154 protein-coding genes, 9 tRNA genes and 3 pseudogenes are annotated in these 185,110 nt (G+C 66.5%); 90 read left to right on the forward strand and 76 right to left on the reverse strand.

Translation table 11 applies throughout. The features are described from left to right. From ACI48I_RS14230 to ACI48I_RS14240, 3 genes are all read left to right on the forward strand, one after another. The coding region (locus tag ACI48I_RS14230) for a TonB family protein (protein ID WP_498574535.1) at nucleotides 1-1,287 on the forward strand (1,287 nt) is incomplete at its 5' end. A gap of 258 nt (nucleotides 1,288-1,545) precedes the next feature. Continuing rightward, nucleotides 1,546-2,595, forward strand: coding sequence for a polysaccharide biosynthesis/export family protein (locus tag ACI48I_RS14235; RefSeq protein ID WP_227496510.1), 1,050 nt, complete (start codon nucleotides 1,546-1,548; stop codon nucleotides 2,593-2,595). Between the two features lie 45 nt (nucleotides 2,596-2,640). Then, the gene (locus ACI48I_RS14240; RefSeq protein ID WP_193686300.1) at nucleotides 2,641-2,787 is read left to right on the forward strand and encodes a hypothetical protein; all 147 of its coding nucleotides are present in this window, start codon (nucleotides 2,641-2,643) and stop codon (nucleotides 2,785-2,787) included. A 136-nt stretch (nucleotides 2,788-2,923) separates the two neighbouring features. Here ACI48I_RS14240 and ACI48I_RS14245 read toward each other — a convergent pair whose 3' ends face one another. Both ACI48I_RS14245 and ACI48I_RS14250 read right to left on the reverse strand, forming a co-directional pair. Further along, nucleotides 2,924-4,822, reverse strand: coding sequence for a polysaccharide biosynthesis protein (locus ACI48I_RS14245; protein WP_498574536.1), 1,899 nt, complete (start codon nucleotides 4,820-4,822; stop codon nucleotides 2,924-2,926). Nucleotides 4,823-5,427: 605 nt separating this feature from the next. Next, complete coding sequence (locus tag ACI48I_RS14250) at nucleotides 5,428-6,375, reverse strand: N-acetylmuramoyl-L-alanine amidase-like domain-containing protein (protein ID WP_498574537.1); 948 nt, start codon at nucleotides 6,373-6,375, stop codon at nucleotides 5,428-5,430. A gap of 234 nt (nucleotides 6,376-6,609) precedes the next feature. On the opposite strand from ACI48I_RS14250, the gene ACI48I_RS14255 reads away from it, so the two are divergent. The 7 genes from ACI48I_RS14255 to ACI48I_RS14285 all read left to right on the forward strand — a co-directional run bounded on the left by ACI48I_RS14255 (nucleotide 6,610) and on the right by ACI48I_RS14285 (nucleotide 13,423). Further along, nucleotides 6,610-9,573 (forward strand): TonB-dependent receptor, encoded by a 2,964-nt coding sequence (locus ACI48I_RS14255; protein ID WP_193686297.1) that lies wholly within the window; start codon nucleotides 6,610-6,612, stop codon nucleotides 9,571-9,573. A gap of 313 nt (nucleotides 9,574-9,886) precedes the next feature. Beyond that, nucleotides 9,887-10,051, forward strand: coding sequence for a hypothetical protein (locus ACI48I_RS14260; RefSeq protein ID WP_193686296.1), 165 nt, complete (start codon nucleotides 9,887-9,889; stop codon nucleotides 10,049-10,051). 41 nt (nucleotides 10,052-10,092) lie between these two features. Next, a complete protein-coding gene (locus ACI48I_RS14265; RefSeq protein ID WP_193686295.1) occupies nucleotides 10,093-10,269 on the forward strand; it encodes a hypothetical protein in 177 nt (58 codons plus the stop codon). A gap of 187 nt (nucleotides 10,270-10,456) precedes the next feature. Further along, nucleotides 10,457-10,828, forward strand: coding sequence for a LiaF transmembrane domain-containing protein (locus ACI48I_RS14270; protein ID WP_193686294.1), 372 nt, complete (start codon nucleotides 10,457-10,459; stop codon nucleotides 10,826-10,828). Further along, nucleotides 10,821-11,603 carry a LiaI-LiaF-like domain-containing protein gene (locus ACI48I_RS14275; RefSeq protein WP_227496508.1) on the forward strand — a complete coding sequence of 261 codons (783 nt, stop codon included), beginning with the start codon at nucleotides 10,821-10,823 and terminating at the stop codon, nucleotides 11,601-11,603. The genes ACI48I_RS14270 and ACI48I_RS14275 overlap by 8 nt, the downstream gene beginning before the upstream one ends. Beyond that, nucleotides 11,603-12,691, forward strand: coding sequence for a sensor histidine kinase (locus tag ACI48I_RS14280; RefSeq protein ID WP_193686293.1), 1,089 nt, complete (start codon nucleotides 11,603-11,605; stop codon nucleotides 12,689-12,691). Before ACI48I_RS14275 ends, ACI48I_RS14280 begins: the two co-directional genes overlap by 1 nt. Nucleotides 12,692-12,694: 3 nt before the next feature. Continuing rightward, nucleotides 12,695-13,423, forward strand: coding sequence for a LytR/AlgR family response regulator transcription factor (locus ACI48I_RS14285; protein WP_498574538.1), 729 nt, complete (start codon nucleotides 12,695-12,697; stop codon nucleotides 13,421-13,423). On the opposite strand, the gene ACI48I_RS14290 is transcribed toward ACI48I_RS14285, so the two are convergent. The 3 genes from ACI48I_RS14290 to ACI48I_RS14300 form a co-directional block, all read right to left on the reverse strand. Next, nucleotides 13,424-15,676, reverse strand: coding sequence for an ATP-dependent DNA helicase (locus ACI48I_RS14290; RefSeq protein WP_498574539.1), 2,253 nt, complete (start codon nucleotides 15,674-15,676; stop codon nucleotides 13,424-13,426). It abuts the gene before it with no gap. Then, nucleotides 15,673-17,322 carry a VRR-NUC domain-containing protein gene (locus tag ACI48I_RS14295; protein ID WP_498574540.1) on the reverse strand — a complete coding sequence of 550 codons (1,650 nt, stop codon included), beginning with the start codon at nucleotides 17,320-17,322 and terminating at the stop codon, nucleotides 15,673-15,675. Before ACI48I_RS14295 ends, ACI48I_RS14290 begins: the two co-directional genes overlap by 4 nt. Nucleotides 17,323-17,423: 101 nt before the next feature. Then, on the reverse strand, nucleotides 17,424-18,200 hold the full coding sequence (locus tag ACI48I_RS14300) for a hypothetical protein (protein ID WP_498574541.1): 777 nt from the start codon (nucleotides 18,198-18,200) through the stop codon (nucleotides 17,424-17,426). Nucleotides 18,201-18,308: 108 nt separating this feature from the next. Here ACI48I_RS14300 and ACI48I_RS14305 point away from each other — a divergent pair. Both ACI48I_RS14305 and tssA read left to right on the forward strand, forming a co-directional pair. Further along, nucleotides 18,309-18,857, forward strand: a pseudogene (locus ACI48I_RS14305) (AAA family ATPase); the annotation flags it as partial. Between the two features lie 14 nt (nucleotides 18,858-18,871). After that, a complete protein-coding gene (gene tssA / locus ACI48I_RS14310) occupies nucleotides 18,872-19,873 on the forward strand; it encodes a type VI secretion system protein TssA (protein ID WP_498574542.1) in 1,002 nt (333 codons plus the stop codon). A 47-nt stretch (nucleotides 19,874-19,920) separates the two neighbouring features. On the opposite strand, the gene ACI48I_RS14315 is transcribed toward tssA, so the two are convergent. Next, on the reverse strand, nucleotides 19,921-20,514 hold the full coding sequence (locus ACI48I_RS14315) for a phasin family protein (RefSeq protein ID WP_193686286.1): 594 nt from the start codon (nucleotides 20,512-20,514) through the stop codon (nucleotides 19,921-19,923). Nucleotides 20,515-20,847: 333 nt separating this feature from the next. Here ACI48I_RS14315 and cueR point away from each other — a divergent pair, with 333 nt between their 5' ends. Beyond that, on the forward strand, nucleotides 20,848-21,237 hold the full coding sequence (cueR, locus tag ACI48I_RS14320) for a Cu(I)-responsive transcriptional regulator (protein ID WP_498574636.1): 390 nt from the start codon (nucleotides 20,848-20,850) through the stop codon (nucleotides 21,235-21,237). An 86-nt stretch (nucleotides 21,238-21,323) separates the two neighbouring features. Here cueR and ACI48I_RS14325 read toward each other — a convergent pair. The 3 genes from ACI48I_RS14325 to ACI48I_RS14335 form a co-directional block, all read right to left on the reverse strand. Continuing rightward, nucleotides 21,324-21,408, reverse strand: a tRNA-Leu gene (locus tag ACI48I_RS14325). Nucleotides 21,409-21,458: 50 nt separating this feature from the next. After that, nucleotides 21,459-21,543, reverse strand: a tRNA-Leu gene (locus ACI48I_RS14330). 99 nt (nucleotides 21,544-21,642) lie between these two features. Continuing rightward, nucleotides 21,643-21,727 (reverse strand) — tRNA-Leu (locus ACI48I_RS14335). Nucleotides 21,728-22,050: 323 nt separating this feature from the next. Between ACI48I_RS14335 and rnr the strand changes: the two are divergent. The 4 genes and pseudogenes from rnr to ACI48I_RS14355 all read left to right on the forward strand — a co-directional run. Then, a pseudogene (rnr, locus tag ACI48I_RS14340) lies at nucleotides 22,051-24,264 on the forward strand (ribonuclease R); the annotation flags it as partial. A 923-nt stretch (nucleotides 24,265-25,187) separates the two neighbouring features. Then, nucleotides 25,188-25,928: a 23S rRNA (guanosine(2251)-2'-O)-methyltransferase RlmB gene (rlmB, locus tag ACI48I_RS14345; protein ID WP_193686283.1), complete on the forward strand. Its 741-nt coding sequence runs from the start codon at nucleotides 25,188-25,190 to the stop codon at nucleotides 25,926-25,928. A 259-nt stretch (nucleotides 25,929-26,187) separates the two neighbouring features. Beyond that, nucleotides 26,188-26,925, forward strand: coding sequence for a serine O-acetyltransferase (gene cysE, locus ACI48I_RS14350; protein WP_193686282.1), 738 nt, complete (start codon nucleotides 26,188-26,190; stop codon nucleotides 26,923-26,925). Nucleotides 26,926-26,932: 7 nt separating this feature from the next. Beyond that, nucleotides 26,933-27,616 carry a YceH family protein gene (locus tag ACI48I_RS14355; protein ID WP_193686281.1) on the forward strand — a complete coding sequence of 228 codons (684 nt, stop codon included), beginning with the start codon at nucleotides 26,933-26,935 and terminating at the stop codon, nucleotides 27,614-27,616. Here the strand turns inward: ACI48I_RS14355 and ACI48I_RS14360 are convergent. The 4 genes from ACI48I_RS14360 to ACI48I_RS14375 are packed head-to-tail and all read right to left on the reverse strand — an operon-like array spanning nucleotide 27,576 to nucleotide 30,605. Continuing rightward, a complete protein-coding gene (locus ACI48I_RS14360; protein ID WP_498574543.1) occupies nucleotides 27,576-28,376 on the reverse strand; it encodes a hypothetical protein in 801 nt (266 codons plus the stop codon). The two genes, ACI48I_RS14355 and ACI48I_RS14360, sit on opposite strands and share 41 nt — an antisense overlap. 2 nt (nucleotides 28,377-28,378) lie before the next feature. Beyond that, the gene (locus tag ACI48I_RS14365) at nucleotides 28,379-29,371 is read right to left on the reverse strand and encodes an ABC transporter permease subunit (protein WP_193686279.1); all 993 of its coding nucleotides are present in this window, start codon (nucleotides 29,369-29,371) and stop codon (nucleotides 28,379-28,381) included. Further along, nucleotides 29,368-30,240, reverse strand: coding sequence for an ABC transporter ATP-binding protein (locus ACI48I_RS14370; protein WP_193686278.1), 873 nt, complete (start codon nucleotides 30,238-30,240; stop codon nucleotides 29,368-29,370). Before ACI48I_RS14370 ends, ACI48I_RS14365 begins: the two co-directional genes overlap by 4 nt. Then, complete coding sequence (locus ACI48I_RS14375; protein WP_193686277.1) at nucleotides 30,237-30,605, reverse strand: GntR family transcriptional regulator; 369 nt, start codon at nucleotides 30,603-30,605, stop codon at nucleotides 30,237-30,239. The genes ACI48I_RS14370 and ACI48I_RS14375 overlap by 4 nt, the downstream gene beginning before the upstream one ends. Here ACI48I_RS14375 and ACI48I_RS14380 point away from each other — a divergent pair. Together ACI48I_RS14380 and ACI48I_RS14385 are read left to right on the forward strand one after the other, a co-directional pair. Further along, nucleotides 30,604-31,134, forward strand: coding sequence for a hypothetical protein (locus tag ACI48I_RS14380; protein ID WP_498574544.1), 531 nt, complete (start codon nucleotides 30,604-30,606; stop codon nucleotides 31,132-31,134). The two genes, ACI48I_RS14375 and ACI48I_RS14380, sit on opposite strands and share 2 nt — an antisense overlap. Before the next feature lie 44 nt (nucleotides 31,135-31,178). Then, a complete protein-coding gene (locus ACI48I_RS14385) occupies nucleotides 31,179-33,395 on the forward strand; it encodes a hypothetical protein (RefSeq protein WP_498574545.1) in 2,217 nt (738 codons plus the stop codon). Here ACI48I_RS14385 and ACI48I_RS14390 read toward each other — a convergent pair whose 3' ends face one another. From ACI48I_RS14390 to ACI48I_RS14400, 3 genes are all read right to left on the reverse strand, one after another. Next, nucleotides 33,396-34,160, reverse strand: coding sequence for a UDP-2,3-diacylglucosamine diphosphatase (locus ACI48I_RS14390; protein ID WP_498574546.1), 765 nt, complete (start codon nucleotides 34,158-34,160; stop codon nucleotides 33,396-33,398). A gap of 45 nt (nucleotides 34,161-34,205) precedes the next feature. After that, a complete protein-coding gene (locus ACI48I_RS14395) occupies nucleotides 34,206-34,697 on the reverse strand; it encodes a peptidylprolyl isomerase (protein WP_193686273.1) in 492 nt (163 codons plus the stop codon). A 65-nt stretch (nucleotides 34,698-34,762) separates the two neighbouring features. After that, nucleotides 34,763-35,374 (reverse strand): peptidylprolyl isomerase, encoded by a 612-nt coding sequence (locus tag ACI48I_RS14400; RefSeq protein WP_498574547.1) that lies wholly within the window; start codon nucleotides 35,372-35,374, stop codon nucleotides 34,763-34,765. Nucleotides 35,375-35,642: 268 nt separating this feature from the next. Between ACI48I_RS14400 and cysS the strand changes: the two genes are divergently transcribed. From cysS to ACI48I_RS14435, 7 genes are all read left to right on the forward strand, one after another. Then, the gene (gene cysS / locus ACI48I_RS14405) at nucleotides 35,643-37,046 is read left to right on the forward strand and encodes a cysteine--tRNA ligase (protein WP_498574548.1); all 1,404 of its coding nucleotides are present in this window, start codon (nucleotides 35,643-35,645) and stop codon (nucleotides 37,044-37,046) included. After that, on the forward strand, nucleotides 37,046-37,741 hold the full coding sequence (locus ACI48I_RS14410; protein ID WP_193689116.1) for a DNA-3-methyladenine glycosylase family protein: 696 nt from the start codon (nucleotides 37,046-37,048) through the stop codon (nucleotides 37,739-37,741). Before cysS ends, ACI48I_RS14410 begins: the two co-directional genes overlap by 1 nt. A 59-nt stretch (nucleotides 37,742-37,800) precedes the next feature. Continuing rightward, entirely contained in the window at nucleotides 37,801-38,778 is a 978-nt protein-coding gene (locus ACI48I_RS14415; protein ID WP_498574549.1) for an acetyl-CoA carboxylase carboxyltransferase subunit alpha, read from the forward strand. A gap of 10 nt (nucleotides 38,779-38,788) precedes the next feature. Beyond that, nucleotides 38,789-40,204, forward strand: a complete 1,416-nt coding sequence (gene tilS, locus ACI48I_RS14420) for a tRNA lysidine(34) synthetase TilS (RefSeq protein ID WP_498574550.1) — start codon at nucleotides 38,789-38,791, stop codon at nucleotides 40,202-40,204. A gap of 134 nt (nucleotides 40,205-40,338) precedes the next feature. After that, nucleotides 40,339-41,586, forward strand: coding sequence for an aspartate kinase (locus tag ACI48I_RS14425; RefSeq protein ID WP_193686268.1), 1,248 nt, complete (start codon nucleotides 40,339-40,341; stop codon nucleotides 41,584-41,586). Nucleotides 41,587-41,682: 96 nt separating this feature from the next. Further along, nucleotides 41,683-41,775: transfer RNA gene (locus ACI48I_RS14430), tRNA-Ser, on the forward strand. A 254-nt stretch (nucleotides 41,776-42,029) separates the two neighbouring features. Next, nucleotides 42,030-43,643 carry a L,D-transpeptidase family protein gene (locus ACI48I_RS14435; RefSeq protein ID WP_498574551.1) on the forward strand — a complete coding sequence of 538 codons (1,614 nt, stop codon included), beginning with the start codon at nucleotides 42,030-42,032 and terminating at the stop codon, nucleotides 43,641-43,643. Between the two features lie 55 nt (nucleotides 43,644-43,698). On the opposite strand, the gene ACI48I_RS14440 is transcribed toward ACI48I_RS14435, so the two are convergent. Next, entirely contained in the window at nucleotides 43,699-44,145 is a 447-nt protein-coding gene (locus ACI48I_RS14440; RefSeq protein ID WP_498574552.1) for a DUF2127 domain-containing protein, read from the reverse strand. Nucleotides 44,146-44,238: 93 nt separating this feature from the next. Further along, the gene (locus ACI48I_RS14445; RefSeq protein WP_193686265.1) at nucleotides 44,239-44,685 is read right to left on the reverse strand and encodes a hypothetical protein; all 447 of its coding nucleotides are present in this window, start codon (nucleotides 44,683-44,685) and stop codon (nucleotides 44,239-44,241) included. Nucleotides 44,686-44,903: 218 nt separating this feature from the next. On the opposite strand from ACI48I_RS14445, the gene tssF reads away from it, so the two are divergent. The 3 genes from tssF to ACI48I_RS14460 all read left to right on the forward strand — a co-directional run bounded on the left by tssF (nucleotide 44,904) and on the right by ACI48I_RS14460 (nucleotide 50,319). Then, nucleotides 44,904-46,772: a type VI secretion system baseplate subunit TssF gene (tssF, locus tag ACI48I_RS14450; RefSeq protein WP_498574553.1), complete on the forward strand. Its 1,869-nt coding sequence runs from the start codon at nucleotides 44,904-44,906 to the stop codon at nucleotides 46,770-46,772. Further along, a complete protein-coding gene (gene tssG / locus ACI48I_RS14455) occupies nucleotides 46,736-47,788 on the forward strand; it encodes a type VI secretion system baseplate subunit TssG (protein WP_498574554.1) in 1,053 nt (350 codons plus the stop codon). Before tssF ends, tssG begins: the two co-directional genes overlap by 37 nt. A 62-nt stretch (nucleotides 47,789-47,850) precedes the next feature. After that, complete coding sequence (locus ACI48I_RS14460) at nucleotides 47,851-50,319, forward strand: heavy metal translocating P-type ATPase (RefSeq protein ID WP_498574555.1); 2,469 nt, start codon at nucleotides 47,851-47,853, stop codon at nucleotides 50,317-50,319. Between the two features lie 6 nt (nucleotides 50,320-50,325). Here the strand turns inward: ACI48I_RS14460 and ACI48I_RS14465 are convergent, their stop codons facing one another. Then, nucleotides 50,326-51,276, reverse strand: coding sequence for a cation diffusion facilitator family transporter (locus ACI48I_RS14465; RefSeq protein WP_498574556.1), 951 nt, complete (start codon nucleotides 51,274-51,276; stop codon nucleotides 50,326-50,328). A gap of 95 nt (nucleotides 51,277-51,371) precedes the next feature. Between ACI48I_RS14465 and ACI48I_RS14470 the strand changes: the two genes are divergently transcribed. Continuing rightward, nucleotides 51,372-54,065: a bifunctional acetate--CoA ligase family protein/GNAT family N-acetyltransferase gene (locus tag ACI48I_RS14470; RefSeq protein ID WP_498574557.1), complete on the forward strand. Its 2,694-nt coding sequence runs from the start codon at nucleotides 51,372-51,374 to the stop codon at nucleotides 54,063-54,065. A 168-nt stretch (nucleotides 54,066-54,233) separates the two neighbouring features. On the opposite strand, the gene ACI48I_RS14475 is transcribed toward ACI48I_RS14470, so the two are convergent. Both ACI48I_RS14475 and ACI48I_RS14480 read right to left on the reverse strand, forming a co-directional pair. Further along, complete coding sequence (locus tag ACI48I_RS14475) at nucleotides 54,234-55,478, reverse strand: DEAD/DEAH box helicase (protein ID WP_498574558.1); 1,245 nt, start codon at nucleotides 55,476-55,478, stop codon at nucleotides 54,234-54,236. A 78-nt stretch (nucleotides 55,479-55,556) separates the two neighbouring features. Further along, nucleotides 55,557-55,694: a hypothetical protein gene (locus ACI48I_RS14480; RefSeq protein ID WP_498574559.1), complete on the reverse strand. Its 138-nt coding sequence runs from the start codon at nucleotides 55,692-55,694 to the stop codon at nucleotides 55,557-55,559. Between the two features lie 176 nt (nucleotides 55,695-55,870). On the opposite strand from ACI48I_RS14480, the gene ACI48I_RS14485 reads away from it, so the two are divergent. Next, nucleotides 55,871-56,380 carry a hypothetical protein gene (locus tag ACI48I_RS14485; RefSeq protein WP_498574560.1) on the forward strand — a complete coding sequence of 170 codons (510 nt, stop codon included), beginning with the start codon at nucleotides 55,871-55,873 and terminating at the stop codon, nucleotides 56,378-56,380. Nucleotides 56,381-56,497: 117 nt separating this feature from the next. Further along, the gene (locus tag ACI48I_RS14490) at nucleotides 56,498-57,802 is read left to right on the forward strand and encodes an NAD(P)/FAD-dependent oxidoreductase (protein ID WP_498574561.1); all 1,305 of its coding nucleotides are present in this window, start codon (nucleotides 56,498-56,500) and stop codon (nucleotides 57,800-57,802) included. Between the two features lie 87 nt (nucleotides 57,803-57,889). On the opposite strand, the gene ACI48I_RS14495 is transcribed toward ACI48I_RS14490, so the two are convergent. Beyond that, the gene (locus tag ACI48I_RS14495) at nucleotides 57,890-58,609 is read right to left on the reverse strand and encodes a sensor histidine kinase (RefSeq protein WP_498574562.1); all 720 of its coding nucleotides are present in this window, start codon (nucleotides 58,607-58,609) and stop codon (nucleotides 57,890-57,892) included. A gap of 175 nt (nucleotides 58,610-58,784) precedes the next feature. On the opposite strand from ACI48I_RS14495, the gene ACI48I_RS14500 reads away from it, so the two are divergent. Next, entirely contained in the window at nucleotides 58,785-59,249 is a 465-nt protein-coding gene (locus ACI48I_RS14500) for a hemerythrin domain-containing protein (protein WP_193686254.1), read from the forward strand. Between the two features lie 122 nt (nucleotides 59,250-59,371). Here the strand turns inward: ACI48I_RS14500 and ACI48I_RS14505 are convergent, their stop codons facing one another. Continuing rightward, a complete protein-coding gene (locus ACI48I_RS14505) occupies nucleotides 59,372-61,000 on the reverse strand; it encodes a response regulator (RefSeq protein ID WP_193686253.1) in 1,629 nt (542 codons plus the stop codon). Between the two features lie 277 nt (nucleotides 61,001-61,277). Between ACI48I_RS14505 and ACI48I_RS14510 the strand changes: the two genes are divergently transcribed. After that, on the forward strand, nucleotides 61,278-61,721 hold the full coding sequence (locus tag ACI48I_RS14510; RefSeq protein ID WP_307727260.1) for a hypothetical protein: 444 nt from the start codon (nucleotides 61,278-61,280) through the stop codon (nucleotides 61,719-61,721). A gap of 207 nt (nucleotides 61,722-61,928) precedes the next feature. Here ACI48I_RS14510 and ACI48I_RS14515 read toward each other — a convergent pair whose 3' ends face one another. From ACI48I_RS14515 to ACI48I_RS14530, 4 genes are all read right to left on the reverse strand, one after another. Further along, nucleotides 61,929-62,921, reverse strand: coding sequence for a response regulator (locus tag ACI48I_RS14515; RefSeq protein WP_498574563.1), 993 nt, complete (start codon nucleotides 62,919-62,921; stop codon nucleotides 61,929-61,931). Nucleotides 62,922-63,056: 135 nt separating this feature from the next. Continuing rightward, on the reverse strand, nucleotides 63,057-66,071 hold the full coding sequence (locus ACI48I_RS14520; RefSeq protein WP_498574564.1) for an ATP-binding protein: 3,015 nt from the start codon (nucleotides 66,069-66,071) through the stop codon (nucleotides 63,057-63,059). A 212-nt stretch (nucleotides 66,072-66,283) separates the two neighbouring features. Next, entirely contained in the window at nucleotides 66,284-67,093 is an 810-nt protein-coding gene (locus ACI48I_RS14525) for a response regulator (protein WP_498574565.1), read from the reverse strand. Nucleotides 67,094-67,181: 88 nt separating this feature from the next. Further along, nucleotides 67,182-67,808 (reverse strand): 2-hydroxychromene-2-carboxylate isomerase, encoded by a 627-nt coding sequence (locus ACI48I_RS14530; RefSeq protein WP_498574566.1) that lies wholly within the window; start codon nucleotides 67,806-67,808, stop codon nucleotides 67,182-67,184. 431 nt (nucleotides 67,809-68,239) lie between these two features. Here ACI48I_RS14530 and ACI48I_RS14535 point away from each other — a divergent pair, with 431 nt between their 5' ends. From ACI48I_RS14535 to ACI48I_RS14545, 3 genes are read left to right on the forward strand one after another with little or no spacing between them, the layout of a single operon-like run. Then, on the forward strand, nucleotides 68,240-68,395 hold the full coding sequence (locus ACI48I_RS14535; protein ID WP_193686249.1) for a hypothetical protein: 156 nt from the start codon (nucleotides 68,240-68,242) through the stop codon (nucleotides 68,393-68,395). A gap of 9 nt (nucleotides 68,396-68,404) precedes the next feature. Continuing rightward, nucleotides 68,405-69,037, forward strand: coding sequence for a TOL_0243 family YfiR-like periplasmic protein (locus ACI48I_RS14540; RefSeq protein WP_498574567.1), 633 nt, complete (start codon nucleotides 68,405-68,407; stop codon nucleotides 69,035-69,037). Then, on the forward strand, nucleotides 69,037-70,941 hold the full coding sequence (locus tag ACI48I_RS14545) for a sensor histidine kinase, YfiR-like protein-associated (protein ID WP_498574568.1): 1,905 nt from the start codon (nucleotides 69,037-69,039) through the stop codon (nucleotides 70,939-70,941). Before ACI48I_RS14540 ends, ACI48I_RS14545 begins: the two co-directional genes overlap by 1 nt. A 192-nt stretch (nucleotides 70,942-71,133) precedes the next feature. On the opposite strand, the gene ACI48I_RS14550 is transcribed toward ACI48I_RS14545, so the two are convergent. From ACI48I_RS14550 to ACI48I_RS14565, 4 genes are all read right to left on the reverse strand, one after another. Then, a tRNA-Arg gene (locus tag ACI48I_RS14550) sits at nucleotides 71,134-71,210 on the reverse strand. Nucleotides 71,211-71,332: 122 nt separating this feature from the next. Beyond that, nucleotides 71,333-71,409, reverse strand: a tRNA-Arg gene (locus tag ACI48I_RS14555). A gap of 185 nt (nucleotides 71,410-71,594) precedes the next feature. Next, nucleotides 71,595-71,671 (reverse strand) — tRNA-Arg (locus tag ACI48I_RS14560). Nucleotides 71,672-71,801: 130 nt separating this feature from the next. Further along, nucleotides 71,802-71,878: transfer RNA gene (locus ACI48I_RS14565), tRNA-Arg, on the reverse strand. A 110-nt stretch (nucleotides 71,879-71,988) separates the two neighbouring features. On the opposite strand from ACI48I_RS14565, the gene ACI48I_RS14570 reads away from it, so the two are divergent. The 3 genes from ACI48I_RS14570 to ACI48I_RS14580 all read left to right on the forward strand — a co-directional run bounded on the left by ACI48I_RS14570 (nucleotide 71,989) and on the right by ACI48I_RS14580 (nucleotide 79,147). After that, nucleotides 71,989-75,975 (forward strand): sensor histidine kinase, encoded by a 3,987-nt coding sequence (locus tag ACI48I_RS14570; RefSeq protein ID WP_498574569.1) that lies wholly within the window; start codon nucleotides 71,989-71,991, stop codon nucleotides 75,973-75,975. After that, nucleotides 75,972-77,117: an alpha-hydroxy acid oxidase gene (locus tag ACI48I_RS14575; RefSeq protein WP_498574570.1), complete on the forward strand. Its 1,146-nt coding sequence runs from the start codon at nucleotides 75,972-75,974 to the stop codon at nucleotides 77,115-77,117. The genes ACI48I_RS14570 and ACI48I_RS14575 overlap by 4 nt, the downstream gene beginning before the upstream one ends. A 149-nt stretch (nucleotides 77,118-77,266) precedes the next feature. Next, nucleotides 77,267-79,147 carry a TonB C-terminal domain-containing protein gene (locus ACI48I_RS14580; RefSeq protein ID WP_498574571.1) on the forward strand — a complete coding sequence of 627 codons (1,881 nt, stop codon included), beginning with the start codon at nucleotides 77,267-77,269 and terminating at the stop codon, nucleotides 79,145-79,147. 7 nt (nucleotides 79,148-79,154) lie between these two features. Here the strand turns inward: ACI48I_RS14580 and ACI48I_RS14585 are convergent, their stop codons facing one another. Both ACI48I_RS14585 and ACI48I_RS14590 read right to left on the reverse strand, forming a co-directional pair. Further along, complete coding sequence (locus ACI48I_RS14585) at nucleotides 79,155-80,102, reverse strand: D-2-hydroxyacid dehydrogenase (protein WP_193686244.1); 948 nt, start codon at nucleotides 80,100-80,102, stop codon at nucleotides 79,155-79,157. A 218-nt stretch (nucleotides 80,103-80,320) separates the two neighbouring features. Further along, nucleotides 80,321-80,662, reverse strand: a complete 342-nt coding sequence (locus ACI48I_RS14590) for a hypothetical protein (protein ID WP_498574572.1) — start codon at nucleotides 80,660-80,662, stop codon at nucleotides 80,321-80,323. 208 nt (nucleotides 80,663-80,870) lie between these two features. Between ACI48I_RS14590 and ligD the strand changes: the two genes are divergently transcribed. Next, nucleotides 80,871-83,549, forward strand: coding sequence for a DNA ligase D (gene ligD / locus ACI48I_RS14595; RefSeq protein ID WP_498574573.1), 2,679 nt, complete (start codon nucleotides 80,871-80,873; stop codon nucleotides 83,547-83,549). A 216-nt stretch (nucleotides 83,550-83,765) separates the two neighbouring features. Here ligD and ACI48I_RS14600 read toward each other — a convergent pair whose 3' ends face one another. From ACI48I_RS14600 to ACI48I_RS14615, 4 genes are all read right to left on the reverse strand, one after another. Next, nucleotides 83,766-85,223: a catalase gene (locus tag ACI48I_RS14600; protein ID WP_193686241.1), complete on the reverse strand. Its 1,458-nt coding sequence runs from the start codon at nucleotides 85,221-85,223 to the stop codon at nucleotides 83,766-83,768. Nucleotides 85,224-85,558: 335 nt separating this feature from the next. Continuing rightward, on the reverse strand, nucleotides 85,559-85,798 hold the full coding sequence (locus tag ACI48I_RS14605) for a hypothetical protein (RefSeq protein WP_193686240.1): 240 nt from the start codon (nucleotides 85,796-85,798) through the stop codon (nucleotides 85,559-85,561). 3 nt (nucleotides 85,799-85,801) lie between these two features. Continuing rightward, complete coding sequence (gene ku, locus ACI48I_RS14610; protein ID WP_498574574.1) at nucleotides 85,802-86,851, reverse strand: non-homologous end joining protein Ku; 1,050 nt, start codon at nucleotides 86,849-86,851, stop codon at nucleotides 85,802-85,804. A gap of 27 nt (nucleotides 86,852-86,878) precedes the next feature. Next, on the reverse strand, nucleotides 86,879-87,844 hold the full coding sequence (locus ACI48I_RS14615) for an SDR family oxidoreductase (RefSeq protein WP_193689113.1): 966 nt from the start codon (nucleotides 87,842-87,844) through the stop codon (nucleotides 86,879-86,881). A 162-nt stretch (nucleotides 87,845-88,006) separates the two neighbouring features. On the opposite strand from ACI48I_RS14615, the gene ACI48I_RS14620 reads away from it, so the two are divergent. The 3 genes from ACI48I_RS14620 to ACI48I_RS14630 all read left to right on the forward strand — a co-directional run bounded on the left by ACI48I_RS14620 (nucleotide 88,007) and on the right by ACI48I_RS14630 (nucleotide 92,098). Then, nucleotides 88,007-89,476, forward strand: a complete 1,470-nt coding sequence (locus ACI48I_RS14620) for a GGDEF domain-containing protein (protein ID WP_193686238.1) — start codon at nucleotides 88,007-88,009, stop codon at nucleotides 89,474-89,476. A gap of 276 nt (nucleotides 89,477-89,752) precedes the next feature. Further along, nucleotides 89,753-91,399, forward strand: a complete 1,647-nt coding sequence (locus ACI48I_RS14625) for a SulP family inorganic anion transporter (protein WP_498574575.1) — start codon at nucleotides 89,753-89,755, stop codon at nucleotides 91,397-91,399. 153 nt (nucleotides 91,400-91,552) lie between these two features. After that, on the forward strand, nucleotides 91,553-92,098 hold the full coding sequence (locus tag ACI48I_RS14630) for a GNAT family N-acetyltransferase (protein WP_193686236.1): 546 nt from the start codon (nucleotides 91,553-91,555) through the stop codon (nucleotides 92,096-92,098). A gap of 7 nt (nucleotides 92,099-92,105) precedes the next feature. Here ACI48I_RS14630 and ACI48I_RS14635 read toward each other — a convergent pair whose 3' ends face one another. Continuing rightward, nucleotides 92,106-92,732: a 1-acyl-sn-glycerol-3-phosphate acyltransferase gene (locus tag ACI48I_RS14635; RefSeq protein ID WP_498574576.1), complete on the reverse strand. Its 627-nt coding sequence runs from the start codon at nucleotides 92,730-92,732 to the stop codon at nucleotides 92,106-92,108. A gap of 209 nt (nucleotides 92,733-92,941) precedes the next feature. Here ACI48I_RS14635 and arsC point away from each other — a divergent pair, with 209 nt between their 5' ends. Continuing rightward, a complete protein-coding gene (arsC, locus tag ACI48I_RS14640) occupies nucleotides 92,942-93,289 on the forward strand; it encodes an arsenate reductase (glutaredoxin) (RefSeq protein ID WP_498574577.1) in 348 nt (115 codons plus the stop codon). 67 nt (nucleotides 93,290-93,356) lie between these two features. Here arsC and ACI48I_RS14645 read toward each other — a convergent pair whose 3' ends face one another. The 5 genes from ACI48I_RS14645 to ACI48I_RS14665 all read right to left on the reverse strand — a co-directional run bounded on the left by ACI48I_RS14645 (nucleotide 93,357) and on the right by ACI48I_RS14665 (nucleotide 99,889). Next, nucleotides 93,357-94,580: a right-handed parallel beta-helix repeat-containing protein gene (locus tag ACI48I_RS14645; RefSeq protein ID WP_193686233.1), complete on the reverse strand. Its 1,224-nt coding sequence runs from the start codon at nucleotides 94,578-94,580 to the stop codon at nucleotides 93,357-93,359. A 143-nt stretch (nucleotides 94,581-94,723) separates the two neighbouring features. Next, on the reverse strand, nucleotides 94,724-95,161 hold the full coding sequence (locus ACI48I_RS14650; RefSeq protein WP_498574578.1) for an acyl-CoA thioesterase: 438 nt from the start codon (nucleotides 95,159-95,161) through the stop codon (nucleotides 94,724-94,726). Nucleotides 95,162-95,238: 77 nt separating this feature from the next. After that, entirely contained in the window at nucleotides 95,239-95,535 is a 297-nt protein-coding gene (locus tag ACI48I_RS14655) for a hypothetical protein (RefSeq protein ID WP_498574579.1), read from the reverse strand. Nucleotides 95,536-95,950: 415 nt separating this feature from the next. Continuing rightward, entirely contained in the window at nucleotides 95,951-98,611 is a 2,661-nt protein-coding gene (gene pepN / locus ACI48I_RS14660) for an aminopeptidase N (RefSeq protein ID WP_498574580.1), read from the reverse strand. Nucleotides 98,612-98,824: 213 nt separating this feature from the next. After that, nucleotides 98,825-99,889, reverse strand: a complete 1,065-nt coding sequence (locus ACI48I_RS14665) for an alkene reductase (RefSeq protein ID WP_498574581.1) — start codon at nucleotides 99,887-99,889, stop codon at nucleotides 98,825-98,827. 152 nt (nucleotides 99,890-100,041) lie between these two features. On the opposite strand from ACI48I_RS14665, the gene sugE reads away from it, so the two are divergent. Beyond that, nucleotides 100,042-100,362: a quaternary ammonium compound efflux SMR transporter SugE gene (gene sugE / locus ACI48I_RS14670; RefSeq protein ID WP_498574582.1), complete on the forward strand. Its 321-nt coding sequence runs from the start codon at nucleotides 100,042-100,044 to the stop codon at nucleotides 100,360-100,362. Between the two features lie 60 nt (nucleotides 100,363-100,422). Here the strand turns inward: sugE and ACI48I_RS14675 are convergent, their stop codons facing one another. The 4 genes from ACI48I_RS14675 to ACI48I_RS14690 all read right to left on the reverse strand — a co-directional run bounded on the left by ACI48I_RS14675 (nucleotide 100,423) and on the right by ACI48I_RS14690 (nucleotide 103,395). Further along, complete coding sequence (locus ACI48I_RS14675) at nucleotides 100,423-101,088, reverse strand: hypothetical protein (RefSeq protein WP_498574583.1); 666 nt, start codon at nucleotides 101,086-101,088, stop codon at nucleotides 100,423-100,425. 301 nt (nucleotides 101,089-101,389) lie between these two features. Next, complete coding sequence (locus tag ACI48I_RS14680; protein ID WP_193686227.1) at nucleotides 101,390-101,638, reverse strand: DUF3297 family protein; 249 nt, start codon at nucleotides 101,636-101,638, stop codon at nucleotides 101,390-101,392. Between the two features lie 63 nt (nucleotides 101,639-101,701). Further along, nucleotides 101,702-102,406: a tetratricopeptide repeat protein gene (locus ACI48I_RS14685; protein ID WP_498574584.1), complete on the reverse strand. Its 705-nt coding sequence runs from the start codon at nucleotides 102,404-102,406 to the stop codon at nucleotides 101,702-101,704. Nucleotides 102,407-102,423: 17 nt separating this feature from the next. Then, nucleotides 102,424-103,395, reverse strand: a complete 972-nt coding sequence (locus ACI48I_RS14690; protein ID WP_498574585.1) for a succinylglutamate desuccinylase/aspartoacylase family protein — start codon at nucleotides 103,393-103,395, stop codon at nucleotides 102,424-102,426. Between the two features lie 106 nt (nucleotides 103,396-103,501). Here ACI48I_RS14690 and ACI48I_RS14695 point away from each other — a divergent pair, with 106 nt between their 5' ends. Then, a complete protein-coding gene (locus ACI48I_RS14695) occupies nucleotides 103,502-104,644 on the forward strand; it encodes an acyltransferase family protein (RefSeq protein ID WP_498574586.1) in 1,143 nt (380 codons plus the stop codon). On the opposite strand, the gene ACI48I_RS14700 is transcribed toward ACI48I_RS14695, so the two are convergent. The 3 genes from ACI48I_RS14700 to ACI48I_RS14710 all read right to left on the reverse strand — a co-directional run bounded on the left by ACI48I_RS14700 (nucleotide 104,625) and on the right by ACI48I_RS14710 (nucleotide 106,671). Next, nucleotides 104,625-105,098, reverse strand: coding sequence for a hypothetical protein (locus ACI48I_RS14700; RefSeq protein WP_498574587.1), 474 nt, complete (start codon nucleotides 105,096-105,098; stop codon nucleotides 104,625-104,627). The genes ACI48I_RS14695 and ACI48I_RS14700 overlap by 20 nt on opposite strands. A 67-nt stretch (nucleotides 105,099-105,165) precedes the next feature. Then, nucleotides 105,166-106,038 carry a pirin family protein gene (locus ACI48I_RS14705; RefSeq protein WP_498574588.1) on the reverse strand — a complete coding sequence of 291 codons (873 nt, stop codon included), beginning with the start codon at nucleotides 106,036-106,038 and terminating at the stop codon, nucleotides 105,166-105,168. A gap of 36 nt (nucleotides 106,039-106,074) precedes the next feature. Beyond that, nucleotides 106,075-106,671, reverse strand: coding sequence for an FMN-dependent NADH-azoreductase (locus ACI48I_RS14710; RefSeq protein WP_193686221.1), 597 nt, complete (start codon nucleotides 106,669-106,671; stop codon nucleotides 106,075-106,077). 123 nt (nucleotides 106,672-106,794) lie between these two features. Here ACI48I_RS14710 and ACI48I_RS14715 point away from each other — a divergent pair, with 123 nt between their 5' ends. The 9 genes and pseudogenes from ACI48I_RS14715 to ACI48I_RS14755 all read left to right on the forward strand — a co-directional run bounded on the left by ACI48I_RS14715 (nucleotide 106,795) and on the right by ACI48I_RS14755 (nucleotide 115,632). Continuing rightward, nucleotides 106,795-107,706, forward strand: a complete 912-nt coding sequence (locus ACI48I_RS14715) for a LysR family transcriptional regulator (RefSeq protein WP_193686220.1) — start codon at nucleotides 106,795-106,797, stop codon at nucleotides 107,704-107,706. A gap of 107 nt (nucleotides 107,707-107,813) precedes the next feature. After that, nucleotides 107,814-109,583, forward strand: a complete 1,770-nt coding sequence (locus tag ACI48I_RS14720; RefSeq protein ID WP_498574589.1) for a YeeR family protein — start codon at nucleotides 107,814-107,816, stop codon at nucleotides 109,581-109,583. Between the two features lie 150 nt (nucleotides 109,584-109,733). Beyond that, nucleotides 109,734-109,964, forward strand: a complete 231-nt coding sequence (locus ACI48I_RS14725) for a hypothetical protein (RefSeq protein ID WP_498574590.1) — start codon at nucleotides 109,734-109,736, stop codon at nucleotides 109,962-109,964. Nucleotides 109,965-110,317: 353 nt separating this feature from the next. Then, nucleotides 110,318-110,623, forward strand: coding sequence for a hypothetical protein (locus ACI48I_RS14730; protein ID WP_498574591.1), 306 nt, complete (start codon nucleotides 110,318-110,320; stop codon nucleotides 110,621-110,623). A gap of 100 nt (nucleotides 110,624-110,723) precedes the next feature. After that, nucleotides 110,724-111,266, forward strand: coding sequence for a hypothetical protein (locus tag ACI48I_RS14735; RefSeq protein ID WP_498574592.1), 543 nt, complete (start codon nucleotides 110,724-110,726; stop codon nucleotides 111,264-111,266). Nucleotides 111,267-111,569: 303 nt separating this feature from the next. Further along, entirely contained in the window at nucleotides 111,570-112,181 is a 612-nt protein-coding gene (locus tag ACI48I_RS14740) for a hypothetical protein (RefSeq protein WP_498574593.1), read from the forward strand. A 253-nt stretch (nucleotides 112,182-112,434) separates the two neighbouring features. Beyond that, a complete protein-coding gene (locus ACI48I_RS14745; RefSeq protein ID WP_498574594.1) occupies nucleotides 112,435-112,824 on the forward strand; it encodes a hypothetical protein in 390 nt (129 codons plus the stop codon). A 215-nt stretch (nucleotides 112,825-113,039) separates the two neighbouring features. Further along, nucleotides 113,040-113,132 (forward strand): annotated as a pseudogene (locus ACI48I_RS14750) (IS5/IS1182 family transposase); the annotation flags it as partial. 82 nt (nucleotides 113,133-113,214) lie between these two features. Further along, on the forward strand, nucleotides 113,215-115,632 hold the full coding sequence (locus ACI48I_RS14755) for a DNA polymerase II (protein ID WP_498574595.1): 2,418 nt from the start codon (nucleotides 113,215-113,217) through the stop codon (nucleotides 115,630-115,632). 46 nt (nucleotides 115,633-115,678) lie between these two features. Here ACI48I_RS14755 and ACI48I_RS14760 read toward each other — a convergent pair whose 3' ends face one another. From ACI48I_RS14760 to asd, 3 genes are all read right to left on the reverse strand, one after another. Then, nucleotides 115,679-116,416: an SDR family NAD(P)-dependent oxidoreductase gene (locus ACI48I_RS14760; RefSeq protein ID WP_193686214.1), complete on the reverse strand. Its 738-nt coding sequence runs from the start codon at nucleotides 116,414-116,416 to the stop codon at nucleotides 115,679-115,681. Nucleotides 116,417-116,425: 9 nt separating this feature from the next. Beyond that, nucleotides 116,426-117,733: a family 1 glycosylhydrolase gene (locus ACI48I_RS14765; protein ID WP_498574596.1), complete on the reverse strand. Its 1,308-nt coding sequence runs from the start codon at nucleotides 117,731-117,733 to the stop codon at nucleotides 116,426-116,428. A gap of 134 nt (nucleotides 117,734-117,867) precedes the next feature. After that, the gene (gene asd / locus ACI48I_RS14770; protein WP_193686212.1) at nucleotides 117,868-118,719 is read right to left on the reverse strand and encodes an archaetidylserine decarboxylase; all 852 of its coding nucleotides are present in this window, start codon (nucleotides 118,717-118,719) and stop codon (nucleotides 117,868-117,870) included. Nucleotides 118,720-118,964: 245 nt separating this feature from the next. Here asd and ACI48I_RS14775 point away from each other — a divergent pair, with 245 nt between their 5' ends. Then, entirely contained in the window at nucleotides 118,965-121,148 is a 2,184-nt protein-coding gene (locus tag ACI48I_RS14775) for a TonB-dependent receptor plug domain-containing protein (RefSeq protein WP_498574597.1), read from the forward strand. 4 nt (nucleotides 121,149-121,152) lie between these two features. On the opposite strand, the gene ACI48I_RS14780 is transcribed toward ACI48I_RS14775, so the two are convergent. From ACI48I_RS14780 to ACI48I_RS14805, 6 genes are all read right to left on the reverse strand, one after another. Then, nucleotides 121,153-121,992 carry an EamA family transporter gene (locus ACI48I_RS14780; RefSeq protein WP_498574598.1) on the reverse strand — a complete coding sequence of 280 codons (840 nt, stop codon included), beginning with the start codon at nucleotides 121,990-121,992 and terminating at the stop codon, nucleotides 121,153-121,155. A 67-nt stretch (nucleotides 121,993-122,059) separates the two neighbouring features. Then, the gene (gene pepA, locus ACI48I_RS14785; protein ID WP_498574599.1) at nucleotides 122,060-122,908 is read right to left on the reverse strand and encodes a flocculation-associated PEP-CTERM protein PepA; all 849 of its coding nucleotides are present in this window, start codon (nucleotides 122,906-122,908) and stop codon (nucleotides 122,060-122,062) included. Between the two features lie 236 nt (nucleotides 122,909-123,144). Beyond that, nucleotides 123,145-123,807, reverse strand: a complete 663-nt coding sequence (locus ACI48I_RS14790; RefSeq protein WP_498574600.1) for an HD domain-containing protein — start codon at nucleotides 123,805-123,807, stop codon at nucleotides 123,145-123,147. Further along, nucleotides 123,788-124,486, reverse strand: coding sequence for a ribonuclease HI family protein (locus tag ACI48I_RS14795; RefSeq protein WP_498574601.1), 699 nt, complete (start codon nucleotides 124,484-124,486; stop codon nucleotides 123,788-123,790). Before ACI48I_RS14795 ends, ACI48I_RS14790 begins: the two co-directional genes overlap by 20 nt. 92 nt (nucleotides 124,487-124,578) lie before the next feature. Further along, nucleotides 124,579-125,181 (reverse strand): YXWGXW repeat-containing protein, encoded by a 603-nt coding sequence (locus tag ACI48I_RS14800; protein ID WP_193686206.1) that lies wholly within the window; start codon nucleotides 125,179-125,181, stop codon nucleotides 124,579-124,581. A gap of 198 nt (nucleotides 125,182-125,379) precedes the next feature. After that, on the reverse strand, nucleotides 125,380-125,613 hold the full coding sequence (locus ACI48I_RS14805) for a hypothetical protein (RefSeq protein ID WP_193686205.1): 234 nt from the start codon (nucleotides 125,611-125,613) through the stop codon (nucleotides 125,380-125,382). A 226-nt stretch (nucleotides 125,614-125,839) separates the two neighbouring features. On the opposite strand from ACI48I_RS14805, the gene ACI48I_RS14810 reads away from it, so the two are divergent. The 7 genes from ACI48I_RS14810 to ACI48I_RS14840 all read left to right on the forward strand — a co-directional run bounded on the left by ACI48I_RS14810 (nucleotide 125,840) and on the right by ACI48I_RS14840 (nucleotide 137,476). Next, nucleotides 125,840-129,010 (forward strand): penicillin-binding transpeptidase domain-containing protein, encoded by a 3,171-nt coding sequence (locus tag ACI48I_RS14810; protein ID WP_498574602.1) that lies wholly within the window; start codon nucleotides 125,840-125,842, stop codon nucleotides 129,008-129,010. A gap of 91 nt (nucleotides 129,011-129,101) precedes the next feature. After that, nucleotides 129,102-130,415, forward strand: coding sequence for a hypothetical protein (locus ACI48I_RS14815; protein ID WP_498574603.1), 1,314 nt, complete (start codon nucleotides 129,102-129,104; stop codon nucleotides 130,413-130,415). Further along, nucleotides 130,412-130,966 carry a hypothetical protein gene (locus ACI48I_RS14820; protein ID WP_498574604.1) on the forward strand — a complete coding sequence of 185 codons (555 nt, stop codon included), beginning with the start codon at nucleotides 130,412-130,414 and terminating at the stop codon, nucleotides 130,964-130,966. The genes ACI48I_RS14815 and ACI48I_RS14820 overlap by 4 nt, the downstream gene beginning before the upstream one ends. A 2-nt stretch (nucleotides 130,967-130,968) precedes the next feature. Next, a complete protein-coding gene (locus ACI48I_RS14825; RefSeq protein WP_498574605.1) occupies nucleotides 130,969-132,027 on the forward strand; it encodes a hypothetical protein in 1,059 nt (352 codons plus the stop codon). Then, a complete protein-coding gene (locus ACI48I_RS14830; RefSeq protein ID WP_498574606.1) occupies nucleotides 132,024-133,040 on the forward strand; it encodes a hypothetical protein in 1,017 nt (338 codons plus the stop codon). Before ACI48I_RS14825 ends, ACI48I_RS14830 begins: the two co-directional genes overlap by 4 nt. Before the next feature lie 31 nt (nucleotides 133,041-133,071). Then, the gene (locus ACI48I_RS14835) at nucleotides 133,072-135,240 is read left to right on the forward strand and encodes a hypothetical protein (RefSeq protein ID WP_498574607.1); all 2,169 of its coding nucleotides are present in this window, start codon (nucleotides 133,072-133,074) and stop codon (nucleotides 135,238-135,240) included. 10 nt (nucleotides 135,241-135,250) lie between these two features. Then, the gene (locus tag ACI48I_RS14840; RefSeq protein WP_193686199.1) at nucleotides 135,251-137,476 is read left to right on the forward strand and encodes an SUMF1/EgtB/PvdO family nonheme iron enzyme; all 2,226 of its coding nucleotides are present in this window, start codon (nucleotides 135,251-135,253) and stop codon (nucleotides 137,474-137,476) included. A 240-nt stretch (nucleotides 137,477-137,716) separates the two neighbouring features. On the opposite strand, the gene ACI48I_RS14845 is transcribed toward ACI48I_RS14840, so the two are convergent. Then, complete coding sequence (locus tag ACI48I_RS14845; protein ID WP_498574608.1) at nucleotides 137,717-139,183, reverse strand: FHA domain-containing protein; 1,467 nt, start codon at nucleotides 139,181-139,183, stop codon at nucleotides 137,717-137,719. A gap of 121 nt (nucleotides 139,184-139,304) precedes the next feature. After that, nucleotides 139,305-140,252: a PP2C family protein-serine/threonine phosphatase gene (locus ACI48I_RS14850; protein ID WP_498574609.1), complete on the reverse strand. Its 948-nt coding sequence runs from the start codon at nucleotides 140,250-140,252 to the stop codon at nucleotides 139,305-139,307. A gap of 67 nt (nucleotides 140,253-140,319) precedes the next feature. Between ACI48I_RS14850 and ACI48I_RS14855 the strand changes: the two genes are divergently transcribed. Then, nucleotides 140,320-140,790 carry a GNAT family N-acetyltransferase gene (locus tag ACI48I_RS14855; protein ID WP_498574610.1) on the forward strand — a complete coding sequence of 157 codons (471 nt, stop codon included), beginning with the start codon at nucleotides 140,320-140,322 and terminating at the stop codon, nucleotides 140,788-140,790. Here the strand turns inward: ACI48I_RS14855 and ACI48I_RS14860 are convergent. The 5 genes from ACI48I_RS14860 to ACI48I_RS14880 form a co-directional block, all read right to left on the reverse strand. Continuing rightward, nucleotides 140,777-141,253 carry an SH3 domain-containing protein gene (locus tag ACI48I_RS14860; RefSeq protein WP_498574611.1) on the reverse strand — a complete coding sequence of 159 codons (477 nt, stop codon included), beginning with the start codon at nucleotides 141,251-141,253 and terminating at the stop codon, nucleotides 140,777-140,779. The genes ACI48I_RS14855 and ACI48I_RS14860 overlap by 14 nt on opposite strands. Nucleotides 141,254-141,255: 2 nt before the next feature. Continuing rightward, nucleotides 141,256-142,824 carry a hypothetical protein gene (locus ACI48I_RS14865; protein ID WP_498574612.1) on the reverse strand — a complete coding sequence of 523 codons (1,569 nt, stop codon included), beginning with the start codon at nucleotides 142,822-142,824 and terminating at the stop codon, nucleotides 141,256-141,258. After that, a complete protein-coding gene (locus tag ACI48I_RS14870) occupies nucleotides 142,794-145,157 on the reverse strand; it encodes an FtsW/RodA/SpoVE family cell cycle protein (protein ID WP_498574637.1) in 2,364 nt (787 codons plus the stop codon). The genes ACI48I_RS14865 and ACI48I_RS14870 overlap by 31 nt, the downstream gene beginning before the upstream one ends. After that, nucleotides 145,157-146,116, reverse strand: coding sequence for a protein kinase domain-containing protein (locus ACI48I_RS14875; RefSeq protein ID WP_498574613.1), 960 nt, complete (start codon nucleotides 146,114-146,116; stop codon nucleotides 145,157-145,159). The genes ACI48I_RS14870 and ACI48I_RS14875 overlap by 1 nt, the downstream gene beginning before the upstream one ends. A gap of 126 nt (nucleotides 146,117-146,242) precedes the next feature. Continuing rightward, nucleotides 146,243-146,740, reverse strand: a complete 498-nt coding sequence (locus ACI48I_RS14880) for a PXPV repeat protein (RefSeq protein ID WP_193686194.1) — start codon at nucleotides 146,738-146,740, stop codon at nucleotides 146,243-146,245. 235 nt (nucleotides 146,741-146,975) lie between these two features. Between ACI48I_RS14880 and ACI48I_RS14885 the strand changes: the two genes are divergently transcribed. The 3 genes from ACI48I_RS14885 (at nucleotide 146,976) to ACI48I_RS14895 (ending at nucleotide 150,558) form a co-directional block, all read left to right on the forward strand. Continuing rightward, nucleotides 146,976-148,118 carry a metallophosphoesterase gene (locus ACI48I_RS14885; protein WP_498574614.1) on the forward strand — a complete coding sequence of 381 codons (1,143 nt, stop codon included), beginning with the start codon at nucleotides 146,976-146,978 and terminating at the stop codon, nucleotides 148,116-148,118. 63 nt (nucleotides 148,119-148,181) lie between these two features. After that, a complete protein-coding gene (locus tag ACI48I_RS14890; RefSeq protein ID WP_498574615.1) occupies nucleotides 148,182-149,612 on the forward strand; it encodes a M20/M25/M40 family metallo-hydrolase in 1,431 nt (476 codons plus the stop codon). 187 nt (nucleotides 149,613-149,799) lie between these two features. Beyond that, on the forward strand, nucleotides 149,800-150,558 hold the full coding sequence (locus tag ACI48I_RS14895) for a type 1 glutamine amidotransferase domain-containing protein (RefSeq protein ID WP_498574616.1): 759 nt from the start codon (nucleotides 149,800-149,802) through the stop codon (nucleotides 150,556-150,558). Between the two features lie 270 nt (nucleotides 150,559-150,828). Here the strand turns inward: ACI48I_RS14895 and ACI48I_RS14900 are convergent, their stop codons facing one another. Beyond that, nucleotides 150,829-151,200, reverse strand: a complete 372-nt coding sequence (locus ACI48I_RS14900) for an Lcl C-terminal domain-containing protein (RefSeq protein ID WP_498574617.1) — start codon at nucleotides 151,198-151,200, stop codon at nucleotides 150,829-150,831. A gap of 346 nt (nucleotides 151,201-151,546) precedes the next feature. Here ACI48I_RS14900 and ACI48I_RS14905 point away from each other — a divergent pair, with 346 nt between their 5' ends. Both ACI48I_RS14905 and ACI48I_RS14910 read left to right on the forward strand, forming a co-directional pair. Beyond that, nucleotides 151,547-152,755, forward strand: a complete 1,209-nt coding sequence (locus tag ACI48I_RS14905; RefSeq protein ID WP_498574618.1) for a choice-of-anchor Q domain-containing protein — start codon at nucleotides 151,547-151,549, stop codon at nucleotides 152,753-152,755. Nucleotides 152,756-153,295: 540 nt separating this feature from the next. Further along, complete coding sequence (locus ACI48I_RS14910; protein ID WP_498574619.1) at nucleotides 153,296-153,463, forward strand: hypothetical protein; 168 nt, start codon at nucleotides 153,296-153,298, stop codon at nucleotides 153,461-153,463. Nucleotides 153,464-153,469: 6 nt separating this feature from the next. On the opposite strand, the gene ACI48I_RS14915 is transcribed toward ACI48I_RS14910, so the two are convergent. After that, nucleotides 153,470-154,141, reverse strand: coding sequence for an SOS response-associated peptidase (locus ACI48I_RS14915; protein WP_193686188.1), 672 nt, complete (start codon nucleotides 154,139-154,141; stop codon nucleotides 153,470-153,472). A 111-nt stretch (nucleotides 154,142-154,252) separates the two neighbouring features. Between ACI48I_RS14915 and ACI48I_RS14920 the strand changes: the two genes are divergently transcribed. From ACI48I_RS14920 to pepA (ACI48I_RS14995), 16 genes are all read left to right on the forward strand, one after another. After that, nucleotides 154,253-154,657, forward strand: coding sequence for a hypothetical protein (locus ACI48I_RS14920; RefSeq protein ID WP_498574620.1), 405 nt, complete (start codon nucleotides 154,253-154,255; stop codon nucleotides 154,655-154,657). A gap of 22 nt (nucleotides 154,658-154,679) precedes the next feature. Continuing rightward, the gene (locus ACI48I_RS14925) at nucleotides 154,680-154,877 is read left to right on the forward strand and encodes a hypothetical protein (protein WP_193686186.1); all 198 of its coding nucleotides are present in this window, start codon (nucleotides 154,680-154,682) and stop codon (nucleotides 154,875-154,877) included. Nucleotides 154,878-155,115: 238 nt separating this feature from the next. Further along, nucleotides 155,116-155,910 carry a TorF family putative porin gene (locus ACI48I_RS14930; protein ID WP_498574621.1) on the forward strand — a complete coding sequence of 265 codons (795 nt, stop codon included), beginning with the start codon at nucleotides 155,116-155,118 and terminating at the stop codon, nucleotides 155,908-155,910. Nucleotides 155,911-155,926: 16 nt separating this feature from the next. Continuing rightward, nucleotides 155,927-157,951: a methyl-accepting chemotaxis protein gene (locus ACI48I_RS14935; RefSeq protein ID WP_498574622.1), complete on the forward strand. Its 2,025-nt coding sequence runs from the start codon at nucleotides 155,927-155,929 to the stop codon at nucleotides 157,949-157,951. A gap of 275 nt (nucleotides 157,952-158,226) precedes the next feature. Further along, nucleotides 158,227-158,313, forward strand: a tRNA-Leu gene (locus ACI48I_RS14940). 184 nt (nucleotides 158,314-158,497) lie between these two features. Then, entirely contained in the window at nucleotides 158,498-159,286 is a 789-nt protein-coding gene (locus tag ACI48I_RS14945; RefSeq protein ID WP_193686184.1) for a hypothetical protein, read from the forward strand. 33 nt (nucleotides 159,287-159,319) lie between these two features. Beyond that, nucleotides 159,320-161,548 carry a penicillin acylase family protein gene (locus tag ACI48I_RS14950; protein ID WP_498574623.1) on the forward strand — a complete coding sequence of 743 codons (2,229 nt, stop codon included), beginning with the start codon at nucleotides 159,320-159,322 and terminating at the stop codon, nucleotides 161,546-161,548. Continuing rightward, nucleotides 161,548-162,102, forward strand: coding sequence for a sugar O-acetyltransferase (locus ACI48I_RS14955; protein WP_498574624.1), 555 nt, complete (start codon nucleotides 161,548-161,550; stop codon nucleotides 162,100-162,102). The genes ACI48I_RS14950 and ACI48I_RS14955 overlap by 1 nt, the downstream gene beginning before the upstream one ends. Nucleotides 162,103-162,176: 74 nt before the next feature. Further along, nucleotides 162,177-162,728, forward strand: a complete 552-nt coding sequence (locus ACI48I_RS14960) for a thymidine kinase (RefSeq protein WP_193686181.1) — start codon at nucleotides 162,177-162,179, stop codon at nucleotides 162,726-162,728. Between the two features lie 28 nt (nucleotides 162,729-162,756). Next, nucleotides 162,757-163,311 carry a hypothetical protein gene (locus tag ACI48I_RS14965; protein WP_498574625.1) on the forward strand — a complete coding sequence of 185 codons (555 nt, stop codon included), beginning with the start codon at nucleotides 162,757-162,759 and terminating at the stop codon, nucleotides 163,309-163,311. Between the two features lie 156 nt (nucleotides 163,312-163,467). Continuing rightward, nucleotides 163,468-165,735, forward strand: coding sequence for a carboxy terminal-processing peptidase (locus ACI48I_RS14970; protein WP_193686179.1), 2,268 nt, complete (start codon nucleotides 163,468-163,470; stop codon nucleotides 165,733-165,735). A gap of 262 nt (nucleotides 165,736-165,997) precedes the next feature. Further along, the gene (locus tag ACI48I_RS14975) at nucleotides 165,998-167,188 is read left to right on the forward strand and encodes an acyl-CoA dehydrogenase family protein (RefSeq protein WP_498574638.1); all 1,191 of its coding nucleotides are present in this window, start codon (nucleotides 165,998-166,000) and stop codon (nucleotides 167,186-167,188) included. 9 nt (nucleotides 167,189-167,197) lie between these two features. Then, nucleotides 167,198-168,355 carry an acyl-CoA dehydrogenase family protein gene (locus tag ACI48I_RS14980; RefSeq protein WP_498574626.1) on the forward strand — a complete coding sequence of 386 codons (1,158 nt, stop codon included), beginning with the start codon at nucleotides 167,198-167,200 and terminating at the stop codon, nucleotides 168,353-168,355. Further along, nucleotides 168,352-168,816: a MaoC family dehydratase gene (locus tag ACI48I_RS14985; protein ID WP_193686176.1), complete on the forward strand. Its 465-nt coding sequence runs from the start codon at nucleotides 168,352-168,354 to the stop codon at nucleotides 168,814-168,816. The genes ACI48I_RS14980 and ACI48I_RS14985 overlap by 4 nt, the downstream gene beginning before the upstream one ends. A gap of 91 nt (nucleotides 168,817-168,907) precedes the next feature. Beyond that, nucleotides 168,908-170,557 carry a long-chain fatty acid--CoA ligase gene (locus ACI48I_RS14990; RefSeq protein WP_498574627.1) on the forward strand — a complete coding sequence of 550 codons (1,650 nt, stop codon included), beginning with the start codon at nucleotides 168,908-168,910 and terminating at the stop codon, nucleotides 170,555-170,557. A gap of 226 nt (nucleotides 170,558-170,783) precedes the next feature. Beyond that, nucleotides 170,784-171,659, forward strand: coding sequence for a flocculation-associated PEP-CTERM protein PepA (pepA, locus tag ACI48I_RS14995; RefSeq protein WP_498574628.1), 876 nt, complete (start codon nucleotides 170,784-170,786; stop codon nucleotides 171,657-171,659). 68 nt (nucleotides 171,660-171,727) lie between these two features. Here pepA (ACI48I_RS14995) and ACI48I_RS15000 read toward each other — a convergent pair whose 3' ends face one another. The 4 genes from ACI48I_RS15000 to ACI48I_RS15015 all read right to left on the reverse strand — a co-directional run bounded on the left by ACI48I_RS15000 (nucleotide 171,728) and on the right by ACI48I_RS15015 (nucleotide 174,589). Then, nucleotides 171,728-172,006 (reverse strand): hypothetical protein, encoded by a 279-nt coding sequence (locus tag ACI48I_RS15000; RefSeq protein ID WP_498574629.1) that lies wholly within the window; start codon nucleotides 172,004-172,006, stop codon nucleotides 171,728-171,730. Between the two features lie 82 nt (nucleotides 172,007-172,088). Continuing rightward, nucleotides 172,089-173,366: an NRAMP family divalent metal transporter gene (locus tag ACI48I_RS15005; RefSeq protein WP_193686172.1), complete on the reverse strand. Its 1,278-nt coding sequence runs from the start codon at nucleotides 173,364-173,366 to the stop codon at nucleotides 172,089-172,091. Nucleotides 173,367-173,587: 221 nt separating this feature from the next. Then, nucleotides 173,588-173,836 carry a hypothetical protein gene (locus ACI48I_RS15010; RefSeq protein ID WP_498574630.1) on the reverse strand — a complete coding sequence of 83 codons (249 nt, stop codon included), beginning with the start codon at nucleotides 173,834-173,836 and terminating at the stop codon, nucleotides 173,588-173,590. Nucleotides 173,837-173,977: 141 nt separating this feature from the next. Continuing rightward, the gene (locus ACI48I_RS15015; RefSeq protein ID WP_498574631.1) at nucleotides 173,978-174,589 is read right to left on the reverse strand and encodes a hypothetical protein; all 612 of its coding nucleotides are present in this window, start codon (nucleotides 174,587-174,589) and stop codon (nucleotides 173,978-173,980) included. A 189-nt stretch (nucleotides 174,590-174,778) separates the two neighbouring features. On the opposite strand from ACI48I_RS15015, the gene ACI48I_RS15020 reads away from it, so the two are divergent. Next, the gene (locus ACI48I_RS15020; RefSeq protein ID WP_193686169.1) at nucleotides 174,779-175,243 is read left to right on the forward strand and encodes a hypothetical protein; all 465 of its coding nucleotides are present in this window, start codon (nucleotides 174,779-174,781) and stop codon (nucleotides 175,241-175,243) included. A 107-nt stretch (nucleotides 175,244-175,350) separates the two neighbouring features. Then, a complete protein-coding gene (locus ACI48I_RS15025; protein WP_193686168.1) occupies nucleotides 175,351-176,610 on the forward strand; it encodes an MFS transporter in 1,260 nt (419 codons plus the stop codon). Here ACI48I_RS15025 and ACI48I_RS15030 read toward each other — a convergent pair. Next, entirely contained in the window at nucleotides 176,585-176,827 is a 243-nt protein-coding gene (locus ACI48I_RS15030; protein ID WP_193686167.1) for a hypothetical protein, read from the reverse strand. The genes ACI48I_RS15025 and ACI48I_RS15030 overlap by 26 nt on opposite strands. 136 nt (nucleotides 176,828-176,963) lie before the next feature. Here ACI48I_RS15030 and ACI48I_RS15035 point away from each other — a divergent pair, with 136 nt between their 5' ends. After that, complete coding sequence (locus ACI48I_RS15035; protein WP_498574632.1) at nucleotides 176,964-178,364, forward strand: aminotransferase-like domain-containing protein; 1,401 nt, start codon at nucleotides 176,964-176,966, stop codon at nucleotides 178,362-178,364. Nucleotides 178,365-178,482: 118 nt separating this feature from the next. Then, nucleotides 178,483-179,031: an ankyrin repeat domain-containing protein gene (locus tag ACI48I_RS15040; protein WP_498574633.1), complete on the forward strand. Its 549-nt coding sequence runs from the start codon at nucleotides 178,483-178,485 to the stop codon at nucleotides 179,029-179,031. Here the strand turns inward: ACI48I_RS15040 and ACI48I_RS15045 are convergent. The 3 genes from ACI48I_RS15045 to ACI48I_RS15055 form a co-directional block, all read right to left on the reverse strand. Continuing rightward, the gene (locus ACI48I_RS15045; protein WP_498574634.1) at nucleotides 179,028-180,356 is read right to left on the reverse strand and encodes a TolC family outer membrane protein; all 1,329 of its coding nucleotides are present in this window, start codon (nucleotides 180,354-180,356) and stop codon (nucleotides 179,028-179,030) included. The two genes, ACI48I_RS15040 and ACI48I_RS15045, sit on opposite strands and share 4 nt — an antisense overlap. Nucleotides 180,357-180,464: 108 nt before the next feature. Continuing rightward, on the reverse strand, nucleotides 180,465-180,893 hold the full coding sequence (locus tag ACI48I_RS15050) for a response regulator transcription factor (RefSeq protein WP_193686163.1): 429 nt from the start codon (nucleotides 180,891-180,893) through the stop codon (nucleotides 180,465-180,467). 96 nt (nucleotides 180,894-180,989) lie between these two features. After that, nucleotides 180,990-185,110 (reverse strand): beta strand repeat-containing protein (locus ACI48I_RS15055; protein WP_498574635.1); only part of this gene is annotated, 4,121 nt, incomplete at its 5' end.

Here is a 185,110-nt window from a genome sequence, read left to right on the forward strand (position 1 = left end):
CAGCTGGCTGCGGCGCTGGCCGAACCCGAGCCGCGCGTGGACGAGGACGCCGCCGCCCGCGCGCGTGCGGAGGAACAACGGGCGGCCACCGAGGAAGCGGGGCGGCTGGCGCAATTGCGTGAACAAGAGGCTGAGCGCGAACGCCTGGCCGGCGCAGCGCGCGAGCGGGAACAGCAGGAGTCGCTGCGGCGCCAGGCCGCCGGGCGCGCGCAGGAGCAACGTCTGGCCGAGGAAGCTGCGGCCGCGCTGCGGGAGCAGAAGCGGGAGCAGGAGCGGGCCGAGCGGGACCGGGCGCGCCGGCTCGACGAAGCGGCGGCGCGCGAGCGCTTGCTGGCCGCCGAGCGCGACGCAGAAGCCCGGCGGCGCCAGGACGAACAGTTGCGCCAGGAGCGGGAACGGCAGCAAGGGCTTGCCGAGGACGAGGCGCGTGCCCGCGCTCTCGCCGAGCAGCGCGCACTCGATGGGGATCGGGTACGCGAGGCCGCGCGGCTCGCAGCCGAGGAGGCTGCCCGGCGGGTCGCGGTCGAACGTGAGCGCCGGCTGGCCGAGGAGGCCGCCAGGGAGCGCGCTCAGCAATTGGCGCGCCGGCAGGAGGAAGAAGAGCGGGAACGCCGCCAACGCGCCGAGGCAGTGGCGGCGCAGGCGGTGCAGGAGGAACTGGCGCGTCGGCAAGCGCAGCAGGCCGCGAATGAAGCCGCAGAGAAGGATGGTGCGCGCCAGGCGGCGCAGGCGTCCGGGCCCGTGAACGGGGGCGAGGGCGGCGCGCCGGGTAGCGTGCCCGGGAGTGGCGCCGGTGCCGGCGGCACTTTGCCGCGCGGAACCCTCGAGCGCGGCAGCCTGGGGAGCAGGGCGCGCGAACTGTTGCGCGGCATCGACTTGCCCGGTACGCCGCCTGCAGCGCTGCGGCCGGCCCAGCAGATGGCGGACGCCCGACGGCGCGTGGTTGATACGCTCGAGCGCGACGTGCCCTTGCGCCTGTACGTCGACAGCTTCCGCCAGAAAATCGAGCGCAATGCCGCGCAGATCCGCATGCAACTGGCAGGTGGCCCGGGGCGTTCCGATCCCCTGGTCAGCGTGGCCCTGCGCAGCGACGGCAGCGTCGACGACGTGACCATCGTGCGCTCGAGCGGCCGCGCCGATCTGGATGAGGCCGTGCGCCGCATCGTGCGCCTGAACGCCCGCTACGCTGCCTTTCCGCCGAACGTCGCGGCGCGCTTCGACGTGATCGAAATCCGCCGCATCTGGCTGTTTGCCGAGAACCTGAGGCTGCTCGAAGAAGTGCGTTGAGGCTACGCCATTTACGATCGGCACTCAAGCATGGACCGGGCAGTTGCGAACTGCCCGCACCGGAGTTGCCAGAGCCTGCCGTTTGATATGCAGCAAAAGCCGCCTGTGATGGACGCCGTACGCTGAGTCGGTCAGCCAGAGAACGGCAGCTATTTCACAGGTCAAGCCATGAATTTTCCAACAGAAATTTTGCGTTGGCGTTTAGTCGCCGCGGCAACTGCGTTCCTTTCGCTACTACTGGGTGGATGCGCCACCGGTTTGCAGTTCAATTCACAGGACAGCCAGGGCAAGGCCGAGCCCCCGCCGCCGACCGAGATGATCACCGAGCAGCTGATCGCGGCCGAGAAGCAGGCAAGCGGACGGCCGGCCGAGCAGGACCTGTCGCGCCTGATGGTGCCGAATCCCCCGCCTTACGCCATCGGGCGCGGCGATATCCTGTCGATCGTCGTCTGGGATCATCCCGAGCTGGCGGGCGGCGGCATGACGGCCGCGACCGCCGCGGCCGACGCCAGCGGCATGAGCGCCAGCGTCAACGCGAACGCGCCGCAGCCGGGCTTCGTGGTCGACCACCTGGGCCGGATCCAGTTCCCGTTCGCCGGCCTGCTGCCGGTCGAGGGGCTGACCGAGGAGGCGGCACGCGCGCTGCTGACGCAGAAGCTGGCGCGCTACATCGCCAACCCGAACATCACATTGCGGGTCCAGTCCTACCGCAGCAAGCGCGTCTACATCGACGGCGAGGTCAAGCAGCCGGGCCTGCAGGCGATCAACGACATCCCGATGACCCTGGTCGAAGCGCTGAACCGCGCCGGCGGGCTGCTGCCCACGGCCGACCAGAGCCGGATCGCCGTCGAACGGGGCGACGCGCGCTACCGCGTCAACCTGCGCGACCTGGTCCAGAAGGGCATCAATCCGGGCAACATCATGCTGGCCCCGGGCGACGTCGTGCGGGTGCACTCGCGCGACGAAAGCAAGGTCTTCGTCTCCGGCGAAGTCGTCACGCCGCGGGCGCTGACGATGCACGACGGCCGCCTGACCCTGAACGAAGCGCTGGGCGAGACCGGCGGCATCAGCCCGCTCAGCGGCGATGCGCGCCAGATCTACGTCGTGCGCAAGACGCCCGAGCGCACGCGCGTATTCCAGCTCGACGCCCGCCTGGCCGGCTCGCTGGCGATGGCCGAGTCCTTCGAGCTGCGGCCGAAGGACGTGGTCTATGTCGCCGCCTCGCCGCTGGCCAACTGGAACCGCCAACTGAGCCTACTATTCCCCGGCGCGCTGACCAACGCGGTCGGTGTCACCAACAGACAATGAGCGTCAATCAGCGCCACTGAACGCGAGTGAGCATCGGAGAAAATTATGACCAAGCCTGCCGAACACCTGCCGCTGACGCATCATGTCGCGCATAGTCCGCCGATCCTGAGTGTCCCCTTCGATCCACGGCCGGCCCTGGCCGGCGCCGACGAACCGGCGGTCGACCTGAAAGGGCATTTCAACACGCTGTAGCCGAGTCCGATGATGCCGATGACCGCGGTGCGGTCGCGCAGTTTGGCCGTGAGCCGTTGCAGGTGGGCTGATTGATTTTCGTCGCGCATGTGTTCCTCGCCAACTGTAGGTGGGTGGGTGGAGATGGTTGCAGCCGCTAGATGCGAAAGGGCACGAACTTGTGGATGAGACTAAGCCGTGCCTTGCCCGATTCGACTTCGGGTTCGGGTAGTTGCGCCGGAGCGGTGGCCGGCAACTGGGGTGTGTACTCGCTGACGATGGCCTTGACCATCGATTCGATCATGCCGCGCTCGTGCGTTTCGCAGGCCATCATCAGGCAGGTGATGCAGGTCTCGAGCACGCTCGGGCGCAGCGCGTTTTCCTTCATGCGCATGATGCGCGGATGTTCGCTCGGGAAGACGGTGCCATCGGTGAGCAGCTCTTCGTGCAGCTTCTCGCCCGGGAACAGGCCGACGAATTTCATTTCGATGTCGCCGCCCGGGTTCTGCGGCGTCTTTTCGGTCAGGCCGGACATGGCCAGCAGCGTGCGCGCCAGTTCGACGATGCGTACCGGTTCGCCCATGTCGAGAACGAACACGTCGCCGCCCTTGGCCATGGCGCCGGCCTGGATCACCAGCTGCGCCGCTTCGGGAATGAGCATGAAGTAGCGCGACACCTCGGGGTGGGTGATGGTGAGCGGTCCGCCGCGCGCGATCTGGCGCTGGAACAGCGGGATCACCGAGCCGGAGGAGCCGAGCACGTTGCCGAAGCGGACCATGCAGAAGGTCGTCTGCGTGCCGCGCTTGGCGGCCGCGGCCTGGAAGATAAGCTCGGCAATACGCTTGCTGGCGCCCATGATATTGGTCGGACGCACCGCCTTGTCGCTCGAGATCAGCACGCAGGTTTCGACGTGGTGGCTGGCGCAGGCCGCAGCGATGACCTGGGCGCCGAGCACGTTGTTGCGCAGGCCTTCGACGATGTTGGTCTCAACCAGAAGCACGTGCTTGTAGGCGGCGGCATGGTAGACCGTGTCGACCTGGCTTTCGGCGAGGATGCGCTCGACCAGGTCGGCATTGCAGACCGAACCGAGGTGGGCGTCGATGCGCAGTTCGGGAAAGCGCGTGCCGAGCTCCTGGCGAATCGTGTACAGGGCGAATTCGGAGTGGTCGAGCAGGTGCAGGCGGTTCGGGCCGAGCGTGACGATCTGGCGGCACAGTTCGCTGCCGATGGAGCCGCCGGCGCCGGTGACGAGCACCGTCTTGCCGCGCACGCAGCGGGCGAACAGGTCGAGCCGCGGTGGCACCGCCGGCCGGCCGAGCAGGTCTTCGAACTTCAGTTCGCGGATCGAGTCGCGCGGACGGGCCCGGTCATCGGCCAGGTCGACCAGCCGGCTCAGGATCTTGGCGGTAACGCCAGCCCCGGCCAGGCGCTGCATGATGTCGCGCAGGCGTTCGGCGGGCATGCCGGGCACCGCGATGACGACCGTACGGATGCCGTGCGCGGCGACCAGGTCGGCCAGGCGGCCGGTCTGGAACACGCGCAGCCCGGCGATGGTGCGGTCGTTCAGCGCGCGCTTGTCGTCGAAGAAGCAGACCGGCCGGTATTCGTCGCTGTTGCGCATGGTTTGCGCGAGGCGGGCGCCGGCTTCGCCGGCACCGTAGATGGCCACCGCGTCCGAACTCCCCCGGCGGCTGCCGTGGTTGCGCAGGAAATTGCGCATGCCGATGCGCGAGGTGACCACATAGGAAAAGGCGATGAACCAGTAAATGGCCAGCGCACTGCGCGGAAACATGGCGTCGTTAATCGCAAACAGTACGACATAGGCGCACAACACCGCAATACCGAGCGCCAGGCCGGTGGCGCTCAATAAGCGGCCGTCGATGAAGCGAATAACCGCGCGATAAAGATCGGACATCGAAAAGGCGGCGATCGTCACCAGCGCGACAATCAAATACGAGGCCGGACCATAATGCGCCGCGAGTTTCAGGTCGCCGCCCCGCAATAACATCGCGACCAGAAAACATAAGGGCAATGCCACCAGGTCGATGCAGATCATCAGCGCTATTTTCGTGGTCCGATGCAGCGATACCATTCCGGCGCAGAACTGGCTTAATACTCGGTGCGGGAAAGTTTGCATGGCGCGCATTACTTGATCGAGTGGTTGCGATAGGAGTGGTATAAGCGGTGGACAGTAAATGGAATGTAGATGAATTGAGAAAGCAATCGTCTGAAATGTGGCCTGAAATGAAATAAGGGGTGTGGAATTCGTATATGAAGCCGATGCGGAAAATGAACTGGCCGTTGTTGAATAAATTAATTATCTGTCCCGGTCGGATTGCTGAGTTTGACCCTGCTCAACCGAAAATTGCGAATTAAAATGAAGTCGGCTATTTATTTAATTGAGGAAATGTAATTCGGAAATAAATTGCAGTCGAGTTGGCAATAGATTTCCGATTGGAATGTAAAAGTCAGGAAATAATAAATCGGGAGAATGTTGCGGCAGGGCCGACTATGCGCGGCCGGCGTGCGCAATCCGGCGCGGATGCATGGGGAGGAAGCGCGACAGGCGCGCTCAGGGCCGGGCGAGGACGGCAGCGCGATGCCGCCCGAGGGGAGGGGACTTCGGCGCGCACCGTTGGCACGCGCGGGAGACAGGACGGATCAGCTGCCCGGGCGTGGCTGCGGCGCCATCGGCGGCACCACGATGTTGTCGTTCAGGCGCAGGAACTTGAAGCCGGCCAGGCGCTGGCCATTCCTGCCTTCCCGGACATTGCGCGCTTCGCGTTCGGCGGCGCGCGCGATGAAGGAGTCGAAGCTTTCTTCACGCACTTTCGGTTCCTGCGAATGCAGCAGGTGGCGTTCGCCATCCGCGCCCAGCACGACCAGGCCGACGTGCGAGGCCCAGTGCTCGCCGTCGCGGGTCGAGATGACGTTGACGAAATCGCCTTCCTGGAGCTGGCTGGCGATGGTCGCGACCTGTTCCTTCGGCACATAGCTCTGGCGGCTGGTCTCGACCGGGATGGCGCGCTCGGTGTTGTGGCGGGTTTTCAGGAAGCGTGCGCGGTCGACCCGCATCGCGTAGCTTGGGCCATTCGATCCAGCCAGCTGCGCGCTGATGTCGGTGACCAGCCAGCTGTTGGCGACGTTCCAGTCCATCTCGGTGTAGTGGTTGCGCGTGGCGACGCCGATCACGCCGTCGCGGTAGCGGATCCGTTGCAGCATCCAGAAGAATTCTTCCCACGAACGCGACAGTGCCATCGCATAGGTGTGTTCCGCGAACACGACGCAATCGCTGCGCTCGAGGCTGAACATCGGCAAATCGTCGTGTACCTCGAAGGGAAACTCGCCCAGCAGGTTCAGCAGATAGGGCTGGCCCAGGTTCTTGCGCCCGATCGCGGCGATGCGCTTGCGCAGGTCCGGCTCGGCTGCGTGGGCCCAGGCGATGTAGCGCCCGGCTTCGACCGGCGTCATCTGATAGATCTGCTTTTGCAGCACGGCCTCGATCACGAGCGGGGCGGGCGCTGCCGGCCTGGCGGGAGCGGGCAGGGTGGACTGGCTGGCGCAGCCGCCGAGGGTGGCCGCAACGAGCAGCAGGGGAGCAAAGCGCATGGAAACAGGTCTCCTTGTAGTGTTTTCAAGACGCTAACGCGGCCGCGCAGGATTTGACAATACCAATTTGTCGCCCATCCATAACCAACTGTTGCGTAACTCAAACATTCCTTCAAGTTATAGCTGCGGGACGACAAGTAATTTTCCAGTCATTAACTTATAGCTAATACTACCAATATGGCAGCGCTCGTCCGCCGCCCGCAGCACACCATACTTATATCCAGGAGAGAGAGAATGTTCAAACAGAAGCCGCTGGCCGCCGCCGTTTCGATGGCACTGTGGAGCCTGACCGCCTTGCCCGCCATGGCGCAGACGGCAGGGGCGGAAGCCCCGATGCAGACCGTCGAGGTGACCGGCATCCGAGCCTCGATGGCCAAATCGCTGAACGTGAAGAAGAATGCGACCGCCAACGTCGAGGTCATCACGGCGGAAGACGTGGGCAAGATGCCCGACAAGAACCTGGCCGACTCGCTCCAGCGCCTGTCCGGCGTGGCGGTGCGTACCGACTACGACGAGGCGGAAAAGGTGTCGATGCGCGGTACGAATGCCGACATGACGCTGATCATTTTCAACGGCCACACGGTCTCGGGCGGCGACTGGTATGTCGCCGACCAGCTCTCGAGCAGCCGCTCGACCAGCCTGTCGCTGATGCCTTCGAGCGTGCTGAACCAGGCACTGGTCTACAAGACTTCGCAGGCAAACCTCGTTGACGGCGGCCTGGCCGGCACCATCAACGTGACCACGCGCAAGCCGCTGTCGCAGAAAGAGCGCCTCTCCGGCGTCATCAGCGGCGGCATGAGCTATGCCGAGCTGCCGGGCAAGGCCGCGCCGGACTTCAATGCCAGCGTCAACTGGAAGAACGAGGCCGGCACGGTGGGCGTGATCGTCCAGGGCTTTGCCGAGAAGCGCTATGTACGGCGCGATTCCGCGTCGCGTTTCGCTTATGCCGGCGGCAGCGGCTGGGATGTGATCAATCTCGCGAAAATGCCTGGCATTACCGATGCTTCGCTGGCCGGCAGCGGCTACAAGGCCGCCGACCTCGAGGGCGTGCGCCTGCCTGGTTCGATGAGCACGGAATTCGTCGAAAGCGTGCGTGACCGCAAGGGCGGCATGTTCTCGCTCCAGTTCAAGCCGAACAACGACCTCGACATGACCATGACCGGCTTCCACTCGGGCATGAAAGCGAACAACTTCGGCCGCCTGAATGCCGGCGCGATGTTCAGCATGCTGCGCGGCGAGGCAGGACCGGCCGGCGGCACCACCCCGACCTCGGTGAACGGCCAGCGCGTCTATGCGCAAATCAAGAATCCGGTGATCGTCAACGAAACGACGCTCTACGGCGACCAGCTGCGCGTGCTCAAGAGTGCGGACATCCTGTACCCGGCCGGCACGCCGCCACAATATATCGGCGAGACCGAGGGCGCTTACCGCGACGGGGCCAAGTCGAGCAGCGCCTTCCTCGACCTGGACGCGAAATACCGCGTCAACCAGGACCTGACGGTCAAGACCCTGTTCTCGACCACGCGCGGCGTCGGCGAGACCGGCCTCGACCAGGGCCTGACCTATACCCGCTACGGCACCGGCGTCTCGTATGCGCTGGGCAGCCTGCGCGATGCGCCTTTCGTCCAGTACTACGGTACCGGTCCGAACGTCCCTGGCATGAATGCCGACGGCAGTGGCTACAAGCTGACCGGCCGCGCCGCCTCGGGCGTGAAGACGACCGACAAGGAACACAGCCTGCAGTTCGATGCCGAATACCGCCTCGAGAAGGGACTGTTCCAGTCGCTCGAAGCCGGCGTGCGTTACGCCGACCACCGCCGCGACAGCGCGCGCCGCTTCCCGCAGCTGCGCAGCAGCAACCTGTCGGTGAATGCGCCGACAGGTCCGGACACCTGGAAGGCGTATCCGTCGGACTTCGGCGCCGGCCTGGACGGCCCGGCCGGCTGGGACAACACCAGCTGGACCCTGACCCCGGATGCGCTGAAGGCCTACTTCGCCGCCAACAGCAAGGCCACCTCGGCCGACTGGGAACGCCGCGCCGCAACCGAACTCGACATGCGTGAGCGCCAGAGCGCCGCGTACGTGATGGCCAACCTGGAGCTGGACCGCCTGTCCGGCAACGTCGGCCTGCGCTTCGTGCGCACCCGCGTCAACGCCCAGGTCCCGATCCCGCTGCCGACCGGCGCCTGCGCCCGTTCGGCGCCGGGCCAGCCCGCGATTCCTTGCCCGGCTTTCCCGACTGCGCTGACCACGGTGGGCGAAGGCGTGCAGCTGTATGACGACACCGTGTTCAACCCGCTGGCAGGCGTCGTCTACTACAAGCAGCCAACCGACGAGACCTTCAATAACGTCCTGCCGAGCCTGAACCTGCGCTATGAGCTGGACAAGGACATGATCGCCCGCTTCGGCGCCAGCAAGACGGTCGGCCGCCAGAACTACAACCTGCTGGGCGCCGGCTACAGCGGCGCCAACTGCCTCGTCTCGGGCTGCACCGTGAACGGCCCGAACCCGAACCTGGGACCGATGGTCGCCAAGAACATCGACGCCTCGTGGGCCTGGTATTTCGCGCGCCGTTCGATGGTCGGCGTGAACGTGTTCTACTCGAAGATCGCGGGCTATCCGAAGACCGGTTCGGCCGGCGGCGACACCGTCCAGCTGGTCGATCCGCGTGACAGCATCGTCAAGACCTTCGCAGTCAACACCTCGACCCAGCAGGGTGCGAAGATCGCCGGCATCGAACTGTCCTACGAGCAGCCGTTCGGCAATACCCCGTTCGGCTTCACGTCGAACGTGAGCCGCGCCAAAACCAAGGTCGACGACGGCCGTCCGATGACCGGCGCCTCGGAATACGGCGCCAACCTCGGCGCCTATTTCGAGAACGACCGCGTCTCGGCCCGCCTTGTGGCGAACTACCGCAGCGAGTACGTCAACACGACGACCGCGCCGACGCCGAACTCGACGAACAACAAGTCGCTCGTCGACGGCAAGCTGATGTTCGCCGCGCCGACGATGGCGGCGCCGGTGACGACGCTGGCCTTCAATGCCAGCTACAACATCTCGCCCAACCTGATCGTCTCGTTCGACGCCACCAACCTGACCAACGTCAAGCGCGCCTACTATCGCTACAGCGAAGAAGAGCAGCAGAAACTGGACGTCAGCGGCCGCCAGTTCTACCTGAACCTGAAGTACAAGTTCTGATCGGGTAGCAGCGCAGCACCAGAAAAAGGGGAGCGCCGGCTCCCCTTTTTCGCGTCCAAGCCACTCGTGTATGTCCAGTCCTACAATATCTCGCGCCGCATCGGCAGCTCATCCGCCATGCCTGTGTGCGCCACCTAACGGTCCGGATCTTATGCAATCGATATGATGAAGCCGTGTGAGTGAGGCGCCAGCGAATTCGTTCTGCAGGCCTGCCAAATACCTCAACAGGTTAGCCGGTCGCCTCGAGGATCGGCACCAGATCCAGGCCGGCGCTTTGTAGCGACGGCAATGACAATCCGGAAGCGGAGGCCCAATGTCTGCCACGACGAAGAATCCCCCGAAGCACCTGGTGCGCGAATACCTCGCGCGCCGGTCGCGCGATCCGCAACCGCCGCCGACGCCCGAGGAAATCCGGCGCCAGCTGGGGTGGGGGATGCTGATGCCGGCGGACCTGAAGCTGGCCACCAACCGTTCCTAGCGGACGCTTTCGAACCGACAGATTTCACAGAGGAGAAGCACATGACCAAGCGTATCGGCAACAAACACGAAGCACAGCACCGCGGCAAGGACGAACGTCTCGACATCCGCCGCACCAACATCGAACGCGAGGCCGTCAAGCAGGCCACCGCGCGCGCCAAATACCGCAACCAGGTCAAGGGCCAGCCGCCAATGAGCCTGTCCGCATCGGCCGCCTGATTCCTTCCAGGCAGCGAACAGCCCGCCCTCCGAGGCGGGCTTTTTTATTTCTTGACCGATGGCGCCCGGCAGCGCCGTTCGCCGATCCCTTCGCCATTCGCCGACCCGGCGCCGCCATTCGCCGAAAGGCGCTTTCCTTCTTCTCCGCTCCCCGTTATCGTCCTTCCATCACAACACGGAGGACGAGATGAGTTCCGAAATCAGTTACACGACGCGCAAGCAGATGGTGTGGGGCCTGGTCCTGATCGTGGTCGGCGTCGTATTCCTGCTCGACCGCATGGATATCATCGAGGCCGAGTCGCTATGGCATTATTGGCCGCTGCTGCTGGTCGTGGCCGGCATCAACCAGACGATCGGCTATCCGAGCGCGCGCCAGTTCCGCAACGGGCTGTGGACGATCTTCACCGGCCTGTGGCTGTTCGCGGTGTTCGAAGGCCTGTTCGGCCTGACCTTCCGCAACAGCTGGCCGCTGTTCCTGCTGATGTGGGGCGTGCTGCTGGTGCTCACCCCCGTCTTCCGCCGCCGCTTCCCGCAATCGAAGGAGAATGACCATGCTTAAGGATACGATCGACGACCGCCGTGCTGCGCGCCAGGCCCGCCGTGCCGCACGCCGTGCGGACCGCGGCATGACCAGCCAGGTCCTGATGGGCGTGCTGGTGATCGCCATCGGCCTGCTGTTTTTGCTGGATAACCTCGACATCATCGAAGTGCGCGACGCGCTCGCCTTCTGGCCGCTGGTCTTCATCTTCGCCGGCGTTGCCAAACTGCTCGACACCACCAGCCCGAACGGCTACCTGGTCGGCCTGGCCGGCATCGGCGTCGGCGTGACGATGATCCTGCACCGCCTCGGCATCATCTATTTTTCGTGGCGCGCCGCCTGGCCGCTGATCCTGATAGCGGTCGGTGCGCTGGTGGTGTACCGGGCCATGACCGGCCAGCGCTCGGTGCGCTTTGGCGTGGCCGTGGTCGACGGCAAGGACGGCGTTCCGGACGCGCTTGCCGGCGATAGGCAGACGGTCGACGTGACCGCGATCCTCGGCGGCTTCGAACGCCGTGTGCACAGCCCGGATTTCCGCGGCGGCGAGGTGACCGCGGTGATGGGCGGCTGCGCGCTCGACCTGCGCGAGGCCTCGATAACGGGCGAAGCCGTGATCCATGTGTTCGCCTTCTGGGGCGGGGTCACGCTCAAGGTGCCGCCCGACTGGACCGTGGTGTTGGAAGGCACGCCGATCCTGGGCGGCTTCGAAGAGAAAACCGTGAAGCCGCCCGATGGCAGCAAGCGCCTGGTCGTGCGCGGTTACGCGATCATGGGCGGCGTGGAAGTACGCAACTGATGATCGGCGCGCCCGGCACCGCGCGCAGCACGGCGCTCTACCTGGCGGCCTGGGCGCTGCTCGGGACGCTGCTGGCCGGCCTGATGGTGACGGCCGGCGACGCGCCCTGGACGGCGAGCCTGCTGTTCGCCGTGCCCCTGGCCCTGGTCTACGGATGCGCCAGCGGGTTTTCCTCGTATTACCTGTGCCGCGCCTATCCGCTCGCGGCCAGGCCGCTGGTGACGGTGCTGGGCGTGTTCACCTGTTCGGCCGTGTGCGCCAGCGCGCTCTGGACCGCGGCCGGCGGCGGTTTCGCCGAATCCCTGCGCGGCCTGGTCCCGGGCATGCCGGCGATGACGCGCCCGTTCGCGGCCCTGATGTTCGGCCTCGGCGTCATCCTGTACGGCCTGACCGCCGTGGCCCACTACCTGGCCCTCGAATTCGAGCGCGCGCGCAGCCTCGAGCGGCGCGAGCTGGAAATGAAACTGGCGGCGCAGGAAGCGGAACTGCGCATGCTGCGCACCCAGATCGACCCGCACTTCCTGTTCAACAGCCTGAACTCGATCAGTGCGCTGACGTCGATCGATCCCGCGCGCGCACGCGGCATGACCCTGCAACTGTCCGACTTCCTGCGCCGCAGCCTGGGCATGGATGCGCAGCGCAAGGTCGCTCTTGACGAGGAGATTGCATTGGTGCGTGCCTTCCTCGCGATCGAGCAGGTGCGCTTCGGCGAGCGCCTGCGTTTCGAGGACGCGATCGGCACCGGGGCCGGGCAGTGCCTGCTGCCGCCGATGCTGCTGCAGCCATTGGTCGAAAACGCCGTCAAGCACGGCATCGGCAACCGGCTCGATGGCGGCACGGTGCGCATCGCCGCCGAATGCGACGGCTCGCTGCTGCGCATCCGCGTCGAGAACGACGCCGACGCGGACGAGGCCGAGGGCAATGCGGCGCATGCCAAAGCCGGCTGCGGCATCGGCCTGGCGAATGTGCGCCAGCGCCTGTCGGCGACCTATGCCCACGAGGCGAGCGTGCACTGGACCCGATTCGACGCGCGCTTTCGCGTCGATATCGCGCTGCCGATCCAGACCGAACCCATTACGGAGAGTTGAGCCATGCGTGTCATCCTCGTCGACGACGAATTCCTGGCGCGCGCGCTGCTGCGCGAATACCTGGCCGCTTATCCCGACATCGAGATCGTGGCCGAATGCGCGAACGGTTTCGAGGCGGTCAAGGCGATCGGTGAGCTGCAGCCGGACCTGGTCTTCCTCGACATCCAGATGCCGAAGCTCGACGGATTCGAAGTGGTCGAACTGGCGGGCGCACGCACGCAGTACGTGTTCGTGACCGCCTACGACCAGTTCGCGCTGAAGGCTTTCGAGGTGCGCGCGATCGACTACCTGCTGAAACCCTTCAGCCGCGAGCGGCTGGGACAGGCCCTGGCGAGCGCCAGGGAGCGCGCGGCGCCGGCCGCGCAGGTCGAAGCGGTGGCGCAGGAGGCGGCGCGGCGCCACGGGCCGCTGGAGCGGATCCTGATCCGCGACGGCGCGCGCGTGCACGTGGTGCCGAGCGCCGGCATCGACTGGATCGAGGCGCAGGACGACTACGTCTCGATCAGCGCCGGCGGGCGTACCTACCTGAAGAACGGGCGCATGGCGGAACTGGAGCAGGGGCTCGATCCGTCGCTGTTCGTGCGCGTGCACCGCTCGTATATCGTCAAGGTCGGCGCGATCGAGCGCATCGAGGCGCCCACCAAGGACAGCTGGTGCGCGGTCCTGAAGGACGGCAAACGGGTGCCGGTCAGCCGCAGCGGCTACCAGAAGGTGCGCGAGCTGATTGCCTGATCAGGTGAGGAGCCGGTCGACCTGCCACCAGCGCGGCAGCAGCTCGCGCACCGCCGGCTGGTCGAAACGGTCGTCGATCAGGTAGACCACGCCCTGATCGAGCTCGGTGCGGATCACGCGCCCGGCGGCCTGCACCACCTTCTGCAGGCCCGGATACAGATAGGTGTAATCGTAGCCGGCGCCGAACATCGCCTGCATGCGCGCCTTGAGCTGCTCGTTCACCGGGTTCAGTTGCGGCAGGCCGAGGGTGGCAACGAAAGCGCCGATCAGGCGCGCGCCCGGCAGGTCGATGCCTTCGCCAAAGGAGCCGCCCAGCACGGCGAAACCGATGCCGCGTCCGTCGGGGTGGAAGCGGTCGAGAAAAGCCGCGCGCTCAAGTTCGCTCATGCGCCGTTCCTGGCGCCAGACCGGCACCTCGGGATGCAGCTCGGCGAACAGGTTTGCCGCCTGCTCGAGGTAGTCGAAACTGCTGAAGAAGGCGAGGTAGTTGCCGGGCGCCTGCGCATACTGGCCGGCCATCAGGTGCGCGATCGGCGCCAGGGAAGCCGTGCGGTGCTGGTAGCGGGTCGAGATCCTGGCCGCAATGTGGACCTTCAGCTGGCCGGCATGGAAGGGCGACTCGACGTCCACCCAGCCCGTGTTCCCGGGCAGGCCGAGCAGGTCGGCGAAATAATGCCAGGGGCTGAGCGTGGCCGAGAACAGCGTCACCGAGTGCGCGCCCTCGAAGCGGGGCTTCAGGAAGGGCGCCGGCACCACGTTGCGGATGCAGAGCACGCTGTCCTCGCCCGTGCGCGTCAGGTCGACCAGGGAATGCTCGCCGAAGGATTCGGCCAGGCGCGCGAACTGCATCGCATCGAAATGAAAACGCTGCAGGGCCGGGTCGAGCGGACCCGGTTGTTCGGCGACGAAGTCGTTGATGGTGCTGGTCGCGTTGGTCAGCGCGTTGAGCAGTTTCTCGCCGGGCGCATCGAGCACCTGGTAGGGCAGCGGGGCGGCTCCGTCGATCTCGCTCCACACCTTTCCGATCTTGCTCAAGGCCTTTTTGATCAGCGGAGATGCCGCCGCGCGGGCGGCGCGCAGGGCCACGCGATCGAGTTCGCAGGAGTACATCGAACGCGCCCGCGCCACCATGTTGTGTGCCTCGTCGACCAGCACGCTGGCGCGCCAGCCGTTGGCCTGGGCCAACGCGTACAGCATCGCGCTGCCGTCGAAATAATAGTTATAGTCGCCCACGACGACATCGGTCCAGCGCGCCATCTCGCTGCCGAGATAATAGGGGCAGACGTCGTGCGCGAGGCCGACCTCGCGCAGGGCGGCGCGGTCGAGCACCGGTACGCTCAACGCTGCCTGGCGCGCGGCGGGCAGGCGATCGTAAAAACCTTGCGCCAGGGGGCAGGAGTCGCCGTGGCAGGCTTTGTCGGGGTGCTCGCAGGCCTTGTCGCGCGCGGTCAGTTCGAGCACGCGCAGCGGCAGATCGGGGGCGTGGGCGCGGATCGCCCCGGCGGCGTCGAGTGCCAGCTGGCGGCCCGGGGTCTTCGCGGCGAGGAAGAATATCTTGTCGATCCGTTGGGCAGGCGCCGCTTTCAGCACCGGGAACAGGCTGCCGATGGTCTTCCCGATGCCGGTCGGCGCCTGGGCCAGCAGGCAGCGGGAGCTAGCGTTCGCCTTGAATACGGTTTCAGCGAGCTGGCGCTGGCCCGGGCGGAAGCCCGCGTGCGGAAAGCGCAGCTCGACAAGCGCCGCGTCGCGCGCTTCACGGTGGCGCAGTTCCTGTTCGGCCCATTCGACGAAGCGTCCGCAGGCTTCCTCGAACATGGTTTTCAGTTCAAGCGCACTGCGCGTCTCGCGCAGGGAGGTCTCGAGGCCGCTGCCGATTTCGTAGTAGACGAGTGCGAGGTTGACTTGCTCCAGCCCGCGCGCGGCGCACAGCAGGTGGCCGTAGACGCGCAGCTGGGCCCAGTGCAGGTGGCGGTGGTTGTCCGGCATCGAGGATAGCTGGCCGCGGTAGGTCTTGATCTCTTCGATCAGGTTCTGCGCCGGGTCGTAGCCGTCGGCGCGGCCGCGCACGTGCAGCAGGCCATGGTCGCCCGCCAGCGTGACCTCGGTCTGGTAGCCTTCGCCGCGGCGCGCGGTGACGACGGCGTGGCCGGCGATGCCTTCCTGGGCGGTGGGAGAAGGCGTGAAGCGCAGGTCGAGGTCACCGCGTTTGGCCGTGAATTCGCACAGCGCCCGCACCGCCACGACATAACTCAAGCGGCCTGCTCCCACTGCAGGTAGCACACGGCGACCGGCATGTCGTGCGCCGCGCAGTAGTCGATCCAGCGCAGCTGGTTGTCCTGCAGGCGGTCGCCCGGCCCCTTTACTTCGATCATGCGGTAGCGCCCTTCGCCGGGGAAGAACTGGATCAGGTCGGGGAAGCCGCTGCGGTTTGCCTTCACGTCGGCCAGGATGCGCTCGCACCAGCGTTTCACGTGGGCGGCCGGGATGCAATCGAGCGCCAGTTCCAGCAGGGCGCGGTCGAGGTATTCCCACGACACGAAGGGCGAAGAGATGCCGGCCTTTTCCTCGAAGTGGGCGAGGATGGTGGCGCGGTAGCGGCCATCGTCGCACTGGGCCAGGCAGTCGGCAAATTCCGCGGCGCGGCGCTGCTGGAAGTCGAGGCTGTACAAATCGGCCGGGCCGCGGTGGAAGGGGTGGAAGAAGGCGCCGGGAATGGCGGCGAAGACCGCGCGCCAGCACAGCAGGCCGAACAGGGCATTCGCCAGCGTGTTCTCGACATAGAAGACGGGCGCGGCCTCGCTGCCGAGGTGGTCGCGCACGGCGCCTTCGACCCAGGGACCGTCGCCCGGCACCGGCAGGCAGACATCCAGGCGCACCGGCGCGGCCGGACGGCGGGCGATGGTCTTCGGGTGGCCGAGCTTGCGCGCCAGGCGCGGGCCTATCCGCAACAGGTGCTGGCGCTCGGCGTCGTTCTCCGGTTCCCGTTCGGCCTGCTGCAACAGCTGCCAGGCGTCGAGATAGCGCTCGGCCTTTTCCAGCACCCGGATCGCGCGACCGCGTGAACCCGGATAGCCGCAGCGCGTATACACCTCGATGGCGCGTGTCCAGTCCTGCTGCTTCTCGAAATGCTGGCCGACCTGGAACAGGAATTTCAGGCGCCGGCTGTCGAGCCAGTCATTGTCGAAGGCGTCGATCGGCAGTTCCTTCAACACGTCCTCGATCGGTTCGAGACCGGCGTTGAAGCGCTCCTTGCAGGCGTGCAGCTGCAGGTAATGCTCGATGTCGCGCCGGTCGCGAAAGCCGCGCGAGGCAGGGGAGAACTCGACCTGTTCGAAACGGTAGACGCCGAGGTCGGCCAGCACGAACTCGGTCCAGTCCTGGCGCAGGTTGCCGAAGAAAATCAGGCGCAGGCGATCGCACAGCGGCTTGACCAAAATGCGCAGGGCGACGTCGCTGCAGCCGGCGTACCAGCTGGAAAAGGCGCGGCTCTCGCCGAAGGCCGCGCGCAGCGCTTCGAGCTGCTCGGCCTTGCGCGCACTTTTCTGCTGCAGATGGGCGCCGAAGGCGGCGGCGATCTCGGGCTTGGCCAGCAGGTCGAACAGTTCGTCGAGGCTGAGCACGGGGTCGAGTTCGATCCAGCCGCTGGGCAGCAAGGCGTGCGCGGCCTCGACCGGGCAGCCGATTTCCGCGTACTGCATTTTGCTGGCCCGGAACAGCTCGCCCTTGCGCATGACCATGCGCACGAACAGGGCGCGCGCTGGCTGGGGCAGCGTGGGGAAGGCGGCGATGAAGGCTTGCTCTTCGTCGGTCAGCAAGTCGCGATAGCGCTTGACGATCCAATCCAGGACACTCTGGAAGTTATCCAGGTAATAAAACTCGTTTTCCAGAACCCTGTTCATTTTTTGAGGCTACAACTGTGCTTATGTACAGTATAACCCCGAGTGCGTGAAGACCCAAGCCTTTCGGCCGCCTGGCCGGGCGGCCGTGGTTTTTTGCCACATCAGGGGCGGGTGGGCTTGGGCGGGCATTTGGCGCCCTTGCAGGCGCCGGCCGCTTCCCGCTCGCCGCGGTGGCGCTCGGACTGCTGGATGATGGCCGAGATCAGGGCGACGTCGCTGTCGACCGGGGCCTCGGCGCCCGTTGCGGCCTTGCGCGCCCTGGCCGCAGGTGCGGGTCTGGCCTCGGGTTTGGCTTCCGGCCTGGCTTTCACCACGCTGCCGGCGCGTGCCGGTTTCGCAGGATGCGGTGCCGGCTTGGCCGCCTTCCCGGGCTTTTTCTCGGCGGCGCTGCGCGGTGCGGTGCGGGCCGGTTCTGCCTTCACCGGTTTCTCCACCACGCTTTCCTGTGCGGGACGGGGCGCCGGCGCGACCGGTTTCGCGCCACTCAGTTCCTGCGGCGGCAGCATCACCAGCGGCGGCACGGTGCTGGCGACCGCCGTATCGCGCTTGCGCGCGGACTCGTCGACGATCACGGCCGTGCGCGGGGCCTCGACGACCGGCGCCGGTGCGGCCGCCGGCGGCGATTGCGGCGGCGGGACGGCGTCGGTCATCGCCGGCGGCGCCACGACCGCGTCGTGCCGCGCCTGCAGCTCCTGCACGCCCTTGTGGTTGTCCCAGGCGAGCCAGGCGATGCCCCCGGCGAGGACGCCGGCCAGCGCCGCCGCCGCTCCGTACCAGGCCAGCCGCACGCCCGACATGCGGGTGCCCATGCGGCGCGCCGAATCGCGTTCGAGCATCGCGAGAATATTCTCTTCTCCAGCGCCGCGGCGCGACGACATCAGGTTTGGTCTTGTCGAGCCTGCTTGATTTTCGTCTGTAGGGCGCACGGCATACCTCCTAAGATGGACGTTCCTGCCTCGATTAGAAACGCTCCGGGAAAATCCATGCTGATCTTCCAGGTCTTCGACAAGGGTGTACTGGACGACGCCGAAGGGCGCCAGATCGATTTCCGCAACACGATCATCATCCTGACCTCGAACACGGCGTCGAGTACGATGATGCAGGCTTGCCTGAACAAGACGCCGGCCGAGATGCCCAAGCCCGACGAACTGGCGCAGCTGATCCGTCCCCAGCTGATGAAGCAGTTCAAGCCGGCCTTCCTGGGGCGCCTGGCGACCGTGCCTTTCTACCCGATTGCGGACGAGGTGCTGGCCAACATCATCCGCCTGAAACTGAACCGCATCGGCCAGCGCGTGCGCGACAACCATGGCGCGACGTTTGAATACGACGAGGCGCTGGTCAATGCCGTCCTCTCGCGCTGCACCGAGGTCGATTCCGGCGCCCGCAATGTCGACACCATCCTGAACGGCACGCTGCTGCCCGAGATCGCCGACAGCGTGCTGGCGAAGATGGCCGAGGGCGGGGCGATCGCGCGCATCAAGGTCGGGGCGACCAGGGCGGGCAAGTTCAAGTATGCGATCGATGCAGCGGCCTGAGGCAGGGAGCGAACATGTTCAAGGTCGACACTTTACTCAAGCCGGTCAGCGCCGCTTCCCCTTGCGGAGAGGACCTCGCGTTCTCGCCCGAAATCGACGCGATCGCCCAGGCGCGCAAGGCCGACGATCCGTCGATCGAGCAGGGCGCCTGGGTCACGACGCTCAAGGAAGCGGACTGGAAGTTCGTGACCAAACGCTGCGCGCTGCTGCTGGAGACGCGCAGCAAGGACCTGCAGCTGGCCGTCTGGCTGGCCGAAGCGGGCGCGAAGACGGGCGGGCTGCGCAGCCTCGGCGACGCGCTGTCGGTCGTGGCCGCCCTGTGCGAACGGTATTGGGACGGCCTGTATCCGCAGCCCGACGAAGACGGCTACGAGCGGCGCATCGGCAACCTGTGCTGGATCGCGGCGCGCGTGCCGCAGCTGGTGACCGAATGTCCGGTGACCGAAGGCACGGCCATTTCGATGCGCGACATCGAAGCGGCGCGGGCCCATGGCGCGGAGGCGATCGCCAATGTCGAGGCGGCGCGCGGCAAGACCTCGAAAGGCTTCCAGCAAGCCTTGCTCGAGGACTGCGACCACTGCCTGGCTGCGCTGGCCGAGCTGGAAAAAGCGGTCGACGCGCGCCTCGGCGCCGACGGTCCCGGCTTCAGCGGCGCACGCACGGCATTGCAGAACCTGGCGCATTTCGTCACGCCAGCCGCGGGCGCGGTCCTTGCCGCTGCTGCGTCGGCGCCGGCGACGCTGGCGCCGTCGGGCGCCGTCGTTCCGGCGGCAGCGGCCTTGCCGGCCTTTGCCGGCGTAATCGCGAGCCGCGCCCAGGCGCTGGGCCAGCTGCGCGCGGTGGCCGACTACTTCCGCCAGACCGAGCCGCACAGCCCGGTCGCCTACCTGGCCGAGAAGGCGGCGCACTGGGGCGAGCAGCCGCTGCACCTGTGGCTGAAAGCAGTCGTGAAGGACGCGGGCGCGCTGGCCCATGTGGAGGAACTGCTGGGAATCGTGCGGGAAGAGCAGGGGTGAACGAGGAAGACAGGGCGGCGCAAGCCGCCCTGTCGGTTGACGATCTCTTACTGCGCAGGCTTGTCGCCTTGCTGTGCACCTGGCTGGGTGCCTGAAGCGGCCTTGTCCGCTCCCGGCGTGACGAGCGAAGAAGCCTTGGCGATCTGCTCCTCGACATTCTTGACCGCGTCGCGCGTGGCCTGGGTCACCTGCTCGTAGCCCTTGAAGGCATTCTCGATCGCGGCCTTGATGATCTCGACCGCGTTTTCCGAACCCGGTTTGACGTTTTGCGTGACGTCGTAGATCAGCGCCGACAGCGTGCTTTTCGCCTCGGCCACGTGGACGTCGGCGGCGCGGCGGAATTCGCTTTGCATCTCCTCGATAATCACCTTCATCTGGTCGCGGTACTCGACGCCGCCGGACATATCCGGGGTCATGCGCGCCGAGAGTGCGTCGAACGCGGCGCGGGCGTCGCGTGCCTGCGAGAGGTCGCGGCTGGCCTCGAGCGTCTTGTCCATGGTGCTGCGGGCGGTGGCCATGTTCAGGGCCATCACCTGCTCCAGACCCTTCACCGTCTTGTTGGCAAGCATGTCGAAGGTCTGCATTTGCAGGTCAAACAGGGTTTTGGTAGCGGATGCGAATTGTTCCGGACTCGTGAACATCAATGTCTCCTCGGTTTTGTCGTTAAAGCGATCGGCGACCTGCGGACTAACACGAGCGCCTAACAAATCCGCCATGGCTGCGTTGCATTCGTCTCGCCGTACCAGCGTACTGTCTTCGACGATGCGCCTTGCCCTGACGGTTTTGTTAGGTGCTCTAAACCTATTATTTAACAACGATGAGCTTTTCGCAACGGCTGTCCCGATAGGGGCTGCGAATGCTTTCATCGTGCCCCGAGCATACTCCATATCCTGCGCAGACCGGGCTTTGGCTTGCGCTTCCCACGATGGGAAGGTGTATCCTGCTTTCCGATAACAGGAGCGAACATGGAAGTATTGAATATCGGCGAAGCGGCCAAAGCCTCGGGCGTATCGAGCAAGATGATCCGCCATTACGAGTCCATCGGCCTGATCGATGCCGCCCGGCGCACCGATGCCGGCTACCGGCTGTATGCGCAGCGCGATGTGCAGGTGCTGCAATTTATTCACCGCGCGCGGGCGCTGGGCTTTTCGCTGGAACAGATCCGGGAATTGCTGGCCCTGTGGCAGGACAAGGCGCGCGCCAGCGCCGACGTACGGGCCTTGGCGCGCAGCCATATCGGAGAGCTGGAAAAGAAAATTGCCGAGATGGAGGCAATGAAGCGCACGCTGGCCAAGCTGGCGGCGTCCTGCCATGGCGATGCGCGCGCCGATTGTCCAATTCTCGACGACCTGGCGGCAGGATAGAAAAGAGGGCGCACAACGCAAAACGCCGCAAACCTTTTGCAAGGATTGCGGCGTTTTGCGCCGGTCAGCCATCAACCAGAAAACTTTGGTGCCCACGGAGGGACTCGAACCCCCACACCTCGCGGCACATGGACCTGAACCATGCGCGTCTACCAATTCCGCCACGTGGGCCTACAAATACAACCAGGTACAACAAGATATTGCGGAGTACTGCCAGTAGATGGTGCCCACGGAGGGACTCGAACCCCCACACCTCGCGGCACATGGACCTGAACCATGCGCGTCTACCAATTCCGCCACGTGGGCACTGGTACTGCTCAATCTAACTACATGCTACCTTTGCAGTCCTGTGCTCGGGAGCACAGGCTACATGCTGATACTGCTGCGGACTTACTGCCAGTAGAGTGGTGCCCACGGAGGGACTCGAACCCCCACACCTCGCGGCACATGGACCTGAACCATGCGCGTCTACCAATTCCGCCACGTGGGCAATGTTGCAAACTACCGAAGCTGATACAATATCAGGCTTTCCTGATTTTCGCTAGATCAACTTTCGTCGCTCCAGCGCAGAAATCCTTTTACTGCCGCTGCTTTTCCTTCGCTTCACAATGCTGTCGTTGCGAAAGAGCCGAGATTATAGCGGAAGGTTTGCAAAAGTCAAAGACCCGCCTGTCGAGGCCGCAGCATCGACGCGGGCACGCTTCGTTAGGCGAATCCTGTCGTCCTCCGTTACACTACGCCTGACAAGGTGTCAATCCAACCAGGGTGCCGGCCGGTCCGGAACCTCATTAATAAGAAATTCAAGAAAACGATTTGAAGCAACCTACTCATACTATTCCTAGCCGAGAGGAAATTCTCGGCGTGTTCCGTGATGCAGGCACGTCGCTCGATGCGACCACGCTCGCACGTGCCCTGAACGTCAAGAGCGCCGCCGAAGAAGTCCTCGGCCGCCGCCTGAATGCGATGGAACGCGATGGCCAGATCCGCAGCGGCGGCAACGGCACTTATTCTCTGGCAGACCAGAGCGGCTTCATCGCCGGCAAGGTCAGCGCCCACCGCGACGGCTTCGGCTTCGTCATCCCCGACGAGCCGGGCAACGACCTGTTCCTGAACGATAAGGAAATGCAGAAAGTGCTGCATGGCGACCGCGTGCTGGCGAAAGTCACCGGTACCGACCGCCGCGGGCGCCTGGAAGGCACGATCGTCGAAGTCGTCGAACGCGCCAATACCCATGTGATCGGGCGCCTGCTGAACGAAGGCGGCGTCTGGGTCGTCTCTCCCGAAGACCAGCGCATGAACCAGGACATCCTGGTCGCCGGCTCGCCCGGCAAGGCGAAGGCCGGCCAGGTCGTCAGCGTCGAGCTGATCGAGCAGCCGGCCCGCTTCCAGCAGCCGACCGGCCGCATCGTCGAAGTGCTCGGCGAACTGGACGACCCGGGCATGGAAATCGAGATCGCCGTGCGCAAGTTCGGCGTGCCGCATGTGTTCTCGCCGAACGCGCTCAAGCAGGCGAACAAGCTGCCGAACGAAGTGGTCGATGCCGACCTGGCCGACCGCGTCGACCTGCGCGACGTGCCGCTGGTGACGATCGACGGCGAAGACGCACGCGACTTCGACGATGCCGTGTATTGCGAGCCGGTCAAGATCGGCCGCGAGAACGGCTTCCGCCTGCTGGTCGCCATCGCCGACGTCAGCCACTATGTGAAGCCGAACGACGGCCTGGATGTCGACGCCATCGAGCGCAGCACCTCGGTCTATTTCCCGCGCCGCGTGATCCCGATGCTGCCGGAAAAGCTGTCGAACGGCCTGTGTTCGCTGAACCCGGCGGTCGACCGCCTGAGCCTGGTCTGCGACATGGTCGTCAGCAGCGCTGGCGTCGTGCAGGCCTACCAGTTCTATCCGGCCGTGATCCACTCGGCCGCGCGCCTGACCTATAACCAGGTCGCCGACATCCTCAAGGATCCGCGCGGCGAAGAGGCGGGCCGCCGTCCGGCCATCGTGCCGCACCTGCAGAACCTGAACGGCGTGTTCCATGCCCTGCTGGCGGCACGCCAGGAGCGCGGCGCCATCGATTTCGAGACGACCGAGACCTATATCGTCTGCAATGCGATGGGCAAGATCGAAAAGATCATCCCGCGCACCCGCAACGATGCGCACCGCCTGATTGAAGAGTGCATGCTGGCCGCGAACGTCTGCGCCGCCGACCTGCTGATCCGCCACAAGCACCCGGGCACCTTCCGCATCCACGCCACGCCGACCGAGGAAAAGCTGAACCAGCTGCGTACCTTCCTCAAGATGACGGGCCTGAACCTGGGCGGCGGCCTGAAGCCGCAGGCGAGCGATTACGCAGCCCTGATGCGCGAGATCAAGGAGCGTCCGGACGCGACCCTGCTGCAGACCATGCTGCTGCGTTCGATGCAGCAAGCCGTCTACAGCCCGGACAACGTCGGCCACTTCGGCCTGGCCTACGAGGCCTATGCCCACTTCACCAGCCCGATCCGCCGTTATCCCGACCTGCTGACCCACCGCGCCATCAAGGCCGTGCTGGCGGGCAAGAAATACGAGCCGAAAGGCATCGACCTCGCCAAGCTGAACACGAACGTGTCGAACGCCACGCGCAAGCAGAAGGCGAAAGACAAGGCCGAAGGCAAGGCCAAGGACGAGAAGGACCTGACGATCTGGGACGCGCTCGGCGTGCACTGCTCGGCCAACGAGCGCCGCGCCGACGAGGCGTCGCGCGACGTCGAGAACTGGCTCAAGTGCTACTTCATGCAGGACAAGCTGGGCGAGTCCTTCACCGGCATCGTCGCCGGCGTGACGACCTTCGGCATCTTCGTCCAGCTCGACGAGCTGTATGTCGAAGGCCTGGTCCACGTGACGGGCCTGGGCGAAGATTATTTCCAGTACGACGAAGCGCGCCACCTGCTGCGCGGCGAGCGTACGGGTAAAACCTTCGGCCTGACCGACCGCGTCACCGTGCAGGTGGCCAAGGTCGACCTGGAAGCACGCAAGATCGACCTGGTGCTGGCGCAGGACGCCAATGCGGGGGCAGCGCCTGTGCAGCAACGTGAGCAGGGCGGCTCAAGCCGTCGTGGCGAGAACAAGTCGGACCGCAACCGCGGTGCGAACGCGCAGCCGGCAGCAGCGGCAGCGCCGGCGGCGCGCCAGGGCGGCAATGCCCTGGCCGAAGAAGGCAAGGGCAGCCGCTCGAAGCGTTCGCGCCGTGGACGCAAGGAGCGCGCGGCAGCACGCGAGCTGGCGGCGCAACTGCCGCAAACCGGGCAAGAGCAAGAGCAGGAGCAGAGCCCAGCCCAGCCACAATTCGACGCTGCCGCCAACGGCGTCGAGGTGACGGGCGGCGGTAAATCCAAGCGTTCGCGCAAGGAGCGCAGGGAGCGCGCCGCCGCGCGCGAGCTGGCCAATGCTGCACCGGCCCCGATGGAGCAGCCAGCGGTGCAAGCCGCTGAGCCGATCGCCGATGCCGCGCAAGCGAAGCCCGCCCGCCGTTCGCGCAAACTGCCGGCCGCGCTCGACATGGGCGCCGTGGTAGCGCCGCAGCCGGTCCTGGAGCAGGCGCCGGCACCTGAGCCTGCAGCTGCGCCGGTTGCCGCCAAGCGTCCGCGCAAAGCCAAGGCAGTCGCCGAGGCGCCGGTCGAGGCAGTTGCTGTCGTTCAGGCCGAGCCCGAAGCAGCGCCGAAGCGCGCACGCCGCACCAAGGCGGCCGAAGCCGTGGTTCCGGTCGCCGTAGCGGAAGAGGCGCCAGCCAAGCCGCGCCGTGCCCGTGCCGTCAAGGCGGAAGCAGCGCCGGCAGTGGAAGCTGCCGCGCCAGCCCCGGCAGCAAAAAAGAGCGTCGCCAAAAAGAGCGTCGCCAAAAAGAGCGCCGCCACCAAGCCCGCCGCCAGGACGGCGAGTGCACCATCCAAAACGAGCAGCAAGAAGAAAAGTAACGCATGAAGAATAAAATGATTTTCGGCTTCCACGCCGTGACCTCGCGCCTGCGCCATGAGGCGCAGTCGGTGGAAGAAATTTTCGTCGATGCCGAGCGCAACGACGCCCGCATGAAAGCCCTGATCGCCAACGCGAAAGAGGCGGGCGTGCGCGTCATGCCGGTCGAGGCCGCGCGCCTCGACAAGATCGTCGGCACCCGCCGGCACCAGGGCGTGATCGCCTTCGCCAGCCAGCTGGCGCTGGCGCGCAACCTTGACGAGCTGCTCGATGCAATCGAAGGTCCGCCGCTGCTGCTGATCCTCGACGGCATCACCGATCCGCACAACCTGGGCGCCTGCCTGCGCGTGGCCGACGGCGTCGGCGCGCACGCGGTCATCGTGCCGAAGGACCGCGCGGTCGGTCTGAACGCCACCGCCGCCAAGGTCGCCAGCGGCGCTGCCGAGACGGTTCCTTACATCACGGTGACGAACCTGGCGCGCACCATGCGCGAGCTGAAGGACCGCGGCATCTGGCTGATCGGCACGTCCGACGACGCCGACAAGGGCCTGTACGAAGCCGACTTCACCGGCCCGACGGCGCTGGTGATGGGTTCCGAAGGCGAGGGCATGCGCCGCCTGACGCGTGAGACCTGCGACCTGCTGGTCAGCATCCCGATGTTCGGCTCGGTCGAGAGCCTGAACGTCTCGGTCGCCTCGGGCGTCTGCCTGTACGAAGCGCGCCGCCAGCGCGGTATCAATGTCTGAAAGCCGGTGCTAAATCCTTAGCCTCGTTGCAAGCACTGTTTGACGCGTGGGCTCAAGAGCCCACCCTACGGTGCACAACAGTCGCTGGCTGTCGCGTAACGTAGGGTGGGCTCTTGAGCCCACGCGTATCAGCGCACAACGCATGCGCCGGCAACGGCCACGCCCGCCGTCGCGGGCAATCCCTCCAAATTGACCCCCTCCCAAGCAATGTGTAGCCGTATAAGCTACCATTTGCCCCTGTTTTCCTTCTGTACTTATTATGTTTTCCTCGTTGCGCGAAGATATCAAGAGCATCATCGAACGCGACCCGGCCGCCCGTAACGGCTGGGAAGTGCTGACCTGCTATCCAGGCCTGCACGCGATCGTCCTGCACAACTGGGCGCATGCCTGCTGGAACCTGAACCTGAAGTGGCTCGGCCGCTTCATTTCCTACCTCGCGCGCGTCATTACCGGCATCGAAATCCACCCCGGCGCGACCATCGGCCGGCGCGTCTTCATCGACCATGGCTTCGGCGTGGTCATCGGCGAAACCGCCGTCGTCGGCGACGACTGCACCATCTACCAGGGTGTCACCCTCGGCGGCACCACGCTGGTGGCCGGCACCAAGCGCCATCCGACGCTCGAGCGCGGCGTGATCGTCGGCGCCGGTGCCCAGGTGCTGGGCGCGTTCACGGTAGGGGAATTTGCGAAAGTCGGCTCGAATGCCGTGGTGGTGAAACCGGTCCCGGCAGGCGCCACCGCGGTCGGCAACCCGGCCCACATCATCCGCAAGGAAGACCAGTCGCGCAGCGCGCGCATGTTCGCGGCCTACGGCGTCGCGGCGAACGGAGACGATCCCGTTTCGAAAGCCCTGCGCGGCCTGATCGATCACGTGGCGCGCCAGGACGAGCAGCTCGAACGCCTGACGGCCACCATCAAGGCGGCCGGCATCGCCTGCCCGAACATGCTCGAGGGTGATAAACTCGATTCAGCCGAACTGAACCGGCTCGTCGATTAAGGAAGCCATGACTGAAGAAACAATCGCCGGCGTCGGTACGGCGCCCGTGCTCGACCCGTTCGAGATCCGCGTGCTGGCCGTGCTGGCCGAAAAAGAGGCGCTCACGCCGGACAATTATCCGATGTCGCTCAACGCCATCGTGAATGGCTGCAATCAATTGTCGAGCCGCGATCCGGTGATGCAGCTGTCCGAAGACACGGTGCAGGACACCCTGCAGCGCCTGATCGAGCGGCGCCTGGTGAGCGGCATCAGCGCCGCCGGCGCCCGGGTCACGAAATACGAGCACCGGATGCGCATCAAATGGACGCTCGAGCAGGACAAGGTGGCGGTCCTGACCGTGCTGATGCTGCGCGGCCTGCAGACCGCCGGCGAGATCCGCACCCGCACCGGCCGCCTGCACGAGTTCAAGTCGGTGGCCGACGTCGAGGCGACGCTGCAGTTCCTGATCGATAAATATCCGCCGCTGGTGGCGAAACTGGAGCGCGCGCCCGGCACCAAGGAATCGCGCTACGGCCAGCTGCTGGGCGGCGAGATCTCCACCGCCCGCGACGACTCGGCATTCGGCAGCGCCGCCGCCCCGGCGGCGCCATCCTCCCGCATCGGCCAGCTGGAAGAGGAAGTCGCCGCAGTGCGCGCCGAACTTGAAGAGCTCAAGGCGCAGTTCGAGGCGTTTCGCCAGCAGTTCCAGTAGGCGCCGCGGGCGAGGCGGGCGGGGCCGTGCCGAATTCCAGTTCCACCAGCGCCTCGTCGCTCCATTCGGCGTCGCTCAGGCCTACGAGGAAGTGTTTTTTTCCGGTCTCCAGTACCATGCTGCGCCCACCTTCGCGCAACGTGGCTGCGAGGATCGATGTCTCGGTATTAAAGCGGAACCCTGCGCGGCGTTCCTTTTCCGAGAAAAAGTTGCACCAGTCCCGGTTCAACAGCACGCTGTTCAGTGTCAGCACCCAGAACAGGGGAATTTCTTCCTTCGCGATCGCAACCGTGACCTTGCATTCCAGGCGCAGGTCGCCCAGACGCCGCATATTGTCCGGCAAGCCGGGCGTACGCACCTCCGGCACGATCCGATAGTCCTTGCGCTTCTGGTTCAGCACCAGTTCGCCCCCGGCGTCGAGCGCCGCTTCGCTGCGGGGCACCGTGAAGCGGTTACTGGTGTCGAGCGCCAGCGGCAGGATGAAATCGTGCTCGCCTTCGATGCGTACGGTCGGCTGTTCGGGCAGCCCGGAATCATGGCGTGCTTCGATCCGGAAACGCAGCGCAGGAATGTTCGGGGCCAGCGCATGGTGCCGCTCAAAGCTGTCGAGGCCTGCCAGGATCGCCTTGTACTTGCGCAGCTCCGGATGACGCAGGGCGTTGACGTGGATCGTCGAGGGCTCATCGACCCCTGGCACCGCCGCGGCCGGGCCGCAGAGGAGCAGGGAGCCGAGCGCACATGCAAGCAATGTGCGCCGCATGCTTAACCCTCGTCGCGCCAGCGGCGCAGGCGGATCGCCGCGAAGATCATCGCCACGCCGGCCAGCACGCCAGCCCAGAGTTCAGGCTTGGACAGCGTCGACCATGAGTAGGCGAGCATCGTCATCATGTCGACGCCTTGATGGGTCGGCATCGGCAGGTCGCCGCCGGCGTTCATGAACCAGGTTCCGGGAATCAAGCCGAGCAGGATCGCCTCCAGCACCTTTTGGACGGCATGGCCGATGTTGAGGGCCGGCCCCTGGTAGGTCATCGCGATCAGGTATTCGAGCCACTTCAGCAGCACGGCGGTGATCAGCGGCACGCCGACGGCCCACAGGAAGACCTTCGATTTGGCCCAGCTCGACACCAGCAGCAGCCAGCCGGCAGTCGGCAGCGCCCACAGGATGTAGACCGGCACCATGCCGACCAGGTACAGCGGTGCGAGGTAGAAATTCACGTTGGTCAGCACCGGGCCGAACAGGCTGATCCCGAGATGGCTTGCCGCAAGCGCTCCGAGGAACCAGATCGCCAGCGCCGCGGCGGTCGCCACGCCGATCGTGATCATGGGCGCCACCACCAGGACCGTGACCAGCTTCGACAGCACGGTATCGGCGTCCGAGATCGGCAGCGACTTCCAGAACAGGATGCTGCGGTCGCGCCGGTCGTCGTAGAGCGCGGCCAGGCAGTAGAAGAAGGCCACGACCGGCAACACGACGAAGATCGGCGCGCCGACGGCGATGTAGTTATTCGCGGCCATGCTCGCCACCTCGGCACGCTTCTCGCTCGTCATGACGTTCGCGATCGAGGTGTGGTGTACTTCCTCGCCGTCGACCCGGATGCTGACGTTGTCGGCGGCCATCTTGCCGCTTGCGACGCCGTAGCCGAGCACGCCGCCCACCAGCACCACCATGATGATCGCGGCAATCAGCGGCGCCCAGACAAACCCTCCCTTGTGCTCCCAGAACTCGCGGCGGAGCAGCCATTTCATCGTATTCATGCGTAGGTTCCTTTCATGGTTGCCACGAACAGGTCGGCGACGCTCGGATTGCGCGTTTCGCCGAGGGCCGAGAGCTGGGCGCGCGAGACGCCGCCGGCGCGGGCCGAGTCGAACAGCATCACGTTCTTGCCGAACACGGTGCGCTGGTCGAGCGGCTGCAGCGCGTTGGCGGCATTCACCTTGTCGGCCGCCACCATCACTTCGACATAGCGCTCGCCGACTTCGTCCATCGAGGCGGCCAGCACGATCTTGCCGTCGCGGATGAACAGCAGGTCGGTCAGGATGTGCTCGACTTCCTCGACCTGGTGCGTGGTGATGATGATGGTCTTGTTCTCGTCAAAATAGTCTTCCAGCAGGTTCTGGTAGAACTGCTTGCGGTAGATGATGTCGAGGCCCAGGGTCGGCTCGTCGAGCACGAGCAGCTTGGCGTCGATCGCCATCACCAGGGCCAGGTGCAGCTGGACGATCATGCCCTTCGACATTTCCTTGACCTTCATGGTCGGACGCAGGCGGGTGTTGGCGATGTATTTTTCGGCCCGCGAGCGGTCGAAGCGCGGATGGACGCCGGCCACGAAGTCGATCGCGTCCATCACGCGCAGCCAGCGCGGCAGGATGGCGACGTCGGCGATGAAGCACACGTCCTGCATCAGGGCGTCGCGCTGGGTGCGCGGATCCTTGCCCATGACCGTCAGTTCGCCGTCGAAGGGGATCAGGCCGAGCGCCGCCTTCAGGGTCGTGGTCTTGCCCGAACCGTTGGGGCCGATCAGCCCGACGATGCGTCCGGCCGGGATATCGAAATCGATGCCGTCGATGGCGGTCTGCTTGCCGTAGCGCTTGGTCAGGCCACGGGCGGAAATCACGGCGCTCATGCTGAACCTCCCGGCTGCGTGGTGTGCAGCAGCTGTTCGACGTTCAGGCCCAGCAGGCGGATGCGTTCCACCATGGCCGGCCACTCTTCGCGCAGGAAGCGCTCGCGTTCGCTTGCAAGCAGTTTCTCGCTCGCTCCTTCAGTCACGTACATGCCAATCCCCCTTCGTTTTTCTACTAGGTTTTCGTCCACCAGTTCCTGGTATGCCTTGGAAACGGTGATCGGGTTCAGTTGGTACTCGGCCGCGATCTGGCGAACCGAGGGCAGGGCGTCGCCGGCCTTCAGGATGCCGTCGAGCATCATATCGATGACCCGGTCCTTCAGCTGGCGGTAAATGGGTGCGTTGTCGTTCCAGCCGATGTTCATGGATGGCCTCCCTGTCGCTCGGCTGCTGCAGCATGCTCAATCATCTCTGGCTCCTGTGTTGATCGAATGCGGTGGTGTTGTAGTGAAGTATGACACCAGCACTTTTCGGCGAAACCGGAATGCGATGAACTGCAAAAAAGCGGCACTGAACGGCGCAAAGCGCATGGCAAGCCGAACGCGACAGTGCTCGACGCACAACCCGGCCGTGCCCATCAGGCTGTGCGGCGCGCTCATGGCTCGCGCATGCCGACATGATAGAGAAAATTTCTTGCTGAAAACTAACGAACTGTTACAAATGACGCCGGCACGCAGGCCGGCAGGCGGCTCCCAATCTGCACATGAATCTGCTTCAAAAGGTTCGTTTAGGAAACAGTTGGGCTTCATTATGCCCGCAGAGAAATTGTTTCATCTCGTTTGGGTACGTTTCCAGCATGAATCGTATCGAGCGCCGCTGTTGAGAAAAATGTGTGAAAATCAATTATCAAAATTTCTTGTATTTTTTGCATCATCAACATTGCGTGTCGCATAGGCGAACGGTGTAGTTCGCCCCAATAAGTGCTCAAGGAGAATAAATTGAAACTCAAACGATTTGAATTTGCAGTTGCCACGGCCCTGGTCGTATTACTGGCTGGTTGCGGCGGAGGCGGGGGCGGCGGCGGCGGTGGCGGATCGACCGGCGGCACGAACCCGACCACGCCTGCAACCCAGTACACGCTGGGCGGCACCGTGTACGGCCTGGCAGCCGGCACGCCGGTCACCGTCTCCAATGGTGGCGAGAAGAAGATCATTACCTCCAACGGCGCGTTCACCCTCGACACCAAGCTCAATGCCGGTGCCAGCTACAACATCGAGGCGATCGCGCCTGCGGGTTATACCTGCCAGGTCGGCAATGGTTCGGGCACGATCAACGCCAACCTCAACAATGCGACCATCGCCTGCGCGCCGGTCCTGGGTAACCAGGTGGCGGGCCAGGTCGCCGGCCTGTCGACCGCACTGAAGGAACCGCTCGCCGTCACCGCCGACGCCAACGGCAACGTGTACGTGCTCGACGCGGGCCCGCACAGCGTGCTGAAGCTGGACAAGGCCAGCCAGCAGATCTCCACCTTCGCCGGCGGCACCGGCAAGCCGGGTACGGCCGACGGCGCAGCTGGCGCAGCCCAATTCTGGCTGGGCGGCGCCGGCGGCGCCGTCGTCGATGCACAGGGCAACCTGTTCCTGTCCGACGGCTGCAACGGCGAGATTCGTAAAGTCGCGCCGGACGGCACGGTCTCGACCCTCGCCGGCGGCGGCACGGTCGTCTGCAAGAACGTGGCAACGGCCAGCATGGGCCAGGTCAATGCGACCGGCACCGCTGCCCGCTTCGAACGCCCGGGCTCGCTCGTCTCCGACGGCGCCGGCGGCGTCATCGTGATCGACTCCCAGACCTCGCAGCCTGCCGTGCGCCTCGTGAGCGCGGCCGGCGTGGTGACCACCCGTACCTACCCACAACCGGATCCATCGGCGACGATCACCCTGCAACGGGTCGCGCGCGCCCCGGACGGTGGCCTGTTCTTCTCGGACTCGAACAACCGTATCTGGAAAGACGTCAATGGCGCGCTGGTCCTGTTTGTCGGCAAACTGAGCGGCTTGTCGTATGAAGACGGTACCGGCGCGAATGCACGCTTCCGCGCCATCACCGGCATGACCTTCGCAAACGGCGACATGTACGTGACCGACCTGGCGAAGGTGCGCAAAGTGACCGGCGCAGGCGTCGTGACGACCCTGGCCGGCAACGACAACCGCGCCAGTGTGGATGGACAAGGCGCCGCAGCGTCCTTCAGTACCCTGTTGTCGATTACCTTCGACGGTACCGACCTGATCGTCGTCGACAGTGGCCAGGAAATCCTGCGCAAGGTCAGCCTGACCGGCGCGGTAAGCACCGTGAAAGCCACCCCGGCGCTGCGCGCCAGCGTCGACGGTCCAGGCATTGCTGCACGTTTCGGCTCCTTCAGCTCGCTGGCCGCCGGTAGCGACGGCAACCTGTACTCGGTCGACCCGGCCGGCCACGTGGTGCGCAAGGCAACGCCGGCAGGCTTCGTGACGACGGTTGGCGGCAAGGCTGGCACGCCGGGCAACGACAACGGCGCGCTGGCGACGGCAACCTTCAACACGCCGCAACGCATCGCGGCCGGCAAGGATGGCAGCCTGTGGATCGCGCAAACGGATGGCGTGCGCCGCATCCTGAACAACGAGGTGACGACCCCGGATGCCTCGATCAAGGCAGTCAACCTCGCGGTCGAGCCGAGCGGCAACGCAGTGGTCGTGACCGGCACCAACTCGGGCGAAGTGATCCGCGTTACCCCGGCCGGCGCGCGCACCGTGCTGGTCAACACGGCGCAGATCGCGGCCCTGTTCCCTGCCCGTACCGGCGTCAAGTTCACGCCGCAATCGGTCGTCGTCGACGCCGCCGGCAATATTTACATTGCCGATACCGCCACGGCAGCCGTCTACAAGTACTCGACCGCGGGTGTGTTGAGCGTCTTCGCCGGCACGCCGTTCAATGAAACCGGCAATATCGACGGTGCGGTGGGCGTCGCTACCCTCGGTTTCTATGAAATCGACCACATGGCGATCGACGACGCGGGCAACCTGTACCTCAGCGGCCAGGGCAGCGTGCGCAAGATCAGCCCGGCAGGTGTGGTGTCGTCGCCGACCTACGGCTGGGGCAATGCCGACATCGGCGCCGTCGCGGTCCTGGGCGGCAAGCTGTACGGCATGACGCGCTACGCGCTGCTGCAGTCCAGTCTGTAATCAGGACAGGACGGGCGAGCCGTCGATGCCATGTCTCGTTACCGAGCCATGGTCATCGACGGCGATCCAGCCGCCACGCGGCGGCTGGACATCCAGCTCCCAGTCGGGCAGGACATAGCGGCGCTTGCCGCCATGCAGGTGCAGGGCAGGGCGGTGGGTATGGCCGTGGATCAGCACCTCGACCCCGAGGGTCTCGAACAGGGCGTCGATCGCAGCGGGCGTGACATCCATGATCTCGTAGGACTTGGTCGTATGCGCTTCGCGGCTCCCTTCGCGCAGGCCGGCGATGATCGCCTTGCGCTGGGCCAGCGGCATGGCCAGGAACTGTTCCTGCCAGGCTTGATTGCGCACCATCGCGCGAAATTCCATGTACTTGATATCGAGCGTGCATTCGGCATCGCCGTGCACGAGGGCAATGCGCTGGCCGGCTATCGTGGCCACGTGCGGTTCGTCCAGCAGGCGCAAGCCGGCCGCTTGCGCAAAACCGGCGCCGACGAGAAAGTCGCGGTTGCCCGCCATCCAGAACACTTCCACCCCAAGATCCGCCAGCGCCCGCAGGGCTGCGATCACGCGCGCGTGGAAGGGCGTGTCCAGGTCGTCGTCGCCGGCCCAGTATTCGAAGATGTCGCCAAGGAGATAGAGCTGGTCCGCATGCGCCGCCTGCTCGTCGAGGAAGCGGAAGAAGGCTTCTGCCGTCAGCGGATGGGATTCCTGCAGGTGCAGGTCGGAAATGAAAAGCGCGGCCGTGCGCGCGGGAGTGATCATAAAAAAACTTTCTCCCGCGCGAGGGGTGGTACTAGACGGTACTAATTAGATGACTTCGGCTTTTTCGATGATGATCGGCTCGACCGGCACGTCCGCGTGCATGCCGGCACGCGACGTGGCGACCTTGTTCAGCTCGTCGACGACTTCAGTGCCCGCGGTGACCTTGCCGAAGACGGCATAGCCCCAGCCGTCCTGGCCCGGGTAGTTCAGGAAGTCGTTATTCTTGGTGTTGATGAAGAACTGGGCCGATGCCGAGTGCGGGGCCGAGGTGCGGGCCATGGCGACGGTGTACTTGTCGTTCTTCAGGCCGTTCTTGCCTTCGTTCTCGACGGTCGCGTCGGTCGGCTTTTGCTTCATGCCTGGCTCGAAACCGCCGCCCTGGATCATGAAGTCCTTGATCACGCGGTGGAAGATCGTGTTGCTGAAGTGACCCTTGTTCACGTAGTCCAGGAAGTTGGCAACGGTCTTCGGCGCTTTCTCGGCGTCGAGTTCGATGGTGATGTTGCCCTTGTTGGTGGTCAGCAGTACGGAGGTCATGGGTAATCCTGTTCTATTTGTTGAAGAAGAATGCAAGACCGGTATTTTACAGCTTATTTAAGGACTCACTTTACAAGCCGATCGCCAGCGAGGACGGTGGTGGACTGGATCACGATCGGTGTCACCGGTACATTCTGCATGCCGCGCATGTCGTCGACCATCACGCCCTTGATCTTGTCGACCGTTTCCTGCCCCTTCACCACGCGCCCGAACACGGTGTAGCCGTGGCCGTCCTGGCCCGGATAATCGAGCCCGGCATTATCGTTGACGTTGATGAAGAACTGCGAAGTCGCCGAATTCGGGTTGTCGGTACGCGCCATGGCCAGCGTGTAGGGCTTGTTCGAGAGGCCGTTCTTCGACTCGCTCGGGATCGGCTTGCGCACGCCAGGCTTGTCGACCAGTTTCTCGGTATAGCCGCCGGCCTGGATCATGAAGCCGTCGATCACGCGGTGGAAGACCGTGCCCTTGTAAAAGCCCGACTTTACGTATTGCATGAAGTTCGCCGTGCTCTTCGGGGCGTGTTCGGCGTCGAGTTCGACCACGATCTCGCCCATCGTCGTCTTGATCGCCACCTGCGGATTGTCGGCGGCGAAGGCGTGGCCGGCAAAGCCGATCGCCAGCGCGGCCGCGGCCAGGTGCGTCAGAAGGGCGCGGCGGGATTGTTTTTGTGCGTGCATGGGGCGTCTCCTCGGTGGACGTGGCGCAAGGCCTGTCAAGTCTTTTGCAGAAAAATAAACCTGAGCCATATGCGGCCAGCCGGGTTTTTATCAATGCTATACTTTGCGCAGAACGTCCCATTCTATCAAAAGAATTTGGTATCCAAGAACAACAAAGAGGGCTGACGGTCCCGACGCAAGAGCGAATCCCGGCGCGCGCTGTATAGCGAACGCGCTCGGGATTCGTATTGCTCCGGGCTTCCGATCCCCTCTCGAAACATCACCACCCATGAGCCAATTAAAGATCTACAACACGCTGGCGCGCGAGAAACAGGTATTCGTCCCGATGGAGGCCGGCAAGGTCGGCATGTATGTCTGCGGCATGACCGTCTACGACTACTGCCACGTCGGCCACGCGCGCATGATGATGGCCTTCGACGTCATCTATCGCTGGCTCATGGAATCGGGGTATCAGGTCAAGTACGTGCGCAACATCACGGACATCGACGACAAGATCATCAAGCGCGCGGTCGAGAACGGCGAGACGCTGTCCTCGCTCGTCACGCGGTTTACCCAATACATGGACGAGGACTTCGCCGCGCTGAACATGCTGCCGGCGAGCTTCGTTCCGCGCGCCACCGAGCACGTGCCCGGCATGCTGGCGATCATCGAAAAGCTCGAAGAGAAGGGCCTGGCCTACAAGAGCGAGGACGGCGACGTCAACTACGCGGTGCGCAGCTTCCCGAACTACGGCAAGCTGTCGGGCAAGTCGCTCGACGACCTGCGTGCCGGCGAACGCGTCGACGTCAACACCGGCAAGCGCGACCCGCTCGATTTCGTGCTGTGGAAAGCGGCCAAGGAATCCGAACCCGCGGAAGCGAAATGGGATTCGAAATGGGGCCGCGGCCGTCCGGGCTGGCACATCGAGTGCTCGGCCATGTCCTGCGCGCACCTGGGCGAACACTTCGACATCCACGGCGGCGGCCAGGACCTGCAATTCCCGCACCACGAAAACGAGATCGCCCAGAGCGAAGGCGCCTTCGGCGTGCCGATGGTGAACTACTGGGTGCACAACGGTTTCGTCCGCGTCGATAACGAGAAGATGTCCAAGTCCCTGGGCAATTTCTTCACGATCCGCGACGTCCTCAAGAAATACGATGCCGAAGTCATCCGCTTCTTCATCGTGCGCGCCCACTACCGCAGCCCGCTGAACTATTCGGACGTGCACATCGACGACGCCAAGGGTGCGCTCACGCGCCTGTACACGGCCCTCGGCGATGTCGACCTCGGCAGCGAGACGCCCGCCGTCGACTGGAGCGAGGCCCATGCCCGGCGTTTCCGCGAAGCGATGGACGACGATTTCAACACGCCGCTGGCCGTGGCCGAGCTGTTCGACCTGGCAAGCGAAGTCAACCGCACCAAGTCGGTCGCGACGGCGCGCCAGCTGAAAGCCCTGGCCGGCGTGCTCGGCCTTCTGCAGCGTGCGCCGCAGGAATTCCTGCGTGCCGGAGGTGGACAAGAGGGGCAGGGCGGCCTCGCCGAAGCCGAGATCGCCGACCTGATCGCGGCCCGTGCCGCCGCCAAGAAGGCGCGCAACTTCGCGGAAGCGGACGGCATCCGCGCCGAGCTGCTGGCCGCCGGGATCATCCTGGAAGACAAACCGGACGGGACGACGAACTGGCGTCGCGCATGATGGCAGCGGAAAAGGACAACGGCGGCAACGGCACGCCGGAACTCGAGGTGCCCGCGTACTGGGCCGAGGCGAAAGCCGAGCTGATGAAGCGCGACCGCATCATGAAGCGCCTCATTCCGCAGTTCGGCGACATGCACCTGAAGGGGCATCCCGATCCGTTCACGACCCTGGCGCGCTCGATCGTCGGCCAGCAGGTCACGCCGAAAGCGGCCGACGCCGCCTGGGCCAAGCTGAACGCGTGCTGTCCGAAGCTGACCCCGGGCCAGATCATCAAGCTCGGCGCCGAGCAGCTGTCCGCCTGCGGCCTGTCCAAACGCAAGACCGAATACATCCTCGACCTGGCCGACCATTTCAAGGCCAAGCGCGTGCACACGAACCTGTGGTCCGAGATGGACGACGAGGCCGTCATTGCCGAACTCGTGCAGATCCGCGGCATCAGCCGCTGGACGGCCGAGATGTTCCTGATCTTCAACCTGCTGCGTCCGAACGTCCTGCCGCTCGACGACGCGGGCCTGATCCAGGGCATCAGCCAGAACTATTTTTCCGGAGAGCCCGTCTCGCGCAGCGATGCACGCGAGGTGGCGGCCAACTGGGAGCCCTGGCGCACCGTCGCCACCTGGTATCTGTGGCGCAGTCTCGATCCCGGCGCTGCCTCAGGTTTGGCGTCCGCAGCGGCCTCCGGTACGGTAGAATAACGCCAAATCGCCGCGCGAACGCCTTGCGCCATGGCAACAGAATAACCCCCGGAGGTACAATGACTAAAACAACTTTCCTCAGTTTCGAGCAGCCTATTGCCGAACTCGATTCGAAAATCGAAGAGCTGCGTTTCGTCCAGGACGATTCCGCCGTCGACATTTCGGAAGAGATCGATCGCCTCGACAAGAAGAGCCAGCAGCTCACGAAAGACATCTACGCCAAGCTGACTCCGTGGCAGGTCTCGCAGATCGCGCGCCACCCGCAGCGTCCGTACACGATGGACTATGTGAACGCGATCTTCACCGATTTCCACGAGCTGCACGGCGACCGCACCTTTGCCGACGACCAGTCGATCATCGGCGGCCTGGCGCGCTTCAACGGCCAGGCCTGCATGGTCATCGGCCACCAGAAGGGCCGCGACACCAAAGAGCGCGCGATGCGCAATTTCGGCATGCCGAAACCGGAAGGCTACCGCAAGGCGATGCGCCTGATGAAGGTCGCCGAAAAGTTCAACCTGCCGATCTTCACCTTCGTCGATACCCCGGGCGCGTTCCCAGGCATCGACGCCGAAGAGCGCGGCCAGTCGGAAGCGATCGGCCACAACCTCTACGTCATGGCCGAGCTGAAAGTGCCGCTGATCGCCACCATCATCGGTGAAGGCGGTTCCGGCGGCGCGCTGGCGATTGCCGTGGGCGACGCCGTGCTGATGCTGCAATACGCGACCTATTCGGTCATTTCTCCGGAAGGCTGCGCCTCGATCCTGTGGAAGACCTCGGAGCGCGCAGCCGACGCCGCCGACGCACTGGGCCTGACCGCGCATCGCCTGAAGGCAATGGGCGTGATCGACAAGATCGTTACCGAGCCGCTGGGCGGCGCCCACCGCGATCCGAAGAACATGGCGCAGATGCTCAAGCGCGCGCTGGCCGATACCCTGCGCCAGTTCCAGGGCATGAAGACCAAGGATTTGCTCGAAGCCCGTCACGCAAAACTGATGGCTTACGGTAAGTTCAAGGAAACGACCCCAAGCGACGAGTGAGTTGGTTTCAGTGAGTAGTCCATCAGCCGGGTCCGTCCCGGCCATCTTCGCGCGCACGCTCGCCAGCTTGCGCGCACAGTTTTCCCCTTCCACGATCGCCATTGCCTGTAGCGGCGGCCTCGATTCGATGGTCCTCCTGCAACTGGCGTCGAACTGGTGCCAGGCGCAAGGCAGCTCTCTCTTCGTTTTCCACGTTCATCACGGTCTCAGCGCGCATGCCGGCGCCTGGCAGCGGCATGTCCAGGACAGCAGCGCCGCGCTCGGCCTGCGCTTCGACGTGCGCCAGGTCCAGGTCGACGGCGCCGGCTCCGGAACCGAGGCGGCCGCACGCAAGCTGCGCTACCGCGCGCTGGGAGAGATGTGCCGCGCGCACGGCGCGACCCTGCTGCTGACCGCCCACCACCTCGATGACCAGGCAGAAACCGTGCTGTTGCAACTGCTGCGCGGCTCGGGTCCGGCCGGACTGTCCGGCATGGATGCGGCCAACGCCGCGCCCGAATTGCTGGGCAACCCGGACCTCGTCATGGCGCGGCCCTTGCTGCCCTTGTCGCGCGCCGAGCTCGAAGCCCATGCGCTTGCGAACGGGCTGGCCTGGGTCGAGGACGAATCGAACGGCGACACCCGTTATGCACGCAATGCGCTGCGCCATCAGGTGATGCCGGCGCTGGCGCAGGCCTTTCCCGGTTTCCAGCAGCGCTTCGCGCGCAGCGCCGCGCATGCGCAGTCGGCCCAGCGCCTCCTGAACGAACTGGCGGCGCAAGACCTGGCGGCAACCCTGGTCGACGGCGCCATCGACGTGGCCCGTCTGCACGCCATGAGCCTGGACCGCGTCTACAACCTGTTGCGCCACTGGTTCGCGCAGCAGAACCTGGCGATGCCCTCGACCGCCTGGCTGACGGAACTGGTGGCGCAGCTGATCGAGGCGCGCCACGACGCCCAGCTCCTGGTGACGCACCCGGCCTGCCACCTGCGGCGCCACCGCGACCGCCTGTACGTCACGCCGAAGCTGGCCATTCTCTCCGGCATGCGCGACCCGGACGACGAAGGCGTGCTGGAGAAAGAAGGGGAGAGCTTCCGCTGGCAGGGCGAAGCGCAGCTGGCCTTCCCGGCCTACGGCGGCGTACTGCATTTCGAGCTGGCCGCCGACGGCCCGGGTTTCGATCCGGCCTGGTTGCGTGAGCGCGCCCTCGTCATCGATTTCCGCAAGGGCGGCGAACGCCTCAAGCTGGCCGCCAACAGGCCGACCCGTCCTTTGAAAGCCCATTACCAGGCGGCCGACATTCCGGCCTGGGAGCGTGTGCGCCTGCCGGTCGTCAGCAGCGGGCGCGACCTGCTGTTCGCGGCGGGTCTCGGCATGGACTGTCATCATTTCGCCGCGGCAGGGCTCGATGCCGTCGCCCTGCGCTGGGAGTCCAGGCCTGAATAGTTTCTATTCGAAAAGCGTATTACTTTATTTTCTTTTCGTATAGCTTTTCGGCCTTCCCTCATTGCGATCTTGCAGTGCAACATGCTAGAGTAGGTGTTCCCTTTTATCCTCTCCACGCTGGGAAGCTTCCTGTTATGGCATTAATTGTCCACAAATACGGTGGTACGTCGATGGGTTCGACGGACCGCATCAAGAACGTCGCAGCCCGCGTCGCCAAGTGGCACGACGCCGGCAACCAGATCGTCGTGGTGCCGTCCGCGATGTCGGGCGAGACCAACCGCCTGATCGGCCTGGCCAAACAGATCATGGACCAGCCCGACCCGCGCGAACTGGACATGATCGCCTCGACCGGCGAACAGGTCTCGGTCGGCCTGCTCGCGATGGCCTTGCTGGCCATCGGCAAGGACGCCGTGTCCTACACCGGCTGGCAAGCCGGCATCCGCACCGATTCCGCCTTCACCAAGGCCCGCATCCAGTCGATCGACGACACGCGTGTGCGCGCCGACCTCGACGCGGGTAAGATCGTCATCATCACCGGCTTCCAGGGCATGGACGAAGAGGGCAACATCTCGACGCTGGGCCGCGGCGGTTCGGACACCTCGGCCGTGGCGATCGCCGCCGCGCTGAAGGCCGACGAATGCCTGATCTACACCGACGTGGACGGCGTCTACACGACCGACCCGCGCGTCGTCGATGAGGCGCGCCGCCTGGAAAAGATTACTTTTGAAGAAATGCTGGAACTGGCTTCGCTCGGCTCGAAAGTGCTGCAGACCCGCTCGGTCGAGTTCGCCGGTAACTACCAGGTCCCGACGCGCGTGCTGTCGTCGCTGACCGATCCGCACATGCCGCTGCACGAGGAAGCCAACTCCGGCACCCTGATTTCGTTTGAGGAAGAAACCAACATGGAACAAGCCGTCATCTCCGGTATCGCATTCACCCGTGATGAAGCCAAGATTACCGTCCTCGGCGTGCCCGACAAGCCGGGCGTCGCCTACCACATCCTGGGCCCGGTCTCGGACGCCAATATCGAAGTGGACATGATCATCCAGAACCAGTCGGTGGACGGCAAGACCGACTTCACCTTCACGGTTTCGCGCGGCGACTACCAGCGTGCGCTGGCGGTGCTGGAAAGCCAGCGCGAAGAGCTGGGCTACACCCGCGTCGTCGGCGATGCCAAGGTCTCGAAGGTGTCTGCGGTCGGCGTGGGCATGCGCAGCCACGTGGGCGTCGCCTCGCAGATGTTCCGTACGCTGGCCGACGAGGGCATCAACATCATGATGATCTCGACCTCCGAGATCAAGATTTCGGTGCTGATCGACGAGAAGTACATGGAACTGGCCGTTCGTGCCCTGCATAAAGCTTTTGACTTGGAAAAAGCTTAACTTTTTCCATATTTTTGGGTGCGTTGCCTTGACCAATCGGGCACCGCCCATTAAGATGCTTGCACTCAGCGCTAGCGCAGTTTGCTGGAGTTGATTGGAGACGTGGCCGAGTGGCCGAAGGCACATCCCTGCTAAGGATGCATATGGCTTATACCCGTATCGTGGGTTCGAATCCCACCGTCTCCGCCAGGTTACAAAAGAGAAAGCCACCGAAAGGTGGCTTTTTCTTTTGTAACTCGGCGGAGACGAGGAGAGCGCCTGCGCGCTCTCCGGGTGTCGCCAAGGCGGTAGATTCGAAGGGTTGCGCGTACTCGCGCAACCGCGGCCCGCCTAACGTGGGCGAATCCCACCGTGCACAGCGCTGCAGTCACCGCAAGCCGCCTTTTTTCGCCTGGTTCACCACCGCCGAATCGGTCAGCCAGGCCCCAAAGTTCGAAAGTATCATGAAGCTCACCCAGACAATCCGCGCTGCGCTCGCGCTTTGTGCGATTGCAGCGCTCGCCCCCGCCAGCGGCCTCGCGCAGCCGGCTCCCGCCGCAATCCATGCCTTGACGGTCCAGGCTTCGCAGTCTCCGTCGCTGCCTGCGGGTCCCTACGACGAACGTGGCTGGCTCGATCGGTTCTACGCCCCCCGCAACTATGCGCCAGCCTGGAATGCGTCGACCGCCGCGGCGGCCTTGTGGGTGCTGCGCCGGGCCGCGCTGCAGGGCTTGAACCCGGCCGACTACGGCGCGGACTCCCTGCAGCGGCAGCTGCGCTCGGGCGAAGCCGATACCGCCCGCTTCGACGTCGCGCTGACCTCGGCCATGCTCCATTACCTGGCCGACCTGCGCGTCGGCCGCGTGCGCTCCGAATATCACAGCCGCGCACCCGATCCGCGGCTGAGGCAATACGACCCGGTCGAGCGCCTGCGTACCGGGCTCGCCGCCGGCAAGCTGCAGGCTGCGGTGCAGGCGGCCGAGCCGCAAATCTGGCAGTACGGACGGGTCAAGGCGGCCTTGGCGCAGTACCGCGAGCTGGCGGGGCAGGCTTATCCGGCGCTACCGCGACCGGATGCGAAGGTCCTGCCCGGCGGGGCTTATCCGGCCGTGAAGGAGCTGTATGCGCGCCTGGTCTTGTTGGGCGACCTGGCGGCCGATGCGCCGCCACCGCCCGAGGGAATCTACAGCGACCCGGTCGAAGAGGGCGTCCGGCATTTCCAGGCCCGTCACGGCCTGGATGAAGACGGCGTGCTCGGCCGCGGCACGATCGACGCGCTGAATGTCCCCCCGGCCCAGCGCGTGCGCCAGCTCGAACTGACGCTCGAGCGCCTGCGCTGGCTACCCGACTTCGGCCCTGGCCCGCTGATCGTGGTCGACCTGCCGGCTTACCGCTTGTGGGCCCTGAACAAGGGCAGCACCGAGGCGCCGCTCGAGATGCGGGTCGTGATTGGCTCCGCAGTCAAGACCGAAACCCCGCTCTTCGTCGGCCAGATGCGTTACGTCGAGTTCAATCCTTACTGGAACGTCCCGCGCAGCATTCTCGAAAAGGAAATGCTGCCCAAGCTCGAGCGCAACGCTGCCTACCTCACGCAGAACGACATGGAGACGGTGCCGCCAGGCGCCAGCGCGGCCGATCTCCGGGCCGGCCGGGCGCGCGTGCGCCAGCGCCCTGGGCCGAAAAATGCACTGGGGGCGATCAAGTTCGCGCTGCCTAATCCAATGGATATCTACCTGCACTCGACCCCGGCCCGCGAGTTGTTCCAGCGCAGCCGGCGCGACCTGTCGCATGGCTGCATCCGGGTCGAGCATCCGGCCGCTCTGGCCCAGTTCGTGCTCAGCCAACAGCGTCAATGGAATGCCGACACGATCCAGGACGCGCTGCAGGCGGGGCCGACCCGGCACGTCGACTTGATCCGTACGATTCCCGTCGTGATTTTCTACGCTACTGCCAGCGTCGACAGTGAAGGGATGCCGCGCTTTGCCAGGGATGTCTACGGCCGCGACCGCAAGCTCGAGCAGGACTTGCGGGCACGCTACGGACAGATGGCCCCTGCGGAAGGCCGATCTCCGAAATAAGCTGTCGCTTCGGCTGTACGGCGAACGGAGCAGACCGGTTCGCACCCCCGAGAGATCAGCGCGCCGTTCGCCGCCGCAGGGCATACAGCATGTACCCAACGATCCCGAGATTGACAAGCAGCAGCGCCAGGCTGAGCGGACCGGGCCGGTGAATCAGTTCCCTCACCTCGAAGGGAACGTACACCGCCCCGCTTGCCGCGGCAAACGCCTCGCCCCATCTCCGCCCGTACCACAGGCCGTACGCCTCGACCAGGCGTACCGCCGAATAGGTCATCGCTCCCGCCGCAAGCTGCCAGAGCCGCGCATCGTCGAGCCGGTTCGCGAAAGCGAGGAACACGCGCGGCACGCGGGATGCCGGGTTCAGGTGGGCATGGGTGACCAGGATCTCGGCAAAACGCTGGACGTCCCGGTGGACCAGCGAAAACAGGCCGAATCCGGCCAGCAGGACGACGGCCCCCTTGGCCCCCTCGAGCAGGGCGACCGCCCGTATACCTCGCGACATATGCATGGCTCTCCGATCTCGGGTTTGCTCGTATGCTACCTGATCAGGCCGCCTGTACGTCGCCCGCTGCTCAGGCCGGCAATGTCCCGATCGTCACGGTTTGCGCCTGCGCCCCGGACCGGCCTTCGGAGGTCTGGCCGCGTGGGAATGATTCGGGACAGGACTCGCCGGCCGCGCCAGTACCAGCGCCAGGTCGGTCGTCAACCGATGCAGCGAGAGCAGGTCGGCCGCGGCTGCCAGGGCGACACGGCCGAGTTCGGCGTTGCCGGCTTCGACCTGGGTCACGATGCGGTGCAGCGAGGCCAGCAACAGTGCATTCTCGGCCAGGCGCTCGCGCAGGCCGTCGAAGGCCAGGGTTTCCATGACGATTTGCTCATGCGCCAGGTCGGCCTCGATCGCGGTGACGATCGCATCGAATCCGGCACAGAAGCCGGCGTCCGGGAGGCAGGCGAGCGCGTGGATGCGAACGAACAGGAGCTTGCGCGCGCGGCGCAGGGCGCTTGCTGCCGTGTGCGGGGAGGACGAGGAGAGCGGGGCCATCGGAACTTCGCCAGCGCGGGGGAATCCAGGCCAGTGTGCCTCCACTACCGATATCAAGTTTGCGCTATCTCAAAGCGGCGCCCGGCGAAACCTGCCGCTATTTGCGTCCGGTGGCGCTGCGCCCCTCGCATGAGCCCGCAGCAGTTCTTATCGCCAGTCAAAGCCGCAGGGGCAACGCAATGGGAGCATGGTTCGTTTCCAGCAAGCGCGGAGAACGTATGGATGAGCTATTACGGTATTTCGAGGAAGAGCTGGGACTGTTCGGCCAGTATGCGCGCGAGTTCCGCAGCCGCTTTCCGAAGCCGGCGGGCGAGCTCCATATCGCCGGCGAGAGCTACGAGGATCCGAGCGTCGCGCGCCTGATCCAGTCGGTGGCGCTGCTCAGCGCGCGCATCCATAAGCGCCTCGACGACGACCATCCGAAATTCACCGAGTCCCTGCTCGAGAGCCTGTATCCCCATTACCTGCGTCCGCTGCCTTCCTATTCTGTGGCCCGGATTGTCCAGTCCGGCCGCGATGCGGGGGAGTTCGCCGCCATCGCGCGCGGCACGCCGCTGCGCAGCAGCCCGGTCGGCGGCACGGCCTGCCAGTTCCGCACCGTCTATCCGGTGCTGACCGGCCCGCTCCAGATCGTGCGCGCGGCCTTCGCGGTCCCGTTCGCGCTGCCCGCTGGAACATCGCGCGCAGCGGGCCTGCCGCGCGGCGTGACCGCGGGCGTGGCGATCTGCCTGGAATGGAAAGGGGCGCTCTCCGCCCTGTGCCGCCAGGGAATGGGCCGGCTGCGTGTGTTCGTCGACGGCGAGCCCTCGCTGCGCGCCGCCCTGATCGATGCCTTGTTCATGCGGGCGCGTGCCGCCTGGGTCGAGGCCGGCGATGGCAAACCCTGGCTGGCGCTCGACACGGTACCGCTGGGCCTGGCCGGCCTGGAAGAGGACGAGGCGCTGCTGCCGGCGCCGGCGCGTTCGCATCCGGCCTTCCGCCTGCTCACCGAGTATTTCACTTATCCGGAAAAATTCAACTTCATCGATATCGACCTGGGCGCGCTTGCCGGGCGCCTGCCGCCTGGCTGCGAGCGCTGCACGCTGCACGTCGGGCTGGTCGGCATGAGCGGCGACTGCGATGCCGCGCGCGTACTGGCGCCGCTGGCGGCGCGCCACCTGCTGCTCGGCTGCACGCCGGTGGTGAACCTGTTTCGCAAGGCCGGCGACCCGATCCAGCTGTCGCACACGCGCGCCGAGTACCGGCTCGCGGCCGATGGCGCCCACGCCGCCGCTTTCGAGATCCACAGCATCGACAAGGTATGCGTCGTGCGCGAGGCGCGCGGACACACCGGCGTCACCGAATTCGGCCCGCTGTACGCGGTGCGTCACGAGGGCGCAGCAGCAGCGGCAGCGGCGCCGGGCCGCTTCTGGGTGGCCCGCCGCGACGAGACGCTGGCCCGGATCAGTCCCGGGCACGAACTCAAGCTGGCCCTGGTCGATCCGGAATTCAGTGCGGACGAGGCATCCAGCGCCACGATCTCGACCGAATTGACCTGCTCGAACCGCGACCTGCCCCTGCAACTGCGCATCGGCCAGCCCGCCGGCGACCTGCTGGCCGAATCCTCGAGCGGCGCCGTGCCCTTCGGCCTGCTCCGCAAGCCGACGCCGAGCTGGCGCTTCGGTGGCGGTAGCGGCGGCGATGGCGCCCACTGGCGCCTGATCGCGCACCTGGCCCTGAACCATGCGGGACTGACGACGGCCGGCCTGCCGGACCTGCAGAAGATGCTGGCCCTGTACGACCTGCCGCGTTCTCCGGTCGCGCGGCGCCAGATCGCGGGCATCGTCGGCCTCGAGCACGGCAGCGTGCGCGCCTGGCTCAGGACCCGGCCGGTATCCTCGCTGATGCCGGGGGTGGGCATCCGCATGACGGTCGACGAAGAGGCTTTCGCCGGCAGTTCGCTCTACGTGTTCGCGCAGGTGATGGACCGCTATTTTTCCCTGAACAGCCAGCTCAACTGCTTCACCCGGCTCGAGATCGTCTCGCACCAGAGCGGAGAGGAGATGTTCGCATGCCCCCCACGCAGCGCCGAGAAATTGCGCCCCTGATCGAGCGCTTGCTGGCGGCGCCGCACACCTTCGAGTTCGTCCAGGCGGTATCGATCCTGCTGGCCTGGCTGGCCGAGCGGGGCGTACCGTCCGAGCAGGCCCTGCGCGAGCGCCTCCGCTTCGAGAACAGCCTGGGGCTGGGTTTCCCCGCATCCGAGATCGAGGCCATCGCCCGCATTCCGGACGGGTCCGAAGGCGACCGCTTCAGCCTGACCCCGGCCTTCATGGGCCTGCTCGGCGTGCACGGCGCGCTGCCCCTGCACGTCACCGAACGCATCGCCGCCTGGCAGGGCGGGCGCGACGATGCTGCGCCGCGCGCCTTCCTCGACCTGGTGTCGAACCGGATGCTGGCGCTGTTCTACCGCGCCTGGCAGAAAAGCCGGGTCGAGCACATGGCCGCCGGCAGGGAGGGCGATCCGGACCGCTTCCGGCCGCTGCTGCTGGCCCTGGCCGGTTGCCCGCCCGGCCGCCCTCCGGGTGCGCCGCCGGTGCCGGATGGCCTGATCGCCCATTTCGCCGGCCTGCTGCAACAGCGTCCGCGCCCGGGCGTGGTGCTGGCGCGCCTGCTGTCCGATTATCTCGGCGTCGCGGTGGAACTCGAGGAAGCGGTCGGCTACTGGGACCGCCTGCAGGCCGATGAACAGGCCGCGCTGGGCGTCAATGCCGAGCTCGGCGAAAACGTCTTGCTGGGCGCACGCAGCTGGCGGCCCGACCTGCGCGCGCGCCTGCGCATCGGTCCGCTCGATGCGGCTGCGTTTGCCCACTTCCTGCCCAGCGGCGCCGGCAGTGCGCTGCTGAGTGCGGTCCTGCGCAGGTTCGCCGAACCCACGGTCGGCTTCGAAGTGCAGCTCGTGCTGCGCGCGCAGGAAGTGCGGCCTGTCCAGCTGGCCGGGCCTGCAGGAGCGGCGGCGCGCCTCGGACGCGACAGCTTCCTCGTCAGCAGCACCGCACAGGCAGACCGGGCCGACATGCGCTACCTGGTGCTGCCGATGGCCCCGCTCGGGGCGAGGGGCTGAGCTTTCGCTTGACCTTCCCATGGTGGAAAGGTCTATGCTGGCGTGGATCGAAAGGAAAAACCATGGACAAGAAAACCGATCAGCTCGCCGATGCAGGCGTGGCCAGCTTTGATATTTCCGGTATGACATGCGCCTCCTGCGTCGCGCGTGTCGAGAAAGCGATACGTGCGGTGCCCGGGGTGCTCGATGCCGGCGTCAACCTGGCGACCGAACGGGCCAGCGTGCGCGGGTCGGCGGCGCCCGATGCCGTGCTGGCGGCCGTGCACAAGGCCGGCTATGAGGGCAGCGTGACGCCCGCCGCCAGGCCGGCGGCAGGCGCCAGGACCGCTCCGGCCTGGTGGCCGCTGGCGTTCGCGCTGCTGTTCACCGCGCCCCTGGCGGCGCCGATGCTGGGCCATCTGATGGGCCGCGACTGGTCGCTCCCCGGGTGGCTGCAATGGCTGCTGGCCACGCCGGTGCAGTTCTGGCTCGGCGCGCGCTTCTACCGGGCCGGCTGGAAAGCGCTGCGCGTTGGCAGCGGCAACATGGACCTGCTGGTGGCGATCGGCACCAGCGCGGCGTACGGACTGTCGGTCTGGCTGCTGGCAAGGGGCGGCGAACCCGGCAGCACGCACCTCTATTTCGAATCGTCGGCGACCGTCATCACCCTGGTCCTGCTCGGCAAATGGCTCGAGGCCCGCGCCAAGGGGCAGACGGTGGAAGCGATCCGCGCGCTCGAAGCGCTGCGCGCGAGCGAAGCCATCGTGCGCCGCGGCGGCGTCGACACCGCGATTGCGCTCGACAGCTTGCGCGTCGGCGACGTGCTGGTCGTGCGTCCCGGCGCGCGCGTCGCCGCCGACGGGCGCGTGCTCGATGGCCGCAGCCACCTCGACGAGTCGCTGCTGACCGGGGAAAGCCTGCCGCAGGCGAAAGGGCCGGGCGCGCGCGTGACGGGCGGCGCCGTGAATGGCGAAGGCCTGCTGCTGGTCGAGGTGACGGCGGTCGGGGCCGAGACCATGCTCTCGAAAATCATCCGCCAGGTCGAGGACGCGCAGGCCGTCAAGGCGCCGGTGCAGCGCCTGGTCGACCGCGTCAGCGCGCTGTTCGTGCCGGTCGTGCTGCTCATTTCGCTGCTCACCCTGCTCGGCTGGGGCCTCGCCACCGGCGACTGGCAGGCGGCCCTGCTCAATGCGGTGGCGGTGCAGGTGATCGCCTGTCCCTGCGCGCTCGGGCTCGCGACCCCGACCGCGATCATGGTCGGCACCGGGGCCGCCGCGCGCCACGGCATCCTGATCCGCGACGCCGAAGCGCTGGAGCGGGCGCACGCCGTCGACACGGTCGTGTTCGACAAGACCGGCACCCTGACCGAAGGCCGGCCGCGGCTCGTTGCGGTCGAGGGCCATGATGCGCGAGCGGTGGCGACCCTGGCCGCGGCGGTGCAGCAGCACAGCGAACATCCGCTGGCGCATGCGGTCGCCGAGCACGTGCGCGAACAGGGCCTGGCGGTACCGCTGGCCGGCGCGGCGCGTGCCTTGCCGGGGCGCGGCGTGCAGGCCGAGGTCGACGGCGCGACCGTCTATCTCGGCAACGCGCGCCTGATGGAGGAGCTGAACGCCGATACCGATGCCTGGCGCGCCGCCGCCGACCGGCACGAGGCCGACGGACGCACGGTGTCGTGGCTGGCAAAGAGCACGCAGGGCGGGCAGGGCGCACCCGAGGTCCTGGGCCTGCTCGCGTTCGGCGACCGTATCAAGGAAGGCGCTGTGGAGGCCGTCGCGCGCCTGAAAGCGATGGGTGTGACGCCCATGATGCTAACCGGCGACAATGCGGGAGCGGCGCGGGCCGTGGCCGAAGCGCTCGGCATCGCGCGCTACACGCCCCGGGTGCTGCCCGGCGAAAAGGCCGAGGCCGTGCGTGCGGCCATCGCGGCCGGCGGCACGGTGGCGATGGTCGGCGACGGCATCAACGACGCGCCGGCGCTGGCGGCGGCCGACGTCGGCATTGCGATGGCCGGCGGCACGGACGTCGCCATGCACACCGCCGGCATCACCCTGATGCGCGGCGATCCGCGCCTGGTGGCCGATGCCATCGCGGTCTCGCAGCGCACCTGGAGCAAGATCCGCCAGAACCTGGGCTGGGCCTTCGTGTACAACCTGGTCGGCATCCCGCTGGCCGCCTTCGGCCTGCTCAACCCGATGCTGGCCGGCGCCGCGATGGCGCTCAGTTCGGTGAGCGTGGTCGCCAACGCGCTGCTGCTGCGCGGCTGGCGGCCGGCGCCGACGAATCTTAAAACCGCCGGCACGCAGTTTGAGCGTGCGGCACCCCAATCGACAGGAGAAAAAACGATGTATGAACTGACTGTGGAAGGCATGAGCTGCGGCCACTGCGTGGGCCGCGTGACGAAAACCGTGCAGGCACTGGACGCCGGCGCGAAGGTGGACATCGACCTGGCCAGCAAGAAGGTGCGGATCGACAGCCGCGCGGAGCTGGAGCGGATCGCGGCGGCGATCGACGAAGCTGGCTATCCGGTGACGGCGCGCTCGGCGGCGTAAGGGCGGCTAGCGCATCGCCGAGCGCAGGGCGGCGGCCTCGAAATACACCCGCGTGATCGCTGGGTCGAATGCCTCCACCGCGCGCTCGAGCCGGGCGATCGCCACGTCGACCTCGTCGATGCGCATGCCGCGCCTGAAGCGCACGGCCGCCGTCAGCAGCACGTCCTGCGGCCCCAGCTGCATCGTCATCAGCTGGCCGACGCTCTCGATGGCCGGGTCGGCGCGAAACAGTTCCTTCAGCTTGCCGGTCTGTTCGACGCCGACGCTTTCGCCCAGCAGCAGGGCGCCGGTCTCGCGCGCCAGCGTGAAGGAAGCGCCCACCAGCAGCAGGCCGATCGCGATCGAGGCGGCGGGATCGATATACACGTTGTCGAACAGGTGGCCCAGGAAAATGCCGGCCGCCGCCACCACGATGCCGATCAGCGCCGCCGTATCCTCGATGAAGACCGTGAAGGTCGACGCGTCCTTGCTCGCCTTGACCGTCTGCCAGAGCGAGGCGCCGGGACGGCGCTTGCCGTTCAGTGCGCGGCGAGATACGTTCCAGCTGTATCCTTCGAAAAGAAAGGCGACGCCCAGCACGACATAGTTCCAGGTGGGGTCGGTCAGCGCTTCCGGCGCGCGCAGGCTCTGGATGCCGTGGTAGATCGACAGCCCGCCGCCCAGCGAAAACACGGACAGCGCGACGACCAGCGCCCAGAAGTACACGGCCTTGCCGTAGCCGAAGGGATGGCGCGCGTCCGGTTTCCTGGCGCTGATCTTTTCGCCGATGAGCAGCAGCAGCTCGTTGCCGGTATCGACCGCCGAGTGGATGCCTTCGGCGAGCATCGCGGCGCTGCCGGTGAGCGCGGCGACGACGAACTTGGCGGCGGCGATGCCGAGGTTGGCGACGATGGCAGCGTAAATAACCTTTTTGCTGTCGGTGGCGGCGGGCTTGGTTTCGTTATTGGTTTCGGTCATTCGTTTCGTTCATTGTTTTCGGTCGTGTTCGAACAGGAGGTCAGCTTGGTGTCCAGTCTAGCGAATTCGCCGTTTTCACCGGGCACGGCTGCGCCATGAGCGTCCGCAACCTGAATAAACTGTTCGCGCCGCGCTCGGTGGCGCTGATCGGCGCCTCGAACCGTCCCGGCAGCCTGGGCACCACGCTGCTGCACAACCTGATGGCAGGCGGCTTTCGCGGCAGCATCCACCCGGTCAATCCGAACTACACCGAACTGGCCGGACTGCCCACCGTGGCCAGCGTGGCGGACCTGGCGGCCGCGCCCGACCTGGCCGTGATCTGCACCCCGCCGGCAACGCTGCCGACGATCATCCGCCAGCTGGGCGAAAAAGGGACGCGCGCGGCCATCGTGCTCAGCGCCGGCCTGGCCGAGGCCCGCGACGAGCGCGGCCGCTCCCTGAAGCAGGCCATGCTCGATGCGGCCAATCCCTATTTGCTGCGCATCCTCGGGCCGAACAGTGCGGGCCTGCTGGCGCCCGGCCTCGGCCTGAACGCCAGCGTCGCCAACAGCGGCGCGCTGCCTGGACGGATTGCCTTCGTTTCGCAATCGGGCGCGCTGATGACCGGGGTGCTCGACCGGGCCCGCTCGCGCGGGATCGGCTTCTCGCATTTCATTGCGCTCGGCGATTCGAGCGACGTCGACCTCGGCGACGTGCTCGACTACCTGGCCAGCGATGGCGGAACCAGCTCGATCCTGCTGTACGTGGAACACCTGCGCTATGCCCGTAAATTCATGTCGGCCGCGCGCGCGGCGGCACGCAGCAAGCCGACCCTGGTGCTGAAGGCCGGGCGCGCCGGCGCCGCAAGGTTCGGCCAGCCGCGCGCCGCCGCCAGCGAGAGCGGGGCGCTGGCGGGCATGGACGACGTGTTCGACGCGGCGATCCGGCGTGCCGGCATGCTGCGCGTGTTCACCACCGAGCAGCTGTTCGCCGCGGTCGAGACCCTGGCGCACGCAAGAGCGCTGCACGGCGAGCGCCTGGCGATCCTCGCCAACGGCGCCGGTCCCGGCGTGCTCGCCTTCGACGCCCTGGTCTGCGGCGGCGGCGTCGCCGCGACCCTGGCGCCGGCGACGATCGAACGCCTGGCCGCCGTGTTGCCGCGCCGGGTCGCGCATGCCAATCCGGTCAACCTGCACGGCGACGCCGAACCCGAACGCTACCGCCAGGCGCTCGAGATCCTGCTGCAGGACCCGAACGCCGACGCCGTGCTGGTCGTGCACGCGCCGACCGCCACCGTCGACAGCGCCGACGTCGCGCGCGCGATCGCGCCGCTGGCGAAAGGCGCCTCGCGCAACGTCCTCTCGTGCTGGCTGGGCGGCGACTCGGTCCTCGAGGCGCGCGAGGTCGCTTCAAACGCCGGGATGCCGACCTTCGACACGCCCGAAGACGCCGTCGCGGGCTTCCTGCAGATCGTCCACTACCGCCAGAACCAGAACCTGCTGATGCAGGTACCGCCCTCGATCTCGAGCATCGCCGCCAGCGAACGGGGCATGGCGCGCGCGCTGGTGCGCGAAGCGCTGGCGGCGGGCCGCTACCTGCTGTCCGACCCCGAGACCAAGGCGATCCTGCGTGCCTACGGCATGGCGCTGGTGGAGACGCGCGCGGCCCAGACCGTCGACGACGCGGTGGCCGCCGCGCGCAGCATCGGCTTTCCGGTGGCCGTCAAGATCCTCTCGCCGGACGTGATGCACAAGTCGGACGTCGGCGGCGTGGCGCTCGACCTCGACTCCGAGCAGGCGGTGCGCGCCGCCGCCCAGCGCGTGCGCAAGCGCCTCGGCGAGATGCGCCCGGATGCGCGCTTCGAGGGCTTTTCGGTGCAGGCGATGGCGCGCAGGCCGGAAGGGCATGAGCTGATCCTGGGCGCGGCGACCGACCCGGTGTTCGGGCCGGTGATCCTGTTCGGCCAGGGCGGCATCGCGGCGCAGGTGGCGGACGACCACGCGGTGGCGCTGCCGCCCCTGAACGCGGTGCTGGCGCGCGAGATGATCGACCGCACGCGGGTGGCGCGGCTGCTGGCCGGCTACCGCAACCGGCCGCCGGCCGACATGGATGCGATCGTCGCGACCCTGGTGCAGGTCTCGCGCCTGGTGTGCGACATCCCGGAAATCGTCGAACTCGACATCAACCCGCTGCTGGCCGACGCCAACGGCGCCATCGTGCTCGACGCCCGCATGCGCCTGGCGCTGGCCGACCGTTCCGGCAGCACCCTCGACCGCCTCGCGATCCGGCCCTATCCGCGCGAACTGGAAGAGACCATCGAGTGGTGCGGCGCGCCGCTGCTGCTGCGGCCGGTGCGGCCCGAGGACGGGCCGGCCCACCTGCGGCTGTTCGACGCGCTGACGCCGGACGACGTGCGCTACCGGATGTTCGTGCGCGTGCGCGAACTGCAGCCCTCGCAGCTGGCGCGCTTCACCCAGATCGACTACGACCGCGAGATGGCCTTCATCGCAACCAGGACCGGGCCGGACGGGTTGCCCGAGACGCTTGGGGTAGGGCGCGTGGTGGCCGACCCGGACAACGTCAGCGCCGAGTTCGCGGTGACGGTGCGCTCGGACCTGAAAGGGCATGGCCTGGGCCGGATCCTGATGCAGAAGCTGATCGATTACTGCCGGGTGCGCGGCACCCGCGAGATCGTCGGCGAGGTCCTGCCGCAGAACAGCCGCATGATCGCCCTGGTGCGCAAGCTCGGCTTCACGGTCTCGCCCTCGGGCGAGGAGGGCGTGCGCAAGCTGACGCTGACGCTGCGGTGAATGGCTTGCGCGCCGTGCACGCGTGCGTTGAACGCGTGGGCGGCGCACACGCTGCGTTGATGCACAGGGAAAGGTGGAGCCGCCCACCCTACGTCCTGCTTATTCGTAGGGTGGGCGGGTCTCCCGCCCACGCGTTCAACCAGCTCCAGCATCCTCGCGCAGGGAAGATCAGCGCCGGAAGCGCACGTCCTCGGTGACCACCTTGGCTTCGCCCTTCGGCTTCTTCGGCTTTTTAGGCTTCTTCACCACCTGGCCGCTGGCATTCGTCTCCGGCACCCGGTGATCGGGCGCGAAGCCGGGTTCCTCGACCCGTTGCAGGGTCTGCCCGGTCAGATGCTCGATGGCCGCCAGCTGGTTGACTTCGTCGGCGCAGACCAGCGACACCGCCTCGCCCGAGGCGCCGGCCCGCCCCGTGCGCCCGGTGCGGTGCACATAATCCTCGGCCACGATCGGCAGGTCGACGTTCACCACCACCGGCAGGTCGTCGATGTCGAGCCCGCGCGCGGCGACGTCGGTCGCCACCAGGATCCGGACCTCGCCCGCCTTGAAGCGCTCGAGCGCGCGCAGGCGCGCCGGCTGCGGCTTGTCGCCGTGGATCGAATCGGCATCGATGCGTTTCGCCGCCAGCAGCTCGACCAGTTCGTCGACCCCGCGCCGGGTCTTGACGAAGGCCAGCACCTGGCCCCAGCCGTGCTGCTTGAGCAGGTGCAGGAAGAGTTCGGGTTTGCGCTTCTTGTCGACCGGCACTACCCACTGTTTGATTGCCTTGACCGTCGTGTTGCGCGGCGCCGTCTCGATCCGGACCGGGTCGCGCAGCAGCCTGTTGCCCAGCGCCCGGATCGGATCCGAGAAGGTCGCCGAGAACAGCAGGGTCTGGCGTGTCTTCGGCAGGGCGGCCAGGATCTGGTCGAGTTCGCGTGAAAAGCCAAGGTCGAGCATGCGGTCCGCTTCGTCCAGCACCAGCATCGTCACGCCGTTCAGTTTCAGGGCATTCTGGCGCTCCAGGTCGAGCAGGCGGCCGGGCGTGGCGACCAGCAGGTCGACGCCTTTACGCAGGTGCATCATCTGCGGATTGATGCTGACCCCGCCATAGGCCACCATGGTGCGCAGGGGCAGGCCGGCGCTGTAGGCCTTGACGCTCTCGTGCACCTGCTCGGCCAGTTCGCGCGTGGGCACCAGCACCAGGGCGCGCGCCGCGTTGGGGGACAGCTGGCCTTTCATGGCCAGGCGCTGGATCAGCGGCAGGGCGAAGCCGGCCGTCTTGCCGGTACCGGTCTGGGCCGCGGCCATGACGTCGCGGCCGGCCAGGACGGCGGGAATGGCCTGCGCCTGGACCGGGGTCGGTGTGCTGTAGCCGAGCGTAGCGAGGGTGCCTGCGATCTGGTCGATCAGGCCGAGCGAGGAAAACGACATGTGAACCTTGGGCAAATGAACAGCCGCCAGTTTACCTCGCACGGCGCCGCGGCGGACAATTTGATGCGCCCAGTCCCGCTAGTAGTCGATGAAGCAGACGATGGGCGCGAGGGTCACGGCGGCGATCGGCTTGACCGGCTCCTGGCGGCCCTTGCAGGCACTGGCCAGCAGGCAGGCAAGGGCGACGGCGCCGAAGCGCAGGGCACGCTTGGTCATGGCGGTTCCTCCTTCGCCTCCATGATAGCGAGGTTCCGGTTCGGTGCGCGCACGGCGAGGCATCTTCGATCCGTGCAGAAAGTGATAGGGGAAGTTGTAAATGTGTGTTGCAACGAACAAAGATTTTGCATTGCAAATGATAAAGTTCGTCCGACATCACCATGAGAGGACCCATCATGAAATCCCCGCTTCGTTCCCTGTTCCTCGGCGCCGCACTGGTTGCCGCCGCCCTTCCTGCGCTGGCGCAGACCAACGTCAGCATCAATATCGGCCAGCCCGGCTTCTACGGCCGCATCGATCTCGGCGATTTCGCCCAGCGCCCGGTCGTCTACACCGAGCAGCCGATCATCGTGCGCGAAGTGCGCCACGTGCGCAGCGAACCGGTCTACCTGCGCGTGCCGCCGCAGCACCGCCATGAGTGGTCGCGCTACTGCGGCCGCTACGACGCCTGCGGCCGCCCGGTGATGTTCGTGCGCGACGACTGGTACACGAATACCTATGCACCGCGCTACCGCGAGCGCCACTATGAGCAGCGTCCGGTCGTGCGCGAAGTGCGCGAGGTGCGCTATGTCGAGGAGCGCCGTGACGATGACGACCGCTACGACAAGCACGACAAGCACGACAAGCACGGCAACGGTCATGGCAACGGCCACGGAAAAGGCCACGGCCGCGGCCACGGCGACTGAAGCCGCTGCCCGTCCTCCGGCGCGGCCATTGCCGCGCACGCCGTTTCTCCTCCGGGTGTACACTTGCCATGTAGCCAATACGCGGCACCGCCGCCGGCGCAACGAATGGAGGATGGCTTGCAAAGCGAAATCGTCATCGTAGGTGGAGGAGCGGGCGGACTGGAACTGGCCTGCAAACTGGGGCGCAAGCTGGGTCCCGCCAGGGTCATGCTGGTCGACACCCGCCTGTACCACATCTGGAAGCCCTCGCTGCACGAGGTGGCGGCCGGCACCCTCGACATCCACCAGGAGGGCCTCTCTTACCAGATGCTGGCCCACGATAACGGTTTCACCTTCATCTACGGCCCGATGACGGCGCTCGACCACGGGGCGCGCCGGATCACCGTCGGCGCCGTGCGCGCGCTCGATGGCGAAGATGTGCTTCACGAACGCCACATCGATTACGGCTCGCTCGTCATCGCGGTCGGCAGCACCTCGAATTATTTCGGCGTGCCCGGCGCGCGCGAACACACGATTTCCCTGAACGCCACCGAGGACGCCGAGCGCTTCCGCCTGCGCATGCTGCGCCTGATGGCGGTCGCCGAGCAGGCGCGGGAGGAACGCAAGGACGCCGAGGCGGCCCTCGACGTCGTCATCATCGGCGGCGGCGCCACCGGCGTCGAACTGGCGGCCGAGCTGCGCGAGGCCTCGGGCGTGTATGCCACTTACGGGTTCTCGCGCCTGCAGGTCAAGCGCGACGTGCGCATCACGCTGCTCGAGGGCGCGCCGCGCATCCTGGCGCCGCTGCCGGAACGGGTCTCGAATGCGGCCCTGAAACTGCTGGACGAACGCGGCATCCGCGTCGTCAACAACTGCCGCGTGACGAAGATCGAGGCCGACCGCGTGCTCGATCACGACGGCCATGTCTATCCGGCCAGCCTGTGCGTCTGGGCAGCGGGCATCCGCGCGCCCGAATTCCTCGGCACGCTCGGCCTGCCGGTCAACAAGGGCGGCCAGATCGAAGTCGACGGGCAACTGCGTGTGAAGGGCGTTCCCGGCGTGTACGCGCTGGGCGACTGCGCCGCCTGCATCGACGCTGCGGGCAAGCCGGTCCCGCCGCGTGCCCAGGCGGCGCACCAGCAGGCCGACTACCTGCTGAAGGAATTCGTGCGGCGCGCGGCCGGCAAGCCGCACAATGACAAGCCGTATCAGTACCGGGATTATGGTTCGCTGGTCTCGCTCGGCAAGACCACCAGCGTCGGCAGCCTGATGGGTTCGCTGAGCGGCGCCAGCTGGTTCGTCGAAGGCATGGTCGGGCGCGTGATGTATACGAGCCTGCACCTGATGCACCACCAGGCGGTGCTGGGAGCGATGCGGACCGGGGTGCTGGCGATTGCGCGGTTCCTGATTCGCAGGACGACGCCGCTGGTCAAGCTGCATTGAGCGGTGGGGTACGGGGGGGCACGTAACGCGCGGGCTCCCCGAGCCCACGCGTTTACGTGCCCTCAAATACTCGAACGCCCGCGCTGATTACGCCCCCTGGCGATCCCGCGGCAACATCATCGTCAAAGCCGTGCCGCCCCCCTCCAGCTGCATCAAGGTCACGCTCCCCCCCAGCGCCCGCGCCCGTTCGCGCAGCAGGCGCAGCCCATGGCAACGCAGCGACTCCGGCACCGGCGGCTGGCGCAGGCCCACGCCGTCGTCGCGCACGGTCAGCATCAGTTGCTCGCCATCGTCGTCGAGGATCACGTCCACCGAATCGGCCTTCGCATGGTGCAAGGCGTTGCGCAAGCCTTCCTCGGCACAGCGCAGCAGCGCCACGCCCTGTTCGCGCGGGTAGGCGTCGTCGTCGTCCGGCAGGCTGACGCGCGCCTTGACGCCGTGCTCGCGGCCAAACTCGGCCACGAGTTCCGCGAGTGCCGCCTTGATCCCCAAAAACTCGAGCTTGTCGTTCCACAGCCCCAACTGCACTGTGCGGTTGGTCTCGATGATGCCGTTGAGTAGTGTCTTCATCTGGCCCGCGCGTTCGAGGGCCTTGGGGTCGCTCAGGCCCTTCGACAGCAGGCCCAGATGCATCGTCAGCGCCGTCATCGAAGAGCCCAGGCTGTCGTGCAGTTTGCGTGCCAGCAGGCGCCGCTCGTCGTCCCAGCAACTCATCAGGTGGGCGACCAGTTCGGTCAGTGCGGCGGTGCGTTCGGCAACCAGCCGTTCCAGGTCCGGGTCGAGGTGATGCGGGTCCGGTGCGGTCATCGTGGGCTCGGTTGAATGTTTCCCAAATCATACAACAGCTTCGCACCGGAAGTGCGCACGCCGGCGCATCGGCATCCGCGCCTGCGTGCGCTGCCGTACAGTACGGCGCGCCGTTTCGGACGATGCTGGAGCCCTGGATGCATTACCAAATACACAAACTTTTCAGGGAGTTCTCATGGCCAAACCAAACGGAAGCATCGACGCAATCGAGCTGCTGACCCAGCAACACCGCGAAGTCAAGGAAATGTTCGACCGCTTCGAGAACATGACCGACCGCGCCAAGGTCAGCAAGAAAAAGCTTGCCGACGAGATCTGCAATGCGCTGATCATGCACACGACGATCGAGGAAGAGATTTATTACCCGGCCACCCGCGAAGCGAGCGAAGAAACGGAAGACATGGTCGATGAGGCCGTCGTCGAGCACGCCTCGGCCAAGGACCTGATCGCCCAGATCATGGAAATGGACCCGGGCGACGACCTGTACGACGCCAAGGTCAAGGTGCTGGGCGAGCTGGTCGAGCACCACGTCAAGGAAGAGGAAGAAGAGATGTTCCCGAAGACGCGCGAGCTGAAGCTGGACCTGGAAGCGCTGGGCCAGGAAATGAAGGCGCGCCAGCAGGAGATCGAGGCCGCACAATAAGCGAGCCCCGCAGCCGGTGCCGGATGGCGGCCGCTGCGCCGCCACGGCCGCCACGGCTGCCACAGGACGAAAAAAAAGCCGCACAGTGTACTGTGCGGCTTTTTTATTCGCGCGCTGCCTGATCAGCCGGCGGCAGTGGGCAGCGGCGCCGGCTCGCCCAGCGCGCCGAGCAATTGGGCGATGTCGACCGGTTTCACCAGGTGCATGTCGAAACCCGCTTCCAGCACGCGGCGCTGGTCTTCGGCCAGGCCGTAGCCGGTGAGGGCGATCAGGCGCATGGCGGAGGTTGCCGGATTGGCGCGCAGGCGGCGTGCGACCTCGTAGCCGTCGATGCCGGGCAGGCCGATGTCGACCAGGGCGACGTTCGGCAGGTGGGCGGTGGCCAGCGCCACGCCGTCCAGGCCGTCGGCCGATTGCAGCACCGGGTAGCCATACACGTCGAGCATGGTCGCCATCATTTCGCGGCCGTCCTCATTGTCTTCGATCAGCAGGACCGCCGGCTTGCCGGCCGCCTCGGCAGGCTGGGCGGCATGCGGCGTCGCCGCGGCCTCCGGCGCCTGTGCGCGCGGCAGGCGGATGGTGAAGGCGCTGCCTTCGCTGGCACCGCCGCTGGTGGCGCTGACGCTGCCGCCATGCAGCTCGACCAGGCGCCGCACCAGCGACAGCCCGATCCCCAGGCCGCCTTGTGCGCGGTCCAGGCTGATCGAGCCCTGCACGAAGACGTCGAACACGTGCGGCAGCAGGTCGGGGGCGATGCCCACGCCGGTGTCGCGCACCGTCAGCAGCACTTCCTCGCCTTCGAGGCCGATCGTGATGTCGATGGTGCCGCCGGCCGGCGTGTACTTCAGGGCATTGTCGATCAGGTTGGTCGCAACCTGTTCCAGGCGCGTCGGGTCGCCGTCGACCCAGTTCGGCGCCAGGTCGACGTTGATGCGGTAGCCGCCGGTGCGGCCGGTGGCGCGGAAGGTGTCGAGGCAGGCGCCGACCAGGCTGGCCATGTCGACCGGTTTCCTGGCCAGCAGGATCTTGCCCGACATCGCGCGCGACAGGTCGAGCAGGTCGTCGACGATGCGCGACAAATGCTGGGTCTGGCGCTGGATGATCTGGCGCGCCCTGGAGGCCATCTCGGCGTGCGCGCCCGGCATGTCGATCAGCGCGGCGGCGCTGCTGATTGCCGACAGCGGATTGCGCAGCTCATGGCCCAGCATGGCGAGGAATTCGTCCTTGGCGTGGCTCTTGCGCTCGGCCGCCTGGCGCTCTTCGATCTCGCTCATCAGGCGCTCGTTGGTGGCGGTCAGCTCGAGCGTGCGCTGGGACAACTTTTCGGTCTGGCGGCGCAGCTGTTCGTTCTTGTTGGCCAGGGCCACGAACACCGAGACCTTGGCATGCAGGATCTGCGGGATGACCGGCGTGAACAGGAAGTCGGCGGCGCCGCGCTGGTAGGCCTTCAGGCGGTCGATCTCGTCGGCCAGGAAGGCGGTCACGAAGATGATCGGGATGTCGGCGGAGCGGGCGCGCTGGTGGATCGCCTCGGCCGTCTCGAAGCCGTCCATGCCGGGCATGTTGACGTCGAGGATGATGACGGCGAAGTCATGCAACAGCACCTGGCGCAGCGCTTCCTGGCCGGAGCGCGCGGCCAGGACCGTATAGCCGGTCTCGTCGGCCCATTGGTCCAGCAGGCTGGTGAGGGCCAGCAGGCTGGCCGCATCGTCATTGACGACCAGAATCTTTGGTTTGTCGGTAGTTGGCACGTCGTTCCTGCTGCGTTCGTCGTAATGGGCCAGATTTCTGCGGGACTGAAAGGATAGCAGAGCGCCTGTGTTTTCCAAAGTAAAGACACAATTGAAGCGAACGAATGATAGCACGGCAATTTATCGTGTTTATGGGCAATCGCCCCGCAATCGTGCGCAGTGTTGCGTGTTCGCCAGCGCACATACTGCTTCAGGCGTCCATGCGATAGTGGACGCGACTCCCGGCGACACATCGCCCCGGGGACAGGCTGCTTACTTGAGAGGACAAAAAATGAACATGAACACGATTGTTACCGAGCAGTACCAGGGCAAATCGCTCCACGAGCTGGTCGATAGTCCACTGACCGCCCTGTGCGGGATCGGGGAGAAAGAGGCGAAGGCGCTCGCCGACGCGTTCAATGTGACCACCATCGGCCAGCTGGCCCGGCACCAGGTGATTGCCAATGCGTTCGCCATCGAGATGATGGCGGCTCCCGGCTCGCTGTCGGCGTCCGAAACGGCCAAGGAAACCCTGCTCGACGACGCCGTCGAGATGACCTTCCCGGCCAGCGACCCGATCTCGGTCGACGCCGGCATCACGCGCATCGAAGTGGCGCCGGAAAAGGTGGAAGCCGCGCGCGACCACCAGGGCGCCGGTGCGATCGCCGCGCACAATGAAGAAGCCTGCGGGCACGCCAATGTCGGCACTGCGCAGACGTCGAAGGATGTCGGGACGGCTTGATTCGGGAACGGTCCTGGGGCATACGCCTGCTATAACGCGGGTGTATGCCCTTATCGTTTGCGGCGAAATACCGTAGGGGCAATCGAGGCCACCCGCCTTGATTGCCCCTACGGTATACGGCTGCCGACAATAAGATCGATGCGATCGTGGAATGCAAACAGGCCCAATCCGATGCGACGGATTGGGCCTATCCTGTTTGCGTCATCCCTACCTGTGCGGCACCAGCTCCGGCACCGGCTGCTTGGTCGGCGTCTTGATCGCCTGCTGCGGCTTGCTGCCCGTCGAGCAGTAGCGGTTCTTGCCCGCGCGCTTGGCTTCGTACAGGGCGTAGTCGGCGATGCTGATCAGGGCGTCGACCGATTCGGCGTCGTCCGGATAAATGCTGATGCCGATCGAGGTCGACAGGCGCAGCGTCAGGTCGTTGATGAAGAAGGGCTCGCACAGCGCCTCGACCAGTTTCGCGGCCGGGCCCTGGGCGTCGGCCAGGCTGTGGATGTCGCCCAGCACGACCATGAATTCGTCGCCGCCTAGGCGCGCGACCGTGTCTTCCTTGCGCGACGAGGCGAGCAGGCGCTGCGAGACCATTTTCAGGATCTCGTCGCCATACGCGTGGCCATAGGTGTCGTTGATCGCCTTGAAGCCGTCCAGGTCCAGGTACATGATCGCGGCCTTGGCATGGCTGCGGTTCGCGTGCTGCAGGGCAGTCTCGATGCGGTCTTCCAGCAGGCGCCGGTTCGGCAGGCCGGTGAGGGCGTCGTGCAGGGCCAGTTCCTGCTGGGCGCGGCTGTATTGGGCCAGTTCCTTGTAGAGCAGGCGCACTTCCAGCATGTTGTGGATGCGCTTGTGCACCTCGAGCAGGTCGAACGGCTTGCTGATGAAGTCGCGCGCACCGGCTTCCAGGGCCGCGATCTTGAAACTCGGCTGGGCGGTGAGGGCGAGCACCGGCAGGTAGCCGCCTTTCTCGATTTCCTTCAGGCTCTTCATGACCTGGAAACCGTTCAGCCCCGGCATTTGCAGGTCGAGCAGGATGAGGTCGTAATTGTGCTCGCGATGCAGCGGGCAGACCTGCTCCGGCTCCATGGTCGAGCTGACGTTGACGTAGCCCTCCTCGCGCAATATCTCTTCCATCAATTCGATATTGTCTGGCGAGTCGTCTACGACCAGGATCTTGGCGTTCAAAATTTCTTGTCTGCTCGGCATGCTTCTTCTCGTCGAAATAGGTACTGGATGGAAACAAATTTCATTCAAGTAATCCAACTTTCCCACTTCAAGTAGTGTAGCAAAGGCTCTAAAATTTCTTGTAGGACAGCGCCGCGTCCGATAGTAGGAACTTCATTATCGTTTTCGGTTACCCGTCGAACGTACCAGCGAACCGACGACATCGATCAATTCGCTCGGCTCGACCGGCTTCGAAATATGGGAACTGAAGCCCGCTTCCAGCGCCCGCAAGCGGTCTTCGGAACGGGCGAAGGCGGTCAGGGCCACGGCCGGCAACAGGCCGCCGCGGTCGCGCGGCAGGGCCCGTACCCACGACAATAACTCGAAACCGTCGACTTCAGGCATGCCGAGGTCGCTGATCAGGAGGTCTGGCATCTCGAGCTGCAGGGCGGAGAACGCTTCGCGCGCGCTGGCGGCGATGCGCACCTTGGCGTGGCAGTCGGTCAGGATGCGGGCGATCAGCTCGCGCGCGTCGCGGTCGTCGTCGACCACCAGCACCGAGGCGCCGTTCAGGTCGCGCAGCGTCAGGTCGGGCGCGGCCGGTGGCGGGGTACCGCCGAGAATCATGCTGGCGCGGCGCTCGGCGCGGGTTTGCGCCTTGGCCAGCGGCAGTTCGAACGAGAAGCTCGAGCCCAGTCCTTCGCCCGGGCTCTCGGCGCGCACGGTGCCGCCGTGCTGCTCGATCAGGTGCTTGACGATGGCCAGGCCCAGCCCGAGGCCGCCGTGGCGGCGCGTCATCGAGGCGTCGGCCTGGCGGAAGCGCTCGAACACATGGGTAATGAATTCCGGGCGAATGCCGGCGCCGCTGTCGCGCACCGTGACCACCACCGAACCGTCGCGTCCCTCGAGATCGACGGTGACCAGGCCGTCGCGCGGCGTGAACTTGATCGCATTCGAGAGCAGGTTCCACACCACCTGCTGCAGGCGCGCCGGGTCGCCCGCGACCAGCATGCCGGGATGGACCGCGAAGCGCTTCTCGATGCGGATGTTCTTGGCGTCGGCAGCCGGACGCACGGTCTCGATGGCGGCGTCGAGGAAGCCCTGCGGGTTCAGGGTCTGCATGTCGAGCAGCACCTTGCCCGAAGTAATCCGGCTCATGTCGAGCAGGTCTTCGATCAGTTGGGCCTGGGCGCGCGCATTGCGCTCGATCGTCTGCAGGCCGCGCTGCAGGTCGTTTTCGTCCTTGCCGCCGCGCCGCAGCACCTGAGCCCAGCCGAGGATGGCCGAGAGCGGGGTGCGCAGTTCGTGCGACAGCGTCGCCAGGAATTCGTCCTTCATCTGGCTCGAGCGCTCGGCTTCGGCGCGTGCCTCGCGTTCGCTTTCGAGCAAGATCTTGCGTTCCTCGGCCGCTTGCTGGGCCGCCTCGTACAGCCGGGTATTGTCGAGCGCAACGGCCGCCTGGGCGGCGATCCCGCGCACGATGCGCTCGGTGCGTTCGGTAAACACGCCCGCTTCCGGATGGCCGAAGAACATGGTTCCCAATACTTCGCCGGAGCCGGCCGTGACCGGCACGGCGAGATAGCTGCGCACCGTCGGCTGGCCCGAGAGCAAACTGAACTGCGTCGGGGTGGGGCCGTAGCGCGGGTCGTCGAGGATATTGCTTGACCGGATCACACCGGCGCCGCGGAAGCTCGGCCCGAACAGGGCGGTCGCCTGCGGCTCGCCGAAGCTCTGGAATTCGTTGGCCGTGCCGCCAGACAGGGTATACAAGGAGAACTTCGGCCCCTCGCTTTCCTTGCCGTGGTAAAAGAAGGCGCCGAAGCGGGCGCCGGCAATGCCGCTGGCCGCGTCGGTGGCGACCTGCAGCAGCGAGCGCAGGTCGCGGGTCGATGCCAGCGCGCCACCGGTGCTGTTGAGCAGCTCGAGCACTTTCGATTCTTCGCGCAGGGCCTGCTCGACGCGCTTGACCTGGTCGACGTCGGTATTGGTGCCGAACCAGCGCACCACTTTGCCGTTGCGGTCGCGCACGGCGTTCACCCGGGTCAGGAACCAGCGGTACTGGCCGTCGGCGCCGCGGATCGGGTATTCCATTTCGAAGGGCGCGCCGCTACGGATCGAGGCGCGCCAGTGTTCGAGCATGGCGGGCAGGGCGTCCGGCTCGACCGTGTCTTGCCAGCCCCAGCCGGTGGCGCTCTCGGCCGTGGTGCCCGTGTACTCGTACCAGCGCTCGTTGAACCAGACGATGGCGCCGTCGGCCTGCGCCATCCAGGCCAGTTGTGGAATCGTGTTGGCGAGCGCGCGCAGGACTTCTTCGCTCTGGCGCAGGCTGTCCTCGGCGTTCTTGCGCGAGGAAATGTCCTGCATCACGCCGGTCATGCCGATGACGCTGTCGCGCAGGGCGGGATTGGCGTAGTCGGCCCGTCCGACCAGGGCGATCCAGCGCGCCTGGCCGCCGTCGGGCAGCAGCCGGCATTCGATGTTCAGGTCGGTGTGCGAGGCAAAGGCGTGCAGCACCTCGCGGCGCACGGTTTCGCGGTCGGGTTCGTCCAGGCGCGCGCGCAGTTCGGGCCAGGCCAGCGGTTCCTCGGGCGCCAGGCCGAGGATTTCGGCGGCACGCTCGCCCAGGCTGATGCGGTCGCTCGCCGAATCCCAGCGCCAGTCGCCCAGGCGGCCGGCGGCGAGCGCCACCTGCAGCCGGCTGTTGCCGTCGATCAAGGCTTGCTGGTCGGCGCGGCGCCGCGTGACGTCGTGGAAATACAGGGTCAGGCCGTCGGGCGAGGGGTACATGCGCGCCTCGATCCAGACGGCGAGACGGGGATAGAAGAATTCGCGGCTGCCGGTCTGGCGCGACTGCATCGCGCGCTCCATTTCGGTGGCCAGGTTGCTGCCGTTCAGTTCCTCGAACTCGTCCCACAGGCGTTTGCCGAGCAGGCCTTCGCGGGTCTTGTTCAGGGGCGCGAGCAGTTGCAGGGCGCGGCCGTTGACATAGGTGATGCGCCAGTCGAAGTCGACCGCGCAGAAGGCGTCGGTCAGGCTTTCCAGCATGTTTTCCATGCGCGCGTTGGCCTGGCGCAGTGCTTCCTTGGCCGCCATTAGCTCGGCCTCGGCTTCGCGGCGCGCAGCCAGCTCCGGGTCGGCATTGCGCAGCGCCGCCGAGCGCATCAGTTCGAGGTCGTCGCGGTTCTCGCTCACGCGGCGCCTCCGTGGACGCAGAAGCGGCGGGGGATCGATTCAACTGGGATCATGAAAGGACCGGAGCTTGGCTTAATATAGACAAGTGACCTGGAGGCAAGGGACGCAGGGGCAGCGGACGCGGGGACAGGGCGTGCGAAGGCACGCCGCTGCGCGGCACCTGGCCATTCTAGCCCGGCCGCCCCGTTTGGTTGCACACGGGTGAAGCCCACTCAGGTGCCCGCCCGCAGCGCGCTGGTCGCCTTGCCGAGTGCGTCTTGCAGCTGATCGAGCTCGTAAGGCTTTTGCAGCGACTGGTAGGGGAAGTCGAGATGGCGCAGCAGCATGTCGCCATAGCCCGACGCGAAGATCACTTTCAGGTGCGGGTAGCGTTCCAGGGACTGGCGCGCCAGGTCGACGCCGGACATGCCGGGCAGGCTGACGTCGGTAAACAATACGTGGTAATGGCGCGCGGCCAGGTGGGCCAGCGCATCGTCCGGATGCGCTACGCCGTCGGCCTCGTAGCCGAAGGCCTTGAGCATTTCGCACACGAGATACTGGGAATCGAGGTTGTCTTCGACCACCAGGATGCTGAGGATACCCGGTTCCTCGACGGCCGCCGGCTGCTCCTGCGTCGCCGGCGCCAGGGCGCACAGCACGCCGCCTTCGCCGATGGGCGTGAAGTAGAGGTCGAAGCGCTCGCCGGCGGCGCCGAAATTGACATTCGCTCCGGCAACAAAGGCCGCCTCGCCGCGCCGGGCGCGGGCCAGGGCGTCGCCGGCCGCGGCGAAGGGCGGCGGCAGCACCGCCGGCACTGAACCGCCGGGCACCCGGCTGAAAGCGGGACCGGCCAGCGCGCCGTAGGCTTCGTTGCACAGCACCAGCGGCTGCGCGCCCCACGAGATGAGCATCGGCAGCGGGGTGTTGAACATCAGGTCGGCGGCAAGGCGCAGCGGCTGCGGCCATAGGGCAGGGTCGCCGAGCGCACTGGCGCTCCAGTCGTAGGAGGAGGCGGTGCGGGCGGACTTACCGGAAGCGGACATGGAAACGGCCTGTTGTGCATTCAAAAACATGGCCGAATCGTACACTAATTGCCCGGCTCCTGTCGGCGCGTTAGAGCGCGGGCCCTTGTCACGCACGCCCCTGGCCCGGCGCAGCCCAGGCGATCGCGTCCTCGAGCCGGTCGTTTCCCCAAAACATCTCGTCGCCGACGAAGAAGGTCGGCGCGCCGAAGATGCCGCGCGCGCCGGCCAGCCCGGTATTTTCGCGCAGGCGCAGTTTGTTGTCTGGAGCGAGCGCGGCGGCGAGCACCGCCTCCGGGTCGGGAATCAGGCCCGCCAGGGCCTCGCGTACTGCGGGCGCGTCGTCGATCTCGCGGTCCTCGACCCAGTTCTGGTGCATCACGCGCCGGGTGAATTCGCCGATCCACGGCGCCTCCGCGCCGAGCGTGGCGACCCGCATCGGCAGCAGGGCCGTGCGTGGAAAGACGCTCGGGCGGCGCCATGCGATGCCATACTTGGCAGCTTCGCGTTCCATGTCGCGCCACATGTAGCGGCCTTTGGCGGCTTGCAGCACAAACGGCGAGGTGCTCCAGCCGAGTTCGCGAAAAACCGGGCCCAGCAGGAAAGGGCGCCAGAGGACACGGACGCCGGCGGCGCGCGCCAGCGCCTCGACGCGCATCGCGGCCAGGTAACTGTAGTTGCTGCCGAACTCGAACCAGAACTCGAGGTCCGCAGGAGCCCTTCCATGCTGTGTCATCGCTCGCTCTCCACTGCGCCGCTGGGGCGTCGATGTAATGATAGCAAGCTTGCCTGGACCGTAACAGTCAAAAAGAAAGCGGGCAAAAAAAAGCCCGCTCCAGGGGAGCGGGCTGAATCTATTTTCTTGGAAGAGAATAGAGGAGACAGGAAGAATTATGCTGCAATGCAATACCGATTGCCAATTTAGATTTCTGATGACAGTCATTGATGGGCCGTATGGCTGGTGCATCCGCGCACGGGACGTGCACCTGCTTGGTGCATCAGAGAAAATGTTTTACCATGGACACATGTCACGAAACAATTCACGGCTTTGCAGCATGGAAAGCCGTGCCGGGTGCGCGCGCGCTTCGCCATGGCGGAGATCGGCAGGGGTCCGGTGCGGCCGCGTCCCCATGCCCGCACTGTCGGAATTGTCCGTGCCGGGATATCATGAGCTCGACGCGCGTGATGGACGGCGCGTGGCGGGCCGCGAGGCCCATGGCGGCATCGGCGTTGGATTTCTGCGACGCGGGTGCCGGGTCTGGCGACCCGGGTGTGCGCCAGGCGTTCGGGCGCATCGACAATGAGCGCCACTTGCAAACTTAACCCCGGCCAATGATTCGACACCGCTTTTCCCGCACCCCGCAGCTGTCGTCCACCGTGCGCACGCGCCGGTTGGCGGTCGGCCGCCTGGCCGGCTGGTCGCTGGCCTGTGCCGCTGCGCTGCTGGTGGGCGTGGCCGTGCCGCCGTCCACGGCCTTCGCGCAGGGCGCGTCGAACCAGGCGCTCGAGCGCCGCGTCAAGGCTGCGTTTCTCTACAAGTTTCTCGGTTACGCCGACTTCCCGGCCGCCGCCTTTGCCGACGGCGCCGCACCGATCGTGATCGGCGTGATCGGTTCCGAGGACATGGCGGAGGAGCTGGCGCGGGTGGTGGCGGGGCGCCAGGTGCGCGGGCGGCCGATCGTGGTGCGCACGCTGCGCGAAGGCGATCCGGCCCAGGTCCATCTGCTGTTCGTCGCCGGCAGCGACAGCGCGCGGACGGCGCGTATCCTGCGTTCGGCGCCTACGGCCTTGCTGCCCGTCACCGAGTGCGAACTCGGCCTGCAGAACGGCAGCGTCATCAATTTCAGGATTATCGAGGAGCGGGTGCGGTTCGATGTCTCGCTCGACTCGGCAGAGAGGAATAACGTGAAACTCAGTTCGCGCCTGCTTACAGTCGCCAACCGCGTGGTAAAGGGAAACAGCTGATGCAGTCCCGCCAGCATTCCCAGGACGGCGGTTCCGTCCGCAGCAAACTGATCAAGATGGCCGTCTTCACCACGCTGGCAGCCTTGCTGTCGGCCTCGATCGCCATGCTCCTGCTCGACCTGCGCACCTTCCAGCGCTACTGGGTCGACGACCTGACCACGCAAGCGGACATCATGGCCAGCGTCACCGCGCCGGCCCTGGCCTTCAACGATGCCGTGACGGCCCGGCAGCAGCTGGCCGTGCTGCGCGCCCGTCCGCAGATCCTGGCCGGCGCCGTCTACGCGAACACCGGCGCCCGCTTCGCCACCTATGCCAAGGCCGGCACCGAGCAGAACCTGCCGCCGCGGCCGCAGCCGGCCGGCTACCGCATCGAGCGCGGCGAACTCGAGGTCTGGCACAACATCGTCGAGAACGGCGAAGCGGTCGGTACCGTCTTCCTGCGCTCGCGCTACGGCCTGGTCGACCGCCTGCTCAACTACGGCGCCATTCTCGGCGGCGTGATGCTGGGCGCGCTGGTGATCGCGGCCTTGGTCGCCTCGCGCCTGCAGGCGGCCATTACCCGCCCGCTGGAAGCGGTGACGAATGTCGCGCGCCAGGTGATGCAGCAGCGCGATTTCACGCTGCGGGTGCCGGGCAATAACAGCGGCGAGATCGGCGTGCTGGTCGAAGCCTTCAACGACATGCTGGCCGAGATCGGACGCCGCGCCGAAGCGCTGCAGGCGGCCAACCGCACCCTCGAACACGAGATGGACGTGCGCCAGAAGGCCGAAGACGCCCTGATCGTGGCCGACCGCAGGAAAGACGAATTCCTCGCGACCCTCGCGCACGAACTGCGCAACCCGCTGGCCCCGATCCGCACCGGCCTCGATATCCTGCGCATCCGCAGCGGCGATGCCCAGGCCACCCAGCGCGCGACCGACATCATGGAACGCCAGCTGCGCCAGATGGTGCGCCTGGTGGACGATTTGCTGGACGTCTCGCGCATCAATACCGGCAAGTTCGCGATCAAGATGGGCCGCGTCGAACTGAAGGCGGTGGTGAACGACGCGCTCGAGGTGGTGCGCTCCTACATCGAGCTGCACGGGCACGAGCTGGCGATCGACCTGCCGGACCGGCCGGTCTTCCTGCACGGCGACGCCACGCGCCTGGCGCAGATCCTGTCGAACCTGCTCAACAACGCCGCCAAGTACACCAACCGCGGCGGACGCGTCACCCTGTCGGCGCACGTGGAAGAGAAGACCCTGGTGCTGGAGGTGAGCGATACCGGCATCGGGCTGGCTCCAGGCATGCTCGATTCGGTCTTCGAAATGTTCGTGCAGGTCGATTCGACCCTGGAGCGCACGAATGCGGGCCTGGGCGTGGGCCTGTCGCTGGCGCGCAAGCTGGTTGAACTGCACGGCGGCACGATCGCCGCCGCGAGCGAAGGCCTGGGCCGCGGCAGCCGGTTTACCGTGCGCCTGCCGATCGTGGTCGAGCCGGAACTGCCGACCAAGCCGACCCCGGCCGCCTTCATCAGCACCGAGACCTACCGCATCCTGCTGGCCGACGACAACGTCGACTTCGTGAACAGCATCGGCGCCTTGCTCACCGCCATGGGTCACAGCGTGGTGATCACCCACAACGGCCCGGACGCGCTGGCGGCGGCGGCGCGCTTCTGTCCGGATTACGCTTTCCTCGACATCGGCCTGCCGCAGATGTCGGGCTACGACCTGGCGCGCGGCATCCGCAAGCTTTCCTGCGGCCCGATGACGGTACTGATCGCCGTCACCGGCTGGGGCCAGGAAAAGGACCGCCAGCTCGCCTTCGAGGCCGGATTCGATCATCACATGGTCAAGCCGGTGCGCTTCGAACAGATCGAGGAAATCCTGGGCAACCGCAGCATCATCAAGAAGCTGCGGACCTGATCGGCTGCGGCGGGGCGAACGATAAACGTGAAGCAGTCGGCGCAGGTATTTCCGTTGTTGCCGGCGTCAAAGCTGTCGCCGACAAAGCAGAATGGTCGGCCAGGTCTTCTGAGGGTGGGAGTGGTGCCGGAAAAATCGAAGCGGAAAAGAAAAATGGCTCAGAATCTCTTCTGAGCCATTTTCTTGAAACTGTGGTGCGGCTGGCAGGAATCGAACCCACGACCCCTTGGTTCGTAGCCAAGTACTCTATCCAGCTGAGCTACAGCCGCCCGAAGCACGCATTATAGCGGGGCCTTGGCAAAATGGGAAGGGCCGGTTGCGACGGTTTCCTGGCCGTCGAGGACGGCCAAAACGAAAAAGGCCAGATCTCGCGATCTGGCCTTCGTATTCGTGGTGCGGCTGGCAGGAATCGAACCCACGACCCCTTGGTTCGTAGCCAAGTACTCTATCCAGCTGAGCTACAGCCGCCCGAAGCACGCATTATAGCGGGGACTTGGCAAAATGGGAAGAGCGTGGCGGCGGCGATACCCGGGCACATGGTTCTTGTTCAATCCGGCGCCGTCCACGCGTTCAACGCACGCCCGAGGAGGCGCAACCAGGAAGCGCGGCCCAAACGAAAAAGGCCAGATCTCGCGATCTGGCCTTCGTATTCGTGGTGCGGCTGGCAGGAATCGAACCCACGACCCCTTGGTTCGTAGCCAAGTACTCTATCCAGCTGAGCTACAGCCGCCCGAAGCACGCATTATAGCGGGGCCTCGGCAAAATGGGAAGGGCTGCTTGCGAGAAGGAAAGGAGGGCGGCCGGTCGATCGGCCGCCCAAACGAAAAAGGCCAGATCTCGCGATCTGGCCTTCATATTCGTGGTGCGGCTGGCAGGAATCGAACCCACGACCCCTTGGTTCGTAGCCAAGTACTCTATCCAGCTGAGCTACAGCCGCCCGTGAGATGCATTATAGCAGCGGCGTCGGCATTGCGGAAGTCTTAATTTATTACAACTCCATGGGTTCCTCTGGTAGATTGGAGGCTCTGTATCCGATTCCAAGACACTATGCTGGGCAACACCTTGCGCCGGGGGCGAACCGCGGCGCGCACCCTGCTGGCGGCGCTGCTCGGCATGCTGGCGCTGGGAAGCATCGCCACCGCGGCCACGCCACGTAACCTGCGTTTCGAGCATGTGTCGATCGAACACGGCCTGTCGCAGGGATCGGTGCTCAACATCCTGCAGGACCGCCAGGGTTTCATGTGGTTCGGCACCCAGGCGGGCCTGAACCGCTACGACGGCTACAAGATGACCGTCTACCGCACCGATCCGCAAGACCCCGGTTCGCTTCCCGACAGCTTCATCAACGCTTCCTTCGAAGACGCCGAGGGACGCCTGTGGTTCGGCACCAAAGGCGGGCTGGCGCGTTTCGACGAGGCCGCCGGCAGGTTCGTGCGCTATCCGCTGGCCGAGCCTGGCCAGTCGCAGGACGCCAACCGCAGCGTCAACGCGATCGTCGCCGACCGCCAGGGCATCCTGTGGCTGGGCACCAGCGACGGCCTGAAACGCTTCGATCCGGGCAGCGGCGCCTTTACCACGATCCGCCATCCGGGCGACGACGGCGCGCCCGGCGGCGACACCGTCACTGCACTGGCCTTCGACGGGCACGGTGTGCTGTGGGCCGGCACTGCGCGCGGCGTCGGCCGGCTGGCGCCGGGTGCGTCGCACCTGGAACACTTCGCGCCGCTCGACGACGACCCGCACCGCGCGCGCATCAATTCGCTCTCGATGGGCCCGCGCGACACCCTCTGGGTCGGCACCGACGCCGGCCTCGAGTCCTGGATTCTCGCCGACGGCACGCCGCGCCGGCGCGCGCTCGGCGCTGCCGACGGCATCGGCAGCGTGCGCGTGATGGCGCTGTACCACGACGCCGGCGGCACGCTCTGGGTCGGCACCGATTCCGAGGGCGTGAAATGGCGCGACCCGGCCAACGGACGTTTTGTCTCATATGGCAACCGGCCGCTCGACCCGCATAGCCTGTCCGACAACCAGGTCGGCTCGATCCGTATCGACCGCAGCGGCACGCTCTGGATCGGCACCCGTTTCCGCGGCCTCTCGCGTACCGACCTCGCCAGCGGCGGTTTCTCGAACTTCAGCTTCCGTCCGGAGAACGGCTATCGGGTCGGTTACGAAAAGGCGCGCGACGTCGCCGTGCGTCCGGACGGCAAGCTCTGGGTCGGCACCAGCGGCGGCGGCCTGGTGCTGCTCGATCCCGAGACCGGGCACACCGAACAGCTGCGCCACCAGGACGGCCGCGACGACACCCTGCCGAACGACGTGGTGCACAGCCTTTCCATCGAAAGCGGGCGGCTCTGGGTCGGCAGCGCCGGCGCGCTGGCCTGGAGCGACGTGCGCGGCGGCCGCTTCCACCGGGTCGAGCTGCCCGGCCTGGGCACGGCCCCGGTGCAGGAAGTGCAGCGCACCCGCGACGGCGCGCTGTGGGCGGTCACGCGCGCCGGCCTGTACCAGCTGAACGAGGACCTGAGCGTGCGCCAGGTCTGGCGCCACGAGCCGCGCCGGCCCGAGGGGATCGGCGACAATTCCCTGTTCCAGATGGTCGAGGACGCGCAGGGCATCCTCTGGATCGGGACCGACAATGGACTCGACCGCTTCGACCGCAAGAGCGGCCTGTTCACCCACTACCGCCACGACCCGCTCGACCCGTCCAGCCTGCGCCACAACCGCATCTATGGCCTGGCCCTGAGCCGCAGCGGCACGCTGTGGGTCGGCACCGCCGGCGGCCTGCACTGCATGGAGGGGGGCAAGGACGGCAAACCCGCCTTCCGCCTGGTGAAGCTGATCGATGCGCCCGGACCGCTGCCGATCGGCGCCGTGCTGGAAGACGCGCGCGGCCGGCTGTGGGCCAGCATGACCGACGGCATCAGCCGCTACGACCCGGCAACCGGCCAGTACAAGCACTACACGGCCAAGGACGGCCTGATCGACGGCACCTTCTTCGTCGGGTCGAGCGCGCGCGGGCCGGACGGGCAAATGCATTTCGGCGGCGTGAACGGCCTCAGTTCCTTCATGCCCGATGCGCTGCGCGACAATCCGTATGCGCCGCTGGTCCGCATCACCGACTTCCTCGTCTTTAACAAGCCGCAGCGCCTGCCCGCGCCGATCGAGCTCACCCGCGAGATCACCCTGTCGCACCGCGAATCGGTGTTTTCGCTCGAATTCGCCGGCCTGCACTACGCGGCCCCCGCCAGCAACCGCTATTCCTACCGGCTCGAAGGCTTCGACCAGGGCTGGGTCGATACCGACGCCGGCAAGCGCTTCGCCACTTATACCAACCTCGATCCGGGCAGCTATGTGTTCCGGGTGCGCGCCAGTAACAAGGACGGCGTCTGGAGCGAGGCGCCGGCGGCGCTGACGATCACGATCACCCCGCCCTGGTGGAAGAGCTGGTGGTTCCGCCTGCTGGCGCTGGCCGCGGTCGTCGTCGTCGTGGTGGCCGGCTACCGCCTGCGCATCCGTGCGCTGCTCCAGCAGAAGGACATGCTGGCGCGCGAAGTCAACGCGCGCACCGCCGAACTGGTGCTGCAGAAGGATGCGGCCGAACGGCGCAAGCGCGAGGCCGAGGAGCAGGGCGAGGCGGCCGACGGCGCGCGCCGCAACATCGCGCTGCTGTCGGACATCGGGCGCCGCCTGACCGCCAACCTCGACACCGAGGCGATCATGAACACCCTGTACGAACACGTGCAGGTGCTGATGGACGCGCCCGTGTTCGCGGTGGCGGTGGCGCGCGGCGACGGCGCCCAGCCCGATTTCCCGTATGCCATCATCGACGGCCGGCGCTGCGCCGCGCCGGCGCGCGAACGATCCGAGGGGCGCAATGGGGGCGACAGGGGCGACCCGCGCCAGCTGGCCGCCTGGTGCATCGAACATGGACGCGAAGTCTTCATCAACGAGCTGGCGGCCGACGTGGCGCGCTACCTGCCGGGCCTCGACCCCGATGACGTCGCGGCCGCGGCGCTGCCCTTCGCGCCCGAGGCGGCCCCGGCCTACGGGCCGCCGCGCTCCTTGCTCTACGTGCCGGTCGTGGTCGGCCAGCGCGTGCTGGGCGCCCTGAGCGTGCAGAGCTTTGCGCCGCATGCCTACCAGCGCGTGCACCTCGACATGCTGCGCACCCTGGCCGCGTATGTCGGCGTCGCGCTCGACAATGCGCAGGCCTACCGCCGGCTCAAGGACGTGCAGGGCCAGCTCGCGGCCCAGGAAAAGCTGGCCTCGCTCGGCTCGCTGGTGGCGGGCGTCGCCCACGAACTGAATACCCCGATCGGCAACAGCCTGCTGATGGCCAGCACCCTGCACGACAAGACCGTGGACCTGGCGACCGCGCTCGACACGGCGGCGCTGCGGCGCTCCGAGCTCGCCGGCTACATCGGTTCGGCGAAGGAGGCGTCGGAACTGATCATGCGCAGCCTGCACCAGGCGGCCGACCTCGTGAACAGCTTCCGCCAGGTCTCGGTCGACCAGGCCAGCGCCCAGCGCCGCCGCTTCGACCTGGCGCGCGCCTGCCAGGAAATCGTCGCCACCCTGATGAACAAGGTGCGCCTGGCCGGCCATGTGCTGGAACTGGACGTGCCGGCGGGGATCGTGATGGACAGCTACCCGGGCCCGCTCGGCCAGGTACTGATCAACTTCGTCAACAACGCGCTGCTGCATGCCTTCGACGGTCCCGGCGGCAGCATGCGCCTGTCGGCCACGCTGCTGGACGGCGACTGGGTCCGCATCGCCTTCCGCGACGACGGACGCGGCATCGCGCCCGAGCACCTGCCGCGCGTGTTCGATCCCTTCTTCACCACGCGCATGGGGCAGGGCGGCACCGGCCTTGGCCTGAACATCGCGCACACCATCGCCACCTCGCTCCTGGGCGGCGCGATCAGCGTCGAGAGCACGGCGGGAGAGGGCACCGTCTTCATCCTCGAGCTGCCCTTGAGGGCGGCGGAGGCGCGCCATCCGGCACACACCGAGGAGAGGAGCATGCACGCGTGAGCATCATCACGACGATCGAGGACCTGCGGGTCCTGGCCAGGCGCCGCGTTCCGCGCATGTTCTACGACTATGCCGACGCCGGTTCCTGGACCGAATCGACCTACCGCGCCAACGAGGCCGATTTCGCGAAGATCAAGTTTCGCCAGCGGGTGGCGGTGAACCTGGCCGACCGCAGCCTGAAAAGCACCATGGTCGGCCAGGACGTGGCGATGCCGGTGGCGCTGGCGCCGACCGGCCTGACCGGCATGCAGCATGCGGACGGCGAGATCCTGGCCGCGCGCGCGGCCGAGAAGATCGGCGTGCCCTTCACCCTGTCGACGATGAGCATCTGCTCGATCGAGGACGTGGCGGCGCGTACCACGAAGCCGTTCTGGTTCCAGCTGTACGTGATGAGGGACCGCGATTTCATCAACCGCCTGATCGACCGCGCGAAGGCGGCGCGGTGTTCGGCGCTGGTGCTGACGCTGGACCTGCAGGTGCTGGGCCAGCGCCACAAGGATATCCGCAACGGCATGACCGCGCCGCCGAGGCTGACCATCCCGAACATGATGAACCTGGCGACCAGGCCGCGCTGGTGCTGGAACATGCTGCGCACGCCGCGCCGCCGGTTCGGCAACATCGTCGGCCACGCCTCCAGCGTCTCGGACATGCGTTCGCTCTCGTCCTGGACCGCGCAGCAGTTCGATCCGGCCCTGTCCTGGGACGACGTGGCCTGGATCAAGGACCGCTGGGGCGGCAAGCTGATCATCAAGGGCATCATGGACCCGGAGGACGCACGCATGGCCGTGCGCACCGGCGCCGACGCGCTGATCGTCTCGAACCACGGCGGACGCCAGCTCGACGGCGCCCAGTCGAGCATCGGCGCGCTGCCGGCCATCGTCGCCGAGGTCGGCAGTCAAATCGAAGTGCACATGGACGGCGGCATCCGCTCCGGCCAGGACGTGATCCGCGCGCTGGCGCTGGGCGCGCAGGGCGTCTACATCGGCCGGCCCTTCCTGTACGGCCTGGGCGCGATGGGCGAGGCGGGCGTGGCGCGCTGCCTGGAGATCATCCGCAACGAGCTCGACCTGACGATGGCCTTCTGCGGCCTGCGCGACGTGCGCGACGTCGACCGCAACATCCTGCTGCCCGGCACCTGGTGAGCGGACGGAAGGCATTTCCCGTACGGAACGATGTGTTGAATCAAGCCTGTGATAGCATCGCCGGGTTCCTTGCCTCTTCGGCATCTTTGCATTGATCGACATGGCCACATCGTTTTCCTTCGCAGCGCCGGCACAGGACGCGCGTCCTCATGGCTGAGTTCGCGCCCGCGCAGGGCGCTTTCAGCTGGGGACGCGCGTTTTCCATCGACCGGCTCACTTCGCGCCTGAACACCGCCTTCATGGTGTCGCTGGTGGTGCACGTGCTGCTGCTCAGCATTGCCGTGGGCGGCGAGACCCTTGGCTTGCCCGGTTTTCACTTTCCCTGGGAAGAACGGCGGCTGGCGCCGAGCGCGCTGCGGGTTCAGCTCGCCCCGGCCGCGGCGCCTGCGCCGGCGCCCGCCCCGCCTGTCGAAAGCGCACCCGCCGCGCGTCCTGCGCCCCAGAAGCGCCCGCCCGCAGCCAGGGCGCCGGCAGCGTCGCCGGCCGCCCCGGCTCCGGCCACTGCGCGCAGCGAAGCCGCCGCAGCGCCGGCGCCCCTGCCTGAACCTGCTGCCCCAGCTCCAGCGCCCGCACCGCCTCCCGCGCCGGCGCCACCTCCCGCGCCGGCGCCCGTCATCGCCGCCGCACCTGCGGCGCCGGTCATGAGGGCCCAGGTGCGGTCCGAAGAAAACCCGGCCCCGGATATCGACGCCGAGGCGCAGAAGCGGGTCGAAGCGGCCGCCCGCGAGCAGGAAGAGGCGAGTGCCCGACACCTGCGCCAGCTGGCGCTCGAGGCCGACGCGCAGCGCGAAGCCGCGCGCCTGACGGCCGAACGCGAGGAGCTGGCCCGGCAGGAGAGCGAGCGCCGGGAACAGGCGCGCCAGGAGCAGGTGCGGCAGGCGGAAGCGGATGCGGCCCGTGCACAGGCCGAGCGTCAGGAGCTGGCCCGCCAGGAAACGCAGCGCCAGGAAGCGGCAAGGCAGGAACAGGCAAAACAGGAACAGGCAAGGCAGGCCCAGCTCGACGCGGCGCGATCGGCCGCCGAGCGCCAGGAATTCGCGCGCCAGGAGGCGCAGCGCCAGGAACTGATGCGCCAGGAGCAGCAACGCCTGGATGCCGCACGCCGGGAAACGGAACGCCAGGAACAGGCGCGGCAGGCGCAGCTCGAGGCGGCACGCCTGGCCGAACGCCAGGAGCTCGCACGCCAGGAAACCCTGCGCCAGGAGCAGGCAAGGCTGGCCGACGCGGCACGCCAGGAGGCCGCGCGCCAGGAACGCGAACGCGCCGAGGCAGCCCGCGAGGAAACCGCGCGCAACGAAGCGGCACGGCAGGAGCAGGCAAGGCAGGCGCAATTGGAAGCGGCACGGCAGGAGGCGGCCCGCCAGGAAGCTGCCCGCCAGGAGCAGGCCCGCCAGGAACAGGCAAGGCAGGCCCAGCTCGATGCAGCACGCCAGGAATCAGCGCGCCAGGAAGCCGCCCGCCAGGAAGCTGCCCGCCAGGAGCTGGCCCGCCAGGAAGCAGGCCGGCAGGCGCAGCTCGAATCGGCCCGCCAGGCGCAGGAAAAACAGGCCCAGGCCCAGCGCGAGAAGGCCGAACAGGAGGCCCAGCGCGAAGAGCGCCTGCGCGCGATCGGCAAGCAGCTCGACGCGGAAAAGGCCGCGCGCGACGCTGCCGCAGCTCTCCCGCCCACGGTCAGCAGCCTGCGCCGCGGCTGGCTGTTCGGCCGCGCCGATGCCAACGCCGACCTGGTCGCCTACGCGCAGGCCATGAGCCGCAAGATCGAAATGAACATGACCTTCGATACCGTGCGCGAGCTGGTGAAGCAGGCCCGCGTCCAGCCGGTGGTGACGGTGGCGGTGCGGGCGGACGGATCGGTCGAGAAGCTGACCTTCGAGGTGTCCAGCGGCGTCCCGGCGCTCGACGAGGCGATCCGCAACGTGGTGGCCAGCCAGGCGCCGTACGGACGCTTCCCGCCGGTCCTGGCGCGCCAGTATGACGTGGTCGAGATTCGCCGGACCTGGATCTTCGACGTCGCGATCCGGTTGGAATAATGCTGGCTTAACCCACCAGATTCGTCGGCCGGCCCGCTTCCCAGGCCTCGATATTGTCCACCAGCATGTCCGCCAGCGTCTGCATCGCCCCGCTGCTGGCCCAGGCCACGTGCGGGGTGAGGATGAAGTTCGGCAGGCGCAGGCCCAGCAGCGGATTGTCCTGCGAGGGCGGTTCCTTGCTCAGCACGTCGAAACCGGCGCCGCCGATCGTGCGCCGCATCAGCGCCTCGGCCAGCGCATCCTCGTCGACCAGGCCGCCGCGCGCGGTATTGATCAGCAGCGCGCTCGGCTTCATCAGGCCCAGCTCGCGCGCGCCGATCAGGTTTCGCGTCGAATCGACGAGGGGCAGGTGCAGGCTGACGACGTCGGAGGTGGCCAGCAGTTCGTCCAGCTCCAGCTGTTCCACGCCCGGCTCCTCGACCGGCGAGCGCGAGGTGGTGGCGATGCGCATCCCGAAGGCCTGGCCGATCTGCGCCACGCGCCGTCCGAGGGCGCCGTAGCCGACGATGCCGAGCCGGCTGCCGGCCAGGTCGCCGATCGGATGGTCGAGCAGGCAGAAGCGGCTCGAATGCTCCCAGCGGCCGGCTTCCACGTCCGCGACATAGGCGCGCAGGTTGCGGCGCAGGGCCAGCATCAGCGTGAAACAGTGCTCGGGCACCGAGACGACCGAATAATTGCGGATGTTGGCGACCGCGATGCCGCGCGCGCGGCAGGCGGCAAGGTCGACGTTGTCGGTGCCGGTGGCGGCGACCGCCACCATGCGCAGTTCCGGCAACTGCTCGATCACGTCCTGGCGCAGCGGCACCTTGTTGGTCACGGCGATGGTGGCGCCGCGCAGGCGTTCGAGGACCTGGTCGGGGGCGGTGGCCGGATAGTCCAGCCAGTCGTGGTCAAAGGCGGGACGGCGTACCTCGGCAAGCAGGCTGTCGCGGTCGAGGAAGACGATCTTGTGCATGGCGCGCTCCAGGGGGGAGGGGAGCGCATATTGTAGAGCATGCGCCCGATGGGACGGGAAATCGGCTCGATCGAGCCCGGATGGCGGGGATGCCAGCTTACCCGCTGCGGGTAAAACGCGCATTGCTTTCGGGCTTGCCGGCCGTGGCGGCGGACGAAAAAAAGACAGGGCGGACCCTGTCTTTTTTGGGGCTATGGCGGGGCTCGAGCGGCGTGTAATTATTTGGTGGTGGCAGCGGCGGTCGTGGTGTGCGTCGTGTGCGCAGCGGCGTCTGCCTTGTGTTCCACCTTCGCTTCTGCGGCGTCGGCTTTTACATCCGCTTTCTTCTTGCTGGCCTTTTTCACTGCCTTGGCCTTGTCCTTCGCTGCGTCCGCTTTCGCTTCGGCGACGTCGGCCTTGGCGTCGGCCTTGGCCTTCTCTACCTTGGCATCGGCTTTCGCAACTTCCTTGGCTTCCTTGGCTTCTGCCTTGGTGGCCGGTGCGGTCGCATGCGTGGCGGTCTGGGCGAATGCCGAGGTAGCGAACAGGCCGGCGATCAGGGTAGCGACGATTTTGCTCATGGTGGTCTTTCCTTCAGGAGTGGAAATATAAGTGGAACCTGGGACGCGTTCCGGTGCTGCTGTGCCGATAACGCTGGCCGCTTCAGAAGGGTTGACGTCCTTTTACATCCGGTTACAAGCTCGGGGCCAAGCGCGACCGTTAGCTGCCGAACAGTCGCACCGCGCCCCTCCGCCTACACTGGCCGTACCGGAAAACGCAGGAGTTCCCATGCCCGACGCCCTCAAACTCTATAAAGCCAAGCGCGATTTTTCGATCACTTCCGAGCCCGCGGAAGGCGGCCAGCCGGGGAAGGACGCGCTGACCTTCGTGATCCAGAAACATTGGGCCAGCCGCCTGCACTACGACTTCCGGATCGAGCTCGACGGCACCATGAAAAGCTGGGCCGTACCCAAGGGGCCAAGCTACGACACCCACGACCGGCGCATGGCCGTGCACGTCGAGGACCATCCGATCTCCTACTCCGATTTCGAAGGCACGATTCCCGAGAAGCAGTATGGCGCCGGAAAGGTAATTATCTGGGACAAGGGCACCTGGGAACCGGAAGGCGACCCGCACGACGGCTATCGCAAGGGCAACCTGAAATTCCAGCTGCATGGGCACAAGATGCACGGCCGCTGGGTGCTGGTGCGCATGAAGGGCCGCGGCGACGACAAGCAGGAACCCTGGCTCCTGATCAAGGAAAAGGACGAATACGCGCGCCCGGCCGATGAGTTCTCGGTGGTCGACGAGCTGCCCGACAGCGTCAAGTCGCTGCCGATGCCGGGCACCGACGAGAAAGTGCCGGCGAAGGTGAAGGACAAGGCGAAGGACGCCGGCCGCACCGCCAAAGCCAAGGCGGGCGACGCCGCCGGCCCTGCTGCCAGATCGGCCGCAAAGTCGGCCCGGACAACCAAGGCGAAGGCAGACGCCGCGGCCGTCAAGGCCGCCGACCAGGCACGCGACGCCAGCCTGCCCGAAGGCGCGGTGGAGGCGCCGCCGCCGAAGGAGTTCGCGCCCGAACTCGCCACCCTGGTCGACAGCCCGCCCGCCAACCCGGAGGAATGGGTGTTCGAGGTCAAGTTCGACGGCTACCGCATGCTGACCCGCATCGAGAACGGCAAGGTGCGCCTGATTACCCGCAACAACAATGACTGGACCGACAAGCTGGTGCCGCTGCAGAAGGAGCTCGAGGACATGGGCTTGCCCGACGGCTGGTACGACGGCGAGATCGTCGTCCACGACGCCAACGGCCGCCCGAATTTCGGCCTGCTGCAGCTCGCCTTCGACGGCAGCAACCGGGCCGAGATCATGTATTTCATCTTCGACGCCCCTTATCTGGGCGGCTACGACCTGCGCAACGTGGCGCTGGTCGAGCGCCGCGCGCTGCTGGAAGGGGCGCTGAAGGGGGCGCGGGCCTCGAAACTGGTGCGTTTTTCCGACGAGTTCGGCACCGACCCGGAAGGGCTGGTCGCCGCCGCCTGCAAGATCGGCCTGGAAGGCGTGATCGGCAAGCGGCGCGACTCGCATTATGTGTCGCGTCGCTCGCCGGAATGGATCAAGCTGAAATGCGGCCAGCGCCAGGAATTCGTGATCGCCGGCTACACCGACCCCAAGGGTTCGCGCACCGGCGTCGGCTCGCTGCTGCTGGGCACCTACGACAAGGAAGGCGTGCTGCGCTATGCGGGAAATGTCGGCAGCGGCTTCAATGCGGAGAGCCTGCGCGAGGTCACGGCGAAACTGAAAGCCCTCGATACCGACGTCAGCCCCTTCCCGCCGCGCTCGGTCCCGGGACGCAAGCACCATTGGGTCAAGCCCGAACTCATCGCCGAGGTCAGCTTTTCGGAATGGACGAATACCGGCTCGGTGCGCCATCCGGTGTTCCAGGGCCTGCGCACCGACAAGCCGGCCAAAGGCATCACGCGCGAACTCCCTACACCTGTGAAGGAAGTCGAAATGAAAGAAGACACCGAACCCGTCCCGAAGAAAGCCGCTTCGAAGGAACCTGAATCGCCGGAAGGAAAACTGCCTGCGACGCTGAAAATCACGAACGGCGACCGCGTCGTCGACGAGCAGAGCGGCGCCACCAAGATGGACGTGGTGCGTTACTACGCCCTGGTCGGCGACCTGATGATGGAGCACCTGAAGGGCCGCCCGGTCTCGCTGGTGCGCGCGCCGGCAGGCATCAAGGCCGAGCTGGTGTTCCAGAAGCATGCGGATATCAAGAAACTGCCCGGCGTGAAACACATGGACCAGGCGCTCGATCCCGACCACCCGCCGATGCTGGAAGTGGACAATGTCGCTGGCATCCTGTCGGCCGCGCAGTGGAATGCGATCGAGTTCCACACGCAAAATGCGACGAAGAAGGCCTACGACAAGCCGGACCGCATCGTGTTCGACCTCGACCCGGGCGAAGGCGTGGAATGGCCGGCGATGCAGGAAGCGGCCAAGGTCATGCATGCCTTCCTTGACGAACTCGGCTTGCCGAGCTTCCTCAAGACCAGCGGCGGCAAGGGCCTGCACGTGGTGGTGCCGATCAAGGGCGGCAAGGACTGGGACACGGTGAAAGGTTTTGCGCAGGCGATCGTGACCCACCTGGCGAAGACCTTGCCGGACCGCTTCTCGGCCAAGAGCGGCGCCAAAAACCGGGTCGGCAAGATCTTCATCGACTACCTGCGCAACGGCCAAGGCGCGACGACCGTCTGCGCCTGGTCGGTGCGGGCACGGCCGGGCCTGGGCATCTCCGTGCCGCTCGCCTGGGATGAACTCGACAAGATGAAGGCCAGCGACCAGTGGAACGTCAAGAACGCGCATACGCGGCTGGACAAGGGCAACGATCCGTGGGAGGGCTATGCAAAAGCCGCCAGGACGCTGACGGCGGCGATGAAGAAGCTGGGCTACGAAGATTAGGAAGGTCGAGGGCAGATGGGGCTGTGGCCTGCGCCGCTCGTGGTAGGCATCGTCCGCGTGGGCTCGGAGAGCCCACCCTACGAGATACATCCCGGCCATAACCCGTCGAGGCAAGGCCTGCCGAACCCGCGGCGTCGACCGTAGGGTGGGCTCTCCGAGCCCACGCGGCGTTCGCATGCCACCAAGGATTCGGGCAACAGCCCCCAGTACAGCAACTCAGTCGACGTTCCGCCCCAGGCGCTTGAGCGACGCCCGCACACCACGCCCATAGCCCGGATCGGCCTTGTCGAACTGCCGCAGCTGGCGCTCCAGGATCTCGTCCGTCACCTGCGACAGCGGTCCGGCCAGGTTGTCGCACAGCTTCTGCTTCGCCTCATCCGTCATCAGGCGGAACAGATTGCCTGGCTGGGTGTAATCGTCTTCCTGCCCGCGGAAGTCGAAGCGGCCGGCGCCGCCTTCGAGGGGCAGCTCCTGCTCACCATGGCCCATGCCCGTGCCGCCCTTGCCGACCGCATCGATCGTGGCGTAGTTCGGCGCGGCGCCGCCATTGTTGATCGCCATCGTCCCGTCACGCTGCTGGTTGTGGAAGGGGCAGCGCGGCGCGTTCACCGGCAGGTGCTGGTGATTGGTGCCGACGCGGTAGAGCTGGGCGTCGTGGTAGGCGAACAGGCGGCCCTGCAGCATCTTGTCCGGCGAATAGCCCATGCCCGGCACCACGTTGGCCGGCGAGAAGGCGGCCTGCTCGACTTCGGCGTGGTAGTTCAGCGGATTGCGGTTCAGTTCCAGCACGCCGACCGGCTGCAGCGGGAAGTCGCCATGTGGCCATACTTTCGTCAGGTCGAACGGGTTCCAGCCGGTGCGCGCTTCCCAGTCGGCCAGCTGCTGCGGCGTCGCCACCTGCACCTTGACGTCCCACTGCGGAAAGTCGCCGGCGGCGATCGCATCGAACAGGTCGCGCTGGGCGTGGTCCGGGTCCGTGCCGGCGATGCGCGTCGCAACCGCGCTGCTCAGGTTGCGGATGCCCTGGCGGGTCTTGAAATGCCATTTCACGTAGACGCGCTCGCCCGCATCATTGATCAGGCTATAGGTGTGGCTGCCGAAGCCGTCCATGTGGCGGTAGCCATCCGGCGTACCGCGGTCGGAGAACAGGATCGTCACCTGGTGCAGGCTTTCCGGGGCGCGGCTCCAGAAGTCGAACATCATGTTCGCGGACTTCAGGTTGCTGTCGGGCAGGCGCTTCTGGGTGTGGATGAAGTCGGGGAACTTGATCGGGTCCTTGATGAAGAAGACCGGCGTGTTGTTGCCGACCAGGTCCCAGTTGCCTTCCTCGGTATAGAAGCGCAGGGCGAAGCCGCGCGGATCGCGCTCGGTGTCGGCACTGCCTTTCTCGCCACCGACGGTGGAGAAGCGCAGGAAGGTTTCGGTCTGCTTGCCGATTGCGCCGAACAGTTTCGCGGTGGTGAAATGGCGGATGTCGTGGGTGACGGTGAAGGTCCCGTAGGCGCCTGAACCCTTGGCGTGGACCACGCGTTCCGGAATGCGCTCGCGGTTGAAGTGCTGCAGTTTCTCGATCAGGTGGAAGTCCTGCAGCAGGAGCGGGCCGCGCGGGCCGGCGCTGAGCGAATTCTGGTTGTCGGCGACGGGAATACCGGAAGCGGTGGTCATGCGGGTCATGCGTTCTCCTCATTGCGTGATGAAATTGATGAGGAGATTCTACGTACGGCTCAGCAAAAGATAAACTTAATTGATTTGATTGTTACGATAGGGATTGACTAACAGCTACCGGCAGAGGAAACGCCGCGGCTTCCCACCGCGGCGTGGCACATCAGTAACGGCGTGGTGCGCTGGTGGTGCCGTTATAGGTCTGCTTCGACATCTTGGCCTGGATTTTCTTCCAGACGAAGCCGGCGATTGCCATCATGATCATCTTGCGCATAAAAACCTCCTTGGTGTGAACGGCGCTTTGCCGTCGGTTGAATGTGTACTGCTCTTGCGGGACGCCGATGCCCTCAGCCCGGCGACTCGTTCTTGAAAATCCCCCGGATGTTCATCGCCATCAGCGCCACCTGCAGCGAGATCAGCGCCCATGCTTCGTCGTGCAAGCCCCAGACGATCCACATGACATTGCTGAGGATGAACATCCAGAAGCCGAAGATGCGTTTGCGGGCGTTCTTCGATCCGATCATGAAGGCGGCATACAGGCTGACCGCCATCGCGGGCCATTGCAGGAAGTCGAGAAATTCCTCCATCCGTCAGGCCGCCTTCTTGCGGCGAACGGGCGCCTTGGCCGCGGCCGTCTTCGCAGCTGTCTTGGCGGCCGGCTTCTTCGCAGCCGCCCGCTTCGGCGCTGCCCTGGCGGCGACCGCCTCGCGGCTGGCGGCGCCTGTCTTGCGGCGCGGCGCCGGTTCTTCCTCCTCGTCCTCCTCGGCGGGCTTGCCCGCGCGCTTCGGCGGCGGCGGTTCGTCGTCGTCGTCGTCCGCGGCTGCGGCCTTGCCCGCGCCCTTGTCCGGCTTCTTGCCCAGGCTGGCCTGCAGCAGCGAGACCAGGTCGATGACGTTGGTCGCCTTGGCCGGCTTCTCCTCCGGATCGGGCATGGTGATGGTCTTGGTCTGCTTGGCCTTGACCTTCTTCTCGATCAGGGCCAGCACGTCTTCGCGGTAGGTGTCGTGGTACTGCTCCGGCTCCCAGTCCTCGCTCATGCCCTCGACCAGGGCCATCGCCATCTTGAGTTCCTTGTCGCTGATCGCCGTCTTCGCGTTCTTGCCCGGGATCTTGAGTTCGCCCGGGTCGCGGATCTCGTCGGCGTAGCGCAGGGTGTTCATCACGATGGTATTGCCGACGCAGTGCAGGGCAGCGAGATGCTGCTTGACGCGGATCACGACGTTGGCGATGCCGATCTTGCCCACTTTTTTCAGCGTGTCGCGCAGCAGCGCATACACCTTGTCGCCGCCCTTGCCGGGGGCGAGGTAATAGGGCTGGTCGTAGTAGATCAGGGGGACTTCCGCGGCGTCGACGAAAGCCAGGATGTCGATCGTCTGCGTCGCTTCCGGGTTGGCGCGGCGCAGGTCTTCGTCCGACAGCACCACCCATTCGTCTTCGGCGTATTCGTAACCCTTGATGATGTCGTCCCAGCCCACTTCCTTCTGGGTGTTCTTGTTGTAGCGCTTGAACCCGATCGGGGAAAAGTCGCGGCGGTCGAGCATGTGCAGGTCGAGACCTTTGTCGCTCACTGCCGGATACATCTCGACCGGGATGTGCACCAGCCCGAAGCTGATCGCGCCTTTCCACATGCTGCGTGCCATGCCTTCCTCCTTATCGTCCGACGCGATTCATTCGCCGACGCTGCCGGTCACCGGCAGCACGATGCCCGTGATGTAGCTCGAGCAGGCGTTCGAGGCCAGGAACACATAGGCCGGCGACAGTTCTTCCGGCTGCGCCGCGCGGCCGTAGGTCGTGCTCTCGCCGAAGTGAACGATCTTGTCCGGCGACTGGTCGGCCGGGTTCAGCGGCGTCCAGACCGGGCCGGGAGCCACGCAATTGACGCGGATGCCCTTGTCCAGCAGGTTCGCTGCCAGCGACATCGTGAAGGCGTGGATCGCGCCTTTCGTGCTCGAATAGTCGAGCAGGAGCTTCGAGCCCTTCAGGCCCGTCACCGAACCGGTATTCACGATCGCGGCGCCGCGCTTCAGGTAGGGCAGGGCGGCCTTGGCCATGTGGAAGTAGCCGTAGATGTTGGTCCGCATCGTCTCGTCGAAGCGTTCCTCGGTGATGTCGAGCAGCGAGTCGGCATGCTCCTGGAAGGCAGCGTTATTCACCAGTACGTCGAGGCGCCCCCACTGGGCGACGACGGTGTCGACCGCCTGCTGGCAGAAGTCCATGTCCTTGACGTCGCCGGCGATGGTGACGCAGCGGCGCCCTTCGCCCTCGATGCAGCGCTGGGTCTCGGCGGCGTCTTCGTGTTCGTTCAGGTAGAGGATGGCGACGTCGGCGCCTTCGCGCGCGAACAGCACCGCGACCGCGCGGCCGATGCCGGAGTCGCCGCCGGTGACGATCGCCACCTGGCCTTCCAGCTTGCCGCTGCCCTTGTAGCTTTCGGCCATGAAGCGCGGCTTGACGTCCATCTGCGCTTCCAGGCCCGGCTTGGCCAGGTGCTGGGCGGGCATCGGCGGGACCGGCTGCTCGGCGCCGATCTGCGCGGGCATCTGGCCTTCATCCTTGTCGCCGCTGGCGTCGTGCTGGTCCTGGCGGTTCTGGATCGCCTTCTGGTGGTTCGCTACATCGTCCTGGTTGGCCATCGCGCGCTTCCTTTCATCGTGCATGTTCGTCGTCGAACCAGTATCGGCCGCACGCCTGGACGCGACGGTGCGGTGCCACACACAGATCGCCTGTTCGGTGACGGTCATTTATGTCAGAATTCGCATCGTTATGTAACAAATATGCATGCCAAGGAGAAAACCATGCCGCAGCAGGTCGCGCCGGAAGGCCTTCGTACCGGGTTGTTCGTCAACCCGGCAGCCGGGCGCCGCGCCGATTTCGAGGCCGTCTGCGGTGGCCAGTTCGCCCACCTGGCGCTGGTCGACAGTGCGGACGCCGCGCTGGCGCTGCCCGGCATCGAGGCGGTCGACCTGCTCGTCATCGATCTCGACCACTTCGACCCCGAGCTCGACCACGCCGGCCTGGCGCGGCTGGTGACGGCGCGCGCCGGCGCCCCGACCTTTGTCGTCTGCCCCTTCGCGAACGCGCGCTGGCTGCCGGCCCTGATGGCCTGCGGTCCGGTCGAGTACGCGATCGCGCCGCTGGACGACGCAGACCTGGCCGATGCAATCGAGGCGCGCCTGGCAGGCGGCCGGACGCCGCAGGCGGAACCCAGCCCGCGCGAACGCGAGCTTGACGCCCTGGCGGCGCTGCGCACGCGCGTGCGCCAGGCCCTGGGCGAGAGCGAGGACTTGACGGCGCTGGCCGAGCGCCTGTGCCAGGCCCTGTGCGGCTGGCCGGGCGTGCTGCACGCCGCCCTGTTCTACCTGCAGCCGGGCGGCGACCTGCAGCTGCAGGCGCAGGCGGGCGAGCGCAACCTGAACCTGGCGAAGGTGCTGGGACGCGCCGAGCGCCTGCTGCAGTCGCCGCTGCGGCATGCCTTCCCCGGCCTGCTGGCGGCGGCCGCGAACACGATCGCGCTACTCGACGACCTCGATAAGGCGGGCGAGCCGCAGCTCGCCGACGCCCTGCGCGGACACGGCGTCGGCATGGTGCTGGCGCTGCCGATCCCGTCCGACGGTCCGGGTTCGCCGCGCGGCTCGCTCTGCCTGCTGTTCCGCGCAGCGCGCAGCTTCTCGCGCGACGAACTCGATGCGCTGGCCGAAATATCGGACCTGGCGGCGGTAGGCCTGCGTATGGCCGACCTGAACCGCGAGAGCGAAGAGATGCTGGTGCGCGTGACCCACCTGTCGACGCTCGACGCCTTGACAGGCATCGCGAACCGGCGCCATGGCGAGACCCTGCTCGAACAGGAGATCAGGCGGGCGCGCCGCTACAAGCTGCCGCTGGCCCTGATCGCCTTCGACATCGACCGCTTCAAGGGCGTCAACGACCGCTACGGCCACCCGGTCGGCGACATGGTGCTGCGCGCCGTGGCCGACGCCGCCCAGAAACTGGTGCGCGCCAGCGACGTGCTGGTGCGCGCGGGCGGCGAGGAATTCCAGGTGATCGCGCCGCACACGAGCGCGATCGACGGCCTGAAAATGGCCGAGAAGCTGCGCACGGCGATCGAGGGGACGTCGATGCCCGGAGTCGACCAGGTGACCATCAGCCTGGGGGTGGCGCAGCTGGGGGAGCACGAGAGCGCCGATTCGCTGACGGTGCGGGTGAATGCGGCGCTGGGGCGGGCCAAGCGGGCGGGACGCAATTGCGTGGAGCTGGCGATGGGCTAGGGTGTGCCGACGGTGTCGGGGCTGTTGCCTGTGCCCTTGTTGTTGTGCATGATCCGCGTGGGCTCGGAGAGCCCACCCTACGGGAAACGTCGCAGGCCTCCATGATCGAGGCCCGCAGGGCTGAACCGGTAGTGTGGTGCGTAGCGTGGGCTCTCCGAGCCCACGCGGATTGGAGACACCACATACGGATCAGGCAACGCCCCCGTCCCTCGCGTTCCTCCCGGCGCCCACCCCCGCCGTGCTACTCTTGCGCTTTTGAAACAAACGAGCAACACGATGCTGCACTGGTTGAGGCACTACCGGCGCGCCATGCTGCCTGGCGACATCAGCGCCGGGATAGTGGTGGCGATGATGATGATCCCGCAGGGCATGGCCTACGCCCTGGTGGCCGGCCTGCCGCCGGTGGTCGGCATCTACGCCAGCATCGTGCCGCCCGCCCTGTACGCGCTGTTCGGCACCAGCAGCACCCAGTCCGTCGGCCCGATGGCCATCATCTCGCTGATGACGGCCTCCAGCCTGGCGCCGCTCGCCGCCGCCGGCAGCCCCCTGTACACCACCCTGGCCGCCCAGCTGGCCCTCCTGTCCGGACTGGTGCTGCTGGCCTGCGGCCTGCTGCGCATCGGCTTCATCGCCAACTTCTTCTCGCGCCCGGTGATGAGCGGCTTCACGATCGGCTCCTCGATCGTGATCGCGCTCGGCCAGCTGCCGGCCCTGCTCGGCGCGCGCCTGCCGGCCGTGCACCTGCCGAGCGCCGTCCTCGGCCTCGCCTCCCTGTCGCTCCTCCTGCTGGCAAGATCCCGGCTGGCGCCGCTGCTGCGCCGCCTCGGGTTCAAACCCGTCACGGCCGACATCGGCGCCAAGCTCGCGCCGATGGTGGTGGTGCTGGGCGCGACCGCGCTGGTGCCGGTCCTCGGCCTGGAGGCGCTCGGCGTGCACACCACGGGCCGCGTGCCGGCCGGGCTGCCTTTCCTGCACCTGGCGGCCTCGAACGCGCACTGGCAGGCGCTCCTGCAGCCGGCCCTCCTGATCGGCTTCATGGTGTTCCTGATCAGCATGTCCGGCGCCCAGACCCTGGCCCTGAAGCGCGCCGAAAAACTGCACAGCAACTATGAATTGATCGGCCTGGGCGCGGCCAACGTCGGCAGCGCATTGACCGGTGGCTTTCCCGTCACCGGCAGCATCTCGCGCTCGGCGGTGAATTTCGCGGCCGGCGCCAACAGCCAGCTCGCCAGCCTGATCACGGCCGGCCTGCTGGCGCTGGCCCTGGTCGCGCCCACCGGCTGGCTGGCGCTGCTGCCGCTGCCGACCCTGGCCGCGACCATCATCGTGGCCGTGCTGGGCATGCTCGACACCACCACCCTGCGCACCGCGTGGCGCTACGACCGGGTCGATGCCGCGGCCCTGCTGGCGACCGCCGCGGGCGTACTGGCGCTCGGTGTCGAAGCCGGCGTCGTGGTCGGCGTCGCGCTCTCGATGGGGGCGCTGATCTGGCGCGCCAGCCGTCCGCACATCGCGGTGCTGGGACGCATCCCCGGCACCGAGCACTTCCGCAACATCGAGCGCTATACGGCCGACACCGCCGCCGGCCTGCTCATCCTGCGGGTCGATGCCCAGCTCTTTTTCGGCAATACCGAGGCGGTCAACGAGCGCATCGAGGACGAGATCGCCGCGCATCCCGGCACGCGCCACCTGGTGCTGGTGCTGTCGGCCGTGAATGCGATCGATACCTCGGCCCTGTTTGCCCTGGCCGAGCTGAACGCAACGCTGCGCACGCGCGGCATCGGCCTGCACTTGGCCGAAGTGAAGGGGCCGGTCATGGACCGCCTGAAACACAGCGAGCTGCTGGGAGCGCTGAACGGCAAGCTGTTCCTGAGCACGGCGATGGCCTGGGATGAACTGTCTTCCGGCGAAGTGATGCAATGAGCATGGCAATCCGTCGCCGTGCGCTCTTGAGGTGCGCGTTCTGGTGCGCGCACGCTTGATCCGCACCCGCATGGTGCAGCCCTGCGGCGCGATTGGCTGGGAAGGCGGGCACGAATCCTGCACACTCCTGTTGTCGACCAGGAGGAGGGGATCATGCAGATAAGGATGCTGGATGCCGCCGGCGCCGCGGCGCACGCGGCCCAGTTGCGCGCGCTGTTGCTGGACGCGGTCGCGCACGGGGCCTCGGTCGGGTTCGTCATGCCGCTTTCCGAGGCGGTGGCGGACGCCTACTGGCGCGATGTCGCACGTTCTGTCGAGGCCGGTTCGCGGATCTTGCTGGTTGCCTGGCGCGACCATGTGCTGGTGGGAACGGTGCAGCTCGACCTGTGCATGAAGCCCAACGGCAGCAACCGGGCCGAAGTGCAGAAACTGCTGGTGCACAGCGTCGCGCGCCGCGGCGGCGTGGCCACGGCCCTGATGGAGGCGCTGGAAATGCAGGCGCTGGCCTTGTGCCGCGGCCTGCTGTTCCTCGACACCGAAGCCGGTTCCGGCGCCGAAGCCTTCTACATGCGGCTCGGCTATACGCGGGTGGGCGAACTGCCCGAATACTGCGCTACGCCGGATGGCGCCTGGCGCGCCACCGCGATCTATTACAAAACCCTGTTCCTGCGCGAACGCAAGGGCAGGCCGCAGGCGTGATGGCGGCTCAGGCCTTCCTGCGGTCGGGACCGATGTGGGGCGGTGCCAGCTTGATCGGCGCCGCGTCCTGCGGATGGAGGGCCTGGCGCTCGTGGTAGACGGCGGCGATCGCGGCCATGTCCGCATCCTGGTTGCCGGAGAGGCGCACGATGTCGACCACGCCCAGTTCCTTCTTCTTGTAGTCGATGTAGACCAGCACCAGCGGCACTTTGGCGGCCATGGCCAGGTGGTAGAAGCCGCTCTTCCAGTGCGGACGATAGCTGCGCGTGCCTTCCGGGGTGATCGCAACCCAGCACCAGGGCTCGCTCAGCATGCGGTCCGCCAGCAGGCGCGTCGCCCCCATCGGCGCCCGGCGGTCGACCGCCACGCCGCCCCAGTAGCGCATGATTGCGCCCATCGGACCGCGGAACAGCGAATCCTTGGCCAGCCAGCGGAACTGCAGGCCGAGCGCCCACTTGCCGAGCAGGCCGATCAGGAAGTCCCAGTTCGAGGTATGCGGATAGACCACGGCAATGCCGTGCGGGCCGGGCAGGGGGCGGTAGTGCAGCTTCCAGCCGATCATGTTCAGCATGCGCAAGGCGGTGCGCTGGCCCCAGGTGGGCAGGGCCGCCGGATGCATCAGGGTGTCGCTCATTCTTTCTCCGTCGTGCCGCCAGCTGGGCGGCCATCTTGTTCTGGGGATGGGCTCGCGCAAGGCGCTGACGCCAGGCATGGGCGAAGCGTTACCTTGCGGAAAACGAAGCGGAGGATTTTATAGCGCTAGGGCAAGAGCGACAAGCAAAAAAACTGGTCTGTTGCGGGGTCGGGTCGTATCATGGCGGCTTGTTTGTCAGAATGATCATCATGGACATCACGATCTACCACAATCCGCGTTGCAGTAATTCGCGCAACACCCTCGCAGCAATCCGCGCAGCCGGCTTTGAACCGCAGGTCGTCGACTACCTGGCCACGCCGCCGGCGCGCGCTGAACTGCTGCGCATGCTGGCCGCCGCCGGCCTGCGCGCGCGCGAGGCCATGCGCACCAAGGAGAGCCTGTACACGGAACTCGGCCTCGACGCCGCGGACATTGGCGAGGACGCCCTGGTCGATGCGATGCTGGCGCATCCGGTCCTGCTGAACCGTCCCTTCGTGGTGACGCCGAAGGGTGTCCGCCTGTGCCGCCCGCCGGAGACCGTGCACGAGATCCTGTAGGGAGCTGCCGGCAGCTCGCCGGCAGCTTGCCGGCATCTCGCCGGCATCTCGCCGGCGGCCGCGGCGCTCAGCGGCTTGCCTCAGGATCCTGGCTGGCCGGCAATTCTCCGTCCGGCAGGCGCTCATGCTGGTAGGCGCCGATGTCGAAACCCGATTCGGTGCTGCGCGGCTTGCCCTCGAAGTCGGGTTCCGGCGCATCGACCACGAAGCCGCGCCCGATCGCGGGCGAGCGGCTGCTGAGGCGAAAATCCGGCGTGCCGGTGCGGCTGTATTCGACGAAGGCCGGTTCGGCCGCGATCGTTCCTTCATGCTCGCGGCCAGGCGCCAGGCGCCAGTCGCTGATCACGTTCTGCGACACGAGGTTGTGCACATAGCGGTTGTTGTGGCCGGTGGCGCCTTGCTCGAGGATGCCGTACTTGTTGTCGAACACAATGTTGTTGGCGACAAAGGTATGGTCGTTCGGTCCCTTCGAATGATAGAAGTCGCCGCCCCCGACGACGATGCCCGAGCCCGAGGACGACACGGTATTGCCGGTGATGTCGACGTGCTCGGCGTCGTGCCACAGGTGGATGCCGGCGCCCGACACCCGGTAGACCACGTTGCTGCGGATGCGCGCCTGGGTGCTGACATAGATGCCGTGGTGGTAGCGGCACTCGGGCGGGCCGATATCGTGCACGTTGTTGCCGATGACCTCGGCTCCCTTGCCCTTGTAATAGCTGTCCACACCGATGCCCGCGCCGCCGAGCGACTCGCAGGCCACGTCGAGCGCGACGTGGTGCACGTGGTTGTGGCGGATGCTGTTGTAGGAGCCGCCGTTGTAGATGCCGCTGAGCCATTTGGTACCGCCCTGGTACTGGAAACCGTCGATCTCGAAGCCGATGATGTCGACATGATTGCCGCGGTTGTCCCAGGCGCTGGTGGTGCGCGAGTCGAGCGGCGGGACGATCCTGGCGCCCCAGCGCTCGGACGACATGAAGATGATGCGCGCCTCCGGGGTGCCGTCGACGGTGCTGCGGAAGCCGCCCGTGTACTGGCCGGGCGCCACATACACGGTCGTGCCCGGTGTGACGACCTGGGCCGCGCGTCCGATGGTGCGGAAAGGTTCGGACTGGGTGCCCGGATTGGCGTCCGAGCCGGTGGGGGCGACGAACAGGTTGGTGCGCACGACTTCGGCGACGACCAGCTGCTCGGAGGAGCCCTCGCGCAGGCGGCAGCCGCCCAGCGCGAGCAGTACGCCGCAGCAGATGGCTACGAGCAGTAAATAATCGGGGCGCTTCAATGGACCGGACATGGCAAACCTCGTGGACGGCGGATACCGGTCCAGTGTCGCGCGCTCCGAACGTCGCCCGGCCCGGTTTGCTCAAGTTTGCCTTTGAGCGCGCGCAACGTGAGTCGCGCAGGCGCGTGCATGGCCGAGCTTGCTTCACTGCATTGTCAGCTTGCCGTCACGACCTGTGGCATGTAGGCATCGAGGAATTCAGGCGGCATGCGGCGCGGCCGGCCGCCGCTGATGTCGATGCACACCAGTTCCCAGCGCCCGCGCAGGACCGTCGCTCCGTCGCTGGCCCGTACCAGCTGGAAACGGCGCTCCATCGACAGCTTGCCGTCGCCGCCGACCAGCCAGGTGGCGAGCAGCAGCTCTTCGCCGAGCAGCGTCGGCAGGATGTAATCGTATTCGCCGCGCCGGATCGCCATCGCGCGGTCCAGGCGCCGGTAATCCCCGATGCCGAGCCCGAGCGATTCGGAATGCGCCCAACCGATCTGCTCGCACCAGCGCACGTAGACGGCATTGTTCGTGTGGTTCAGCCCATCGATGTCTTCAGCGTTCGGAGCGAGGGGCAACAGGTAGGGTTGCGGATAATCCCAGTTCAATTCAGGTCCTTCCCGGCACGGCGCCGGCAAAGCGCCATTCTAGCCGGACGGCGCTCTCGCCGTCGCGTCGGGCGGCCTCAGCCCGCGTTCGCTGGCAGCGCTCCCTCGTCGAGTTCCAGCACCAGCGGCCGGTGATCCGACCCGCCCTCGACGCCATCCACGCGCAGCTGCCTGATCCGCGCCCCGAGGCCGGCCGTCACGATGGCATGGTCGAAGGTGAACGGCGGCCCCGCGCCCGGTGCGTCGTCGTGCAGGCCGACCGTGGGCGCGTGGACTTCCCCGGGGTGGGCCAGGTGCCAGGCATCGCCCAGGGCGGACGTGCCGTCCTCGAACGGGGCGATCAGGCGTGCGTATTCGGGCGAACCGGGCAGCATGTTGAAATCGCCGAGCAGCAGCGCCGGGGCCGCCCACGCTCTCGCGGTACACGATGACGCCGTCGGGCGCCGTATAGCTGTCGAGCGTGACGGTGCGGGAACCGCCCTTGCGGGCAGCGGCGAAGGCGTCGGCCGCGGTGATGGAGGGAACGGTAACCGGTGCCGGCTGGCGGCCCCGGCGCAGCGAGTCGCGCGCCACAGCCGGCGCCGGTTCCGGCGCGGCACGCGGCAGGGAGGGCGGCCGCAGCAGCACCAGGACCGATGCGGGCGGTAGCTTGCTTGCCGGCTCACGCCCGGGGGCGCCGCGCGCGCCGGCCAGCCAGGCCAGCACCAGCAACAGGTGCAGGCCCAGCGTCAGCGCGAGCGGCGTCCATGGCCGCGCCGACGGGCAAGCGACCGCCGCGCGCATCGAGACTTACTTCGGCGCCGTCATGGCCTGCTTGATGGTCACGCAGCGCTGGTCTTCCTGCTGGGCGTCGAGCAGGGCGCGGCGGGTGCCGGCCGACAGCTCCTTCATCGTGCTTGCCGCCGCGCTCAGGCGCTTGACGCTGGCCGGCGTGCAGCTGGCCGGGATCATCGAGTAGGCATAGCTGCGCATGTAGACCGGGCCCGCTGCCTTGTCGATCGCCGGCAGTTGCGCCAGGCGCCGCGCCGCCGTCTGTTCGGCCAGCGCCTTCTGCTCGGCCGGATAGAGGCTGTTCATCGCGGTGCGGATCTTCGAGAACGGCAGCTTCGTCTTCAGGTCCTCCACCGTGCCCAGCCACTGCGCCTTGACCTGCGGATCCGGACGCACGACGGTGGCGGCGAGCGCCGCGGCCTGGCCGCTGTCCGACTTGTCGCGCTGCGCTTCCTGCTCGACGAGCGCGGCCGCGCCGGCGTGGTTGTAGCGGTTCAGGCGGGCGATGATGCTCCAGCGCAGGTCCTGGTTGATGGCCAGGCCATCGACCGTCACGGTGCCGGCCAGGATGCCTGCCAGGCGATCGAGCGCGGCCGGGGTACTGGCCAGGCCGAGGTAGGTGTTGAACCAGCGGCGCTGGAAGTTCTCGTTGCCCTTGTTCGCCAGCGTGCCGTTCCACGCCATCTCCTCGAGCGCCGTGCCGGTCTGCGTGGCCCAGGCCGAACGCAGGTCCATCAGGTCGAGGTATTCCTTCGAGATCGCGACCTTGCCCAGGATGTCGCCGAGCAGCGTGTAATCCTTTTCCTGCGGGGCGTTGGCGAGCACCGTCTTGAGGTATTCGTTCAGCGGCAGCTTGCCGTCACGTACGCCGTCCCACAGGCTCTGCCACAGCATGGTGCGCAGCAGCGGGTCGTCCACCTTGGCCAGGCTGGCGCGCGCCGTGTCGAACGAGCGCTTGTCGAGCTGGACCTTCACGAAGCCCCAGTCCTGGTAATTCGGATACACCAGGTCCGGGCAGGCGCTGCCCGCCAAGGCCGGCACCTTCGTCGTCACGCCGGAATAGGTGACCGGCACGGTCTGCAGGGCCACCAGCTTGCCGCTCTCGATCCTGAAGGTCGCGACCTGCACGCGCTGTTCGCGCAGCGTCGGCAGGGCCTTGCTTGGCGCGCTCTGCTGCAGCGTGAAGTTTTTCACCTTGCCGTTGGCACAGCTGAACTTGGCGGCGATCGTGTTCACGCCCGGCTGGTACAGCCACTCTTTGGTCCAGCCCGAGAGGTCGCGGCCGGCCGCTTCGCCGAGGCTGCCGATGAAGTCGTCGAGCTTCGCGTTCTGGTAGGAATATTTGGTCAGGTAGTCGTGCACGCCCTTGCGGAAGACTTCCGCGCCCAGCAGGTGGCGCAACTGCATCAGGGTGGAGGCGCCCTTCGAATAGGTGATCGCATCGATGTTGTCGAAAGCGTTCGCAGTCGACGGCACCGGCACCTCGATCGGGTGCGTGTTCGACTTCTGGTCCTGCGCGTAGGCGGCCTGCTTGCCGGTCGAGTAGAAGTGCTGCCAGGCGTCCTTGAACTCGGTGGCCTCGGCGGTCGCCAGCGTGCCCATGAAGGAGGCGAAGCTTTCGTTCAGCCACAGGCCGTTCCACCATTTCATCGTCACCAGGTCGCCGAACCACTGGTGCGCCATCTCGTGCATGATCACCGAGGCCAGGGACTGGCGCTGGGCGTCGGTCATCTTCGCCTTGTGCAGGAAGCCGCCCTCGGCAAAGGTGATCGCGCCGGCGTTTTCCATCGCGCCGTACAGGAAGTCCGGCACCAGCAGCTGGTCGTATTTCTCGAACTGGTAAGGGATACCGAAGTAATTGTCGAAGAAGGCCAGGCCGTCCTTCGTGTAGCGGAACCAGTCTTCCGGCGCGACCTGGGCGGCCACCGACTGGCGTGCCAGCAGGCGCATCGGGTACTTGCCGCTCCTGTCTTCCCACACTTTATAGGGGCCGGCATGCAGCGAGAAGTTATACGGGCTCAGCTTTTTCGACTTCGGGAAGACCCAGCGCTTGCTCGTTCCAGCTTCTTCGATCCGGGTCTCGCGCGTGGTCGAGACCACTTGCCAGTCGGCGGGCGCGGTCGCCGTGACCTGGTAAGTTGCCTTCAGATCCGGCTGGTCGAAGACGGCGAACATCTGGTGCGCGGCTGCCGGTTCGAAGTGCGAGTAGGTATAGACCCGGCCGTCGACCGGATCGACCATGCGGTGCAGGCCTTCGCCGTTGGTGCTGTGCAGGCGCTCGTAGGCGATGACGACCGTGTTGCGGCCCTGTGCCAGGTCGGCGGCGGCGATCGTCAGGAACCAGTTGTTGTACTTGGCGTCGACCTGCTTGCCGTTGACCGTGACCGATTTCACGGTCGCCTTGTCGAGGTCGATCGTCAGCGGCGCGGCGTTGTCGGCCAGGTCGAAGGTGGCGGTGGTCACGCCGCTGAAGCTTTCCTTGCCGGTCAGCGTGAATTCGAGCGCGTAGTCGACGTTCGACACGCGCGCCGACCGTGCGGCGGCGTCAGCCTGCGAAAGGAAAGCGTTCTCGGCGCGCGGGGCCGCAGCGGCGGCGTGGGCGTTACCGAAGGCGAAAGCGGAGGCGGCGAAAGCGGTCGCGATGGCGAGCGTCATCGCGCGTGGTGCAAAAATAGTCAAGATGTGTCCCGGTTTTATGGTGTGCGCCGCCAGCCGGCGCACCTTGCGAATCGCGCAAGAATAGCATGGGCGCAACAGCAATTACAGGGGCAAACGAACAGGGGAACGAAGCATGCAGATATCGTACATATGCTGTCAATACGGGCGCCGTTCGTTGCGGGGGCATGAAAAAGGCCGGCCCTTGGGCCGGCCTGCTTTCGGGAGACGCAGGGTTTACGAAGCTTGCTGCAAGGCCGCGTAATCCGTATAGCCCTCGGCGCCGCTACCGTAGATCACTTCCGGACGCAGCGGATTGAGCGGAGCACCCTGCTGCAGGCGCTGCGGCAGGTCCGGGTTGGCGATGAACCACAGACCGAAGGCAATCGCATCGGCCTTGCCGTCGGTGAGCAGGCGCTCGGCGGTCTCCACCGTCATCTTCTCGTTGGCGATGAAGGCGCCGCCGAATTGTTCCTTCAGCAGCGGGCCGAGGCTGTCCTCGCCGACGGCTTCGCGCGCGAAGATGAAGGCGATCTTGCGCTTGCCCAGTTCACGTGCGACGTAGCCGAAGGTCTCGGCTGGCGTCGAATCGCCCATGTCGTGGGCGTCGCGGCGCGGTGCCAGGTGCATGCCGACGCGGTCGGCGCCCCAGACGGCGATGCAGGCGTCCGTGACTTCGAGCATCAGGCGCGCGCGGTTCTCGATCGGGCCGCCGTATTCGTCGCTGCGCTGGTTGGTGCTGTCTTGCAGGAACTGGTCGAGCAGGTAGCCGTTGGCGCCGTGGATCTCGACGCCGTCGAAGCCCGCCTTCTTCGCATTCTCGGCACCCTTGCGGTAGGCCGCGACGATGCCGGCGATCTCCTGCGTTTCCAGCGCGCGCGGCGTGGCGTAGTCGCGCTTCGGGCGCACCAGGCTCACGGTGCCGGCCGGTTTCACCGCGCTTGGCGCGACCGGGGCGGCGCCGTCGAGGAAGACCGGGTCGGAGATGCGGCCCACGTGCCAGAGTTGCAGGACGATGCGTCCGCCGGCCGCGTGCACGGCTTCTGTGACGGTTTTCCAGCCTGCCACCTGTTCGTCGGACCAGATGCCCGGCGTGTCGGCATAACCGACGCCCATCGGCGTGACCGAGGTCGCTTCCGAGAGGATCAGGCCGGCGCTGGCGCGCTGGACATAGTATTCGGCCATCAGGGCGTTCGGCACGCGGTCCGGGCCGACGGCGCGGGCGCGGGTCAGCGGCGCCATGATGATGCGGTTCGGCAGCTCGAGGGCGCCGATGGTGATCGGGTCAAATAAAGTGGTCATCTGGATTCCTTTTGTCAGTCGCGGCATCTTACGGGATGCGCAGGATTCCTGCCGAGGCCGCCTCGATTTGCCATCGAGCCAGGCTTGGCCGAGGCCGGTGCTATACTTCCGGCCACTTTTTGGCAGTCGGGCAAGCCCGCGGGGAGCATGGAATGAGCTGGATTTATTTGGTAATCGCAGGGCTGCTGGAAGTCGCCTGGGCGGCCGGACTGAAGTACACGGAAGGCTTTACGAAACCGATCCCGACCGCGTTCACGCTGCTGGCCATGCTGCTCAGCGTCGGCATGCTCGGCCTCGCCTTGCGCCACCTGCCGCTCGGCACGGCCTATGCGGTCTGGACCGGCATCGGCACGATCGGCACGGCCGTGTTCGGCATGATGATGCTGGGCGAACCGGCCGGCGCCTTGCGCATCGGCTCGATCGGCCTGATCGCCCTCGGGATCGCTGGCCTGAAGCTGCTGACGCCGGCCTGAGCTGGCGCGGACGTAAAAAAAGCAGGCCGCGGCCTGCTTTTTTATTCCCTGCAACTTGCGTCAGAAGCGGTAGCTGACGCCCACGCGGATCACGGGATACAACTTGAAATCCTTGACTTCTTCGCCCAGCTTGACGTTCTCGGCAGCGACGTCGCTGGCGAGCCGGGAGCACAGGATCGGCAAGGCCGTGCAGTTGTTCGACGCCAGCTGGGTTTTCGGCGTGCCCTGGAACATGACGCCGAGGTCGGTGCCGAAGCTCCAGCCGGCTTGCTTGACCGCGTTGCCCCAGCCGATGCCGAGGTAAGGCGCCGCCTTGCGGAATTCGATCTTGCTGCTCAGGTCACCCACGGTGGCGGCGTTGTAGGGCACGTTGTTGATGGTATAGGTGCCGCCGCTCGGCTTGGCACGCGCATCGATCTTGTTGCCGTTGTAGACCACGCCGCCGGTCAGGCGGAAGGCGCTGTCGAACGGGTGGTAGTCGAGCAGGGCATCGATCGTTTTGAGCTTCAGCTTGAAGTCGTAATCCAGGTCCGAGGTGCTGCCCTCGTACGACGTGTTGGCGATGTTGACGCCGATACGGCCGTTCAGTTTCGCGGCGAGCGGGGTCGTGAGGTGCAGGCCGAGGCCGGTGGTGCCGAGGTCGACGGTTGCGGCGACCTCACGGGCCTGGACGGAGCCGGCCGCGCAGGCGACCAGCAGGATAGAAACAATTTTGGTGGCGTTCATCTGTATTCCAGTAATTCAGCGCAGGCTGAGGGCGAGCATTGCCGTGCGGCAATCAGTGGCGCCATCTTAGTGTCCGGTATCGGGGCGGGCAAGCGCTATCGCGGCCCTTTGCGCGATCTGTTGTGGCAGGGCGACAGGGCGCTTATCAGGCTGGAACAGGTAGGGAAACAGGAGGCGCGCCGCGTTGACTGGACGTCATGTGGACGGAAACAGCAGAAGCCTGGCGCAGCGGCTGTGCCAGGTTCGGAAAGCGTGACGGTGGAAAATGCCGGCAATCAGGCCTGACGCGCCGGCGGATCGATCAGCGGTAGAACGCCTCGACCTTGCCCTTCAGTTTGATCAGCATCGGCTTGCCCTTGCGGTCGAGGGTCTTGCCGGCGGCGACCTTGATCCAGCCTTCGCTCAAGCAATACTCTTCGACGTCATGGCGGTCCTTGTCGTTGAAGCGAATGCCGATTTCGTTCTGGAACACTTCGCGGTTGTGGAAAGGGCTGCTCGGATCGATCGAGAGCCGGTCTGGGAGTGGGGGGAGGGTTGCGGTATCAGTCATGGTGGCGAATTATCCACTAGAACGGCGGTGCGGACAACGGCGCACGATGATCCAGGTTGGCATTCAGAAAACGTACTGCTGGTCGAGGCCGTACTGGCGTACCTTCACCCGAAGTGCCGCGACCGACGCGTCCTCTGGAAATTTAGTACTCCCAGTCAGCAGGAACCGTGCCGCGGCGGCAATGTCCGCGCGCGCCTCGCCTTCACGTCCTAATGCCTCGTAGGCCAGGGCACGGCGCCAGTACGAGAAGGGAAAGTCGGGCTGGTGCGCAATTCCCTGTGTGAACGCATCGATCGCTTCGTCGTAACGCTTCAGCTCCAGCAAAGTCCAGCCCAGGTTGAACAGGACCATCATGCCAACTTGCTGCTTCTGCTTCGCCAGCGCTTCGGCACCGCGCAGCGCCTGCAGGCTGTCCTCGAAACGTGCAACACGCCGCAGGTAGGAACCGTAATTGATGTATTCCGCGACGGTGGAGGGCGCAGCGATCGCAAACGCCGCCTCCTGGTCAAGCAAGGCCAGTGCATTCTCATGCAGGTTGAAATAGGCTGAAGCGCGCAGCAGCAACATATAGCGCCGGTCCGGTGCTGCGAGCTCCGGGGTGGCAAGACAGGTCGAGAGCAGCGTGGCACCCTCCGTAAAACTACCAGCGCGGACCAGCCGCTCGCCCACGTCGCAGTACGGCGACGAGATTGCCGCCTGCGCTGCGGCGGCACCCATCAGCAGGGGCAGCAGAAAAAGCGACCTGCGCAGACGGATCGGGGTTCGCATGCCCGCGTACCTCGTTATCACCGCCCGAACTCGGGATTGGCCCGCGTCAGGTAATACCACTCCGAATTCGCTCCCGCCTTGGCATCCGGAAACAGGATGCGGCCTGAAAATTCCGCCAGCACCGGCGTGCCGTCGGCGCGCGTGCCGATCTGCTCGCCCTCGGCGACCGGATCGAAACTGGCCCAGCTGCGCGAGAAGCTGTCGTTCGCATCGAGCTTGTCGTACACGGCGACCATGTGCAGCGCTTCCATTTCCTCGAACGGGACCGGTTCCGGCTCGGGCGCCTCGATCAGTTTCAGGTGCGCCAGCGTGTTGATGATGGCGTCATAGGCGACCTGCGGCGCCTTCGGGTCGACGTGCTGGCCGCACTCCAGCGTCAGCGCATAGCCGCCCGTGGTGCGCATGTATTCGGTGGTGCCGACGCCGTAGCGCAGCATCGTCTCCAGCTCGGCCGCATTGCTGCGCGAGCGGCGCTGCACGCCCCCGCCGTAGGCCGCCATCCAGCCGGTCACGAAACGGCGCACGCCCAGGCGGCGGGCGAGGGCGCGTTCCTTGTCGGCGTGCACGAAGGGTTCGAGCGGGCCGTCGTTGTTGACCGGGCCCACCATCACGAAGGGCTCGCCATGGGCGGCGTTGAAGGAGTGCAGGTCGAGCAGGACGTCGTGCTGGGCCAGCAGCGGGCACAGCCAGTTGGCGATGCGGTCCTCGAAGTCTTGCGGATCGTCCTTCGGGAACAGGTTGCGGTTCAGGTTGCGGTCGCCGTTGCGCTCGTTCTTGAAATAGGCCAGCGGATTGACGATTGGGACGAAGGTGACGCTGCCGGCGGCGATCTTGCGCTCGCCACTGTCGAGCTCGGCCATGACGCGGCGGATCGCCTCGGTACCGCAGATCTCGTTGCCGTGGGTCGCTCCCATGATGATCACGCTCGGCCCTTCATCGAGCCCGGTATAGTTGACAAACTTGAACTGCAGATTCGGTGCGGAAGCCATTGCAAGATGATCCAGAGAAATATCGGTGCCGTCATTTTATCGGGAAACCTTTGCGCGTGCGGGGAGGGCGTGGCATGATCCGCCACTGTTCACTTACCTGCATCCCATGAACCAGTCCAGTAGCGTCCGCCTGCATGGCCTCGACACCCTGCGCGCGCTCGCGGTGACGCTGGTCGTCCTGCACCATTACACGCTGTTCGTCTCGAACGAGGACGACACCTTCGGCTGGATCGGACGCATCGGCTGGGCCGGCGTCGACCTGTTCTTCGCGCTGTCGGGCTACCTGATCGGCAACCAGATCTTCGCCGCGTTGAAGACAAGCGCCGGACTCTCCCTGAAAGCCTTCTACGCGCGGCGCCTGCTGCGCACGCTGCCGAATTACCTGGTGGTGCTGGCGATTTACGTTGCCTGGCCCGCCGTGGGCGAGGACGCGCCGCTGGCGCCGCTGTGGCGCTACCTGACGTTTACCCAGAACCTTGGCCTGGCGCCGGGCACGGCCTTTTCGCACAGCTGGTCGCTTGCGATCGAAGAACAGTTTTATCTGCTGCTGCCGGCGCTGGCCCTGCTTGGTGCCGCGCTGCGCCTGCGCATGTCCATGGCCTGGGCCTTCATCGCCTGCGTGATCCTGGCCGGCATGGCGATCCGCGCCGGACTATGGTTCGGACATGTCGACGCCCACAAGTACGGGATTTATTTCTATTACAAGCTCATCTATTACGCGAGCCTGTGCCGGCTCGACGAGCTGGTGGCCGGGGTCGCGCTGGCGCTGCTGAAGAACCAGCACCCGGCGCTGTGGACGCGCCTGACCGGGCACGGCAACCGCAGCTTCGCGGCAGGCCTGCTGGTGACCGGCGCGACTTTCTGGCTGTTCCTGGACAATCACTATGGTTTTGCCGCGACCGTGTTCGGCTATCCGCTGCTGGGCATCGGTTTCGGCCTGCTGATCCTGTCCGCGCTGTCGCAGCGCTCGCTCCTGCGCGACCTGCGCATCCCGGGCGCCGGTCAGCTGGCGGTGTGGTCGTATGCGGTCTACCTGACCCATCGCGCGGTGGGAGAAATTGCGGCCGGCCCGATCCAGGATCTCGGCTACGGCCCGCAGACGCCGGTGGCGATCGTGAGCCTGCTGGCCTTGTCGGTGTTCGTGGGCTGGCTGCTCTACCGGTTGGTGGAGACGCCGTTCATGGCGCTACGCGAGCGCTATGTGCCGAGCAACCTGGCACAGCCCATGTTCAGTCCTGCGCTTCGATGACGTCGAAGGCCACCGGCATCGTGCCGAGGAAGGCCAGCACCGCGTGGATGCGTTCGCGCATCTCCAGTCCCGCGGTAGCCTTGATCGCCGCGCGCAGGCCGGGCCGCGCTTCCAGCGTATAAGGGCTGTCGTAAGCATCGATCAGCAAGGCGGCCAGGTCGGACGGCGCTCCGCAGGAGCGGCGCAGGCGGGCATCGATCACGCCCAATAAAGTGCGCTGCATGGCCGGCGTCGGGTTGGCGATGTGGGCGAAGACCGAGGGCGTATTCGCGATCGAGGCGCACAGCGAGCGTTCGATGGCGTCCGGTTTCAGGTCGGAGGCGATATCGAAATAGCGGCGGTCCCAATGCGTGCGCGCATGGGCGTGGTTGGAGGGAAAACGGTCGATCGTCTCGAAACCGAGCTTGTGGCTGGCTTTCGACAACAGGTCGAGCAGGACGGGAAGCAGGGGCATCTTCGCAGTGTAACGCAAGCGCGCCGGGCGATCCATCGACCGCCCAGGCGCGCTAAAACTTCAAGACTTACGAGGCGAAACGACCGGCCCTGAAATCCTCGACGGCCTGATGCAGCTCGGCCTGGGTATTCATCACGAAGGGACCGTACTGCGCGATCGGCTCCTTCAGCGGACGGCCGGCGATCAGCAGCAGCCGCGCCGCGCTCGAGGAGGCCTTGACGACGACCCCGTCGGCACCCTCGGCATTGTCGAGGATCGCCATCTTCGTCTGCGGCACACCCTTGCCGCCGACCACCGCCTCGCCGCGAAACACATAAATAAAGGCATTGTGCCCCGCGGGCAGCGGCTGCTCGAAGCTGGCGCCGGCAGGTAGCTCGATGTCGAGATACAGCGGCTCGGTGCCTTCGCGCTGGACCGCGCCTTCGACGCCTTGGGCAACGCCTGCGATCACCTGCACCGTCGCGCCGGCGTCCGTCGTGAAGCGCGGCACCTCGGCATTCGGGATGTCGCGATACCACGGGTCGCGCAGCTTGTCCTTGGCCGGCAGGTTCAGCCACAGCTGAAAACCTTCCATCAGGCCTTCGTTCTGCTCGGGCATCTCGGAGTGGATCACGCCACGCCCGGCCGTCATCCACTGCACGCCGCCGTCCGTGATCAAGCCCTCGTTGCCGCCGCTGTCGCGGTGGCGCATGCGTCCGGCCAGCATGTAGGTGACGGTCTCGAAGCCGCGGTGCGGGTGCTCCGGGAAGCCGGCGATGTAGTCGCCGGCCTTGTCGCTGCCGAAGGCGTCGAGCATCAGGAAGGGGTCGAGGCGGCGCTGCAAGGTCTGGGTCAGGACGCGGTTGATCTTCACGCCTGCGCCGTCCATCACGAACTGGCCGCTGATGACACGTTCCACTCCGCGTGGACGCGCCACGCGCTTTTCAACAACTGCATTCATCTCGTTCTCCTTTGTTTGCGCCGCTCTTTGTACTAATTACGCCAGCGCGGCTTCGATCGTGGCGTCGGCTTCCGCACGGCCCTTGGCCGATGCTTCCGGACCCATCGCCTGCGCCGGCGAGTGGATGAAGGTGTGGTCGGTCATGCCCAGGAAGTTCAGCAGCATGCGCACGAACGGCACTTGCGGATCGGCTTCGGCAGGGTAGATGCCGCCGCGCGCAGTGGCGACATACACCTTCTTGCCCTTCAGCAGGCCTTCCGGACCGGTCTCGGTGTAGCGGAAGGTGACGCCGGCACGGGCGATCGCATCGAACCAGGCCTTCAGTTGCACCGGGATGCCGAAGTTGTACATCGGCGCGCCGATCACGACCGCGTCCGCTGCCTGCACCTGGGCGATCAGGGCGTCGTCCAGGGCGACGCGGGCTGCCTGCTCGGCGGTACGCGATTCGGCCGGGGTGAACAGGGCGCCCAGGGCTGCTTCGTCGAGTTGCGGGTGCGGATCGCGTGCCAGGTCGCGGGTGACGACGGTGGCGCCGGGGTTGGCGGCGACCAGCTTGGCGACGACGCTGTTGGTAACGCGGCTCGACTCGGATTCGGCACCGCGCAGGCTGGAGGTGATGTGCAGGATGTTCATGTGTGTCTTCCTTTATTTGAAATTCGGTGATGTTCGGTGTTTCAATGAGAGACACTTTAGCAGTTCCAAAATCAAGTCGGAAGACGCTAGAATGGATAACATTATTCAGTCAGTGGAACAATCATGGAAGTCGAACCGAACGACCTGCTGCTCTTCGCCCGCATTGTCGAGGCCGGCAGCTTCAGCGCTGCGGCAACGCGCGTCAACCTGCCGAAGTCGACCGTCTCGCGCCGCATCTCGCTGCTGGAGGCGCGCCTGGGCGAACGCCTGCTGCAGCGGACCACGCGCAAACTGATGGTGACGGAGTTCGGCGCCAGCCTGCTGGAACATGCGCGCAAGGTGGTGGAGGAAGCGGAGGCGGCCGGCGCGCTGGCCCAGCACCGCCAGGCCGCACCCAGCGGGCGCCTGCGCATCTCGCTGCCGGCCGATTTCGCCAATCTCGGCATGAGCGCGATGATCGGGCGCTTCCTGGAACGCTATCCGGCGGTGAGCGTGGAGCTCGATTTGTCGCCGCGCCGGGTCGACCTGGTGGCGGAAAACTTCGACATCGCGATCCGCATGGGCGATTTGCCGGACGACGCTTCGCTGGCCGCCCGGCGCGTCACCCTGCAGCGCTTCGGCCTGTACGCATCGCCGTGCTACACGGCCGTGCGCGGCCTGCCCGAGCATCCGGACGATTTACTGGGACACGATCTGCTCTGCCTGCTCAGCCGGAGCGGCGGGCCCTCACCCTGGATTCTCAGTCGCGGCAAGGTGATCTGGGAACGCGCGCTGCCGGCGCGCCTGACGGCCAATTCACCCGACCTGCTGGCGCGCATCGCCTGCAGCGGCGCGGGGATCGCGGCCAGTTCCGAACTCTTCGCCCAGCCGCTGGTGCAGAAGGGGGAGCTGGTGCGGGTACTGCCGGAATGGGATCTGCCGCCTGCCAACGGCTGGGCCGTGTTCCCCGGACGGCGCCTGATGCCGGCCAAGACGCGCGCCTTCCTGGACATGATGGACGAGATGTTTTGCAGCGAGGCAGGCCGCCCAGCTTGAGACCGCCTGGCAAGATCCCTTCTTCACTGTGATGGCAGCTAGCTCGTACACTGAGCTATTCTGCTCGTTCGCAATCGGCCAGAAGCAGGCATCCACTCCACGCAAGCTTGCTGTTCAAGACCCGTGTTTTCGACGTCGTCATGCGAAGCAAGCCGTTTTCAGAATGCCCGGAGCCAGAGGTGGCGGAAAACCAGTTTGAAACCACTTGTTACTCTCGGGAAATAAAAATAGAATCGGTGCACACAGGCAACCAAATGATCTGTACGAGACCGAAAATGACAACGAAGAAAACCACGACGAACAAGGGCAAAGAACATAGTATTGGCTCGGCCGGTGCTGCGGTGGATCACCAGAGCAACGCGCTGCTACGGGCAAGGCAAGGACACGGTTTCGCTGCCGAGCGGGCGAATCATATGATCGACACCGTCAAGGGCAAGCGCACGCGCCTGGTCGGCGACGACTTCGCAAAGGCGGGGCCCGACCGAACAGTGAACGGCGTGGCGATCCAGTCAAAGTATTGCGCGAGCGCACGGGCGAGTGTCGACGCGTGTTTTGCCCGCAACGGCAAGCTTATTTACCAAACCCGTGGTCGCGCCATGAAGATCGAGGTGCCGAAGGACCAGTATCCCGAGGCCTTGAAGTTGATGGCGAAGAAATTGCAAACCGGTGATGTGACGGCGGCGCTGGCCCGTAAGCAAGCTAAGAGCATTCTCGTCGAAGGCAATATTGATTACGATACCGCACGTCGTATTGTGGCGTTTGGGAACATCGACAGTCTGAAGTTCGATGCCGCAAACGGCACGATTACAGCCGCGGTCGCCGGCAGCGTCTCGGTGGCTGTCGCATATGCACAGGCCTTGTGGAACGGCGAAGATGCGAAAGAGGCCCTCGGTGTTGCCTGCGCCACTGGCTTGAAGGTGGGGGGCGTCGCATGGCTGTCGTCCGTACTGAGCGCCCAGCTCGGCAAGAGCGCGGTCCAGAGCGCGGTCCACGAAAGCAGCGGCTGGATGGTAAAACAACTGGGATCAAAGGCCTCGCTGACGATCGCCAACACGCTTGGCGCTGGCCAACGCCTTGGGACCGAGGTTCTGCAGCAGAGCGGCCGCAAGGTGACCGGGAAAGCCGCCGAAACCTTTCTTACAAAGGCCGTCTCGTCGAATGTGATCGCAGCCGCAGCAACTACCGCTGTCCTGTCCGCCAACGACCTATGTAACGTTTTTACCGGTCACATCTCGAAAGCGCAGCTCTTCAAGAACGTGACGAACACCGCCGCCGGCGTCGGTGGCGGCATGGCCGGGTGGGCGGTCGGTATGGCCCAGGGAGCGGCCTATCTCGGCTGGATTCCAGGCGGAGCGTTGGTCGGTGGCGCTGTAGGTGCTGTGATCGGAAGCGTTGTCGGCGGCTCCGCGGCCAGCACGGTGTCACGGCATGTCACCGACCTCCTGATCGAGGACGATGCGGTAGAGATGATGCATCACCTCGAGCGCGTCTTCGTCGAGGAAGCCCAAGACTACTTGCTGACCCAGACCGAAGCTGACCAGGTCATGCAAAAGCTGCAGACCAAGTGGGACCTGCGTGAACAGATGCGCGAAATGTTCGCGTCCGTAAGTCCTGAGCAATACGCCCGCTGGTTGATCCGTCCATTGGTCGAAGAGGCGATCAAGCGTCGCAAAAAGATTCGCATGCCTACCGAAAAGTCGCTGTTGAAGCGTGCGGCCGAGATTCTGCAGGGCGATCTACCCGGATACCTCCCGCCGGGCAATCCTCCGCCCATGCAACGCCCCTTGGCATCGGCGCCTGTCAATGCAAAGCCTGTCAGCACAAAGGCTGTCATCGCCTCTGCAGAATGGCCGTTCCCGACGAGTTCACGCCCCTGATCCAAGGGCGCCTCAGAGTGCGCGGAAATTGCCGGCTATGTGAGCGCGCTGTGGATTGCCATGGTGCGCTCGTGTCGCCGGTTTTAGCAAACCCGGGCGGCCTGTTCGGCGTGCCCTCTGTTATGCGCTGAACTTCAGTCGCATCCCGCTTTGGCAAGAGCATATGTCCGCCTTGAGCGCTACTACAAACGCCCCCTTGCCCAGGGCGGCTCGCGCCACACCCGGATCGCTGAATACTATGTCCGCAACACCGTGGTTCCGCAGAATGCCAAGTCGCCGGGCAGCACCTGCCCCGAGCATGTCGTGCCGTGCATGGTGCTGCGCGAGACGGCAACGGCAGCGTTCGAGGCTGGCGCTTCGGTGCGTGATGTGGCCGAGTGAATCAAGAGCGTGATGGTGGTGGCATGGATCGACAAAGCCGAGGCCGGCACCTCGACTGTGACTTGGGTTGGAAGGACCGGATGCCGCCTGATTGGGGCCCAACCAGCGGATGCCGCTACGCGCGCCTGCACGTCGCTGGAATTACTTCACACCAGCAAGCTCGCATCCTTGTACGTGTCAATAGGGAAGGTCCGCTTAGGGTGGGAAGCGGACGCTACAATAGGTCCGCTATCGGCCAGGAGCGGACGGTCAGAAACGGACTGCTACGGCCACCGCTATCAATAGGTGACAAAGTGTGAAATTTCTCACGGGCGATTTCGCTAAAATCAATGATCTAATCTTTTGGAGTGAACATGACCATTCTCAAGTGCGCCATCGTAAGCATATTGCTGTGTACAGCAGTAGTGCCTGCTTTAGCTGAACAGACTCAGCTAACCACAACAGCACCAAGTGAAGCTGAACTGCTAAATTGGAAGAAGAACGTAGTCGACCGATACAAGCATGTCGTTTACCTTAATTCCGAGCGTTCACCTATTTCCGAGGCCGAGTTCTTCCAACAGCTACGCGATCATCGTGCAGCGCTTTCAATGACTCATGAAACAGGGAGTTTCGACCAAATCGTCGTCCGCCTCCTAAGTCTTGAGGAGATCGAAAAGTAGGTGACATCTGTTGTCGGTCGCGACAGGCGGCAATCGGCCAGAAGGGACATCGGAAACCCGGACACTTCCGCAAGCGTTTGCATGAACTTGAAAGGTTGGAATGAAAAAACTAATCTTCGCAGTATGCATGGCGTCGACAGCGGAGCCAGTCACGGCCCAAGTGTTCCCGCCAAACCCTTATGAGAGCTGGGGAGTTTGTCCTTTCGAATGCTGTACTTATCGGCAGTGGAGCGCCGATACCGACATTCCCGTGCATGAAAAGCGTAGCGAGCACTCCCGGATCCTGTATCGCTTGCACGCCGGTGAACGTGTCGATGCATTGACAGGGGTCGTTGTTACCAGAAATCCTGCTCCAATACATATCGACCATGCAGTCAACGACGGCTTCACGGAAGGCAGCGAACGCCCCCTGCTATCCTTCAAGCCCGGCGACGTGGCCTACATGTTGACGCCATTAGGCGAAGGGTTTTACCTGTTCTGGTACCAGGGCAAGGTCTACCGCAGCGGCATCGAGCTCGCCGCGCTGCCGGGCGTTGAGGGAAAGGGTATGACGTTGACATGGTGGAAACAGGTGCGGAACAAAGCAGGCAAGACTGGCTGGACTCGGTCGGATCATTTTCAAAACGTTGACTCTTGCGGATAGGGGCTCATTTCATGAGAACTTGCTGTTGGATCTGGCGTTGATCCCTTGGCTGGAAACGTCTGCACTGGATCAGAAGCGGATGCATCAGATAGGTCCGCTACCGGCCAAAAGCAGACATATTCTTTCCGCCCTGGATTCTTAGGTAGGTGCAGTTACGGCTCAAGCAAGGAAAGTATTAAGCGAACGTCTACAATGGAGCTGTTCAGGTCCTGCGCCGATCGGCGGAATGGGGTTCCCGCGTGCGCGGGACCGACGTGCAAGCGTCCGCGATGGATGCGCGCAGAGAAAATGTTCGGAGTGAAGATGAAAATCTGGAAGGCGGCCGTGGCTGCAACGCTGTTTTGCTGCGTTGCCGCTGCGCATGCGGACCAAAGCTATGATTTCGTGCGCGTTTCGTGCGTGCCCGAGAACGGCATGCTCGCTGTCGAGTACCGGCTGTTGCACGACTCGGTTGCCGGCTACTTGTGGAATGACCCGCGCGAAAGTCCGAAGGCGTTACAGAAGCACGACTTGTATCGGGCACGCGGACTGGACATGAGCTGCACAGTCGGCAATGCAACCTATGTCCTAAAGGGCACTCAGAACGAAGAGACCGAAGCCCATAATGGCGCTTGTCCTGAGGTGTTCCTTGACGTCACCCGCAACGGCCAGCCGTTCCTCCGACATGTGGTGCTTGGCGACAGCTGCAACCGCCTTCCTGCCCTCATGCGCTTTACGATCGGCGAGAATACCAAGCACCACGAACCCGAGGCAGAGGTCTGCTACCGGGGCGCATTCGACCAGATGCTGCCGCTATACCAGGAGCGACAGAGCTGTGAGTGGATATTCGGGGATAAGGATTTCGCCAAACGGTTCCCGATCGACGAGGAAGCGATCCGCCGCGTTACCGAGCGCGTCAAGAAAGTGGTCGAGTAGCCCGAAAACCAGTCGTAACGGGCTGGAGCACTGGACGAACCTGATGATCCGGGTCCGGACAATTTCCATCCGATGTGAAAGAATTCGATGAATGCAGACACAACACTCTGACTGTCCGCTTCGGGTCGGAAGCGGAGGCTACCGGAGGTCTGCAATCGGCCAGAAGCAGTCGTTGTCCATGCTGGATGCGCCGGCCGTTTCTCCATAACCGTTGTGCTGCCACGCACATCAAGCCTTCTAGGAGACGACGTACATGCCAATCAAAGCGAGGCCATTTGGGTGCCAAGAGCAATTTGACTGGGGCGCAGACATTCATTCTGTTTCCTACGATGGCCGCTTGTCGATACGCGTCCTTCGAAACCGCAACAGGGATGACGGCATCGAAGTCACGTTTTCCCAAGTTGACGGCTTTAGGCTTTTGGACGAAGTCCCGCTGGCGGAATATTGGATCGCTGAGGACTTTCCTTCAGGTTATCCCGTCCTTGAGGTCTTCGATGGTGGCTGGGCGAAGGAAGAAGATGCGCGCCTCGGCTACACTGAGCAGCGGCGTGAGTGGATTATCGTGACGGCTGGTGCGTGCGTCAGCGTTTTTTCGAAGCATGAACCAGAGATCCGTGACGCAATCTGGCGTGCCAAGGTTTAGTCGTTGGTACCCGGTGGCGAACGACTGCTTCGGGTCGTGAGCGGACGCTGCAATAGGTCCGCTATCGGCCAGCAGCGGACGCAGGACCCAGTCCAATTTACACGCTCAAATGCGGCGCTATTTGCACACTAATGCCATGCCCAGGCACTTCTGCCTGAAGACCATTAGTCGCTTACAGCAGCTCATTCCCGGCTCGTCACGCATCGCCGAACCCGAGACTGCGCATCCCGCATGAGCGACGGGCTGACATTCACCGGGCCTTCCTTTTGCTCGCCTGCTCACTTATCTGTTGGCGGTCTACCGAACGGTTTTGCTGGTTCGTTCCAGGGTATTTGATAAACTCCCGCCTTTGCCCCGGTGGCTCGCATCACACCGCATCACATAAAACCCATGAGTGACACACCGAGGCAGGGCTTCCTGCTGACGCGCCACTGGCGCGATACCGGCAACCACGGCGACGATGGAACCGGCGGCGTCGAAGTCGAGTTCTGGCTCGCCACCGACGACGGTCCCTGCCGCCTGCGCCTGCCGGCGGCGGAGGCGGTGGCCTTTGTCCCGGCCGAGCAGGAGGCGGCGGTGAGGAGCCTGTTGCAGCGGGAACGCGGCGTCGAACTGCGCCCGCTGGCCTTGTGCGACTTCCGCGGGCGTCCTGTGCTCGGGATGTACTGCCGCCACTACCGTCATCTGCTGCGGCTGGAGAAGCGCCTGCGCGAGCACGGGATCGACGTCTACGAGGCGGATATCCGTCCGCCCGAGCGCTACCTGATGGAGCGCTTCATCACGGCGCCGGTGGCGTTTACCGGCACGCCGGCCCCTGGCGACCCCGCGCTGCTGCTGGCCGCACAGGTGAAACCGGCGCCCGGCTACCGCCCGCGGCTGCGCACCGTCTCGCTCGACATCGAGACCACCATGCAGGGCGAGTTGCGCTCGATCGGCCTGGAAGGCTGCGGCCAGCGCCAGGTGTACATGCTGGGGCCGCCGAACGGCGACCCGGCCGGGCTCGACTTCGAGCTCGAGTATTGTGACAGCCGCCTGGCCTTGCTGGAGAAGCTGGAAACGTGGATGGCGCGCCATGATCCGGACGCCATCATCGGCTGGAGCGTGATCGGGTTCGACCTGCGCGTGCTGCAGGAGCACGCCGAGCGCCTGCGGCATCCCCTGCGTATCGGCCGCGGCGGCACGTCGATGGAGTGGCGCACCAACGCGAAGGCCGGAACGGACCGCGAAGCGCACTACTTCGCGGGCCTGCCGGGCCGGCTGGTCATCGACGGCATCGAGGCGCTGCGCTCGGCCACCTGGAGCTTTCCTTCGTTCAGCCTGGAGAATGTGGCGCAAAGCCTGCTGGGCGAGGGCAAGGCGATCGACAATCCCTACGCCCGCATGGCCTCCATCGACCGCATGTTCGCGCAGGACAAGCCGGCCCTGGCGCGCTACAACCTGAAGGACTGCGAACTGGTCACCCGCATATTCGAGAAGACCGGCCTGATGGCCTTCCTGCTGGAGCGCGCCAGCGTCACCGGCCTGGCGGCGGACCGCAGCGGCGGATCGGTCGCCGCGTTCGAGCACGCCTACATTCCGCTGATGCACCGCCTGGGCAGGGTGGCGCCCAACATCGGCGACGTGCCCGGTGAGGACAGCCCGGGCGGCTTCGTCATGGATTCGCGTTCGGGCCTCTACGATTCGGTGCTGGTGCTCGACTACAAAAGCCTCTATCCGTCGATCATCCGCACCTTCCTGATCGATCCGGTGGGGCTGGTGGCGGGGCTGGAAGAGCCTGACGCCGATACCGTGCCGGGCTTTCGCGGCGCGCGTTTTTCGCGCACCCGGCACTGCCTGCCCGGCATCGTCACGCGCGTGTGGGAGGGCAGGGAGGCGGCCAAGCGCGCCGGGAACCAGCCGCTGTCGCAGGCGCTGAAGATCATCATGAACGCCATGTACGGCGTGCTCGGGACCACCGGCTGCCGCTTCTTCGATGCGCGGCTGGCTTCCTCGATCACCATGCGCGGCCACGAGATCATGCACCGCACGCGCGAGCTGATCGAGGCGCGCGGCTACCAGGTCATCTATGGCGACACGGACTCCACCTTCGTGTGGCTCGGTGGCGCCCATGCCGACAGCGATGCGCTGCGCATCGGGCGCGAACTGGTCGAGCACGTCAATGACTGGTGGCGCACGCACCTGCGCGAGGAGCTCGGGCTCGAGAGTGCGCTCGAGCTGGAGTACGACACCCATTTCCGGCGCTTCCTGATGCCGACCGTGCGCGGCTCCGACGAAGGCAGCAAGAAGCGCTATGCCGGCCTGGCCGGCACGCCCGGCGGCGGCGAGGAGATCGTGTACAAGGGCCTGGAGACGGTGCGCACCGACTGGACTCCGCTGGCGCAGCAGTTCCAGCAGGGCCTGTACGGCCGCATCTTCCGGCGCGAACCCTACGAGGATTACGTGCGCGACTACGTGGCGTGCACGCTGCGCGGGGACTTCGACGAGTTGCTCGTCTACCGCAAGCGCCTGCGCCGGCCGCTCCAGGAATACGAGCGCAACGTGCCGCCCCACGTGCGTGCCGCCCGCATCGCCGACGACTTCCATATCGCCCGGGGCCGCGGACCGCAATACCGCAACGGCGGCTGGATCCGCTACCTGATGACGACCGCCGGCCCCGAACCGATGGAAGCCTGGATGGAAGAGAAGCGCTCGCCGATCGACTACGAACACTACCTGGTCAAACAGCTGGAACCCGTCGCCGACGGCATCCTGCCTTTTGTCGGCGACAGTTTCGCGCGCCTTACCAGTCCGCAGGGCGCCCTGTTCTGACGCCGTTCCCGGTGCCCGAGGGAGGGGCGGGGTTCTGTTGGACGCTCTACAGCCGGCACAAGCGCCCGCCATCGACCAGCAGCGAGGCCCCGTTGATGAAGGCCGACTCGCCCGACGCAAGAAACGCGATCGCGCCGGCCACATCCTGCGGCTGCCCGACATCGGCCGGATCGATGTGTTCCGCCCCCGACCTGACCTGCGGGTTATTCCACAGCATGGGCGTGTCGATGGCGCCGGGCAGGATGGCGTTCACCCGGATCCCTTTCGGTATGCCCTCCAGCGCGGCCGAGCGGGTCAGCGACAGCAGGGCGGCCTTGGCCGCGGCGTAGGGTGCCACGTTCGGCTCGGTCTCCAGGGCGTGCACGCTGGAGACGTTGACGATCGCCGCGCCGGGCCGCATGTGCAGGAAGGCCTGCTTGATGAAGAAGAAAGCGCCCAGCAGGTCGACCTGCAGCACCCCGATCCAGTCGGTGCCGGTCAGTTCTTCCAGGGGTTTGAAGATCATCAGTCCGGCGTTGTTGACGACGGCGTCGAGCCGGCCGAAGCGGGCGATCACCTGGTCGACGCCATGCGCGACATTCTGCTCGGCGCTGACGTCGCACACCAGTTCCATCGTTTCCCCGGGCCCCTGTTCGCGCAGTTTGGCGGACGCCGCCGGCAAGGCGGCCGCATCGCGGTCGACCAGCACCACATGGGCGCCCTCGGCGGCGAAACGAATCGATGCGGCGAGGCCGATCCCGCTGGCGGCGCCCGTGACGAGCACGACTTTGTCCGTAAACCGCATCCCCGATCCTTATTCCGTGTTCCTGGGCGCGCCCGTGGCCACGGCGGAGTCCTGCGTACGGCTGGAAGGACGGGCGTCGAGCCCCGGGTAATCCTCATTCAGCGCGATCGGCACCTGCAGGCAGACGCTCTGGGTCGGCAGCACTTCGGTCCAGTCGCGGATCAGCTCGCGGTAGGCCTGCCCGACCGGACGCAGCTCGCGGTCGAGGTCGGCCAGTCCGAGGGCGTTCACGCGGCCATTGTTTTCGCGCAGGCCCGTGTCCCAGTCGACCTGGTCGGTCAGCGAATACCAGGTGAAGCCGACGATGGGCACGCCGTTGTTGCGCACCCGCAGCACGTTCGCCCATTCCTTGCGCAGCCAGCGCACCGCTTCGTCGCCGCAGGGACCCTGGCAGAGGTTGGTTTCCGTGTGCATCACCGGCAGGCGGTAGCGGTTGTAGTACTGGTGGGTGATGACCGCGTAGCCGAAGATTTCACCCGATGAATGCGTCGTGCCGTCCGCCGCCACGTGGTGCTCGTTGGTCTGGTAGTAATCGTTCCCCATCATGCAGTGATGCTTGAGGTTGTTGTTCAGGAAAAAATGGTATTCCTCGCGCGTCATGCCATTGTCGAGCAGGTACTCGTACATGGTGGAGTCGACGCGGCGGCCGTAGTTCAGGTCCAGCGACAGGAAGCGGCGCGCGTTCATGGTCTCGGCCGGGCCGATCGCGGCCGGCGACTGGGCATGGAAATACTCGGAAGATTCGCTCTGGATGAAGAGGGCGTCCGGACGCACTTCCAGGATCGCGCGCATGGCGAGCAGGTTGGCCTTGACCAGGTGTTTGAGGGCGGTGACGAAGGCCTTGTCGTCGTGCAGCTGCTCGTTCCACCAGCCGTAGAGGGCTGAAAACAGGGCGCAGATCGACATCTCGTTGACCGGCGTGTACAGCTGGAGCCAGGGGTAACGCAGTGCGAATGTACGCGCGTACTCGGCGAAGATGTCGGGAAAATCGGGGTTCTGGAAATCGCCGAGGAAATCGGGCAGGCCGAAATGGCAGAGGTCGACGATTGCCACCAGGTTGCGCCGGTGCAGGTCGGGGAACACTTCGTCGGCAAACGACCAGTCGTAGCGGCGCGCGCCGAGCAGCATCCTGTGCAGCGGCGGGCCATAGCGCAGGAAGCGGATCCCGATCTCCTGCACCAGGTCGAAGTCGCGCCGCCAGTGGCGGTAGTGGCCGCACTTTTCCATCTCGTCCATGCGCACCTTGCCGGCGGCGATGGTCGGGATGCTGTTTTCTATGCCGGTCGCAAAGATGAATGGGGAACCACTCGAAGCCATTTGCCGTCTCGTTCGCGAAGCGCAGCCACTGAAGTAGCACTGTAGGGAGCGATACGGGTTTTGACCGTGTACTGCCTAACATAGTGCCGCTTCGTGTGCGGAACGCTGGCACGGCGGCATGGCCGCGAGCGAGGTCAGGCCGGCCGGTTGCCCATCATTTCGCCGAGGCGCACCTTGCGCTCCGGCGCCCACTCCGGGTTGAAGGCGATGGTCTTTTCCTTGAACAGCATGACCACCGTCGAGCCGAGCAGGAAGCGGCCCATCTCTTCGCCCTTCTTCAGCACGACCGGGTGCGAATCGTAGGTCCATTCCGAAACGCGCCCGGTGCGCTGCGGATTGACCACGCCATGCCAGGGCGTGGCCATGCTGCCGACAATCGTCGCGCCGACCAGCACCATGACGAAGGTGCCGAATTCCTCGGACTCGAACACGCAGACCACGCGCTCGTTGCGCGCGAACAGGCCCGGCACGCCGCGCGCGGTGGTCGGGTTCACCGAGAACAGGGCGCCGGGGACGTAGATCATGCGCGTCAGGCGGCCGTCGCAGGGCATGTGCAGGCGGTGGTAGTCCTTCGGGCTCAGGTACAGGTTGGCGAAGCTGCCGTGCTGGAAGTGCGCCGCCAGCGAGGCGTCGCCGCCGACCAGCTGGGTGGTCGTGAACTTGTGCCCCTTGGCCTGCAGGATGTGGTGGTCGTCGATCGCGCCGAACTGGCTGATCGCGCCGTCCACCGGGCAGACGAAGTCGGCCTGGGCCAGCGGACGCACGCCGTCCTTCAGGGGCCGGGTGAAGAATTCGTTGAAGCTCGGGTAGCTGGCGATGTCCGAATTGGCCGCCTCGTCCATGTTGACCCCGTACTTGCCGACGAACCAGCGGATCAGGCGGGTGGTCATCTTGCCCCCGCGGTGGCCGGCGACGCGGCCGGCGAACGAGGTCAGCGCCTGCTTGGGCAGGACATATTGCGGCAGTACTTTGAAACGATCGGACACGGTGGCGGACCTTTATTGCTGGTGATGATGGCGAATTATAAATAAGGGGCGTGCCCGTGCATATCTTTGTTTTCGCTGGCAGGGCCCGCCCAGTGTAGCGCATCGCCCCAGGACGCAGCCGTCGGTACCGGGCCGGGCAGGATCCCCTTAATACATGCATATCGAAAATATATTCTCATGAGCATCTAAATATGCCGGAACTAAAGGACAATACATTCTCATAAACTTGGCTTTCTGATATGTATATGCTCTCATCGCTCCGCATGACCCTGCTTGCCGCCGCGCTGGCAAGCGCTTTCCCCGCCCTGGCCCAGGAGACCGCAGGCGCGGCACCGAAAGCCGACGCTGCGGCGGACCAGAAAATGCAAAAAGTCGAGGTACGCGGCACGGCCGACAGCTATGATGCGCGGCGCGACGACACGGCGACGAAAATCGTCGTCACCCAGGAGGAGATCGCGAAATACGGCGATACCAGCGTGGTCGACGTCCTCAAGCGCGTGCCCGGCATCACAGTCAGCACGCCGAACGGACGCGGCGGCGAAATCCGCATGCGCGGCCTCGGCGCCGGCTACACGCAAATCCTGATCAACGGCGAACGGGCGCCGGGCGGCTTCACGATCGATTCGCTGTCGCCCGACGTGATCGAGCGCATCGAGGTGCTGCGCGCGGCGAGCGCCGAGTTCTCGACCCAGTCGGTGGCCGGCACGGTCAACATCGTCCTGAAAAAGACGGTCCGCAGCGGCCAGCGCGAATTCAAGCTAGGCGCGCGCACCGGCAGCGGTTTCCAGGGGCCGACGGCCAACCTGCAGCTGTCGGACAAGCTCGGCACGATGTCGTATTCGGTCGCCGCCAGCGTGATGGCCGAGCAGTTCAGCCGCCGCGGCGTCAGCGACGAGCAGGCCTTCGACCCAGCCGGACAGCCGGTGCAGGTGCGCCACGCCGACGGCCATGAAGACGGCCGCCTCAAGTTGTTCAACCTGGCCCCGCGCCTGAACTGGACGCTGGAGGGTGGCGACACCCTGACCTCGCAGAGCTTCGTCAATTCCGCGCGCTTCCGCAACCACAACCAGGACGTGAACACGACCAGTCTCGGTCCCGCCACACCCTATCCGGTGCTGGACTCGGCGGTCCGTTCCGACAACGACGTCCTGCGCACCGAACTCAATTGGGTGCACAAGATGGCCGACGGCGCCAAGCTCGACGTCAAGGCCAGCCTGATCGGCGGCCAGAACACGACCGACAACCGGAGATGGACGCCGCCCGGCGCGGCACGCCCAATCGACAACCTGGTGCACCTCGAAGCCGACGAGCGCGGCACGACCACGGTCGGCAAGTTCAGCAAGACCATCATGAAGGACCATGCGCTGGGCATGGGCTGGGATGGCGGCTACTCAAGGCGTACGGACAGCCGCGAGGAATTCGAGGCCGGCAACCGCGTCTTCCCGGCCCTGCCGAAGGGCGAGGAATCCGAGTCGCGCGTCGGCCGCCTGGCGCTGTACGCCCAGGACGAGTGGAACCTCACGCCGCGCTGGTCGCTCTACCTGGGCGCGCGCTGGGAGGGCATCCGCACCACCACCAGCGGCAATACCTTCGCCACCGGCCGCTCGCGTTCGAGCGTCTGGAGCCCGGTGCTGCAGACGCTGTGGAAGATCCCGGAGACCAAGGGCGACCAGGTCCGCTTCGCCGTGACCCGCACCTACAAGGCGCCGAGTTTCCAGCAACTGATCCCGCGCCGCCAGACCTCGATCGACAACCGCTCGACCGACCCCGACTACGCCGGCAACCCGGACCTGCAGCCGGAACTGGCGCTCGGCTTCGACGCCTCGTACGAACATTACTGGGCCGAAGGCGCGCTGTTCTCGCTCAGCGCGTCCACGCGCCGCATCGACGGCTACACGCGCTACCTGGTCGACTTCGACGGCGCGCGCTGGGTGGCGATGCCGATGAACGCGGGCCGCGCCGTGACCCGCGGCGTGGAACTGGAAACCAAGTTCCCGCTGAAGGCGGTGATGAAAGATGCGCCGGCGATCGACCTGCGCGCCAGCCTGTCGGCCAACTGGTCGCGCGTGGACGGCGTGCCGGGTCCGGACAACCGGCTCGACGGCCAGGCCCCGCTGGCGGGCAACCTCGGCATCGACTACAAGCGCGCCGCGTTGACCACGGGCGCGAGCTTCGCCTGGAAACAGGGCGGGCAGATCCGCGTGTCCGAGCGCCAGACGACCACGCTCCAGGCGCGCCGCGACCTGGAAGCCTATGCGCTGTATAAATTCAATCCGAAGCAGCAGCTGCGCGTGGCCCTGTCGAACCTGCTGGGCCAGGACTTCGTCAACCGCGGCAGTTTCGCGGAGGAAGGACGCGGCCTGGTGCTGCGCGAGGCGCGCATCGAGGCCGGGCCCAGCCTGCGCGCGACACTCGAGCTGAAATTCTGAAGCATCAGGCGAGCCGCATCGCGGCAGCACCCGCCGCAATCAGCCCGACCGCCAGCAGGCGCAGCGGGCTGAGGCGCTCGCGCAGCACCAGCGCCGCGATGGCGGTGGCGAACAGGATCGAGGTCTCGCGCAGCGCCGCCACCAGGGCCACCGGCGCCGTCGTCATCGCCCACAGCGCGATCCCGTACGAACCGGCCGACATCGCGCCGCCGCCCAGCAGGATGCCCGGGCGGCGCCGCGCGAACGCGAGCAGGGCCTGGCCTTCGCGGCGCCAGGACAGCGCCAGCAGCAGCACGGCGGTCGCGACGAAGATCCACATCGTATAGCCGGCCGGCGCGCCCGAGCGCCGTACCCCGGCGCCGTCGATCAGCGTGTAGGTCGCGATGACGCAGGCCGTGCACAGGGCGAGGATCGTGGTGCGGCGCGCCGCCCGTGCGGTCCGGGAGGCATCGAGGAAGATGGTCAGCACGCCGGCGCAGACCAGGCCGAGCGCCAGCCATTGGTGCGCGCTCAGGTGCTCGCCCATGCACAGGCCGGCGAGCGCCACCAGCGGCGGCGCGCAGCCGCGCATCAGCGGATAGGCGTGACTGAGGTCGCCGCCGCGGTAGGTTGCGGCAAGCACGGTGTAATACAGGGTCTGGACGATCGCGGAAGCGGCGATGAAGGGCCAGCTGGCGGGAGCCGGCGCGGCGACGAAGGGCAGGCCGAGGGCGCACAGGAGGCCGGACCCGGCGACGACGAGCATGGTCGGTACGCCGCTGGCGGCGTGGATCTTCACCAGGATATTCCATCCTGCATGAAGGAGCGCCGCGCACAGGACGGCGGCGATGACGGAAGCGCTCATCGGCTGCTCCTGTAAACGAACATGGCCCGGCAAAGCCAGGCCATGTTTCGGGTCCTGCCGTTGAAGCTTACTTCACGCGGCGGCGCAGTGCGCCGATGCCGAACAGGGCGATGCCGAACAGGGCAACCGAACCTGGCTCAGGGATTTCGTTGAACTTGAACTGGCCGTTGTTGCTGACGAAGAAGTGATCGCCGGCGACGTTCTTGTACGGGCTGTTGCCTGCGCAGCCAGGGCCAGTGAAGCCCGCGAACTGGCAAGCGACTTCTTTTACCAGGCGATCGGTTGGCGCCCCGACGGTGTTGGCATTGGTGAAGGCGAATGCCTCGACGTTGAAGCCCGACATGTCCTGACCCAGGTCGTCGAAGAAGTAGTTGGCGGCGAGGGCGCCTTTGCTGGCCTTGAGGAAAATGCTCACCTGGCCATTGTCGGTTGGATTGCCCTTGCCGTCCACGGTACCGCCGCCGCCGGCCAGCACGGTAAAGGTACCGATCAGGTTACCCAGGTTCGCACCATAGATACCCGACACCGAACCGTACTGCCCGTTCGCAGGATTCTGATACATCTTGATCGTGCCGCCGGTGAACTTGAAGGCGCCGCCGAAGGTGCCGGCGCCATAGCCTTCAAACGTAGCGGTGATGTTGCCGCCCGCGTAATTGACTGGGAACAGCTGGCCGTTGCTGTCTGCCTGCGACAGGTTGAAGACGGCATGCTCGACGAAGTTGAACGAGGTTTTGCTCGTCGCGTTCAGCTCGATGAAGGCGTTGCCGTTCACGTCCAGGTACTCGTTGATTTCCTGACCCTTGGCCTGGCCGGAACCGGCCGGGTTGAAGGTCCAGTCATTCATGATCGATGCCTGGGAGGCGCCGGCGGCGAGGCCGAAAGCTGCAGCGCAGCCGAGTTTCTTCAGGAAGGTCATTTTTCTTATCCCAAGTGTTGTTAATAGAATGCAACCCTATAAGCAACACTCGTGCCAGCTAGAGGAATTCCTTACGAATCATATGTTTGCGAAGGCAGTAAAAAAGTTATGCTTGCTGAGTGTAAAAATTTCCGACAGGAATTAATTGTTAATTTTCCCTCACACTTTGTGTCGTCCGCAGACCGATGCCGGTGCGCTTCGCCATGCGGCAAGCGACCGACGGCACTGGGCACCGGTCACGGGCTGTCCCCGAGCCACTCAGCCGCGAATTCGTCGCGGAAGGCCAGCAGGCGCGCCAGGCGCGCGCCGGCCAGCTCGCGTCCGGCCTCGAGCTGCATCATGCCCGGCAGCTGCGCGAGCTTGACCATGATGTGGTCGAGCGTCCAGGCGCCGTCATCCAGGTCCCGTCCGAGCGCCAGCGGGTCGAGCGGGTGCGCCAGCGCCCGGCCCATGCGTCCCGCGACATAGAACATGCGCGCCAGGCCGACCGCGCCGAGCGCATCGAGGCGGTCGGCATCCTGCACGATCTTCGCTTCGATCGTCGTCGGTTCGATCGCGGCCGAGAAGCTGTGCGCCTCGATCGCGTGCGCGACACCGTCCAGGCGTTCGGCCGGGAACCCGAGCCGCGCGAGCTCCTCGCGCGCCAGCCGCGCCGCACGGCGCGATGCCTGGGCCCGGTCCGGATCGTTCTTCGGCAGGTTGACCAGGTCGTGCAGGTAGCAGGCGGCCATCACGACCAGGGCATCGGCCTGCACGTGGTGATCGAGCAGCAGCCGGGCGCTGCGCCAGACGCGTTCAAGGTGGCTGGCGTCGTGGGCGCCGTCGTTGCCGGCGTGGGCGGCAGCAAGCGCGGCCAGGCGCGGCTGCCAGGCCGACAGTTCAGGGAACGAGGACTGCATGGGACTCCATCGCCGACTCCATCGCCGGCGCTGTGCTGGCGCGCTGCGACAGGGCGTCGGCGTCCAGGTTCTTGTGGCGCGGCACCCAGCGCAGGACGGTGCCCGGCAGTTGCGCGAGCAGGGCCTGCACCCGAACGCGGTAGGGGCGCAGCACCGGAGCGCTGTCCGCGTCCGGTGCGGCGACGTCGTCGAGCACGACCCGGCTGTCGCCGTAGACGGTGAGTTCGCGCGCACCCTGGGCCAGGGCCGCTTCCAGCACGGCGGCCAGGGCCAGGTATTCGGCTTCGCTGCTGTTGCCGTAGCCGGCCGGCTCGGACAGCTCGACCAGCTGTCCTTCCGGACCGAGCAGGCGCGCGCCGATGCCGCAGCGCCCCGGGTTGGGCCGCGCGGAACCGTCGAACCAGGCGCGCCAGGCGGTCGGCGCGCCCTCGTGCCGGGCCTGGCGCAAGGTCAGTGCCGCGGCTCGTGCCGAACGCCGCGCCAGCGCGCGCGCCGCTTCGGCCTGGCGCAGGGCGCCGCGTTCGGCCAGCAGCGCGGGCAGGCCGGCCGGGCCGGCGCTGGCGGCGAGCGTGATGCGCAGCGCTTCCTCGAGCGGCAGGCTGCGCTGCAGGGCCAGCTTGCGGCTGGCGGCGAGTTCGGTGCGGTTGGCGGCGCCTTGCAGGCGGTCGAGTTCGGTCATGACGCCAGCATAACCGCTTTTACCGGTTTCATGAATCCGCGGGCCCCAATGAAAAAGCGCCCCGCGGGGCGCTTTTCTTGTGCAGGCTGCAATCAGCGGCGGTACGGATTGTCCGGCCGGTGGTCGCGCTCGTTGCGGACGCCGTCGCCGTCGCGGTCGCGGTCGTAGCGGTTGGGCACGCCGTCGTTGTCGCGGTCGCGGTCGTAGCGGTCCGGGATGCCGTCGCGGTCGGCGTCGCGGCGGCCGCCATGGCGCTCGTAGCGGTCGGGCACGCCGTCGCGGTCACGGTCGCGGTAGCCGTATCCGTCGCGGTAGGCATAGCTGCGGCCGCCGTCGTAGAAGCCCTGGCTGCGATAGCCCTCGCCGGCATAGTAACGGTCGCCGCCGCGGGGGCTCCAGTAGCCCTGCTGCATGACCCAGCGGCCGCCACGCTCCTGCCAGGCCGGCGGTGCATACACATAACCGGGACGCTCGACGATATACGAGCCCGGAACCCAGTAGTGGCGGTGGCCCTGCCACGCCCAGTAACCTGGCGACCAGACATAGCCGCGGCGCACGGCGGGCGCGCGTTCGTACAGGGGAGCCGGCGGGGCCGAGCCGATATACAGTTCGACGTTCTGGGCCATCGAGGGCAGCGGTGCATAGGCAGCGGCGCCGATGGCGGCAAGGGCAACCAGAGTGAGGCGGGATTTCATGGTGTTCTCCATCTCCAAAAGCGGATGATTCAATATATCAATCGCTTGAGTGAAATGGTGCGTTTGACGCATGTGCTTACATCTGATACAGGATTGCAGCAGCAGAGTTGCAACAGCGGATGAGGAGGGGGAAAGCGGGGAAATGCGAGGGCGGGTGCCCGGGCGCGCCTCAGGAGGCGGCCCGGTGCACACGGGTAATCAAATGCGGCTCCCGGCACCGCTGCGAGCGGCCAGCACGACCGGCTTCCCGGCACCCGGACGCTTGCCTTTCACGACGACGACGGCCATTCTGGTTTCGGTGGCGATGCTCGAATCCTGGATGGCGGCCGGGCGCGCCTGGGCTTGCGGCAGCTGGTCGGCGACGAAGTGGGCGGAACCGGCGGCGGCGAGGGCGACGACGAAAACGGCTTCCATGTGCTTGGCGATGTTCACGGTGCTTCTCCTTGCGGGTGGGGTGGCGATGTGTCCACTGTAGTCAAAGCCCCCGCGGACCTCCATCGGATTGCGACGGGGCGCATGAAAAGCGGGATGGCCTGCACAAAACCGGGTGCGATACGAAACGTTCAAGTTCGCTCAACCCGACGGCTTCACCCGGCTTTTCGCTTCCCCCCGCTAGGACAGGGCGGACGCGGCCATCCCGGCGGCGAAGGAGGAATCGATGGGGGAGATGTTCGCCACGGTGTGCGCCGGGCTGGCCGCCAACGGCCGCGCCTGGCGCCGGGCGCGCAACCTGCGTGCGGGCGGCCGGCGCGTGCTGCCAGCCGTACGCGGCACGCGTTGGCAGGCGGGGCCGCGGGTCTGGCTGGCACTGCTGGCGCTCGGCTTCGTGGCCGGCGGCGCCGTGCTGATCGCAGTCCACGCGCGTTCCCTGAGCGCCGCCGCGGCCGGCCGGATGAGCACCGGCGCCGGACCGGTGCGCACGCTGCCGGCCTTCCAGGCCGCGCTCCCCGGCGTCTCCTTCAGCGTGCCGCGCGAGCCGGGCGTGAGCCTGGGCGCGCAGCCGGGCGGCGCTTTGCTGGTCGTCTCCGGCATGCGTGCCCGGCGCCCGGTCGTGATCGACCTGTGCAGCCAGGCGCTCGCAGGAGCGGGCGGGCGGCTGGCGCCTTTACGCATTGGCTACCGCTTCCACGATGTAGCGCGCTGGGCGGCAGGCAATGCGGCGGCGGCCAGTCCCGTCACCCTGCGCAATGTCGTGCTGGCGGGGGCGAGCATGCCCCAGGTCGACATCACGGGCTCGCTGGGCTCGTCCCTGCAGCTGGCCTGGCATGGTGACGCCCGCTGGATCGGCGACGCCAGCGCCGGCACCATCGCGCGCGGCGTGCAGGGCAGGGCGCTGCTGGGACGCGAGGGCTGGCTGGTGTGGGGCGACAAAGGGGCGCTGCGCGTCGACCGCCGTCCGGGCGCCGCCTGCGCGCAGGGCGGCGAGCTGGTGCTGACTTCGTACGAGGCCCTGCCAGGCACCGCGCCCGGCGCCATCGTCGCTGCCTTTCCCGAACACGGCCGGGCACTGGCGAGCCGCCTCGCGCCCGGCGACTATCGCGTGCCCTTCGACGCAGCGCCGGCACTGGAAGACGGCGCCCTGTTCGACAGCCTGCTGGCGCGCGGCCTGGTGCGCCTCTCCCCGTCCGGCATGATCGAGACCGCGCCGCGCGACCTGGTGCAATGGCGCGCGGCCGACAAGGGCCAGCGCACGGCCGACCTGCATGCCTGGGACGGCGTCGTGCTCGATGACGCCGGGCGGCGCCTGCTCGAGCGCCTGCACGCGCGCGCCGACGGCGCCTATGTGCGCGAACAGATCCGGGTCTTCAATGGCGAACGGCGCCTGCTGGCCTGGCGCGTGCGGCCGGGTGCCGCCGGAGCCTGGCTGGCGCAGGCCGGAGCGAGTGCCGCGAGCAGCAGCGAGGCAATGCCGCTGGGCCTGGCCCGGCTGTTCGCCAGCCTGCCGCAGGGCTGGGCACCCTGGCAGCGGCTGGCCGACTGGCCGGCCAGCGCGGGCCATGCGACCACCGTGCGCCTGAGCCTGACCTTGCCGCAGCCGGCGCGCGGCGACGAGCGCATCGAACTGATGCTGGCCGGGCGGGTGCGCGCCATCGCCGGTGCCGCGCTCGCCGGCGGGCGTGCGGCCTGCGCCGGGCGCGCCTGTGCCGAGCCGGACGACGTGCGCGAGCTGGTGCTGGCGCCGCATCCTGGCGCACGCCAGGTCGTGATCGAAGCGCTGCCGCTGGATCTCGCGGCCATGAGCGGGGGCGGCGATGCACCGTACCGGCATCTGCAGGTGAAACAAGGCCGTCTGGCCTGGCAGGCGATCGCCCAGCCGGGCCGGTCGGCCACCGTGGCCCCGGTGCCGGTACTGTTGGCCGATCGCAGCGGCGCGCCGTTGTGGCAGGCAGGCAGCGCGACGGCCGGCGCACGCGAGGCGGGCCTGGCGACGCTGCTCGGCCTGCATGCCGGCCAGGCAAACAGCGTGGCCGGCGTGCTGGCGCGCCTGCCCGCGCCCGACGGCCGCCCCCATGAAGCCAGGCTCACCCTCGACCTGCCGCTCCAGCGGCTTGGGCAGGCAGTGCTCGACTGCGTCGGCATGCGCCGCGGCCAGTGGGATGGCGCGCGCTGCAGCGGCGGCCTGGCGCCGCCGGCCGCGCGCCAGGCCGGCCTGGTGCTGATCGATACCGGCAGCGGCGACATCCTGGCCGCCGCCGGCAGCAGCGCCGCGCCGCTCGCGGACGGCAACTGGAGCGAACTGCGCGACTTCGACCGCGTCGACCCGGCCCGCAGTCCCTTGCGCCAGGCGGCTTTCCAGCACGACGGCGGCGCCGAGCGCAGTCCGGGCTCGACCTTCAAGATCGTCAGCGCCCTCGGCCTCGAGCTGGCCGCCCAGCGCGATCCGCGCCTCGACGCCCTGCTGGGCGGAATGCCGCTGGCCGACATCAACGCCCTGGCGGCGGCGCGCGGCTTCCCCTTCCGCACCGACGGCGCGACCTATCCTTACCAGGGCGCCGGGGCCCGCATCACGAACTTCCGCGACGGGATCCTCGACCGCCGCGCCCAGGACGGCAAGCTCGGGCTGGCCCAGGCGCTGACCTACAGCCTGAACACCTGGTTCGCCTGGAGCGCGGAGCTGAGCGACGGCAGCCTGTTCGGCAAGGCGCAGGGCGGGGCGCCCAGCCTGCGCGCGCTCGACGATACGGCCCTTGGCGGGGTACGGCCCATCCTCGACATGGCGCACCGGCTCGGCTTCGAACGCACCCTGCCGCTCGACGGCGGCCTGCTGCCCGCCGATTTCGACTGGCACAGCTGGGATGCGCTGCAGGCCAGCGTCGCCGGCTTCGATCCGATCGGCTCGCGCCACGAGTTGCGCCAGATGGCGATCGGCCTGCGCATGCAGGCCACCCCGCTGCACATGGCGCTCGCCGCCGGCGCGGTGGGCGAGGGCAGGGTGATCGCGCCCCGGCTGCTGCTGGCGCTCGACGGGCGCCGGGCCGGGGCGCAGCAAGGCGCGCCGCTCGGCGTTCGCCTGGACCGCATCCGCGCCGGCCTGCATGGCGTCGTTGCAGGCGGCACCGCGGCCAGCGCCTTCCGCGGCGCCGCCTTCGACCGCCTGCGTCCTGGCCTGTACGGCAAGACCGGCACCGCGCCCGTCGGGAGCGAGGGCCAGGCCACCGTCTGGTTCACGGGCTGGCTGGAGCCGGGCAGCATCCCTGGCGAGACCCGGCGCCTGGCGTTTGCCGCCTTTGTCAGCCGTTCGGAGGCGACCGGTGGCGAGCATGCCGCGCCAGTCGTGGCGGCGCTGCTACGCGCGCTCGCCCAAAAGGGCGAACAGAAAGGCAACTGAGCCTCTCCAGCGCGCCTTGTTTTTGTGTTTCTGTGGCATGATTTACAAAATCCCTTATCGGGTGGATACGCCATCAACACAAGAGGAAGGTATGCGTTTGCCGGGAACCCGGTATCAGGAGCCGGGGTGGGAACAGGTGCGCAAATTGCTTGGCCAGTGCTCGCTCGAGGTTTTCAAGCGCTGCGATCCGGGCGAACTGCTGGCGCCCGCGCCCGCAGGCGAGGCGCTGGCCCTGTACGTCGACCTGCTGGCCGAATGCCTGCACGCTGCGGGCCGCAGCGTGCGTGCCCAGGCGGCCGGCAACAGCTATGGCGACAGCGTCGCCGAGCTGGCCCTGCTGCTGGCCTATGAACTGGCGGCGCGCCCGTCCGACTGGGCGGCGTTCAGAACGGCCCTGGCCGGCGAACACGCACGCGTGCCCGGCTTCTGGCGCCAGCCCGGCGGCGAAGCGCTGCTGCGCAAGAAGGTCAACGACATGTTCGCGCTTCTGCGCGACAAGGTCGACGCCGACAATTACCAGGCCGCCTGCGGCCGTCCCTGCAGCCCGAACCGCATCTACGCCTACCGCATGCTCGACACGGCCTATGGCGAGATCGCCCGCCTGTTCGGCAACTGGCGCGAGCACCGGGTCCAGGTCGGCGCCATCCTCGGGCGGCCGCTCGAGACGGCGCTGCCGATCGAAGTGCGCCAGCTGGCCTCGATCGCCGGCTGCCGTCCCGAATGGATCCTGCGCTGGAGCGCAACGCTGGAGCGGTTCACGGGCTCGCCCGGTCCGCTGCACACGCGTTCGAAGCGCTTCGACAGCCTGAAGGACAATGCAGTCAAGATCGGCGAGATGCTGGCCGAGATCGGCGAATACGAAACCCTGTCCGCCAACCGCGACCGCGACTGGCTGCAGGACGCCGACACCTCGGCCGCCTGGCTCGAGGATTACTGGCGGGTGCTGGACGAATCGGAGGCCGGGTCTGGCGCATGCGGCACGCCGGGGCCGGACCTGATCCTGGACGCGCTGGAGGACGAACCCGACGCGGCGCGGGCAGCCGAACCGGCCGAACCGGCCGAGGCGGCCGACGGCGAGCCGCTCCACGCCCAGCGTGCGCAGTCGGTTTCACTGCCCCCCCACTTTGTAATCGTGGCGGGCGCGGCCCAGGACCCGGGCAGCTGGAGTGCACGCATGCTGGCGGACGACTCGCTGGCGGTGCGCCTGGCGGTCTATCTGAAGCTGCTCGGGCCGGACGACGACAGCTATCCGGACGCATGGCGCGACCCCGCCACAAATGGCCTGCCGACCATGGCCCAGCTGGCGGCGCTCGATGCCGTCTCGCTGCCGACCCTGCGCAAGCGGCGCGACGCGGCCATCGCGCGCCTGAGCGCAGCCGCACCCTCGAAAGGGAGAAACGAATGAAGACTACCAGCGATATCGATGGCAAGCTGCGCGAGCGCCTGCTGCTGGCGCCGCGCGTCGAGGGCGACCGCCTGATGCTGGCCGACGCCGTGCTGCGCGCCGCGCTCGACGGCAGCCGTCCCTTGCGGCCGGCCGAACGCGCCGCGCTGCAGGCCTCGCCGCTGACCACGCGCCGCCTGCGTACCCTGGCGCTCGAGCGCCGCGCCGCCGCGCATGACGCCTGGCAGGGCAGCGTCGGCATGCTGCGCGCGGCCGACAGCGGCCAGGCCTTGTCCGAACTGGCGACCGACGACGGCCATTGGCGCCTGCATTTCGTCGGCAGCGGGGCCGAACGCCGCGTGATCCTGCAGCTGATGCCGGAGGCGCCCTTTGCGGCCCGCCTGCTGCGCGCGGCTGCATTGCTGCGCGTGGTCGACGGCGCCGGGGCCGAACTGCTGGCGGGCCGCCTCGACAGCGACGGCGAGCTCGAAGCGGCCTGGCCCTTCGCGGACGAGCCGGCGTCCCACTTCCAGCGCCACGGCGCAATCTTCAGCATACAGGCGGCAAATTGACGATGCTCGATATTTTCAAACGCATGGCGCGCGCGCCGGCCTTCGATGCGGCGGGACTCGGCGTGGAGGCGATCGCGCGTCCGATTGCTTCCGGCTGCAGCGTGCCGCCCGGCGCGGTCGGCGTCGCGGTCTCCTCGAGCGGCCACACGCGCCGCATCGGCGCCGGCGGGCGCATGGTGCTGGCCGAAGGGGACGCCGGCTGGTGCTTCCATCCTGGTCCCTACGGCTGCGACCTGGTGCCGTTTGCCGCCGCGCCCGAGATCGGGCTGCGCCTGCATTTCGCGATCGACAGCCCGGATCCGCGCATGACCCAGCAGCGCTTCGACCTGTTCCTGGCCAGCGAAGGGGCGGGCGAGCTGGCGCTCGCTGCGCTGGCCGCGGGCATCGAAGCGGCGCTGCAGCGCGAACTCGCCCAGGGTAACCTGGAACTGCCGCCCTGCACGACCCTGGACGAGTGGAACGCCTTCCGCGCCGGCTTCAACCAGCTGCTCTACACCCGCTTCGGCCTCACCGTCGACGATTGCGTGCCGGTCGACCTGGCCGGGACGCGCGACTACGCGCGCGAGCTCGCCGGACGTGCCGCCGCCGGCGCAGTGACGGTGCCGCCCGCGCAAGCCTTGCATGCTACGGCCTCGGCGCCCGGAGTGGCCGAGGCAAGCGGCGCGGACGCGCGTGCGCTGCGCCGCCTGTTCCTGGAACTGCCCTGCGTCATGTGCCGCGTGCGCCAGGCCTCGCTGCCGCAGGGGCAGGACCTGTTCCGCCAGCAGCAGGCCCTGTTGCAGCGGCTCGACCTGGTCTGCCTGGCGGCATCGACCATGCCGGCGCTCGGCCTGGCCGCACCCGGCCAGCCGCTCGACCTGGACAGCCAGGCGCGCCGGGCCCGCCACAGCGTTCGTGCCGCAGCTGCGCTGGATGAAGCCTGGGCCCTGCTGGCACGGCTCGAGCGGGCCGACGACGAAGGCCTGGACCTGCTCTTCGACGAAGCCGACCGCATCGTCGCCAACCTCGAACAGGCGCTCGCCGAACGCAAGCGGGTGACGCTCGACGAGGAGGCCGCATGAACGGCCCAGCCTCGAGACGTCCCGACAGCGTCGACCTGCGCAGCCGCCTGCGGGACGGCAGCTTCGTCACCGTCACCGCCACACGGCGGCCGCGCGCCGGCCGCGCCGAGGTGAAGTGCAGCGCACCCGGCGCACCGCAGCTGGCGGCGCGCATGGCGCTGGTGGCGCGCCTGGCGCGCCATACCGAAGCGCGCTACGACAGCCGCGACCAGGTCGTCATCAGCATGGACCGCGCGCCCGCTTCCCAGGAACGCGACTGGGAACTGGCCGTGGTGCTGGCCGACCGCGCGGTGCGCGGCCTGGTTGTGGCGGCCCCGGGCATGGTCGCGAACGGCTGGTCGGAAGACTGGCAGCGCGGCCGCATCGACGGGCACGACGTCCCCGATCTCCCTGCCGGCGCCCTGCGCGGCGGGCCCGGCCACCTGCAGCATCTCGGCGCCCTGTCCGGCCAGCCGGATGCGGCGGCCTCGGTGTCGAGCGCGCGCGCCTGGTTCCCGCTGCACAGCGGCGGCATCAACGACAGCCTGTGCTGGGTCGAGGTCAGCGTCTACCCGCTGGCCGAGGGCGAGGCGCAGGGCGACGATGCGATCGCGGCGCCCGGCCTGGATGGGGTGCGCCAGCAGGCCGTGCGCCAGGCCTTGACCGGCGCGCGCCACTTCGACGGCCAGGAGCACGCACGCTGGCGCACCACGGTGCGCTTCGGCCAGGACGGCCTGCACGGCGCCTCGTACGAGCTGGCCCTGGTGCTCGCCGACCGCCTGGCGCGCGGGCGCGAATTCGTGCCGCGCGGGCGCATCATCGCCAGCGGCGCATCGAAGGCCTGGCATGCGGGACTGGTGGAGACGGTCGAGGGATTGGGGCCCAAGTGCGCGCTGATCGAGCGCGAAGTCCTGCCGGGCGACCGCGTCCTGCTGCCGCGCGCCTGGGAGGCGCAGCTGCCCCCCGGCCTGGCCGACGCGCTGCGCGCGAAAGGCGCGAGCCTGGTCTGCGTCGAGCGGATCGGGATCATTTAGAATCGGTATCACCTGAAAATGGAGTCGGATCATGGTCCAGATGTTCGGTCTTGGCAGCAAATGCCCGCGTTGTGAGCACAGGAATGCGGGCGGCGCCGGCTATTGCGCGGCCTGCGGCATCACGCTGGGCGCACCGCGCACGCCGGTGCTGGTCGAGAACCGCTGGATCGCCGGCCCCGACGAACTGGCCGTGTTCTTCGGCGTGCGCGCGCTGTCGGGCATCTTCGTGAAAACCCTGCGCGTGCCGGCCACGGCGCGCGCCTACATCCTGCAGGGAGACCAGGCCACCGAAGTGCCCCAGGGCGAGTACGAAATCGAAGGCTTCTTCTCGCGCCTGAACCACCTGCTGCGCGACGGCCACGCCGAGATCCTGGTCACGCGCACGAACGCGCTGCCGGTCGAGTTCAGCTTCGACGATCTGCAGACTGCGGAACACCTGGCGGTCGGCGCCCGGTTCACGGTCAGCCTGCGCATCGAAAACGTGCCCGCCTTTGCGCGCCATTTCATGACCATGCCGGGCACGGTGACCGTTGTCCAGCTGCGCGAACTGCTGCTGCCCGCGGTGCGCCAGCTGGCGGCCGAATTCGTCGGCGCCCGCTCGCTGCGCGAGATGGCCAAAACGGACTCGCTGCGCCCCGAATTCGACGAGCGCCTGCAGGGCGCGCTGCGCATGCTGCTGGCGGACTACGGGCTCGGCGTCGTGCAAGTCGACACGCTGGCCCTGCGCCACGACAAATTCGACGCCAACCGCGCGCGCATCGGCACCCTGTGGCTGGCGGCCGACGAACGCCGCGTGAAAATGGAACACGCGCGCCAGCTCGAAGAACTGTATGACGAAAACGAGTGGCACCGGATCACGCGCGAAGAGCAGGCCGCGCGCCTGCGCCTGCGCCGCCTGGAACTGCGCCAGGACGAGACCCTGGACCGCGCAGAACTGACACTGGCGAATGCCGAGCGCGCGCAGGCCGTGCGTGCGCGCGAACTCGACCTGTATGCGCGCATCGCGGAATCGACCTCGCGCCGCGAAGCCGTCGAGCGCGGGGCCGGCGAAATCCTGGCGGAACTCGAGCACGAACTGGCGCAGAAGCGCGGCCAGCGCGCGGGCGAACAGGCCGAGTGGGCGCACCTGCAGGCATTGGCCGGCATCCGCATGCGCGGCGCGCTCGAAGTGGCGCAGCAGGAAACGCTGCAGGCGCGCACCCTGGCGCGCCAGCGCTTTGCGCAGCAGCTGCTCACCCAGCAGATCCGCAACAAGGTCGAGCAGGCCAGGGAAATCGAGGACGCCTCGCGCCAGCGTGCGGAGCTGGCACGCCTGCGCGCAGCCGAAGAAGCCGCCGCGGGCCGGGCACGCGCGCTCGACGACGAGGAACACAAGGCGCAGTTCGAGCTGGTCGTGCTGGCCAACACGGCGCGCCGCCGCGCGCTCGAACGCGAAGAGGAATGGCTCGAGCTGCAGGGCCAGGCCCGGGTACGTGAACAGGTGCTCGGCGAAGACCTGGAAGCGGAAGGCGTCCGGCAAAAAATCGCGGCGCTGCGCCGTGACGGCGGCCGGCAGGAAGCGCTCGCCCAGCACGAAAAGCTGCTGCGCACGATCGAGGCCGAGCAGCGCCAGGCGCGCGCGGAGAAGGAGGTGGAGCTGCTGGGCGAGGAGCGCCGCCACCAGCAGCGCCGCGCCGAGCAGGAAGCGAACTGGCAGCACGAACTGCGCCGCATGGGCGCCGAACGCGCCGAACGCGCGGCCCAGCTGGCGCATGCGCTGGACCTGGCGCGGATGGAGATCGCGCGCGCCGAATCGCTCGGCCAGCTCGACGACACGACCAAGCTGGCCGTGGCCGCCGCCCCGAATGCGGCCGTGCTGGCCGACTACCTGAAAACCCGGGTGCACGCGACCATGGATGCGGACCAGCTGGCGGCCCTGGCCGGGGTGGTGGCCGCCGGCGGCGCCGTCAGCGCGCTGGACGCGGCGCGGCTGGCGCAGGAGGCGCTCGAGCGCGAACGGGTGCGGCGCGAGATCGAGGTCGACAAGGACCGGCGCCACCAGCTCGACCTGCTGGCGCTGCAGAACGACGTGAACAAGGCGGCCCTCGGCGCGCAGGCGCAGGTCGCAAGCGGCGTCGCGCAGGCCCGGCAATGCACCCATGGCCACCCGGTGCGTAGCGAGGACCGCTTCTGCGGCGCCTGCGGCGCGCCGCTGCACTGACCCAGGCCCGATGCAAACAGCCATCGACAAGATCCGCGAACTGCGTGCCCTGCACGAGGACGGCTTGCTGAGCCGCCAGGAGTTCGACCAGCGCAAGAACGCCATCCTCGACGCCGCCCATAGTTCGCCACAAGGCGCAGCGGCGGCCGCATCCGCGCCCGCGCGCGGCACCGAACTCGGGCTGATGGCGGGCCAGCAGGTGGGCCCGCCGAACCGCCGCTACCGCCTCGAGCGCCTGATCGCGCTGGGCGGCATGGGCCAGGTCTGGCAGGCGACCGATCTCGCCACCCACGCCGAGCTGGGCCACAGCGCCCAGGTCGCATTGAAAATCTTGTCGCCGGAACTGACGGAAAGTTCGGGCCACGCCCGCCTGCTGGTGCAGGAAGCCACGCGCGCCCGGCGCCTGGCGCACGAACACATCGTGCGCGTCTACGACTGGGCCCAGGACCCGGCTACCAGCAGCTATTTCGTGATCATGGAATGCCTCGAGGGCGAAGACCTCGACAGCCTGCTGGCGCGCGAGGGCGCGCTGCCGCTGGCGCGCACGCTGCAGATATTGCGTCCCGTCGCCGCCGCCCTCGACTATGCCTGGGAGCGGCACCGCCTGGTCCACCGCGACATCAAGCCGGGCAATGTATTCGTCACCGCGCGCGGCGACGTCAAGCTGCTCGACTTCGGCATCGCGGCGCGTGCGCGTGCCGGCGGGCGCACGCTGACCGAGGCACCGGCGCTGTCGGGCACGCCGGGCTACCGCGCGCCGGAAGCGGGCAGGCCGGGCGCCGTGCCCTCGCGCGCGCTGGACGTGTATTCGGTGGCGGTGATGGTGCACCAGATGGTGTCGGGCATGGCGGCGCCGGCGAGCGGCGCAGCGGCGCGTCCCGAGCTGCTGGACGACGCGCAATGGGAAGCCTTGCGCAGCGGACTGGCGCAGGACCCGGCGGCGCGCCCGGAAAGCGTCTCGGTGCTGCTCGAGCGGCTTGGCGCGCAGGCGCAGGCGCCTGAGGAAAGCCTGCCTTCGACCGCCGCGCCGGCCGAAGAAACCGTGCCAGGGAACGCAGCGCCTGCGGCCCCGGCACCCGATCCGGCCCTCGAACCTGCTGCCCGGCAGGCCATCGAAGCGGCCGCCCAGGCCGCCCGCCAGCGCCTGCGCGAACAGCAGAAGCGCGAACGCGCGGAAGCCGAAGTCGCGCGCCGCGTGCGCCGCGAAGCCCTGCGCGAGCAGCTCGCCGCACGGCGCGCCGAGGAAGTGGCGAAGACGCGGCAGGCCCAGGACGAGGCCCAGCGCAAGGCCCTGCAGGCCAGGGCGGCCGCGGCCTACCTGGCCGAACAGGAACGGTCGCGCACCCAGCCCGCGCCCCAGGAAGCGGCCGCGCCGACCCGGCCTGCGATCGAGCCGCCCACGCTGCTGCGCGACCGCTTCCTGGAAGGAGAGGGCGAGGGACCGGAACTGGTCGTGCTGCGCGCCGGCCGCTTCCAGATGGGCTCACCGGAACACGAGCGCAGGATCGCCATGGCCTGCGGCGCCCAGAAGAACTGGCTGGCGCGCGAGACGCCCCAGCACTGGGTCGGCATCGCGCGGCCTTTCGCCATCGGGCGCTACCCGGTCACGGTCGGCGAATGGCGCGCCTTCGTGGAGGCGACCGGCTGGCAGCCCGACGGCGAAGTCGACTGGGCCGCGCCGGGCTTCGCGCAGACCGATGCCCACCCGGTGGTCGGCGTGACCTGGGGCGACGCCCAGCGTTACCTTGCCTGGCTCAGCGAGCGCACCGGCCGGCGCTACCGCCTGCCGAGCGAAGCGGAATGGGAATACGCCTGCCGCGCCGGCACCAGAACCGCCTTCAGCTTCGGCGACGCGATCGACACCTCGCTTGCCAACTACGACGGCAATTTCACCTGGAACGGCGGCGCGCGCGGCGAGTACCGGCGCGGCACCACGCCCGTCACCCTGTTCGCACCGAATCCCTGGGGCCTGCACGACATGCACGGCAATGTCTGGGAATGGGTGCAGGACGTGATGCACGACAGCTACGAAGGCGCGCCGCTCGACGGCAGCGCCTGGGAAACCGGAGGCGAGCGCGCGCGCCGCATCCTGCGCGGCGGCTCCTGGCTCTACAACCCGCGCTACCTGCGCTCGGCGCTGAGGAACGGCTTTTCGGCCGTGATGGCGAACGATATCGTGGGTTTCCGGGTCGTGCGCGAGTTGCCCCAGGATCCAGACGAAGGGGAGCCGTCCTGACGGCTGTTTCCTGCAGCTAGCGTGCGCGGGTCGGGAGCTGGCAAGAGTAGGCTAATCGGGTGTAAACGGTCTTTTTATCGCACCCAGGAGGGCGCCATGAAAATCCCCGAAGAGCTGCGCATCCCCGCGATTGTCTTCGCGCTACAGGCGGCGCTGCTTGCCGGCTGCGGCCTGATCTTCGTCGTGATGCTGACGCAAGGGCACTAGCAGTGTAGACGCGGCAGCAGAAGCGCAGGCGCCTCAGGCGCTGGCGCGGCGCCCGTGCGCGCTGCGTTCCTGCTGGCGCAGCACCAGCGTGGACGGCCCGTTCCGGTGTTCCGGATACGGCCGGGCGGCAAAGCGCGCCCCGGCCGGCCAGGCGCTCAGGTTCCCGGTTGCCAGCGTCGGCGTGAGCGGCGTCTCGATGCCGCTGGCCGGATCGAGGTGCCAGAAGCCGCCATCCCGGTGAAACAGCAGCGGCAGCCCGAGCGCGCCGAGGCGCGGCGTGATGTCCGGCTTGCGCTCCGGGTCCATCAGGTAAAAGGCTTCCAGATCCATGCCGGCGTCGAGCCGCTGCAGGATGATGGCGTTCGGCAGCACCGCCGTGACTTCGAGCACGGCCACCCCCGGGATGCTGGCGGTGAATTCGATGCGCATGCCGGGGCGCAGGGCCACCGGCGCATGCTTGCCCGGCCAGACGCCGTCGACCAGCAGGCCATAGCGCGACACGTCCTCGATCTCGAAACCTTCGCGTCCGCGCCGGAGCAGCGCGTGGCGGCCCGAGATGCGCCGCGTCAGGCCCTCGGGCATGAGGCCGGCTTCGCCATGGTGCATCAGGCGGATGTCGGCATCGATCGCACCGGCGCCGTTCAAGCCCGATTCATCGCGTCCCAGCACGCATTCGTCGAGCGCGAACAGGCGCAGGTAGCGCGGGCGCTGCACATCGGGCGTTTCTCCCAGCACCAGGCAGGCCGTGGCCGCCGGGCAGGGGTGGGCCGCGGCCTGGGCCGGCACGTCGATCTCGAGCAGGTCTTCGTCCCAGGCGATGCTGGAAAAGCCCAGGTCGATCTTGCCGGCGGCGGTGGCATCGAGGTCGAGGTGGGCGATGCCGGCGTTCGTCGCGCGCAGGTCGATGTCGAGCCGGCCGCCGCCGGTGCGCGCCTTGACGCGCGCGATCGAGGCGTCGTCCGCCTGCACGCGCACGTTCTTGTGGGTTGCAAGGAAGGTCTGGTGGATTTCGCTCAGGCTGGCGTCGGCGCGCGGGGCGAGGATCAGCAGGGTCGCAATCCAGGTGCGCGCACTGCCGCCCGGGGCCTGCGCGCGGCTGTGCAGCTCGACTTCGATGCGGTACTGGCCGTGTTCCAGCCCGCGCGAGGAAAATTCGAGGAAGACCGGCAGCCATTCGCCGCGCACGGTGCGATTGAAAGTGTGGCGCTCGCCGTTTTCCAGCTGCAGGCGCGAACTGGCCAGCAGGGTGACCTGGGGCGCGCAGTCGGGCGGCATGCCGCGCAGCTCGAGTTTCAGCACCTGGCGGCCGCCGGCGGCGCGCGGATCGAAACCGCTCGCGTGCAGGTGCGGACGCACGGCAGCCGGGGCGGCAAGCGCTGCGTCCGCCTCGGGAGCGTCGGCTTGCGCAGGCAGCTGAGGATGGCCGTGCGCGCAGGCGCTCTCTCCTGGCATCACCCAGACGGTGCAATGCGGATGATCGGGATGGCTGCAACGGTTCATGGAAGGGCCTTGTGGACCGGGGAAGCTTACGCGGATTCGCCCAGCCGTGGCGCGCGCTAGCGGCCGCTTGAAGTTGATTTAACGCATTATTTCATATTGTAAAGTAACTGCCGAGCTTTACCTAAGCCGGCAGCGCGGTCTCGTCGCGCCCGCCCTGGCGCAGGCGCAGCACGATGGCGGTGAGGTTGTCCGGCTGCAGGCCCACCGGCGGGCGTTCTTCCATCTCGGCGAACAGGGCCTCCAGCCCGGCCTGCGCATCGCCGCGCGCGAACAGCCGTGGCCAGCGCGCGACGAATTCCGCCGGATCGCGGCAGGACCAGAAGCCGTCGGTGGCGAGCAGGTAAGTCGCGTCGGGCCGCAGTTCGATCGCGCGGCGGTCGGGCAGGGCGCGCAGCCAGGGCGGCAGCGTGGCGGCGTCCAGTCCGACCAGGCCATCGTCCAGGCGCGCGGGATCGACCAGAGTATTCCCGAGGATGAAGGCCTGGGCAATCTGGGGCGCATGGCTGCCGTGCACGTGGCGCCACCAGGCCGCTTCGTCGAGCATTCCCGCCATTGCCAGCACGGTGGCCGGCACGTGGTCCACGGTGAGCGGCGCGGCCGCCGCCTGCGTGATTTCGTAGAGGCGCGAGTCGCCCGCATGCCAGAGCAGGGGGCTGCCGGACGGCGGGATCTCGAGCATGGTCAGCGTGGTGCCGGGACGGGGGCCGGCTTCGTGCAGGGCGTCGAAGCGGCCCTGCAGTGCGAAGTGCAGCTGCTCGAGATGATGCGAGAGGGCGGCGAGCTCGCTACAGGCCGGAATCGCGAGCAGGCCGGCCGCGACCAGTTCGGCCGCCTCGCGTCCGTGGCCGTGGCCGCCCATGCCGTCCATCACGGCCAGGCGCAGCTGGCCCGGCGGCCAGCCCCCGACTTGCGCCGATGCGCCCTGGCCGCTGCGCAGGAAGTTGGCACGGCCCGCACCGTCGATGACCAGGTAGTTGTCCTGGTTTTCCTGCCTTTGCACCGGGCCGGCGCCGATCCGGCTGCCCGCGGCCAGGTCCAGCCAGCGTCCGCCGTTCACGCTTTCAAGCATTGTTTCGGTCCCCATCGGTGGCATATCGTATGGTAAGTTATCGTTTTAGCACAGCCCGCACGCAATCGTGATCTGCCCCACCTTGATTCGCCCGCTCGACATCGCCGACCTGCCCGCCTGTGCACGCCTGCTGCGCGCAAGCGCCAGCGAATTCATTGTCCACGAATCGAGCAAGGAAGGCGCATGCACCTTCCTGCGCGAGAACGACGAAGCGGGCATGCGCGGCTATATCGCCGCCGGCCACGTCTACCATGTCGCCGTCGACGGCGACGACATCGCCGGCTTCATCGCGATCCGCGACAACAGCCACGTCTTCCACCTGTTTATCGACAAGCGCTGGCATCGCCAGGGACTGGCGCGCCGGCTATGGGAGGTCGCGCGCGCCGCCAGCCTGGCACGCGGCGGCAGCGGCGTCTTCACGGTCAACGCGTCGAACTACGCGGTGCCGGTCTATGCAGCCTTCGGCTTCGAACGGACGGCCCCGACCCAGTGCGTCAAGGGCCTGTACTTCAACCCGATGCGCTTCATTCCCCGCTAGGCCGCCGCTCGTCGGCGCGGCGCAGCCACAGGCTGCTGGCCCAGCCTTCGTAACGCTGGCCGTCCGCGTTCGCCGTGACCTGCCACCAGTCGCCGTCGCGCTGTCCCGTTGCCTGCACCGTCGAGCCGGCCGCCAGCACGAGCACGCGTGGCGCACCGACCCCGCGCGCCGCGCGCAGGTTGAGCGCGTCGGCGACCCGATAGCTGTGCCCGGCGGCCGGCACGGCAAGCGCGGCCTGCACGGGCGCAGGCGCAGACACAGACACAGGCGCGCGCGGTGCCAGCCAGGCCCAGAGCGCGCCGCCGATCAGGCCCGTACCCAGCACCAGTACCGCCAGGGCGCGCGCGTTCGGCCGGCGCCACCAGGCGCGCGGCGTGCAGCGTGCCGCCAGCACCAGCGTCAGCAGCAGGGCGGCGCCGCCGCAAGCCAGCAGAAGCAGGGGCGGATGCGAGGGCGCGGACATGTTCAGGCCTCGACGCGCAGCACGTAATGGCCGGCCACGATGTGGTGCCCGAGCGGCAGCACATAGGCTTCGCCCGGCGCCGGCTCGATCGTCGCCACGAAGCCGAAACGCTCGTCCAGGTGGTACAGGGCCTGGGTCGCCGACTCGCGCGTCACGCGGTAGCCTTCCGGACCGGCCTCGAAGCCGAAGGCATTGCGCGACAGGCCGAGGCGGTCGGCGCCGCCCGCGTCCACCCCGTCGGCGCCCCGCAGGCAGCCGGCGTCGAGTACGCGCAGGCCGGCCAGCGTCGGCGCTGCCCGTCCGAAGACGTGACGCGTACCGCCGAGCACCGGCAATCCCGGGGCCTGCGGCAGGCAGACGATGGCGCTGTAGCGCTCCGCCATCTGCGGGCCTGGGGCGAGCACGCGCACGTCGACCCCGTCCACGGGCGCGAAGCGGCTCGGCACCGGGATGCGCTGGCGGCCGTCGGCCGTGATCGCGTGGACCGCATCGCTCGCGTCGAGGGCGAAGCCGAGCAGGCCGTCGGCGGCGACGGGACCGACTGCGAGGTCGCGCGTGATGCCGAATTCGATGGCGGCGGCGCCCGTGTCGCGGTAGCGCGACAGGCGCGGCAGGGCCAGCGCGGCCAGGCTGACGCGCTGGCGCATCACCGGCGCGTAGGTGGCGTCCTGGCCGACCGGGACCGGCGCGGCGGCGGCCGCAGCCCGGTGCAGGACCGGCACCGCGGTCAGCTCGGCATCGTCCAGGGTCGGGGCGCGCGTCTTCCAGACGGCGGGCGTGCGCGGCGCCGGCGGCGCGCCCACGGACGGCGATGGCTGTAAGGATACGGCGAGCGGCACCGGCCGCGCAGGCGTCAGCTTCAGCAGCAGCCGGGCCGGCGCGCCCGCGGTCTCGGTGCCGCGGGCGCGGATCGTGTAGTAGCCGCCGGCGGCGTCGAAAGCGCAGTCGAATGCTTCTTTTGGGCGGACCTGCACTTCGGGCGGCGCATCGGGGCCGTCGTTGATGAGGAGGATGTTGCCGTCCGCGGCGAACGGCCAGCCCGGCACGGCGTGGGTGGCGCGGGCGCTGTCGGCGCCGAGCACGGTCAGGCGCTGGTTCGGATAGACCGGGCAGACCGGCTGCCAGATGGCGCTGTCGCGCGAGACGCTGGCCGTGTACAGCACTTCTTCGCCCGGCGCCGGCAAGTAGACGGCGTGCCCGAACTTGACTTCGACCTGGCCCGGTTCCAGGTCGTCCGAACCGAGTACGTGGTAGCGCACCTCGTCCTGTCCCAGCAGGTCGCCGAAATCCTTCTGGTGCAGGGCCTGCAGGGTCTGCGCCAGGTCGCGCACGCGGGCGCCGCGGGTCAGGTGGCGGTCGTCGTCGACCTCGTCCTGCGGCAGCACCAGGGTGACGTGGGAAAAGCAGCGGGTGGCGGCGCGGCCGCGCTGTTCGCGCGGGGCCCGTTCCAGCAGGTCGCGCAGGAATGGGCGGCGGTTCAGCAGGGCCAGGCCGGGCGCCTGCCACAGCGCTTCGGCATTGAACACGTCGCTGACGCGGTTCAGGGTTTCGTGTTGGACGTAGACCGGCATGGCGGGTTCTCCTCGATTGTGTGGGCTGTGCTGCCCAGGGCTAGCAGGGGGAAGATGAAAAACAGCAGGTGCGAGCCGCCGGCGGACAGGAAACTCATCGGCTGGCCCATGATCGGGAAGAAGGCGAGGTTGGTGCCCCAGGACAGCAGGAAGTGGCCGAACACGAAGGCCGCGCCGCCGCACAGCACGAAACAGCGAAAGCGTCCCAGCCAGGCCTGCCGGTAGTCGCGCGCCGTGGCCCCAAGCCGCCACGCCTGCCATGCCGCCCCCAGCAGCGCGCACAGGAACAGCGCCTGCAGCGCCCACAGCGCCAGCGCCGCCGCCAGGCCGTGGCGCTGCAGCAGGAAGGAAGGTGCGAAATCGTCCTGTACCGCGGGGATCGCCAGCGCCTCGAGCGCGCCCTGGCCGAGCGCCGCCAGGCCGAAGCGCCCGTCGGCCCCAAGCCAGCCGCCGTCCGCGATCGCCTGCGCGCCCAGCAGCAGTTGCTGGCCGGTGTGCGGATGCGCCTGCGGATCGAGCCAGACGCCGAAGCGCTCGCCATAAAAGCTCCACTGCGCAACCTCGCCCGGGGCCGCGCCGCGCAGGACGACGAGGCCGACGAGGCAGGCGCCGGCCAGTGCCGCCACGGCCAGGGCGGGACCGGGTTGACGCGCCGCGCAGGACCAGGCCAGCAGCATCGCCGCGCCCCAGACCAGCAGCAGGATCAGGGGAGAGTAGTCGTCCACCTGGACCAGGGCGACCGCCAGCAGCAGCACGAACAGCAGGGCCGGCGCGGCCAGGCGCAGCCAGCGCAGCAGGATGGCGCCCCCCTTGCGCTGGGCATCGACCGCGCCCGCGCCCAGGCCGAGGGCGACGCAGTGCGCCGTCAGCACCGTCAAGGCCAGTTTCGCGAATTCCACGGGCTGCAGGTCGAACACGCCGGTCTCGTTGCCCCAGCCGACCTGCAGCAGCAGGGCCGCGAGCGCGGCGCCGGCGAGCAGCAGCAGGAGCGACTCGACACCGGCCTGGCGCGGCAAGCTGGCGCCGGCGAACAGGCCGGCGCAGCCCAGCAGGCCCAGGCCGAGCGTGGCGGCGGCGGCCGTCTTCTGGAAGTGGCGCAGCCAGGAGGTATCGGGTGCGCCGCTGCCCAGTTCCAGCTGCAGCAGCAGGCCGCTGGCGAGCAGCAGCACGCCGATCCGCAGCACGGCGCCGGCGCCGCGTGCGCCGAAGGCATGCCACAGGGCCGCCCAGGTCAGCAGCAGCGACACCGCCACGCCGGGCGCGCTGCCCGCACGCTGGGCCAGCAGCAGGCCGAGGCCGGCCAGGGCGAGGGCGACGGCGGCGCCCAGGCGGGCGGCTTCGAACGGGTTCTTGCGATGGCGCGTGCGGGCAACGAACAGCGCCGCCACGAGGCCCGCGACGCCGCAGAAGGCGGCCCACGGGCTTGCGGCCGGCGGCCAGGCCCAGGCATCGCGCCGCTCCCAGTGCCAGCGCAGGTTTGGCGGCAGTTCGGTGCGCGCCTCCGGAAAGAGCGCGACCCGGCCGCTTGGCCGCAGGCGCAGCAGCCCCTGTTCGACTTTGAGGAGCATGCGCGTGCGCCCGACCGTCAGCGCGGTGACGCCGGCCAGGGGCTGTTCCGCCAGCGCCAGGTCCGCCGCTGGGTCCAGCCCCAGGCCGTGCTCGCCGACCAGCAAGGGCACGCGCTCGACGCCGGTGGCCGCGCCCAGGACCGGCACGCCGTCCTCGAAGACGAGCTGCGCGCTGCCGGCCGGCGCGTCCGCGTTGCCGACCCCGGTGCCGCAAGACAGGTTGCCGCCGAAGCGCAAGGGGCGTTGAACGGTCAGCGGGGTTGGCGCCCAGCGGTTCCACAGGCCGAGCAGGCGTGCGCCAGGGCCTGCGCCGGGACACGCGGCCAGCAGCACGCCGTCGCGCCGCAGCCTGGCGCCATCGTAGGACCAGGCGTGCAGGCCATCGCTGAAGGCAACCATGTGCCGCTCCGCCGCGTCGATCCGGTAATGCGTCGCGCCCAGCTGGAATTCCTGGCCGGCCTGGACGACACGGGTCCCGCTGCGCAGCCGCAGCGTGCCGCGCTCGAAGCGCAGGCCCTGCATGCCGCCGGCGCTGGCGGCAAACCAGGCGCCCTGGGCATCGCGGCGCAGGCGCAGGTGGGCAGCCGCCGCCTGCGGCGCGGCCAGCTCGGCGCGTCCGAGCACAGTGGCGGCATCGGGTGCCAGGACGACGTCGATCGATGCGGGCAGCCAGGCCGGAGGCGTGCGCAGCAGGGCCAGCGCCTGCAGGGTGCACAGCAGCGCGAGCGCGGCCGCGGCCAGTGTGCGCAGGCCGTGCGCGCGCATCACGCGGCCCTCCGCAGCCGGGTCCCCTGGGCCGCCGCGACCAGGCGGCTGATCGCCAGCGCGTGCGGCGGCCGGTCCTGCGGGCGGCGCGCGAGCAGCAGCCGCAGCAGGCGCAATGCGGCGCCGGCATCGCCTTCGTCCGCTGCGCAGGCGAGAAAGCGCGCGGCTTCGTCCTCGCCCAGGATCGGCAGGGAGGCGGCGCGCAGTTTCAGCGCGCCTTCGCGGCCGTGCGCCCGGAAGGCCTCGCCGCAGGTACTGGCATAACGCAGGGTCGCGCCGCCGCTGACGAGATAATAAAACAGGGCGCCGAGCGCGAAATAGTCGGCCCTGGCGTCGGTCAGGTAGCCCAGCGGCGCATCGGGCAGGGCAGGGAAGAACTGTTCCGGCGCCTGCCAGCTGGCGGTGCCGGCGTAGGAATGCGCGCCCGCGTCGGCCAGCCTGCGGTTGGTGCCGAAGTCGGCCAGTTTCAGGCTGCCGGTGGCGGCGTCGAGCAGCAGGTTGGCCGGTTTCAGGTCGAGGTAGCGCCAGCCGTGCTGGTGCACTTTCGCGAGCGCCGCATTCACCTGGGCTATCCAGGCCAGCGCCTGCGCCAGTCCGATGCAATGGCCGGCGGCGGCTTGCGCAGACACGTGGGCGGCGAGGTCGCCGTCGAGCAGTTCGAGGGCCATGGCGGGCAGGCCATCGTGGCTGCCGTGGTCGAGCAGGCGCACGATGTGGCGCGCATCCCAAGGTGCGAGGGCGTTCAGGAAGGCGATCTCACGCGCCGCGCATTCGCTCCAGCGTGCTTGCAGGGCGGGTTCGGCGCGGGCCATCTGCTCGCGGTTGACCAGCTTGATGGCGACGGGCGGGTGGCCGTCGCGCTCGGCGCGCCAGACCGTACCGTAACTCGAACCCCCCAGCTGCGCGCGCAGCCGGTAATGGCCCGCCTTGAGCGTCACGATGTCGCCGCTTTGCACCATGCTTTTCCCCGAGAACGCGGCCAGGACGCCGCCGCCCAGGCCTAGCGGGGGGAAACAGAAAGCGCTGGACGTAAAAAAACCGCGTCCGGGGACGCGGTTCTTGCTTGCCGGGACAGCAGGGCCGGATCAGCGGCGATAGCCGTCGCGGTCGTGGTAGCCACGGTCGCCGCGATCCCAGCCGCGGTCGCCACGGTCCCAGCCGCGGTCATGGCCACGATCCCAGCCGTGGTGACGGCCGCGCGGTTCGACATACACGACTGCCGGCTCGCGGTAGTAGCGCGGCTGCTCGACATATACCGGACGTGGCTCGACATACACCGGACGTGGCTCGACATAGACCGGACGCGGCTGCACGTAGACAGGTGCCGGCTGGTAGTAACCCACCGAGGCGTAGCCGCGGTTGTTGTAGTAACGGCGGTCGTCGTGGCCACCGATCGAGTTGCCGACGGCTGCGCCGAGGACGCCGCCCACCAGGGCACCGCCACCGCCACCGGCACTGGCGCCAATTGCCGCGCCCAGCACCGCGCCGACCGCCGTATTGGTGCCGCGGTCGCCAGCGAATGCCGAGGGCGAGACGGCGACAGCGGCCAGGATCACCGCACCAAAGCATTTTTTATTCAACATGGCTTTTCCTTTTTTGCCTCAACGAGGATCGACATGATCACTGCGACGCCGGGGCATGAAGTGAACTATAGACCTGCTCGCCGCGATCGCCATCTGCTAATACAGATTATTACAACTGATCCGCAGTCTGTAACATTCCTCTGTCGTCTTCCTTACTGATATTCATTTTGCAAGCCTTGCAGATCGGCCATGACTCCCCATGTGGGTCGGGTGACTACCCTTTCCAAGAGCCTTCATGTCCGCACGCCGTAACCTGTTCGTCGTTCTTTCCCTGCTGGTCCTCCTGCACGTGTACATCGGCCTGCGCCTGATGCCCGACCTCGGCCTCGGACTGGCGGGCATGCTGGCCGGCACCGTCTTCCTCGTCCTCTCGACCGTGCTGGTGCCGGTGGGCCTGCTGTCTTCCTCGCTGCGGCGCCGGCGCTGGTCGGAACAACTGGCCTGGATGGGCCTGCTGGCGATGGGCCTGTTTTCTTCCTTACTGGTGTCGACTTTCGTGCGCGACCTGGTGCTGCTGGTGGCGAAGCTGGCCGGCCTCGCCGGCGCCGGGTTCATCTATTACAGCGCGCTGGCGGTGCCGCTGCTGGCGCTGGGCGTGACCTTCATCGGCTTCGTGAACGCGCGGCGCGTGGCGCGCGTGAAGACGGTCGAGGTGCCGATCGATGGCTTGCCGGAGGCCTTGCACGGCTATTCGATCGCGCAGATTTCCGACATCCATGTCGGCCCGACCATCAAGCGACCCTACCTGAACGCGATCGTCAACCGCGTCAACGCGCTCGAGGCCGACGCGATCGCGGTCACCGGCGACCTGGTCGACGGCAGCGTGCAGCGCCTGGCCCTGCATACCCAGCCGCTGGCGCGCCTGTCGGCTCCGGACGGCGCCTTCTTTGTCACCGGCAACCACGAATATTACTCGGGCGCCGAGGAGTGGATCGTCGAGCTGCGCCGCCTCGGCCTGACCGTGCTGCTGAACCAGCACGTGGTGCGCCAGCGCGGCGGCGCCTCGCTGATGATCGCCGGGGTGGCCGATTATTCGGCGCATCACTTCAATCCCGCCCACCGCAGCGACCCTGTGGCCGCCGCCGCCGGCGCGCCGCTCGGCCTCGCGGTCCGGATCCTGCTGGCGCACCAGCCGCGCAGCGCCCCGGCCGCGGCGGAAGCGGGGTTCGATTTGCAGCTGTCGGGCCACACCCACGGCGGCCAGTTCTTCCCCTGGAACCTGTTCGTGCCGCTGCAGCAGCCGTTCGTCGCCGGCCTGCACCGGGTGCGCCAGCTATGGGTGTACACCAGCCGCGGGACGGGATACTGGGGACCGCCGAAGCGGTTCGGGGCGCCGTCGGAAATCACATTGGTGCGGCTGGTGCCTGCAAGCGCGTAAAGACAGCCAAATCTTGCAGTATGCGCTATCGTTCTCATTCTCAACATTTGAAGGATAGTCTGCATGAACCGTCTTCGCCCTCCCGGCCTCGGCCTCCTTGTCGCCTCCCTGTTTGCCGCCAGTGCCCATGCCGCCAGCCCCGGCAATGATCCGGCCGCGCTGGCGAAGATCCGCGACACCGCGCTGCAGAGCGACTACGCCTGGGAACGCACGGCCGACATGACCGACCTGATCGGTCCGCGCCTGTCCGGTTCGGCCGGTGCGGCGGCGGCCGTGACCCAGGTGGCCGAGGCCATGCGCAAGCTGGGCGCGAAGGTGACGCTGCAGCCGGTGAAGGTGCCGCATTGGGTGCGCGGACAGGAGACGGGCGAACTGGTCGATTACCGCGGCAGGCCGAACGGCATCAGCCAGCGCGTGGTCCTGAGCGCCCTCGGCGGCTCGGGCGCGACCCCGGCGGCGGGCCTCACCGCTCCCGTGATCGTGGTCTCGAGCTTCGACGAACTGAAGGCGCGCGCGAGCGAAGTGAAGGGCCGCATCGTGCTGTTCGACGTGCCCTTCGACCAGGACATGGCGGACCGCGGCCTGGCCGGCCAGGCGTATGGCGCCGGCTCGAACTACCGTACCAACGGTCCGCGCATGGCGGCCGAACTGGGCGCGGCGGCGGCGCTGGTGCGCTCGGTGGGCGGCGCGAACTACCGCCTGCCGCATACGGGTGCGACCAACCTGCAGGACGGCGCGCGCATTCCGGCGGCCGCCGTCACGGTCGAGGATGCCATGCTGATGAGCCGCCTGGCGAAACGCGGCCCGCTCAGCATGCGCCTCGTGCTCACGCCGCAGATCCTGCCGGATGCCGACAGCTACAACGTGATCGCCGACCTGCCCGGCACCGACAAGGCGGACGAAGTCGTCATCGTGTCCGGCCACCTCGATTCCTGGGACCTGGCCACCGGCGCCCACGACGACGCGGCCGCGGTCGCCAGTGCCATGGCCGTGTTCGACACGCTCAAAAAGCTCGACTACCGTCCACGCCGCACGATCCGCCTGATCGCCTGGATGAACGAGGAAAACGGCACCCGCGGCGCGCGCACCTATCTCGAGGCGAACACCGCCAACGCCGCGACCCACGTCGCCGCGATCGAAAGCGACAACGGGGTGGGGCGCCCGTTCGGCCTGCGCGCAAGCGTGCCGGCGAGCTCGAACCGCCTGTTCGCACCGCTGCAGGCAGCCCTGCAGCCGATCGGCGCCGGCGTCTTCCAGCGCCAGGATGCGCTCTCGACCGGCGACCTGTCGGGCCTGGAAAAGCTAGGCGTGCCGAGCTTCGCACCGCTGCTCGACACCTCGGCCTATTTCAACTACCACCACACGGCAGCCGATACGCTCGACAAGGTCGACCCCGAGTTCCTGCGCCGCAACGTGGCCCTGATGTCCGCCACGGCCTGGTTCCTGGCCAATATCGAGGAGCCGATCGGGCGCGCGGTGGTACCGGCGCGCTAAGGCAGGGCGGCGGCCGGGCGGCTTGCGTCGCCGCGGCCACTGCCGCCGTTTCCTCCGCCCGAGTGCTTCTTTGGCAAAAGCTGCCACCGTTCTCTTGTCTGGTGGCAGCGATGTCGCGCGTACGCGGCCTGCCGGCGCATTCGGGTAGACTTTTGCGCTGGCTCACCAACGCTCAACGGAGGACACCATGGCTGGACGGAAGAAACTGATGGGACAACGCATCGCCGTGCTCGCGACCGATGGCTTCGAGAAAGTGGAACTCACCGCGCCGGTGGCGGCCCTGCGTGCCGCCGGCGCCGAGGTCGACATCGTCTCTCTGCACCGGGGCAAGATCCGCGGCATGAATCTGCACATGCCGGCCGACCTTGTCCCTGTCGACTGGACCGTCGACCAGGTCAGCGCGCGCGATTACGACGGCCTGCTCGTTCCTGGCGGCTTCATCAATCCCGATGTGCTGCGCCAGTCGAGCGAGGCCCGCGATTTCGTGCGCGACTTCGACCAGCTCGGCAAACCGATCGCGACGCTCTGCCACGGCCCCTGGGTGATGGCCTCGAGCGGCCTGCTGGCGGACCGGACCCTGACTTCCTGGCCCGGCATCCGCGACGACATGGTGCACGCGGGTGCCACCTGGCTCGACCAGGAAGTGGTACGCGACGGTAACCTGGTGACCAGCCGCGGCCCGCAGGACATGGTCCCCTTCGTGCGCGAGATGATCCAGCTGTACGCGGGCGGCCCGGCCAGCAAGGGCGCGCTGCGGCGCAGGCATTCGGACCCGCAGCGCGAGTCGCCGATCCGGGTCACGAACGCGGCGATGCGCTGGATGCCGCGTTCGCCCCTCGGCACCGTGCTCGGCCTGGCCCTGCTGGGCGTCGGTGTGATGGCGGCCGGTCGCAAGAACGGCGGTGCGCGCAGCTCAGGCCGCGAAGCAGGTTCCGCAACGGCGTAACAGGAGCCTCGGTCCGCGCGCGGCAGCGATGCCCGCGCGGCAGCCATCCGGGCGCGGCACCCATCCCCGCGCGGGCTCGATCCCTGTGCCCGGTTCATCCCGGCGCGGTATCGATGCCCACGCGCATTGCAAGGACCGTTGCACGCCGCTGCCACGCAAGGGCCTCTGCGGCCATGCCTGCGCCGCAGAGGCTCGTGCAGGCCGATGCGACGGTGCCGACCTGAACTCCCGCTTGCGCCTTGCCGCTTTTCCCTCCGCAGCGGTTTTCCCTCATTCGATCAGCACGCGCCGGATGGCGCGGGCATGGCCCCGGAACGGCCGTCCGTACACGGTCTGGATGCCGCTGGCGAAATTCTCGCCCCAGACCAGTTGCGCACGCGTTTCGTGCGGTTCGGAAGACCAATACCACTCGCGCTCGAACTGCTCGCGCAGGTTGGCGAACAGCAGCGACAGCTCGCGCCGGTTCGGCAGCTCGCCGCCCTGGGCCGCAGCCCAGTCGAGCGCGCCGGGCCAGCCGACGTCGGCCGCGTCGCCGGGCAGCAGGATCAGGTGGTGGTCGGGGCCCCCATCCTTGCCCAGGATGATGCCCGCGTAATGTTCGCCTTCCTTCAGCGTATCTCGTAATTGTATATAAATGCCCATCGGTGTCCTCGCGCGTCGGTATCGGGTTATCCGGTCTGCAGGTATGACACCGGCCTCGGCGTGTTAGTTGCCTGGCTGGCTAGATATAGATCAGGAAGCTGTTCGAATTCTCCTCCACGAAGACAAGCGACTCCAGCCGGAAGGGGCGCGGGCCTTGTCGCGGCCAGGCGGCGGCCGTGGCGCCGCTCGGCCGGCCAGACCTCCATTTCCCTAGAGCTATTTCTAGCGTTAAACAATGTTTGTAACTCTAATACCTTGAAGAAATTAATCTGCAAAAAGGTTGAACTAAGGAAGTTTCCGCATCTCAAAGGTACGTATTCAATTTTTTGTTTAGGGAAACTTTCGCATGAAAAAACAAGCCTCCAACGCCATCCTTCGCAATGCCGCAGTCCTCCTGATCGCCTCCATCGCCGCCGGCGCCAGCGCCCAAACCTCCGTCACCCTGTCCGGCTACGACAGCCTGAGCGCCACCCCTGGCACCCAGAGCATGACCACCGTTCCCGGCACCACGTACAACTACTACGTGTCGCCGACCGGCTCGGACACCGCGGCCGGCACCAGCGCTGCGCCGTTCAGGACGCTGGCGCGCGCCGCCAAGGCAGCGATCAAGCCGAGCACGACTGTGTTCGTGGCGCCAGGGACCTACGCGGGCGGCTTCAAGACCACCGGTAACGGTACTGCAAGCGGCCGCATCTACTGGGTGTCGACCACGAAATGGGGCGCGAAGATCGTGCCGCCGGCGAGCTCGACCAACAAGACCGCCTGGGACAACCGCGGCCACTACGTCAGCATCATCGGTTTCGAAGTCGACGGCAGCAAGATCGCGGCCGGCACCAAGTGGACGCTCGGCATCTACACCGGCGGTTCGTACAACGTCATCGAAGGCAACCACGTCCACCACACGGCCAACACGATTCCATGCAGCAGCGCCGGCGGTTCGGCGATCGGCGTCGACAGCTATTACAAGGGCGTGATGGGCGACGTCATCGGTAACGTCGTGCACGATATCGGCCCGGCCGGCTGCACCTATGTCCAGGGCATCTATCACAGCACCTCGGGCACGATCAAGAACAACGTCGTCTACCGCGTGGGCTCGGCCGCGATCCACCTCTGGCACGATGCCAACAACCTGAAGATCGTCAACAACACGGTAAGCTCCTCGGTGTTCGGCATCATCGTCGGCGGTGGCGACTATTACTTCACCTCGGCCGGCGCGAACAATGTCGCCGTGTACAACAACATCGTCTACGACAACAAGTATGGCATCTCGGAGCAGGGCAAGACCGGCACCGCGAACAGCTACAAGAATAACCTGGTCTACAAGAACACGACCTATAACTGGCAGCTGCGCAACGGCCTGACCCACACCGGCACCATTTCGTCCGACCCGCTGCTCGCCGGCTACTCGCGTAGCGCGGCCATGCCGAACTTCCGTCCGAGCACCAGCTCGCCGGTGATCGGCCGCGGCATCGCGACCTATGCCCCAGCGACCGATATCGACGGCCGCGCGCGTGATGCGAGCACCGGTTTCGACATCGGCGCATACCAGCACTAATCAGTACCGAGCCGTACCAGCAGGTCCCGAGCAATTTCCGTTTAGCCCGCGCAGCCGCAAGGCGCGCGGGCTTTTGTACCTGCCCAGGCTCCGTGAACGTGGTGCGGATGCATCGGTGGAAGGTCAAAAGCCAGGCGGCATGATCTGGCGCAAATCCGCCCGGCAAATGTACATTGCAGAGTCAACACCATCGTGTAGAATCGATTGCTTCATGTTGCGGGTCGGGGCGGACGTCCCGGTGGCGCGCGGTTGATTCCGGCGTTCCCGACAACAGATCGAACACGGTACCTGGCATGTCACGCATCGCGCATCACGAGTCGACCAGTTTCACGTCCTTGCACGGCGCGGCGCCTGCCCGCGGCCGACCCCGACCGGACACCGCCGGTATCCGCATCCCAGGGCACTCCGCCCGGCTTGCCTGAGCTCGGCCGACGCAGCGCGTCGCGCCCGAGCTTCCCCGATCACGCTGCCGCCACGTCGCGGCCGCAATCCCGCAATCACTGTCCGTTTTCGGAAATGTACACAATGGATACTGTAGAAATGAACACGAACGAATCGCAAGACAATATCGGCGTCGAAACCGGCCGCCGTCCGCGCCGCCGTATCGCCCAGCAACTGGTCGAGCGTGGCCAGCGCCTGCGCAGCCGCGCCGGCGTGCTGATCGGCTTGTCCCTGGGCCTGGTCGCGCTGCTGACGATGCTTGAATAGCCGCTGTTAATCGGGCAGCGGGGTCGCCATCTGCGGACTGTCGGCCCCCGCCCGGTTCACTTGCGGCGTGACCTTGAACCATTCGAAGGCCTCGGGCGGCAAGGCCGCCTGGCGCGCCAGTTCGAGCGCCTGCTCGGGACTGATGTCCGGGTCCAGCCAGAGGGCGGCGTCGGCCGCCTCGAGCACGACCGGGCGCCGGTCATGGACGTCGAGCATGCCGTCGGCCGCGTCGTCGGTGACCAGCACGAAGCCGGCCTCGGCGCGGTTCTCGGTAAAGCTGCCGAAGTTGGCCAGCGCCAGCATGTAGAGCGGCGCACGGTCCTTGCGGTGGATGTGCCAGGGCTGCTTTTTCCCCTTCTCTCCGGTCCACTCGTACCAGCCCTCGGCCGGGACGATCGCGCGGCCGTTCTTCAGCAGCCGGCTCCAGTAGCGGTTGGTCAGCTTGTCGAGGCGGGCGTTGATGGAAATCGGCAGCTTGTCCTCGGCCCATTTCGCGCGATAACTCCAGAACACATCGTCGATGCGGCGTTCGCCGTCCTGGATGTGCATGACGGGGCGATACGTCCCCGGCGGCACGTTGTAGGCCGGCGCCGATTCGCTGTCGTACACGGCATCGGCCCAGCCGAATACGCTCGCGTAGTATCGTGCCGTCTGGCTTTGGTCAAATCGTCCACACATGAAAGCATGGTACTGCAAAACCCACAGCGCACGATTGGCAACGGGGCAGCAGGGCGGGGCAGGGCGCAGGGTGGTGCTATCCTGCAGGTCTGATAACGAAGGAGCAGGGACATGGCGGCTGCCTGGCTGAAAGTACTGAAATCGGTTCCCTGGGGCGAGGTCATCTCGGCCGCACCGCAGGTCGCGAACAGCGCCCGCAGGCTGTGGGAGACCGTCGGCCGCAAGGGCGCGCCCATGCCGAATACCGAGCTCGACGAAGCAGTGGCGCACATGGCGGTAGACGACGGCCTGGCCATGCTCGCCGCCCAGGTCGAACAGCAGGACCTCGCCATCGCCCAGCTGCATGGCCAGGTGCGCGAGGCGTCGAAGCTGATCGCGGAACTGGCCGACCAGAACGCCCAGCTGATCGCGAAACTGCAGGCGGCGCGCGAACGCCTGACCCTCATCGGTTTCGTCGCCGCGGCATCCGGCGTGCTGGGCCTCGTGGCGCTGGCCCTGGTGCTGGCGCGCACTTGATGAACCCCCTGAAGGCGCAGCCATGAAATTCGTCCTGATCCTGTTCTTCGGCTTCGTGCTGGTCGCGATGCTGATGAACTCCGGCCGCAAGCGCGGCATGCTCGGCAAGGATGCCGACAAGGCGGTGGCCGGCCTCGCCACCGCGATGCGTTATTTCCTCTACGGCCTGCTCGCCATCGGCGCCGCCGCCTGCGCGGTACTGATCTACCAGGGCAGCTAGGCTGCAGCACGCCGGCAACCCGACGGCGCCCCTTGCGGCGCCGTTTGCACATCCGCGTTATCAATCTCGAATGCCATTCTGGCCACTTTGTGGCGCGAATGATTCAGCACACATAAATCTCGTTTTCATCCTGCCATCAATTCGCCGATCGGCTGAAGCGAGGGCATAAAATTCCTGTAGGAAATTTGCCCTACGGAATCTTTCAGACCTCGACCGAGCGCCACGCTCCACCACCACCATGACCATGTTCGCCCTGCGGCAGCTGCCGCTCGCCTGTCTTTTCCTGTGCGCGCTCTCCGCGCATGCCGATGAACCCGCCCCTGGAGGCAGCGACAAGGCCTGGACCGTCACGGGCAACGCCGGCCTCGCCTCGCAATATATCTCGCGCGGCTTTCGCCAGACCTGGGGCAAGCCTGCCGTCCAGGCCGGCGTCGACATCAATCACCGCAGCGGCTGGAGCGCCGGCAGCTGGGTCTCGAACGTCAGCGACCGCTACATCGAAAACGGCAAGCTCGAATGGGACCTGTACGGCGGCTACAGCGGCAGCCTGGGCGAAGTCGGCTACAGCCTGAACGTGCTCTATTACAAGTATCCGGGCGCGGTCGTCAAGGCCACCGGCACCCGCTTCGATTACGGCGAACTGTCGGCTGGCCTCAGCTATAAATCGCTCTACGCCAAATACAACTACACGTTCACCCGCGACTTCTTCGGCATCGCCAACGCGCGCGGCACCGGCTATTTCGACGGCGGCGCCAACCTCGACCTCGGACACGCCACGGTGCTCAACCTGCACGCGGGCGAGGGCCGGGTGGCCGGCGCCGGCAACGATTACTGGAACTGGCGCGACGTGAAGGTCGGCCTGACACATACCCTGGCCGGGGGCTGGAGCGTGGCCGGAGCCTATACGCGCGCGTACGGCGCCACCCATGCCTATGACCGCTACACGACCGGCGTGCCCGATGCCGCCGGGCACATCGCCTACTCGAACCCGGCCAGGGGCAGCTTCGTGCTGACCCTCGTGCGTACCTTCTAATTTCTCCCGCACTCCCATGAAGACTTCCGACACCACTCCACGCCCCACACCGTCCCCACGCTTTGCGTTCTCGCTCAACACCCGCATCAGCGCTACCGCCACCGTGCTGGTCGTTCTCAGCCTCGGGATCACCTCCGCCTTCATCGGCGTCAAGGGCAGCGCCGACGCCGAAGAAGCGTCGATGCGCCTGGCGCGCACGGCGGCGCGCGAGACGGCCGGCGTGCTCGAAGGGCGCATCGGCGCCAACCTGAAGGCGGTCTCGACGGTCGCCGACGCCGTGCGCGCGACGGGCGCGGCGGGCGAAACCCTGGCCCGTGCCCAGGTCGGCACGGTGACCCGGTCGATGCTGCAAGGCTCGGAGGACCTGATCGGCGCCTCGGTCACCATGGAGCCCGATGCCCTGGACGGCAAGGATGCGGAGTTTGCCGGCAAGAAGCCGGAATACGACGCCAGCGGCCGCTACATGCCCTATTACACGCGCGGCGAGGGCGGCAAGATCGGGGTCGAGCCGATCGTGTTCACCACCGTGCCGGGAGCGAACGACTGGTATGACGTACCGAAGAGCACCGGCAAGCGCTTCCTGACCGAACCGTATTCCTATCCTATCAATGGCAAGGATGCGCTGATCGCCTCGCTCGTGGCACCGATCGTGATCGACGGCAAATTCAAGGGCGCGGCGACCGGCGACATGATGGTTTCCAAACTGTCCGCCATCCTGGCCGGCATGAAGCCGATCGAAGGCGGCGTGCTGACCCTGGTGTCGAACGGCGGCCTGTACGCGAGCAATCCGGTTGCCGCGCGCAACGGCAAGAAGGCCGATGACATCCCGGCCGCCGGCCTGGAAAGCATCCGCCAGGGCAAGCCCTACGAATTTACCGACGAGCACGGCATGGTGCGCCTGCTGCAGCCGCTGCGTCCACACCCGGAGATGGCGCCCTGGGCGGTCCAGCTCAGCTTCCCGCATGCGGTCGCCACCGCCTCGGCGCGCGAACTCGTGAAATATTCGCTGATGGTATCGAGCGCGTGCGCGCTGCTGGCCGCTGCCGTCATGGTCACCACGCTGTTCCGGCTGATGCGCCCGGTGCGCGCGCTGGCGGCGACGATGACCGGCCTTGCCGGCGGCAACGCCGACCTCTCGGCCCGCCTGGAAGTGCGCGGCACCGACGAGCTGGCCACGATTGCCTCCGGCTTCAATACGTTTGTTGCGAAAATCCAGGACGTGCTGGCGCGAGTGCGCCTGAGTTCGGACAGCGTCGCCGGCGCCAGCAATGAAATCCGCCAGGGCAACGCCAACCTGTCGGCCCGCACCGAGCAGCAGGCCAGCGCACTGGAGGAAACGGCGGCGTCGATGGAAGAACTGACCTCGACCGTGCGCCAGAACGCGGACAATGCGCGCCAGGCCAACCAGATGGCGGCCTCGGCCTCGGAAGTGGCGCTGCGCGGCGGCGACGTCGTGGCCCAGGTGGTCCAGACCATGGCCTCGATCGACGCCTCCTCGCGCAAGGTGGTGGACATCATCTCCGTCATCGACGGCATCGCCTTCCAGACCAATATCCTGGCCCTGAACGCGGCCGTCGAGGCGGCGCGTGCGGGCGAGCAGGGACGCGGCTTCGCCGTCGTCGCCACCGAAGTGCGCAACCTGGCCCAGCGCAGCGCGGCCGCCGCGAAAGAGATCAAGGGCCTGATCGGCGACTCGGTCGACAAGGTCGGCATGGGCTCGATGCTGGTGGCCGAAGCGGGCCAGACGATGCAGCAGGTCGTCGAGAGCGTGCGCCGCGTGACCGATATCGTCAGCGAAATCAGCGCCGCCAGCGCCGAACAGAGCACCGGCATCGGCCAGGTCAACCAGGCCATCGTGCAGATGGACGATGCGACCCAGCAGAACGCGGCGCTGGTGGAAGAGGCGGCGGCGGCCACCGAGAGCCTGCAGGAACAGGCGGCGACCCTGGTGGCGCTGGTGGGGGAGTTCAAGCTGGAAAGCGGTGCGGTCCAGCCTGCACCGGCCGGTGCGCGCCAGCTGGCGCTGGCGGGCCCGCGATGAGCGCGACGGGCGCGCAAGCCTGTACCCGCGAGCGCAGCGCGCTTGCCCCGCGGGCGCGTCCGCCGCGGCGGACGGCGCGTCCGGCGTCGCCCGCACGCGCGGCCTGGCGCGCCGCGGATCCGGCTGCCACGCACGACCGGGCGCGGCTGCAGCCGCCCTGCGGCGCCGACCAGGGCACGGGCCGGCACGGCGACGACGTGCCGCTCGTGTCGACGGGGGTAAACTTGCAATTTTGACCCCGGCATATCACGCCTGTGCTAGAATCCTGCCGCGCTGCCCGGATGGTGAAACTGGTAGACACCCGGGACTTAAAATCCCGTGCTCGCAAGGGCGTGCCGGTTCGATCCCGGCTCCGGGCACCAGTAATGCATGGCGCCGTACCACACATCGAAACCCGCTTGCCCCGACGGCAACGCGGGTTTTTTTGTGCCGCTGCGCGGCCTCGCATCCGCACCCTATGGCCGAGCCATCGAATGGCGTATCATGCTCCCCGGCGCAGAGAAGCCTTCAATGCGCGCCGTTACAAGAGCTGCAAGGACCCGAATTTTGAATATCACCATCAATGACCAACTGCGCGCCTTCGTCGATCCGCTGAGCGCCATCGAATACGAAGCGCTCGAGCGCAGCCTGCTGGCGGAAGGCTGCCGCGATGCCCTCGTCCTCTGGCGCGACGTCCTGATCGACGGCCATAACCGCTACGAGATCTGCCGCCGCCATGACATCCCGTTCCGTACCGTCCACAACAACAACTTCGAGTCCATCGAAGACGTCATGCTGTGGATGATCGACAACCACCTGGCGCGCCGCAGCGTCTCGGATTTCCAGCGCGGCATGCTCGCGCTGAAGAAAAAGGAAATCGTGACCGCGCGCATGGCGCAGCAGATGGCCGACGAGCCGCCGGTGCCGAACCCGGACGACATGGATACGCGCCCGCCGCCGCCGTGGAACACGCGCGAGGAAGTCGCGAAGGCGGCGCGGGTGTCGAGCAATACCATCAGCCAGATCGAACGCATCCAGAAGGCGGCCACGCCCCAGCTGGTCGAAGCAGTGCGTTCCGGCACGATTTCGATCAACGCCGCCGCCAACGTGGCCTCGCTGCCGCAGGAGGCGCAGATTGCCGCCGTCGCCGGTGGACGCAAGGAGTTGCAGCAGGCCGCGCGCCAGGTGCGCGAGCAGAAGGCGGCCGCGAAGCCGAAGAAATTCGGGCCGGACGGTGAGCCGATCGACGAAAAGGCCGCTCTGAAAGCGGAGATCGCCGCGCTGAAGGACCGCATGGCGACTTTGCTGACCGAGAACGAAATACTGAAGCAGAAGCTCGCCAACAACGCAGCCTGATCGTCCAAAGCGATCACCACACGGAGAATCCGCATGATCCTGTCCCGCCTCGTTTCCTCGACCTTCGCCCTGACCCTTGCCGGAGCGGCACTGCCGGCCTGGGCCGTGCAGGATGCGCCGATCGGTGTCGCCGCCAAAACGGCGCCGAATGCCGCGGAACTGGCGCGCTGGCAAAAGACGGCAGGGCGGGTCACGATCATGCGCGACAAATGGGGCATTCCCCACGTCTTCGGCAAGCGCGACGCCGATGCCGTGTTCGGCATGGTCTATGCCCAGGCCGAGGACGACTTCAACCGCGTCGAACTGAACTACATCAACGCGATGGGGCGCCTGGCCGAAGTCGAGGGCGAGAAGGAAGTCTGGCGCGACCTGCGCATGAAGCTCTACATCCGGCCGGACGACATGCGGGCGAAGTACGCGGCCAGCCCGGCCTGGCTCAAGGACTTGATGATTGCCTGGGCCGACGGCCTGAATTTTTACCTGCACACACATCCGGAAGTCAAACCGAAGCTCCTGAGCCGCTTCGAGCCGTGGATGGCGCTCTCCTTCAGCGAAGGCAGTATCGGCGGCGACATCGAGGAAATCGACCTGAAGGAGCTGGAAGCCTTCTACGGCAAGGCCTTACAGCCGACCCTGGCCGACAACCGGAATCTGCTGGACGCCGAGCCGCGCGGCTCGAACGGCTTCGCGATCGCTCCCAAACTGTCCGCCTCGGGCCATCCGCTGCTGCTGATTAATCCGCATACCTCCTTCTACTTCCGCCCCGAGATCCACATGGTGAGCGAGCAGGGCCTGAACGCCTACGGCGCCGTGACCTGGGGCCAGTTCTTCATCTACCAGGGTTTCAATGAGCGCGCCGGCTGGATGCACACCTCGGGCGGCGGCGACGTGATCGACGAATACCTGGAAACGGTGGTCGAACGCAAAGGCAAGTATTTCTACAAATACGGCGGGCAGGAGCGGGCCCTGCGCGCCGTCCCGCTGACGCTGCCTTTCAGGAAGCCGGACGGCAGCATGGGCAGCCGCAGCATCACCGCTTATTTCAGCCACCACGGCCCGATCGTGCGCGGCCAGGACGGCAAGTGGGTGGCAGTCAGGATGATGGACGAGCCTGTGAAGGCGCTGACCCAGTCGTATTCGCGCACCAAGGCGAAGAATTACGCCGCCTTCTACAAGGCAATGGAGCTGCGCACGAATTCCTCGAACAACACCGTGTATGCGGACGCCGACGGAAATATCGCCTACTTCCACGGCAATTTCATTCCGAAACGCGACCCGCGATTCGACTGGTCGAAACCGGTCGACGGCAGCAACCCGGCCACCGAATGGCAGGGGCTGCACGAAATCCGCGACACCATCACGCTGTTCAACCCGGCGAGCGCCTATATCTCGAACACCAACAACTGGCCCTTCAGCTCCTCGGGCGCGAACAGCCCGAAACTGCAGGACTATCCGGCCTACATGTGGTCGCTGCCGGAAAACGCGCGCGGCCGCCACGCCGAACGGGTGCTGAAGGATGCGAAGAACCTGACCCTCGACAGCCTGATCGCCACCGCCTACGACCCCTACCTGACGGCCTTCGAGCCGCTGGTGCCGCAACTGGCGAAAGACTTCGACGCCTTGCCGGCCGGCGACGCGCGCAAGACGGCGCTTGCCGAGCAGGTCGCCAGCCTGCGCGGCTGGGACCTGCGCTGGGCCGCGAATTCGGTGCCGACGGCACTGGCGGTTTACTGGGGCCAGGAAATGGTGACGGCGAACGCGCCGCGGGCAAAGGCAGCGAATATCCCGACCGTCGACTTCATCACGACCAGGTTGACCGCGGACGAGCGCCTCGAAGCACTGGGCCGCGCCAGCGAAAAACTGACGAAGGACTTCGGCACCTGGAAAACCCCGTGGGGCGAGATCAACCGCTTCCAGCGCATCAGCGGTGATGTGCAGCAGGAATACGACGACAGCAAGCCGAGCTGGCCGGTTGCCTTCACCTCGGCCAACTGGGGCTCGCTCGCTTCCTTCGGGATGGTGGCGAAGCAGAAGACCAAGCGCATCTACGGCGACCGCGGCAACAGTTTTGTCGCCGTCGTCGAGTTCGGACCAAAGCTCAAGGCGAAGAGTATCCTGGCCGGCGGCCAGAGCGGCAATCCGGCCTCGAAACACTTCGCCGACCAGGCCGAGATGTACAGCCGCGGCGAGTTCAAGGACGTGCTGTTCTACAAGGAAGACATCCAGAAACAGCTCGAGCGCAGCTATCGGCCGGGGCAATAATGGAACGCAGCGAAAAGGACAAGATGCTCGCGGGCGAGCTGTATCACCCGAGCGCTCCCGAGCTGCAGGTGGAACTCGAAGCCTGCGCCGCCTGGCTGGCGCGCTACAACGCGGCGATTGGCGAGCCGGCTGATGTCTGGCACCGGCTGCTGCAGGAACGGGTGCCGGCGGCAGGCGAGGGCGTCATGGTGCGTCCTCCCTTTTACTGCGACTACGGTTTCAACCTTCGCCTCGGCGCCAGGGTCTTCCTCAACTACAACTGCGTGATCCTGGACACGGCGCTGGTGTCGATCGGCGACGACACCCGTATCGGCCCGGCCGTGCAGATCTACACGGCGGATCACCCGCGCGACCCGGCAATCCGGCGCAGCGGCCTGGAGAAGGGTGTGCCCGTCACGATCGGGAAGAACGTCTGGATCGGCGGCGGCGCCGTCATCCTGCCGGGTGTCAGCATCGGCGACGATGCCATCGTCGGCGCCGGCAGCGTCGTCACGCGCGACGTGCCGGCCGGAGCGACGGTGGCCGGCAATCCTGCCAGGGTCCTCATCGACTGAGCATCGGCTGAGCTGGCGCCACTGCCGCTGCACCGCTATAATTTCCGGATTCCAATTGGCGCACGGGCAGGGCAGTGGCAAAACTCTATTTCAGGTATTCGGCGATGAACGCCGGCAAGTCGACGGCTCTGCTGCAAGTGGCGCACAACTATGAAGAGCAGGGGCAGGTCGTCAAGCTGTATACGGCGGCGATCGACAACCGCTACGGCGTCGGCCTGATCACCTCGCGCCTGGGCCCGCAACGCGAGGTCGATACCTTCGATGGCGGCACCAATTTCCTCGCCGCCGCACCCAAGGTGTCCTGCGTGCTGGTCGACGAGGCGCAATTCCTCAGCAAGGAACAGGTGCAGCAGCTGCACCAGGTGGCGCAAGTGCGCGGCGTACCCGTCATCTGCTACGGCCTGCGCAGCGATTTCCGCGGCGACCCTTTCCCCGGCTCGGCCTACCTGCTGGCGCTGGCCGACGACATCGAGGAAATCAAGAACATCTGCACCTGCGGCAAGAAGGCGACGATGAACGTGCGCGTCGACGAAGCCGGGCGCCGCATCCGTGAAGGCGAGCAGGTCAGCATCGGCGGCAACGAAAGCTACCGCCAGGCTTGCGGGCGCTGTTTCTATGCGCAATAAGCGCGCCCGGTAACACTGCGATTCAAGGATGAGCCTGCCCGCCTGCACGGCCTACCTGCCTGCATTCCTGTGCAGCCATGGCGACATCCTGATCTACCTGGTGCCCTCGCTGGCGACCGCTTTCCTGTTCTGGATGCTGTCCGGCGCGCACCCGGCCTTTTTTCTCCTCACCGCGCCAGGTACCCTGTGCCACGAGCTGGCGCATTTCGGCGTCGGCCTGCTGACGAATGCCGAGCCGACCAATATCAGCCTGTTCCCGCGCCGCAAGGGCAAAGTCTGGGAGCTCGGTTCCGTCACCTTTTCCAACCTGCGCTGGTACAACGCTGCCCCGGCCGCGCTGGCGCCGCTGCTGATTTTATTGTTGCCGCTGGCGGTCGCCGCCTGGCGCACCGGTCCCGGCTGGCGCTTTGCGCCCCTCGACCTGCTGCTGGCGGTGCTGCTGGCGCCGCAGTTCCTGTCCTTCTGGCCGTCCCCGGTCGACTGGCGCCTGGCCGCGCGTTCCTGGCCCTGGGTCCTTGTACTTGGCGTGGCCGGCGCTATATACCTCTGGCACGACGCATTGCTGCGCCTGGTACGAGGCTGATCACCCAGCCTTAAGGGAGCCTTAATATTGTCACGACGCCCCGCACAAGCCGGCTCGACGCGCGCCCGCGTTCCTGTAGAATGGGTTCGCGCGCTTTGGATACCTGCGGTATCGAGCGCAAGCAGTCAATCAAGTTCACGTTCGGAGAACGATTACATGAAGAAGCAGATGTTGATCCTTGCCCTGGCTGCCGCCTGCGCCGTCTCGACGCACGCCGTCACCGCCCAGCCGGAAAAAGTCGCGTCCACCCAGATGAAGCCGGTCGCCGCGCAGACGCAAGCCGCGCTGTGGGCCTCGCGCGTGCTGGGCCGCTACCACTACAAGGCGACCCCGCTCGACGACGCGATGTCGGAAAAGATCTTCGACAACTACTTCCAGACGCTCGACAGCGAAAAGCTCTACTTCACCCAGGCCGACATCGACCGCTTCGCGCCACTGCGCACCAAGCTCGACGACGCCATCAATAACGAAGACCTGACCCAGCCCTTCGCGATCTACAACCTCTACCAGCAGCGCTTTGGCGACCGCATGAACTATGCGCGCAGCCTGCTCAAGACCAAGCTCGACTTCACGGTCGACGAAACCCTGCAGCTCGACCGCGAAAAAGCCCCCTGGGCGAAGAACGAGGACGAGGTGCGCGACCTGTGGAGGAAGCGCGTCAAGAACGACTGGCTGCGCCTGAAACTGGCCGGCAAGGATGAAAAGGCGATCCGCGAGACGCTCGACAAGCGCTACGAGAACTACATCTCGCGCATGAAGAAGCTGAACAACGAAGACGTGTTCCAGATGTTCATGAACGCCTACGCCACCGCGATCGAGCCGCACACCAACTACCTCGGCCCGCGCTCGGCCGACAATTTCGACATCGCGATGCGCCTGTCGCTGGAAGGCATCGGCGCCGTGCTGCAGGCGCGCGACGACTACACGGTGATCCGCGAAATCGTGCCGGGCAGCCCGGCCGACAAATCCGGCAAGCTGAAGGTCGGCGACCGCATCGTCGGCGTGGCCCAGGGCAACGGCCCGTTTACCGACATCCTCGGCTGGCGCATCGACGACGTGGTGCAGCTGGTGCGCGGCGAGAAGGGTTCGACCGTGCGCCTGGACATCATCCCCGGCGACGCGGGCGTCGACGCCAAGCACGTGGCCGTCTCGATGGTGCGCAAGAAGATCAGCATGGAAGAGCAGGCGGCCAAGAAGTCGATCATCCAGGTCAAGGAAAACGGCATCGCCAAGCGCATCGGCATCATCTCGCTGCCGACCTTCTACCAGGACTTCGAAGCGCGCCGCAAGGGCGACAAGGACTTCAAGAGCGCCACCCGCGACGTCGCCCGCATCCTGGGCGAACTGAAGAAGGAAAAAGTCGACAACGTCCTGATCGACCTGCGCAACAACGGCGGCGGTTCGCTGGTGGAAGCCGTCGAACTGACCGGCCTGTTCATTGACAAGGGTCCGGTCGTGCAGCAGCGCACCGCCGAAGGCCGCGTCGAGGTCGAGAGCGATACCGCGCCCGGCCTGGCCTGGGATGGCCCTATGGGCGTCCTGATCAACCGCGGTTCGGCCTCGGCCTCGGAGATCTTCGCCGCCGCGATTCAGGACTACGGCCGCGGCCTCATCATCGGCGAACCGAGCTTCGGCAAGGGCACGGTGCAGACCCTGATCGACCTCGACCGCTTCTCGCAGTCGGATAAAACGCGTTATGGCGAACTCAAGATGACGATCGCCCAGTTCTTCCGCATCAACGGCGGCACCACCCAGCTGCGCGGCGTCACGCCCGACATCAAGCTGCCGGTGACGACCGATCCGGAAAGCTTCGGCGAATCCTCGTTCGACAACGCCTTGCCCTGGGTGTCGATCAAGCCGGCCAATTACGTGCCCTCGGGCGACCTGAAGGAACTCGTTGCCCCGCTGCAGAAGCGTCACGAAGCGCGCATCGCCAAGGACAAGGAATTCCAGGACCTGCGCGAAGACATCGCCGAAGTGATGAAGCTGCGTAAGGAAAACGCGATCTCGCTGAACGAAGCCGTGCGCCGCAAGGAGCGCGACGCCCAGGATGCGAAAGCCAAGATGCGCGAAGCACGCCTGGCGGCAGGCAAGGGCGCCACCACCCCGGACGAACCGGCGGCGGCGCCGGGCGGCAAGGAAGCACGCAGCAAGGTGCCGGAGCCGACCCGTCCCGCCAAGACCGTGATCGCATCGAGCAGCCGCCAGCGCGACGACGGCCTGCAGGCCGACGAACGCGCCCTGTCGGCCGAGATCGCCGCCGAGAAGGCAGCGAAGGACGCGAAGGACGTGCTGTTGCAGGAAGCGGCCCACATCCTGGCCGACGAGGCCGGCATGCTCAAGACCGACACGCGCATGGCCTCGCGCACGATGCCGTACATGGCGGCGCCGGGGCCGGCCAGCCCGGACGTGGTCAAGAAGTAAATCGCGGCAAAATAAGGTCGTCAAAGAAAGCTCCTGCGGGAGCTTTCTTTTTTTTGGGCGTCGATATGCACTGGTATCTGTACGAACCATGTATCGGATCGCATACGTACGACCGCGTGGGCGGAGCCCACCCTACGGAGTCCTGCCCGCCGGGTAATCGCATCCTCTTTTTTATTTGATAAGTCCGCCTTTTTTTCGGGTAGAATCTTTGGTGAACGATCGTGCTTTTTCACCCGGCGCGACGAATAACGAGGAGACCGAATTGGACCTGACTTACACGGACGACGACCTGGCATTTCGCGATGAAGTGCGGGCCTTCCTGGCGGAGGCCTTGCCTGCGGACCTGCAGCACAAGGTGCGCCATCACCTGCGCCTGAACAAGGAAGACAGCGTACGCTGGCACAAGATTTTGGCAAGCAAAGGATGGGTTGCACCCGGCTGGCCCGTCGAGTTCGGCGGTCCGGGCTGGACCCCGGTCCAGCGCCACATCTTCGACGAAGAATGCGCGCGCGCCGGCACGCCGCAGATCATGCCTTTCGGCGTCAACATGGTCGCCCCGGTCATCATGGCCTTCGGCAGCCCCGAACAGAAAGCCCATTACCTGCCGCGCATCCTGTCCTGCGAGGACTGGTGGTGCCAGGGTTATTCGGAACCGGGCGCCGGCTCGGATCTCGCCTCGCTGAAGACCACCGCAGTTCGCGACGGCGATCACTACATCGTCAATGGCCAGAAGACCTGGACCACGCTGGCCCAGCACGCCGACATGATCTTCTGCCTGGTGCGCACCGATACCGGCGTACGCAAGCAGGAGGGCATCTCGTTCCTCCTGATTAATATGCATAGCCCCGGCATCACGGTGCGCCCGATCATCATGCTCGACGAAGACCACGAAGTGAACGAAGTCTTCTTCGACAACGTGCGCGTTCCCGTGGCGAACCTGGTCGGGCAGGAAAACAAGGGCTGGACCTATGCCAAATACCTGCTCGGCCACGAGCGCACGGGCATCGCCGCCGTCGGCCGCAGCAGGCGCGAACTCGCCTTCCTGAAAACCCTGGCCGCGCGCGAACGGAAAAACGGCAGGCCGCTGATCGAAGACCCGCTGTTCAGTGCCAAACTGGCCAGCCTGGAAATCGAACTGATGGCGCTCGAGACGACGGTCCTGCGGGTATTGTCGCGCGCCGACAAGGGGCCGGGTCCGGAAGCTTCGGTGCTGAAGGTGCGCGGCACCGACATCCAGCAGCAGCTGTCCGAACTGATGGTCGAAGCCGTCGGCCCGATGGCGCTGCCTTTCGACCCGGCCTATCTCGAGGGCGAGCGCGAGCACAGCCTGGTGGACGATGATGACGCCGCACCGCTGCTGTCGCACTACTTCAACTATCGCAAGACCTCCATCTACGGCGGCTCGAACGAGATCCAACGCAACATCATCACCCAGATGATCCTGGGCCTGTAAGGAGAAGGCATGGACTTCAATTTCAACCAGGAACAACTGCAATTCGCGGATGCACTGAAACGCTGGATCGGCCGCGATTACAGCTTCGAGACCCGCCGCGGCATCATCCATTCCGATACCGGCACCTCCGATACCGCCTGGGCCACGCTGGCCGAACTCGGCATGACGGCGCTGCCGGTGCCGGAAGAACACGGCGGCTTCAACGGCAACGCGGTCGACATGTTCGTCGTGATGCAGGAACTGGGCCGCGGCCTCGTGGTCGAGCCCTATTTTGCCACCGTGCTCGGCGCCGAATTCCTGCGCCTGGCCGGCGGACGCGGCGACCTGCTCGAGCAAGTCGCAACGGGCGAACTGAAACTGGCCTGCGCCCTGGGCGAGCGCCAGTCGCGCCACGACATGTTCGACATCGCCACCCGCGCCGACGCGAACGGCGACGGCTGGGTCCTGAACGGCGAAAAGAAAGTCGTCCTCCATGGCGGCCAGGCCGGGATGCTGGTTGTCTCCGCCCGTAGCAGCGGCGAGCAGCGCGGCCAGGACGGCGTCTCGCTGTTCGTGCTGCCTGCCGATACGGCCGGCATCACCGTGTCCGACTATCGCACCCTCGACGGCCAGCGCGCCGCCGACGTCCGCTTCGACAAGGTGCAGGTGCCGCGTGCGAACCTGCTGGGAGCAGAGGGCAAGGGCGCGGACATCCTCGACGCCGCCCTCGACTACGGCGCCGGCCTCCTGTGCGCGGAAGCGCTGGGTGCGATGGAAGCCATCTTCGAAGCGACGCTGGAATACCTGAAAACCCGCCAGCAGTTCGGCGCGCCGATCGGCAAGTTCCAGGCCCTGCAGCACCGCATGGCCGACATGTACATCCACCTGGAGCAGGCGCGTTCGATGGCGCTGCTGGCGGCCGTCAAGCTAGCCTCGCCCGATGCCGAGGGTGCAGCAACCGAGCGCCGCCGCGCCGTCTCCGCCGCCAAGTACCGCATCAACCAGGCCGCACGCTATGTCGGCCAGCAAGCCGTGCAGCTGCACGGCGGCATGGGCGTGACCGACGAACTGCCGGCGGCCCATTACTTCAAGCGCCTGGCGACGATCGAACTGACGCTGGGCGACAGCGATCACCACCTGGCGCGCTTCATCGCCCAGCCAGGTTTCATGGAAAGGACGGCCGCATGAAAAAGCAATGGTATTTCGATGACTTCGTACCGGGCCAGGAAATCGAACTCGGCCAGCGTACCGTGACGGAAGAGGAAATCATCGCATTCGCCACCCAGTTCGATCCGCAGCCCTTCCACATCGACAAGGAAGCCGCCGCCAAATCGATCTACGGCGGCGTGATCGCCAGCGGCTGGCACACCTGCGCGATGATGATGCGCATCGTCCTGGACGGCATGGGCTGCGAGGAAGCGAGCATGGGTTCGCCCGGCCTGGACGGCGTGCGCTGGCTGCAGCCGGTGCGCGCCGGCGACACCCTGCAGGTGCGCTATGTGACGAAGGAAGTCAAGCCCTCGAGCTCCAAGCCCGACCGCGGGGTCGTGAAGTCGACCTGGGTCGCGACCAACCAGAATGGCGAGCCCGTGTGCACGATCGACGGCATGGCGATGTTCCGCCGCCGTCCGCAAGGCGCAGGGCAATAAGCGCAGCAAACGCAGCAAGCTTGCGGCGGGCCATTCCGGCCAGGCGCCGGAATGGCCCGCCGCATCGAACGAGCCGAGGAGACACACCGATATGCACGAGCGTCACGTCGATTTCTGGCCGCGCGGTTTGCCGCGCCACCTGACCATCCCGCAAACGAACCTGTTTTATAACCTCGATGTCTCCAGCACGCGCTACCCGGGCAAACCGGCCGTGCTGTTCTACGATACGCCGCTCAGCTATACGGAACTGAAGGACCAGGTCGAGCGCGTCGCCGGCTACCTCGAGCAGGAGTGCGGCGTGAAGGCGGGCGACCGCGTCCTGCTCTACATGCAGAACAGCCCGCAGTTCATCATCGCCTACTACGCCATCCTGCGCGCCAACGCCGTCGTGGTGCCGGTCAACCCGATGAACCTGACCGAGGAGCTGCGCCACTACGTCAGCGACACCGGCGCGACCACCATCTTCGTGCCCCAGGATTTATACGCGCAGGCCGCGCCGCTGCGCGAGGAGGGCCTGCGCCACCTGCTGGTCGCGGCCTATTCCGACTACCTGACGACGCCGACCGATCTCGCCGTGCCCGAATTCGTCGCCGCCCCGCGCCGCGCCATCGAAGGCGAGGGCGTCGTCCTGTGGAGCGCCATGCTGGCGCGCGGCTGCCGTCCGGGGCCGCTCAGCGCCGGCCCGGACGACCTGTGCGCCATGCCCTATACCTCGGGCACCACCGGCCTGCCGAAAGGCTGCATGCACACCCACCGCAGCGTGATGTACAACGCGCTGGCAGGCCAGCAGTGGTTCGGGACGCAGCAGGACTCGATTGCGCTGAGCGTGCTGCCGCTGTTCCACGTGACCGGCATGCAGGGCGGAATGAACGGCCCGATTTTCCTCGGCAGCACCATCGTCCTGCTGGCGCGCTGGGATCGCGACATGGCCGCCGAATGCATCCGCCGCCACCGCGTGAACGCAGCCCAGCTGATTTCCACCATGGTGATCGACCTGCTCTCGAGTCCGCGCGTGATGGAGTACGACCTGTCCACCGTCAAGCGCCTCAGCGGCGGTGGCGCCGCCATGCCCGAAGCCATTGCCCGCAAGATGCACGAGCTGCTCGGCATCGACTACATCGAGGGCTACGGCATGTCGGAGACGATCGCGCCGACCCACATCAACCCGCCGGATCGCCCGAAGAAGCAATGCCTCGGCATCCCGATCCAGGACGTCGATGCACGCGTGATCGATGCCGATACTTTCGCGACGCTGGGCGTCGGCGAGGTCGGCGAAATCGTCGTGCACGGGCCGCAAGTGATGCTGGGCTACTGGAACAACGAAGAGGCCAGCAGGGATGCCTTCATCGAGATCGACGGCAAGCGTTTTCTCCGCACCGGCGATATCGGCATGGTCGACGAGGACGGCTATTTCTTCATGACCGACCGCCTCAAGCGCATGATCAATGCCTCGGGCTACAAGGTGTGGCCGGCGGAAGTGGAGGCGCTGATGTACCGCCATCCGGCGATCCGCGAGGTGTGCGTGGTGTCGGGCGTGGACGCGCGCCGCGGCGAGACGGTGAAGGCGGTCGTGGTGCTGAAGGACGGCTTTCACGGTCAGGTCAGCGAACAGGACATCGTCGACTGGTCGCATGCGAACATGGCGGCGTACAAAAGTCCGCGCATCGTCGAGTTCCGCGAGGCCCTGCCGAAGTCGGGGACGGGGAAGGTGCAGTGGCGGAGCTTGCAGGACAAGCGCTGAGCGCCCCACTGGCCGGAGCCCGTCACGCGTTTCCGGGTTGTCCGGTCTGTTTCACCACCGAATTATTTGTTAAATGATATGCCGGAATACTTTACACTTCCTCAGGGAAACACGTAACGATTGAGCGCAAGTCATTGATTTTTATGAGTTGCGAAAAATTGGCATGGCGCTTGCTTGTTTACATTTGTGTATGTGCACAACCAACTCAAGCAAGGAATGCCGATCTATGAAACTCCTCAAAACACTGGGCGCCGCTGCCGCCATGACGATGACCATGGCCGGGGCCGCACATGCGGAAACCGTCCTGAACAATTGGGTGTTTAATCCGACTGGTGGCGGCTTTGCGTCCGGCCAGACGGTCAACGAGTACCTGGACGTGAATGGCAATTCGTTCATCCAGATCAATCCGACGGGCGCGAGCAGCTTCTCGTTTGCCGAGCACAGCGTGTTCAACATCGTGCAGGCCGACAGCAACAGCCAGCTGTTCCCGATCAACTACCCGGGCGGCAACATCACCGCGACCTTTGAAGCGACCGGCACCGGCAGCTTCGGCGGCGCCTTCTCGTTCACCGGCGGTACCATCCGCATGTTCCAGAACCCGACCAACCAGTACGGCACCGCAGCCGGTATCTATGGCGCCAACCTCGGCAACCAGATCGCCGAGTTCAGTGTGCTGGCAGGCGGCGGCGGCCGGGTCGATGCGAGCGGCTCGCCAACCAATAACGGCCAGATCACCGTGCTGGCGTCGGCAGCCCAAGGGAGCCTGGATGCAGGCTACTTCTTCCGCGAAAATGGCACCGACCTGTCGACGGAATCGATCCTGGCCTTTGCCTTCACCAACGCCAATACGGTCGGCGATCCGACCGATCTCCTGGTCGACGAAGTGGCTTGCCAGTACGCCAATTTCAGCGGGAATGGTTGCAATGGCCAGGGATATGCGAATACGCCAGGCTATTTCTTCGTTAGCAATAACGGCCAACTGAAGCTGGGTGAGAACGGCCTGCCGCCGGTCGACGTGCCAGAGCCGGGTTCGCTGGCCCTGTTCGGCATCGCACTGCTGGGCGCCGGCACTGTCATGCGCAAGCGCAACACGAAGGCTTGATCGTCTTTTGATGATTGCAAGAAGGGGGAGGCCGTGTCCGACTTCCGGACACGGCCTCCCCAGTCACATTACTTCTTTGGCTTGGTGACTTGTTGCTGCGCTGTTGCGTTGTTTTGCGCCGCTGCGTTGTTCTGCGCTGCTGCCGCCGCAGCAGCCTGCTTTTCCTTCTTCTTTTCAGCATGGTGTCCGATCACGCAACCGATCGCCGCGCCGGCAACCCCATGCTTTCCGGCCACGTGGCCGACCACGCCGCCCGCCAGCGCTCCTTTGCCGCAGCCGGCATTGGCCGTACCGGCCGCCATCACCAATGCTGCGGATACGATGGCAAGTGTGAATTTCGTGCGCATGACTGCTCTCCCTGTGTAAGTTGATGGTCCACAGTAAGCGTTCCAGCGGGGGCCAACTGTTCGCGTCCTAACATACCGGGCCCTACAAGGTCAGGAACATCGCCACCACGGCCACCAGCATGATCGCGATGCCGCACCAGCCGAGCAGGGTGTGGCGCGTGCTGAGCGTGTACTTGCCCATGATCTTGCGGTTATGGGCCAGCATCATCATGACGACCATGATCGGCACGGCGATGACGCCGTTGATCTGGGCCGACAGCACCAGGGCGGCGATCGGGTCGATCGGGGCGAAATCGAGCAGGACGCCGCCCAGGGTCGCCAGCGCGATGATGGCGTAGAACTCGCGCGCCTCGACCACTTTCAGGTCCATGCCGTTACGCCAGCGGAAGCTCTCGGTGACCGCGTAGGCGGCCGATCCGGCCAGCACCGGCACCGCCAGCATGCCGGTGCCGATGATCCCAAGCGCAAACGCGAGAAAGGCGAATTCGCCGGCCACCGGACGCAGCGCTTCGGCCGCCTGGCTCGAGGAGGTGATGTCCGTGATGCCGTGCGCGCCCAGGGTCACCGCGGTCGTCAGGACGATGAAGAAGGCGACCAGGTTCGAAAAGCCCATGCCGATGAAGGTGTCGGCCTTGATGCGCCTGAGCTGGGCGACGGCGTCGTGCGGGCGGGTGCGCAGCGCGCGTGTGTGCGGCGCATTGCGAATCTCCTCGACTTCCTGCGAGGCCTGCCAGAAGAACAGGTAGGGACTGATCGTGGTGCCGAATACGGCGACGACCAGTGCGACCGATTCCTTGGTGAACGTGAAATGCGGCCAGACGGTGCGCGCGAGCACCTCGGTCCAGGGCATGTGCACGGCAAAGGCGGTGGCGACATACGACAGCAGGCCGAGCGTCAGCCATTTCAGGTAGCGCACGTAGCTGGCATAAGGCAGGAATACCTGCAGCGACAGGCACAGCAGGCCGAAGGCGAGGGCGTACAGATGGCCGGAGCCTGTGCCGGTCAGCAGGCGCACCGCTTCGCCCATGGCGGCGATGTCGGCCGCGATGTTGATCACGTTGGCCACCAGCAGCAGCGCGACGATGATGTACAGCAGCCACGGCGAATACGCGCGCCGGATGTTGGCGGCCAGTCCGCGCCCGGTGACGCGGCCGATGCGCGCCGAGACCAGCTGGATCCCGACCATGAACGGATAGGTGAGCACCAGCGTCCACAGGGTATTGAAGCCGAACTGGGCGCCGGCCTGCGAATAGGTGGCGATGCCGGATGGGTCGTCGTCGGCGGCGCCGGTAATGAGGCCGGGGCCCAGCGATTTCAGGGTGGCGTTGTCGGTGAGACGGCGGAAAAATTTCAGCGGCATGATCGGCCTGCGCAGGTATGCACCGGCGCGACCGCAAGGATCAGGGCGCCGGCAGGAATTGGTAAAGAGAGGGACTGTTCATGGTCGGCGCGCAGTGTAGCATGGCTGAATTGGCAAAAGCGTATCCGGTCGGTAACAATATGCCGCGATAAGATTGGCTTAAGTTAGCAGGAGCAGGGGCCGGCGTTATACCAGCCAGCGTCCGCATGCCTGCCGACGAGCTAGCGCCTGAGCCTGGACGAGGGCGAGCGCAATACGCGCCGTGCCACGCCGGCATCGACCCGCATCAGGCGCATGAAGATCCTGGCCACGTTCGTCCCGAAGACCTGCCGGACAACCTGCGCCCGGTAGACCAGCCTCGACATCGTTTGATTGCAGCGCACGTAGCGGTGCTCGGCGCCCTCGTTCAGGTCATCCGGCACGACGCTGCCCCGCTTCGGAACCGACGGCGTGATGAGGGTCGCTTTCATGCGGATGGACCGAGGCGGGCACTGTAGGGAAGGGCGGGAAGGTCATCATCGGCGTCGTGAACGGATTGGGCAATCCTTTCATTACAGACGAAAAGCCTGGCCCCAACCAGCCTGTCCATGTAAGAAACGTTACAAAATGTCTCAGGGATCGTACGGATCCGATGGACCTCGCGGCGTCCACCGGGTTTTGATGCGGGCGGCGGGGCCGAAGCGGTCGGACAGCGCGAGCAGGCCCTTTGCCAGGGACAGGACGATCAGGATGCCGACGATATCGCCGACGATCATCGCCGTCAGCGCAAGCCAGTCCACCAGCCCTGTCTGAACCCACAGGAGTGCGTGGTGAAAGACGGGACTCATGAGCCCGCACAGCACCCCCGTGAACAGCAGTCGCTGGACGGTCAGCCCGCCAAGACGCGGCTGCAAGTCGAACCAGTGTTTGGCGAACAGGTAGGCAAGATAAGGGCCGCCCGCACCCGCCATGGCGCCGCTCAATGCACGAAACGCATCCGGGAACACGAAGTGATGGAAGTTGAGATAGAAACCGGCCAGCAGCAAGCCGACAAAGCCGGCGAACCCGAACAGCAGCGTGGCCAGCAGGCGGATCCCGGCGGGAATGAATACCCAGTTGATCCCATTGCTCTGTTCGAACTGAATGAACAGGAGCTCGTTGACCCAGTTAAACGCAAGGAATACGAGCGTCGTGATGGCGACGTAGCCGACTTGCTTTATTGCTCTTTCTTTCGTGCTGGCCATTACCGATTGAATCCTTGTTGCATTGCCTTATGGTAACGTTATTGTAACCTCAATGCTGACGCATCCGCAGCCGGCGACCCTGCCCGGCGCCCGCACGTGTGTGGCGCCATTGCCGCAGGTGGCTCGATACAATCGGACAGCCGCCACAGAAGAGGCCGGCTCATGCCAATTTTAGAAAAGAGAAACAAGATGAACACACCCAGCCTGCTTCCTTCCGCCCTGATCGGGGCCGTCGCCAGCGCGCGCTCGATGACGCCGATGGCCACCATCGCCGCGGCCCGCCTGGCCCACCGCGATACACCGGGCGAACTGTTCCTCCTCGACCGGCCCCTGTTCAAGTACGGCGCGCTGGCCATGGGCGCCGGCGAACTGGCAGGCGACAAGATGAAATCCGCGCCCGACCGTACCGTCTTCCTGGGCCTGCTGGCGCGCGTGGCGAGCGCCGCGATTGCCGGCGCCGCCCTGGCACCGAAAGGCCGCGAGAAGGCGGGCGCGGCGGTCGCAGTCGCCACGGCTGTCCCGCTCGCCTACCTGACGCTTGCGGGCCGCAAACGGGCCATGGCGCGCATCGGCCAGACCCGCAGCGGACTGATCGAAGACGCGCTGGTCCTTGCGGCGGGGGCAGCAGTCGTGGCGCTGTCGACCAAGCGCTAGGCGGCGCAAAGGGGCAGGCCGCGGGGCCTGGTCCCGGGCTTCGACTACAATCGTCGCAGTCGGCCTGCATCGGCCCCGCCTTTCGTCTTTTCCTTTGGCTTTTCTCTATGACGCGCCGCCCCTGGTACTTCGGCTGGAACATCGTTGCCGCCGCCACCGTATTGACCACGCTCACCGTCGGCATGCGCCTCGGGATCGGGCCCTTCTTCCTGCCCATGGGCCAGGACCTCGGCTTCAGCCGCAGCCTGCTGGCCTCGATCATCGCCATCGGCATGCTGTGCTACGGGCTGGCCATGCCGCTCGCCGGCTACCTGGTCGCGCGCCGCGGCACCCGCTTCGTGCTCCTGCTGGGCACGGCGATCGTCGTCCTTTCCGTGATCTGGACGGTGAACGCGCGCACGCCGCTCTCCTTCCTGCTGGCCTTCGGCGTGTCGATGTCGGTCGGTCTCGGCTTCACCAGCCCGGTGGCGCTCACGCCGGTCATCAGCCGCTGGTTCACGCGCCAGCGCGGCATGGCGCTGTTCTTCCTGTCCACGGGTTCGATGGCGGGAATGGCGGTGCTGACGCCGGCGCTGACCCTGTCCATCGGCTCCATCGGCTGGCAGTCGACCTTGCTGGCCTTTGCTGCCATCTTTACCGTGGTCACCGTGCCGGCGGCGCTGTTCGTCATGCGCGACCATGCGCCCCCTGGCACCGACCTGCTGCCCGAACAGGCGGGCGCGCAGGCGGCGGCGCCCAGGGCGGCGCCGGCGAGCCTGTCCTTCGGCGCCGCCATCCGGACCTCGCCCTTCTGGAAGATCGTGGCCGGCCTGTTCGCCTGCGGCTTCAGCATGAACCTGCTCGGCACACACGGCGTGCCGATGCTGATGGACCACGGCTTCGATGCGATGACGAGTTCTTACGGCATCGGCCTGATCGGGCTGGTCGCCATTCTCGGCACGCTGGTATTGGGCCGGCTGTCCGATCGGCTCCCCCGCAGGAACATCCTCGGCGTAATCTATCTGGTGCGTGGCCTCGGCTTTTTCGCGCTGCTCGCGGTCGGCACGCATTGGGAACTGTACATCGCCGCCACGATCGGCGGCATGGTCTGGGCCGGCAGCATCGCCACCTCGTCGGCGATGCTGGCCGATATCTACGGCGTGCGCCTGGTCGGCGTCATGTACGGCACCGCCTACCTCGGGCACCAGGTCGGCGCCATGCTCAGCTCCTGGTTCGGCGGCTGGGGCTACGAGCACTTCGGCAGCCACTTGCCGGCCTTCGGCAGCGCGGGCGTGCTGCTGCTGGCCGCGTCCTTCGTGTCGCTGCGGCTGCCGTTGCGGGGAGGGACCCCGTTCGTTCCCATCACGGCAAGCGCAAGTCCAGACTGAGCCTGCTGAGGAGGAGGTAGGTGACGAGCCCCAGTGCCAGCAGCGACAGCACGAAGATTGCGGCCACCTTGCCGGCCGCGCGCAGCACCGCGCGCTTTTCCTGCTCCTTGTCCTTCTGCTTCTCCCCCTGATCGTAATGCCACTTGATGGCGAAGAACATGCCCGTGCCTAATACGAGAACCTTGAACGTAACGGCAACGATAGGGAACCAATCCATGATGTCGAGTATTTCCCGGCTAAGTGCCGAATACGGATGAGAGGGGAGAAAACGTCAGCGCCTGCCATGCGAGGATGGTTTTGCTGCACGTTCTGGGGCATTCTACTCAAAAGCAAAATCCATACATTGAGACAAAATGTCCCAGTTGAAAACCATACAAGACGAAGATTCGCCACCCTGGCTGCCGCGGCTGGCCGTGCATGGCGGGCCACGTTTCTTGCAGATTGCGGATGCCTTGCAGGCGGCGGTGGCAGAGGGAGTGCTGAAGCCGGGTGACCGCCTGCCAACGCAACGCCTGCTGGCAGCACGGCTGGACGTCGACCTGACGACGATCACGCGCGCTTACGACGAAGCCAGGCGCCGCAACTTGCTGGAGGGCCGCGGCGCCCGAGGTACTTATGTCGCGGCGCCGAAAGCCGAATTGAGCCCGGTCCTCGACCTGAGCATGAATACCCCGCCGCCGCCGGATGGCGTGGACTTCGACGACCTGTTGAAACAGGGTTTGTCCCAAGTACTGATGAGGTCAGATAATGCATCGCTGATGACTTACCACCTGGGCGGGGGAAGCGACTCCGACCGTAAAGCTGGCGCCAGATGGCTCGAGCCGATGTTCGGACATCTCGATTCCGGGCAGCTGGTTGTGTGTCCGGGTGCGCAAGCGGCGATCGCCGCATTGATCCTTGCGCTGACGCAGCCTGGCGATGTGATCCTGGCAGAGCCGGCGGCTTATCCCGGCTTGCGTGCCGCCGCGACCCAGTTCGGCCGGCGGATCATTGCAGTGGAAGCCGACCGGCACGGGATGATGCCAGGGATGCTCGAGGCAGCGTGCCGCCGGCACAAGCCCGGGCTGGTCTACCTCAATCCGACCTTGCAGAACCCGACCGCCGTCACCATGCCGGAACGCCGGCGCAGGGAGCTCGCCGGCATCGCGCAGCGCTGCAAGGTACGCATCGTCGAGGACGATCCCTACTGGCTCCTTGCCGATGCACCGCCACCGCCCGTTGCCAGGTTTGCCCCGGAACAGGTGGTCTACATCTCGACCCTGTCGAAATGCCTGACGCCCGGCTTGCGGGTCGCCTTCGTGCTCGTGCGCGACCCGCACGAACGCGAACGCTTCCTGGCCGCACTCAGGTCATTTGCGCTGATGGCCGCTCCGCTGACGGCCGCACTGGCCACCCAGTGGATCCTCGACGGTTCGGCTGACGGATTATTGGCAGGCGTGCGCAAGGAAGCGCGCCTGCGCCACCGGATGGCGCGGGATATCCTGGCGGGGCGGTACAGCGGCCCTGGCGACGGCCTGCACATATGGCTCGAGTTGCCGGCGTACTGGAACTCCGCGCAGCTTGCGCGTGCAGCCGCCAGCGACGGCATCGCAGTCACGCCGGCGGAGGCCTTCGCAACGGGCAGCGGATCGGTGAATGCAATCCGGATCTCGTTGGGGAGCATCAAGGACCGTGGACGCCTGCAGGCGGGACTTCAACGGCTGTCGCATCTGCTTGCGAGTCGGCCCGAGCCGTTCAGCGCAGCCGTGGTTTAACTGTCCAGAAAATATTGCGCTTCGTTCGGGAGTTTCGGTTATCGCTCCGCTGCCCTTGCAAGTCGCTCCGCAGCGACTATTGTGAAATAGACGGCAGCCTCGGCGCTGGCGTCGAAGGGTGGACAAGGTGGACATTTTTTCGGCGGTTGAACGGAAGAACCTGCGCGAGCTGAAGCGGATACTGAAGAGCGATCCGCTTGCCGCCCGCAGGACCGATTGTTGGGGACGCACGGCATTGATGCTGTCGTGCATCGAGGGGGAGGAGGCGTTCGTGCGGCTGCTGCTTCCATGCAGCGACGCGACGGCCGCCGACAGGGATGGCGAGACGGCGCTGATGCTGGCATCCTTCGGACACCCCGGTTGTGTCGAGCTGCTGTTGCCGGTGAGTGAACCCATGGCCCGCGACGGGGACGGCTGGACTGCCCTGATGTGGGCGGCCTCGAGCGGTAGCGAGCGCTGCGTGGCCTTGTTACTGCCCCACAGCGACGCAAACGCAGCCACGGAGTCTGGGCTCACCGCGCTCGACATCGCCCGGACTTACGACCAGCAGGCCCGGGCCCAGCAAATCCGGCGGCATATGGTGGAGACTGGCGACACCGGGGCGCTGGACGCCGTTACCGTTGCCGCTGCAGCGAGCGGCTCCCCCGGATCCGCGGCGCCAGTCTAGCCCGGGCGTCCGCTCACCTTGACGCTGTCGATCGGCAGGGCGATCTGCAGTTGCTGAAGCAGCTGCCCCATGCCTGCAGCGATGCGGTAGCCACTGAGCAGCAGCGCGTATTGTCCCGTCATGTAGGCGATCCGGGCATTGAAATACTCGTTTTCCGCATTCAGCAGGTCCAGCAAGGTACGCTGTCCGATACTGAACTGGCGCGCGTACGATTCGCGCGTGGCCGCGCCGGCGCTGACGTACTGGTTCAGCAGGTCCAGCCGTTCACGGGCGGTGCGGTTGGCGTTGTAGGCCTGCTGTACGTCTTCCTCGATGCGGCGCCGGGTCTGGTCCAGGATGTTGCGCGCTTCCTCGATCTGGAAACCGGCTTCGCGGATGCGCGCGAGGTCGGCGCCGCCGCGCGAAAAATTATAGCGAAGACGCAGCATGATGCTCAGGTCGCTCGTCGAGCCGCGTACGATATCGTCGGCGCGCCGCTTCGCCAGCTCGAGGTCGACGCGTGGCGAAAGGGCCGACCTGGCGCCCGATTGCAGGGCGGTGGCGAACGCGACGTCGGCTTCGGCGGATTTCACCGACGGGTGACCGGCCAGCGCCGCGTCGACCGCCAGCGTCTCGCTTGCCGGGAGCTGCCTGTCGAGCGGCTCGGGCGCGCGCAGCGCGGCGGGTGCGGCACCGACCAGGCGGCGATAGCCAAGTTCGGCATCCCGCAGGCTGCTTTGCTCCTGGCGCAGGTTCGCTTTCGCCAAGGCCAGGCGGCTCTCGGCCTGGTCGAGGTCGGCCCTGCGGCCGACGCCTCCTTCGCTGAGCAACTTGATTTGCTGGTAGATGCGCTGGTGGGCATCGAGGTTGTCGACGGCGGCGGCGACGGTTTCCTGGCGCCGCAGCACTTCCAGGTACACGGCCACGGTGCGCAGGGCGAGGTCGTCGGCGATCGCCGCGACGCCATAGGCCGACGACTCGACCCGCGCGGTCTGGCCCGCCACCTGGCTGCGTGTTGCCAGGCCGTCGAACAGCATTTGCGACAGCGTCACGGTGGCGTCGCGCTGGCGGAAGCCCGCATCGTTCAAGTCGCGCAGCCGCGTGTCCGGCGTATCGAGGTGTTCGCGCCCCGTGCCCACATTCAGGTCGACGCGTGGAAAATAGTTCGCGCGCGCCTGCTTGACTCCTTCATCGGCCGCATAGCGGCGGCTTGCCGCGGCCAGCACTTCGGGATTCGTGTGAACAGCCTGGGCAACGGCGTCGCGCAGCGTCTCGGCCCCCGCACAGGAGGATGCAGCGAGCCCGCATGCGAGCGCGAGCGTTGGCAAGACGGTGCGTCGTTTCATGTCGCTCCAGAGGGTCGTCCTTGTTTGTCTTCGATTGATGCCAAGAAAATAATACACAGGATGGAAGGTGCGTTCAATCCAAATCGCACGCCAGGGCCCGCCATGGTGCTAGGACAGGCTCATTTCCATGATTTTGCCCAGCATCTTGCGCGTCACCCAGGCTTCGCCCCGGTCGACCCCATGCACCGCCCTTGCCAGCAGGCGCTCGAGGTCGCCCTGCTCGAGATAGCCGCGCGCGCCTACCAAAAGGGCATTGGCCAGCTGGTCATCCTCGATGGCATGCGGTCCGACCAGCATGACGAGCGTCCCGGGGCACTTGCGGCGCAAGGCTTGCAGCAGCGAGCACTCGGCGTCGGTGCACAGGTCGGCGCTCAACAACAGGATGCGCGGTTTCAGGCGACACATCCTGGTAACCAGGTTTTCGCTATTCATCGATTGCCGTAAAACAATGATCTCACCGTCGTGGCGCAGCGTGTTCCTGCATTGCGCCATGCCGGTGCCATCCTGGGCCGCGATTGCCACGGTAATAGGTTCCATGATGCGGATTCCTCATGAATGCTCATGTCCGGTTGCCGGATCAGGGAGCGGACATGTGCCCGGCCCCCGATCCATTCCCCTTCGCTACATGACCGGTCAGATGAAATAATTGGGCGTATCGGCCTCGGTAATCAGGACGTTGTTCAGCGTGACCAGCGTGACGAAGGAATCTCCGCCACCGTTGCTGTCGACCTGGACGACAGTATTGGCGCCATCGGAGCTGAATTTCAGGTACCCGCCCGTGAACGCGTTCGTGCCGTCGTAGCCGGCAAAGCCCTGCAGCAGGTCGTGCAGGTCGAGCACGTCCGCGCCGTTGGTCCCCGACTTGCTGAAGTCCCCGACCACGTCGCCGGCGGCGCCGGCATCGGAAGCCAGGTTGAAGTCGAAGGTGTCGTTCCCCAGACCCCCGGTGAGCAGGTCGTCGCCGGCGCCGCCGACCAGGATATCGCTGCCCGCGCCGCCCGCCAGCACATCGTCGCCGCTGCCGCCATACTGGAGCTGGTCGCCGGCATGGGCGCTGTAGTTGACGATATTTACATTGCCCTGGCCGAGCAGGTCGTGGAAACCTGCCGAGGTGTACTGGCCCTCGAGGGCGATGCTGGCGGTATGGGCACCATCGCTGAGGATCAGGGTGCCGCCCGTCCCGGTGGCATTGGCGGAGTAGGCAAGCCTGACGTCGTCGCCGAAGAGATCGCCGAACACGAGCGAGTCGCCGGCATTGAACCCGGCGACCGTACCGGTGAACGCAGCCGAATGGTCGAGCACGAGCGTGCCGTCGCCGTCGGCGGCAAACTGCGTATGGCCGTTTGCGGCGCCGCCGAACTGGAGCGTGGCGGTGCCGCTGATCGTCGCGCTGCCGTTGCCGCCGACGTCGCCGTGGACGGTGACGTTGCCGCCGTTGGCCCACAGGCTTCCAGCATTGTCGAGCGCGCCGTTGATGACCAGGCCGCCGCTACCGGTCGCTGCCAGCGTGCCGGTATTGGTGACCGCGTGGCTGCCCGTGTCGATGACCAGTGCGTGGGCGCCATCGGCGAGGATGGTGCCGGCATTCGCGAGCGTCATCTGCCCATTGCCGAGCTGGCCGGCGCCGGAAATGGTGTTGTCGACATTGGTCAGCGTGGCGGCGGCGGTGCCGCCGAAAACGATGTTGCCGCTGCTGTCGGACAGGCGCAGGTCGCCGCCGCCCTGCAGGGTGACGTTGTGCACCAGGATTTCCAGGCTCGTGTCGCTGCCGGTCGACGCGAGCGCAATGGTGCCCGTATTCTCGATGACACCGCTGAACGGCATGATTGCGCCGTCGCTGATGGTCAGGGTGCCGCTGTTGACCGTCACCGGCTCCTGGTTGAAGACGAAATTGTTCGCGCCCAGTGCCGCGGCATGGACGCCGACCACCGTGATCGTCGCGCCGTTGTTCAGCGTCAGCACCGCATTGCCCCTGGCGTCGTCTGCGAGATGGGCCTGGACGGCGGCGAAGCTGGTGAAGCCGTCGAATCCGATCAGGTCGATCTTGTCGGCAGCGGCGTCGAAGTTGTGCACGGTGTCGGTGGCGATCGGCTGGGCGAAGACGAACAGGTCGGCGCCGGAGGAGCCGGTGAGGGTGTCGTCGGCGGAGAGCGCGAAGATCGGCGAGCCTGGCGCGTAGGCTTCGACGTTGTCGGCGATGAAGTCCATATGGGCGCTGCCGTCCTGGGCGGTCCACGATTGGGTGATGTTGAGCACGGCCGCGCCGGCGTAGGTGGCGGGCGTGGTCACCGTCAGGGTGGCGGGATCCGCCACCTGCACGGTCCAGCTGCCGTCGGCCGCACGTGTCCCCGCATTGAGGGTCCAGTCCGGCGGAAGTCCGGCAACCGTGATGGACACCATGCCGCTGACTTCGGCGGTTGGAACACCCAGGCCCAGGTTGATGGGTTGCCCTGCGATACCTGCCGGCTTGATGTCGGCAATCGTGTAACCGACGCCTCCGTTGCCCGCTGCATCGGTCCAGAATGCGGACCCGGTCCCGCTTGCGAGGATATTGAAGGGTTGGCTGCTTCCGTTCACGCCGCTGACAGCCACCGTGTAGGTCGTACCGGAGGTGCCCGTCACCACCGAGACGGCGCCGACGGTCGCACCTGGCGCCTGCACGTCCGCGCTGTCGAAGCCGGTCACGGCTTCGCTGAAGGTTACGGTGACTGTCCTGTTGGTGCCATTTTTGGTGAAGCTGGAACTGGTGACCGTCGGCGCCAGCGTGTCGATCGCCTGGCTGTCGAAGCCTGCCAGGCTGCCCGACGGGGCCGCATTTCCTGCGGTATCGGTCACGCCGGCCGCCAGGCTCAGGGCCACCGTGCCCGCGGCCACGTTGGCCGTCGGGGTGACCACGACCGTGTAGTTATTGGTGCTGCCAACCCGCGCCACGCTCGTGATGGTGCCATTGGTCGCGGTAAAGCTGCCGGTGGACACGCCCGTCACCGCTTCGTTGAAGCTGACGGTGAAGGTGATCGCCTGGTTGGCCTTGGCTGTGCCGGTGATGTTGTCGGTCACCGCCGTAATCGCCGGTGCGCTGTAGTCGGCGACGAGCGTCGGGTTGCCCGATGTGCTCGTCGTCACATTGCCTGCGGCGTCGAAGAGCTTGACGCTGACCACACCGCCGGCCGCAATCCTGGCCTGGAGCTCGGCGTTGGTTGGGCTGCCGTCACTGGTGGTGAAGTTCACCGAGGTGTCGCCGCTGGCGATGCTGGTATCGGTGGCCACCAGCGTGTTTCCTACATACAGTGCGGCGCTTCCTCCCGTGGCCTGGCCGGCGACGATCGTTGCCGATGCGTTCAGGAACGTGTTGGTGCCGTTCACGGTATTGGCGACAACGGTGCCGCCCACCGGCGTCAGCGTGATGGCCGTCGGTGCGTCGGGCGCCAGCGTGTCGATCGGCTGACTGTCGAAGCTGGCCAGGCTGCCCGGAGCGGCGGCGTTTCCTGCCGTGTCTGTCACTCCGGCCGCCAGGCTGAGGGCGACCGTTCCCGCGGCCACGCCGGCCGTCGGGTTCACCACCACCGTATAGTTATTGCTGGCGCCGACCTGCGTCACACTGGCCACGCTGCCATTGGTCGCGGTGAAGCTGCTTGCGTTCACGCCCGTGACGGCTTCGCTGAAGCTGACGGTGAAGGTGATGGCCTGGCCCAGCGCGGCCGTACCGCTCACGTTGTCGGTCACCGCGGTGACGGTTGGCGCGACCTCGTCGACGTCATTGATGGCAAGGCTGACCGTTTGCTCGCTGTGATTGCCGGCGGCATCGGTCGCCACCACGGTGAACGTGTAAGCGGACTTCGTTTCAAAGTCGGGGTTGCCAATCAGGGTCACCGCGCCGCTGGCGCTGTTGATACTGAATGCTGCCGCATCGCCTCCCGCTTTCAGGCTGTAGCCAAGGCCACCACTGATGTCGCCGGTATCGGTGGCGGTCGCCGTGTAGACGACCCGGCCGGCGCCGCTGTTTTCGTTGATCGCCGCCACAACCGCTCCGGAAGTGATGGCCGGGGCCACCTCGTCGAGGTTGTTGATATTCAGGCTGACCGTTTGCTCGGTCTGGTTGCCTGCGGCATCGGTTGCCAACACGGTGAAGGTGTAAGTGGACTTCGTTTCAAAGTCGGGATTGCCAATCAGGGTGACCGCGCCGCTGGCGCTGTCGATGCTGAACGCTGCTGCATCGGCCCCCGCTTTCAGGCTGAAGCCAAGGCCGCCATTGATGTCGCCGGTATCGGTAGCAGTGGCGGTATAGACCAGCTGGCCGACGCCGCTGTTTTCGTCGATCGCCGCAGCAACCGCGCTCGAAGTAATGGTCGGCGCGACTTCGTCCAGGTTGTTGATGTTCAGGCTGACAGTTTGCTCGGTCTGGTTGCCTGCGGCATCGATTGCCAACACCGTAAAGGTGTAGGCGGACTTGGTTTCAAAGTCCGGATTGCCGATCAGGGTCACGGCACCGCTGGTGGCGTCGATGTTGAACGCTGCTGCATCGCCGCCGGCTTTCAGGTGGTACGTAACACCGCCGCTGATGTCGGCGCTATCGGTAGCGGTGGCGGTATAGACCAACTGGCCGACGCCGCTGTTTTCGCTGATCGCCGCAGCAACCGCTCCGGAAGTGACGGTCGGCGCCACCTCGTCCAGGTTGTTGATATCCAGACTGACAGTTTGCTCGGTCTGGTTGCCTGCGGCATCGGTTGCCAACACCGTGAAGGTGTAAGCGGACT

The sequence above is a fragment of the Massilia sp. LXY-5 genome, assembly GCF_059801075.1.

Coding starts and splice junctions, on each gene's coding strand:
- ACI48I_RS14240 (WP_193686300.1), top strand. CDS start 2,641: ATGACCAAGCCTGCCGAACACCTGCCGCTGACGCATCATGTCGCGCAT.
- ACI48I_RS14245 (WP_498574536.1), bottom strand. CDS start 4,822: ATGATCTGCATCGACCTGGTGGCATTGCCCTTATGTTTTCTGGTCGCG.
- ACI48I_RS14250 (WP_498574537.1), bottom strand. CDS start 6,375: ATGCGCTTTGCTCCCCTGCTGCTCGTTGCGGCCACCCTCGGCGGCTGC.
- ACI48I_RS14255 (WP_193686297.1), top strand. CDS start 6,610: ATGTTCAAACAGAAGCCGCTGGCCGCCGCCGTTTCGATGGCACTGTGG.
- ACI48I_RS14260 (WP_193686296.1), top strand. CDS start 9,887: ATGTCTGCCACGACGAAGAATCCCCCGAAGCACCTGGTGCGCGAATAC.
- ACI48I_RS14265 (WP_193686295.1), top strand. CDS start 10,093: ATGACCAAGCGTATCGGCAACAAACACGAAGCACAGCACCGCGGCAAG.
- ACI48I_RS14270 (WP_193686294.1), top strand. CDS start 10,457: ATGAGTTCCGAAATCAGTTACACGACGCGCAAGCAGATGGTGTGGGGC.
- ACI48I_RS14275 (WP_227496508.1), top strand. CDS start 10,821: ATGCTTAAGGATACGATCGACGACCGCCGTGCTGCGCGCCAGGCCCGC.
- ACI48I_RS14280 (WP_193686293.1), top strand. CDS start 11,603: ATGATCGGCGCGCCCGGCACCGCGCGCAGCACGGCGCTCTACCTGGCG.
- ACI48I_RS14285 (WP_498574538.1), top strand. CDS start 12,695: ATGCGTGTCATCCTCGTCGACGACGAATTCCTGGCGCGCGCGCTGCTG.
- ACI48I_RS14295 (WP_498574540.1), bottom strand. CDS start 17,322: ATGAACAGGGTTCTGGAAAACGAGTTTTATTACCTGGATAACTTCCAG.
- ACI48I_RS14300 (WP_498574541.1), bottom strand. CDS start 18,200: ATGTCGTCGCGCCGCGGCGCTGGAGAAGAGAATATTCTCGCGATGCTC.
- tssA (WP_498574542.1), top strand. CDS start 18,872: ATGTTCAAGGTCGACACTTTACTCAAGCCGGTCAGCGCCGCTTCCCCT.
- ACI48I_RS14315 (WP_193686286.1), bottom strand. CDS start 20,514: ATGTTCACGAGTCCGGAACAATTCGCATCCGCTACCAAAACCCTGTTT.
- rlmB (WP_193686283.1), top strand. CDS start 25,188: ATGAAGAATAAAATGATTTTCGGCTTCCACGCCGTGACCTCGCGCCTG.
- cysE (WP_193686282.1), top strand. CDS start 26,188: ATGTTTTCCTCGTTGCGCGAAGATATCAAGAGCATCATCGAACGCGAC.
- ACI48I_RS14355 (WP_193686281.1), top strand. CDS start 26,933: ATGACTGAAGAAACAATCGCCGGCGTCGGTACGGCGCCCGTGCTCGAC.
- ACI48I_RS14360 (WP_498574543.1), bottom strand. CDS start 28,376: ATGCGGCGCACATTGCTTGCATGTGCGCTCGGCTCCCTGCTCCTCTGC.
- ACI48I_RS14365 (WP_193686279.1), bottom strand. CDS start 29,371: ATGAATACGATGAAATGGCTGCTCCGCCGCGAGTTCTGGGAGCACAAG.
- ACI48I_RS14370 (WP_193686278.1), bottom strand. CDS start 30,240: ATGAGCGCCGTGATTTCCGCCCGTGGCCTGACCAAGCGCTACGGCAAG.
- ACI48I_RS14380 (WP_498574544.1), top strand. CDS start 30,604: ATGGATGGCCTCCCTGTCGCTCGGCTGCTGCAGCATGCTCAATCATCT.
- ACI48I_RS14375 (WP_193686277.1), bottom strand. CDS start 30,605: ATGAACATCGGCTGGAACGACAACGCACCCATTTACCGCCAGCTGAAG.
- ACI48I_RS14390 (WP_498574546.1), bottom strand. CDS start 34,160: ATGATCACTCCCGCGCGCACGGCCGCGCTTTTCATTTCCGACCTGCAC.
- ACI48I_RS14395 (WP_193686273.1), bottom strand. CDS start 34,697: ATGACCTCCGTACTGCTGACCACCAACAAGGGCAACATCACCATCGAA.
- ACI48I_RS14400 (WP_498574547.1), bottom strand. CDS start 35,374: ATGCACGCACAAAAACAATCCCGCCGCGCCCTTCTGACGCACCTGGCC.
- cysS (WP_498574548.1), top strand. CDS start 35,643: ATGAGCCAATTAAAGATCTACAACACGCTGGCGCGCGAGAAACAGGTA.
- ACI48I_RS14410 (WP_193689116.1), top strand. CDS start 37,046: ATGGCAGCGGAAAAGGACAACGGCGGCAACGGCACGCCGGAACTCGAG.
- ACI48I_RS14415 (WP_498574549.1), top strand. CDS start 37,801: ATGACTAAAACAACTTTCCTCAGTTTCGAGCAGCCTATTGCCGAACTC.
- ACI48I_RS14425 (WP_193686268.1), top strand. CDS start 40,339: ATGGCATTAATTGTCCACAAATACGGTGGTACGTCGATGGGTTCGACG.
- ACI48I_RS14435 (WP_498574551.1), top strand. CDS start 42,030: ATGAAGCTCACCCAGACAATCCGCGCTGCGCTCGCGCTTTGTGCGATT.
- ACI48I_RS14440 (WP_498574552.1), bottom strand. CDS start 44,145: ATGTCGCGAGGTATACGGGCGGTCGCCCTGCTCGAGGGGGCCAAGGGG.
- ACI48I_RS14445 (WP_193686265.1), bottom strand. CDS start 44,685: ATGGCCCCGCTCTCCTCGTCCTCCCCGCACACGGCAGCAAGCGCCCTG.
- tssF (WP_498574553.1), top strand. CDS start 44,904: ATGGATGAGCTATTACGGTATTTCGAGGAAGAGCTGGGACTGTTCGGC.
- tssG (WP_498574554.1), top strand. CDS start 46,736: ATGCCCCCCACGCAGCGCCGAGAAATTGCGCCCCTGATCGAGCGCTTG.
- ACI48I_RS14460 (WP_498574555.1), top strand. CDS start 47,851: ATGGACAAGAAAACCGATCAGCTCGCCGATGCAGGCGTGGCCAGCTTT.
- ACI48I_RS14465 (WP_498574556.1), bottom strand. CDS start 51,276: ATGACCGAAACCAATAACGAAACCAAGCCCGCCGCCACCGACAGCAAA.
- ACI48I_RS14470 (WP_498574557.1), top strand. CDS start 51,372: ATGAGCGTCCGCAACCTGAATAAACTGTTCGCGCCGCGCTCGGTGGCG.
- ACI48I_RS14475 (WP_498574558.1), bottom strand. CDS start 55,478: ATGTCGTTTTCCTCGCTCGGCCTGATCGACCAGATCGCAGGCACCCTC.
- ACI48I_RS14480 (WP_498574559.1), bottom strand. CDS start 55,694: ATGACCAAGCGTGCCCTGCGCTTCGGCGCCGTCGCCCTTGCCTGCCTG.
- ACI48I_RS14485 (WP_498574560.1), top strand. CDS start 55,871: ATGAAATCCCCGCTTCGTTCCCTGTTCCTCGGCGCCGCACTGGTTGCC.
- ACI48I_RS14495 (WP_498574562.1), bottom strand. CDS start 58,609: ATGACCGCACCGGACCCGCATCACCTCGACCCGGACCTGGAACGGCTG.
- ACI48I_RS14500 (WP_193686254.1), top strand. CDS start 58,785: ATGGCCAAACCAAACGGAAGCATCGACGCAATCGAGCTGCTGACCCAG.
- ACI48I_RS14510 (WP_307727260.1), top strand. CDS start 61,278: ATGAACACGATTGTTACCGAGCAGTACCAGGGCAAATCGCTCCACGAG.
- ACI48I_RS14515 (WP_498574563.1), bottom strand. CDS start 62,921: ATGCCGAGCAGACAAGAAATTTTGAACGCCAAGATCCTGGTCGTAGAC.
- ACI48I_RS14525 (WP_498574565.1), bottom strand. CDS start 67,093: ATGTCCGCTTCCGGTAAGTCCGCCCGCACCGCCTCCTCCTACGACTGG.
- ACI48I_RS14530 (WP_498574566.1), bottom strand. CDS start 67,808: ATGACACAGCATGGAAGGGCTCCTGCGGACCTCGAGTTCTGGTTCGAG.
- ACI48I_RS14535 (WP_193686249.1), top strand. CDS start 68,240: ATGAGCTCGACGCGCGTGATGGACGGCGCGTGGCGGGCCGCGAGGCCC.
- ACI48I_RS14540 (WP_498574567.1), top strand. CDS start 68,405: ATGATTCGACACCGCTTTTCCCGCACCCCGCAGCTGTCGTCCACCGTG.
- ACI48I_RS14545 (WP_498574568.1), top strand. CDS start 69,037: ATGCAGTCCCGCCAGCATTCCCAGGACGGCGGTTCCGTCCGCAGCAAA.
- ACI48I_RS14570 (WP_498574569.1), top strand. CDS start 71,989: ATGCTGGGCAACACCTTGCGCCGGGGGCGAACCGCGGCGCGCACCCTG.
- ACI48I_RS14580 (WP_498574571.1), top strand. CDS start 77,267: ATGGCTGAGTTCGCGCCCGCGCAGGGCGCTTTCAGCTGGGGACGCGCG.
- ACI48I_RS14585 (WP_193686244.1), bottom strand. CDS start 80,102: ATGCACAAGATCGTCTTCCTCGACCGCGACAGCCTGCTTGCCGAGGTA.
- ACI48I_RS14590 (WP_498574572.1), bottom strand. CDS start 80,662: ATGAGCAAAATCGTCGCTACCCTGATCGCCGGCCTGTTCGCTACCTCG.
- ligD (WP_498574573.1), top strand. CDS start 80,871: ATGCCCGACGCCCTCAAACTCTATAAAGCCAAGCGCGATTTTTCGATC.
- ACI48I_RS14600 (WP_193686241.1), bottom strand. CDS start 85,223: ATGACCCGCATGACCACCGCTTCCGGTATTCCCGTCGCCGACAACCAG.
- ACI48I_RS14605 (WP_193686240.1), bottom strand. CDS start 85,798: ATGGAGGAATTTCTCGACTTCCTGCAATGGCCCGCGATGGCGGTCAGC.
- ku (WP_498574574.1), bottom strand. CDS start 86,851: ATGGCACGCAGCATGTGGAAAGGCGCGATCAGCTTCGGGCTGGTGCAC.
- ACI48I_RS14615 (WP_193689113.1), bottom strand. CDS start 87,844: ATGGCCAACCAGGACGATGTAGCGAACCACCAGAAGGCGATCCAGAAC.
- ACI48I_RS14620 (WP_193686238.1), top strand. CDS start 88,007: ATGCCGCAGCAGGTCGCGCCGGAAGGCCTTCGTACCGGGTTGTTCGTC.
- ACI48I_RS14625 (WP_498574575.1), top strand. CDS start 89,753: ATGCTGCACTGGTTGAGGCACTACCGGCGCGCCATGCTGCCTGGCGAC.
- ACI48I_RS14630 (WP_193686236.1), top strand. CDS start 91,553: ATGCAGATAAGGATGCTGGATGCCGCCGGCGCCGCGGCGCACGCGGCC.
- ACI48I_RS14635 (WP_498574576.1), bottom strand. CDS start 92,732: ATGAGCGACACCCTGATGCATCCGGCGGCCCTGCCCACCTGGGGCCAG.
- arsC (WP_498574577.1), top strand. CDS start 92,942: ATGGACATCACGATCTACCACAATCCGCGTTGCAGTAATTCGCGCAAC.
- ACI48I_RS14645 (WP_193686233.1), bottom strand. CDS start 94,580: ATGTCCGGTCCATTGAAGCGCCCCGATTATTTACTGCTCGTAGCCATC.
- ACI48I_RS14655 (WP_498574579.1), bottom strand. CDS start 95,535: ATGCTGCCCGGTTCGCCCGAATACGCACGCCTGATCGCCCCGTTCGAG.
- ACI48I_RS14665 (WP_498574581.1), bottom strand. CDS start 99,889: ATGACCACTTTATTTGACCCGATCACCATCGGCGCCCTCGAGCTGCCG.
- sugE (WP_498574582.1), top strand. CDS start 100,042: ATGAGCTGGATTTATTTGGTAATCGCAGGGCTGCTGGAAGTCGCCTGG.
- ACI48I_RS14675 (WP_498574583.1), bottom strand. CDS start 101,088: ATGAACGCCACCAAAATTGTTTCTATCCTGCTGGTCGCCTGCGCGGCC.
- ACI48I_RS14680 (WP_193686227.1), bottom strand. CDS start 101,638: ATGACTGATACCGCAACCCTCCCCCCACTCCCAGACCGGCTCTCGATC.
- ACI48I_RS14685 (WP_498574584.1), bottom strand. CDS start 102,406: ATGCGAACCCCGATCCGTCTGCGCAGGTCGCTTTTTCTGCTGCCCCTG.
- ACI48I_RS14690 (WP_498574585.1), bottom strand. CDS start 103,395: ATGGCTTCCGCACCGAATCTGCAGTTCAAGTTTGTCAACTATACCGGG.
- ACI48I_RS14695 (WP_498574586.1), top strand. CDS start 103,502: ATGAACCAGTCCAGTAGCGTCCGCCTGCATGGCCTCGACACCCTGCGC.
- ACI48I_RS14700 (WP_498574587.1), bottom strand. CDS start 105,098: ATGCCCCTGCTTCCCGTCCTGCTCGACCTGTTGTCGAAAGCCAGCCAC.
- ACI48I_RS14705 (WP_498574588.1), bottom strand. CDS start 106,038: ATGAATGCAGTTGTTGAAAAGCGCGTGGCGCGTCCACGCGGAGTGGAA.
- ACI48I_RS14710 (WP_193686221.1), bottom strand. CDS start 106,671: ATGAACATCCTGCACATCACCTCCAGCCTGCGCGGTGCCGAATCCGAG.
- ACI48I_RS14715 (WP_193686220.1), top strand. CDS start 106,795: ATGGAAGTCGAACCGAACGACCTGCTGCTCTTCGCCCGCATTGTCGAG.
- ACI48I_RS14730 (WP_498574591.1), top strand. CDS start 110,318: ATGACCATTCTCAAGTGCGCCATCGTAAGCATATTGCTGTGTACAGCA.
- ACI48I_RS14735 (WP_498574592.1), top strand. CDS start 110,724: ATGAAAAAACTAATCTTCGCAGTATGCATGGCGTCGACAGCGGAGCCA.
- ACI48I_RS14740 (WP_498574593.1), top strand. CDS start 111,570: ATGAAAATCTGGAAGGCGGCCGTGGCTGCAACGCTGTTTTGCTGCGTT.
- ACI48I_RS14745 (WP_498574594.1), top strand. CDS start 112,435: ATGCCAATCAAAGCGAGGCCATTTGGGTGCCAAGAGCAATTTGACTGG.
- ACI48I_RS14755 (WP_498574595.1), top strand. CDS start 113,215: ATGAGTGACACACCGAGGCAGGGCTTCCTGCTGACGCGCCACTGGCGC.
- ACI48I_RS14760 (WP_193686214.1), bottom strand. CDS start 116,416: ATGCGGTTTACGGACAAAGTCGTGCTCGTCACGGGCGCCGCCAGCGGG.
- ACI48I_RS14765 (WP_498574596.1), bottom strand. CDS start 117,733: ATGGCTTCGAGTGGTTCCCCATTCATCTTTGCGACCGGCATAGAAAAC.
- ACI48I_RS14775 (WP_498574597.1), top strand. CDS start 118,965: ATGCTCTCATCGCTCCGCATGACCCTGCTTGCCGCCGCGCTGGCAAGC.
- ACI48I_RS14780 (WP_498574598.1), bottom strand. CDS start 121,992: ATGAGCGCTTCCGTCATCGCCGCCGTCCTGTGCGCGGCGCTCCTTCAT.
- pepA (WP_498574599.1), bottom strand. CDS start 122,908: ATGACCTTCCTGAAGAAACTCGGCTGCGCTGCAGCTTTCGGCCTCGCC.
- ACI48I_RS14790 (WP_498574600.1), bottom strand. CDS start 123,807: ATGCAGTCCTCGTTCCCTGAACTGTCGGCCTGGCAGCCGCGCCTGGCC.
- ACI48I_RS14795 (WP_498574601.1), bottom strand. CDS start 124,486: ATGACCGAACTCGACCGCCTGCAAGGCGCCGCCAACCGCACCGAACTC.
- ACI48I_RS14800 (WP_193686206.1), bottom strand. CDS start 125,181: ATGAAATCCCGCCTCACTCTGGTTGCCCTTGCCGCCATCGGCGCCGCT.
- ACI48I_RS14810 (WP_498574602.1), top strand. CDS start 125,840: ATGGGGGAGATGTTCGCCACGGTGTGCGCCGGGCTGGCCGCCAACGGC.
- ACI48I_RS14815 (WP_498574603.1), top strand. CDS start 129,102: ATGCGTTTGCCGGGAACCCGGTATCAGGAGCCGGGGTGGGAACAGGTG.
- ACI48I_RS14820 (WP_498574604.1), top strand. CDS start 130,412: ATGAAGACTACCAGCGATATCGATGGCAAGCTGCGCGAGCGCCTGCTG.
- ACI48I_RS14825 (WP_498574605.1), top strand. CDS start 130,969: ATGCTCGATATTTTCAAACGCATGGCGCGCGCGCCGGCCTTCGATGCG.
- ACI48I_RS14830 (WP_498574606.1), top strand. CDS start 132,024: ATGAACGGCCCAGCCTCGAGACGTCCCGACAGCGTCGACCTGCGCAGC.
- ACI48I_RS14835 (WP_498574607.1), top strand. CDS start 133,072: ATGGTCCAGATGTTCGGTCTTGGCAGCAAATGCCCGCGTTGTGAGCAC.
- ACI48I_RS14840 (WP_193686199.1), top strand. CDS start 135,251: ATGCAAACAGCCATCGACAAGATCCGCGAACTGCGTGCCCTGCACGAG.
- ACI48I_RS14845 (WP_498574608.1), bottom strand. CDS start 139,183: ATGAACCGTTGCAGCCATCCCGATCATCCGCATTGCACCGTCTGGGTG.
- ACI48I_RS14850 (WP_498574609.1), bottom strand. CDS start 140,252: ATGCTTGAAAGCGTGAACGGCGGACGCTGGCTGGACCTGGCCGCGGGC.
- ACI48I_RS14860 (WP_498574611.1), bottom strand. CDS start 141,253: ATGTCCGCGCCCTCGCATCCGCCCCTGCTTCTGCTGGCTTGCGGCGGC.
- ACI48I_RS14865 (WP_498574612.1), bottom strand. CDS start 142,824: ATGCCGGTCTACGTCCAACACGAAACCCTGAACCGCGTCAGCGACGTG.
- ACI48I_RS14870 (WP_498574637.1), bottom strand. CDS start 145,157: ATGCGCGCGCACGGCCTGCGCACACTGGCCGCGGCCGCGCTCGCGCTG.
- ACI48I_RS14875 (WP_498574613.1), bottom strand. CDS start 146,116: ATGGTGCAAAGCGGCGACATCGTGACGCTCAAGGCGGGCCATTACCGG.
- ACI48I_RS14880 (WP_193686194.1), bottom strand. CDS start 146,740: ATGTTGAATAAAAAATGCTTTGGTGCGGTGATCCTGGCCGCTGTCGCC.
- ACI48I_RS14885 (WP_498574614.1), top strand. CDS start 146,976: ATGTCCGCACGCCGTAACCTGTTCGTCGTTCTTTCCCTGCTGGTCCTC.
- ACI48I_RS14890 (WP_498574615.1), top strand. CDS start 148,182: ATGAACCGTCTTCGCCCTCCCGGCCTCGGCCTCCTTGTCGCCTCCCTG.
- ACI48I_RS14895 (WP_498574616.1), top strand. CDS start 149,800: ATGGCTGGACGGAAGAAACTGATGGGACAACGCATCGCCGTGCTCGCG.
- ACI48I_RS14900 (WP_498574617.1), bottom strand. CDS start 151,200: ATGGGCATTTATATACAATTACGAGATACGCTGAAGGAAGGCGAACAT.
- ACI48I_RS14905 (WP_498574618.1), top strand. CDS start 151,547: ATGAAAAAACAAGCCTCCAACGCCATCCTTCGCAATGCCGCAGTCCTC.
- ACI48I_RS14910 (WP_498574619.1), top strand. CDS start 153,296: ATGAACACGAACGAATCGCAAGACAATATCGGCGTCGAAACCGGCCGC.
- ACI48I_RS14915 (WP_193686188.1), bottom strand. CDS start 154,141: ATGTGTGGACGATTTGACCAAAGCCAGACGGCACGATACTACGCGAGC.
- ACI48I_RS14920 (WP_498574620.1), top strand. CDS start 154,253: ATGGCGGCTGCCTGGCTGAAAGTACTGAAATCGGTTCCCTGGGGCGAG.
- ACI48I_RS14925 (WP_193686186.1), top strand. CDS start 154,680: ATGAAATTCGTCCTGATCCTGTTCTTCGGCTTCGTGCTGGTCGCGATG.
- ACI48I_RS14930 (WP_498574621.1), top strand. CDS start 155,116: ATGACCATGTTCGCCCTGCGGCAGCTGCCGCTCGCCTGTCTTTTCCTG.
- ACI48I_RS14935 (WP_498574622.1), top strand. CDS start 155,927: ATGAAGACTTCCGACACCACTCCACGCCCCACACCGTCCCCACGCTTT.
- ACI48I_RS14950 (WP_498574623.1), top strand. CDS start 159,320: ATGATCCTGTCCCGCCTCGTTTCCTCGACCTTCGCCCTGACCCTTGCC.
- ACI48I_RS14955 (WP_498574624.1), top strand. CDS start 161,548: ATGGAACGCAGCGAAAAGGACAAGATGCTCGCGGGCGAGCTGTATCAC.
- ACI48I_RS14965 (WP_498574625.1), top strand. CDS start 162,757: ATGAGCCTGCCCGCCTGCACGGCCTACCTGCCTGCATTCCTGTGCAGC.
- ACI48I_RS14970 (WP_193686179.1), top strand. CDS start 163,468: ATGAAGAAGCAGATGTTGATCCTTGCCCTGGCTGCCGCCTGCGCCGTC.
- ACI48I_RS14980 (WP_498574626.1), top strand. CDS start 167,198: ATGGACTTCAATTTCAACCAGGAACAACTGCAATTCGCGGATGCACTG.
- ACI48I_RS14985 (WP_193686176.1), top strand. CDS start 168,352: ATGAAAAAGCAATGGTATTTCGATGACTTCGTACCGGGCCAGGAAATC.
- ACI48I_RS14990 (WP_498574627.1), top strand. CDS start 168,908: ATGCACGAGCGTCACGTCGATTTCTGGCCGCGCGGTTTGCCGCGCCAC.
- pepA (WP_498574628.1), top strand. CDS start 170,784: ATGAAACTCCTCAAAACACTGGGCGCCGCTGCCGCCATGACGATGACC.
- ACI48I_RS15000 (WP_498574629.1), bottom strand. CDS start 172,006: ATGCGCACGAAATTCACACTTGCCATCGTATCCGCAGCATTGGTGATG.
- ACI48I_RS15005 (WP_193686172.1), bottom strand. CDS start 173,366: ATGCCGCTGAAATTTTTCCGCCGTCTCACCGACAACGCCACCCTGAAA.
- ACI48I_RS15010 (WP_498574630.1), bottom strand. CDS start 173,836: ATGAAAGCGACCCTCATCACGCCGTCGGTTCCGAAGCGGGGCAGCGTC.
- ACI48I_RS15015 (WP_498574631.1), bottom strand. CDS start 174,589: ATGGCCAGCACGAAAGAAAGAGCAATAAAGCAAGTCGGCTACGTCGCC.
- ACI48I_RS15020 (WP_193686169.1), top strand. CDS start 174,779: ATGAACACACCCAGCCTGCTTCCTTCCGCCCTGATCGGGGCCGTCGCC.
- ACI48I_RS15025 (WP_193686168.1), top strand. CDS start 175,351: ATGACGCGCCGCCCCTGGTACTTCGGCTGGAACATCGTTGCCGCCGCC.
- ACI48I_RS15030 (WP_193686167.1), bottom strand. CDS start 176,827: ATGGATTGGTTCCCTATCGTTGCCGTTACGTTCAAGGTTCTCGTATTA.
- ACI48I_RS15035 (WP_498574632.1), top strand. CDS start 176,964: ATGTCCCAGTTGAAAACCATACAAGACGAAGATTCGCCACCCTGGCTG.
- ACI48I_RS15045 (WP_498574634.1), bottom strand. CDS start 180,356: ATGAAACGACGCACCGTCTTGCCAACGCTCGCGCTCGCATGCGGGCTC.
- ACI48I_RS15050 (WP_193686163.1), bottom strand. CDS start 180,893: ATGGAACCTATTACCGTGGCAATCGCGGCCCAGGATGGCACCGGCATG.